This is a genomic window from Micromonospora polyrhachis (assembly GCF_014203835.1).
Classification (GTDB): Bacteria; Actinomycetota; Actinomycetes; order Mycobacteriales; family Micromonosporaceae; genus Micromonospora_H; species Micromonospora_H polyrhachis.
On sequence record NZ_JACHJW010000001.1, the window covers coordinates 6237433 to 6468118 of the forward strand.

Annotated in this window: 191 protein-coding genes and 7 pseudogenes (2 of these 198 running past the window's edge); 108 read left to right on the forward strand and 90 right to left on the reverse strand. The window is 69.2% G+C overall.

All coding sequences use genetic code 11. From position 1 onward, the window contains the following. The 3 genes from FHR38_RS27600 to FHR38_RS27610 all read left to right on the forward strand — a co-directional run. A protein-coding gene (locus tag FHR38_RS27600; protein WP_184537685.1) for an SANT/Myb-like DNA-binding domain-containing protein crosses the window boundary here: on the forward strand, window positions 1–226 show its 3' portion. 158 nt of this gene lie to the left of the window's left edge; only the last 226 of its 384 coding nucleotides appear in the window; the start codon falls outside the window, past its left edge; it ends in the stop codon at window positions 224–226. Beyond that, the gene (locus FHR38_RS27605) at window positions 223–867 is read left to right on the forward strand and encodes a transcriptional regulator (RefSeq protein WP_184537687.1); all 645 of its coding nucleotides are present in this window, start codon (window positions 223–225) and stop codon (window positions 865–867) included. The genes FHR38_RS27600 and FHR38_RS27605 overlap by 4 nt, the downstream gene beginning before the upstream one ends. A 565-nt stretch (window positions 868–1432) precedes the next feature. Then, window positions 1433–1696 (forward strand): hypothetical protein, encoded by a 264-nt coding sequence (locus tag FHR38_RS27610; protein WP_184537689.1) that lies wholly within the window; start codon window positions 1433–1435, stop codon window positions 1694–1696. Between the two features lie 7 nt (window positions 1697–1703). On the opposite strand, the gene FHR38_RS27615 is transcribed toward FHR38_RS27610, so the two are convergent. Then, window positions 1704–2687: an N-acetylglucosamine kinase gene (locus tag FHR38_RS27615; protein WP_184540302.1), complete on the reverse strand. Its 984-nt coding sequence runs from the start codon at window positions 2685–2687 to the stop codon at window positions 1704–1706. Window positions 2688–2891: 204 nt separating this feature from the next. On the opposite strand from FHR38_RS27615, the gene FHR38_RS27620 reads away from it, so the two are divergent. The 7 genes from FHR38_RS27620 (at window position 2892) to FHR38_RS33355 (ending at window position 10594) form a co-directional block, all read left to right on the forward strand. Then, window positions 2892–3860, forward strand: a complete 969-nt coding sequence (locus FHR38_RS27620) for a MurR/RpiR family transcriptional regulator (RefSeq protein WP_184537691.1) — start codon at window positions 2892–2894, stop codon at window positions 3858–3860. Between the two features lie 403 nt (window positions 3861–4263). Continuing rightward, window positions 4264–5697 (forward strand): N-acetylglucosamine/diacetylchitobiose ABC transporter substrate-binding protein, encoded by a 1434-nt coding sequence (gene ngcE / locus FHR38_RS27625; protein WP_184537693.1) that lies wholly within the window; start codon window positions 4264–4266, stop codon window positions 5695–5697. A gap of 17 nt (window positions 5698–5714) precedes the next feature. Next, the gene (locus FHR38_RS27630) at window positions 5715–6626 is read left to right on the forward strand and encodes a carbohydrate ABC transporter permease (RefSeq protein WP_184537694.1); all 912 of its coding nucleotides are present in this window, start codon (window positions 5715–5717) and stop codon (window positions 6624–6626) included. Window positions 6627–6638: 12 nt separating this feature from the next. Beyond that, window positions 6639–7616, forward strand: a complete 978-nt coding sequence (locus FHR38_RS27635; protein ID WP_184537695.1) for a carbohydrate ABC transporter permease — start codon at window positions 6639–6641, stop codon at window positions 7614–7616. 45 nt (window positions 7617–7661) lie between these two features. After that, window positions 7662–9380, forward strand: a complete 1719-nt coding sequence (locus tag FHR38_RS27640) for a bifunctional 3'-5' exonuclease/DNA polymerase (protein ID WP_184537696.1) — start codon at window positions 7662–7664, stop codon at window positions 9378–9380. Between the two features lie 135 nt (window positions 9381–9515). After that, window positions 9516–10109 carry a nucleotidyltransferase family protein gene (locus FHR38_RS27645; RefSeq protein ID WP_184537698.1) on the forward strand — a complete coding sequence of 198 codons (594 nt, stop codon included), beginning with the start codon at window positions 9516–9518 and terminating at the stop codon, window positions 10107–10109. A gap of 23 nt (window positions 10110–10132) precedes the next feature. Then, the gene (locus FHR38_RS33355) at window positions 10133–10594 is read left to right on the forward strand and encodes a ribosomal protein L7/L12 (RefSeq protein WP_184537701.1); all 462 of its coding nucleotides are present in this window, start codon (window positions 10133–10135) and stop codon (window positions 10592–10594) included. A gap of 10 nt (window positions 10595–10604) precedes the next feature. On the opposite strand, the gene FHR38_RS27655 is transcribed toward FHR38_RS33355, so the two are convergent. The 3 genes from FHR38_RS27655 to FHR38_RS27665 all read right to left on the reverse strand — a co-directional run bounded on the left by FHR38_RS27655 (window position 10605) and on the right by FHR38_RS27665 (window position 12122). Then, window positions 10605–11414, reverse strand: a complete 810-nt coding sequence (locus FHR38_RS27655) for a metal-dependent hydrolase (RefSeq protein ID WP_184537703.1) — start codon at window positions 11412–11414, stop codon at window positions 10605–10607. A gap of 153 nt (window positions 11415–11567) precedes the next feature. After that, complete coding sequence (locus FHR38_RS27660; protein WP_184537705.1) at window positions 11568–11852, reverse strand: Rossmann-fold NAD(P)-binding domain-containing protein; 285 nt, start codon at window positions 11850–11852, stop codon at window positions 11568–11570. A gap of 108 nt (window positions 11853–11960) precedes the next feature. Then, entirely contained in the window at window positions 11961–12122 is a 162-nt protein-coding gene (locus FHR38_RS27665; RefSeq protein WP_184540517.1) for a hypothetical protein, read from the reverse strand. A 303-nt stretch (window positions 12123–12425) separates the two neighbouring features. Between FHR38_RS27665 and wrbA the strand changes: the two genes are divergently transcribed. Continuing rightward, on the forward strand, window positions 12426–13043 hold the full coding sequence (gene wrbA, locus FHR38_RS27670; protein ID WP_184537707.1) for an NAD(P)H:quinone oxidoreductase: 618 nt from the start codon (window positions 12426–12428) through the stop codon (window positions 13041–13043). A 71-nt stretch (window positions 13044–13114) separates the two neighbouring features. On the opposite strand, the gene FHR38_RS27675 is transcribed toward wrbA, so the two are convergent. Beyond that, window positions 13115–15028, reverse strand: a complete 1914-nt coding sequence (locus tag FHR38_RS27675; protein WP_184537709.1) for an anthranilate synthase family protein — start codon at window positions 15026–15028, stop codon at window positions 13115–13117. A gap of 305 nt (window positions 15029–15333) precedes the next feature. On the opposite strand from FHR38_RS27675, the gene FHR38_RS27680 reads away from it, so the two are divergent. From FHR38_RS27680 to FHR38_RS27690, 3 genes are read left to right on the forward strand one after another with little or no spacing between them, the layout of a single operon-like run. Continuing rightward, window positions 15334–16746, forward strand: coding sequence for an FGGY family carbohydrate kinase (locus FHR38_RS27680; RefSeq protein ID WP_184537711.1), 1413 nt, complete (start codon window positions 15334–15336; stop codon window positions 16744–16746). Between the two features lie 59 nt (window positions 16747–16805). After that, window positions 16806–19385 (forward strand): sensor histidine kinase, encoded by a 2580-nt coding sequence (locus FHR38_RS27685; RefSeq protein ID WP_184537713.1) that lies wholly within the window; start codon window positions 16806–16808, stop codon window positions 19383–19385. After that, window positions 19382–19804, forward strand: a complete 423-nt coding sequence (locus FHR38_RS27690) for a roadblock/LC7 domain-containing protein (RefSeq protein ID WP_184537715.1) — start codon at window positions 19382–19384, stop codon at window positions 19802–19804. Before FHR38_RS27685 ends, FHR38_RS27690 begins: the two co-directional genes overlap by 4 nt. Window positions 19805–19836: 32 nt before the next feature. Here the strand turns inward: FHR38_RS27690 and FHR38_RS27695 are convergent, their stop codons facing one another. After that, window positions 19837–21240, reverse strand: a complete 1404-nt coding sequence (locus FHR38_RS27695; RefSeq protein ID WP_184537717.1) for a GH1 family beta-glucosidase — start codon at window positions 21238–21240, stop codon at window positions 19837–19839. A gap of 761 nt (window positions 21241–22001) precedes the next feature. Between FHR38_RS27695 and FHR38_RS27700 the strand changes: the two genes are divergently transcribed. Further along, entirely contained in the window at window positions 22002–24908 is a 2907-nt protein-coding gene (locus FHR38_RS27700; RefSeq protein ID WP_184537719.1) for a glycoside hydrolase family 48 protein, read from the forward strand. A gap of 53 nt (window positions 24909–24961) precedes the next feature. On the opposite strand, the gene FHR38_RS27705 is transcribed toward FHR38_RS27700, so the two are convergent. Further along, window positions 24962–25609: a DUF3159 domain-containing protein gene (locus FHR38_RS27705; protein ID WP_184537721.1), complete on the reverse strand. Its 648-nt coding sequence runs from the start codon at window positions 25607–25609 to the stop codon at window positions 24962–24964. Between the two features lie 149 nt (window positions 25610–25758). Here FHR38_RS27705 and FHR38_RS27710 point away from each other — a divergent pair, with 149 nt between their 5' ends. Next, the gene (locus FHR38_RS27710; RefSeq protein WP_184537723.1) at window positions 25759–26640 is read left to right on the forward strand and encodes a phosphatase PAP2 family protein; all 882 of its coding nucleotides are present in this window, start codon (window positions 25759–25761) and stop codon (window positions 26638–26640) included. A gap of 100 nt (window positions 26641–26740) precedes the next feature. Continuing rightward, window positions 26741–27715, forward strand: a complete 975-nt coding sequence (locus tag FHR38_RS27715; RefSeq protein WP_184540304.1) for an LLM class F420-dependent oxidoreductase — start codon at window positions 26741–26743, stop codon at window positions 27713–27715. 58 nt (window positions 27716–27773) lie between these two features. Here FHR38_RS27715 and FHR38_RS27720 read toward each other — a convergent pair whose 3' ends face one another. From FHR38_RS27720 to FHR38_RS27740, 5 genes are all read right to left on the reverse strand, one after another. Further along, window positions 27774–30092: a transglutaminase TgpA family protein gene (locus FHR38_RS27720; protein ID WP_184537725.1), complete on the reverse strand. Its 2319-nt coding sequence runs from the start codon at window positions 30090–30092 to the stop codon at window positions 27774–27776. Then, the gene (locus FHR38_RS27725) at window positions 30086–31249 is read right to left on the reverse strand and encodes a DUF58 domain-containing protein (RefSeq protein WP_184537727.1); all 1164 of its coding nucleotides are present in this window, start codon (window positions 31247–31249) and stop codon (window positions 30086–30088) included. Before FHR38_RS27725 ends, FHR38_RS27720 begins: the two co-directional genes overlap by 7 nt. 10 nt (window positions 31250–31259) lie before the next feature. After that, window positions 31260–32246, reverse strand: a complete 987-nt coding sequence (locus FHR38_RS27730; protein WP_184537729.1) for an AAA family ATPase — start codon at window positions 32244–32246, stop codon at window positions 31260–31262. A 33-nt stretch (window positions 32247–32279) separates the two neighbouring features. After that, on the reverse strand, window positions 32280–34910 hold the full coding sequence (locus FHR38_RS27735; protein ID WP_184540306.1) for a fibronectin type III domain-containing protein: 2631 nt from the start codon (window positions 34908–34910) through the stop codon (window positions 32280–32282). Window positions 34911–35151: 241 nt separating this feature from the next. Next, on the reverse strand, window positions 35152–36432 hold the full coding sequence (locus FHR38_RS27740) for a tetratricopeptide repeat protein (protein ID WP_221449215.1): 1281 nt from the start codon (window positions 36430–36432) through the stop codon (window positions 35152–35154). A gap of 156 nt (window positions 36433–36588) precedes the next feature. Between FHR38_RS27740 and FHR38_RS27745 the strand changes: the two genes are divergently transcribed. Continuing rightward, entirely contained in the window at window positions 36589–37125 is a 537-nt protein-coding gene (locus FHR38_RS27745; protein WP_184537731.1) for a TIGR03618 family F420-dependent PPOX class oxidoreductase, read from the forward strand. 56 nt (window positions 37126–37181) lie between these two features. On the opposite strand, the gene FHR38_RS27750 is transcribed toward FHR38_RS27745, so the two are convergent. Together FHR38_RS27750 and FHR38_RS27755 are read right to left on the reverse strand one after the other, a co-directional pair. Next, complete coding sequence (locus tag FHR38_RS27750; RefSeq protein ID WP_184537733.1) at window positions 37182–46865, reverse strand: type I polyketide synthase; 9684 nt, start codon at window positions 46863–46865, stop codon at window positions 37182–37184. Further along, window positions 46846–48255 carry an MFS transporter gene (locus FHR38_RS27755; protein WP_376771440.1) on the reverse strand — a complete coding sequence of 470 codons (1410 nt, stop codon included), beginning with the start codon at window positions 48253–48255 and terminating at the stop codon, window positions 46846–46848. The genes FHR38_RS27750 and FHR38_RS27755 overlap by 20 nt, the downstream gene beginning before the upstream one ends. 150 nt (window positions 48256–48405) lie before the next feature. On the opposite strand from FHR38_RS27755, the gene FHR38_RS27760 reads away from it, so the two are divergent. Continuing rightward, window positions 48406–49068 carry an HAD family hydrolase gene (locus tag FHR38_RS27760; protein ID WP_312882441.1) on the forward strand — a complete coding sequence of 221 codons (663 nt, stop codon included), beginning with the start codon at window positions 48406–48408 and terminating at the stop codon, window positions 49066–49068. Window positions 49069–49108: 40 nt separating this feature from the next. Here the strand turns inward: FHR38_RS27760 and FHR38_RS27765 are convergent, their stop codons facing one another. From FHR38_RS27765 to FHR38_RS27780, 4 genes are read right to left on the reverse strand one after another with little or no spacing between them, the layout of a single operon-like run. Further along, window positions 49109–49396 (reverse strand): acyl carrier protein, encoded by a 288-nt coding sequence (locus tag FHR38_RS27765; RefSeq protein WP_184537737.1) that lies wholly within the window; start codon window positions 49394–49396, stop codon window positions 49109–49111. Further along, window positions 49397–52642 carry a non-ribosomal peptide synthetase gene (locus FHR38_RS27770; protein WP_184537739.1) on the reverse strand — a complete coding sequence of 1082 codons (3246 nt, stop codon included), beginning with the start codon at window positions 52640–52642 and terminating at the stop codon, window positions 49397–49399. Between the two features lie 23 nt (window positions 52643–52665). Next, window positions 52666–54228: a class I adenylate-forming enzyme family protein gene (locus FHR38_RS27775; RefSeq protein ID WP_184537742.1), complete on the reverse strand. Its 1563-nt coding sequence runs from the start codon at window positions 54226–54228 to the stop codon at window positions 52666–52668. 1 nt (window position 54229) lies between these two features. Further along, on the reverse strand, window positions 54230–59926 hold the full coding sequence (locus FHR38_RS27780; RefSeq protein WP_312882442.1) for a non-ribosomal peptide synthetase/MFS transporter: 5697 nt from the start codon (window positions 59924–59926) through the stop codon (window positions 54230–54232). 177 nt (window positions 59927–60103) lie between these two features. Here FHR38_RS27780 and FHR38_RS27785 point away from each other — a divergent pair, with 177 nt between their 5' ends. Both FHR38_RS27785 and FHR38_RS27790 read left to right on the forward strand, forming a co-directional pair. Then, window positions 60104–61465 (forward strand): condensation domain-containing protein, encoded by a 1362-nt coding sequence (locus FHR38_RS27785; protein WP_281385142.1) that lies wholly within the window; start codon window positions 60104–60106, stop codon window positions 61463–61465. 64 nt (window positions 61466–61529) lie between these two features. Continuing rightward, on the forward strand, window positions 61530–62954 hold the full coding sequence (locus tag FHR38_RS27790) for a condensation domain-containing protein (RefSeq protein ID WP_184537746.1): 1425 nt from the start codon (window positions 61530–61532) through the stop codon (window positions 62952–62954). Between the two features lie 176 nt (window positions 62955–63130). Here the strand turns inward: FHR38_RS27790 and FHR38_RS27795 are convergent, their stop codons facing one another. The 9 genes from FHR38_RS27795 to FHR38_RS27835 all read right to left on the reverse strand — a co-directional run bounded on the left by FHR38_RS27795 (window position 63131) and on the right by FHR38_RS27835 (window position 73565). Then, entirely contained in the window at window positions 63131–63448 is a 318-nt protein-coding gene (locus FHR38_RS27795; protein ID WP_184537748.1) for a DUF6457 domain-containing protein, read from the reverse strand. Window positions 63449–63466: 18 nt separating this feature from the next. Continuing rightward, window positions 63467–64684: an MFS transporter gene (locus FHR38_RS27800; protein ID WP_184537750.1), complete on the reverse strand. Its 1218-nt coding sequence runs from the start codon at window positions 64682–64684 to the stop codon at window positions 63467–63469. A 181-nt stretch (window positions 64685–64865) separates the two neighbouring features. Then, on the reverse strand, window positions 64866–65114 hold the full coding sequence (locus FHR38_RS27805; RefSeq protein WP_246446767.1) for a MoaD/ThiS family protein: 249 nt from the start codon (window positions 65112–65114) through the stop codon (window positions 64866–64868). Further along, the gene (gene narI, locus FHR38_RS27810) at window positions 65111–65869 is read right to left on the reverse strand and encodes a respiratory nitrate reductase subunit gamma (RefSeq protein WP_221449216.1); all 759 of its coding nucleotides are present in this window, start codon (window positions 65867–65869) and stop codon (window positions 65111–65113) included. Before narI ends, FHR38_RS27805 begins: the two co-directional genes overlap by 4 nt. A gap of 127 nt (window positions 65870–65996) precedes the next feature. Next, window positions 65997–66620 carry a nitrate reductase molybdenum cofactor assembly chaperone gene (gene narJ / locus FHR38_RS27815; protein WP_184537756.1) on the reverse strand — a complete coding sequence of 208 codons (624 nt, stop codon included), beginning with the start codon at window positions 66618–66620 and terminating at the stop codon, window positions 65997–65999. After that, window positions 66617–68314, reverse strand: a complete 1698-nt coding sequence (narH, locus tag FHR38_RS27820; RefSeq protein WP_184537758.1) for a nitrate reductase subunit beta — start codon at window positions 68312–68314, stop codon at window positions 66617–66619. The genes narJ and narH overlap by 4 nt, the downstream gene beginning before the upstream one ends. Continuing rightward, a complete protein-coding gene (locus FHR38_RS27825) occupies window positions 68314–71976 on the reverse strand; it encodes a nitrate reductase subunit alpha (RefSeq protein ID WP_184537760.1) in 3663 nt (1220 codons plus the stop codon). The genes narH and FHR38_RS27825 overlap by 1 nt, the downstream gene beginning before the upstream one ends. Before the next feature lie 196 nt (window positions 71977–72172). Continuing rightward, entirely contained in the window at window positions 72173–72616 is a 444-nt protein-coding gene (locus FHR38_RS27830) for a hemerythrin domain-containing protein (RefSeq protein ID WP_184537762.1), read from the reverse strand. Window positions 72617–72749: 133 nt separating this feature from the next. After that, window positions 72750–73565, reverse strand: coding sequence for a DUF2249 domain-containing protein (locus FHR38_RS27835; protein ID WP_184537764.1), 816 nt, complete (start codon window positions 73563–73565; stop codon window positions 72750–72752). Between the two features lie 49 nt (window positions 73566–73614). On the opposite strand from FHR38_RS27835, the gene FHR38_RS27840 reads away from it, so the two are divergent. The 5 genes from FHR38_RS27840 to FHR38_RS27860 all read left to right on the forward strand — a co-directional run bounded on the left by FHR38_RS27840 (window position 73615) and on the right by FHR38_RS27860 (window position 78124). Then, complete coding sequence (locus FHR38_RS27840; protein ID WP_312882445.1) at window positions 73615–74376, forward strand: helix-turn-helix transcriptional regulator; 762 nt, start codon at window positions 73615–73617, stop codon at window positions 74374–74376. Then, window positions 74373–75686 carry a hypothetical protein gene (locus tag FHR38_RS27845; RefSeq protein ID WP_246446770.1) on the forward strand — a complete coding sequence of 438 codons (1314 nt, stop codon included), beginning with the start codon at window positions 74373–74375 and terminating at the stop codon, window positions 75684–75686. The genes FHR38_RS27840 and FHR38_RS27845 overlap by 4 nt, the downstream gene beginning before the upstream one ends. 3 nt (window positions 75687–75689) lie before the next feature. Further along, complete coding sequence (locus FHR38_RS27850) at window positions 75690–77075, forward strand: multicopper oxidase domain-containing protein (RefSeq protein WP_312882446.1); 1386 nt, start codon at window positions 75690–75692, stop codon at window positions 77073–77075. 7 nt (window positions 77076–77082) lie between these two features. Continuing rightward, entirely contained in the window at window positions 77083–77844 is a 762-nt protein-coding gene (locus tag FHR38_RS27855; protein WP_184537768.1) for a YwiC-like family protein, read from the forward strand. 121 nt (window positions 77845–77965) lie between these two features. Continuing rightward, entirely contained in the window at window positions 77966–78124 is a 159-nt protein-coding gene (locus tag FHR38_RS27860; RefSeq protein ID WP_184537770.1) for a hypothetical protein, read from the forward strand. A gap of 63 nt (window positions 78125–78187) precedes the next feature. On the opposite strand, the gene FHR38_RS27865 is transcribed toward FHR38_RS27860, so the two are convergent. From FHR38_RS27865 to FHR38_RS27885, 5 genes are all read right to left on the reverse strand, one after another. Further along, a complete protein-coding gene (locus FHR38_RS27865; RefSeq protein WP_184537772.1) occupies window positions 78188–78715 on the reverse strand; it encodes an SRPBCC family protein in 528 nt (175 codons plus the stop codon). 250 nt (window positions 78716–78965) lie between these two features. After that, window positions 78966–79625, reverse strand: coding sequence for a C39 family peptidase (locus FHR38_RS27870; protein ID WP_184537774.1), 660 nt, complete (start codon window positions 79623–79625; stop codon window positions 78966–78968). Between the two features lie 524 nt (window positions 79626–80149). Continuing rightward, window positions 80150–80746, reverse strand: coding sequence for a GNAT family N-acetyltransferase (locus FHR38_RS33655; protein ID WP_184537776.1), 597 nt, complete (start codon window positions 80744–80746; stop codon window positions 80150–80152). Window positions 80747–80856: 110 nt separating this feature from the next. Beyond that, on the reverse strand, window positions 80857–81462 hold the full coding sequence (locus FHR38_RS27880; protein ID WP_184537778.1) for a GNAT family N-acetyltransferase: 606 nt from the start codon (window positions 81460–81462) through the stop codon (window positions 80857–80859). A 17-nt stretch (window positions 81463–81479) separates the two neighbouring features. Beyond that, window positions 81480–82088 carry a GOLPH3/VPS74 family protein gene (locus FHR38_RS27885; protein WP_184537780.1) on the reverse strand — a complete coding sequence of 203 codons (609 nt, stop codon included), beginning with the start codon at window positions 82086–82088 and terminating at the stop codon, window positions 81480–81482. A 176-nt stretch (window positions 82089–82264) separates the two neighbouring features. Here FHR38_RS27885 and FHR38_RS27890 point away from each other — a divergent pair, with 176 nt between their 5' ends. Then, window positions 82265–83776, forward strand: coding sequence for a helix-turn-helix domain-containing protein (locus FHR38_RS27890; RefSeq protein ID WP_184537781.1), 1512 nt, complete (start codon window positions 82265–82267; stop codon window positions 83774–83776). Between the two features lie 32 nt (window positions 83777–83808). Further along, the gene (locus FHR38_RS27895) at window positions 83809–84669 is read left to right on the forward strand and encodes a PfkB family carbohydrate kinase (RefSeq protein WP_184537783.1); all 861 of its coding nucleotides are present in this window, start codon (window positions 83809–83811) and stop codon (window positions 84667–84669) included. 55 nt (window positions 84670–84724) lie between these two features. Here FHR38_RS27895 and FHR38_RS27900 read toward each other — a convergent pair whose 3' ends face one another. After that, window positions 84725–86023, reverse strand: coding sequence for an IS701 family transposase (locus FHR38_RS27900; RefSeq protein ID WP_446685681.1), 1299 nt, complete (start codon window positions 86021–86023; stop codon window positions 84725–84727). Between the two features lie 277 nt (window positions 86024–86300). On the opposite strand from FHR38_RS27900, the gene FHR38_RS27905 reads away from it, so the two are divergent. The 6 genes from FHR38_RS27905 to FHR38_RS27930 all read left to right on the forward strand — a co-directional run bounded on the left by FHR38_RS27905 (window position 86301) and on the right by FHR38_RS27930 (window position 90954). Beyond that, window positions 86301–87482: an IS701 family transposase gene (locus tag FHR38_RS27905; RefSeq protein ID WP_184535331.1), complete on the forward strand. Its 1182-nt coding sequence runs from the start codon at window positions 86301–86303 to the stop codon at window positions 87480–87482. A 243-nt stretch (window positions 87483–87725) separates the two neighbouring features. Continuing rightward, entirely contained in the window at window positions 87726–88787 is a 1062-nt protein-coding gene (locus FHR38_RS27910; protein ID WP_184537785.1) for a hypothetical protein, read from the forward strand. A 90-nt stretch (window positions 88788–88877) separates the two neighbouring features. Beyond that, complete coding sequence (locus FHR38_RS27915; RefSeq protein ID WP_184537787.1) at window positions 88878–89588, forward strand: VOC family protein; 711 nt, start codon at window positions 88878–88880, stop codon at window positions 89586–89588. Window positions 89589–89748: 160 nt separating this feature from the next. Further along, on the forward strand, window positions 89749–90180 hold the full coding sequence (locus FHR38_RS27920) for an SRPBCC domain-containing protein (RefSeq protein ID WP_184537789.1): 432 nt from the start codon (window positions 89749–89751) through the stop codon (window positions 90178–90180). Next, the gene (locus FHR38_RS27925) at window positions 90167–90517 is read left to right on the forward strand and encodes an ArsR/SmtB family transcription factor (RefSeq protein WP_184537791.1); all 351 of its coding nucleotides are present in this window, start codon (window positions 90167–90169) and stop codon (window positions 90515–90517) included. Before FHR38_RS27920 ends, FHR38_RS27925 begins: the two co-directional genes overlap by 14 nt. A gap of 32 nt (window positions 90518–90549) precedes the next feature. Further along, complete coding sequence (locus FHR38_RS27930; protein WP_281385143.1) at window positions 90550–90954, forward strand: VOC family protein; 405 nt, start codon at window positions 90550–90552, stop codon at window positions 90952–90954. On the opposite strand, the pseudogene FHR38_RS32605 reads toward FHR38_RS27930, so the two are convergent. Further along, window positions 90895–91154: pseudogene (locus tag FHR38_RS32605) on the reverse strand (nuclear transport factor 2 family protein); the annotation flags it as partial. The gene FHR38_RS27930 and the pseudogene FHR38_RS32605 overlap by 60 nt on opposite strands. A gap of 151 nt (window positions 91155–91305) precedes the next feature. Here FHR38_RS32605 and FHR38_RS27935 point away from each other — a divergent pair. After that, on the forward strand, window positions 91306–92544 hold the full coding sequence (locus FHR38_RS27935) for an Imm61 family immunity protein (protein WP_184537795.1): 1239 nt from the start codon (window positions 91306–91308) through the stop codon (window positions 92542–92544). Window positions 92545–92550: 6 nt separating this feature from the next. On the opposite strand, the gene FHR38_RS27940 is transcribed toward FHR38_RS27935, so the two are convergent. Both FHR38_RS27940 and FHR38_RS27945 read right to left on the reverse strand, forming a co-directional pair. Beyond that, window positions 92551–93552: a hypothetical protein gene (locus FHR38_RS27940; RefSeq protein WP_184537797.1), complete on the reverse strand. Its 1002-nt coding sequence runs from the start codon at window positions 93550–93552 to the stop codon at window positions 92551–92553. A gap of 66 nt (window positions 93553–93618) precedes the next feature. Beyond that, on the reverse strand, window positions 93619–94569 hold the full coding sequence (locus tag FHR38_RS27945) for a helix-turn-helix transcriptional regulator (RefSeq protein ID WP_184537799.1): 951 nt from the start codon (window positions 94567–94569) through the stop codon (window positions 93619–93621). A gap of 89 nt (window positions 94570–94658) precedes the next feature. On the opposite strand from FHR38_RS27945, the gene FHR38_RS27950 reads away from it, so the two are divergent. The 6 genes and pseudogenes from FHR38_RS27950 to helR all read left to right on the forward strand — a co-directional run bounded on the left by FHR38_RS27950 (window position 94659) and on the right by helR (window position 100702). Continuing rightward, on the forward strand, window positions 94659–95066 hold the full coding sequence (locus FHR38_RS27950; protein ID WP_184537801.1) for a VOC family protein: 408 nt from the start codon (window positions 94659–94661) through the stop codon (window positions 95064–95066). After that, entirely contained in the window at window positions 95063–95605 is a 543-nt protein-coding gene (locus tag FHR38_RS27955) for a YdeI/OmpD-associated family protein (RefSeq protein WP_184537803.1), read from the forward strand. Before FHR38_RS27950 ends, FHR38_RS27955 begins: the two co-directional genes overlap by 4 nt. Window positions 95606–95703: 98 nt before the next feature. Continuing rightward, a pseudogene (locus FHR38_RS27960) lies at window positions 95704–96471 on the forward strand (MBL fold metallo-hydrolase); the annotation flags it as partial. Between the two features lie 172 nt (window positions 96472–96643). Then, window positions 96644–97171, forward strand: a complete 528-nt coding sequence (locus tag FHR38_RS27965; protein ID WP_312882448.1) for an isochorismatase family protein — start codon at window positions 96644–96646, stop codon at window positions 97169–97171. Window positions 97172–97233: 62 nt separating this feature from the next. Beyond that, the gene (locus FHR38_RS27970) at window positions 97234–98052 is read left to right on the forward strand and encodes a siderophore-interacting protein (RefSeq protein ID WP_184537807.1); all 819 of its coding nucleotides are present in this window, start codon (window positions 97234–97236) and stop codon (window positions 98050–98052) included. Window positions 98053–98563: 511 nt separating this feature from the next. Beyond that, window positions 98564–100702 (forward strand): RNA polymerase recycling motor ATPase HelR, encoded by a 2139-nt coding sequence (gene helR / locus FHR38_RS27975; RefSeq protein ID WP_312882449.1) that lies wholly within the window; start codon window positions 98564–98566, stop codon window positions 100700–100702. Window positions 100703–100812: 110 nt separating this feature from the next. Here helR and FHR38_RS27980 read toward each other — a convergent pair whose 3' ends face one another. Together FHR38_RS27980 and FHR38_RS27985 are read right to left on the reverse strand one after the other, a co-directional pair. Beyond that, on the reverse strand, window positions 100813–101595 hold the full coding sequence (locus FHR38_RS27980; protein WP_184537811.1) for a class I SAM-dependent methyltransferase: 783 nt from the start codon (window positions 101593–101595) through the stop codon (window positions 100813–100815). Window positions 101596–101684: 89 nt separating this feature from the next. Further along, entirely contained in the window at window positions 101685–102275 is a 591-nt protein-coding gene (locus FHR38_RS27985; protein WP_184537814.1) for a peroxiredoxin-like family protein, read from the reverse strand. Window positions 102276–102344: 69 nt separating this feature from the next. Between FHR38_RS27985 and FHR38_RS27990 the strand changes: the two genes are divergently transcribed. Next, entirely contained in the window at window positions 102345–102968 is a 624-nt protein-coding gene (locus FHR38_RS27990; RefSeq protein WP_184537816.1) for a TetR/AcrR family transcriptional regulator, read from the forward strand. 43 nt (window positions 102969–103011) lie between these two features. Here FHR38_RS27990 and clpX read toward each other — a convergent pair whose 3' ends face one another. After that, window positions 103012–104304 carry an ATP-dependent Clp protease ATP-binding subunit ClpX gene (gene clpX / locus FHR38_RS27995; protein ID WP_184537817.1) on the reverse strand — a complete coding sequence of 431 codons (1293 nt, stop codon included), beginning with the start codon at window positions 104302–104304 and terminating at the stop codon, window positions 103012–103014. A 56-nt stretch (window positions 104305–104360) separates the two neighbouring features. After that, entirely contained in the window at window positions 104361–105578 is a 1218-nt protein-coding gene (locus FHR38_RS28000) for a cytochrome P450 family protein (RefSeq protein WP_184537819.1), read from the reverse strand. 102 nt (window positions 105579–105680) lie between these two features. Between FHR38_RS28000 and FHR38_RS28005 the strand changes: the two genes are divergently transcribed. Further along, on the forward strand, window positions 105681–106793 hold the full coding sequence (locus FHR38_RS28005) for a TetR/AcrR family transcriptional regulator (RefSeq protein WP_184537821.1): 1113 nt from the start codon (window positions 105681–105683) through the stop codon (window positions 106791–106793). Window positions 106794–106813: 20 nt separating this feature from the next. Here FHR38_RS28005 and FHR38_RS28010 read toward each other — a convergent pair whose 3' ends face one another. After that, window positions 106814–107905 (reverse strand): IS630 family transposase, encoded by a 1092-nt coding sequence (locus tag FHR38_RS28010; protein WP_184536062.1) that lies wholly within the window; start codon window positions 107903–107905, stop codon window positions 106814–106816. A gap of 83 nt (window positions 107906–107988) precedes the next feature. Next, on the reverse strand, window positions 107989–109125 hold the full coding sequence (locus tag FHR38_RS28015; protein ID WP_312882451.1) for an IS630 family transposase: 1137 nt from the start codon (window positions 109123–109125) through the stop codon (window positions 107989–107991). A 137-nt stretch (window positions 109126–109262) separates the two neighbouring features. Here FHR38_RS28015 and FHR38_RS28020 point away from each other — a divergent pair, with 137 nt between their 5' ends. Both FHR38_RS28020 and FHR38_RS28025 read left to right on the forward strand, forming a co-directional pair. Beyond that, complete coding sequence (locus tag FHR38_RS28020; protein WP_184536062.1) at window positions 109263–110354, forward strand: IS630 family transposase; 1092 nt, start codon at window positions 109263–109265, stop codon at window positions 110352–110354. A 45-nt stretch (window positions 110355–110399) separates the two neighbouring features. Further along, a pseudogene (locus FHR38_RS28025) lies at window positions 110400–111276 on the forward strand (IS5 family transposase). A 45-nt stretch (window positions 111277–111321) separates the two neighbouring features. On the opposite strand, the gene FHR38_RS28030 reads toward FHR38_RS28025, so the two are convergent. After that, a complete protein-coding gene (locus FHR38_RS28030; protein ID WP_221449219.1) occupies window positions 111322–112200 on the reverse strand; it encodes a GNAT family N-acetyltransferase in 879 nt (292 codons plus the stop codon). Between the two features lie 14 nt (window positions 112201–112214). Beyond that, window positions 112215–112805, reverse strand: a complete 591-nt coding sequence (locus FHR38_RS28035; RefSeq protein ID WP_184537825.1) for a TetR/AcrR family transcriptional regulator — start codon at window positions 112803–112805, stop codon at window positions 112215–112217. Window positions 112806–112911: 106 nt separating this feature from the next. Here FHR38_RS28035 and FHR38_RS28040 point away from each other — a divergent pair, with 106 nt between their 5' ends. The 3 genes from FHR38_RS28040 to FHR38_RS28050 all read left to right on the forward strand — a co-directional run bounded on the left by FHR38_RS28040 (window position 112912) and on the right by FHR38_RS28050 (window position 115877). After that, window positions 112912–113487: a MarR family winged helix-turn-helix transcriptional regulator gene (locus FHR38_RS28040; protein WP_184537827.1), complete on the forward strand. Its 576-nt coding sequence runs from the start codon at window positions 112912–112914 to the stop codon at window positions 113485–113487. Window positions 113488–113612: 125 nt separating this feature from the next. Further along, window positions 113613–115223 carry an MDR family MFS transporter gene (locus FHR38_RS28045; protein WP_184537830.1) on the forward strand — a complete coding sequence of 537 codons (1611 nt, stop codon included), beginning with the start codon at window positions 113613–113615 and terminating at the stop codon, window positions 115221–115223. A gap of 168 nt (window positions 115224–115391) precedes the next feature. Continuing rightward, a complete protein-coding gene (locus FHR38_RS28050; protein ID WP_184537832.1) occupies window positions 115392–115877 on the forward strand; it encodes a MarR family winged helix-turn-helix transcriptional regulator in 486 nt (161 codons plus the stop codon). Between the two features lie 46 nt (window positions 115878–115923). On the opposite strand, the gene FHR38_RS28055 is transcribed toward FHR38_RS28050, so the two are convergent. Beyond that, window positions 115924–116385 carry a VOC family protein gene (locus FHR38_RS28055; protein ID WP_184537835.1) on the reverse strand — a complete coding sequence of 154 codons (462 nt, stop codon included), beginning with the start codon at window positions 116383–116385 and terminating at the stop codon, window positions 115924–115926. Continuing rightward, window positions 116382–116969 carry a DinB family protein gene (locus FHR38_RS28060; protein ID WP_184537837.1) on the reverse strand — a complete coding sequence of 196 codons (588 nt, stop codon included), beginning with the start codon at window positions 116967–116969 and terminating at the stop codon, window positions 116382–116384. Before FHR38_RS28060 ends, FHR38_RS28055 begins: the two co-directional genes overlap by 4 nt. 68 nt (window positions 116970–117037) lie before the next feature. Between FHR38_RS28060 and FHR38_RS28065 the strand changes: the two genes are divergently transcribed. The 3 genes from FHR38_RS28065 (at window position 117038) to FHR38_RS28075 (ending at window position 121409) form a co-directional block, all read left to right on the forward strand. Further along, window positions 117038–118024: a helix-turn-helix transcriptional regulator gene (locus FHR38_RS28065; protein WP_184537839.1), complete on the forward strand. Its 987-nt coding sequence runs from the start codon at window positions 117038–117040 to the stop codon at window positions 118022–118024. Between the two features lie 104 nt (window positions 118025–118128). Continuing rightward, complete coding sequence (locus FHR38_RS28070; protein ID WP_312882453.1) at window positions 118129–119589, forward strand: MFS transporter; 1461 nt, start codon at window positions 118129–118131, stop codon at window positions 119587–119589. A 194-nt stretch (window positions 119590–119783) separates the two neighbouring features. Then, window positions 119784–121409 (forward strand): alkaline phosphatase D family protein, encoded by a 1626-nt coding sequence (locus FHR38_RS28075; RefSeq protein WP_184537841.1) that lies wholly within the window; start codon window positions 119784–119786, stop codon window positions 121407–121409. Window positions 121410–121437: 28 nt separating this feature from the next. Here FHR38_RS28075 and FHR38_RS33360 read toward each other — a convergent pair whose 3' ends face one another. After that, on the reverse strand, window positions 121438–122301 hold the full coding sequence (locus FHR38_RS33360; protein WP_184537843.1) for an RICIN domain-containing protein: 864 nt from the start codon (window positions 122299–122301) through the stop codon (window positions 121438–121440). 285 nt (window positions 122302–122586) lie between these two features. Here FHR38_RS33360 and FHR38_RS28085 point away from each other — a divergent pair, with 285 nt between their 5' ends. Next, window positions 122587–123759: a M23 family metallopeptidase gene (locus tag FHR38_RS28085; protein ID WP_246446772.1), complete on the forward strand. Its 1173-nt coding sequence runs from the start codon at window positions 122587–122589 to the stop codon at window positions 123757–123759. A gap of 61 nt (window positions 123760–123820) precedes the next feature. On the opposite strand, the gene FHR38_RS28090 is transcribed toward FHR38_RS28085, so the two are convergent. After that, window positions 123821–125128, reverse strand: a complete 1308-nt coding sequence (locus tag FHR38_RS28090) for a family 43 glycosylhydrolase (protein WP_184537845.1) — start codon at window positions 125126–125128, stop codon at window positions 123821–123823. A 120-nt stretch (window positions 125129–125248) separates the two neighbouring features. Then, entirely contained in the window at window positions 125249–126418 is a 1170-nt protein-coding gene (locus tag FHR38_RS28095) for a hypothetical protein (RefSeq protein WP_184537847.1), read from the reverse strand. 209 nt (window positions 126419–126627) lie between these two features. Here FHR38_RS28095 and FHR38_RS28100 point away from each other — a divergent pair, with 209 nt between their 5' ends. Beyond that, window positions 126628–128034 carry a coiled-coil domain-containing protein gene (locus FHR38_RS28100; RefSeq protein WP_184537849.1) on the forward strand — a complete coding sequence of 469 codons (1407 nt, stop codon included), beginning with the start codon at window positions 126628–126630 and terminating at the stop codon, window positions 128032–128034. Here the strand turns inward: FHR38_RS28100 and smpB are convergent. Next, window positions 128031–128516 carry an SsrA-binding protein SmpB gene (smpB, locus tag FHR38_RS28105; RefSeq protein WP_184537851.1) on the reverse strand — a complete coding sequence of 162 codons (486 nt, stop codon included), beginning with the start codon at window positions 128514–128516 and terminating at the stop codon, window positions 128031–128033. The two genes, FHR38_RS28100 and smpB, sit on opposite strands and share 4 nt — an antisense overlap. A gap of 119 nt (window positions 128517–128635) precedes the next feature. Here smpB and FHR38_RS28110 point away from each other — a divergent pair, with 119 nt between their 5' ends. Then, the gene (locus tag FHR38_RS28110; RefSeq protein ID WP_184537853.1) at window positions 128636–129379 is read left to right on the forward strand and encodes a fibronectin type III domain-containing protein; all 744 of its coding nucleotides are present in this window, start codon (window positions 128636–128638) and stop codon (window positions 129377–129379) included. A 67-nt stretch (window positions 129380–129446) separates the two neighbouring features. Continuing rightward, window positions 129447–130196, forward strand: a complete 750-nt coding sequence (locus FHR38_RS32615; RefSeq protein WP_184537855.1) for a LamG domain-containing protein — start codon at window positions 129447–129449, stop codon at window positions 130194–130196. Window positions 130197–130206: 10 nt separating this feature from the next. Here FHR38_RS32615 and FHR38_RS28120 read toward each other — a convergent pair whose 3' ends face one another. Continuing rightward, on the reverse strand, window positions 130207–132519 hold the full coding sequence (locus FHR38_RS28120) for an FdhF/YdeP family oxidoreductase (RefSeq protein ID WP_184537857.1): 2313 nt from the start codon (window positions 132517–132519) through the stop codon (window positions 130207–130209). Between the two features lie 162 nt (window positions 132520–132681). On the opposite strand from FHR38_RS28120, the gene FHR38_RS28125 reads away from it, so the two are divergent. Next, window positions 132682–133269 carry a hypothetical protein gene (locus FHR38_RS28125; protein ID WP_184537859.1) on the forward strand — a complete coding sequence of 196 codons (588 nt, stop codon included), beginning with the start codon at window positions 132682–132684 and terminating at the stop codon, window positions 133267–133269. A gap of 66 nt (window positions 133270–133335) precedes the next feature. Here the strand turns inward: FHR38_RS28125 and recD2 are convergent, their stop codons facing one another. After that, window positions 133336–135552, reverse strand: a complete 2217-nt coding sequence (gene recD2 / locus FHR38_RS28130; RefSeq protein ID WP_246447867.1) for an SF1B family DNA helicase RecD2 — start codon at window positions 135550–135552, stop codon at window positions 133336–133338. 316 nt (window positions 135553–135868) lie between these two features. Here recD2 and FHR38_RS28135 point away from each other — a divergent pair, with 316 nt between their 5' ends. After that, window positions 135869–137944: a multicopper oxidase family protein gene (locus FHR38_RS28135; RefSeq protein WP_221449220.1), complete on the forward strand. Its 2076-nt coding sequence runs from the start codon at window positions 135869–135871 to the stop codon at window positions 137942–137944. A gap of 99 nt (window positions 137945–138043) precedes the next feature. Here FHR38_RS28135 and FHR38_RS28140 read toward each other — a convergent pair whose 3' ends face one another. Then, complete coding sequence (locus FHR38_RS28140; protein WP_184537863.1) at window positions 138044–138835, reverse strand: AfsR/SARP family transcriptional regulator; 792 nt, start codon at window positions 138833–138835, stop codon at window positions 138044–138046. A gap of 518 nt (window positions 138836–139353) precedes the next feature. On the opposite strand from FHR38_RS28140, the gene FHR38_RS28145 reads away from it, so the two are divergent. The 9 genes and pseudogenes from FHR38_RS28145 (at window position 139354) to FHR38_RS28185 (ending at window position 147774) form a co-directional block, all read left to right on the forward strand. Continuing rightward, the gene (locus FHR38_RS28145; RefSeq protein WP_184537865.1) at window positions 139354–139698 is read left to right on the forward strand and encodes a TcmI family type II polyketide cyclase; all 345 of its coding nucleotides are present in this window, start codon (window positions 139354–139356) and stop codon (window positions 139696–139698) included. Next, window positions 139695–141491, forward strand: a pseudogene (locus tag FHR38_RS28150) (acetyl-CoA carboxylase carboxyltransferase subunit alpha); the annotation flags it as partial. The gene FHR38_RS28145 and the pseudogene FHR38_RS28150, both read left to right, overlap by 4 nt. Window positions 141492–141616: 125 nt before the next feature. Continuing rightward, on the forward strand, window positions 141617–142075 hold the full coding sequence (gene accB / locus FHR38_RS28155; RefSeq protein WP_184537870.1) for an acetyl-CoA carboxylase biotin carboxyl carrier protein: 459 nt from the start codon (window positions 141617–141619) through the stop codon (window positions 142073–142075). Between the two features lie 17 nt (window positions 142076–142092). Further along, complete coding sequence (gene accC / locus FHR38_RS28160) at window positions 142093–143487, forward strand: acetyl-CoA carboxylase biotin carboxylase subunit (RefSeq protein ID WP_184537872.1); 1395 nt, start codon at window positions 142093–142095, stop codon at window positions 143485–143487. An 11-nt stretch (window positions 143488–143498) separates the two neighbouring features. Continuing rightward, the gene (locus FHR38_RS28165) at window positions 143499–144296 is read left to right on the forward strand and encodes an SRPBCC family protein (protein WP_184537874.1); all 798 of its coding nucleotides are present in this window, start codon (window positions 143499–143501) and stop codon (window positions 144294–144296) included. Beyond that, window positions 144289–144666: pseudogene (locus FHR38_RS28170) on the forward strand (cupin domain-containing protein); the annotation flags it as partial. The gene FHR38_RS28165 and the pseudogene FHR38_RS28170, both read left to right, overlap by 8 nt. A gap of 185 nt (window positions 144667–144851) precedes the next feature. Further along, a complete protein-coding gene (locus FHR38_RS28175; RefSeq protein WP_184537878.1) occupies window positions 144852–146123 on the forward strand; it encodes a beta-ketoacyl-[acyl-carrier-protein] synthase family protein in 1272 nt (423 codons plus the stop codon). Continuing rightward, window positions 146120–147385: a beta-ketoacyl synthase N-terminal-like domain-containing protein gene (locus FHR38_RS28180; RefSeq protein WP_184537879.1), complete on the forward strand. Its 1266-nt coding sequence runs from the start codon at window positions 146120–146122 to the stop codon at window positions 147383–147385. The genes FHR38_RS28175 and FHR38_RS28180 overlap by 4 nt, the downstream gene beginning before the upstream one ends. 32 nt (window positions 147386–147417) lie before the next feature. Beyond that, window positions 147418–147774, forward strand: a complete 357-nt coding sequence (locus FHR38_RS28185; RefSeq protein WP_184537881.1) for an antibiotic biosynthesis monooxygenase family protein — start codon at window positions 147418–147420, stop codon at window positions 147772–147774. A gap of 18 nt (window positions 147775–147792) precedes the next feature. Here the strand turns inward: FHR38_RS28185 and FHR38_RS28190 are convergent, their stop codons facing one another. From FHR38_RS28190 to FHR38_RS32965, 9 genes are all read right to left on the reverse strand, one after another. Next, window positions 147793–148602: an SGNH/GDSL hydrolase family protein gene (locus tag FHR38_RS28190; RefSeq protein WP_184537883.1), complete on the reverse strand. Its 810-nt coding sequence runs from the start codon at window positions 148600–148602 to the stop codon at window positions 147793–147795. A 210-nt stretch (window positions 148603–148812) separates the two neighbouring features. Then, window positions 148813–149334 carry a hypothetical protein gene (locus FHR38_RS28195; RefSeq protein WP_184537885.1) on the reverse strand — a complete coding sequence of 174 codons (522 nt, stop codon included), beginning with the start codon at window positions 149332–149334 and terminating at the stop codon, window positions 148813–148815. 139 nt (window positions 149335–149473) lie between these two features. Continuing rightward, the gene (locus FHR38_RS28200) at window positions 149474–151300 is read right to left on the reverse strand and encodes an NACHT domain-containing protein (RefSeq protein ID WP_184537887.1); all 1827 of its coding nucleotides are present in this window, start codon (window positions 151298–151300) and stop codon (window positions 149474–149476) included. A 1-nt stretch (window position 151301) separates the two neighbouring features. Beyond that, window positions 151302–152822 (reverse strand): VWA domain-containing protein, encoded by a 1521-nt coding sequence (locus tag FHR38_RS28205; protein ID WP_184537889.1) that lies wholly within the window; start codon window positions 152820–152822, stop codon window positions 151302–151304. 43 nt (window positions 152823–152865) lie between these two features. Further along, window positions 152866–155184 (reverse strand): serine/threonine-protein kinase, encoded by a 2319-nt coding sequence (locus FHR38_RS28210; protein ID WP_184537891.1) that lies wholly within the window; start codon window positions 155182–155184, stop codon window positions 152866–152868. Next, entirely contained in the window at window positions 155181–156371 is a 1191-nt protein-coding gene (locus tag FHR38_RS28215; RefSeq protein WP_184537893.1) for a hypothetical protein, read from the reverse strand. Before FHR38_RS28215 ends, FHR38_RS28210 begins: the two co-directional genes overlap by 4 nt. Before the next feature lie 8 nt (window positions 156372–156379). Further along, window positions 156380–157420, reverse strand: a complete 1041-nt coding sequence (locus tag FHR38_RS28220; protein ID WP_184537895.1) for a transporter substrate-binding domain-containing protein — start codon at window positions 157418–157420, stop codon at window positions 156380–156382. Then, complete coding sequence (locus FHR38_RS28225; RefSeq protein ID WP_184537898.1) at window positions 157417–158709, reverse strand: GlnX family signal transduction membrane protein; 1293 nt, start codon at window positions 158707–158709, stop codon at window positions 157417–157419. The genes FHR38_RS28220 and FHR38_RS28225 overlap by 4 nt, the downstream gene beginning before the upstream one ends. Window positions 158710–158862: 153 nt before the next feature. Then, complete coding sequence (locus FHR38_RS32965; protein WP_281384938.1) at window positions 158863–158994, reverse strand: hypothetical protein; 132 nt, start codon at window positions 158992–158994, stop codon at window positions 158863–158865. 244 nt (window positions 158995–159238) lie between these two features. Here FHR38_RS32965 and FHR38_RS28230 point away from each other — a divergent pair, with 244 nt between their 5' ends. From FHR38_RS28230 to FHR38_RS28250, 5 genes are all read left to right on the forward strand, one after another. Next, entirely contained in the window at window positions 159239–159613 is a 375-nt protein-coding gene (locus FHR38_RS28230; RefSeq protein WP_184537900.1) for a VOC family protein, read from the forward strand. A gap of 156 nt (window positions 159614–159769) precedes the next feature. Continuing rightward, complete coding sequence (locus FHR38_RS28235) at window positions 159770–160597, forward strand: MOSC domain-containing protein (protein ID WP_221449221.1); 828 nt, start codon at window positions 159770–159772, stop codon at window positions 160595–160597. A gap of 131 nt (window positions 160598–160728) precedes the next feature. After that, complete coding sequence (locus FHR38_RS28240) at window positions 160729–161568, forward strand: aldo/keto reductase (RefSeq protein ID WP_184540341.1); 840 nt, start codon at window positions 160729–160731, stop codon at window positions 161566–161568. A 90-nt stretch (window positions 161569–161658) separates the two neighbouring features. Then, complete coding sequence (locus FHR38_RS28245; RefSeq protein ID WP_184537904.1) at window positions 161659–162066, forward strand: VOC family protein; 408 nt, start codon at window positions 161659–161661, stop codon at window positions 162064–162066. Window positions 162067–162365: 299 nt separating this feature from the next. Continuing rightward, on the forward strand, window positions 162366–163094 hold the full coding sequence (locus FHR38_RS28250) for a peptidase inhibitor family I36 protein (RefSeq protein ID WP_184537906.1): 729 nt from the start codon (window positions 162366–162368) through the stop codon (window positions 163092–163094). Between the two features lie 164 nt (window positions 163095–163258). Here the strand turns inward: FHR38_RS28250 and FHR38_RS28255 are convergent, their stop codons facing one another. Continuing rightward, window positions 163259–163783 (reverse strand): GNAT family N-acetyltransferase, encoded by a 525-nt coding sequence (locus FHR38_RS28255; protein WP_184537908.1) that lies wholly within the window; start codon window positions 163781–163783, stop codon window positions 163259–163261. 175 nt (window positions 163784–163958) lie between these two features. On the opposite strand from FHR38_RS28255, the gene FHR38_RS28260 reads away from it, so the two are divergent. Further along, window positions 163959–164693 carry a hypothetical protein gene (locus FHR38_RS28260; protein WP_312882456.1) on the forward strand — a complete coding sequence of 245 codons (735 nt, stop codon included), beginning with the start codon at window positions 163959–163961 and terminating at the stop codon, window positions 164691–164693. Window positions 164694–164706: 13 nt separating this feature from the next. Here the strand turns inward: FHR38_RS28260 and FHR38_RS28265 are convergent, their stop codons facing one another. The 5 genes from FHR38_RS28265 to FHR38_RS28285 form a co-directional block, all read right to left on the reverse strand. Beyond that, on the reverse strand, window positions 164707–165264 hold the full coding sequence (locus FHR38_RS28265; RefSeq protein WP_184537911.1) for a GNAT family N-acetyltransferase: 558 nt from the start codon (window positions 165262–165264) through the stop codon (window positions 164707–164709). A 20-nt stretch (window positions 165265–165284) separates the two neighbouring features. After that, window positions 165285–165932, reverse strand: a complete 648-nt coding sequence (locus tag FHR38_RS28270) for a cation efflux transmembrane domain-containing protein (protein WP_184537913.1) — start codon at window positions 165930–165932, stop codon at window positions 165285–165287. Further along, a complete protein-coding gene (locus tag FHR38_RS28275; RefSeq protein WP_184540345.1) occupies window positions 165932–166264 on the reverse strand; it encodes an ArsR/SmtB family transcription factor in 333 nt (110 codons plus the stop codon). Before FHR38_RS28275 ends, FHR38_RS28270 begins: the two co-directional genes overlap by 1 nt. Window positions 166265–166436: 172 nt before the next feature. Then, window positions 166437–167327 carry a putative protein N(5)-glutamine methyltransferase gene (locus FHR38_RS28280; RefSeq protein WP_184537915.1) on the reverse strand — a complete coding sequence of 297 codons (891 nt, stop codon included), beginning with the start codon at window positions 167325–167327 and terminating at the stop codon, window positions 166437–166439. Window positions 167328–167491: 164 nt separating this feature from the next. After that, complete coding sequence (locus FHR38_RS28285; protein WP_184537917.1) at window positions 167492–168637, reverse strand: glycoside hydrolase family 25 domain-containing protein; 1146 nt, start codon at window positions 168635–168637, stop codon at window positions 167492–167494. Between the two features lie 304 nt (window positions 168638–168941). Between FHR38_RS28285 and FHR38_RS28290 the strand changes: the two genes are divergently transcribed. From FHR38_RS28290 to FHR38_RS28305, 4 genes are all read left to right on the forward strand, one after another. Further along, the gene (locus tag FHR38_RS28290) at window positions 168942–169838 is read left to right on the forward strand and encodes an ABC transporter ATP-binding protein (RefSeq protein ID WP_184537919.1); all 897 of its coding nucleotides are present in this window, start codon (window positions 168942–168944) and stop codon (window positions 169836–169838) included. Beyond that, complete coding sequence (locus FHR38_RS28295; protein ID WP_221449223.1) at window positions 169835–171472, forward strand: ABC transporter permease; 1638 nt, start codon at window positions 169835–169837, stop codon at window positions 171470–171472. The genes FHR38_RS28290 and FHR38_RS28295 overlap by 4 nt, the downstream gene beginning before the upstream one ends. A gap of 436 nt (window positions 171473–171908) precedes the next feature. Beyond that, on the forward strand, window positions 171909–174266 hold the full coding sequence (locus tag FHR38_RS28300) for an APC family permease (RefSeq protein WP_184537921.1): 2358 nt from the start codon (window positions 171909–171911) through the stop codon (window positions 174264–174266). 261 nt (window positions 174267–174527) lie between these two features. Then, a complete protein-coding gene (locus tag FHR38_RS28305; protein ID WP_376771442.1) occupies window positions 174528–175805 on the forward strand; it encodes a L,D-transpeptidase in 1278 nt (425 codons plus the stop codon). Between the two features lie 44 nt (window positions 175806–175849). Here FHR38_RS28305 and FHR38_RS33660 read toward each other — a convergent pair. Then, window positions 175850–176551, reverse strand: a pseudogene (locus FHR38_RS33660) (zf-HC2 domain-containing protein); the annotation flags it as partial. A gap of 85 nt (window positions 176552–176636) precedes the next feature. On the opposite strand from FHR38_RS33660, the gene FHR38_RS28315 reads away from it, so the two are divergent. After that, a complete protein-coding gene (locus FHR38_RS28315) occupies window positions 176637–177266 on the forward strand; it encodes a sigma-70 family RNA polymerase sigma factor (protein WP_184537923.1) in 630 nt (209 codons plus the stop codon). Between the two features lie 11 nt (window positions 177267–177277). Beyond that, the gene (locus FHR38_RS32620) at window positions 177278–178624 is read left to right on the forward strand and encodes a sensor histidine kinase (protein WP_246446775.1); all 1347 of its coding nucleotides are present in this window, start codon (window positions 177278–177280) and stop codon (window positions 178622–178624) included. Here FHR38_RS32620 and FHR38_RS28325 read toward each other — a convergent pair. After that, the gene (locus FHR38_RS28325; protein WP_221449224.1) at window positions 178621–179841 is read right to left on the reverse strand and encodes an RNA-guided endonuclease InsQ/TnpB family protein; all 1221 of its coding nucleotides are present in this window, start codon (window positions 179839–179841) and stop codon (window positions 178621–178623) included. The two genes, FHR38_RS32620 and FHR38_RS28325, sit on opposite strands and share 4 nt — an antisense overlap. A gap of 38 nt (window positions 179842–179879) precedes the next feature. Here FHR38_RS28325 and tnpA point away from each other — a divergent pair, with 38 nt between their 5' ends. The 4 genes from tnpA to FHR38_RS28345 all read left to right on the forward strand — a co-directional run bounded on the left by tnpA (window position 179880) and on the right by FHR38_RS28345 (window position 184485). Then, window positions 179880–180275 carry an IS200/IS605 family transposase gene (gene tnpA / locus FHR38_RS28330; RefSeq protein ID WP_184537927.1) on the forward strand — a complete coding sequence of 132 codons (396 nt, stop codon included), beginning with the start codon at window positions 179880–179882 and terminating at the stop codon, window positions 180273–180275. Between the two features lie 108 nt (window positions 180276–180383). Continuing rightward, entirely contained in the window at window positions 180384–181049 is a 666-nt protein-coding gene (locus tag FHR38_RS28335; protein WP_184537929.1) for a response regulator, read from the forward strand. 157 nt (window positions 181050–181206) lie between these two features. Then, window positions 181207–181989, forward strand: coding sequence for an ABC transporter ATP-binding protein (locus FHR38_RS28340; protein ID WP_184537931.1), 783 nt, complete (start codon window positions 181207–181209; stop codon window positions 181987–181989). Window positions 181990–181992: 3 nt separating this feature from the next. Beyond that, window positions 181993–184485, forward strand: coding sequence for an ABC transporter permease (locus FHR38_RS28345; RefSeq protein ID WP_184537933.1), 2493 nt, complete (start codon window positions 181993–181995; stop codon window positions 184483–184485). A 75-nt stretch (window positions 184486–184560) separates the two neighbouring features. Here FHR38_RS28345 and FHR38_RS28350 read toward each other — a convergent pair whose 3' ends face one another. From FHR38_RS28350 to FHR38_RS28365, 4 genes are all read right to left on the reverse strand, one after another. Further along, a complete protein-coding gene (locus tag FHR38_RS28350; RefSeq protein ID WP_184537935.1) occupies window positions 184561–185556 on the reverse strand; it encodes an NAD-dependent epimerase/dehydratase family protein in 996 nt (331 codons plus the stop codon). Between the two features lie 142 nt (window positions 185557–185698). Then, window positions 185699–186961, reverse strand: coding sequence for a nucleotide sugar dehydrogenase (locus tag FHR38_RS28355; RefSeq protein ID WP_184537937.1), 1263 nt, complete (start codon window positions 186959–186961; stop codon window positions 185699–185701). A 212-nt stretch (window positions 186962–187173) separates the two neighbouring features. Beyond that, window positions 187174–188508 (reverse strand): serine/threonine-protein kinase, encoded by a 1335-nt coding sequence (locus FHR38_RS28360; protein ID WP_184537939.1) that lies wholly within the window; start codon window positions 188506–188508, stop codon window positions 187174–187176. A gap of 30 nt (window positions 188509–188538) precedes the next feature. Next, a complete protein-coding gene (locus FHR38_RS28365; RefSeq protein ID WP_184537941.1) occupies window positions 188539–189636 on the reverse strand; it encodes an ABC transporter ATP-binding protein in 1098 nt (365 codons plus the stop codon). A 209-nt stretch (window positions 189637–189845) separates the two neighbouring features. On the opposite strand from FHR38_RS28365, the gene FHR38_RS28370 reads away from it, so the two are divergent. Genes FHR38_RS28370 through FHR38_RS28385 form a run of 4 tightly spaced genes read left to right on the forward strand, consistent with a single transcriptional unit; the run spans window position 189846 to window position 192000 of the window. Next, window positions 189846–190499, forward strand: a complete 654-nt coding sequence (locus tag FHR38_RS28370; protein WP_184537943.1) for a hypothetical protein — start codon at window positions 189846–189848, stop codon at window positions 190497–190499. Continuing rightward, entirely contained in the window at window positions 190496–190909 is a 414-nt protein-coding gene (locus FHR38_RS28375; protein ID WP_184537946.1) for a phage holin family protein, read from the forward strand. Before FHR38_RS28370 ends, FHR38_RS28375 begins: the two co-directional genes overlap by 4 nt. A 26-nt stretch (window positions 190910–190935) precedes the next feature. Then, a complete protein-coding gene (locus FHR38_RS28380; RefSeq protein WP_184537948.1) occupies window positions 190936–191556 on the forward strand; it encodes a DUF3618 domain-containing protein in 621 nt (206 codons plus the stop codon). Window positions 191557–191604: 48 nt separating this feature from the next. Beyond that, window positions 191605–192000: a hypothetical protein gene (locus FHR38_RS28385; RefSeq protein ID WP_184537950.1), complete on the forward strand. Its 396-nt coding sequence runs from the start codon at window positions 191605–191607 to the stop codon at window positions 191998–192000. 22 nt (window positions 192001–192022) lie between these two features. On the opposite strand, the gene FHR38_RS28390 is transcribed toward FHR38_RS28385, so the two are convergent. The 4 genes from FHR38_RS28390 to FHR38_RS28405 all read right to left on the reverse strand — a co-directional run bounded on the left by FHR38_RS28390 (window position 192023) and on the right by FHR38_RS28405 (window position 196190). Beyond that, window positions 192023–192847 carry a carbohydrate ABC transporter permease gene (locus FHR38_RS28390; protein WP_184537952.1) on the reverse strand — a complete coding sequence of 275 codons (825 nt, stop codon included), beginning with the start codon at window positions 192845–192847 and terminating at the stop codon, window positions 192023–192025. Further along, window positions 192844–193770, reverse strand: a complete 927-nt coding sequence (locus FHR38_RS28395) for a carbohydrate ABC transporter permease (protein WP_312882462.1) — start codon at window positions 193768–193770, stop codon at window positions 192844–192846. Before FHR38_RS28395 ends, FHR38_RS28390 begins: the two co-directional genes overlap by 4 nt. Before the next feature lie 6 nt (window positions 193771–193776). Next, on the reverse strand, window positions 193777–195141 hold the full coding sequence (locus FHR38_RS28400) for an ABC transporter substrate-binding protein (protein ID WP_184537954.1): 1365 nt from the start codon (window positions 195139–195141) through the stop codon (window positions 193777–193779). A 167-nt stretch (window positions 195142–195308) separates the two neighbouring features. Continuing rightward, on the reverse strand, window positions 195309–196190 hold the full coding sequence (locus tag FHR38_RS28405; RefSeq protein WP_184537956.1) for a LysR substrate-binding domain-containing protein: 882 nt from the start codon (window positions 196188–196190) through the stop codon (window positions 195309–195311). Window positions 196191–196271: 81 nt separating this feature from the next. Here FHR38_RS28405 and FHR38_RS28410 point away from each other — a divergent pair, with 81 nt between their 5' ends. The 6 genes from FHR38_RS28410 to FHR38_RS28440 all read left to right on the forward strand — a co-directional run bounded on the left by FHR38_RS28410 (window position 196272) and on the right by FHR38_RS28440 (window position 203125). Beyond that, window positions 196272–197231 (forward strand): FAD-dependent oxidoreductase, encoded by a 960-nt coding sequence (locus FHR38_RS28410; protein ID WP_184537958.1) that lies wholly within the window; start codon window positions 196272–196274, stop codon window positions 197229–197231. Between the two features lie 197 nt (window positions 197232–197428). Continuing rightward, window positions 197429–198667, forward strand: a complete 1239-nt coding sequence (egtA, locus tag FHR38_RS28415; RefSeq protein WP_184537960.1) for an ergothioneine biosynthesis glutamate--cysteine ligase EgtA — start codon at window positions 197429–197431, stop codon at window positions 198665–198667. A 122-nt stretch (window positions 198668–198789) separates the two neighbouring features. Beyond that, on the forward strand, window positions 198790–200088 hold the full coding sequence (egtB, locus tag FHR38_RS28420; RefSeq protein ID WP_184540353.1) for an ergothioneine biosynthesis protein EgtB: 1299 nt from the start codon (window positions 198790–198792) through the stop codon (window positions 200086–200088). 28 nt (window positions 200089–200116) lie between these two features. Further along, window positions 200117–200866: an ergothioneine biosynthesis protein EgtC gene (gene egtC / locus FHR38_RS28425; protein WP_184540355.1), complete on the forward strand. Its 750-nt coding sequence runs from the start codon at window positions 200117–200119 to the stop codon at window positions 200864–200866. Window positions 200867–200929: 63 nt separating this feature from the next. Continuing rightward, on the forward strand, window positions 200930–201955 hold the full coding sequence (gene egtD, locus FHR38_RS28430) for an L-histidine N(alpha)-methyltransferase (RefSeq protein WP_184537963.1): 1026 nt from the start codon (window positions 200930–200932) through the stop codon (window positions 201953–201955). 525 nt (window positions 201956–202480) lie between these two features. Next, window positions 202481–203125, forward strand: a complete 645-nt coding sequence (locus FHR38_RS28440) for a hypothetical protein (protein WP_246446777.1) — start codon at window positions 202481–202483, stop codon at window positions 203123–203125. A gap of 132 nt (window positions 203126–203257) precedes the next feature. Here the strand turns inward: FHR38_RS28440 and FHR38_RS28445 are convergent, their stop codons facing one another. Together FHR38_RS28445 and FHR38_RS28450 are read right to left on the reverse strand one after the other, a co-directional pair. Continuing rightward, window positions 203258–204265, reverse strand: coding sequence for a CU044_5270 family protein (locus FHR38_RS28445; RefSeq protein WP_184537967.1), 1008 nt, complete (start codon window positions 204263–204265; stop codon window positions 203258–203260). After that, complete coding sequence (locus FHR38_RS28450; protein WP_221449225.1) at window positions 204262–204774, reverse strand: RNA polymerase sigma factor; 513 nt, start codon at window positions 204772–204774, stop codon at window positions 204262–204264. Before FHR38_RS28450 ends, FHR38_RS28445 begins: the two co-directional genes overlap by 4 nt. A gap of 664 nt (window positions 204775–205438) precedes the next feature. On the opposite strand from FHR38_RS28450, the gene FHR38_RS28455 reads away from it, so the two are divergent. Both FHR38_RS28455 and FHR38_RS28460 read left to right on the forward strand, forming a co-directional pair. Next, on the forward strand, window positions 205439–206101 hold the full coding sequence (locus tag FHR38_RS28455; protein WP_184537971.1) for a DedA family protein: 663 nt from the start codon (window positions 205439–205441) through the stop codon (window positions 206099–206101). Between the two features lie 267 nt (window positions 206102–206368). Next, on the forward strand, window positions 206369–206956 hold the full coding sequence (locus FHR38_RS28460) for a TMEM165/GDT1 family protein (RefSeq protein WP_184537973.1): 588 nt from the start codon (window positions 206369–206371) through the stop codon (window positions 206954–206956). A 172-nt stretch (window positions 206957–207128) separates the two neighbouring features. Here the strand turns inward: FHR38_RS28460 and FHR38_RS28465 are convergent, their stop codons facing one another. Then, entirely contained in the window at window positions 207129–207857 is a 729-nt protein-coding gene (locus tag FHR38_RS28465) for a helix-turn-helix domain-containing protein (protein WP_184537975.1), read from the reverse strand. Between the two features lie 156 nt (window positions 207858–208013). Between FHR38_RS28465 and FHR38_RS28470 the strand changes: the two genes are divergently transcribed. After that, window positions 208014–208640: a hypothetical protein gene (locus tag FHR38_RS28470; RefSeq protein WP_184537977.1), complete on the forward strand. Its 627-nt coding sequence runs from the start codon at window positions 208014–208016 to the stop codon at window positions 208638–208640. 156 nt (window positions 208641–208796) lie between these two features. Here FHR38_RS28470 and FHR38_RS28475 read toward each other — a convergent pair whose 3' ends face one another. Further along, window positions 208797–209777, reverse strand: a complete 981-nt coding sequence (locus FHR38_RS28475; protein WP_184537979.1) for an aldo/keto reductase — start codon at window positions 209775–209777, stop codon at window positions 208797–208799. Between the two features lie 70 nt (window positions 209778–209847). Between FHR38_RS28475 and FHR38_RS32975 the strand changes: the two genes are divergently transcribed. Beyond that, window positions 209848–210837 (forward strand): ArsR/SmtB family transcription factor, encoded by a 990-nt coding sequence (locus FHR38_RS32975; protein ID WP_281385148.1) that lies wholly within the window; start codon window positions 209848–209850, stop codon window positions 210835–210837. 10 nt (window positions 210838–210847) lie between these two features. Here the strand turns inward: FHR38_RS32975 and nhaA are convergent, their stop codons facing one another. Beyond that, the gene (nhaA, locus tag FHR38_RS28485; protein ID WP_376771443.1) at window positions 210848–212143 is read right to left on the reverse strand and encodes a Na+/H+ antiporter NhaA; all 1296 of its coding nucleotides are present in this window, start codon (window positions 212141–212143) and stop codon (window positions 210848–210850) included. A gap of 328 nt (window positions 212144–212471) precedes the next feature. Between nhaA and FHR38_RS28490 the strand changes: the two genes are divergently transcribed. From FHR38_RS28490 to FHR38_RS28515, 6 genes are all read left to right on the forward strand, one after another. Then, window positions 212472–213983 carry a tyrosine-protein kinase domain-containing protein gene (locus tag FHR38_RS28490; protein ID WP_184537983.1) on the forward strand — a complete coding sequence of 504 codons (1512 nt, stop codon included), beginning with the start codon at window positions 212472–212474 and terminating at the stop codon, window positions 213981–213983. Window positions 213984–214020: 37 nt separating this feature from the next. After that, on the forward strand, window positions 214021–215271 hold the full coding sequence (locus FHR38_RS28495) for a glycosyltransferase family 4 protein (protein ID WP_184537985.1): 1251 nt from the start codon (window positions 214021–214023) through the stop codon (window positions 215269–215271). Window positions 215272–215391: 120 nt separating this feature from the next. Next, the gene (locus FHR38_RS28500) at window positions 215392–217173 is read left to right on the forward strand and encodes a DUF4012 domain-containing protein (protein ID WP_184537987.1); all 1782 of its coding nucleotides are present in this window, start codon (window positions 215392–215394) and stop codon (window positions 217171–217173) included. A 12-nt stretch (window positions 217174–217185) separates the two neighbouring features. Then, window positions 217186–217818 (forward strand): hypothetical protein, encoded by a 633-nt coding sequence (locus tag FHR38_RS28505; RefSeq protein WP_184537989.1) that lies wholly within the window; start codon window positions 217186–217188, stop codon window positions 217816–217818. A 102-nt stretch (window positions 217819–217920) separates the two neighbouring features. Next, complete coding sequence (locus FHR38_RS28510; RefSeq protein WP_184537991.1) at window positions 217921–218895, forward strand: pirin family protein; 975 nt, start codon at window positions 217921–217923, stop codon at window positions 218893–218895. An 89-nt stretch (window positions 218896–218984) separates the two neighbouring features. Continuing rightward, complete coding sequence (locus FHR38_RS28515; RefSeq protein ID WP_184537993.1) at window positions 218985–219662, forward strand: hypothetical protein; 678 nt, start codon at window positions 218985–218987, stop codon at window positions 219660–219662. Window positions 219663–219941: 279 nt separating this feature from the next. On the opposite strand, the gene FHR38_RS28520 is transcribed toward FHR38_RS28515, so the two are convergent. Together FHR38_RS28520 and FHR38_RS28525 are read right to left on the reverse strand one after the other, a co-directional pair. Further along, window positions 219942–220538 carry a DUF1345 domain-containing protein gene (locus tag FHR38_RS28520; RefSeq protein ID WP_221449226.1) on the reverse strand — a complete coding sequence of 199 codons (597 nt, stop codon included), beginning with the start codon at window positions 220536–220538 and terminating at the stop codon, window positions 219942–219944. A gap of 91 nt (window positions 220539–220629) precedes the next feature. Further along, window positions 220630–220902, reverse strand: a complete 273-nt coding sequence (locus FHR38_RS28525; protein ID WP_184537995.1) for a DUF2795 domain-containing protein — start codon at window positions 220900–220902, stop codon at window positions 220630–220632. A 193-nt stretch (window positions 220903–221095) separates the two neighbouring features. On the opposite strand from FHR38_RS28525, the gene FHR38_RS28530 reads away from it, so the two are divergent. Continuing rightward, window positions 221096–221500: a DUF2267 domain-containing protein gene (locus FHR38_RS28530; protein ID WP_184537997.1), complete on the forward strand. Its 405-nt coding sequence runs from the start codon at window positions 221096–221098 to the stop codon at window positions 221498–221500. A 144-nt stretch (window positions 221501–221644) separates the two neighbouring features. On the opposite strand, the pseudogene FHR38_RS28535 reads toward FHR38_RS28530, so the two are convergent. Beyond that, window positions 221645–222112 (reverse strand): annotated as a pseudogene (locus FHR38_RS28535) (CoA transferase); the annotation flags it as partial. Between the two features lie 85 nt (window positions 222113–222197). Between FHR38_RS28535 and FHR38_RS28540 the strand changes: the two are divergent. After that, entirely contained in the window at window positions 222198–223445 is a 1248-nt protein-coding gene (locus FHR38_RS28540; protein WP_246446782.1) for a DUF418 domain-containing protein, read from the forward strand. A gap of 159 nt (window positions 223446–223604) precedes the next feature. On the opposite strand, the gene FHR38_RS28545 is transcribed toward FHR38_RS28540, so the two are convergent. Beyond that, a complete protein-coding gene (locus FHR38_RS28545; protein ID WP_184538001.1) occupies window positions 223605–223952 on the reverse strand; it encodes a histone-like nucleoid-structuring protein Lsr2 in 348 nt (115 codons plus the stop codon). An 804-nt stretch (window positions 223953–224756) separates the two neighbouring features. After that, a complete protein-coding gene (locus tag FHR38_RS28550) occupies window positions 224757–225209 on the reverse strand; it encodes a YbhB/YbcL family Raf kinase inhibitor-like protein (RefSeq protein WP_184538003.1) in 453 nt (150 codons plus the stop codon). A gap of 290 nt (window positions 225210–225499) precedes the next feature. Here FHR38_RS28550 and FHR38_RS28555 point away from each other — a divergent pair, with 290 nt between their 5' ends. Together FHR38_RS28555 and FHR38_RS28560 are read left to right on the forward strand one after the other, a co-directional pair. Then, on the forward strand, window positions 225500–226669 hold the full coding sequence (locus FHR38_RS28555; RefSeq protein WP_184538005.1) for a UDP-N-acetylglucosamine--N-acetylmuramyl-(pentapeptide) pyrophosphoryl-undecaprenol N-acetylglucosamine transferase: 1170 nt from the start codon (window positions 225500–225502) through the stop codon (window positions 226667–226669). 151 nt (window positions 226670–226820) lie between these two features. Beyond that, on the forward strand, window positions 226821–227036 hold the full coding sequence (locus FHR38_RS28560) for a hypothetical protein (RefSeq protein WP_184538007.1): 216 nt from the start codon (window positions 226821–226823) through the stop codon (window positions 227034–227036). 45 nt (window positions 227037–227081) lie between these two features. On the opposite strand, the gene FHR38_RS28565 is transcribed toward FHR38_RS28560, so the two are convergent. Together FHR38_RS28565 and FHR38_RS31710 are read right to left on the reverse strand one after the other, a co-directional pair. Then, entirely contained in the window at window positions 227082–227516 is a 435-nt protein-coding gene (locus tag FHR38_RS28565) for a hypothetical protein (RefSeq protein ID WP_184538009.1), read from the reverse strand. A 97-nt stretch (window positions 227517–227613) separates the two neighbouring features. Next, window positions 227614–228894: a SigE family RNA polymerase sigma factor gene (locus tag FHR38_RS31710; protein ID WP_312882463.1), complete on the reverse strand. Its 1281-nt coding sequence runs from the start codon at window positions 228892–228894 to the stop codon at window positions 227614–227616. A 177-nt stretch (window positions 228895–229071) separates the two neighbouring features. Here FHR38_RS31710 and FHR38_RS28575 point away from each other — a divergent pair, with 177 nt between their 5' ends. Together FHR38_RS28575 and glpK are read left to right on the forward strand one after the other, a co-directional pair. Then, complete coding sequence (locus FHR38_RS28575) at window positions 229072–229905, forward strand: MIP/aquaporin family protein (protein WP_184538012.1); 834 nt, start codon at window positions 229072–229074, stop codon at window positions 229903–229905. A gap of 31 nt (window positions 229906–229936) precedes the next feature. Further along, window positions 229937–230686, forward strand: partial view of a glycerol kinase GlpK gene (gene glpK, locus FHR38_RS28580; protein ID WP_184538014.1) — the start only. The gene runs 768 nt beyond the window's last position; only the first 750 of its 1518 coding nucleotides appear in the window; its start codon is at window positions 229937–229939; its stop codon lies beyond the right edge, outside the window.

Consider the following 230686-nt stretch of genomic DNA (forward strand, 5'->3'; position numbering starts at 1 on the left):
CGCGCTCTGGCGCTCCGCCGCTCTGGCCCCGGAGGACCTGCTGAGCGCGCTCACGCTCCTGCCCGCCGCACGCGCCGAGGTCGAAGGGCTCGAAGCAGGCCTGCTCTTCACCGCCCGCGGCGCGGGCCTTACCTGGGCGCAGATAGCCGAAGCGATGGGATTCAAATCCCCGCAGGCATGCCAGCAGCACTACGCCCGGCTGACGGCACGGCAAGGTGCCGAATGACGGCGCGCGAGTCCACAACCGGCCTCCTGGTCCTGCACGCCGTCCGCATCACCGGTTTCGCCGACAGCCACGCGATCGCCCGGCGTTTCGGCCTCGATGTCGCCGATACGGCCGAACTGCTGGGCGACGCCGAGGCGTACGGCTGGGTGAGCCACGCCGCCTTCGCCGACCTGAGCGGCTGGTCCCTGACCGAGCGGGGCAAGGCCGAGAACGAGCGCCAACTGGCCGCCGAACTCGCCGCCTCTGGCGGAGCGGATGAGGTCCATGCGGCACACCGGGACTTCCTACCGCTGAACGCGAGGCTGCTGCGAGCCTGCACCAACTGGCAGATGCGTCCCACCGGCCATGACCGGCTCGCGCCCAACGATCATTCCGATCCCGCCTGGGACACCAGCACCCTCAACGAGCTTTCCGCCATCAACCACGCCCTGGCGCCGCTGATCCGCCGGCTCGGCGGCATCCTCGTCCGTTTTCGTGGGTATGACACGCGCTTCACCGGGGCGCTGCTTCGCGCCCGCACGGGAGACGGCGGCTGGGTCGACGGCACCGACATCGACTCCTGTCACCGCGTTTGGTACGAACTCCACGAAGACCTCATCGCCACCCTCGGCCTCGACCGTCAGTCAGAGCCCACCCCGTGATGATCTCTTCGCCACGCTCCGCCCGTTCGATGATGCGCGAGGGGCCGATCCGGCCGATCTGACTGGATCCACAAACCGCCGGATGGGTCAGGATTCGAGTCCCTGGTGGTATCGCAGGAAAGAGGACTCCAATGCTTTGGTGATGACCGGTGATGCCAATACCGAGGTCGATGAGGTGGCCGTAGTGCAGGTGCCCGGCGAATGCGCTCACGGTGGCTACAGTTGGGGCATCGGCAGGTGACAGATGAGCGGCGGTGGTACCCGAAAGGACGCCCTGGGGCTCCGGCTGGACTGGGCAGCGGTGGGGGCACTCGGTGGGGTCGCTGCGGCCGTCATCGCCTTTCTCGCGTACGCGCTGCCACATGATTCCCCGCAGCCTCCAGCTTCCGAGCCGGGGGCGGCGTCACCTCCGGTGACGATCTCAACCATGCCTGACCAGCCCGTACCAGACACGACGACGCCTCGGGCGAGCACAACGCCGTCGCGGAGACCTGACCCGGGTTCCAGCCCGTCGTGGTTGCTGGAGCCACTACTTCCGGCTGGCTGCGAGGAGGCTCTCGCGGTCGTGGACCGGTACTACCGGACGGCGGGTTCGACCAGGCTCAGTCAGCAAGCCGCCGCGACGGAGGCGTACCAGGGGATGATGGGTGCGAGTCTGAATGCGGAGGGGGCCGTCCATACGGTGACGGTGGCGCTGGCGCAGAACTTCTCAGAAATGCGTTTCATATTGTCCGGCATGGTGTCGGGGGATTATGCGGCGGTGCAGGCCAGGACCGGCCGGGACGCCCAGACGCTTCGGAATGTCTGCGACGCCAACCGACAAAGGTAGGCGACTGTCAGTGGCCGAGCAGGCTCCGATGTAGTTCGTTTGCCTCTTTCACGTCGACGAATGGTTGGGCGGCCAGCCAGGCGGCGGCGGCTGCACCGTCGCCCGCGCGGGACAGGGGTGCGTCCGGCCAGCGTCCGGCCAGCGTCGCGGTGACGGACTCGGCCAACGGGGTGTTCCCGGTGAGTAGCCCGCCGCCGAGCACGATCGGAGTGGACGCGTCCGACGCGCGTACCCGGGCGACGCTGTCGGCGAGGTGCCCGGCCGCCTCGGCGACGATCGCGACCGCCGCCGGGTCGCCGTCGCGGTGGGCCCGGATGACCAGCGGGGCCAGGGCGGCGAGTTCCACCGCCGGTCGGCGGGTGACCACCTGGACCAGGGTGTCGACGGTGTCTCTGGGGTTGGCCGCGATCTCGGTCGACCCGAGCAGTTCGGCCAGCACGAGGGTGGAGAGCGGAGCTGGCTCGCGGTGGCAGTCGAGATCGGCCAGGGTCCGTTGTACGGCTGCGCGGCCCAGCCAGAAGCCGGAGCCGGCGTCGCCGAGTAGCCAGCCGTGTCCGTCGGCGGTCCGGTCGAGGGTCAGGTCGCGGACCTGGGCGGCGATGGCCCCGGTGCCGGCGATCAGCACCGTGCCGTCGGTGGCGGCGGTGCCCGAGGCGTACGCCACCAGTGCGTCGCCGTGCACGGTGTAGGGGCAGCGCAGTCCTACGTCGTGCCAGGCCTGGTCGAAGGCGGCGCGACCGGCCGGATCGGCGAGGAGTCGTCCGGCCCCGGCCAGGCCGATGACCCCGGCTCGGACCAGTTTCGGGTCGACCCGGGCCAGGGCGGCACCGAGCGCCGTCCGAAGTTCCTCGGCGGCCCGTTCGGCGCCGTGGCTGGTGGGGTTTCCGCCGCCGGCACGCCCGTCACCGAGCCGGTCGCCGGTCGCGGAGACCACGGCCGCTCTGGTTGACGTACCGCCTACATCGAGACCAACCACTATGGAATCGGATATTTGCGGCAAGGTGCTCTCCAATGGCCGGCGGCGGACGGTGTCCATGCTGGTGGTTGGGGGTCTGCGGGGCAAGGGTGCGGCCGGTGTCGGAGGTCGACGCAAGGTAACAGTTTGAAAACTTCGCCCACGGTATTGACAGCAGGGGGCCTTCAGTAAGAACTTTTACCACTAACGGTAAACAGTCCTTCCAGATTGGTGATCATCATGGTTGAGCGACCGGCGGAGACCAACGCGGGGGCCGCGATGGTCGACGCCGAGCCACTCGACCGACGGACCGTCATCGGAGAACGCTCCGTCACGGACAGCGTGCTGGCTCGGATCCGGTCCCGGCTGCCGGAATTCACCGGGGCCCTACAACGAGTCGCCGAACAGGTGCTCACCGCCCCCGAGGCCGCCGCGCGGGCCACCATCGTCGAGCTGGCCGAGCGCAGTGGCACCTCGCCGGCCACGGTCACCCGCTTCTGCCGAGCGATGGGGTTCGAGGGCTACGCCGGCCTACGCCTGGGCATCGCGGCCGAGACCGGGCGCAGCCGATCCGCCGGCTGGACCGTCGACATCGGACGGGAGATCCAGCCCAGTGACCCGCTCGACCGGGTGCTCGACCAGATCATGGCCGCCGACACCCGGGCCATGCACGACACCGCCGCCCTGCTGGACCTGGCCGAGGTCGAACGCGCCGCCGACGCCATCGCCGGTGCCGACCGGGTGAACATCTTCGGCGCCAGCGGCAGCGCGCTGGTCGGCGAGGAGATGCAGTTCAGCCTGCACCGCATCGGCGTACCCGTCTGGGCCTGGAACGACGTGCACGAGGGGTTGGCCAGTGCGGCACTGCTCCGCCCCGGCGACGTGGCGCTGGGCATCTCGCACAGCGGCCAGACCCGCGAGACGATCGAGACACTCGCCGAGGCGGCCAGCCACGGTGCCACCACCGTGGCGCTGACCAGCTTCCCCCGGTCCGCGTTGGCGGAGTTGGCCGACATCGTCCTGCTCACCGCCGCCCAGGCGACCACGTTCCGGCCGGACGCGCTCTCCGCTCGACACCCGCAGCTCGTCGTACTCGACCTGCTCTACATCGGGGTCGCCCAGCGTACCCACGATCGGGCCCATAGCGCGTTCCAGCGCACCGCACAGGCTGTCGACGGGCACAAGGCAGGAAAGGGGACGGCGGCATGACCGGCGTCGGGTGGGCCGCGTACCCGTGGTATCCGACGGTCACCGGACACGACCAGCGCCTGCTCGTGGGCAACCCGGTCGAGTGCCGGACCCACGTGGCGCTCCCGCGACGTCGGGTCTCGACGCCTCACCGACGTGCTGCTGTCGAGCAGCGCCTCGTGGGGCGATACACCGCCGCAAGCCAGCGGCAGGGTCGGTGCGACCTGCGCCGTCGTCGCTGCGCGGATCGCGCAGCCGGTGCGGCGTGGTCGTACGGCGGTTCCACCCCATCGGAGAGGTCGCTCCTATCGATCTCTTCACGACCGTTCCCGGAAGGAACGAGCACCACGATGCACGTGGGTTGCCCGATGCCAGTGGCACTCGGCGTACGGGTGATCCGACCCCCTACTGAGGAGAGACAAAGATGTCCGTAAACCCCGAGAGCGTGTCGGACCTGACCCGCCGCACCGTCCTGCGTCGGGCTGCGGCGGCCGGACTGCTCGCGACTCCGGCCGCCGGGCTGCTGACCGGCTGCGTCGGTGGCGGCAACGACGAGCCGACGGACCAGGCCGAGGGTGAGAAGACCAAGGACAACCCGCTGGGCGTCAAGGCGGACGCCGAGCTGGAGGTCGTCATCTTCAACGGTGGCCTGGGCACCAAGTACGCGACCGACGTGCACGTCCCGTCGTACAAGGCCAAGTTCCCGCAGGCGAACGTCAAGTTCTCGCAGGCCGAGGAGATCGCCACCGTCCTGCAGCCCCGGTTCACCAGCAACACCCCGCCGGACATGGTCAACAACGCCGGGTCGAAGCTGATGGACCAGGGCGCGCTGGTGCAGGCCGGTCAGGTGCAGGACCTGACCGAACTCTTCGAGGCCGACTCGCTGGACATCCCGGGCAAGAAGGTCAAGGACACGCTGATCCCGGGCACCATCGAGCAGGGCAGCTTCAACGGCAAGCCGTACGTGCTCAACTACGCCTTCACCGTCTACGGCCTCTGGTACGACAGCGCGCTGTTCGAGAAGAACGGCTGGACCGCGCCGAAGACCTGGGCCGAGTTCACCGCGCTCTGCGACAAGATCAAGGCAGCGGGCATCACGCCGTACTCGTATGCCGGGGCGAACGCCGCCTACTACCAGTACCTGGCGATCCTGACCAGCGCTGCCAAGATCGGCGGCCCGGACGTCCTCAAGAACATCGACAACCTGGAGCCCGGTGCCTGGACCAACGACGCCGTGAAGCAGGCTGCGGCGGCCTGGGCCGAGATCGGTGCCAAGTACGGCAACAAGGCACACCTCGGCCTCAAGCACACCGAGGTCCAGCTCCAGCAGAACCAGGGCAAGGTCGCCTTCTACCCCAGCGGTTCCTGGCTGGAGAACGAGCAGGCCAAGGACACCCCGCCGGCCTTCAAGTACGCGGTCATGCCGGTGCCCAGCGTCACCGCTGCGGACAAGCTGCCGCAGACGTCGATCTTCGCGTCGGCCGGTGAGATGTACTTCGTCTCATCGAAGGGCAAGAACCCGCGTGGCGGCATGGAGTACCTGCGGCACATGCTCTCCAAGGCCGGTGCCAAGGGCTTCACCGAGCAGACCAAGGTGCTCACCGTGGTGCAGGGCGCGGTCGACGGCGTGGCCGTCTCACCCGGTCTGACCAGCGGCAACGCCATGCTGACCGCCGCCGGTAGCGACTACTTCAGCTACCGCTGGCCGGACTGGTACAAGAAGCTCGACGACGAGGCGCGGGCCGCCACCAACGAGCTGATGTTCAACGGCGGCAGCGCGGACAGGTTCTGCGAGCGCATGCAGAAGGCCGCCGACGCGGTGAAGAACGACCCGTCCATCGAGAAGTTCAAGCGCTGAGCGGAGCGTAGGGGATCATGCGGTACGGCAGGTACCCGTTCATCGTCGGCTTTCTAGCCGCACCGGTCGCGATCTACGTGACCTTCGTCATCGCACCGTACGCCCAGGCGTTCTATCTGGCGATGACCAACTGGCGTGGGGTGAGCGCCAACCCGAAGTTCATCGGGCTGCAGAACTTCGAGCGACTGCTGCAGGACGACATCTTCTGGAAGGCGGTCCGCCACCACGGCCTCCTGCTGCTTGCCGTACCGCTGATCACCATCGCGATCGCCCTCTTCTTCGCGTTCATGCTCAACGTCGGAGGGGGCGGTCGGCGCGGGGAGATGACCGGGGTCTGGGGGTCGAGGTTCTACCGGGTGGTGTTCTTCTTCCCCCAGGTCCTGGCCGTGGTCATCGTCGGCGTCATCTTCAGCCGGGTCTACGCGCCCGACGACAGTGGTCTGCTCAACGGCGCGCTCACCGCGGTCGGCCTGGAACCGGTGCTCTTCATGGCGGACCCGGACATCGCGCTGTGGTCCATCGTCGCCGTACTGATCTGGCAGGCGGTCGGCTTCTACGTGGTGCTCTTCTCGGCCGGCATGTCGTCGGTGCCCAAGGAGATCTACGAGGCGGCGACCATCGACGGGGCCAACCGGACCAACATGTTCTTCCGGGTCACCCTGCCGCTGTTGTGGGACACCCTGCAGGTCGCCTGGGTCTATCTGGGGATCGCCGCCTTCGACGCCTTCGCCATCGTGCAGGTGCTCTCCGTCGACCAGGGTGGCCCGGACGGGGCCACCACGGTGCTCGGCATGGAGATCTACCGCAACGCCTTCAGCTACTCGCAGTTCGGCTACGCCTCGGCGATGGGCGTCGCGTTGTTCTTTCTGACGATCACGTTCGCGGCGCTCACCCTGCGTGTCAGCAAGCGTGAAACGATCGAGCTCTGAGCGGGGCCGGAGATGACGACGAATAGCAAACCGATCGCGCCGGCCGGGCCGGCGAAGTCCACGGCCCGACCGACCGGCGACGGTGGGCAGCCGACTGGTGACGGCAGGCGTGCGGGCAGGGACCGCCGGCACTCGGCCGCTACGCAGAAGTCGGAGGTACGGCTCCTCTCCGGCCTGGGGCACATCGCTCTCCTGGTGTGGGCCATTCTGGTGATCGCGCCGCTGCTGTGGACGTTCCTCGCCTCCTTCAAGAGCAACACCGAGATCTTCCTCGGCAGCCCGTTCGCCATACCCGACTCGTTCAGCTTCGCCAGCTACGGCCGGGCCTGGAGCGAGGCGAACGTCGGCCGGTACTTCCTCAACAGCGTCTTCGTGGTGACGCTGGGCACCGCCGGGACGATGCTCTTCGGTTCGATGGCCGCGTACGTGCTCTCGCGGTACCGGTTCTTCGGCAACCGGGCCATCTACTACCTGTTCGTGTCGGGACTGGCGTTCCCGGTGTTCCTGGCGCTCGTGCCACTCTTCCTGATCGTCAACAACCTGGGCCTGCTCAACACCTACACCGGCCTGATCCTGGTCTACATCGCGTACTCGCTGCCGTTCACCGTGTTCTTCCTGGCCGCGTTCTTCAAGACGTTGCCCAACTCGGTGGCCGAGGCCGCGATGATCGACGGGGCGTCGCATACCCGGCTCTTCTTCCGGATCATGATGCCGATGGCGAAGCCCGCGCTGGTCAGCATCACGATCTTCAACATCATCGGCCAGTGGAACCAGTACCTGCTTCCGGTGGCCCTGATGCAGGGGCAGGGTGCCGACCAGAAGTGGGTGTTGACCCAGGGCATCGCCAGCATCTCGACGGCGGCCGGCTACGAGGCGGACTGGGCGGCGCTCTTCGCGGCGCTGACCATGTCGATCCTGCCGATGATCGTCGTCTACGCGTTCTTCCAGCGACAGATCCAGAACGGCTTGACCGCCGGCGCGGTCAAGTAGCCGAAGACGCCGGTCCGACCGGGGCCGCCGCTGGCGGTGGCGGCAATGTCGCAGGGGCCGGGCAGAATCGCGTACGTGCTGGTGGCGGTGGTGCCCGACGAGGGCGGTGGGGGACAGGTGCGGCCGTTGTCCGTCGACGGCCGCCCCGCCGGCCCCACCGAGACCGTTTCCGACCTGGCCGCCGTCGTCGCCCGGTGGGAGAACACCGACCGGCCACGCTGGGTCTGGTCCGCCACCAGCGTGACCTATCCGGCCCTGTTGCGGGCCGGAGTCCGGGTCGACCGCTGCCACGACGTCGAGCTGACCGAGTCGTTGCTGCTCGGATACGCCGGCCGGTGGGGTGAACCCCGTGCTCTACCGGCCGCCTGGGCCCGGCTCACCGGCGCGCCTGTACCGGCCGACCCGCCACCCCGATCGGCTGCCCCACCCGGTGACGGTCAGGCCGCGCTCTTCGACACGCTGCCCGGCCCGCCGGCCGTCGGGCTGGACGCCCTGGTCCGCGTCTACGCCGACCAGCACGCCCGGATCGAGGCGACGGCCGAGGCAGGGCGGTTTCGGCTGCTGGTCGCGGCGGAGTCAGCCGGTGCACTGGTCGCAGTCGAGATGGCCGCCCACGGGCTGCCCTGGCGGGTCGACGTGCACGAGGAGATCCTGCTCGACCTGCTCGGCGAGCCGTCGCCGGTGGGTGGGCCACCCCGCCGGTTGGCTGAGCTCGCCGCCCGGATCGCCGAGGCCTTCGGCGTACGGCAGCTGCACGCCGATTCCCCCGCCGAGCTGCTGCGCGCCTTCGCCCGCGCCGGGGTGGAGCTACCCAACACCCGAAGTTGGGTGCTGCGGAAGGTGGACCATCCGGCGGTGCCGCTGCTGCTCGAATACAAGGAGCTCTACCGGATCTGGACGGCGCACGGCTGGACCTGGCGGGACACCTGGGTGCGCGACGGCCGGTTCCGCCCCGAGTACGTACCCGGTGGGGTGGTCTCCGGGCGGTGGGCGACCCGGGGCGGCGGTGCGTTGCAGATCCCCAAGGTGATCCGGCGCGCGGTGGTGGCCGATCCGGGCTGGCGGCTCGTGGTTGCCGATGCCGGGCAGTTGGAGCCCCGGGTGTTGGCGGCGGTCTCCGGCGACGATGGACTGGCGGCTGCGGCGGGCGCGGGTGACCTCTACGCGGCACTGGCCCGGCAGTCCTTCGGTGGTGACCGGGGCCAGGCGAAGCTGGCCCTGCTCGGTGCCATGTACGGCCAGACCGGTGGGGCGGCGATCCCCGCCCTCGCGGCGCTGCGGCGCAGCTATCCGACGGCGTTCGACTACGTGGAGGCCGCCGCCCGCACGGGTGAGGGGGGTGGGCTGGTGCGGTCCTGGCTGGGACGCACCTGTCCGCCGTCCTCGGTCAGTGTCGGCGAATCGGCGGGGGAGGGCGTGGACTTCGAGGTGACCAGCGGGGCCGACCCGTACGGTCCCCGGGCTCGGGCGGCGGCGCGTTCCCGGGGGCGGTTCACCCGCAACTTCGTCATCCAGGCCACCGCTGCCGAGTGGGCGTTGGCGCTGCTGGCCACGTTACGTGGGGCATTGGCCGACAGCTCGGCGGAGCTGGTCTTCTTCCAGCACGACGAGGTGATGGTGCACTGTCCCGAGGAGCAGGCCGAGCGGGTTGCGGCGCTGGTCGCCGAGGCCGGACAACGGGCTGGTCGGCTGCTCTTCGGCGGGACATCGGTGCGCTTTCCCCTCGACATCTCGGTGGTCGACTGCTACGCCGACGCGACATAGCGGACTAATTCCTTCAAATTCCGACACCCTGCGTGATGCGGATCGTTGGGTCCGGTGTGCGTACGACGGGTCCGGCGCGCTGCGCCTGGCCCACGGGCCAGGAGGGATGTGGCGTAACTGAGCCGGATCGCAGGAATGATCATCGCCGCCGGTGGCGGACGCCGCATCGGTGGCCCCGAGGCACTGTTGCGTCAGGGGGAGAAACCACTGGTGAGGCAGGTGCTGGAGACGGTACGCAAGGCCGGGTGCGACCCACTCGTGGTGGTTCTGGGGGCCGCCGCCGACCAGGTGCGGGCAACCGCAGACCTGACCGAGGCGACGGTTGTCGTCAACCGCTCCTGGGGGACCGGGATAGGGTCGTCGATGCGTAAGGGATTGGACGCCCTGCGTGCCCCCGACATCGAGGCCGTGGTGGTGGTGCCGGTGGACATGCCGGGGTTGACCGTGGCGGCGATCCGGCGGGTCACCGCGTTGCCGTACCCGGATGTGCTGGTCTGCGCGACCTACGACGGACTCCGGGGGTACCCGATGCTCTTCGGTCGGCGGCACTGGGCCGGCATCGCGACGTTGGCCAACGCCGACGTGGGTGCGCGACCCTACCTACTGGCCCACAAGAAGCAGATCGTGGACATCGCGTGCGACACGGTGGCCGACGGGTGCCGGGTGGACAGTCCCGAGCTGATGGCGCTGTGGGGGCTGACCGTGCCACCGCAGCGGGTCGGGGTGTAGATCGGGTCCGGTAGCGTGGCCCCGTGTCGGACTCGATTCCCCTCGTGGTGGCCTTCTTCTCCCCGTTCGCATTGCTCCTGTTGGTCTTGCTCGTCAGCCGGCGTCCGAAGCGGAGTGTCGACCTGGTGCCGCCAGCGGAGGTCGATCCACGCACGGTTGCCGAACAGGTGGCGGCGCTGCTTCGGGCCGGCAAGAAGATCCCTGCGGTCAAGCTGGTCCGCGACCGGACCGGCCTGTCCCTGCGGGACGCGAAGGAGGCCGTCGACGCCATCGAACGGGATGGAGCCCAGGCGATGCCCGGGCTCGGCAAGCTACCGTTCGTTCCGACGTCGCCCGGCTCGTCGCTGTCCGATGTGCCGCCGGCGGTGCTCGACCAGGTGCGGAAGCTGCACCACCGGGGGCGGAAGATCGAGGCGATCAAGGTGCTGCGCCAGCACACCCGTCTCGGTCTCAAGGAGGCCAAGGAGGCGGTCGAGCGGTTGTAGCTCGCCCTGCTCAGATCTCCACGTTGAACCGGCGCAGAATTGACGGGGCCAACAGGCCAGCGGCGGAGAGCACCGACAGCACGGTGAAGACGGTACGGAGGACGACCACCTCGACCTTGCCGCCGACCTTGACCGCGTACTTGTTCGGCACCCCGATCATGCGCCACATCCGCCGCCCGATGGGAATCGGCCAGAGGATCGGTACCCCGGCGCTGGTGATCATGTCGCCCAGGATGTGCACGATGCAGCCGACCCCGACCGCGAGGCCGAGCATCGGATAACCACGGTCGTCAGGCAGGTGCAGATACGTGAAGTACGCCGCCGCCAGGGACACCAGCGTGACGATCACCCAGCCGGCCCGCTTGGCCCACTCGTCGAACAGTCCGCGCAGCGCCAGTCCGATCATGAAGAACAGGATGCCGATGACCGCCCACTTGCCGTACGCGGTGCACAGCGCGGTGGTGCCCCAACCCACCAGCACGGTGAACGGGATGGTGTGGGTGAGCGTACGGTGTCCGTTGTTGCGGTGTGGATCCTTGCTCAGCTTCGTCGCGTGGTAGACGCCGAGCGAGATCTTCTCCATCACCTCGGCGATGAACAGCGACACCACGCCGAAGGTCCGGGCGACGGTCGCGCCGCCCTGGTTCTTGGTCACCTTGCCGGAGAGGTCCAGATCGGGAAAGAGCGCGCCACCGGCACAGACCGCGGTGCCGACGGCGATCGCGATCGGCGACTGCTCGTAGCCGGCGAACTGGTCCAGCGCCAGGGATCCGGTCAGCCATACGGCGGCACCGGACAGCGCATGGGATGGTCCCATCATCGTCGTTCATTCCTCCCCAAGATCTGCCCGCAGGCTACGCCACTTTGTCAGAGGGGAGGCGTCTGGGCAATTCACCGTGCATCCACAGTGGAAGGGGAGCGTCTTGTTGTCGGTCAAGCGCTTCCGCGGCCCTTCCCGCCGAGCAGCGGAAGGTCAAGCACCTTCGCGGAGCGGGATGCCGCGGACGATCGCAACGGCGATCTGGCAGAACTGTTCCATGTCCGGGGTGAAGTCCGGGGCTACCTCCGAGGGCAGCGCGAGTCTGGTCTCGACCAACAGCCGCCGGCAGACGTCCTCGATGGGCTGACCGGTGTAGTCGGCACGGACCAGGTCGGTGGCGGTCCGTAGGGCGCGGCGGAGCTGTTCCTCAGTGGGACGGCCAGCCTGCCGTGCGGGGTTCGCCCCGGCCGTCTGCGGCGAGACGCGTTGCTCGGACATGGTTCTCTCCCTTCCTGAGACCGGGATCTTCCGCACTCGGCGGGACTCCAGGTGCCGGGTCCGGGCCGGCCAGACCATCGCCGGTACGGCGGCGACTCGGACGGAATGCTAAGGCGTTTCGGCAGCCTCCTCCCAGAGGGAGAGCCGGCGCAGGGACTGGACCCGGGCGGCCTGGCGATGCCCGGGCGCGAGGATCGACAGCGCTTCGGTCTGGACCGGGGGCAGGCCGGCGACCTCGAACGACAGGGCGAGCGTGCGGGTGTCCGGCACGGCGGCACCTCCTCGTTGATGACGATCCTGCCGAATGGACCGCCGGGACGGGACGCGTTTCGCCGATCAGGCGTACGCCGGGCCCAGGAGCATGTCGACATCGGCGGCGACAGGCCAGAGGGCGTCGAGTTCCTCGGCCACGGTAACCGAACGAGGTACCCGCGGTACATGCCGTGTTGGCCGGGCGGGCGGGAGCGGAGGTTTACCACCGGAAGGTGCGGGTAGTCGCGAAGGCTTGTGCCACCCGGTGCGAAGGCTTGTGTCACCCGGTGGTGCCCGTACGACACGGAGGAGGGGATTTCGATGGACGGCCGTACCAAGGTAGCGGTGATCTACTACAGCGCGACCGGGATCACCTATCAGATGGCCCTGGCAGCGGTCGAGGGTGCCGAGCAGGCTGGTGCCGAGGTGCGGTTGCGCAAGGTGCGGGAACTCGCCCCTGAAGAGGCGATCCGGTCGAACTCCGGTTGGCACGCCCATCAGTTGGAGACCCAGGACGTGATGGAGGTGGAACTGGACGACCTCACCTGGGCCGATGTGGTGATCTTCGGGACCCCCACCCGGTACGGGGTGATGGCCGCCCAGCTCAAGCAGTTCATCGACACCAGCGGACCGCTGTGGAGTCAGGGCGTGCTGGTCAACAAGGTCTACGCCGGCTTCTGCTCGACCGCCACCACCCACGGTGGCCAGGAGGCGACCCTGCTCTCCATGTTCAACGTCTTCTACCACTGGGGCGGGATCGTGGTCACCCCCGGCTACGTCGAGCCCAGCCAGTTCATCGCCGGCAACCCGTACGGCGGTTCGCACACCAGCAACAACGGGGAGACGGCACCGGACGAGGTGGCCCGGACCGCGACGGCGCTGACCGCCCGCAGGGCGGTGCAGATCAGCACGGCCCTGCGGGCTGGCCTGGCCGGGTAGGCCCGAGTCAGCCCGTCGGCCTGGCCGGGTAGGCCCGAGTCAGCCCGTCGATCTGGCCGGGTAGGCCCGAGTCAGCCCGTCGATCTTGTCGAGGCCGTCGTGGCCGGCAGCAACCCAGTCAGTAGCTCTGTCAGCACCAGCATTCCGTCCTGGCTGAGCACCGACTCGGGGTGGAACTGCACGCCGGCGAAGGTCGTACCGCGTAGGGCGTGCACCGTGCCGTCGTCGGCGTCGCGGGCCACCCGGACCGGGCCGTGGCTCGTGGTGATCACGTCAGTGTCGGCCAGGGCGGTGTACGTGGCGTAGAACCCGACCCGGCGGCGCGCGCCGAAGAGGTCGACCTCCCGCTGCAACCCCTGGTAGGGCAGGTCACGGCGGTGCAGGCGCAACCCGAGCTGCCCGCAGAGCAACTGGTGCCCTAGGCAGATGGCCAGGGTGGGGTGACCGCCGTCGAGCAGCATGCCGAGCAACGTACGCAGGGTGGTCATCTTCGGGTCGTCCGGGCTGGTCGGGTCACCCGGCCCGGGGCCGACCACGGTCAGGTCGAACCCGGTCGGGTCACCGATGCGGTGCCACGGCCGCAGTTCGGTGGCCAGCCCCAGCGCCCGCAGCTGGTGGGTCAGCATGCCGGTGAAGGTGTCCTCGCCGTCGACGATCAGCACCCGTCGACCGGCGAGCGTGGGCACCACCGCCTCGCCTTCCGCACGCTGCTCCAACCAGAACCGGGCGAGCCGGTCGTTGCGGGCGGCCAGCGCGGCGCGTACCGCCGGATCGTCGGCCAGCCGAGTCGCCGGGGCGGTGCTGCGGGGCGGTCCGCCGGTCGTTCGTACCCCGAGTGCGGCCAGCACCCCGGCGGCCTTGGCGTGGGTCTCCGCCACCTCACCCGTGGCGGTGGAGTGCCGCACCAGGGTCGCGCCGACCGGCACCCGCAGCTCGCCGTCGGGGGAGATCTCCGCCGTCCGGATCAGGATCGGCGCGTCCAGGGTCTGCCGGCCGGCGGTGTCCCGACCGAGCAGGGCGAGCACCCCCGCGTAGTAGCCCCGGCCGGTCCGCTCGTGCCGGGCGATCACCCGACAGGCGTTCTCCATCGGGCTACCGGTGACGGTCGGGGCGAACATGGTCTCCCGCAGCACGTCCCGTACGTCCAGCGAGCCCCGTCCGGCCAGCAGGTACTCGGTGTGGCTGAGCTGGGACATCTCCTTCAGGTACGGCCCGATCACCTGCCCGCCCCGGTCGGCCACGGTCGCCATCATCTTGAGTTCCTCGTCGAGCACCATGTACAGCTCGTCGATCTCCTTCGGGTCGGCGAGGAACCGCAGCAACGCGTCGAGGTCGGCCGGCCCGTCCGGGTGCCGGAACGTGCCGCTGATCGGGTTCATCATCACCAGGCCGTCCTCGACGCTGACGTGCCGTTCCGGGGTGGCCCCGACCAGTGTCCGGGTGCCGGTGTGCACCAGGAACGTCCAGTAGGCGCCCCGCTCACCGGTCAGCAGTCGCCGCAACGCGGCCAGCGCCGAGGTCAGGACCGGCCCGACCAGTCGCGCCCGGTAGGTGCGGTGGATGACGAAGTTCGCCCCCGCTCCACGTCCGATCTCCTCCCGCAGCACCCGCTCCACGATCTCCCCGTACTCCTGGTCGGAGAGGTCGAAACCGCCGCCTTCGGTATGGACCGGCGCATCGGGCAGCGCGGCGAGCGCCTCGTCCAGGGGGGTCCGGTCGAGCGCGGCCACGGCCAGGTACTCCAGCGGGGTGCCGTCGTCGAGGTGGGCGAACCCCCGCTCGGCGAGCTGGCGGAACGGCACCAGGGCCAGCGTGGCCGGCCCATCCGGGCGCTCGGTCAGGGGAAGGTCGGCCAGCCGGTCGGCAACGTGCGCCGTACCCGTGTAGACCTCCAGGTGGGCCGCGCCCTCGCGGCGGATCAGGGCGAACGGACCGGGGTCGCCGCCGGCGGCCAGCGTGGCGAGCAGGTGCGGTAGCAGCTTCATGGTGTCGTTTCCTCAGGCCGGGGGCCGTCCGGCGGGGAGGCCGGAATGCGTGGGAAACGCCGACGGCCGCCTCGCTGGGGCGGCCGCGTGGGAGAAACTACGCGCGAGCGATGGCCGCCGGATAGGCGGGCCACCAGGAGTTCAGTCGCGCGAGCACCGGCCCACCATACGACGTACGCCGGACCGGCGGAACCCCGTCGGGCCGAGGCGTCCACCTGTTGGACGGCCCGTCCGGGCCGGTGTCGGCAAGTCCCCGGTGCCGACCTGGGCTTGGCGGGGGCGTTCGGCGGGTACGGTGTCCGGCGATGAACATTCTCGCCCTCGACCTGGGCACCTCCTCGGTACGGGGACTGGTGCTGGACTCCGACGCCGTGCCCCGGCCCGGTGCGCTGGCCCGTCGCCCGGTGACCGTGGTGACCACCAACGAGGGGGCGGCGACGCTGGACGGGCCGGGCTATCTGGCCGCGTTGATCGAATGCCTCGACGAACTGGCCAGCGCCGGACACCTGGACGGCGTCGAGTTGGTGGCCACCGCCGCACAGTGGCATTCGGTGGTGCCGTTGGATTCCGGCGGCGCACCGCTGGGACCGGTGCTGACCTGGCTCGACACCCGTGCCGAGCCGCTGTCCGTGGCAGCCGGTCCGGCCGACCCAGCCGCCTTCCACCAGCGCACCGGCACCTGGTGGCACCGCTTCTACTGGAGCGTACGGCTGCCCTGGCTGCGCGAACGTGCCGACGTCGGCCTGGCCCGTTTCGTCGGACTGGTCGAGTACGTCTTCGGCCGCCTGCTGGACGAGTCGCCCATGTCGGTATCGCAGGCCTCCGGCACCGGGCTGCTCGATCTGCGGGCCCTCGACTGGGACGCCGAGGCCTGCGAGCTGGCCGGCATCCGGCCCGGGGAGCTGCCGGACCTGGCCCCGGCGGGCTGGACCGGGCGGCTCCGACCGGACCTGGCCCGGCGTTGGCCGGCGCTGCGGTCCGCCCGGTGGGCACCTCCGCTGGGTGATGGTGCGGCCTCCAACGTCGGGTCCGGGTGCGTCGGTCCGGGCCGGGCCGCGGTCACGGTGGGGACCTCCGCGGCGGTACGACTGGTGCAGCCATCACCGGCCGGCGAACCGTTGCCGCCGTTGCCGGACGGGCTGTGGCGTTACCGGGTGGATCAGAACCACATCGTCACCGGCACCGCGTATTCGGCCGGGGGGAACCTGTTCGCCTGGGCCAAGCGGGAGCTACGCCTGCCCGAGGGACCCGCGTTGGACGCGGCGTTGGCCAGCCGCCCACCGGGCAGTGGCCCGCCGGTGGACGTCCGGCTCGGTGGTGACCGGCCACCAGGGCTGGCCCCGGCCGGTTCCGGGCAGTTCTCCGGGCTCAGTTTCGGCACCACGGCCGTAGACCTGCTCACCGGATTGATGAGTGCGCTGAGCCGGCAGGTCGCGGCGGACCTCACCGACATCGAGTCCACTGTGGGAGATCCGGTGGAGGTGGTCCTCGGCGGCGGTGCCCTCGCTGCGTCGTCGTGGTGGCGGCGGACCTTCGCGGCGGCCCTGGCGCCGCGCACGGTACGGCACGTCGCCAATCCGGAGATCGGCGCGACCGGTGCGGCCCTGGTGGCGATCGGTCGGATCGATGGAACGGCCGGCCCCGGGGGGATCAGCCAGACGGACGATCAAGGGGGGCGGGCAACGACAGAACGGTACCGGCCACAGTATCCTTCCTGAGTCGAACCGCAGGTCGGGCCATCGATGGCGACGCCGTTCCGGATGGACGTCTTGGAGGCATGTTGAGCGCTGGCCTGGATCCAGCTTCCGACGCGAAGTCGTCCCAGCGCCGTCGCCGTCTCGACGTCCGGGTGGTGCCACATCGGCGGCGTTCTCCGCTGCGACTACGTGACTGGCGGATGCGGACCAAGCTCGGTGCGGTGTTGATCCTCCCGTCGGTCGCGTTCCTGGTGCTCGCCGGGGTGCAGACCAACGTCCTCATCGGACGCACGAACGTGCTCGGTGACTTCGCCGAGCAGGTCGAGATGGGTCGGCCGATCACCGCGCTGGTGCACGAGCTGCAACAGGAGCGGGCGCGGACCGCCGGTGAACTGGCTGGCCTCCGGTTCGCCCTGCCCGGCCGGGTCGATTCCGGTGCGGCGGTGGCGGCCTTGGATCCGCTCTACCACCGTACCGATGAGGCGATCACTCGATTCCGGAACGCCGGCAGCCCGCTGCTCGGCTCCGACGTCTCGTGGCGGGTCGCCTACTCCCGGGCCGACGAGGCACTCAACCTGCTCGCCGACGTACGGGCCGCGGTGCCGGCCGTCATGCTCAGCACCGAGACCGTGCTGGGCAACTACAGTCGGGCGATCGAGGCGCTGCTGTCCCTGCTGGCCGAGCCCTCGCCCGGTTCCGATCAGCCGGAACTGACCGAGGCGGTGTTGCGGTACGTCCAGCTTGCCCGGGTCAAGGAGGTCGGTGCCCGGATCCGGGCCCAGCTCTACGGTGCCGGGCGGGCCCGGGCCTACGGCCCCGAGGACCAGATGATCCTCGCCGACCTGCGGGCGCAGCAGCTCGCCGCGCTCGCCGAGTTCCGGGTCGTGGCGACCACCGGACAGATCCAGCGGTACGACGAGATCGCCGTCGACCCGGGATTCCTCTCCGCCCTACGGATGGAGGGGAGCACTATTCCGTCGGACATCGACGATCCGGCTGTCCTCGAACCGGGGGCCTGGTGGGCGGCGAGCGAACAACGATCCGCCCTGCTGCGCCAGGTCGAGGTGGCGGTGCTCACCGACGCGGTGACGCTGGCGGACTCGCGTAGCGTCGCCCAGTTGCGCCGTACCCTGCTGGTCGCCGGTGGGGTGCTGGCGGTGCTGGCGGGCGCGCTGCTCATCTCGATCATCATCGGTCGGTCCGTCGCCCGGTCCCTGCGGATGCTGCGTACCCAGGCCCTGCGGGTTGCCCAGGTCGAGCTGCCCGAGGCGCTGGACCGGCTGCGCCAGGTGCACGCCGGGGTGTCGGAGATCGAGGTACCGCCCGCCGACGTGCGGGCGATGGACGAGATCGGTGAGGTCGCCGAGGCGTTCGTGGCGGTGCACCGCAGCGCGGTCACCGTCGCCGTGGAGCAGGCGGTCATGCGGCGCAACGTCAACGCCATGTTCGTCAACCTGGCCCGGCGGAGCCAGGTGCTGGTCGAGCGACAGTTGGAACTCCTCGACGACCTGGAACGGGAGGAGGACGACCCGGACCAGCTGGACAGTCTTTTCAAGATCGATCACCTGGCCGCCCGGATGCGGCGTAACGACGAAAGCCTGCTGGTGCTCGCCGGCTCCGAGCCCACCCGGCGCCGGGGCCGGCCGGTGCCGCTCTCCACGGTGATGCTCGCCGCGACGGCCGAGATCGAGCAGTACCAGCGGATCCGACCCGCGACGACCGGCCGCCTGCACATCGTCGGTCACGCCGTCCCCGACCTCGTGCACCTGCTGGCCGAGCTGTTGGAGAACGCCACCTCCTTCTCGCCACCGGACACCGTCGTCCGGATAGCCGGACACCCACACGGGCGGGACGAGGCGGTCATCGAGATCGTCGATGAGGGACTGGGCATGAGCCCGACCGCCATCGAGGCCGCGAACCAGACGCTCGCCTCTCCGCCCGCCGCCGACGTTTCCGCCTCCGAGCGGATGGGCCTGTTCGTCGTCAGTCACCTGGCCGCCCGTCAGAACATTCGAGTGCGCCTGGGTGCCGCCGGGCGGGGTGTCACCGCCGCCGTCTGGTTGCCGACCACCTTGCTTGCCCCCGCTGACCAGCGAGAGCCGGAGCATCAGCCACCCCGCCGGGTGCTCGCGGCACTGGCCGGACCCACCGGGGCTGTCCCGGTCGGTGTCAGTTCGGCCCGTCAGATGCCGCCCGGTGTCAGTTCGGCCCGTCAGATGCCAACCAGGATCGTGCCGGCCAGTGGTGTTCCGGCTGCCATACCGACCGGTCAGCCGGTCACACCGACCGGCCCGACGGTCAGCTCTGCCCGTGCGGCTGGCACGACCGTGGCCGGCGCTACCCCGGCCCCCGCCAGCGCCTGGTGGTCGCGGCAGGGGGCCCGGCCAGCCGCCCCGGCACCAGTGCCGAAGCCCGCCGCACCCCGCACCGGCGGCGTCAACGCCCGCGGACTGCCGGTCCGGGTGCCGATGGCCCAGCTGCCCGGTGCCAACCCGGCGGAGGCACCGCCCACCCCGGCTCGACGGCATGAGCCGGACCCCGAGGCGGTGGGTGGCATGCTCACCCGCTTCTATGGCGGGGTACGGCGGGCGGAAGCCGAGGAGACCACCGAGATAGTCCTGCCGCCCAGCGGCACGCGTACCGAGAGGGAGCAACAGTGACAACGCTCAGTCAAGAGGCTCGGGACCTGAGCTGGCTGGTCAACGCCTTCACCGAGCGGGTGCCCGGGGTGTCGCACGCGATCGTGGTCTCGTCCGACGGGCTGCTCGTGGCGATCTCCGACCATCTGCCGCGGGACCACGCCGACAAGCTCTCCGCGGTCACCTCAGGCCTGATGAGCATCACCGCCGGGGCGGCGCAGATGTTCGACAACGACGTGGTCAAGCAGACCGTGGTGGAGATGGGCCGGGGCTACTTCCTGGTCATGCAGATCCGGGACGGCTCGATCCTGGCCACCCTGGCCGGCAGCGAGGCCGACATCGGAGTGGTGGGTTACGAGATGGCTCGGCTGGCCAAGCAGACCGGAGAGATGCTGACCCCGGCGCTGCGGGCGGAACTCCAACAGGCGTTGCCCCGCTGACGACGGGGTCAGCCAGCCACTCCGGCTCGGGATCAGATGACGTTGGCCGCGATCACCTGGCGATACCAGTGCCCGCTGCGCTTGAGGATCCGCTCCTGCGTGGCGTAGTCCACGTAGATCAGACCCCAGCGCTGGTCGTACCCCTCGTTCCACTCGAAGTTGTCGAGCAGGGACCAGACGTGGAAGCTCTCCAGCGGTACGCCGTCGGTGATGGCTCGATGAGCGGCGGCGAGGTGGTCCCGGAGGAAGCTGATCCGCCCGGTGTCGTCGATGGTGCCGTCCGCGTCGGGTCGGTCGGGGGTGGGCAGGCCGTTCTCGGTGATGGTGAGCGGTACGTCGCCGTAGTCGCGTGTGACCCGGGTGAGGATGTCGTACATCCCGGCGGGGTAGATCTGCTGCCACTCCGCCTGCGACGTCGGCCACCGGCGTACGGAGCCGCCGTCGTTGGTGACGTAGATCGGCGTGTAGTACTGCACCGCGAGCAGGTCTACGGGGGCGGAGATGATTGCCAGGTCGCCATCCCGGATCCCGCGCACCATCCGGCTGTCCGGGCCGAGATCGGCCAGTACGTCGGCCGGGTACCGGCCCTTGAGGATGGAGTCGAGGTAGAGACGGTTCTCGTAGCCGTCGTACAGCCGGGTGGCGGCTTCGGCGGCGGCGCTGTCGTCGGCGGGGTAGCACGGATGGAGGTTGAGCGCCGGGCCGATCCGCCCCGGTTCACCACTGCCTCGGAAGGCCTGTACGGCGAGCCCGTGCGCCAGTTGGAGGTGGTGTGCCACGAGGTACGCGGCGGCGGGATCCTGCCGGCCAGGGGCATGGTGTCCCTGCAGGTAGCCGTTCTGTACCACCGTCTTGGGTTCGTTGATGGTCAGCCAGGTGGCGACCTCCGCGCCGAGCCCTCGAAACACCGCGTCGGCGTAGTCGGCGAACCGGTGGGCCACATCGCGGGATTCCCAGCCACCGACGTCCTGCAGGGACTGGGGGAGGTCCCAGTGGTAGAGCGTCGCCATCGGGGTGATGCCCCGCTCGTGCAGCCCGTCGACCAGGCGCCGGTAGAAGTCCAGGCCCCGCTGGTTGGGTGTACCCCTACCGTCGGCCTGGATCCGAGGCCAGGAGATGGAGAACCGGTACGTACGTAGTCCCAGCTCCTGCATCAGGTCCAGGTCGGACAGGTACCGGTGGTAGTGGTCGGCGGCGACGTCACCGTTGTCACCACCTCGGGTACGGCCCGGGGTGTGGCTGAACGTGTCCCAGATGGAGGTGCCGCGCCCGTCGTGCTTGGCCGCGCCCTCGATCTGGTACGCCGATGTGGCGGCTCCCCACCCGAAGCCGTCGGGGAAGTGAAGGCCGAGCACCGGTTCGGGCTCGGGGGGTAACTCGGAGGTGGGGGACGCGGCAGTGTGGTGCAGCAGGTGCCGCCGGTTGGCTGTGGACATTCGGTTTTCTCCTCGTGATTGGACGGTCATCCACGATAGCGCGGGAGCGCTCCCAGACGGGGTAGCGTCCGCCTCTGGCTGATTGCCGATTCCTGAGAGCGCAGACCGCCGAGGATCAACCTCAATGGCAGTAGAGTGGGGACGGGGAGGGCAACCCCGTCCCCACCGTGGATGACACACACGTGCGGGCGGACTGGCATCCATCCCGACGTGCCGCGGGAGCCGGGCCACGCGAGTGGCTCTGGTTCCACCTCCTTTCGATGGTGCTGAGTCGGCTGACGGCGGAATCCGGGCTGGACCGCCGGCAGCCGCGCGGCGAAGCGGTGTCGATCCACGAGGGGCAAAGTGGTGACACCGAGTCGACCTGTTCGACCACCTTCTATGGAAGCGCTCCCATCGGGTGGTTCCTGGACTGTAACCCTCGTCACGTGAATGTGAAAGGCCCGGAACGGGATCGAAACATTTCCCTGTCGCTGGCGGGCCTGCGGGCGTGGGCTGTTGTTTGCGGGAGCGCTCCCATGTAAGACTGTCGAAGCTGTGGCCGGGAGCCACACCGCGCGAGCAGCGGGTTGCCGAGGGCAGTCAACAGGCGACCCCGTTTCCCGCCGACCGGAGCGCGTCACCGTCCTCCGGCGGCCATGCGCCCGATCCGGGTCGGGTCCGACCACCCTCCGCCACGCCCACCGCGTGTCCGTACCGGGGCCGTGGGCGCCCGCCGGGACCGTACGGCCCGGCCCAGTCTCACAAGGAGACAGCGAGCTATGAGACTCAAGGCAAGACGCCGATTGGCGGCCGTTGCCACCGGCGTACTGGTGGCCGCCGGGCTCACCCTGCCCGGTGGGGCGGCACACGCCGCGCCCTCCTGCGACGTGGTCTACGCGACGAACGACTGGAACACCGGATTCACCGCCAACGTGACCGTCACGAACCTCGGTGATCCGGTCACCTCATGGACGTTGACCTTCGACTTTCCCGGAAATCAGCGGATCACCCAGGGCTGGTCGGCCAACTGGAGCCAGTCCGGTAACCGGGTGACCGCCACGAACATGTCGTACAACGGGAACCTGGGCACCGGAGCCTCGACCGCCATCGGCTTCAACGGTGCCTACAGCGGCACCAACGCAAAGCCGACCTCGTTCGCGGTCAACGGGGTGACCTGCGGCGGCATCGGTCAGCCGCAGCCGCCGACGGTCAGCCTCACCGTGCCCGCCGGACCGTTCGAGGCCCCCGCCGACGTACCGCTGACCGCCACCGCCAGCGACCCGGACGGCACCATTGCCAAGGTCGAGTTCTACCGCAACGGTCTGCTGGTCAACACCGACACCAGCGCACCGTACAGCTATCTGCTGGAGGACCTGCCAGCCGGCGCGTACACGGTGCAGGCCAAGGCGTACGACAACGCGAACCTCACCGCGACCGCCGAGAGGGCGTTCACCGTGACCCCCGCGTCCGGGCCGGTTCTGGTAGCCACCCCGTCCTCGGTCAGCGTGGCCGAGGGGAGCAGCTCCACGGTGAACCTGAAGCTCAGCGCCGCCCCGGCCGGCAACGTGCCGGTCACCCTGACCCGGACCGGGGACACCGACGTCACCGTCACCCCGACCTCGGCCGTGCTGACCCCGACCACCTGGAACACCGGCGTGAACCTCACCATCTCGGCGGCCGAGGACGCTGACACCGTGGGCGGTACCGCCACCATCACCGCCTCTGCCACCGGGTACGCCCCGCTGGCGATCATCGCCACGGAGATCGACAACGATGTCCCGGGCGGCGACAACATCTACACCGCCCGGTTCCTGGAGCAGTACGGGAAAATCAAGAACTCGGGCTACTTCAGCCCCGAGGGCGTGCCGTACCACTCCATCGAGACACTGATCGTCGAGGCACCCGACCACGGCCACGAGACCACCTCCGAGGCGTTCAGCTTCTGGATCTGGCTGGAGGCGCAGTACGGCCGGGTCACCCAGAACTGGGCACCGTTCAACAACGCCTGGACGGTGATGGAGAACTACATCATCCCGTCGCACGCCGACCAGCCGACCGCCGGTGTCAACGGCACCGCGCAGTACGCCGCCGAGTACAACCTGCCCAGCCAGTATCCGTCCCAGTTGCAGCCCTCGGTGTCGGTCGGTGCCGACCCACTGCGTAACGAGTTGCAGTCCACCTACGGCACCGGCGACATCTACGGCATGCACTGGCTGCTGGACGTGGACAACACGTACGGCTTCGGTCGGTGCGGCGACGGCACCACCCGCCCGGCGTACATCAACACCTTCCAGCGTGGCCCGCAGGAGTCGGTGTGGGAGACCGTGCCGCAGCCGTCCTGCGACACGTTCCGCCACGGCGGCCCCAACGGCTACCTGGACATCTCCGTCAAGGAGGCCAACGCCCCGGCGAAACAGTGGAAGTACACCAACGCGCCGGACGCCGACGCCCGCGCCGTGCAGGCCGCCTACTGGGCGCTGACCTGGGCGAAGGCCCAGGGCAAGCAGGCTGACGTGGCGGCCACCGTGGCCAAGGCCGCCAAGATGGGCGACTACCTGCGCTACGCGATGTTCGACAAGTACTTCAAGAAGATCGGCAACTGTGTCGGGCCGACCACCTGCCCGGCCGGCACCGGTAGGGACTCCGCGCACTACCTGATGTCGTGGTACTACGCCTGGGGCGGCGCGACCGACACGTCGGCCGGCTGGTCCTGGCGGATCGGCTCCAGCCACAACCACTTCGGCTACCAGAACCCGTTCGCCGCCTGGGCGCTGACCAACGTGGCCGAGCTGAGGCCGCAGTCGCCGACCGCGGTCGCCGACTGGACCAACAGCCTCAACCGGCAGTTGGAGTTCTACCAGTGGCTCCAGTCCGCCGAGGGGGCCATCTCCGGCGGTGCCACCAACAGCTGGGACGGGGCGTACGCCCAGCCGCCGGCCGGCAAGTCCACCTTCTACGGCATGTTCTACGACGACCACCCGGTCTACGAGGACCCGGGCAGCAACCAGTGGTTCGGCATGCAGGTCTGGTCGCTGCAACGAGTCGCGGAGCTGTACTACGTGACCGGCAACGCCAAGGCCAAGGCCATCCTCGACAAGTGGGTGCCGTGGGCCATCGCCAACACCACGATCGGCACCGGTGGTGCCTTCGAGATCCCGGCGGACATGCGGTGGACCGGTCAGCCGGCCGTCTGGAATCCGGTGAACCCGCAGCCGAACACCAACCTGCACGTCGAGGTCACCGCCAAGGGCCGGGACGTGGGCGTCGGTGCGGCGTACGCCCGGACCCTGATGTGGTACGCGGCCAAGTCGGGTAACGCGGCGGCGAAGACCACCGCCAAGGGGCTACTCGACGCGATGTACGCGCACGCCGAGGCCAAGGGCATCTCGACGGTGGAGACCCGGGCGGACTACCGCCGGTTCGACGACGTGTACGACGCCAGCACCGGGCAGGGCCTCTACCTGCCGCCGGGCTGGACCGGTCGGATGCCCAACGGGGACGCCATCACCGCGGGCAAGAGCTTCGTGGACATCCGGTCCTTCTACCGCACCGACCCGGACTGGCCGAAGGTCCAGGCGTACCTCAATGGTGGTCCGGTGCCGGAGTTCCGCTACCACCGGTTCTGGGCACAGACGGACATCGCCATGGCGTTCGCCGACTTCGCCCACCTGTTCCCGAACGGCTGAGGTGTGAGGAAGGGCCCCTTCCACGGCAAGCAGCGACGAGAAGGGGCCCTTCCTCACCTCAGGACGGGGTGGCGGAGGCCAGGGTGCTCGGGGGGTAGGGACCGGCGGATGACCCACCAGCTGCCGGCCAGGCAGGCCGCCACCAGTGGCCAGGTCAGGACGACGCGAGCGGTGGCGAGGGCCAGCACCTGGTCGGCCAGGTAGAGCGGGATGAACACGGCGAGCCGCAGGACGTACTGCATCACCCAGACCCAGCTGCCCCGGCCGTACGCCCGCAGTAGCGCCGGGTCACGCCGCCACCGGGTACGTTGACCGAGCATGATACCGACGACGACGCCCAGCAGCGGCCAACGCACCACGATGCTGACCGTCCAGGCCAGCGCACTGGCCGCGTTGGAGACGAGCTGGAGCAGGAAGAAGTCGCTCGCCCGACCGGTACGCAGGGCGATGAGGGCGGCCAGGCAGACGGCGAGCAGGCCGACCAGCACCGAGCGGGGTCGGTGCCGATGGCTCAGCCGCCACCCGGCCACCGCCACGCCCACCAGCAGCGCCGCGATCACCCCACCCCAGACCGACTCCCCACCGACCAACCAGCCGACACCGAATCCGATCGGCGGCAGCGTCGCGTCGATCGCCCCCCGACGCCCACCGAGCAGGCTGGCGAGGGATTCCGACTGGTCACGCTCGGGTGCCAAGGACATCCTCACCTCCGGTAGCTGGCCGGTGCCGAGCGCGGTACCGGTTGGTGGCATGACGCCCGGACCGGGTTGAGCACCCAATTTCTTAGGGGAGCCTAACCCGTCGAGGTCTGACCGAGCGGAGGGAGCCCTCCGGCACTACCGTAGATGGCATGCCCGGTCGGAGAAGCGGCACGACCATAGGCTGGCTGGTGTTGTTGCTCGCCGGCCAGGTCCTGGCGCTGGTTGCGCTCTGGCGGTTCGCCGTCCGTACCCGACGTGGACAGCTACTCGACACGATCGCCCTCACCGGTAACACGATCGGTCAGCAGCGGATCGACGGACTGGTCGACACCATCCTGAGCGCCATGTCGGTGGTCTCCCTGCTGGCGGCCACCGCCGTCATCGGGTTCATCGCCCTGATCCGGGGCCGGATCGCGCTGGCGGTCGTGACCACGCTGCTTATCGCCGGGGCCAATGTCACCACCCAGGTGCTCAAACACTTCCTCTACCGACCGGATCTCGGCGTCGATCCGGACCGGGCGGCCGTCGGAAACACGCTACCCAGCGGACACGCCACAGTGGCCGCATCGGTGGCGGTCGCGCTGGTCCTGGTGCTTCCGCCCCGGGTCCGGGGCTGGGGTGCGCTGGTGGCCGCCGGGTACGCAGCCCTCGCCGGGGTGGCGACCCTGTCGGCCGGTTGGCATCGACCCAGCGACGCGGTGGCGGCCCTGCTGGTGGTGGGCGGCTGGGCGGCCGTCGCCGGGCTCCTGCTCCTGTTCGTCCAGGGAGCGGACGCTCAGGTGGAACCGGGCGACAAGCACCGGATCGCCACGACCATACTGGTGCTCGCCGGCGTGTTCCTGGTGGCGGCTGCGGCGGTCGCCCTCACCCTCACCGGTGACGTGCTGTCCGTGCCACCCGAGCAGCTCAGCCGCCGGCGACTCCTCGTCGCGTACGCGGGCAGCGCGGCGGGCATCGCGGGCGTCGCGAGCCTGCTGATGGCTCTGGTGTTGACCACCGTGCACCGGGTCGTCCCCCGCCATACCGGCTGACCGGACGACGTGGCCCTCCGTCGATGCGGCTCGCCGAAGTCGGATCTTGCCGTCGGGCCGGGTAACCAGGCACCATCAGTCGGTGACGATACGTTGGGGGATGACGGTGCCGCTGGGCGGTGTCTCGCTCACCGACCACAATGCGGTCTACGCGGCGCTGGCCCAAGCCGACTTCACCGATCTGTGGTCCGCCGAGGTCAATGGCGCGGACGCGTTCACCCCGCTGGCGCTGGCCGCCGCCTGGCAGCCGAGGCTGCGGCTCGGTACGGCCATCGCCTCGGTCTACACCCGAGGGCCGGCCCTGCTGGCGATGAACGCGGCGGCGCTGGCCGAGGCCGCTCCCGGCCGCTTCGCCCTCGGCATCGGAGCGTCGTCGCCGGTGCTGGTCCAGGACTGGAACGCCACCCGGTTCGTCGAACCGTTCCGGCGTACCCGGGACACGCTACGGTTCCTGCGGGCGGCGCTGCGGGGTGACACGGTGGACGAGGTGTACGACACCTTCACCATCCGGCGGTTCCGGCTGGACCGGCCGCCGAGCGTACCGCCGCCGATCCTGCTCGCCGCGTTGCGTCCCCGGATGCTGCGCCTGGCCGGTGCCGAGGCGGACGGCACGATCCTCAACTGGCTGGCCGCCACCGACGTACCCCGGGTGCTGGCCGAGGTGGGCCAGCGGCGGCCCGGGTTCGAGGTGGTCGCCCGGCTGTTCGTCTGCCCGACCGAGGACGCGACACACGCTCGTGCGCTGGGCCGCCGGCTGATTGCCAGCTACCTCACCGTGCCCGCGTACGCGGAGTTCCACCGTTGGCTGGGCCGCGAACCGGTGCTCGGGCCGATGTGGCAGGCCTGGGCGGCAGGGGACCGGCGTGCTGCTGCCGCAGCGGTGCCGGACGAGTTGGTCGACGCGCTGGTGCTGCACGGGACACCGGAGGTGTGCCGGACCAAGGTACGCCAGTACGTGGCGGCCGGGGTGGACACGCCGGTGATCGCCCTGTTGCCGACCCCGGAACTGGCCGCTGGTGGATCCGCCGCGCTGGCGACGGTGATCGCCCAGTTGGGCCGGAGCACCGGGAACTGACCCGACCGTACCCAGGGCCGGGAGCGCGGCCGCCGACTGCCGACTGCCGACGGTACGGTCAACGCCGCCAGCGGAGCGGACCGGGGTGCACCGACCAGAGCAGCCGACGCCACCAGGACCGGCGGGCGCGTAGCCCGTCCACGTACGCGCTGGCCTGCCTGCCGGCCAGCCGGGCCTGCTCCTCGCTGGCCGTTCCCGGGGCGAACGCCACCAGGTTGACCAGTTCGGCGAGGTCGTCGATTGGCGGCACCGGCGGACGTACCCTCACCCGTACGGAGTCCGGCCCGGCTGCGGCCACCGTCCGGGCCTGCGCCGCCACCTCGGTCGCCGCCAGGTGGCCGGCGACCGGCTCGCCGGCCAGCCGCAGCGCGTCGGTCACCTCCCGCCAGGCGCCGGCGATGCGTTGCTCCGGCGGACCGATGTCGAGCCGGCGGCGACGCTGGGCCCGGCGCAACACCACGACCGCCACCACGAGCCCGCCGAGGATCAACACCAGACCACCCACGCCACCACCGGCCAGCAGCACACCGGAGAGCCCCCGGTCCCGCGGCGGGGCGGCTGCGGGTGCAGCGGCCGACTCCACCGGGGTGGCGCTGGGCAGGGCCTCGTCCGGTGACGGCGGTGGTTCCTCCGGTCGTGGCTTGAAGTCCTCCTCGACCGGCCGTGGCTCGGTGTCCGGTCGGGGCAGCGGGTCGAACGCCACCCAGCCGATCCCCTCGAAGAGCACCTCCGGCCAGGCGAAGGCGTCCGCTCCCCGGACCGGGCCGTCGCCGCTGGCCGAGCTGAATCCCACCACCACCCGGGTGGGCAGCCCCATCAGCCGGCCCAGCACCGCGTACGCCGCCGCGAACTGCTCCGAGGTGCCGCGCTGCCCGCCGCCGTTACGCGGTCCGAAGAGGAAGAAGCTCAGGTTCGGGTACGCGTGCCCGCTGGGCGCGTCGGCGACCATCCGGTAGTGCTCGGCGAGGAACTGCTCGATCGCCAGCGCCCGGGCGTACGGTGCACCGTTCTCCGTGGCCAGTTCGTCGGCCAGCCGGCGGAGCTGTTCCGGGGTGCCCTCCTCGACCCGCAGCACCCGGGCCACCGCATCCCCCGACGGGACGTTCGCGGTGGCCAGCAGGTTCGGGTCGGGGCGCTCCCGGAGCGAGTCAACGGTGTAGCGCAGTCCGGGCACCAACCCGTCCGGGCGGATCAGCGTGCCGCTGGCCGCGTCATAGGCGATCCGGGCCCCGGTGACCTGACGTGGCGTCGCGACCGCCGGCACCAGCCGTCCGCTCAGCTCACCGATGGTGATCTCCTGCCGTACCGGCTGCTGCGTGGCGCCGGCCGGCACCTCCACGGTCGGCAACACCCGGCCGGCGTTGCGGTAGGTGCCGCCGACCCGCCAGGTCACCCCGTCGTAGTCGCTGAGCACGGCGAGCCGGATCCGGATCGCGTTGCCCTGCGGTGGCTGACCCGGCGCGTCGGTGGCCGCCGGATCCGGTGCCTCAGGGGCTTGCTCGCCCCCGTCGACCGCCGTCGCGGTGGTGCGTACGGAGAAGAGTTCCTGGTCGGGGTTCAACGCCCAGCCGGAGATCCGGATCAGAGGATTCTCGTCGAGGCTGTCGACCTGCGGCGGCTGTACGTAACGTCGCGGGTCGACCGGCGTGTCGCCGACCCGGCCAGCCACCGTCGGGGCCACCACCGCGATCAGCCCGACCACCACGACCAGACCGGCGGCGGTGCCGAGCAGGGTCCGAGCCCGGATCACCGCCGGCACATCGCCACCGGTACCGACACCGCCGCCCCCACCGGACCCGCCGGCCGGTGAGCCATCCCGTCCGCCCACCGCGAGCCCGAGCGCGGCGAGGGCGGCGAAGCCCACGGTCGGCCAGATGGCGGGCTCGGCGTTGGGGCCCACGACGTAGAGCACGCCGATGTACAGCAGGGTGGGCGGGAGGTAACCGAGCAGCACCCGACCCGCGCGCATCGCCACCTCGGCGGCGGTCAACCCGGCCAGCCAGGCGGCCACCAGCGGAACGATCACGGTGTCCGGCACCGGCTCGGCCGGGATCATCGCGGTGAGCAGGCGGGGGATGCCGTTGCGGGCGGCGTCGAGCGCCACCGTGCCGAAGGCACCGGGCAGGTCGGCGCGGTGGGCGGTCCACCAGAGCGCGAACGCGACGTACCCCGCCATGGCGAGCACGGACAGCGGCCCGACCAGCCAGGACGGCAACCGCCGGGCGGCGGCGCTGACCAGCACCGAGCCCGCCGCCGCACCGAGCGTGAGTTGGGCCAGTAGCGGACCGGCGTAGACCCGGCCGAGGGCCAGCCCGGTCAGCCCGACCAGCCCGACCAGGGTCAGCGGAAGCAGGACGATCCGCAGAATTCTCACCATCGGCGTACGCCATCCCACTCGGCGGCGAACTCGGCACCGTCGGCCGCGTCGAGGACGACCAGGCCGGCGGCGTCCGGTGCCGGCCGCCCCTCCGCGCCGAACATCCCGACCACCACCGACGGGTACGCCCCGCGAAGTGCGCCGAGCTGCCCCAGATCGGCACGGGCACCGGGGCCGGTGAGGAAGACCAGGGTGTCGCCGAGCCGGTCCTGCCGCAGCCGGCGGGCCACCGTGCGCAGCGGCCCGTCCCCACTGCCGGCCGGCTCGGTGCGCAGCGTGACGGCTGCGAGCCGGTCCAGGAACGCCCCGCCGGTCGCCGGGTCGCTGTCGTCGGCGACCACCAGCAGCACCACCGGCAGGTCCTCGCGGTAGGCGGCGGCGACCACCGAGGCCGCTGCCTCGCAGGCGGACTCGAAGGTCTCGGCGACACCGTCGACCAACCGGGGGTGGGCGGCGGCCCGGTTGTCCAACAGCACCACGAGCCGGGGCAGGCTGGTGTCGAGGTGCTCGCGCACCATCAACTCACCGACCTTGGCGCTGGTGCGCCAGTGCACCCGGCGTAGTTCGTCGCCGACGACGTACTCCCGCAGCGAGTCGAAGGTGATCGAACCGTGTGGGACCCGGTCGACCCGGCCGTCCAGGCTGCGGGTCACCCCGGCCGGTACAGCGGCCAGCGGGTGGATGCGCGGGTGCACCAGGACCTCGGCGGTGCCGCCCTGCGAGCGGGCCACGGTCATCAGCCCCAGCGCGTCCCGGCCGGTGATCCGCAGCGGCCCGATCGTCACCACGCCGCGCCGGTGGGTGGGCACCGGGTAGCTGCCGGTCGTGTCGTGGCCGGGACGCAGCCGCAGCAGCGGCACCGGGACGGGCTGGTTGCCGCAGCGGTCCTCGGCGATCAGGCTCGCCGAACGTAACCGGCCACTGTTGCGCACGGTCAGCGTCATGGTGGCTGATTCACCCCGGCTCACCCGGTCCGGCTCGGCGACCCGCGTCACGTCGAGCCGGGGCCGCCAGGCGGCGTAGCCGACGGCGCAGCCGACCGCGATCGCCGCGGCGACGCCCAGCAGGGCCAGTTCCGCGTACCCGAACCAGAATCCGGTCACGAGGAGGAGGACGGCACAGGCGAGCAGGCCGGCACCACGTGCGGTGATCGTCATGGCTGGCGGATCAGGCTCCGGGGGTCGTGGCCGGCAGTGGCACGGGCACCGACGCCACCGCCTCGTGCAGCACCTGGATGGCGGTGACCCCGCGTACCTGGGCGTCGGGGGAGAGCAGGATGCGGTGCGCGAAGACCGGTTCGACCAGCGCCTTGAGGTCCTCCGGCTGCACCCAGCCGCGCCCGTCGATGAGGGCGTACGCGCACGCCGCCCGGGTCAGCGCGATCACCCCGCGCGGGCTCACCCCGATCCGTACGTGCGGGTGGCTCCGGGTCGCCGCCGCCAGCCGGACCGCGTACGCGTAGAGCGGATCGGCGATGTGCACCCGCTGGGCCAGCCGGGCCAACTCGCCGACGGTGGCGGTGTCGGTGACCGCCTCCAATGCCTCCGGGGACCGGAGCGTCGCCCCGCGCAGCACCTCGATCTCCACCGCCTCGTCCGGATAGCCGACGGAGAGTTTCATCAGGAAGCGGTCGAGCTGCGCCTCGGGCAGCCGGTAGGTGCCGTCCATCTCGACCGGGTTCTGCGTGGCCACCACCAGGAAGGGCTGGGGCACCGGGTGCCGCGTACCGTCGACGGTGACGGTGCGTTCCTCCATCACCTCCAGCAACGCCGACTGGGTCTTCGGTGAGGCCCGGTTGATCTCGTCGGCGATGACGATGTTGGCGAAGATCGGGCCGGGGTGGAACTCGAATTCCCGGCTCGCCTGGTTGAAGATGGTCACCCCGACCACGTCCGCGGGGAGTAGGTCAGGGGTGAACTGGATCCGCCGCCACTGCCCACGTACCGACGCGGCGATCGCCCGGGCCAGCGTCGTCTTGCCGACCCCGGGCACGTCCTCCAGGAGCAGGTGCCCCTGTGCGAAGAGCGCGGTCAACGCCAGCCGGACCACCTTCGGCTTGCCCAGCACCACCGAGCTGACGTTGGCGGCCAACCGGGCGGCCAGGGCGGCGAAGCCCTGCACCTGCTGCGGGAAGAGCGGCTCACGGCTGTTCACTGTGGATGGTGCTCCTTGCCGGTGTGGATCGGGTCAGCAGCCGGGCAACGCGTTGATGTTGTCGCCGCCGTCGAGGTTGAACCAGGCCCAGGGGATGTAGTTACCGCCCTTGTAGTCGACCCGTACCCACCAGGTGCTCGCCTTCTGCTTGTTGTAGATGTACGAGTCGATGTGCTCGCCGCGCACCTTGCAGAACGCCTTCAGCCGGGTGCCCGGCTTCGCCCAGCCGACCTGCTTGTCGTTGTCCTGCCGGGCCACCGAGAAGATCTCGTTGCCGTTGCGGCCGTCCCGGTCCCTGTCGCAGTAGGTCGCGGTCTCGCCGGACTCGCCGTTGTTGCAGGTCGCCGTCCCCCAGAGGTCGGTGGTGGTGCCGGTACCCTTCGCCGTGCCGGTGCCGGCGGCGTTGCGTACGGTCACCGTGAAGGTGTAGTCGGTGCCCGGGTTCAGGCCGGTGACCCGGATGCCGGAGCAGTTGCCGGGGACGGCGGCCTTGCCGGTGGGGGCGACCGTGCAGGTGGCCTGCCCGCCGCCGGCGTTGACGGTGAACCGGACGGTTGCCGAGGTGGCGTCGGTGGTGACCCCGGTGACGGTCACCTTCGGCTCGGCCACCGTGCTGGCCGACCTGGTGGCCGCCGGCCCGATGCCCGCCTCGTTGACCGCCTGCACCTTGACCACGACGTTCTGGCCGTTGCCCAGCCCGGTCACCTTCGCCCGGGTGTCGGTTACCTCGATCTTGTGGCTGCCCGCCTCGACCACGTATTTCGTGATCGACCGGCCGTTTTCCTTGGCCGGCGTCCACGCCACGGAGATCGCGCCCGCCTCGCCGGCCACGGTCGCCGCGGTCAGCCCGGTCGGGGCGGCTGGCCGGTTGAACGGAACCACGGTGTTGCTCACCGGGGACGCCTTGGAACCGGCGCCGTTCTGGCTCACCGCGACGACGGTGAAGGCGTACTGGGTGCCGTACTCCAGTTCACCGGCGGGGATGACCAACTCCGTCTTGGTCGACTCACCTGCTGGGGCGTTGGCTCCGGGCGAGACGGCGGTCACCGCGTACTTGGCGATCTTGTGGCCCAGGCCGTCGGCGGCCGGCCACTTGACCAACACGGTGCCGTCCGGCCGCTCCTGGGCGGTCACGCTGGCCGGCGCGGCGGGCACCTCCGAGGTCGGCACGACCGGGTTGCTGGTGCGTTCCGGTCCGGCACCCTTGGCGTTCACGGCGTGCACCGAGAAGCGGTACGTCTCGCCGTTGACCAGGCCGGTGACCTCCAGTGCGCGCTGGTTCGCGCCAACCTCGAAGGTCCGGTCGGCACCGCGTACCACGTACTTGATGATTTCCGCACCGTTGGCGGCGGCTGGCTTCCAGCTCACCCGGGCCTGGGCGTCCCCGGCAGCGGCGGTGACGCTGCGCGGTGCGCTCGGCTTGTCGACCACCGGCTTCTTCGGTGGCGTCGGCGGGATGGCCTTCGGCGGGTCGCCGCCGAGGATGTCGTTGGTGTACTTGTCGACCGTCCGTACGTGGTGCTTGTCGTCGACCACCCGCGCGTTCGCCGAGTTCGGCGCGTTGACGAAGAGGTGGTTCTCCCGGACCTCCAACTCCAGTGGTCCGTTCGCGCCCGGTACCTCGATCTTGTCGGTCGGCTGGCCGTTCTGGTCGAAGGAGTAGATGACCCCGTCGGCCGGGTCGGTGCAGTAGACCCGGCCCGCCCAGGTCACCGCCGCGTTCAGCTGGGTTCCCTCGCCGGGCACCTTGAACTGTCGCACCGTGCCGGCGGCGTCGACCAGGAAGACCTGCCGATTCTCGGCGACGGTAACCGCCACCGTCGGTCCGTTGGTCCGGGCCGGCAGGCTGCCCAGCCCGCCCAGGGTGAGGTTGACCGTCCGCTGTTCCTCACCACGTACGGTGGTCAGCGTGCTGGTGGTGCGGTCGAGCACGGCCACCCCGTCGTCCAAGGTGGAGATCGCCAGATCGTGGCTGGGGTCGGTGACCGCTACCGTGCGTACCTGCTTGGGGCTGAGACCGCCACCGCCGCCGCCACCGGTCGATCCGGGTAGCGGTCCGGCGGTGATCGCCGAGACGGTGCCCTGGCTGGGGATGCCGATCCACAGCTGGCCCGCGCCGTCGAAGGCGCCACCGGTGATGCCCGGCGGGTAGTTGATCGGCTCGCCGATCGGCGTCAGCGTCCGCGGGTCGAGTTGGCGGACGATGCCCTGTACGGCGTCGATGACGAAGGCGGAGTCCTTGTGCAGGGCGACGTTGACACCGAGTCCGGCGGTGGTCCGGGTGGTGGCGCTCACCTGCAATGTCGCCAGGTCGAGGGAGCTGACCAGGCCGGTGTTGAGGTCCCGTAGCACCAGCAGCCGATCGGTCTGGGCCACCTGCACGGGATGGGTGCGGCCGGTGGGCACCTGAACGCGGGTGTCGGCCCGACCGGTGAGCCCGTTGACCCGAGCGAGCTCGCCCTTGGCGGCGCTCCACAACCAGGAACTGGCGTCGTAGCTGGCCACCGCGTTGTCGGCCGCGCCGAGCCCCAACACGGTCAGGCCCATCGCGGCGACCAGGGCCCCGACCGTGCCGATCGTGACGACCCCGCCGCGTATCCGCCGGGACCGCCGACGAGGTGTCGTCGCTGGATCGACCGGGTCGTTGCCGATGCCGCCGCCCATGCTGCCGTTGCCTGTGGTGACCACAGCCGGCCGCCTCCCCATACGTCGCAAACGTCTCTGGTCAGTGCTGACGCCAGCGTTCCACGCCGAGCCGGGTGCCATCATATGGCCTGGCCATTACGTGCGGTAACCCGATCTGTCCGACTATGGACACTTCGACGCGGCGTGGCGGACACGTCGGTCCTTCACGTCATCGTTGCAGGTCAGGTGGCTGTGGCGGAACCGTGGTGGTGACGTTTCGTCACCCTGGCGAGCTGCCGCGAGAGGTGCAGACCTGTCCAGAGGTGGCGTAGCCGTCCGTCGAGTAGACCGCCAGCACGGTGAAGCAGTAGTCGAGTCGGGGATTCAACCCGTTGATGGTATGGCTGGTTACCCCAGCGTCGAGTGTGGCCATCGCGCCCAGGTTCCTACCGGCCTGACCGCCAGCCACGATGAACGGCACCGTGCCGTTGGTCGGGTCGGTCCAGGTGATCGTGATGCTCGACTGGTCGTCGCGTAGCCGTAGCTCGGTGGGGGGATCACCGGCAGCGCTCCGGGTGGCGGTGGGTGGCACCTGGTCGGCTGGGGGCGGTTGCGCGGACTTGTCCCGCACCACGACGACGATGACGAGTGCGGCCACGGCCACCACTGCGGCTGCGCTCGCGACGACGGCGATTGCCAGCGCGTTGCGTCCCCGCGATTCCGGCTTGTTAGGGGATGCGGGTGAGGGTGCCGACATCGGTCGGGCGGGGGTGACCGGCCCCGCCGGCCCGGTCAGGTACGGCTGTGGCCCCGGCGCCGCCGGGGGATAGGCGCTGGCCGGGTACGACGTGGGTGGGGGAGCCGCCATGCGGGGTGGTGCCGAGACCGGCACGCGGGGTGGTGCCGAGACCGGCACCGTGACGAGGGGCGTGGTCGGCGGCTCGATCGCCGGAGGTGGAGCCGGAGGCTGGGGCGGAGCGGGCCGGGGGGCCGGAGCCGGTGTGTGGGTGGCAGCGGGTGGCGTGACAGGCGTGGGCGGCGCGATGGGCGGCGTGACGGGTGGCGGAGTGGTGGCCTGTGCCGGGGCGGTCACCATCGTGACCGTGCCCTCGTCCCTGTCGGTCTGGGGGAGCCCGAGGTAGTCGCGGGCTGCCCGTACCGTCCAGTGGTCGTTGCCCAGCACCCCGGATCCGGTGGTGGCCACCCGGGTGAAGTTGCGTCGGGCCTCGTGTCGGTTGCCCAGTGCCTCGGCCACCGTGCCGAGTTCGAAGGAGATCGCGAGCAGCAACGGGTCGGCGTCCCCCCACCGGCGCTGCCCGTCGGCCAGTGCCTCTTCCAGGACGCGTCGGGCCGAGGCCGGATCGTCGGCTTCCTGGTGTAGCCGGGCCAACATGTGCGCGGTGCTGAGTACCTCTGGATGATCCTTGCCGTATGCGGCGCGGCCGGCCTCGAGCGCGGCCGTCAGCAGGTGGCGGGCGCCGGCGAGGTCGCCCGCGTCGCGACGCGCCTGGGCGTCGCGTTGTACGGCGGGAAGTGGGGGCGGCTGGGACACGTCCGTCATGCTGCCCGTCCCGAGGGGGGAAACGCCAGTCGACAGGCCTGGCCGACCCCCGTCTTCCCGCCGATGAGAAAACTCTGATTCTGAGCGAGATTATCTACAACAGAACTATCTGCTAAGGTTCGTTCGTCGAGATCGGTCGACTGGAGGGTCGAGAAGATGAACACGAGCAGGAACGACGGGATCGGTGTGGTCGAAGAGACCGCACAGTCGGCGACGGGGGCGCAGCGGCCGGGATCCGGCCCCGCACCTCGGCGACTCGGCACCGGGGAACTGTCCCGGTTGCTGAGCGAACAACAGTTCGGGGTGCTGGCGAGCGTGAAACGCGACGGGCACCCACACCTGTCCACCGTCCTCTACCGCTGGGCCCCGGAAGAACGCATACTGCGGATCTCCAGTACGGCCGACCGGCTCAAGGTGCGCCAGCTCAAGCGCGATCCGCACGTCGCGCTGCACGTCAACGGCCCGGATGTCTGGTCCTTCGCGGTCGCCGAGGGCGAAGCGGAGGTCTCGGCGGTCTCGGCCGTCCCCGGCGACGCGATCGGACGGGAACTGCTCGCTCTGACCCCCGGCTTCACCGATCCCGCCGACGAGGCGGCGTTCCTCGACCAGTTGGTGGCGGAGCAGCGGGTGGTGATCCGGATCCGGGTGTCCCGCCTGTACGGCACTGCCCTGGACATCCCGACCGGGGAGTGACCCACCCCGGGATCGCCGCAGCAGCGACGATCCCGGGTGGCCCGTCGATCCCCCGATCAGTACGCGTCGAGCCGCCGGTGCGGATCGGTCGCCACCGCGTCGAGTAGCCGGACGAACCGGTCGCACCAGTCGACGACCGTGCGCTCGTCGAACAGGTCGGTCGCGTACTCGACGGCACCGGACACCTCGCCCCCATCCGGCTTCAGCATCAGCGAGAAGTCCCGGCGGGCACAGGCCAGGGGCTGGTCGAGCACCCGCACGCCGAGGTCCGGCAGGGACAGTGCGGGCAGCACCGGGTTCCAGGCGAACAGTGCGGTCCCGACCGGCGGGGGCTGGCCGGGCCGCCACTGCGGATCGAGTTCCTGGTAGACCACGGTCACCGGGGCCGGCTGATGCCGTACCGCGTCGAGGACGCTGATGTCGGTGGCCGACATCAGCGCGGCGAAGGTCGATTCGCCGGTCGGGCGGAGCCGAAGCAGCATCGGGCTGGCGAAGAGGCCGACGACCGGTTCGTGCTCCCTACCGGCACGATGGGCGTACGGGCTGGCCAGCACGATATCGTCACCGCCGGTGAGCCGGGACAGCAGGAGCGCGTACGCACTGGCGAACACCGGGAACAGTGTGGCCCTCGTGTCCTGCGCCAACTCGGTCAGCCGACCCGTGATCGTGGCGGGAACGGTGAAGGTGAACTCGGCCCCCGCCGCGGACCGGGCCGGGCGCGGCCGGTCGGTGGGCAACTCCAGCCGGGTCGGCGCGTCGGCGAGTTGACCGCGCCAGTACTTTCGTACCTCCTCGGTCGGGGGCGTGCCACGTTGCTGGCGGGCGTAGCTGGCGTAGCTGGCCACCAGGGGAGCGAGGGTGGGTGACCGACCGGCCACGGTCGCCGAGTAGGCCTCCGTCAACTCGTCCAGCAGCCGCAGGACCGACCAGCCGTCGGCGGCCAGGTGATGGATCAGCACCAGCAGTGACCACCGGTTCACGTCGACCTCGGCCAGCGTCGCCCGTAGCAGCGGCTCCCCTTCGACGAATGGCACGCGTCCGGTGGCGATGGCCCAGGCTTCAACGTCGTCGGGGGCCACCGTCGACGCCGCCACGGTGACCGGCCGGTGGGCGAATACCTGCTGGAACAGCGCCCCGTTCCGCTCCACGATCCGGGTACGCAGTGCGGGGTGCCGGTGCACCAGGGTGTCGAGCGCGCCGGTCAGCGCCGGCACGGACAGCGGTCCGGTGAGATCCACCCGCAGCGCGATGTGTACGGCCGGCGGATCCGGCACCTGCCGCTGCCGCCACCACATCTGTTCCTGCTGGTAGGTGGCGGGAGCCTCGTCCTCCACCGCCCGGCCCCCGCTGTCCACCGCCGAGTCACCGGCGGTGAGTGCAGCCGGCGTGGGGTCACCGGCGGTGAGCGCAGCCGGCGTGGCGTCGCCGGCGGTGAGTGTGGCCGCAAGCTGTCGGATGCCGGTCGAGGTCAGTAGCCGGTGCACCGGCACGGTCGTACCGAACAGCTCGGAGAGCCGGTTGGCCAGCCGTACCGAAGCCAACGAATGCCCGCCGACTGCGAAGAACGCCTGATCCATCGGCAGTCGGGACACCCCGAGTGCCGCACACCACGCATCATGGACCAGCCGTTCCGCCTCGCTGAGCCCGGCACCGTCCTCAGGATCGGCATCGCCGTCGGTACCGACGGCCTCGCTGGAACGGCTGGCCCGGTCCGACGTATCGGCCGAGTCCAGTTCGGTGGCGAGGCGGGACAGGGGGAGCGCCGGATTGGCCGTGGCCCGACCCAGCACGCGGTGGAAATCGGTGAGAAAGCCCCGGACGGTCGCCTCGTCGAAGACCTCGGTACGGAACTCGACATGACAGCGGATCTGCTCATCGTGCGAGAGGTAGACCATCAGGTCGACCGGGGCCTTCGCCAGGCCCTGCGGCAGCGGGGTGGCGGTGATCCCGGGCAGGTCGTACGCGAAGGCACCGCCGCTCTCGTATTCGACGGCGACGTCGAACAGCGGGTGCCGACCCTGCTCCCGTAGCGGGTCCAGCTCCCGTACCAGGTCGTCGAAGGGCAGCCCGGTGTGTGGCAGACCGTCCACGACGGCCCGTTGGACCCGCGTGGCCAACTCGGCGAAGGTCGGGTCTCCGGTCAGGTCGAACCGCAGCGGCACGGTGTCGACGAAGAAGCCGACGAGATCGTTGGTCTGCTCGTCGCGGCTGGTCACACCGGTACCCAGGACGAAGTCCCGCTCGCCGCTGGCCCGACCGACCATGACAGCGAAGGCCGTCATCAGGGTGCTGAAGACGGTCACCCCGGTGGTCCGGCTGAACCGACCGATCTCGGCGGTGAGCGCGGTGGGGATGGTCTCGAACAGGCTGCGCCCGGCCGCCGATGGCGCTGCCGGCCGGGGCAGGGCAGAGGGAAGCACCAGGGCGGGTGCGGGCGGGGTCAACAGCTCCCGCCAGTACCGCAGGTCGGTCGCCCGTTGTGCCGGATCGGTCCGCCGGCCCCGGGCCAACTCGGGGTAGGTCACCGGCAGGGCCGGTAGCGCCGGTGCGCCGCCGGCCGACCGGGCGCGGTAGCAGGCGGAGAGGTCCCGGGTGAAGACCCCGTACGAGTGGCCATCGGTCGCGAGATGGTGGAACGACGTGACCAGGACGTGGTGCGTGGCGGAGAACCGCAGCAACCGGAACGCGAACGGCGGACCGCCGAACAGGTCGAACCGCCGCTGACTCTCCTCGTCCAGTGCCTGCCGCACAGCATCCGCCTCGGTCCAGCCGGTACGGCCCACGACCGGGCACTCCACCGCCACCTCCCGGTGGAGCACCTGCATCGGTTCGCCGGCCACCAGCCGGTAGGAGGTACGTAGCGGCGCGTGCCGGTCGACCACGTCACGCAGCGCCGTCCGCAAGGCGGCGACGTCCAGCGCGCCGTCCAGGCGGGTCGCGGCGGCCTCGTTGTACGCCGGGGTGCCCGGCTGCATCTGCTCGACCAACCAGAGCCGTCGTTGGGCCGGGGACAGGGGAGCCAACTCGGGGTGGGCCGGACCGACCTCGGTCGGCACCTGTCCGTCGTTGTTGTCGTCGCGGTGGTGGGGCGTCGACCAGTGGTGGGGCGTCGACCAGTGGTGGGGCGTCGACCGGTGGCGTGGCGTCGAGCGGCGGAGCGCGTCGATGAACGGTAACCCCGCGCGTACGGTATCCGGCGGTACCCCGAAGTCGACGAAGCAGGCGATCTCGTCCGCCCCGGCGTCGAGTACCGCTCGCACCACCTCCCGGCTGCTCTCCGGTGAGCCGATCAGGGCCCGCTGCTCGCAGTAGCGCTCGTACGCCTGGGCGAGGAGGAACCGCAGGTCGTCCTCGGGGGTGTTGGCCAGGTCGATGTTGATGCCGAGACTGTTGGTGACCTGGCCGAGCAAACTGAACGAGGACCGCAGGTACGCGCAGAACGGCTCGAACGCCTGCCGGCGTGCCTTTTCGGTGTCCGCACCGAGGAAGGTGTGCAGCAGCACCGCGACCCGACCACCCGCCGGGTCCCACCCGTGCTCGGCCCGGGTACGCCGATACAGCGCGATGTTTCTGGCGAGTTGGTCGACGTCCTGGGTCATCAGGTTGGTGACCACGCCAATGTTCCGCCGGGCCGCTTCCCGATAACTGTCGGGGTTGCCGACGATGGCGGTGAAGAAGGGGGGCATTTCCTGCACCGGTCGGGGGAAGAGTCGTACCTCGATCTGTTCTCCACTGCCGGACCGGGCCGGCACCGCCTCGCCCCGCCACAACTGCCGCACGGTTTCCAGGTGCTCGTACATCACCTGCTTGTGCCTGCCGAAGTTGTCGGGATAGAAGACGAAGTCGTTGGCATGCCAGCCCGGGGCGCAGCCCAGCCCCACTCGTCCACCGGACAGGTTGTCGACCATCGACCACTCCTCGGCCACCCGCACCGGGTGGTGCAGCGGCAGGACCACCGAGCCGGCGTTGAGCCGGATCCGCTCGGTACGGGTGGCGATGGCGGCGGCGAGCACCGACGGGTTGGGAAAGATCCCACCGAACGAGTGGAAGTGCCGTTCTGGGAACCACACCGCGTGGAAGTCGTGCGTATCGGCGTACTCGGCCGCGTCGAGGATCAACCGGTAGCGGTCCTGGTCGGCCGAGGCGGGGTAGTCGCCGAAGAAGTACAGGCTGAAGTCGGTGGTGCCGATCGCCGCTTTGCCGGCCACATCCGGCGACGCGGCCTTCTCCGGCACCGTGGCCTTCTCCGGCTTCTCCGGCTTCTCCGTCGACTCCGCCGACGCCCGCTGCGGCGACGGCGGTGCGACGGACTCCACCCGAACTGGCGGCGTGGCTCCGGCGAGTAGGTCGAGCTGTTGGCGCATCAGGTCGAGTTGCCGGTGAACGATCTCGGCGATCGCCGAGATTGTTCCGCCTGCCGTCGCACCGTCCGGTGCGGATGCCCGTTCCCGCGCCGGTACCGCCGGCTCGGCATCGGTCGTGGCAGCGATGGTTGCGGCCGGAGTGGCTGAGTCAGGGATGGTTGCGGCCGGAGCGGCTGAGGCTGAGGCTGAGGCGGTGGTAGTGGCGGCGATCGACTCGGCGAGCCGGCGCGGGGTGTTCAGGTCACCGAAGAGTTCGCGAACCGGCACCCGGACGCCGAACTCCCGGTCGACCTCGCGGGACATGGTGAGCAGCAGCAGCGAGTCGGCGCCGAGCCCCAGGAAGGTCTCGTCCGGCGTGATCTCCGACAGTTCGACACCGAGTCGGGTCGCGGTCATGGCCCGGACCTGTTCCAGAACCCCGTTCACGGCCGTGTCGTCTCCTGTCGTTCGGGTGGCGGTACCCGACAGTCCGGATATCCAGTGCGCACGTCGCTGGAAGGGGTACGTCGGCAGCGGCACCCGCCGCCCCCCACTGTCCCTGGTGGCAGCCGCCCAGTCGATCGGTGCGCCGGCGCAGTAGAGCGCCCCGACGGCCCGCCACAGTCCGGCCACGGGCGAGTGCTCGACGGGCTGCGACGGCAACCATCTGACGTCGGGCGTCGTTCTTCGGGCCAGGCCGGTCAGCGTCGCGTCCGGACCCGCTTCGACCACCAGATGCGTACCCAGGTTGGCGAGGCGGCGTAGTGCCGTGTCGAACTGGACCGGTTCCCGGGCCTGCCGGCACAGGTGGTCGGCGTCCGGCCGCCAGCCCGGCTCCCGGAGCACGCCGTCGAGGGTGCTGATGACGGGCAGCTGGATCGGCCGGATGGTGACCCCGTCGACCAGTTCACGGAGCTCGGTCAGCACCTTCTCCCCCACGGCACTGGTGTGGAATGCCCGGGTGACGGCCAGTTGTCGGCAGGGTACGCCCAGAAGTTTCGCCTGCCGCATCGCCGCCGTGACCGCCTCCGGTGGGCCGGCGACGACGTACCGGGTCGGGCCGTTGCACGCGGCCAGTTCCAGGTCGGAAACGACAGCCAGCAGCCGATCCAGGGCGGACCGGCCGGCGGCCACCGCGAGCATCGCGCCCGGCTCCATTCCGTCCCGCATGAGCCGACCCCGATGGCCGGCCAACCGGATCGCGTCGATGGCCGAGAGCGCTCCGGCGGCGGCGAGCGCGGCGAGTTCCCCCACGCTGTGGCCGAGCAGGTAGGACGGTTGTATCCCCCAGGTGTGCCACAGCCGGTACAGCCCGATGCCGAGGGCGACCAGGGCCGGCTGGCTCACCTCGGTCGGCGGACCGTCGGGTCCGGTGTGGGCGAGTTGTTCGTACAGGTCGCCGCCCACCGCCTGGTGGTAGCTGGCGGCGGTCTGCGCAAGCAGCTCACCCAGCACGTCGAACCGCTCGGCGAGCGCCAGCATCGGACGTAGGGTGCTGCCCTGGCCAGGGAACGCCATGGCCAGCGTTCCGACCCCCTGGGGCGGGATCTCGCCGGTCAGCACCACCTCGGTCAGCACCGCCCCGGTCGGGACCCGACCACCGGCCTGCCTTTCGTTCGCTACTGCGGCGCCCACTCGTTGCGCTCGCTCGCTCCGCACGCCCACGGGCCCGCTGCCCGCCACCCCGTCGAGGAAGGCGCCGAGGGCAGCCGCCAGTTCGGCGGGGGAGTCACCGAGAGCGACGAGACGGTGGCGCTGGTGGCGGCGACCACGGGTGGCGGTCACGACGAGGTCCGCCGGACGCGGCGGGTCCTGATTGGCCAGCCGGTCGCGGTACGCCCCGGCGAGCTGGCGCAGCGCAGCCGGGTCGGTGGCCGACAGTGGGAGCAGTCCGGGTGTCCCCGCCCTACCGGGCTGGTCAGTCGTCGGAGCCGGGGGTTCCTCGACGACCACGTGCGCGTTGGTGCCGCCGACCCCGAGGGCGCTGACGCCGGCTCGGCGGGGAGTGCCGTTCGACGGCCAAGCGGTCAGGGTGGTGGTGATCCGGAACGGGCCGCCGGTGAGGTCGATCGCCGGGTGCGGCCGGTCGAAGTTCGGCTGCGGCGGGATCTGGCCGGTACGAACCGCCAGCACCGCCTTGACCAGCCCGGCCAACCCGGCGCAGCTGTCCAGGTGGCCGATGTTCGCCTTCACCGAACCCAGATAGCGGGTGCCGGACGAATAGGCCTGAGCGAGCGCCTCGTGTTCGATCGGGTCACCGAGGGCGGTGCCGGTGCCGTGCGCCTCGACGTACCCGATGGACTCGGCTGGTACGGCGGCGGCGCGCAACGCCCGACGCACCACGTCCACCTGCCCCGCCACGCCGGGCGCGGTGAACCCGACCTTGCCGTCGCCGTCGTTGTTGACGGCGGTGCCGAGGACGACCGCGTGGATGGTGTCCCCGTCGGCCAGCGCCCGGTCGAGTCGCTTGAGGACGACGGCCACGACACCATTGCCCCCGACCGTGCCGTCGGCGTCCGCGTCGAAGGGCCGACATCGGCCCTGCCGGGACAGGACTGAGCCCTCGGCGTGACGGTAGCCGGTCACCTGCGGGACGTGTATCGCCGCCGCGCCTGCCAGCGCGATGTCGGCGTCGTCGTTGAGCAGGGCGAGCACGGCCAGGTGCACCGCGACCAGGGAGGTCGAGCAGGCAGTCTGGACATTCACCGCCGGCCCGGTCAATCCGAGCCGGTACGCCGCCCGGGTGGCGAGGAAGTCGGGCTGGTTGCCCAACGCCACGCCGATCGAGGTGGCCGGGTCCGCCGAATCGCTGGCCGTCGCCAGGTTGTTACGTAGGTAGGTGTGGTGGGAGTAGAGGTTCATCCCGCTGCCGGCGAAGAGTCCGATCCGGGCATCGCCACCACTGCCCGCGTAGCCGGCGTCCTCCAGTGCGTGGTGACAGGTTTCGAGGAACAACCGGTGTTGCGGGTCCAGCAGTTCGGCCTCTCGGGCGCTGATGCCGAAGTGGGCGGCGTCGAACCCGGCAATGTCGTCGAGGGCTCCGCTGACCGGTACGAAGTCGGCGTCTCGGATGGTCGCCTCAGGTACCCCGGCGGCGGCCAGTTCGTCGGGGGTGAAGCGGCGTAGGCTCGCCACTCCGTTGGTGAGGTTGGCCCAGTACTCCTCGATGGTGGCGGCACCGGGAAGCCGGGCCGCCATGCCGATGATCGCGATCCGTCGGTCGGACGCGAAGGGCGTCGGACCGTCCGTCGCCGGTCCGGGTGCGGGTCGGCTGATGTCCTGCTCCGTCGCCACCGTCCCGGTGAGGAAACCGGCGAGGGCATCGACGGTCGGGTGGGCGAACAGTGCCGGCTGCGGAACATCCCGGTCGAGTAGCTGTGCCAACCGGGCGCACAACCGCACGATCTGGACGGAGCCCAGCCCGAGTTCGTAGAAGGGACGGGTCGGATCCACCGGCCCAGCGACGATCTCGCTGACCGCGTCGAGCACCAGCTGACGTACGCCGGCCGGCGCTGGCGGCCTCATCGGCCCGCGCGTATTCGGCTTGGTTGCGAGGCCGTCCGGCTCTGTTGCTCGTTCCGTGTGCGGCCCGGCCGCCGCCGCTGGCTGGTACGCCCCGGCGAGGTAGCGCTGTCGCAGCACCGACCGTTGGATCTTGCCGCCGCTGGTCCGGGGAAACTCCGGTTCCGGTACGGCGACGACGTCGCCGACTGCGACGTGCAGCCGCTGCCCGACGAGCGCCGCGACATCCCGCTCGACCCGCCCTGGCTCGACCGGCTCGGCGGCATCCGGGACGTAGAAGATCACCAGCGTCTCCGTGCCCGTTTCCGCATCCGGTACGCCGCAGGCGGCGACCAGTCCGGGCACGATGCCGGCCGTTCCGGCCACGATCCGCTCGACCTCGTGGCTCGGGTAGTTGTGGCCGTTGAGGATGATCAGGTCCTTTTCCCGGCCGGTGATGGTGATCCGTCCGTCGACCATGAAGGCGAGGTCACCGGTGTCCAGCCAGCCCGGCTCGGGGAAGGCGGCCCGGGTGGCGTCCGAGTCGCCCAGGTAGCCGGGGGTGACCCGGGCCGAGCGGACCTGGAGCCGGCCGACCCGGGCTTCGGGCAGCACCTGGTTGGCCTCGTCGACGATGCGCAGCGTGGTGCCGGGTGCGGGCGGCCCGACCGACAGGAAGGTGGTGACCTCCTCCTCATGCTCCTCGGCCCACTGGAGGTCGCCGGTGAGGCTGCTGGTGCGTACCCGCTGCCAGCTGCCGGAGTCGCCGAGGGAGGCGAAGGTGATACCGGTGCAGGTCTCCGACATGCCCCAGGCGGGGCTCAGCACGGCGGCGGTCACTCCGGCCGGGGCGGTCACGTTGAGGAACGCTTGGAATGTCTCCCAGGTGCACTGTTCGCCTCCGCTGACCAGACGCCGGATCGTGCGTAGGTCCCAGCTGCGTCCGGCAGCCTGGTCGGTGGCCTGGTCGGTGGCCTGGTCGGTGGCCTGGTCGGCGGCCTGAGCGGCGGCCTGAGCGGCGGCCTGAGCGGCGGTGTCGGCGACCAGGCGGAAGGCGAAGTTCGGTGCCCAGCTGTGTGTGACGCCGTACTCCTGTAGCAGGTCGAGCCAGCGCAGCGGATCGGCGAGCACGAACGGGGTCGCCACCTGGATGCTGGTCGCGCCGAGGAACACCCCACCGAGGTGGTAGAGCATCAGCCCGGCGACATGGTCCAGCGGCAGCCAGTTGAGCAGTACGTCGAGGGGGCGGACGTCCAACATCGTCCGGGCACCGACGGCGTACTCGCTGACGCCCCGGTGGGTGATCTGGATGATCTTCGGCGTGCCGGTGCTGCCCGAGGAGAGTTGCAGCATCGCCACCGAGTCCGGGGTGATGTCCAACCGGGGTGGGTCCACGGGATGGGCGGCGGCCAGCTCTGCCACGGCGACGACGCGGTCGGCCAGGGGCAGTCCACGCAGACCGTCGAGGTCGTCGGCTCCGCCGATCACCATCGGCCGCCCCAACGCCTGCCAGGTGTGGCTGATGGCCCGCAGTGCCGGACCGTCCACGTCGTACGACGATGGCGCACCGGTGACGACAGGTACGACGCCGCCGAGCAGGCAGCCCCAGAACGCCGGAAAGAACTCCGCGTCGGAGAGTCGAAGCACGACGTACTGCCCGGCCCGGACGTCGCGCTGACGCAACCCGCCGAGCACCGCCCGGGCCCGGGTCAACAGCTCCGGGTAGCCGAGGCGACCGCGCTCGCCGGCGGGGCCGACCAGCTGCACGCCGGAGTCCGGGAACTGCTGGGCCGCTCGCAGTAGCGCCGCCGGCATGGTCAGGGGGTGCTCCGGATCGACCGGCAGGTCACCGCCATAGCTGATCGCGGGCGGTCGGTCAGGCGTCGCTGAACTCACGGGCCACCTCTGTGGTCGGTGGGCGGGACGCGGACCGGCGGCGGCCAGCCCGGACAGTGCGGATGTGGACGACGAGGAAGCCGATCGCCGCCGCCAGGGCCGCCATGTGCGCGACGGCGACGACGGGGAACGGGGCGAACACGTCGAGCAGCGCGGCGCAGCCGACCATGCCGAGCCCGAAGCCGGTGTTCTGCGCGGTGACGGCGAATCCGAGCACCTGGGCCCGTACGTCGTTCGGCACCCCCTGCAGCCGGGCGGTGTAGGTGATCTCGGCACAGCCGTCCGCCGCGCCAGCGGCCGCCGCCAGCACCACGAGCAGCCACACCGGGGGAGCGGTGAAGGAGAGCACGAAGAAGACCGACATCAGGCAGGTGGCGATGCCGAAGGTCAGCTCGGGGCGGGTCGGTTCCCGCTTGTGACCGCGCCAGCTCAGGAAGGCACCGGCGGCCAGGCTGCCGACCGCCCACGCGGTCAGGAAGGTCGCGGCGAACGAGGCCGGGTTCTCCGGCGAGATGAGGCTGGCGTAGATCGGCAGGCCCACGTTGTGCGACGCCGACCCGAACGCGTCCATACTGCGTACCGCCACCATTGCCAGGAGCAGCGCGGGAACGGCCCGGACTGCGCCGGCCGCCGGTAGCCACCGCCGGATCGTCCATCGACGTGGTTTATCCGCCGTCCCGGGCGGGGTCGGGGTCAGCGTTCCGGTAGCGTCCGGGGCCTCGGTCGGGGTTGGTGTCCCGCTATCGTCCCGAGGCCCGGTGGCGACCCCGGTCCGGGCGGCCCGGCCGAGCGGTACGCCGAGCAGCAGCAGCGCGCAGAGCAGGTACGACGCCGCGTCGATCAGGAACACGCGCTGGAAACCCCATTGGGCGACCAACACACCCGCAGAGGCGAAGCCGAGCAGCATCGCGACGGAACGGGCGGTGACGAGCTGACTGTTGGCCCCGGTACGCCGGTCGGCGCCGACGAGGTCGGGCACGCTCGCCCGCATCGCCACACCCCACTGGGTCTGGGTGACGCCGAGTACGACCGCCACGCCGTACAACAGGAGGTGTTGTGTCGAGGGCGGGGCCAGCGCCAGTACGGTGATCGCACCGGCGGACAGCAGATCACAGCCGATCATCAGAGCTCGGCGGGAATGGCGGGCGGCGAGGATCCCGGCGGCGAGTCCGGCGACGATCCCGGATCCCAGCCGCAACGCCATGAAGAGTCCGGTCTGCAAGCCGGACCCGGTGAGCTGGTACGCGAACAGACTCAGCGTGACCAGGTTGAGATAGGTTCCGTACGATGACACTGCGTAAGCAGCCGTGAGCAGGCCCTGCCCCCGTGCGGGGGAACCGGCGCGGGTCACGGCAGTAGCGTAGCCCGAGGTCGTGTCGATTGTGGACACAAGATCCGCCGGCGCTGCTCCGATATTCCAGCTGCGCGGATCGCTCGTTGCGGAGAGTGGTCACCTCGGGGCGGTGTGTGGTGTCATGTCCCGGCCGGGCAGGCGTGGGCGCCGGATGGTGAGTGACAGATCTTGGTGCATCCTTGACCGGTGTTCTCGTTCGACCACGCGGGCGTCGTGTTCTTCGATGTCGATGGCACCCTCGTCCCGGATACGAGTTCGTCGGCTTTCCTGGCTGGCTTCCTCGGCCATCGGGAGGAGTTGGTCAGGGCCGAGGACGCCTATGCCTGCGGTGTTCTGGACAATCGACAGGTCTCCGATCTGGATGCAACAGGCTGGGCGGGAGTGTCCGAGGACCAGGTTTCCGGTTGGCTCGCCGGGCTTCCCTTGGTCTCGGGCATCGCGGAGACCCTGGCCTGGTGCCGACGGAACGGGCTGGTGCCCGTGCTGGCAACCCTCGCCTGGTCGCCGGTCGGCGAATATCTGACCGACCGCTTCGGCTTCCACGCGTTCAGCGGACCTCGGCTGGAAAACGTCGACGGCCGGTTCACGGGCCGGGTTGCCCGGCACTTCGATGAGTACGACAAACGAGATTTCGCCCTCGCGCAGGCACACGAGCTGGGGCTGGCTCCCCGCCGGTGCGGGGCCGTCGGAGACAGCCGCTCCGACCTGCCGCTGTTCGCATCCGTCGGGGTGAGCGTGGCGTTCAACGCCTCAGCTGCGGCGCGGGCGGCGGCGACCGCCACGGTGGACGACGACGACCTGCGAAGCGTGCTTCCCGTCCTGAGTCGCCTGGTCACAGCCGCCCGGTGAGGGCCACGACCTGTACCGCCGCTGCGAACCGGTCGTGGCCCTAGACCGGTGTCCTGATGGTTTGGTCCTGGTCACCGGCGGGCCGGGCGGCGGTCAGCACCGCGACGATGTCGTCCAGGGTGCCCAATCGGCCGCCCGGGCCGTCGAACTCGACCTCGACGTCGTATTCCAGCTCGATCGCGTCGACCAGGCGGAGCAGGCCGAGCGAGTCGACGCCCAGGGCGACCATCGACCCGCCGGCGAGCAGGTCGGCAACCGGGACCTGACCACCTGTGGCGGTGCTGATCAGCTCGGCGACCCGCTGCCGTAGCTCCTCGGTGATATCCATTCAGCGTTCTCCTTGGGCATCTCGGATGAATTCGGCGATCTCGGCGATGGTCGGCGTGTCGAAGAAGACGTCCAACGGCACCTCCACCCCGAGCCGCTGCTGGATCCGGCTGCTGATCCGGGTGATGGTCAGCGAATGACCGCCGAGGTCGAACAGGTCCTCGTGCACCCCGATGTCGTCGATCCGGAGTACGTCCTGCCAGATCACCGTCAACTGTTCGACCACCGGATCCGCCGGGTCGACCGGACCGACTGCGTCTGCCGCACCGACTGCGTCTGCCGGACCGACTGCGTCTGCCGGACCGACTGCGTCTGCCGGGCCAGCGTCGTCGGCCGGGCGATCGGCGGAATCGGACGTGGCCGTGTCTCGCGTCGTTGGTACGGGCAGCGCTGCCCGGTCCAGTTTGCCGTTGGGGCTCACCGGCAGCCGGTCCAGGACGACCCAGTCGGCCGGCAACATGGCCGAGGGCAGGCTGCGGGCGAGATGTCGACGCAGGTCCGCCGGCTCCGGTGCGGTCGTATCGCGCGGCACCAGGTAGGCGACCAGCCGGGGCTCCTCGGCGTCCGCCGTGGCGGCCACGGCCAGCAGCACGGCAGCCTCGGCCACGGCCGGATGCTCCAGCAGCCGAGCCGTGACCTCGCCCAGCTCGATCCGGTGCCCCCGGATCTTCACCTGGTCGTCGCTACGACCCAGGAAGTCGATCCGGCCGTCCGGCAGCCACCGGCACCGGTCGCCCGTGCGGTAGCGCCGACCACCCGCCGACCCGAACGGGTCCGGCACGAAGCGTTCATCGGTCAGGTCGGGCCGCCCGAGGTAGCCGGCGGCCACGCCGAGTCCACCCAGATACAGCTCACCGGGCACCCCGATCGGCACCGGCCGCAGCTCGTCGTCCAGCAGGTACGCGCGGGTGTTGACGACCGGCCGGCCGATGCTCACCTCGGCCGGCTCGGCGGGGATCTCCGCGAAGGTGGCATAGATGGTGGCCTCCGTCGGGCCGTACCCGTTGATCAGGCGGGTGACCCGGGCGCGCAGGTCACGGGCCAGGGGGACCGGCAGCGCCTCACCGCCGGTGACCGCCACCAGAGGCACCGGAGTCACCTCCGGAGATGTCGGGTAGCCGGGGCGGTCCGCAGCGTCACCCAGGCCCGCCTCCAGCAGCACCCGCCACCCCGAGGGGGTCGCCTGCACGTGGGTCACCCCGCTGGCGCGGACCAGCCGGAGCACCCCAGCACCATCCAGCGCACTCACCGAGGAGGCGACCACCACCCGGCCACCGGTGGTCAACGGTAGGAACAACTCCACACCGGAGATGTCGAACGACAGTGAGGTGAGGTTCAGCCAGGCGTGCTCCGGTCGACTCTCCAGCAGGTCCCGCATTGCCAGCAGTGTGTTGGCCAACGACGCGTGCCGGACCGCGACACCCTTCGGCCGTCCGGTCGAGCCCGAGGTGTACAGCACGTAGGCGAGGTCGTCGGGGTTCGGCGGGGTGAGTGACTCCTCGACGGCCGATGTCAGCCCGCCGCTCAGCTCGATCTGGTCGATGGGGAGCACCGCAAGCGCCGGGTCCAGCCGGGTGGCCGTCTCGGCGGAGGTGACGACCAGGACGGGCTCGGCGTCGTCGAGGATGAGCGTCTGCCGGGCCGGCGGATAGCCCGGGTCGACCGGTACGTACGCTGCCCGGCACCGCAGCACGGCCAGCAGCGTCACCACCGCCGACCAGGACCGGTCCAGGGCGATCGCGACCCGCGAACCGGCGCCGACGCCCTGCTGGCGGAGCAGCCCGGCCAGCCGGGCGCTGGCGGCGTCGAGTGCGGCGTAGCTCAACCGTCGGTCACCGTCGACCACGGCCACCGCGTCCGGGCTCTGCCGGACCCAGGCGGCGAACAGGGTGGGCATCGTGGCCTCGGCGGGATACGTCCGGTCGGTTCCGCTCCAGACCCCTAGCCGGTCGAGTTCGTCTGCGGGGAGGATCGGCAGGTCAGCCACCGGCCGTTGCGGGTCGGCGACGACGGCGGCCAGCAGCGTACGGAAGTGTGCCCCGATCCGGGTCACCGCCTCGGTCGAGATGGCCGCCGGGCTGTGTTGGAGGCTCACGGTCAGCCCGGACGGGGCGTCCACCATCTGGATGTGCAACGCGTTACGGGCGGCACCACTGAACAGGGTCCACTCGACGCTGCTCGCCACCCCCGGGAAGTCCGGCTCCGGCCGGCGACGGCGGTAGCCGACCGAGACCGGGGTCAGTGCGGGTGCCGGCCGCAGCCCGGACACCGTATGGGCCAGCGGCACGGTACGGATCCGGTACAGCTCCCGCAGCCGCGCCCGTACCGCCTGGGCGTGGTCCCGGAACGTGCCGGTGGCCGCGGCCACCGTGACCGGCAGTTCGTTGACGAAGAGTCCGATGTGGTCGGCCTGCCCCGGGGTACGGGTGGACAGGCCGACGCCCACCGGAACGTCCCGGTTGCCGTACCGCGCGAGCAGGGCGTGCACCACGGCGAGCAGCAGCTCGAACCGGGTCACCCCGAGCGAGGCGGTGGCCCGGTCCAGCCCGGCGACGAGGTCGGCCGGTAGGTCGAGGTCGACCGCCGCCCCGGGCTCCGCACCGGTCGGTAGCCGAAGCAGGCCGGGCAGGACCACGCCGCCGGAGCCGGACCAGTGCCGCTGCCAGTACGCGCGGGCCGCCGGCAGTGCCGCCTCCACCCGGTCCCGCTCGGTTGCCGCGTGTGCGGCGTACCCGGCTGGTAGTGGCCCGAGGTCGACCGGCTCGCCAGCGCGTTCACCGCCGGGGCAAACGGCGGCGGTGTACGCGGTGGCCAGGTCCCGGGCCAGTACGTCCTTGGATATGCCGTCGAAGACCAGGTGGTGGGCGGTGACCAGCAGCAGGTGCCGCCCGTCGGTGCCGGTCAGCAGGGTGAACCGGGCCAGTGGTCCGGTACGCAGGTCGTGGGGACGGGCGAGTTCCTCGGCGATCCGCTCCTCGGTCAGCTCCCCGAAACCGACCGCCGGTCGGCGGTCGGCCGGGGCCAGCCTGGGTGTCCCGTCGGCGTCGACGACGATCCGGGTGCCCAGCACCTCGTGTCGGGTGATCACCGCCCGGCACGCCTCGACCAGGGCCGCCCGGTCCAGGTCGGCGGTGAACCGGACGCCGAGCGCCATCTGGTACGCCGTGCCGGCCACCCCGGCCTGCTCGGTGAACCAGACCGCGTGCTGCGCGTACGTCGCCTCGGCGATGCCCACGTGCCCTCCCATATCGGGGTTTCCCTCAGTTGTCATCAGTTGTCGAACTGGCTGGTCAGTTGTCGTTTGAGGACTTTGCCGCCCGGGTTGCGGGGTAGCTGGTCGAGCAGCAGTACCCGGGCCGGGAGTTGGTAGTCGGCGAGCCGGCCGGCGAGGAAGCCGCGCAGTGCCGGCAGGGCCAGCTCGGCTGGTGGGGTGTCCGGACGGGGCACCACCACGGCGGCCACCGCGGATCCCAGCACCGGGTGCGGTACGCCGACCACCGCCGCCTCGGCGACGTACGGGTGCTCGTGTAGCGCCGCCTCGACCTCCAGTGAGGAGATCTTGAAGGCACCGGACTTGATCACGTCCTCGTGCCGGTCGGAGAGGTAGAGGTAACCGGCGTCGTCTAGCCGGCCGATGTCGCCCATCCGGACCCAGCCGTTCCGGAAGGTGGCCCGGTTGGCTGCCTCGTCCTGGTAGTAGGCCCGGGAGTGCGGGGCCCGCAACCAGACGTCACCGATGCTCCCGACAGGTAGCGGGTTGCCGTCGGCGTCGGCGATCCGGAGTTGGCCGTCGACCGCTCGCCCCACCGCGTCCCGTCGGGCCGGGTCGAAGATCATGACCGTCTGCGCCGGTGCCGCCTCGGTCGAGGTGTAGTAGTTGACGATCGCCGCCTCGGGAAAGGTCGCCGCCAGCCGGGTGGCCACCGCCGGGGCCAGTGGCGCGGCCGTCGACCCGATCAGGTGTACGTCGGTCAGCTCCCGGTCGGACAGTGCCCCGGAGTCGAGCAGTTCGATGGCCATGGACGGCACCACGAAGACCGTACCCACCCCCGCCGACTCGATCAGTCGGGCGAACCGGACCGGGGTGAACCGGGGCAGGGTCAGCGCGGTCGGCTTGGCGGTGAGCGCGTTGAACAGCATGGTCTGCCCGGCGTTGGTGCCGATCGCGAAGGCGTGCAGGAACCGTTCCGAGTGGGCCAGCGCCAGCCTGCGCGGGTGGCTCGGCGCACCGATGGTCAGGTTGGCGTGGCTGGCGGCGACGCCCTTCGGCCGGCCCGTGGTGCCCGAGGTGTAGAGGATCTGGGCCAGGTCGCCGGGGCGTACCGGTGGGAGGTCCGCCGCCGCAGTGTCGCCATCGTCGACGCTGGCCGGTAGTTGAACGTCGTGCTTGTTGACGCCGGCCAGCAGGTCGGCCAGGGGCCGGACCGGTACGCCCACCGGGGCGGCCGGTGGCGGGGTGTCATTGCCGTGCAGGACGATCCGGGCGGCACAGTGCTCAAGGGCGTACCGGAGTTGCCCGGCGGCGAGCCGGTCGGAGAGCGGTACGGCGACCGCACCGGCCCGCAGCACCCCGCAGTACGCCACCGCGAACTCGGTCCAGTCCCGGGCACCGAACACCAGCCCGACCCGATCGCCGTGCCGTAGCCCGGCCTGACCGAGCGCGCTGGTGACACTGGTCGCCCCGGCCTCCCAGTCAGCGAAGGTGAGCCGGGCGACCCCGTGCACCTCGATCGCCACCCGGTCGGGGTGTACGGTGCGCCGCCAGGCCAGCAGTTCCGGCACGGTCCGGGCCGCCGGTACGGTGGTGCGGTGGCCGATGCTCGTCAGGGCCATCTCAACCCGCCTTCCGACCGGCCACCGACTCGACCATCGGCTGCCCGGTCACCTGTTCGACCAGCGGCGGTGGGGTCGGCTGGCCGACCGAGGCGGCCCGTGCCCGGCGGGTCTCGATTCCGACCAGGTCGTCCGGTGGCGCGTCCGGTACCTGGTCGTCGAAGGTGGCCAGGGTCCGGGTACGTAGCGACACCACGGCGGTGAGCGCTATGCAGAGCCCGAACACCACGTAGAGCAGGCCGATGCCCCGACCGGGGCCGACCCCGATCACCGCGCCGACGGTCGGGGCGAGCGCACCCCCGGGCAGCAGCAGCGGTTCCAGGGCCCGGGTGGCCAGCGGCGCGATGACGCCCCAGCCCAGCGGCATGGTCGACCAGGCGACCATCTGGTTGAGCGCGAACACCCGACCGTGGAACCGGGGCGGCACCTTGGTCTGGATGATCGTGTTGTAGACCCCGTTGACGATGCCGAGCGCGAGATACATGCCGAAGGCCCCGGCGCCGATCAGCAGCAGGTTCGGGCGCAGGCCGGTGACCACGCAGGCCACCGCGATACCCAGGGTGCCCAGGAGCACCGCGCGCATCCGGTACCGGCGTGGCCCGCCCCAGACGAGCATCGCCAGCCCGCCCACGGCCGCGCCTACGCCGCCGGTGAGCGCGATCTGCGCCACCTCGGACAGCTCGGCAAAGCCCAGCACGAGCGGGGAGAGCAGGTAGAGCACCGGGAACAGGAACAGGTTGAGTGCGGCGAAGAAGACGAGCATCGCCCGGAACTCGGGCCGCCGCCACGAGTAGCGCAGCCCACCGACGATCTCCTCGCCGATCCCCTCGCGGCGTTGCAGGGCGAGCGTGTGGGGGAACTTCACGACCAGCAGCACCCCGATCGCGAAGAGGTACGCGAACACGTCGATGACCATGATCCCGGTAAGGCCGACGGCCTCCAGCAACGCGACCGCGATCAGGGGCACCAGGAACTGGGTGAGGCCGGTGGCGGTCTGTGCCAGGCCGTTGGCGTGCCCGAGGAAGCGTTTCGGCACCAGTTGCGGCACGGCGGAGACGAAGGCGAGGCGTTGGAAGGCCAGCGCGACGGAGAGCCAGCCGACCAGCAGGTAGAAGTGCCAGATCTCGGCCCGGTCGGCGAGCAGTAGACCCGACATGACCGCCTTGGCGCCACCAGCGGCGAGGCTGGCCAGCAACATGATCCGCCGCCGGCTGGTCCGGTCGATCAGCGCACCGGCTACCGGGGCGACGACCAGGCCGGGCAGCAGACTGATGATGGCGAAGAGGGCGAACCGGGCCAGTGAGCCGGTCTCCATGTAGATCCACAGTGGTACCGCGAAGTTGGTGAGTGCCGTACCCGTGGTCGTGATGATCTGTCCGGCCGCGACCATGCCGAACCGGCGCATGCTGGGCTGCGGACCGGCACCGGCCGGCGCAGCCGTAGCTGCCGACGCGGGCTGGCCCGGCCGGTGGTCGGAGACCTCGGCCAACCGCCACGCCGGGTCCGGCCCGGCCGCACCGTCGACCTCCCCACCGTCGACCTTCCCACCATGCGACGACGGAGCGGCATCGGACCGAGCGGCGACCGACGGGTCGGCGACCGACCGAGCGGCGACCGACGGGTCGGCAGCCGACGGCTCGGTAAACGGGGCGTCGAGCCGATGGTGGACCGTGGTGACGATCTCGGCCAACTCCTCGGCCCGGTACTTGAGGAAGTAGTGGCTACCCTCGTCGATCACAGCCAGCGCGGTCCGATTGGTGAGGAAGTGCCACTCCCGGAACCGTTCCTCGTGGTAGTCCGTACTCCGGTCGCGGTCACCCGCCACGGAGATGATCGGCGCGCGTAGCGCGGCCACTCGCTGCTGCATCAGCCCGGTGAAGTAGTCCTCCGAGACGCGGGCGTCGTGCCGCATCGCCCGGATCAGGAAGGCGACCTCGTCCGGGTCGAGAGAACTGATCGACGTGCCCTGGGCCTGCAACCAGGTGCGGTAGATCCGGTCACTACGGATGCGCTCGGCCAGGCGCAACCGCAGCAGCGGACCGAAGACGCCACCGGCCGGCCGCCCGAACGGGAAGACCGCACCGAGGTAGACGGCCACCAGGTCCCGGCCAGCCGCCTCCAGCCGGCGGGCCACCTCGACCGCCAACGCGCCTCCCGGACCACAGTGGCCGTACAGGATCACCGGCCCGTCGACCCGGTCGAGGATCTCCGCGACCACCGTCGCGGCCACCTCCTCGATCGGTGCCGGATCGTCGGCCAGCCCGACATCGTGCCCGGGTACGGCCACCGAGAGCAGCCGATAGCCGGCCGGCAGCGCGTCGGCCAGCGGCTGGTAGACCACGGCGCTACCACCGCCGTACGGGACACAGACCAGGGTGGCGATCCGCTGGGCGGCCGGCATCGGTGCGGTCAACTCGTGCAGCAGACCGCTGCGGTCGACCTCGTCCGAGGTCAGCAACGTGGCCAGCTCGCGTACCGTCCGGTGCCGGAACAGGTCCATCACACTGACCGTCGGGCCGGCGCGGCCGTCGGTCGTACCCGGCAGCTCTCGACGTAGCCGGGCCACCACCTGGGTCGCCAGCAGCGAATGCCCGCCCAACTCGAAGAAGTCGTCGGTCGCCCCGACCGCTGCCAACCCGAGCACGGCCTGCCAGATCCCAGCGATCAGCGTCTCGATCGGCCCGACCGGTACGACCTGGTCACCGGTGGGCGGCTCGTCGCTCGGCTCGGGCAGCGTCCGGCGATCCACCTTGCCGTGCTCCTGCAACGGCAACCGGTCCAGCCAGCAGAACCTGCTGGGAACCATGTGGTCGGGCAGCCGTTCGCCGAGCAGCCGACGCAACTCGGCGGGCTCCGGGTCGGCCGCCTGGCCGACAGCCGCTGGCATCCGCTCCAGGTACGCCACGAGCCGCTCGCCGCGCAGCAGCACAGCAGCCTGTTGCACCCCCGGGCAGTCACGCAGGGCGGCCTCCACCTCGCCCAGCTCCACGCGATATCCGCGGATCTTGACCTGGTGATCCCGCCGGCCGAGGAACATCAGTTGCCCGTCCGCACGCCACCGGCCCAGGTCACCCGTACGGTAGAGGCGGTCGCCCGGTGCGCCGAACGGGTCGGGCACGAACCGCTCGGCGGTCAGCGCGGGACGGTGCAGGTAGCCCCGGGCCAGCCGGTCGCCACCGAGACAGATCTCGCCCGGTACCCCGATCGGCACCGGTCGAAGCTGCTCGTCGAGGAGGTAGACCCGGGCGTACGGCACGGGCCGTCCGGTCGGAATCAGGCCGGCGCCCCGCTCGTCCGCCGCCACCTGGTACGTGGTGACGCCGACCGTCGCCTCGGTGGGCCCGTAGTGGTTGAAGACCCGGGCCGAGCTGGCCGCCGCCAGTTCGGCGGCCCAGGGCAGGTCGGCGGCCTCACCACCGAGGATCAGCGCGCGGGCGGGCAGGAGCGCGCCGGGCTCGACGTCGGCGGCGAGCGCCCGCAGGTGCGACGGGGTGATCTTCAGGTAGTCGATCCGGTGCCGGTGTAGCTCCTCGGCGAGTTCGGCACCGGTGCACCGGCGCGGCACCAGATGCACCGTTCCGCCGGTGGCCAGTGCGAGATAGAAGATGGTGACGCTGAAGTCGAAGGAGAGCGACGACAGCAGCGCGTAGCGCCCGGCCGGGTGCACACCGAACCGGATGGCCACCCCGTCGAGGTAGCGGAGCACCTGCCGGTGCCCGACCGCCACTCCCTTCGGGGTGCCGGTGGAGCCGGAGGTGTAGATGACGTAGGCGAGGTTCCCGCCGGTGGCGTGCGGAGCTTCGACGGGTGTCTCCGGGCACCGGCCGACCTCGTCGACGACCCGGTCCAGGCAGATTGGCCCGATCGTCCCGGCCTCGGGAGTCAACCGGGCGCGCAGTGTGCTGTCGGTCAGCACCACCGTGGGTCGGGCGTCGGTGAGGATCGTGGCGAGTCGGGCCGGTGGCTGCTCGGCATCGAGCGGCAGGTACGCCCCACCGGCGCGGAGCACGCCGAGCAGCGTCACGGCGAGTTCCACGGTCTGGTCCAGGCAGATCCCGACCACCGCGTCCGGACCGACACCCCGACCGCGCAGGTAGTGGGCGAGTTGGTTGGCCCGCCGATCCAGTTCCCGATAGGTGACCGTGTCCGGACCGCTGACCACGGCCAGCGCCTCGGGGGTCGTCGCGGCGTACGAGGTGACCAGATCGGCCAGCGTGGTCGCCGTACCGGTCACCGGGGTGACCGCCTCCGGCGCGTCGGTGGGGGAGCCGAAGCCGAGCACCCGGGCCTGCTCGCCGCCGCTGAGAAGGTCCAGGTCGACCAGTGGCAGCTCCGGTGCCGCCAGCGCGGCCCGCAGCAGGGCCCGGTAGTGGTCGGCCAGTCGCCGCACCGTCTCGGCATCGAACAGGTCGGTGTTGTAGACGAACATCGCCCGCAGGTCGTCATCGGTCTCGCTGACGTAGAGCGACAGGTCGAAACGCGCGGCGGCGGTGTCGGTACCGAAGCCCTCGGTAACCAGGCCCGCCGGCCACCGGCTGCCGGACCGGGCGTAGTTCTGAAGGGTGAAGAGCACCTGGAACACCGGGGCGCGGCTGACGTCCCGCGTGACGTTCAGTTCCTTGACCAGCCGCTCGAACGGGACCTCCTGGTGGCTCAACGCCCGGACCACCGTGGCGCGGGTACGTCGGAGCAGGGCACCGAAGCTGGGCTCCGTACCGGGGCTGTCCGCCGTAGCGTCGGTCGGGGAGAGGTCGGCGCGCAGTGCGAGGGTGTTGACGAAGAGACCGATCAGGTTCTCCAGCTCGGGGACCACCCGTCCGGCGACCGGTGAGCCGATGGCGAAGTCGCGCTGGCCGGTGTAGCGGAACAGCAGCGCCTGGAGCCCGGTGAGCAGCGTCATGTAGAGAGTGGCCCGGTGGGTGCGGGCGAGTCGGCGTAGTCCAGCGGTGAGTCCGGCGTCCAACTGGAACCGGTGGGTGTGGCCCGCGTAGGACTGCACGGCGGGCCGGGGCCGGTCGGTTGGCAGCTCCAGCGGTGGCACACCGGCCAGCGCCGAGGTCCAGTAGCCGAGTTCGCGCTGGGCGGTCGGCCCGTCCATCCGGTCCCGCTGCCAGGCGGCGTAGTCGACGTACCGGACGGTCGGGGCGGGTGGCACCGGAAGGGCGTCGCGCAGCGCGCCGTAGAGCGTCGCCACCTCGCCCAGGAGCAGGTCAAGCGACCACCCGTCGCTGACGATGTGGTGCATGCCGACGTGCAGCACGTGGTCGGTCTCGGTCAGCCGGATCAGCAGTGCCCGCAGCAGCGGGGCGGTGCCCAGGTCGAACGGGGTCCGTACCGCCTCGGCCACCAGCGCGCGGGCGTCAGCCTCGTGCCCGACGGTGGCGACGGTGACCGGTACCCGTACCCGGTCGGCCACTTCGACCAGTGCTTCGCCCCGGTCGTTCTCGGTGAATCGCATTCGCAGGCTGTCGTGCCGCTGCGCGGCGGTGTCGATGGCGGTTTGTAGCAGGTCGGTGTCCAGTTGGCCGATCAGTCGGACCGTGGCGTGTACGAGGTATCCGGCCGTGCCGGGGGTCAGCTGCTCGGTGAACCAGATTCGTTCCTGGCCGAACGATAGCGACGGGGATTGCCCGGTTGGGGCAATGTTCCCTTGTGGCGGGATCGGTGCAGCCCGCAACGGAATGTCGACATTGGTCACGCGGCTGCCTTCTTGCTTTGGTGACGGGAGATAAGCAGTCTGCCGGCTTACGTCGAAGTAACGGAATCGCCTGAACGGTGCACTGCGGAGAGCCCGAACGATCGATTACCGGGGAAGCCTGCCGGCATACCGTCAGGAATGCGATTCACGGATGCCGTAGTGCCACGTGAGTGGGCCATGGAAACCCTGGCCTATGCCGAGTTCCGGGCTGACGGGACGGAGACCGCACCACTTACCTGGGCCCAACACGTGATGTGGCGGGCTGCCGCTCTCGATACCTCGAATCGGCACCATCTGTTCATGAATCTCCGGCGGACGGTACCCGTCTCCACCCGGGTACGGGCCGATCTGGCGAGCGTGACCCGGGCGATCGGCATGCTGGTCAGCCGGCACGGGTCGCTGCGTACCCGGGTCCGGTCCGTCGATGGTGTGACGCAGCAGGAGACGGCATCGGTCGGTCGGCTGCCGCTGCTGGTCACCGAGTCTGACGGGGATCCTGTCGAGGCCGCGCAGGTGCTGGCGGGACGGCTGGCCGATGTCGCGTTCGACCATGCGGCCGAGTGGCCGCTACGCGTCGGCCTGGTGCTGGCGGAGGGCCGGGTACGGCAGGTCGTGCTCGTTTTCAGTCATTCCACGGTGGACGCCCACGCGGCCGATGTGGTGCTGCGCGACCTGCGGCTGATCCTGCTGCGCGGGGCGATCGCGACTCCACCCGGGCCGCAGTCGGTGCAGGTAGCCCGGGATCAGCACGGGGTGGACCGCCATCGTTCGGACCGGTCGGTGGCGTACTGGGTCCGGCAGTTCGGCCGCCTGCCCGACGAGTCGATGGAGCCGACCCGCTCGGAACTCGACCCACGGTTGCACCGGGGGGTGTTGGTCTCCTCGGCGATCGACGCCGCTACGCGGCTGATCGCGGCCCGGCACCGGGTCAGTGTCTCCGCGGTGCTGCTCGCCGGTGTGACGGCGCTGGCGGCCGGCGAGAGCGGACGTGAGACCTGCGGTTTGTTCAATATGGCGCACAATCGTTTCCGGACCGAGTACGCAAATGCCGTGGCAAATCTGGGACAGATCGGATTTTGCGTGCTCGACGTGGTCGATCGGCCGAGCTTTGTCGACCTTTTGTCCCGAGTCTGGCGGGCTTCCCTGGACGGCTATCGGCACGCCTACTATGAGCCGGCGGCGATGCGGGGGAAATTTGAGGAGCTAGGGTACGAATACGCTACCGCGTTTCTTCCGCACTACTATTTCAACGACGTCCGGCTGCCGGGTGGAGGAGTCACCGAAACGGTGGCGATGACCCAGGGTGAGCTACGTGCCGCCATGGGACGTAGCACCTTCTCCTGGACCAGGGGATTGGATCGGGCATCCTGGCACCTGCTGACCCACGTCACCGACGAACCAGGCGCGGTCGGGATAACCCTCAGCATCGATACGCGATTCCGGTCACCGGAGTCGGTGGAGCCGTTCCTGCGCAACCTTGAGCAGTTGTTGGTCACGGCGGCCTTCCGCGACGTGCCCTGGCCGTGGAAGCCGAGGTAGTCGGCAGGGGCGACACCGGCCACCCTCGATCTTGCACGGTCAAGATCGGGACGTATCCTGAGCGATGCACACCTCCCGGCCGACCGTCCCCCGCCAACTTGGTCAGACGAAGTCGGCGTACGCGGACTTCCACGGTGAACAGGCGACGACCGCGCCGCTCACCTGGGGACAGCGGGCGATGTGGCGTTCCGTGGCGGAGTTCGAGGCACAGGAGAACTTCCTCAACCTCCGCCGCGTCCTCGCCGTCTCCTCGCGGGTCGAGGCGGACGTCCAGACGGTGAGCCGGGTGGTCGGTCAGCTGGTCAGCCGGCACGAGTCACTGCGTACCCGAATCGAAGCCGTCGACGGTGAGCTGCGCCAGCGGACCTTCGCCACCGGTCGACTGCCGCTGCTGGTCCATGCCGTATCCGGAGGTGACCCGGAGGGGTGCTCCGGCGGCGACCCGATGGGACGCTCCGCCGCGCAGGCCCTGGCGGACCGGTGGGGACAGCCACGATTCGAACACTCCGACGAGTGGCCGCTACGGGTCGCCCTGGTGACGGTCGATCACCGGGTACGGCAGATCGTGCTGGTCTTCAGTCACTCCACGGTGGACTTCCATGCCGTCGAGATCGTCCTGCGGGACCTGCGGCTGCTCCTACTGCGGGGGAAGCTGACCACCCGACCCGGCCTCCAGTCGGTCGACGTGGCCCGGCGCGAGCAGCAGGTCGAGCGCGGACGCTCGGACCGGGCGATCGCCTACTGGGTACGGCAGTTCCGGCAGCAACCACCGGGCATGCTCGTCACCGCCGGTCCGGGATCCACTCCTCGCTACCGGAAGGGCTCGCTGGTCTCCCCGGCCATCGACGCCGCCACCCGGCTGATCGCGGCCCGACACCGGGTCAGCACCGCCACCGTCCTCCTGGCGGCGGTAGCGGCGGTCTCCACCGCGACCAGCGGGGGACCAGGCTGCGGGCTCGTCACGATGGCGAACAACCGCTTCCAGCCGGCGTACGACGACGCCGTCAGCAAGCTCAACCAGCTCGGGTTCTGTGCCCTGGATCTGGCCGACCAGCCGAGCTTCACCGAGTTGTTGTCCCGGACCCGGCAGGCGTCGCTGGACGGCTATCGGCACGCCTACTACGACCCGGCCGCCATGCAGAGCGCCTTCGTCGAGTTGGGACTCGACTTCGGCACCGTGCTGGCACCGTACTGCTACGTCAACGACATCCGTCTGCCCCACGAGCCCCGGCCGGCTGCGACCGGCCCGGACGAGGCCGCGGTGCGGGCGATGCGGGCGGCGACGACCTTCACCTGGACGGAGGCGTTCGACCGGTTCGCCTGGCGCTGCCGGATCCAGGTGGTCGACGCGCCCGGCGCGGTCGAGTTGGTGATCACCACCGACACCCGCTACCTGTCGTCCGACCGGGCCCACCGCTTCCTGTGTGAGATCGAGGAGGCCCTGGTCGTGGCGGCCTTCGCAGAGGACGGTGCTCAGGCACCAGCGTGAAGCCGGCGTCGAACGCCATGCGGTCCATTGCGTCGACCGGCTCGAAGCGCCCATGTGGTCCGGGCTAGGAGATCATCGGCCGCGCCGAACCGGTCAAAAGTACGGCCACCGGGTGCGCCAACCCCACCTGGGACCGATGCCGGCCCCAAGCTCTGGCGGACCCACCGCCGCCCGAGTTAGGCGGCCGGTGGCGGCACCAGACGGCTGGTCGACGATCGTAGCGTCGTGACCGAGGCCGCCGTCGGCGCCGCCACCGACTGCTCTTCGGTGACCAGGCCCCCGATGATGGCCGCCGCCACCCGTGGGTCAGCACCCCGGCCCACCGCCACACCGATGAGGTAGGCCGCCAGCGGACCGGCCGGTCGGCATACCCCGTGCGCCACCTCGCGTACGAGGTCGAGAAGTGTGGCGATGTCGTGTTCCGACAGTTCCGGAGTGTCCAGGGCCGTGGCTGCGGCCACGAGCCACTCCCACAACGGGGCCTGGGTGTCCATGGTCGAACTCCTGTTCGGTCAGTCGGTCCGACGGGCGAGGCCGCTCATCTTGACGGCGGTGTAGACGGCGGCGGCCAGCGCCACGTCAGACAGGAGCATCAGGCCGATGGCGTACGAGCCCTGTGCGCCGTAGACCCAGCCCATGATCAGCGGCGGAACGAACCCGCCGAGACCACCGGCCGCGCCGACCAGTCCGGTGACGGTGCCCACCTTGTCGGCCGGGGCGACCTTGCCGACCAGGGCGAAGACCCCACCGCTGGCCGCGCCGAGCAACACCGCCATGCCGAGGAACGCGATCGTGGCGATCGGCATCAGCGGCGGCTGGAAGGCCTGGATGACGGCGAACAACGCGGTCCCGGCGAAGCACCAGACGAGCACCGGCACCGGGTGCAGCCGGTCGGAGAGCCAGCCGCCCACCGGGCGGGCGATCACCGCCAGGACCACGAACCCGGCGGTACGCATCGCCGCGTCGCCGGTCTCCAGCCCGTACGCGGTGCGCAGGTAGGCCGGCAGGTAGACGCTGAACGCGACGAAGCCGCCGAAGCCGACCGCGTAGAGGAAACACAACTGCCAGGTCGCCGCCAGTCGGCTGACGTCGAGCAACCGGGCAATCGCGGAGCCCTGGGGACGCTGCCGGTTGGGTGCGTCGCGCAGCAGCAGGAACGCGAGCACCGCGTAGCCGGCCAGCACCGCCGAGACCAGCAGGAAGGGAGTCTTGGCACCGTAGTTGTCAGCGAGCTTCACGGTGGTGAAGTTGGCGATGGCGGTGCCGCCCATACCGATGCCGAACACGCCGAGGGCGAACCCCCGCCGGGCCGGTGGATACCAGCCGGAGACGAGCGGTACGCCGACGGCGAAGGCCGTGCCGCCGATGCCGAGGAAGAAACCGGTGACGATCAGCGCCGCGTACGAGGAAACGTAGGACAGGGTCAACACCGGGATGATGGTGACGAGGCTGACCAGTGGGAACATCACGCGCGCGCCGTACCGGTCGGTGAGCGCGCCGACCGGGATACGACCCAGCGATCCGACGACCACCGGTACGGCGACGAGCAACGACTGTGCGGCGAAGCTGAGCCCGAGGCGTTCCTTGATGCCCGGTCCGAGCGGGCCGAGCAACGCCCAGGCCCAGAAGTTGAGCAGGAACCCGGCGGTGGCCACGGCAAGGTGGAGGGCTGCCCCCCGGGGCGCTCCATCGGCAGTGGCCGGTTTCCGCTGGTTCGTGGTGGTTGTCATGGGTCACCTCGTGGTGAGTGTCGCCCATTGCGACGAGATTGCCGGACCCGACCCCTAAAGAGGGGGAGTGCCGCTTCAGTTACCAGCCTCGGTGGGAGCAAGGCGATGAAACAGGGCCGTTGGTCCCGGGTGCCGACGTGGCATCAGACACCTGGGACCGGGCCATAAGGGGTTGGCTCGCTCAGCCACCGGCGAACGGTGGCAGGACGTCAACGGTGGCGGCTGCCGGCAGTGGTATCGAACGATCCCGCCACTGGACACCGTCCACCAGATAGCTACAGACTGCCAGTGCCGCCGCCAGGGCGGAGCCGTGTCGGCCGGCCAGATGGTCCAGCAGGTCGCCGAGGTTGGTGGCGGAGACGTCCTCCTCCGCCACCCCGGCGGCGGCGCGGGCACCCGCGAAGTAACGAACGCGTACTGTGCTCATCATCGCGGCCGAGCCCGTCGGGTCTGGGCGGTGGGCAGCTGTGGTGGGCCACCCCAGCCCGGGCGGGTGGGACGCAGACCGGGCCGGTCGCCCCGGCTGCGATAGACGATGTACGGGCGGGTGGCGTAGCCGATCGGCGCGCTGAACGCGTGCACCAGGCGGGTGAACGGCCAGAAGGCGAAGAGCGCGAACGCCGACACGACGTGGATCTGGAAGCCGGTCGGTACGCCGGCCATCACCTCCGGATCCGGGCTGAAGTAGAACAGCGACCGGAACCAGGGGGAGATGGTCTCCCGGTAGTCGTAGCCGTTGCCCGATACGTTGGCCCGTACGGTGCTGAGCAGGCCGAGCACGATGACCGCGGCCAGCACCACGTACATGGCCTTGTCGTTGCGAGTGGTAGCCGCGAAGACCGGCCCGGTCAGACGTCGGCGGGCGATCAGGATGATCATGCCGATCAGGGTGCAGAAGCCGGCCACCGTGCCGATGAAGACAGCCATCAGGTGATAGGCGTGCTCGGTGATGCCGACAGCCTCGGTCCACGACTTGGGGATCAGCAGCCCCCCGACGTGTCCGATGAGCACCATGAGAATGCCGAAGTGGAACAATGGGCTGCCCCAACGCAGGATCGCCGTCTCGTAGAGCTGTGAGGAGCGCGTGGTCCAGCCGAACTTGTCGTAACGGTAACGCCAGATTAGGCCACCGATCAGGATCGCGATGGCCAGATAGGGAAAGACCACCCAAAGCAACACATTCATTGCGCTCACCGATCCAGCTTCTTGTTCGCGGCTGCGGGGCTCTCTCGCTCCGCTCGTTCACTCCTCGCGCTCGCCGTGAACCTTCCGTTCGCGACTGCGGTACTCCGCTCCGCTGCGTTCCTCGCGCTCACCGACGCCCTCCGGATGTGGTGTCGACAAGTCCGAACGGTTCCAGGCCCACCTGTTCCATCGGGGGACCGGTGCGGGCCAGCTTTGCGGCCGCGGCCAGGTCCGCCGGTTGCGGGGGTGGCAGCATCTCGCGGATCGCCACCAGACAATGCTGGTAGATGGACTTCTCCGCTGCCAGCGAATCGGCGAGCAGGTCCAGGCCGATCCGGTTGTCCCGCAGCAGCCCCCAACCGGCACCGTCGACAGCCGCCAGGTCCAGCACCGCCGGCAGGTAGTCGGGCAACTCACCGTCGACCACGGCCAGCCCCGCCTGCTTGTACGCGCCGGAGAAGCCGACCAGCGCCTCACCGCGTTTCCGGGTGTCCCCACAGGTGTAGTAGGTCAGATGCAGGCAGCAGCGGCGACGGAAATCGAATAGTTGCACGTACTCGGCCCGCAACAGGGTCGGATCGGCATCGGCCCGGTACGCGGCCACCGCACGCAGTGGTGCGGCGACCGCCTCCGGCAGCTCGTCCAGGGCGTCGCGCAGGATGGGCAGCGCGGCCATCACCTGCTCGTCGGGATAGCGCAGCAGCAGGGACGCCGCCCGGGCCGCAACAATCCGCCAGAACGACGGGTTCACTGGTCGCCTCCGTCCTTGGCGTCCGAATTTCTCGACTGGGGTGGGAAGAGACCCGGAGGATGGCCCTTGCCGTCCCAGTTGAGCAGGTTGACGCGGATCTCCGGGTTTTCCGCCTCGGCCACCGTGTCGGCGGTCTGCCGGTTGATCTGCATGTGGAAGGTCTCCACCTGGATCGGGGCGGTCTGACCGGAGGACTCGCCGAATGGTCCCTGCCCGTACGGGCCACCGCCGCCCATGCCCGGTCCGCCCTCGTACTCCAGGCTGCACTCGGTGCCGATCTGTTCGAGGCGGTGCGCGTCCTCCGCGTGCGCGGCCGGGATGACGTAGCGCTGTTCGTACTTGGCGATGGCCAGCAGGCGGTACATGTCGTCCATCTGCTGGCCGGTCATGCCGACTGCCTCGGCGATCGACTCGTCGGGCGTCTCGCCCAGGTTGATACGCCGCTGGTAGGCGCGCATCGCGGCGAGCCGGTTGAGCACCGCCCGCACCGGGGCCGGGTCACCGGCCGTGAACAGGCCGGCGAGGTAGTCCACCGGGATCCGTAGCGCGTCCACCGCGCCGAAGAGGTTGCCGGCGTCCTCGCCGTCGTGGCCGGTCTCCCGCAGCACGTCCACCACGGGCGACAACGGCGGGATGTACCAGACCATCGGCATGGTCCGGTATTCCGGATGCAGCGGCAGAGCGACCTGGTACTTCGTGATCAGATCCCAGATCGGGGAACGCTGCGCCGCGTCGATCCAGTCGTCCGGGATGTCGGCAGCCCGGGCGGCGGCGACCACGTTCGGGTCGAACGGGTCGAGGAAGACCGAACGCTGGGCCGCGTACAGGTCGTGCTCGTCCTCGACGGCCGCCGCCGCGGCGACCGCGTCGGCGTCATAGAGCATCAGTCCGAGGTAACGCAGCCGCCCGACGCAGGTCTCCGAGCAGATGGTGGGCTGCCCGATCTCGATGCGCGGGAAGCAGAACGTGCACTTCTCGGCCTTGCCCGTGCGGTGGTTGAAGTACACCTTCTTGTACGGGCAGCCGGTGATGCACATCCGCCAGCCCCGGCACCGGTCCTGGTCGACCAGCACGATCCCGTCCTCGGCCCGCTTGTAGATCGCGCCCGAGGGGCAGGACGCGGCGCAGGATGGGTTCAGGCAGTGCTCGCAGATACGCGGCAGAAAGAACATGAACGCTTTTTCGTACTCCTGACGTACCTGGTCGGAGACCTTCGCCAGGATCGGGTCACCCGCGGCGATCTCGTTGCCGCCGGCCAACGAGTCGTCCCAGTTGGCACTCCAGGTGATCTTCGTGTCCTGGCCGGTGAGTAGCGACTTGGGCCGGGCCACCGGGATGTCGTCCCCGGCCGGTGCGTTGATCAGGTGCTCGTAGTCGTACGTCCAGGGCTCGTAGTAGTCCTGCATCGAGGGCATCTTCGGGTTGGCGAAGATGCTGAAGAGCTTCTTCACCCGGCCGCCGGCCTTGGGCTTGAGGCGGCCCGACCGGGTACGCACCCAGCCGCCCTCCCACCGCTCCTGGTTCTCGTACGTGCGGGGATAGCCCTGCCCGGGCCGGGTCTCCACGTTGTTGAACCAGACGTACTCGACACCGGACCGGTTGGTCCACGCCTGCTTGCAGGTGACCGAGCAGGTGTGGCAGCCGATGCACTTGTCGAGGTTCATCACCATCGCCATCTGTGCCATGACCCGCATCAGTACTGCACCTCCTGGGAGCGACGGCGGATTACGGTGACCTCGTCACGTTGGTTACCGGTGGGCCCGAGATAGTTGAAGGCGAAGGCGAGCTGCGCGTAGCCCCCGATCAGGTGGGTGGGCTTGACCAGCAGCCGGGTCAGCGAGTTGTGAATGCCACCCCGCCGGCCGTTGATCTCCGCCTTCGGTACGTCGATGACCCGTTCCTGGGCGTGGTACATGTACACCGTGCCCTCGGGCATCTTGTGCGAGACCACGGCCCGGCAGACCACCACGCCGTTGCGATTGACCGCCTCGATCCAGTCGTTGTCCCGTACGCCGATCTTGGCCGCGTCGGCCTCGCTCATCCACAGCGTCGGTCCGCCCCGGGACAACGTCAGCATGATCAGGTTGTCCTGGTACTCGGAGTGGATGGACCACTTCGAGTGCGGGGTCAGGTAGCGGACGGTGATTTCCAGTTCACCGTTGCGGCCTAGTCTTGGCTCGCCGAACAGTTTGTGCATGTCCAGCGGCGGCCGGAACACCGGCAATTCCTCGCCGGCCTCCTGCATCCAGTCGTGGTCGTGGAAGAAGTGCTGCCGCCCGGTCAGGGTGTGCCACGGCTTGAGCCGCTCGACGTTGATGGTGAAGGGCGAATACCGCCGTCCGCCGTGCTCGCTGCCCGACCACTCCGGACTGGTGATCACCGGCTCCGGTCGGGACTGCGTGTCGACGAAGGTGATCTTCTTGCCCTCGTGCTCGGCGGACAGGTCGGCCAGCTGCATGCCGGTGCGCCGCTCCACGTCTTTGAACCCGACGGTGGCGACCCGGCCGTTCGTGGTGCCCGACAGGGCGAGGATCGCCTCGCAGGCGTGCGTGTCCTTGGCCAGCGACGGTCGGCCGTCGGCCGCCCCGCCGCGCACCGCGCCGTTCTTGCGGCGCAGGTACTCCACCTCCGGCCGGACGTCGACCGACACCCCCTTGCCGGTGGTGCCGAGGGTGTCCAGCAGCGGACCGAGGGCGGCCATCTTGTCGGCCACCGCACCGTAGTCCCGCTCGACGATGACCAGCTTGGACATGGTCCTTCCCGGCACCGGCGTCTCACCGGTGACCGCCCAGTCGCGGACCACACCGTGCGGGGTCGCCATCGCGTCGGGCGTGTCGTGCATCAGCGGTGCCGCGACCAGGTCCTTGCGTACGCCGAGGTGGTCCACGGCCAGGTGGGAGAACGCCCGGGCGATGCCGTGGAACGCCTCGAAGTCGGTCCGGGTCTGCCACGGCGGGTTGATCGCCGGGGTGAACGCGTGCACGAACGGGTGCATGTCGGTGCTGCTCAGGTCGTGCTTCTCATACCAGGTGGCGGCCGGCAGCACGATGTCGGAGAAGAGCGTCGTGGAGGTCATCCGGAAGTCCAGCGACAACAGCAGGTCGAGCTTGCCCTCCGGTGCCTCATCCCGCCAGACCACATCTTTCGGACGCAACTCCGGCGGTGCCTCGTCGGCCCGCAGGTTCGAGTCGGTGCCCAGCAGGTGTCGCAGGAAGTACTCGTTGCCCTTGGCCGAGGAGCCGAGCAGGTTGGCCCGCCACACGGTCAGCACCCGGGGCCAGTTCTGCGGGGCATCCGGGTCGGTACAGGCGTAACCGACCTTCCCCGAACCGAGCTGTTCGGCGACCCAGCCGGCCGGGTCGTCCGGCGACGAGGCGATCGCCTCGTCGGCGAGGTCCAGCGGACTGCGGTCGAACGTCGGCATGCTCGGCATCCAGCCGAGTCGGGCCGACTGGGCCATCAGGTCGGCGGTGTGCCGGCCGTCGAAGGTGCCCTTGCCGGTGGGGGAGGAGACCACGTCGGCGGAGTACGTGTCGTAGCGCCACTGGTCGGTGTGGAGGTACCAGAACGCCGTACCGATCATCTGCCGGGGCGGGCGGACCCAGTCCAGCCCGGAGGCCAGTTGCGTCCAGCCGGTGACCGGGCGGCACTTCTCCTGCCCGACGTAGTGTGCCCAGCCGCCGCCGTTGACGCCCTGGCAGCCGGTGAGGGTGGTCAGGGCGAGGATCGCCCGGTAGGTGGCGTCGGAGTGGAACCAGTGGTTCGTACCCGCGCCGAGCAGGATCATCGACCGGCCGCCGGAGCGTTCCGCATTGTCGGCGAACTCCCGGGCGACCCTGGCCACCTGCGCGGCCGGTACGCCGGTGATCGGCTCCTGCCACGCCGGGGTGTACGGCACGTCCATGTCGTCGTAGTCGGCGGGCCACTGGCCGGGCAGACCCGGGCGGGCCACCCCGTACTGGGCCAGCATCAGGTCGAAGACGCTGGTGACCAGGTGCGTCCCGACCCGACGGGTCGGTACGCCCCGACGCAGCACCTGCGGCGGGTCGGTGTCGAATCGGGGTAGGGACACCTCGACGGTCTCGCCGCCGAGGCAGGTCAACGCTGGTTCGATGTCGCCGAGGTCGAGGTTCCACTGACCCGACTCCTCGCCCCAGCGATGCCCGAGGCTGCCGCGTGGTACGGCCGGCGCGTCGGTGGCCGAGTCCCACAGCACGGTCTTGAACGCCGCTTCCTTACCGGGTTCGCCCAGGTCCTCGGCGGTGAGGAACTTGCCGGGCCGGTAGCCGCCGTCCTCGGTCGGTTCGAGGGTGACCAGGAACGGCAGGTCGGTGAAGCGGCGGACGTAGTCCTCGAAGCGGGGGGTGGCCCGCTCGACGAAGAACTCCTTGAGGATGACGTGGCCCATCGCCATCGCCAAAGCCCCGTCGGTGCCCGGCTGCGCGGGCATCCACTCGTCGGCGAACTTGACGTTGTCGGCGAAGTCGGGGCTGACCACCACCACCTTCTGTCCCCGGTAGCGTGCCTCGGCCATCCAGTGGGCGTCGGGGGTACGGGTGACCGGGACGTTCGAGCCCCACATGACGAAGTAGGAGGCGTCCCACCAGTCACCGGACTCCGGCACGTCGGTCTGGTCACCGAACACCTGCGGCGAGGCCACCGGCAGGTCGGCGTACCAGTCGTAGAACGACAGCATCGAGCCGCCGATCAGGGACATGAACCGGGCACCGACGGCGTGCGACACCATCGACATCGCCGGGATCGGCGAGAAGCCGGCGATCCGGTCCGGGCCGTAGTTCTTGATGGTGTGCACGTGCGCGGCGGCGATCATCTCCTGGGCCTCGTCCCAGGAGATCCGTACCAGCCCGCCCTTGCCCCGGGCCTTCTGGTAGCGCCGGCGCCGCTCCGGGTCGTTCTGGATGTCGGCCCAGGCCGCCACCGGGTCGCCGAGTCGGCGCTTGGCCTCCCGGTACATCTCCACCAGAATCCCTCGGGCGTACGGATACCGCACGCGGGTCGGGGAGTAGGTGTACCAGGAGAAGGCGGCACCACGCGGGCAGCCACGCGGCTCGTACTCCGGCCGGTCGGGGCCGACACTGGGATAGTCGGTCTGCTGCTGCTCCCAGGTGATGATGCCGTCCTTGACGTACACCTTCCAGGAGCAGGAGCCGGTGCAGTTCACCCCGTGGGTCGAGCGCACCACCTTGTCATAGGAGGAGCGGTCCCGGTAGAACGCGTCCGCTTCGCGTCCACCGATCTGGTAGAGCGCCCGCCCGTCCGGCGAGACATCCGCCCGGCGGACCAGACCACCCACCGCCAGCAGTGCCCTCCCCGCCTTCTCGGTCGCTTGCGACATGTGCCTCATTCCCTCGATCGAGTGCTGTGGTGACCACGTTGGTGCCGGTTAGATCAATTCGCAACCGGTGAGTGGAAACCAACGCAACTCTGAGGGGAATTTCTTGACGGTACGACTGGGCCGAAGGTCCTGAGTTTTCGTGTACGGTGACACCGCTCACCCATGGGCGATGTCACGTCAACCGGAGGTGTGGGCGTCAGCCCGGCATCCCCGCCGCCGGCGTGATCCGGTCCCAGGCGGTGATCGGCAGGGCGATGACAGCGGCGGGAAAGAGCCCGTGCTCCTCGTTGTCGATGTGTCGCACCAGGCGGTCAAGCGCGGCGAGTACGCCGCCCCAGTCCGGAGCGGAGCGGTCGACTGAGCCTAGTACGCCATGGATGTCGTCATGTTCAGCACACAGTTTCTCGACCGCTTCGGTGAGACTTCCCTCGTCCCGTAGCTCGACGAACAGACCGTTTTCCTCGCCGGTGGTGTGCGGCATCAGCAGGTCGAGCAGGGTGTCGAGCGCCGAGAAGCACTCATCCTGGTGACCCTGCGTGATCGCGGTGCGTAGCCGACCGGTGGCGTTGGTGATGTCCTCGTGCTCGGTGGAGAGCTGCGCGATCACTGGGAAGTCCCGGCAGCCACAGTAGTTACACACGGGTCCATCTCCTTTGCCGGTACGTGAACGATTTCCATCGTCCTCCTCTTTTTCGGACCATGCAGGGCCGAAAGACCCAGGGACGCCGGGACGAGAGGGTAGGATTCGTCCCGGCGATCAGGGCTTGTTCCGGCTAGGCCGGGACCGAGACGCGCTCCAGGCGTACCTGCCACACGTCCGGACCGGTCTGCAGCCATTCGGTGGCCATCTGGTCGCCATAGCGCTGGCCGACCTCGGCCAGCAGCGGCCGGGGCGCGTGCGGGGCGATCAGCACCAACGCGCCGCCCGCCGGCAGGGCGTCCAGTGCGGCCAGCACCTGGGCGTGCCGCTGTCCGTGCGGCAGGTCCCGGACGTCCAGCCGGGGATCGATGCTCAGCACCGCAGGCGTGGCGTCGGCGGCGTTCGCGGCGTCACCGCCACACCCGCACGCGCCGCCGCATCCGCCACCGCCCCCGCCGCCGCCGTGTGCCGCCGAGCCGAGCAGGTCGTGCATGCCGTCCAGGACCTCGGCCAGGGACACGTCCTCGGCGTCGACCAGCAGCGGTACGACGAGATCGTTCTCCTTGACCAGGTGTACGGCCAACAGGGCGGCGAGGGCGCGCCCGGCAGCGGCGGCGGTCACCGGCTGGGTCGCGGCCTCCAGTTCGCGGACCAGGGCGGTGATGGCGACGTGCTCGGCGAGCATGCCCGCCACCAGCAGCTTGCCGAGATCATATTTCGCCGCCAGCGGATACATCGCGGCTTCTTCGGCCGCTGCGTGTGGCAGCAACTCGTCGTGCAACCAGCGGACCAGTTCGTCCCGGTGCCGAAGTGCCTGCGACTCGTCGCCGTGAGCAGCCGCGTCCAGCAATCGGCTGGTGTGGGAGTTGAGGGCGGCGGCGAGTTCGCTGTGATGTTGTACGACGGCCTGCGCGGCCCGGCGGTCAGCGGCGAGGTCCGGCTGTGACATGACGCTCTCCCGAGTTTTGAGGGTGTTTGACGTTGTAACGTTATCTACCGTGGAAACATCCAGAACAGGGCCGATCGGGGAGACGATCGACAGGTCACACCACCGGGCGTTGGCCGCAGCCAGCCGGGTGGAAATCCTGAAGATCGTGCGCAGTGCCGAGGGTGGCATGAACACCGCAGAGGTGGCCGAGCGTGCCGGGCTACATCTCTCCACCACCCGGGCCCACCTCGACCGCCTCGTCGAAGCAGGACTGCTGGTGAAGGCGCGAGCCAGCGGTGGCCAGCCCGGACGTCCCGCCTGGCGATACCGGGCCACGGCCGATGACATTCCGGCGCCGGCACCGTACCGGTCACTGGCCGCCGCGCTGCTTGATCAACTGGGCGGCACCGAAGGCGAGATACGGACCCTGGCCGGCAACGTCGGTCGGAACTGGGGCCGACACCTCGCCGCCGCGACGGACAGCAACGACGGGCCGGTCAAGACCGTCCTGAACGTCCTCGACGGGCTCGGCTTCAAGCCTCAGTTGGCCGCGCCAGAGGCGGCCGAATCGGGCGTGGCCGAGGTGCACCTGCACACCTGCCCCTTCCTGGAACTCGTGGGGCGTAACCCGGATGCGATGTGCGGCCTGCACGTCGGGGTGATCCGTGGTGCCCTGGAGCAGGCCGGTGCCCCCGCCAGCACCGCCGTACTGGAACCGTTCGGCGCACCCACCGCCTGCGTGGTCCGGTTGTCCCTGAACGAACCAGCCGATGAGCAAACTGGTTCAGCGGGCGGGCGAGCCGAGCCAGCGGACGAGCGGGGCCCGGCATGACCACCGCATGGCCGACGAACCCGTCTCATCGCGAGCCGGTCGAGGTTCCCGCCGAGCCGGTCGAGGTCCCCGCCGATCGGCAGTTGCCCGTCCTGAACACCCGGGGCACCGGTGCCACTGGTGCCACCGGCAGAGCGAACTGGCACCGCCGCACCTCCGCCATACCACTGGTGTACCTCGCGTCGCTCGTCGTCATCGCGTTCGTCCACCAGTTCATGCCATCGTGGTACTGGCTGGCCATCCACCTCCTGCTCCTCGGTGCGGTCACCAACGCGATCCTGATCTGGAGCGCCCACTTCACCGCCGCCGTACTGCGGGTCCCAGCCCCCACCAGCCGACGTGCCGAAGGTCTGCGGCTGGCCCTGCTCAACGTCGGAATCGTCGGCGTACTGACCGGCGGTGGCACCGACCGGCCGTGGGTGGGCGTGGCAGGTGCGGCCGTCGTCTTTGCCGCCATCACCGCCCACCTGACCTGGCTGACCCGCCGACTACGGGCGTCCCTGCCGGCCCGCTTCTCGATAACGGTCCGCTACTACCTCGCCGCCGCGACCGTGCTGCTGGTCGGCATCCCCGTCGGTGCCTGGATGCTGGTCGTCGACGACGACAGTCGACCCCGACTACTGCTGTTCCACGCCCACATCAACGTGCTCGGCTGGGTGACCCTGACAATTCTCGGCACGCTGCTCACCCTGTGGCCCACCGTGCTGCGTACCCGGATGGCCGACGATGCCGTACGGGCCGCCGGCACCGCCCTGCCGCTGGCCCTGACCGGCCTCGCGCTGCTCGGCACCGGACTGCTCGCCTGGTGGCGGCCGGTGGCCGTGGGCGGACTGGCGCTGGTCGCTATCGCCGCGGTGATCGTCCTACGGCCGGCGGTCACCGTCGCCAGGGGAAAGCCACCGGCCTCCTTCGCCGCGTGGTCGATCGCCATCGCCGGCGGATGGCTGCTCGTCGCCCTCGCCGTCGACCTCGGCACGCTGCTGACCGCACCCGGTCCGGCGGAGGTCGCCAGCAGCTTCGGCGACGTGCTCGTCCCCCTCCTGGTCGGCTTCGCCGCCCAGGTACTCGTCGGCGCATTGGCCTACCTGCTGCCCGTGGCCCTTGGCGGCGGCCCGGCCCGGGTCCGAGAACGGACCGCGATGCTGGATCGGCACTGGCCGCAACGCGTCGCCATGGGCAACGCCGCGCTGGCCGTCTTCGTCCTGCCGACGCCGCCGTACGTGCGGATCACCACGTCGATGCTGGTCGTGGTCGCCCTGCTGCAGTTCCTCATCCCGGCCGTCCGGGTCCTGCTCACCTCCCGGAGGTAACCGGTGTCCAACGCTCCCACCCCCGTGCCGGCTCCCACGCCACCCCGTCGTCCGCTCGGCGGCGTCGCCGTCGGTCTGGCCCTGGTCCTACTGGCCACACTCATCGGTGTGGTCGCCCAACGGACCGCCTCGGATGGTGGCACCCAGCTCGCCTCGGCGGCGGCCGGCGTCGCGGCCACCGGCGAGACCACGACCGTCGCCGTGACCGCCGAAGGCATGCGTTACCACCCCAACAAGATCACCGTTCCCCCCGGTAACCGACTGATCATCGAGTTCACCAACAAGGACGAGCGCCGTCACGACCTCGTACTGGCCACCGGGGTGAAGACGGACTCCGTCGGCGTCGGTCAGACCGTTCGTCTCGATGCCGGCGTCATCGGCACCACCGTCGAGGGCTGGTGCTCACTACCCGGGCATCGCCAGTCCGGCATGACCCTCACCATCACCACCACCGGCAACCCGACCAGCACCGACACGACCGGTCACGGCAACCACACCGCCACGCCGAGCACCGAAACCCCTCGCATCGACGCGATGGCCACGCCGGATGCCGGCTTCACGGCTCGGGACGCCACCGCACCGGCTACCCCCGCTGCCCGTGTGCACCGGCTGGAACTGCGCGTCCAGGAGGTCGTGAGCGAGGTCGCCCCCGGTGTACGGCAGAAACTGTGGACGTTCAACGGAACCAGCCCGGGGCCGATCTTGCGGGGCAAGATAGGTGACGTGTTCGAGATCACCCTGATCAACGACGGCAGCCTCGACCACGGCATCGACTTCCACGCCGGTGCGCTCGCTCCCGATGAGCCGATGCGGCCCATCGATCCCGGTCAGCGACTGGTCTACCGGTTCACCGCCACCAAGGCCGGCATCTGGATGTACCACTGTTCGACGATGCCGATGCTGCACCACATCGGCAACGGCATGTACGGCGCCGTGATCATCGACCCCCCCAACCTGCCGGCGGTCGACCACGAATACGTCCTCATCCAGTCGGAGTTGTATCTTGGTGCCGACGGTGAGTCGGGCGACCTGGCCAAGATGCAGGCTGAGCAGCCTGACGCCGTAGTCTTCAACGGCTATGTCGCCCAGTACGTCCACCGTCCCCTGACCGCCCGCACGGGCGACCGCGTACGGATCTGGGTGCTCAACGCCGGTCCCAACCGGATCAGCGCCTTCCACATCGTTGGCGCCCACTTCGATACCGTCTACCAGGAGGGGCAGTGGCAACTACGCCCCAGCGACCCGGGAGCCGCCCAGGTGCTCGACATCAGCCCGGCCTCCGGTGGATTCGTGGAAACCGTCTTCCCCGAGGCCGGCAACTATCCGTTCGTGAACCACGTCATGGTGGACGCCGAACGCGGTGCCAAGGGCATCTTCCAGGTCGAGTGAGCCGACCATGACAACCGGCTCCGTGGCCAGGGCACGCCCGGCGGCCCGCCGTCGCACCGTACGCCAGTTCGTGCCGCCCCAGCATGGTGCGTGGGCGATGCTGGTCGTACCCTGGCTGGTCGGCGTGCTCGCCGCCGGCTTCCGGTGGGCGCACCTTCCGCTGTTCGGTGCCTGGCTGAGCGGCTACCTGCTCTCCTACTACGCCCTTCAGGCGGTCAAGACCCGGCGGCCACGACGGTTCCGCGCCCAACTGCTCGCCTACGGCCCACCGACGATCCTGTTCGGTGGGCTGGTCGTCGCCCTGTACCCGACCCTGCTCTGGTATGCCCCCGCCTACGCCGTGCTGCTCGCCGTCAACGTCGGCTACGCGTGGCGACGTCGGGAACGTGCCGTTGTCAACGATCTGGCATCGGTGTTGCAGAGCTGCCTCATGGTCTTCGTCGCCGCGACCGTCGCCGGGGTGCCGGTGACGCGACTCGGCATGGCGTTCCTGGCCGTGCTGGCCTACTTCGCTGGCACCGTCCTCTACGTCAAGACGATGATCCGGGAACGCGGCAGCACGACGTATCGGGTCGTCTCGGTGCTCTTCCACCTGCTGGCCCTGGGGCTGTCGGTCTGGTGGGGATGGCCGCTCACCGTACTCTTCGGGCTTCTGCTGCTGCGGGCCTGGCTGCTGCCGCAGCGTCGAGCCACCCCGAAGCAGGTGGGCATCCTGGAGATCGTCAACTCCCTGCTGCTGATTGTCGCCCTCGCCCTCACCCTCGGCTGATCAGCACCGGGCAGTGCTGATCAGCCCGGATCGGTTTGGGTTCCACGACCCCGGGAAGCCAAGCGTCGAGCAGAGGGAGGGGCGACGACAGCCGTCCTCATCGCCAGGAGGGAAGACCGACATGGGCAACCGGGATCAGCTCCACGAGATGCGCCAGCGTGCCCACCAAGCGGGCATCGAGGGCAGCTCGAAGATGAGCGAGCAGCAGCTGAAAGAGGCGTTGAAGAAGGTCGGCAAGGGGATGGAGCCGGCGATGGCCAAGCAGCAGGCCAAGCGCTGACATCATCATCTGCGCTGTGCGGATGCGGGCCCGGCTGGACCGGACCCGCATCCCGCCGCGTCGCTATCGGTCGGTCTCCGCGAGTGCCTTGATGCCTGCCAACGTACGCTGCATGCTCTCCCGCAGCATGTCGAGACGACCGGTTACCTGCTTCTCTTCGTCGCCGAAGCGCTCGATGGCGAGGTTGAGGCCGGAGCGCCCCGGGCCGACGCGTACCGACTCCCGCAGCCGGACGCCGTCCGTCTCCGGTTCCAGGTCGAACCGCCAGGTCGCCGACGCGCTGGTGGGATCCTCGGTGGCCGGACCGAACCGGCCGTCGACGTCCATGACCGCCCAGGCGAAGACACGGTTCGGTTCCAGCTCGACGACCTGCGACAACATGCGCCATTCGCCGAACCACCGGTTCTGGTTGTAGCCGAGGAACCGGGCTCCGAGCGTCGCCTCGGCTGTCCCGTCAATCCACTCGACCCGGTGCAGCTCGTCGCTGAGTCGAGCCGGCAGCTCGATGTCGACCACCAGTTCCCACACTTGGGGTAGCGGTGCCCCGACGAGGATTTCGCATTGCGTACGGGGCCTGTCGACGTACCGCATGCGCCCACCTCCAGCTGCCGGGAACCCAGGTGCCACCGACCCTAGACGAGTAGTTCCCGATCTCGGGCGTCGATGTCTGGCATGGAGAGTTGCCCAAGATCGTCTTGGCCGTACTCTTCCGTCGGTTTGAGTGCATCCATTGTTGCTCTGGCTACAACAGACGTTCACAAACTCGACCCTGTGAGCCAAGACGACGAAGGGCCAGCCCGGTGTGGGGCTGGCCCTTCGTTGTGTTGTTTGTGTGTCTGGATCAGGCGGAGTAGCCGCGGGTGGCGATCCAGTCGGCGAGGTTGTCGGTGGTCATCCAGTAGCTGGCGGTGTTGGGGTTGGCGGAGTCTGCGATTTTCACCTTGTTGCCGTTGTCGGTGTAGCCGGTGACGGAGATGTAGTGGCCGCCTTGGAAGGAGTGGGTGCTGCCTTCGGTGTCGGTGGCGGTGCCGGCGATGTTGGCGACGACGGCGCGGCCGTTGTCGACTGCCTTGCGGATGTCGTCGGCGAGTTTGTTGGTCTGCTTGTCGTCGGCTGACCGGTCGGGGATGGCGATGGTTTTGTACTTGTCGCCGCCGACGACCTTGTTGAGGACGCGGGTGGTGTCTTCGGCGGAGTTGGTGCCGTCTTCGGTGGTGCCGAGTTGCTTGGCGGCTTCGTCTTGGTTGATGTGGTGGCCGGAGGCGCTCAACGCGTTTCGGGTGGCGGCGGGGCCGCAGTAGTAGAAGTTGGTTTGGGCTTCGTATTTGAGGTCGAGTTCCTTGGCCTTACCGCTGTCGCGCTTGTCGTGCTGCACCTTGGCGGCCGGCTTGCCGGTGTCGGCGTGGGCGGGGGTGGTGGTGAAGGGGGCGGCGGCGAGGCCGCCGGTGAAGGCGAGGCCGGCGATGCCGAGGGCGGTCTTGCGCAGGGTGGTGGTGTTCATGATGGTGGTTCCTTTCGTTCCGGGGGTGTGCGGCACGCGCGCCACGTGGGGGTGTGGGGTGCCGCGAACAAAGGGAATGGAGTAAGTAGGAAGGGGGAAACCCTGGTTCGCTGTGTGTCTTCCTTGGGTGTCCCGGGGGTGTAACGACTGTGGGCCGGAGGCTATTTCCGCCGGGGCCCGGGTGCCGGGGGGCGGACCTGTTGGTCGCCGGGGGCTGTCCGGGGAGGCCGGAGGTGGGGGGTGCTGCTCCGGGCGTCGGTGGGTTCAACGCCTGGGGGTGGGGGGTCATTCCGCGGATCCGGACACCGACCAGTGCCGATCATGAGGACGTCGGCGACGTCTGGCCGCTCGAACGACGATTTCGGACATCTCGTCCATTGCGCTTGGGTTGCACAACGCCGGCATGGTACGCCGAGGCCATCGAAAGCACTCAGAAGCGGTGCATCTTTTGCGGTGATCTGGTGGCAGCTTCTGCCCAGGGTCGCCCCTTGACTACACCGGCCAGGACATGCCGGACAACCAGATCATGCGGGCGCGGCGTAGCAGTGCACGGTCACGGTCTGGCTCGGACTCCATTGTTGATCCACGGTCCCGAGTAAATCCCACCCGAGGCGCCGATAGAGCACGGTGGCCGAAGTGTCCGAAGCGACGACGTCGAGGACCGGATGCAGGCCACTTTCTTGCGCATGCTGCACGGCCCTCGCCATCAGCAGCGCTCCGATCCCATGTCCACGGGCCGCAGGTGAGACGAACAAGCGGCTGATCACAGCGACGTCCGTCACGGGTACGCCGGCCTGGCGGGACCACAGGACCGGCGCGGCATCCCCAGCCCCGCTGCGGGACAGGCCAACGTGACCGACGACCTGGCCCCCCAGCTCCGCCACCCAGGATGCGAGTAGGAGAGGCGGCGTCAGCCACTCGTCGGGCTGACCCGGCCAGTTCACGGGATAGCCGTCACGCTCGTGGACCGCCCCGAGGATGCGGACACATTCATCGAGGTCAGCCTCGTTGCGTGGTCGGAGAACCGGCGTCGGAGTGCTACCCGTAGCAAGGTGCTCCTGTTGTTTCACCAAACCATGGAAGCACACGGTAGTCACGGCGGGGCCGCCGCCTGGGGACATGCAGGCGGCGGTCCCGCCGCGTCGGCACCGGTCGGCGTACGTTGCCGCGCAGCGCTGCCGGTGCCAGGGCTCGCCCCCCCGGGGTGGTCGGGGCGAGCCAGGGGTGGGAATCAGGTCTCGGAACTGCCCGGCCGCCACATGGGCTGGATGCTGTTGTAGCGGGACAGGTGCAGGGCAGGGCGGGGCTGGTAGCCGTGTCGGGTGAGCAGCTTTTGGTGGCCATCGGTGTACGCCTCGGTATAGGCCGGAGTGCCGTACTGGTCGAGCCGCCTGTGGTGGTGGTCGAGCAGCCGGGTGGCGATGCCGGTGCCGTGCAGGTCGGCGGTGACGGCCAGGAAAGCGAGGTGCTGATGTGCCTTCTCGGGGCGCTGACCGTCGAGCAGCGCGCCGAGGGTGGTGATCTGCTCGCCGTGTCCGCCACAGGCGGCGGCGAGGCGTGCCTCGTACGCGGTCGGGGGTGGAATGGGCCGGTAGCGGTGGAACCATACGGCCGCTCCGGCGAGACCGTCCTCGTCACAGATGACGTCGATCTCGCCGAAGAAGAGCGCGTGCTCCACCCAGATCCGGACAGCTTCGATGAGGATCGCGCAGCGTCCGAGTTCGTCGGGGACGAGCCAGGCCGTGATCGGTAGCGTGTGGCCTGACTCGGCCACCAGGGCGGCGATGACGCCCACCTCGGCATATCGAGCCCGGCGTACGACCGGCAGGTTGGTCATCAGTGCAGTGCCTTTCGTCAGAGGTGGACACGAGCGGCGTGCAGCAGTTGTGGCATCGGCGGCGGCAGGTGCTCCACGACGAAGCGGAGATATCCCCGGGCCACCGCCGGAGCACCGTCGAGGACGTACCGGTCCAGACCGGTTGTCAGCACCAGCCCGGCCAGGTGGCTGTCGTGTTGGTTCAGTGGGTCCCGCCAACGCAACTGGGTGGAGAGCAACGCCATCGGCCGGGCCGCCTGGTTCATGTCGGTCGGCAGGAAGAGCGTCACGACCCGCCCGATCAGTCGCCGTGAGACCTGGACGCGTAGCTGCCCGGCCCGCATCAGGCGGCCAGCGACATCGACGTACGCCGACTGCGCCACCCGATCCACCCAGACCAGCAGGGACCGGCTGCGTGGCTCCAGGACCAGGCGCTCCAGAACCATGTGTGCCACCGCGTCCTCGGGCGGCGTCCGGTCGATGATGCGTACGTCCCCGCTCGCGACGATCTGGATGCGACGCAGCGCCAACAGCTCACCCAGCAGCGCGGCAGCCAGCCCGACCGAGATGGTCCGGTGGCTCAGGCGCAGCCGCCCCGTCACGTCATCATGGGCGAGCCGGAAGAAGTCATCAGCGAGCATCGTCATCCGTGGTCTTCCGTGATTGGTGCGGCATTGGTGTAATAAGCCATTCGTCAGTGGCGATCTTGGTTGTACGCATTCGGAGGGTGGTGATGCGGTCCTCTTTCGATTGGTTGTGACAGGATCATCACAGTCGGTCGCTAGGTGTGTCGGCGAGAGGCGACCTGGACAGCGACAATCCAGTGACAACTGACCGGAAAGCGGTGATGGTGTCCGAGACGATTACGGCAGAGCAGGTAGCCGAGGCGCGTCGAGATCTTGGTAAGCAACTGGCGGCATGGCGGTTGGCTGCGGGCTTGACACAGGTCGGCCTGGGCCCGCGGATCGGATACTCCAGAAGCGCGGTTGCAAATGTTGAGGTCGGTCGTGAACATGCGCCGCTCGGGTTTTGGCAGTCGGTGGATCGCCAGTTGTCCGCAGGCGGGGTGTTGTTCGCCGCCTACCGACAGTTTGCTGAACTGGAGAGGCGACACAAGGTTCAGATGGCTCGAGAGCGGGACCAGATCCGCCTTGCCAAGGTCGTAGATCTGATGGGACCAATGGCAGCGGAGAACGTCGGGCCGACTTCTGAGACGGCGGCCGACAGCGCCCAGGGCCTGATGGTCAGCGAGCCGCAGTTGAGGCTTGTGGCTGAGGATCTGATACCCGCCAGCAGGGACCCAGACGGTCTGGATACGGTTACCCTTGCGATCATGTCCGGCGGGCAAACACAGCCGTTCCGCATACGGCGACGAGCGTTGCTAGAGTTGGCGGCGACCGTTGCTGCTGCTCCTATGGCCAGTGTGGAAGCCCCGCCTGCCTCATCGACCGTCGATCCGGCGCTTGTGGAGCACTTCGCCGCACTCCGGGCACTTCTTGTCCAAGCGGACGACAAGCTCGGCGGGACGAGCATCCTGCCGACTGTTCAACAGCAGACGGTCCTCATCGCTCAGTTCCGGCGACAGGCTCGCGGTTTTCTCCGCGAGCGCCTGTTGGGCGCGGAGGCGCGATGGAGCGAGTTTGGTAGCTGGCTCAGTGACGATCTAGGTGATGGTGTCACTGGGGCCCAATGGCTGGATCGAGCGGCGAGCATGGCGCAGGAAGCCAACGACGGCGCGTTCTACGCGTACGTTCTGGCGCGAAGAGCACAGCGGGTATCCGGCACAGGTGACGAGGACCGTGTGATCGGCCTCGCACGAGCGGCTGCTCGGACTCCCGATGCGCCAGTGCTTGTACGTGCCTTCGCTACCGTTCAGGAGGCTCAAGGATGCGCCGCCGCCGGTGACGTCCACGGCTTCCAGTCGGCGCTGGACCGAGCTCGACTTCTGATCCGCGACGATTCGGTTGCCGAGGGTGGTACCGATGCGCTCGGGGCATTCTGTACGTGGCCGTACCTCGATGCCCAGGAAGGCGAAGGGTGGCTTCGCCTCAATGAGCCGGGCAACGCTGTTACGTGCTTTACAGCAGCCGTTGAAGAGTGGCCAGAGAGCTACCGCCGTGAGCGCGGGATGTACCTCTCTCGAACCGCCCATGCCTACCTTGCTGCTATAGAACCCGATCAGGCCGCTGTGGCGGCCAGTGAGGCGTTGGCCCTGGCCATGGCTACTGGATCAGCGAGAATCCGGAACAACCTGGTTGCCTTGTGTGGCAAACTCGGCCCCTTCCGGGCGGAACCGTCAGTGCGGGGTCTGCTGGAACAGATGGGCATGCCGTAGTGAGTCGAGTAGGTCAACCAGAGGCGCTCGACGTGCTCTTCATCGGCCGCGCCAACGTGGACATCACCGTACGAGTTGCAGGTCGTGCGACCCCCGGGCGGACGATGTTTGCCTCTTCGCCTGCGATGATCTCCGCCGGAGGAAAGAGCCTGAACCAGGCGATTGCTGCTGCCGGTGCCAACGCACGCGTGGGGTTGCTCGGTAACGCTGGCGAGGACCAGTGGGGCAATCTCGTCGTACAAGCTCTTCAAGCTGCACAGGTGGACACCTCCTGCTTCTCCCTCGTGCCATCTGCGTCGACCAGCGCGGCGATTATCGAGATCGGGGCAGACGGAGAGAACCGCATCATTCTTGCGCTTTCACCGGAGACGGAGCTAACCCCCGAGCAGGTACGTACAAGGCTTGACTGCCTAAGCCCTCCGGTGGTCGTAACGCAACTCGACCTGCAACCAGAGAGTGTCGAAGCTGGTCTACGGTGCCAGCACACGGATATACGAATTGGCAATCTGGTGCCGGATCCAGGCATCGGGACGGGGGTGCTGGCCGGCCTTGATCTCTATGTCGTGAACGACGTCGAGGCGGCAGCCGTTCTTGGGTATTGCGCCGATGACCCGATGGATGCTGCTCGCGACCTGTGTAAGCTCGGTGTTCGGACCGCCATAGTTACCGTAGGAGCCCGTGGTGCTGCCTACTGCGGACCTGATGGTGCCGCACGTGTCCCAGCGGATCGGGTGCGGGTGGTGGACACCAGCGGCGCTGGAGATGCGTTTCTTGGCGTCCTTGCCGCGCATTTGGCGCGGAAGGTGCCTCTTCGCGATGCCATAGTGCGAGCTGTGGAGGCGGGAAGCACGGCTGTCCAGCACTTGGGGCCACGTCCGCCAGCGACAACATGAGCCGGGAACCCGATTCTCATGGGTTGCTGGTAAGGCTGCTATTAGTACTCCAACGTCACTTCGCCTGTCTGTGCTGGTAGTGGGATCGTCGGGCTCGGGCTTGCGATGTTCGCCGCCAGATCGACCAGCGCAGGGTGTGTGCTGGCGGTAGCGATACGGCGAGGACGAAAACGTTGAGGAGTCGGCGGATCTCGGGGACGGTCAACGCGATGAGCTCCGGATTGGCGTCGGACTGTTGCGCGGTGGCGGCGAGGATGGTCAGGACGGCCAAGGCGAGCATGGTCAGGGTGATGTGGCGGTGCCAGCCGGTCCAGCCGCGGACCTGGTAGTGGTCCAGGCCGACCTGCCCTTTGCCGGTCTGGAACAGTTCCTCGATGCTCCAACGGGAGCCGGCTACTCGTACAAGGGTGTGTAGCGGCACCGGGTGGGGCGTCCAGCACAGGTAGAAGGCCAGCTCACCGGTGGTGCGGTTGCGGCGGATGAGTAACCACCGATGCTCACCCTGGTTGGTGGCGGTGGTGATCCACGCCCACAGGTAGTCACGGGGACCTTTCGCCCCTGGCCCGCAACTGTGTAGCTGCCACTGGCTGGTGGGGATCCGTTCGGCGAGATCGTCGACGCGGACCAGGGTGCGGCCGTCGTTGACCGCCACGCGTCGGTCGCAGCCGACCGCCAGGACATAGCCGATTGCGCGGTGTTCCAGGTCAGCGCGTAGGCCGGGGTCGGCGCCGTAAACCTCGTCGCCGGTCACCCAGCCAGCCGGAACACCAGCGTCCAACGCGGCCGTGATCATCTGCCGGGCCAGGGTAGGTTTCGTAGCGAACCAGACCTCTCCCTCGGGGACACCAGCGGCGGCGAGACGGTCCGGCCGGTCACACCAGGTTGTCTCGGGTAGGTAGAGCCTGCGGTCGATCATCGCCCGCGTGGCAGGCGTCACGTAGGCCAGAAACACCCCGACCTGGCTGTTCTCCACCCGGCCGGCGGTGCCGGCGTACTGCCGCTGCACCCCGACCGAACACACGCCCTTCTTCAGGAACCCCGTCTCGTCGACGACCAGGACCGCATCGGGGTGTCCGAGATGCTCCACCAGCCAATCCCGCACGTCATCACGCACGGCGTCTGCGTCCCACACCGCCGTACGCAGCAGCCGCTGCATCGCCTGCGGATCAGCGTGACCAGCCCGTTCCGCCAACGACCAGCAGGTCTTACGTTCCACGTCCGACAGCAGCCCTTCCACGAACTGCCCGGCCGTCTGGCGTGGCTCCGCCCGCACGAACCGGCCCGCGACACGCGCCTTCGCCTCGTCCAGAATGACCCGCCACCCGGCAGGGTCTACGCTATGGCCCACGGCCACCGCACGATCTTCGATTGTCCTCACAAACCATCGATGATCTACGCGGTGGCCGTCCTCATACCCACGCCACGCCCAACGCCAAAGCCAAGTGACGTTGGAGTATTAGTACTCCAGCCGCAGTTGCCTCATCTGAGGTTTCAGCAGCTCATCGCCATGATCGATGTCGGAGTTGACTCGACCACGCAGCTGCGCATGTCGATGCTATCGGTCGGTGGTTCGCGTGGTCGCACTGTCTGTCTGTTGTGGCCAGTCGCAGTGCGGGCAAGCTCCCGTGCTTGTGTTGATCGATGAGATTGTGGGCTGGCGGGCGGGTCTGGATGATCTGCTGGCGCGGTTCGCGCACCGGTTTGGGCGGGCGGAGCCGCGCCGGCAGGCGCTGACCTACGTGGTCGGGTTGTTGTCACCCCTGGCCAGCAAGAACGGCTGGACCCTGGCCGAGGCCGCCGGCGACGCGACGCCGGATCGGATGCAGCGGCTGCTCAACCGGTCGGCGTGGGACCCGGATGCGGTCCGCGATGACCTGTTCGCCTACGTGTCCGAGCACCTCGGCGACGACGACGGGGTGCTGATCGTCGACGAGACCGGGTTCCTGAAGAAGGGCATCAAGTCGGCCGGGGTGCAGCGTCAGTACTCGGGCACAGCCGGGCGGACGGAGAATTGCCAGCTCGGGGTGTTCCTGGCCTATGCCAGCCCGGCCGGGCGCACGCTGATCGACCGGGAGTTGTATCTGCCCCGTGGCTGGTGCGACGACCCCGCCCGCCGCGAGGAAGCCGGCATCGCGGCCAGCGTCGGGTTCGCCACGAAGCCCGCGCTGGGGCTGCGAATGCTCGAACGCGCCATCACCGCCGGCTTGCCAGCGAGATGGGTCACCGCGGACGAGGCCTACGGACAGGACTCCAAGTTCCGGACCTGGCTGCAGCAGCGGCGCATCGGATACGTCCTGGCCGTGCCCCGCAACCAGCGGGTCCCGACCACGGTGGGCAGCTCCCGCCCGGACGTCCTCGCCGCCGCCGCGCCGGCCCCGGCGTGGAAGCGGCGCAGTTGCGGCGACGGCGCCAAGGGACCGCGGCTCTATGACTGGGCCGTGGCCTCCCTGCCCGACACCGACGACAGCTACGGCCACTGGCTGTTGATCCGACGCAGCATCACCGACCCCACGGACCTGGCCTACTACCTGTGCTTCGGCCCCGCAGGCACCCAAGACGAGCAGCTGATCCGCATTGCCGGAACCCGTTGGGCGATCGAGGAGTGCTTCCAGACCGCCAAGACTGAGGCCGGCCTCGATCACTATCAGGTGCGTCGGTACGGCGCCTGGTACCGGCACATAACCCTGGTTATGGTGGCCCACGCCTTCCTCGCCGTCACCGCCGCAGGCGCGGAAAAGGGGGCTCCGAATCCGAACGGGACGGCCTCATCCCTCTTACCCTGGGCGAGATCCGCCGTCTCCTGGCACACCTAACCACCAACACCCGACCCTTCGACCACACCCATCGATGGTCACGATGGCGACGCCGACACCAGTACCGCGCCAAAGTCAGCCACTACCAGCGAAGACTCCGATTCCAGCAAGTGCTGCTGGAGTATTAGGGGCCGGTCTCCGGCCCACCCCTATGTGCTGCGCCAGGAATGGTCGACGGCTCGTGGTCTAATCGACGCCGACGGGGGAGAGGGATTGATGCGTCGATTGTTTCTTTCGCTTGCGATGACCACGACGGTGCTGTTGGCCGGGTGCGGGCAGGGCGATTCGGGCGGTGGTCGGGCTACACCGACTCCGACCCAGCCCTCGGTCAGCGCCCCCGCCGAATTCATCGGCTACGGTCGTGGCAAATTGGAGCGGTTGGGGCTCACCCCCACCGCACCGGACGCCTCGAAGTCGTTGATCGTCGGCCTGGGATACAGCCTCTCCGTCGATGCCTTCGCCGTGAGCCCGACGCTCACCCCAGCCATGATGTTGACCGACGCTCGGGCCTCGTCGTCTCCGAACGGCAGTATTACGGCTGGTGGCCGGGCGGTGCAGGCCGCAGCGGGGCACGAGTTCGTGGTGGTCCAGCTCGGCAGCGGTTCGCTGCTTCCCGAGTATTCACTGCTCAAGGCACCGGACGACAAAGGATCTCAGGAAAAGCTGTCAGTGCAGATAGGAGGCCGGCGGCCGGTTGCCCTGGGCGGCCCACGGGTCAGCGAGCTGCTGGTGGTGAGCGCACCGGTCGGGGCGCCGGTCACGGTGACTGCCGCAGACGGGCGGCCACAGTCCCTGGACCTGCGCACCGGTCAGCGGATCAACGAGGTCGCCGGGCTCTATCCCACCTTGCCGAAGCGCTCTGCGACCGCCGGGCCGAGTTTCTCGTTCAGAACTCCGCCATTCGGTATCAATACGCGCATCGCGCAGGTGCAGCTCACCCCGGCCGAGTACAGCCTGGGGTGGGCCCCGGTTGGTCAAGCCTGGCTGGTCGTGCCGATCGCCATGACCGTGGCGAACTGTGGCCAGGGCTGCGATCCAGAGTCGGTGGTGCTTGACATGGCGAAGTCGGCTCAGCTCGATGATGGGACACGGCGATACACCGCCCGACAGCGGAACGGGAAGGTCGCGCTTCACGTCCTACAGTCCACCGTGAAGACGGGAACGGTCTGGGCCGTGTTCCAGGTGCCCGCCACCTTCCGTCGGGGTACGTTGCGGTTGGGCTTCAACGGGTCGATCCGCTTCACCACCGGCTCGACCAACCAGCTACAGGCGAAAGCCGAGGAAATTCCGCTGGCGCTGAGCTGAGCCCGGCAGCCGGGGCGAGGCGGGTCCTGAGGCGCAGGTACGGGCGTGCCATTCCGAGCATGATGGCGGTGACTCAGGAGGAAGTGTCCGATGATCGGCACGTTGCGCACGGTGGCGCTCGACGCACCCGACGCCCGGCGGCTCGCCGCGTTCTACACCGCCCTGGGCGGCTGGACCGAGCAGTACGCCGAAGACGACTGGATCACGCTGGAAACCGGGGACGGGTGGCGGGTAGCCGTCCAGCACAGCCCGGACCACTTACCGCCTCGGTGGCCCGATCCGGCGTACCCGCAGCAGGCGCATTTCGACCTGCGTGTGCCGGACCTCGACGCTGGCTCGGCGAAGGCGGTCGAGTTGGGTGCCGCGCTGCTGCGCAAGAACGAGAACTGGTACACGCTGGCCGACCCGGCGGGGCACCCGTTCGACCTGTGCCTGTTCCCTGCGAAGCAGGAGACCACGCTCATGGGCGTGATGCTCGACTGCCCGGACGCCAGGGAGCTGAGCATGTTCTACGCGGAACTTCTCGGCAAGCCCGTCACGTACGAGGGCGAGGGTGTGGCGATGATCGGCGAGGATGGGGCACAGCCGGTGATGTTCCAGCAGGTCACCGAGTACCACGCACCTCGGTGGCCCGACCCCGTGTATCCGCAGCAGCTCCATCTCGACGTCACGGTCGACGACGTCGACAGGGCGGAGGCGGCGGTGCTGAGGCTCGGTGCCACCTCCCTCTCCTCGGGTGGGGCGAACTGGCGGGTCTACGCGGACCCGGCCGGCAAACCGTTCTGCCTCTGCTGGGAGTAGGGCCTGCGCCGAAGTCGGTCAAGGCGATCGATGCGGCACCTCACGGAGCCGGCACTGATCCAAGCCCGGGTGGTGGATCTGAACGTCATCGCACGAAATTGTCGCTACATCGGGTTGCTGTACGGTTATAGCAACCTGATGGTTGCTATGGAGGTGCCGGATGCCGATCCCCGATCGAATCGAACGAACGCTCGACCTTGCCCACCCGATCGAAGTGGTGTGGGCGGCCCTGACCACCGCTGAGGGGCTCGGCGGCTGGCTCGGTGATAAGGCGGAGATCGACGACCTGCGACCGGGCGGCCAGATCAGAGTGTGTTGGGGCGGCACGTGGTCGGTCCTGCGGATCGAGACCGTCGAACCGCCGGGCCGGCTGTGCTTTACCTGGCCCCTCGAAGGGCTTCCGCCGGGCGACCCGCGCCGCACCCACGTCGAGATCGTGCTCCACCCCTTTGGCGACGGCACCCGGCTCGGCCTGACCGAGACGGGGTTCGCGCAACCGCCCGACGAGCTTGCTGACGCCTACCGCGGCAACGTCGAGGGCTGGCGGGAAGGGCTGGCCAAGCTGCTGCTTCACCTCGATGGCCGACACTGACCCCGAGGGGGCGGCGGTGGCCGTGTTCGCCGCGCTGACGGACCCCAGCAGGCGGGCCATCCTGGCCGAGCTTGCCGCCCGAGGCCCGGCGACCGCGACCGACCTCGCCGATCGCCTGCCCATCTCCCGCCAGGCGATCGCCAAGCACCTCGCCCTGCTGTCCGGCGCGGGTCTCCTACGGGCGGTGCCGGCGGAACGCCGCCGCGTCCGCTACCACCTCGAATCGGCCCCGGTGGCGACCGCTCAATCCTTCCTGGCCGCGCTTGCCCGCGACTGGGACCGCACCCTGCACGCTCTCAGTACCTACCTCGACCGCGATCAGGAGACCCAGCCATGAGACCCACGTTCGAGGGCGGCCGCAACATCGCCATGAAACTGCCCAAGGCCCACTTCGACCGCACCGTCACCTTCTATCGGGACGTGCTCGGCATGGAGGTAGCCGAGGAGTGCGGCGAGGGAATCGACGGCGCGGTAGCGCAGTGCGCGTCCGTCCAGTTCGGACCGGTAAAGCTGTGGTTCGACCGAGTGGACAACTACGCCCAGGCGCAGGTGTGGCTGGAGCTTTTCACCGACGACGTGGAGTTGGCCACCCGCCACCTCGCCGAGCACGGCGTGCATCCGCAGGACGAGTTCGAACCACTGCCCCCGGGCATGGCCGCCCACTGGATCAGCAATCCGGCCGGGATACCGCACATCGTGCGGCTCCCGGACGACATGAGCGATACTTTGCGCCCACCGTCCATCCCGCTTGTGCGGGCCGAGCATCAGGCGTAGCCGGTTCTCTGGCGTGGCGGCGAACTCGTCCGGCGGACACAACACAGCAGCGCCTAGGCGAACGCGACCTCGGCTCCGGCGCTGACCTCCAGGGACTCGATCTCGAACGAGGCCCCCTGCGCCTGCCACCGGAAGAACGGCGGTCACGTCTCACGCTATGCGTCGAGGCCGCGCACACCCTCGTACGGCGGGGGTACATCGAGGTGCCACACATGCGGGCATCGCCAGTTGCGTCATGGTTATTGCTTGCGGACCGGGGCTACGGTGATCCACCGGCGCTGCGCAGACGTGTTGCCGCCGGAACCAGACGGGGTGCTGATGCTCGCCGGGGTCGAACAGGAGAGCTGACCTATGACCGGACACCTCGCCGACGAGCGCCTGCGAACGTTCGGACAGCCGGCCCGGATCACGGTCTGGCCGCCCGGCGACTCGTTGTTGTGCATGGGCGACGCCGAGGTCCGGCTTCGCATCGTGGCGCGCGACGACGCGTTCGTGGTCGAGAAGCAGGACCGGGGTGGTGCATGGTGTTGGCTCCTGACCAGTGAATGGCTGGACGTGGCGCGTCGCTACCTGCTCTGGGAGATCGGCGGCTGGGTGGAGGCCGCTGCCGGCCGTCGGCCGGGCCGCACGAGGGCGGACGAGCCGTTGCGGGACGGGTTCACCCTGACCGACCTTGGGCCGTCCGGCTTCCTGCTGAGCTGGACCGAGTCGGCCGGCGAACGATCGGCTCGCCTTCTGCGTGGCCTCGGTCCGAGCAAGACCATTCGATTCGCCAGGTTCGCCGATGCCGCTGAGGAGACGATCGTACGACGGTTCGGTGCTGCCGGCGCATCGTCGGAGTTGATGCGGGCCCGTGCCCAGCAGCGGAGTTCCCGTGATCCGGCGAGCACCGGGAACGAGCGGGCGGCGGTGGCGGAACTCGGCCGGCTGCTTCGCGAGGAGTTGCCGCCGGATGCGGATCGGATCACGCTACGGGCCATCGTGCTGACCTCGGTCGGGGCCAGCACGATGACGGTGCGGCGGGCTGACGGGATGAGGGAACTCGTCCAGGGGAGGGAGGCCGTGGTCACCGACGCGGTGGCGACGTTGCGGAAGGCGGCGTACCTGACCGATCTGGGCACGTGGTTCGGCCTGGAGATGACGGTGACGTCGGCCGGCGACCTGACGACGCGGTTCAACCACGACGACGAGCCGGATTGGGGACCGGTATCGGTCGATCCGATCGCCTACGTGATGGACCAACGACGCTACCCCCGCAGCGAGACAGCACAGCCACAGTGGTTGCGTGACCACTTGGCCGAGGGGCGCGTACGACTGCACCAGCGCCTGGTCGACTGGGGCAGCGAGCTGTTCCACCGGATCGCGCCGGGCGTTGTCCTCGACCAACATCCGCTGCCCGAGGACGACGCGGTGGTGGTCGTCCACCCGGTACGAGGTGGCGGCTCGATCTATGTCGCGCCGGACGAGAGCGTGCTCTTCATGGCGTCTGCCGTGCCACCGCACCAGGCGCTGGAGATGTTCCGTTCCGGCCGGCGTACCCCGGTCGAGCGCTTCGGCGCGTCCCGCCCGGCAGCTGCGGGCGGCGGGTAGGGGCCGTCAGGGTCCGTAGTCACCGCCGTTCCGTGGGTCGTTGAAGCGATCCACGACCTCGCGAAGGCAGGTCCCGGACAGGACGGCGCGCAGCATCTCGTGTGGGTGCTCGGCGTGGCCGTCGTAGCGGTAGCGCTGCCGTACGAAGGCGCTGCCGGTCCAGTAACTGTCGGCCGCGTACCGCGTGCCGGACGCGGCGTCCGGGTCGACCTGTAGGTACTGCCACTGGGCGCACTTTCGGCGTACCACGTATTCGCCGACGTACCAGGCGGCCTGCACCCAGAAGGGCTCGTCCGCGACCCGGTTGTAGTCCTCGACCGTCTGGAAGTTCTCCCGCAGCAGAGCTTCCATTGTGTCCAGGGACTCCGGCTGGAAGTTCCAGTGCTCGATTCCGCCGCCCGCCTCGTCTGTCCAGGTGTAGTAGTAGATGCTGTAGCAGCGGTTTCCCCAGTTGCTGAGTTGTCTGGCGTACGTGACCGCTTCCAGATTCTCCAGTGCCACCCATGGAGTGGGTATCCGTTCCGGCTGCCAACCGGCGTTTACCTTATTCCGTTGCCGGGCCCGCACCACGCTGCGCAGGCTACGCGCTGTCTCGGTGAATACCATTCCCGATTTCTCGGTTACGGCCTGCTCGACGATGGTCAACGGGATGACCGGATCCGACCCCAACACCGGGTCCGGGCGTATGACGGGCAGCCCTGAGCTGCCTGCGCTCTCGTCCCAGTCCCAGCGTCCGCCCACTTCGTTCAGCAGGGTCTCGCCGAGATAGCCCGCGACGGACTTCGAAAGGATCGTGTCCAGGTCGCCGCCGTGCGGGCACTCGAAGTACCAGAGGAGTTCCTTCTCCAGGCGCTTCAGCGAAGGGGAACGGTAGGTGTGTGACCATCTCTCTTCGACGAAGGCGCCGTAGAGAAGATCCATGAGTTCGTGTAGGGACTCGACCCAGGCGTACAACTCGTAGGCGGGGGAGCCCGGCACTGCGTTCTTGCCCTCGGTGTAGACATTCATCGGGGCGGGACTCTATGCCCCGGGCCTGACCGGCAGCCCGCCCCACCACCAGTGGGTGAGATGAGATCAGCACCCGTTGGGATAGCGAGTGGTCAGCTCGGCTCCGATCCGCGCCAGCTCCCACTGGACGGATCGCGGTTCGACCACCTCGATCATCGCGCCCCAGCCGGCGAGGTGCCGGGCGATGTCCAACGGGGTCGGTGCGGCCAGGCGGACCCGGGCACGCCCGTTGTCGGGCTCGCCTTCGGTGCGACAGTGCCGGCCGAACTGGTTGCGCAGTACCGGTACGAACCTGGCCTCGACGAGTACGGTCGCCCAGGTGCGGGAGCGCTGCTGTTCCACCTCGTCGACAACCTGCTGCCAGGCGGTGCTGAGCGTGAAGCCGTCCGGGCGTTCGGCCGGCTGGTCGGTCGGCTCCGCCGTGCTGATCCGGTCGATCCGGAAGGTGCGCTGTCCTCGTTCCGTACCGGCGATCAGATACCAGATGTCGTCCTTGTCGACGAGGCCCCAGGGGTCGACCAGCCGCTCGGTTCGCTCTCCGGCGCGGTTGGTGTAGGTCAGGCGGACCTTCCGCCGGCGGACCACCGTGCTCTGGAGTAGTTCGACCAGTTCGGGCCGCCACTGGTCACGCCCACTCCATCGGGTGGGGTCGATCATAGTGGCGCTGGCGGCGGCCTCGGCGTCTTCTCGGAAGGTCTGCGGCAGGGCCCGTACGAGTTTTCGCAGCGCCGCCTTGGCTTCTTCCGAGACGGCTGCGGCCGGGCCGACGAGTAGGAACAACGCCTGTGCCTCGGCAGCCGACAGGCCGCTGAGGTCGGTGCGGGCACCGCCGACCAGCGACCAGCCGCCCCCACGTCCGGGCTGCGGATACACCGGGATGCCCGCTGCGGACAGCGCCTCCAGGTCCCGACGGGCGGTGGCCACCGAGACCTCCAGCTCCGTCGCCAACTCGGCGGCGGTCACCCGGCCCCGGGACTGCATGAGTAGGAGGACGGCGACGAGTCGGTCTGCGCGCATGTCCCCAGATTCCCAGGAAAACTGCTCAGATGGTGAGCACTTTGGGGCGCAGGATCGTCATCGTCACCGATCGAGGGAAGGAACTACCCATGCTGCGAGGACCGGCCACCGTCAACTTCTGGGTCGACGACCCGGAGGCAGCCAAGCAGTGGTACGCCGAACTCCTTGGCGTCGAGCCCTACTTCGAGCGCCCGGGCAACGGACAGCCGGCCGCCTACTACGAGTTCAGGGTCGGCGACTACCAGTCCGAACTCGGCCTCATCGACCGGCGGTACGCCCCACCGGGCGCGGCTGTCGCACCCGGTGGGGCGATCCTGCACTGGCATGTCGACGACGTCCAGGCCGCCCTGGACCGGCTGCTGTCCATGGGGGCGGTACCCTACCAGCCGCTCACCGAGTACGGCCCCGGATTCGTCACCGCATCCGTGATCGACCCCTTCGGCAACGTGCTGGGCATCATGTACAACCGGCACTACCTGGAGGTTCTGGGGCGATGATGCACTTCGAGGACGCCGCCGGGTGGGAGTCGTGGCTGGCCGACCACCACGAGACCCGGGCCGAGGCCTGGCTGAAGATCGCCAAGAAGGGTTCGGCCGCTGTCTCGGTCACGTCCGAGCAGGCGTTGGAGGTCTCGCTGTGTCATGGCTGGATCGACAGCCACCGCAGGTCGTACGACGAGCACTTCTTCCTCCAGCGGTATTCGCCCCGCCGCAAGGGCAGCCCCTGGTCGCAGGTCAACGTCGAACGGGTGGAGAAGCTGACCGCTGCTGGGCGGATGCGGCCCGCTGGCCTCGTCCAGGTCGCCGCGGCCCAGTCGGACGGCCGCTGGGCGGCGGCCTACACGGCCCAGCGCAACGCCACCGTGCCGCCCGACCTGGCCGAGGCGTTGGCGACCCACCCGCAGGCCGCCAACGCCTTCGACGCGCTCGACAAGACCGGCCGTTATCGGGTGATCCTGCCGCTGTTGAAGGCCCGGACTCCGGCCGGACGGGCGGCACGCCTGCACAAGGCGATCTCCGACCTATTGAGCCCATGACGGTCGGTCCTCGCGGGGACGGTGATTGGTTACTGCTGTCGTATGGGCGACTCCACTGTGCGGGCGGGCACGTCGGCGACCGTACCTAGGATGTCGGGATGATCAACCAGCCGCTTCGCCTTACGGTCCTCGGCTGCGCGACGCCGTATCCGAGCGTCGACAACCCGTGCTCCGGCTATCTGTTGTCCAGCGGCGACACCCACGTCTGGGTGGACGCCGGCACCGGCACGCTGGGCCAGCTGCAACGGCACGTCCGACTCGACGAGCTGGCCGCGATCTGGATCTCCCATCTGCATGCCGACCACAGTGCGGACCTGCTCACCGCGTACTACGGCGCGTTGTTCGCGGACATCCAGCTGGCCGCGCCGATCCCGCTCTACGGCCCGCCGGGCATCGCCGATCGGCTGGCGCACTTCCTCACCAACACGACGCTCCGTAGCCCGATCGAATCCGCCTTCGCCATCACTGAGTTGCATGACGGGCACCGGGTGGAGGTCGGCCCGCTCACCCTGACCAGCCAGGCAGTGTCGCACGGCATTCCGGCCTTCGCGCTGCGTGTCGCGGTTGCCGGCCGCTCATTGGTCTACTCCGGTGATACGGCACCGTGCGACAGCCTTACCCGGCTGGCCGACGGAGGTGACGTGCTGCTGTGTGAGGCCGAGAGCGCCCAGGTGCCCGCTGAGGGTGAGCAGGTGCACCACACGCCGGAGGACGCCGGTGACACGGCCAGCGCAGCTGGGGTTGGCCGTTTGATCGTCACGCATGTCGGCCGGTTCCTCAGCCCGCAAGAGGCGGTGGCGCGGGCCTCGACCCGGTTCGACGGGCCGGTCGATTACGCCGCCCCCGGTGCCACCTTCGAAATCGACCAGGCGTCACGTACGCGTCGTCGTGGCGGGTTTGAGACCACCGGAGCGTGTCAATTGATCGATTGCTCAGGGGTGAGTGCTTCGGCCGATGGCGAGCTACCGGCGGTCGGTCATGTGGTTGGGCGAGCGGTGCGGGCGCCGGCGATGCGGGCGGGAGATACAGTCGATCACTGTGGCGACCGTTCAACTTGATTCGCGCCGTACGGCGCTTGTCCTCATTGACCTGATGCCGAGGATCATCGCGCTACCGACCGAGCCGTACTCGGGAACGGAGGTCCTGACCCGATGTCTGACGCTGGCGACGGCGGTCCGTGCGGCTGGCGGCCTCGTGGTGTTCGTACGGGTCGAGCGACCCGGGGTCGAGGAGCAGCCACCGGGCAGTGAGCTGGCCCCCGAGTGTGCGCCCGAGTCGGGCGACGTGCAGATCGTCAAGCACACCCTGGGCGCGTTCCACCAGACCGGCTTGGACGACGTCCTGCGTTCGCGGGGCGTGCAGACCGTCGTGCTCGGCGGCCTGGTCACCAACTTCGGCGTCGAGTCGACCGGTCGGGTCGCCGATGAGCACGACTACTCCGTGGTGTTCGTGTCCGACGCGATGGCGGGCCTGCACGGGCATGCCCATGAGTTCGCGGTGGACTACGTCTTTCCGCGACTTGGCGCGGTATGTACCAGCGACGAGTTGCTGGGTGTGCTGGGCTGAAGCCGACTTGCCGGCTGACTAGGTTAGGCTCGCCTAATCCCGCCTTTCCGAGGAGTCGCCCGATGACTGTTCCCACGCGCGAGATCAAGCTGGTCCGGCACGACCTCACCCCACGGCTGCTGGAGGTCGCCCGGGTCACCCGGATCACCCCGCGCATGGCCCGGGTGACCCTGACCGGCGAGGCGCTCGACGGGTTTGCGTATGCCGCACCGGAAGACCACGTGAAGGTGTTCTTTCCGGCGCCGGGTGAGCAGTTGCCGGTCATGCCGATCCTCGGCCCGAACGGGATCGTCCCGACGCCGGCCGGGCAGCCGCTGCCAATCTTCCGGGACTACACCGTCCGTTACGTCCGACCGCAACAGCGGGAGCTGGACATCGACTTCGCCCTGCACGGGCACGGTCCGGGCGGTACCTGGGCCGCCCAGGTCAAGCCCGGCGACAAGGTCGGGGTGCTCGGCCCGCGCGGCTCCCACCTCAACCCGATGAACTTCGACTGGTACCTGCTGGCCGGTGACGAGACCGCGCTGCCGGCGATTGGTGCCTGGCTGGAGCAACTACCGACCGGGGTTGCGGCGTACGTCTTCATCGAGGTGGCCGACCAGGCGGAGGAGCAGCCACTGCCGACGGCGGCCGACGCGACTGTCGTGTGGCTGCACCGCGACGGCGCCGACGGTCGTAACCTGCTCGACGAGGCGATTCGCGACATCCAACTCCCCGGCGGCGACGGGTACGTCTGGGTGGCCGGTGAAGCCGGCAACCTGAAGTCGATCCGCCGGTACCTGCGCGGGCTCGGTCTGCCCCGGGACTGGGTGGACGTCGACGGCTACTGGAAGCGTGGTGTGGTCAACCTCGACCACCACGCGGCCGACGAAGACGAGTGATTAGCCCGCCGGCCGAGGCGGGTCGGTGGGTCCAGCCAGGCGGCGTCACGGCATAGCCGTACGCCGCCTTTGGTTTGCCCGGGAACGGGTCTGCTCGGGAACGGGTCTACTCGGGAACGGGTCTACTCGGGAACGGGTCTACCCGGAGCTGTCTGGAGGGAGAAGGACACGCACCTCTCCTACCCCAACGTATACCGCACCGGGGGGCTTGCGGCAAGACCCGGGTGGTGCCGCAGAATCGTCGGCCGAGGCCAGAACCTGCGGAAAAGGGGGAGTTGCGAGGTGCATGTGCTGTTGTCGACCTATGGGCCCCGCGAGGACGTCGAGCCGCTGGTGGCATTTACGGCGTGGTTACGGCAAACCCTGGCGATCTGAGCCGAAGCCGGCCACGCGGCCCGCGTTGCCGTAGGAGCGCCCTCACGATCCCCAGATTCGTCACGGTCCGCAATTGAACATTTCTCCCTGCGTATGCGGCAAGTGATTCCAGATCGGAGCTCATCCCGTGAATCCAGTGACCAACAGCGTTTTCGATCTTCCTGAACGGCTTCGTGGAAAGGCCGACCCGGCGCTGATCGCTCGGGACGAGCAGCACTTCGCGGCCATCGCGGAAAACCTTGAACAGGTGCGGGCCGACCTGTCCGACCGCCTTGCCGCCGCGCGCAAGGCACGCGGCGGTGTGGGCCAGCAGGCGATGGACCGGGACGACGAGATCCGCCGGCTGACCGCTCGGTTGCGCACCCTGCGCCGTTTCGATGCGGACCTGTGCCTGGGACGGATGGTCGACATGGACAACCCCGAGCCCGTGTACGTCGGACGACGCGGCCTCACGGACAGCTCGGGCCGTCGGCTGTTGCTCGACTGGCGTTCCCCGGCGGCGGCACCGTTCTTCGGCGCGACCCATGCCAACCCGATGGGGCTGGCGAGCCGCCGCCGATATCGCTGGACCCGTGGCCGGATCAGCGACTACTGGGACGAGGTGTTCACCCCGGATGGGCTCGACGGGCACGCCGCGCTCGACGACCAGTCCGCCTTCATCGCCAGCCTGGGCAGCAGTCGGTCGACCCGGATGCGGGATGTGCTCGCCACCATTCAGGCCGACCAGGACGCCATCATCAGAGCGGGGTCCCGGGGCGCTCTGGTCGTCGACGGTGGGCCGGGTACGGGAAAGACCGTGGTCGCGTTGCACCGCACCGCGTATCTGCTCTACGCCGATCCGCGCCTCGGTCACCGCCGGGGCGGTGTGTTGTTCGTCGGCCCGCACCAGCCCTACCTGTCCTACGTCGCCGACGTCCTGCCCAGCCTCGGTGAGGAGGATGTGCAGACCTGCACCCTGCGAGACCTCGTACCCGAGGGGGCCGCCGCGACCATCGAGACCGACCCGGATGTCGCCCGCCTGAAGGCGTCTGCGGACCTGGTGCAGGCGATCGAGACGGCGGTCAGGTTCTACGAGGAGCTGCCCACCAAGGGAATGACGGTTCCGGTCGACGATGTCGACATCCGGCTGAGCGTCGCCGACTGGGCCGAGGCGTTCGAGGCGCCAGATCCCGGCACCCCGCACAACGAGGCGCGTGCCGAGATCTGGGAGGAACTGCTCACGATCCTGACGAACAAACATGACGGCGACGAACCGGACGGCCTGGTTCGCCGGTCGCTACTGCGAAACACCGAGCTGCGTACAGCCTTCAACCGCGCGTGGCCGCTGCTGGCGGCGGCCGACCTCGTCGGAGACCTCTGGTCGGTCCCCGCCTACCTGCGTAAGTGTGCGTCCTGGCTCAGCCCGGACGAGGTCCGCAAACTACAGCGCACCGATGCCCGGGCCTGGACGGTCTCGGACCTGCCGTTGTTGGACGCGGCACGGCAGCGGATCGGCGACCCGGAGGCGTCCCGGCGGAAGCTTCGACACGATGCCGCCATCGTCGTCAAGCGCGAGCAGATGACCAGGGTCGTCGAGGACCTGCTGGAGGCCGAGTACGACAACGAAGGCGCGATGATCATGCTGCACGGACAGGACCTGCGGGATGCCCTGGTCGACGAGTCCGCTCTGCCGGGTGCTGACCCGGACCTGCTCGCCGGGCCGTTCGCGCACATCGTCGTGGACGAGGCGCAGGAACTGACCGACGCCGAGTGGCAGATGTTGTTGCTTCGTTGCCCGTCCCGGAGTTTCACCATTGTTGGAGACCGTGCCCAAGCCAGGCACGGGTTCACGGAGTCGTGGCGGGAACGGTTGGCGCGGATCGGGTTCGATCGGATCAACCTGGCCTCGCTGAGCATCAACTACCGGACGCCGGCCGAGGTCATGGCGGCGGCCGAGCCGGTCATCCGGGCCGTACTGCCGGACGCCAACGTGCCGACCTCCATCCGTAGCAGCGACCTTCCCGTCGTACACGGGTCTGTTTCGGAGCGGGACTCGATTCTCGACGCCTGGCTCGCCGCGCACGCCGACGGGATCGCCTGCGTCATCGGCGATCCCGGGTTCCGGGCGACGTCCCGGGTCCAGTCGCTGACCCCGGAGCTGTCGAAGGGGCTCGAGTTCGACCTGGTCGTCCTCGTTGACCCGGAGTCGTTTGGCGAGGGGATCGAAGGAGCGGTCGACCGCTATGTGGCGATGACCCGGGCGACCCAGCAACTCGTCATCCTCACCAGCTCCTGACGCCCACCGAGACAGTGGCACCGCTGCCCGGACGGCTTGCCCCAGCCGTCCGGGACAGCGGCCGGCCACGTGCTTGCGACCGGGTTCGACATCGACGGCGAGTAGACGAGTCAGGGGCGGGTCGCGTGGACCAGCCAGGCGGTGCTGCGTAACCGGACGCCGTCGTCGGTCAGGAATGGACGGGCGGCGGCGGTGAGCGCCACGCGCGCCGATTCGACGACGGCAGCGTCCGCCCGGTCGAAGTAGTCCCGGAAGGCGCCCCACTGGAGGGCGAACGCCGCCGCCGACTCGGCATCCCGTCCCAGGGGGATCGTCGTCTCGACGTCGGTCACACTGATGTCCCGGTAGCCGGCCCGGTTGAGCACGTCGTCGATGTGTCCGGGGTCCGCGAGGGAGAGCACACCGGTTGCCGCGGGCGGCTCGCCCATCGCCGCCGCGAGGACCGTGGGCAGGTCGTTTCGTTGTGGCGGCCCGACGGTCACGAAGGCCAGCCGGCCACCGGGTCGCAGCGCCCGACCGATGTTGCGGAACGCCGCGACCGGATCGGCGAAGAACATGACCCCGAACCGGCTGATCGCCACGTCGAACGCGTCGGTCGGGAACGGGTGGCGCTGGGCGTCGCCCGTCTCGAACGTCACGTTGGCGACACCCTCGGCTGCGGCGAACGCGCGTGCCTGGACCAGCATCGGCCCGACCACGTCGTTGCCGACGACCCGGCCGGATACGGCCCGGCGGGCGGCCAGCAACGTCGTGCGGCCGTAGCCGCAGCCGATGTCGAGTACGCGGTCGTGCTCGCCGATGGCGGCAGCGGTGAACAGGTGTTCGTCGAATCCGCCGCTGACCACCTCGTAGCGGTCGGCGTCCTCGGCCCGGTCGAGCAGGGGAAGTGTCATCTCTGCCTTTCTCGTCGTCTCGTGGCCGCCGGTCACGGGGTGGCAGCCGGGCGTGGTGTGGCAGCCGGGCGTGGTGTGGCTGCTGCCGGTCAGGTCGTGGCTGCCGGTCGCGGTGCGCGTGCGGCCAGCGTCAGGAGTTCGTCGACCGACCATTGGTCGTAGACGTGTTCGCCGTATCGGTGGGCGACGATGCGACCGTCGCTGGCGATGAGGAAGTCGGCGGGCAGGCCGAGCCGTCCGCCGGGCTGGGTGCCGGCCGGCAGGCGTTCCCGTCGGCGGGCGACCGCCCAGGTGCTACGCAGGATCGACCGCGCGATGGGCAGCCATGCCCGGGGGCTGAGCAGCGCCCGGGGCGCGGACTCCACGCCGAACTCCCGGTACAGCCGCTTGTCCGGGTCGGCGATGACGGCGAACGGCAGGTCGGGGGTGTGTTCACGTAGTTCGTCGGCGGGGGAGTGGAACACGACGACCTCGCGGATCCCGGCCGCCTCGATCTCGTCGTGTCGTCGTACCACGGACCGTAGGTGCAGGTTGCAGACCGGGCAGCCGGCGAAGCGGCGGAACTGGAGGTGGATCAGGCGGTCGGGGGCCGGTACGGGGATCGGCGGTCCGACGACGGGGGTGAGGTCACGGGCGGGGATGGTCGAGCCGGCGTCGAGCCTTCCTCGGGTTACGGGCATGTGCACCTCCTCGTAGGCGTACAAGGTACGCCTACGAGTGTAGGTGTATGTCGTACGCTGTCAACCGTCATGCCCAGACCACGCTCACTCAGCACCGATCAGCTCGGCGCCGCCGCCCTGGCCGTCATCGACCGCGACGGGCTCGCCGCGCTGACCATGCGCACCGTCGCGGCTGAACTCCGTATGAGCACGATGGCGCTCTACCGCTACGTCGCAGACCGGGAGGAGCTGACAGGGCTGGTCGTGGAGCAGGTGCTCGGAGCCGTCGACACCACCGCCCCCTCCGCCGAACTGCCCTGGACGGAACAGGTCCGGACCATGGTCGAGCGCATCCGTGTCGCGGTGGCGGCCCACCCGGCGGTCGTACCGCTCACGCCCCTGCACCGGCACCGGTCGATGAGCATCCTGCGGTGGACCGAGACGGTGCTCGGCATCCTGACCGAAGCCGGTATCGACGGGCCGCACCGGGTCGTCGCCCTGCGTGCCCTGCTCAGCTACGTCAATGGTGCGGTCCAGCTCGAACACCTCGGCCCGCTCTCCGGGGCGGGCACCGTTGCCATGTCAGAACTGCCCCGAGCAGACTTCCCGCTCTTGGCGGAGACAGCGCGGCACGCCCGACAGGTCGGACCCGAGGAGGAGTTCACCGCCGGACTCGACATCCTGCTACACGGCCTGACCAGGTCGATTCGCTGACTCAGCGTACGAACCAACGGCGGGTCGAGGTGGCGGAGACCGGTCAGGCGGACCTTTCGTGGTGCCTGCGGCTGGGCCCGGATTGGTGGCGCGGCACCAGGGTCGGGTTGACGTTGCCCAGCACGGTGTAGCGGTCGACCACGACTCGGGCCACGTCGTCCCGGCTGGGCACCTCGTACATCACGTTGAGCAGGATCTCCTCGAGGATGGCGCGGGTCGCTCGGGCACCGGTGCGGCGTAGTAGCGCCTGTTCGGCGATGGCGGCTACGGCATCTTCGGTGAACTCCAACTCCACCCCGTCGAGTTGGAGGAGCTTCTGATACTGCCGGATCAGTGCGTTGCGTGGCTCGGTGATGATCCGCATCAACGCCCTCCGGTCCAGGGGTGCGACGGTCGCCACCACCGGGAGTCGCCCGACGAACTCCGGGATCAGCCCGAAGGTCAGCAGGTCCTCGGGCGCGACCCCGACAAGCGCGTTCTGTGGCTCACGGGCGTGTCCGGAGCGGACCGTGGAGCCGAATCCGACAGTGCGCCGGTCCGTCCGTTGCGCGATGATCCGTTCCAGACCGTCGAACGCCCCGCCGACGATGAACAACACGTTCGTCGTGTCGAGTTGGATGAACTCCTGGTCGGGGTGCTTGCGTCCACCCTGTGGCGGGACGCTGGCGGTCGTACCCTCAAGGATCTTCAACAGTGCCTGTTGGACCCCCTCGCCGGAGACGTCCCGGGTGATCGACGGATTGTTGCCCTTGCGGGCGAGTTTGTCGATCTCGTCGATGTAGATGATGCCGGTTTCCGCCCGCCTGACGTCGTATTCGGCCGCCTGGATCAGCCTGAGCAGGATGTTCTCGACGTCTTCGCCAACATAGCCGGCCTCGGTGAGCGCGGTGGCATCAGCGATCGCGAACGGTACGTTGAGCAGGCGGGCCAGCGTCTGGGCCAGATGGGTCTTGCCGCAGCCGGTCGGGCCGATCAGAAGGACGTTCGACTTTCCCAGTTCGACCGGCTGCGTCGGCACGGCGCGCTGGCAGTCTCCGCCCGCACGGATGCGCTTGTAGTGGTTGTAGACCGCCACGGAAAGCGCCATCTTGGCCTGCTCCTGGCCGACGACGTACTGCTCGAGGAAGTCGTAGATCTCCCGTGGTTTCGGTAACTCCGGCAGCACATCCTCGGACGCGCCCGGCTCCTCCTCTTCGATGAGTTCGGTGCACATCTCGACACACTCGTCGCAGATGTAGACCCCGGCCGGGCCGGCGATGAGTCGCCTGACCTGCTGCTGACCCTTGCCGCAGAACGAGCACAGCAGCAGGTTGCCGCCGGCGCCGATTCGTACCATTTGGAAAGCTTCCCCTCGACGACGGGCGGATGTGACGGTGGTCGGGCGGGCAGCGGTCAGTAGGACACGGGCAGTGAGGTCAGCCGCCACGTGCCCGGGTCGAGATCACGTCGCACGTCGTCCGGGGCGGCGGCCAGCGTCAGGTTGGGGAAGCGACGCAGTAGTGCGGTGAGTGCGACCTCGGTCTGCACCCGGGCCAGCGCGGCCCCGAGGCAGAAGTGTGGGCCGTGGGCATAGCCGAGGTGTGCCGCCGGGCCGGCGGGGCGGGTGACGTCGAGCCGGTCCGGATTGGTGAAGACACGTGGATCGCGGTTGACGGCGGCGATAGCGGCGGTGACAGGCTCGCCCTTGCGGATCGGTACGCCGTGCAGGTCGATGTCCTCTTGGGCGTAGCGGGGAAAGGTCAACAGTTGCGGCCCGGACCAGCGGGTCAGTTCCTCCACCGCGGCGGGCATCAGGTGGGGGTCGGCGCGCAGGGCGGCGAGCTGGTCGGGATGGGTGAGCAGGGTGTCCACGGCGTTGGCGATGAGGTTGGCCGGGGTCTGCCCGCCGAGGACCAGCTGCCAGACGAAGGTGACCAGTTCGGTGTCGCTGAGCTTGTCGCCGTCTTCGGCCTGGGTGCGGATGAGATCGGAGATCACGTCGCGGGTGCCGGGTTCGGCCCGTCGCTGGGTGACCGCTGCCTTGGCATCGGCCACGATGCACGGTATCGCCTCGACCACTTGCCTGCCCTGCCCGGCTGTGACGGCGGCACCGTACTTGCGCCACTGCTGGCGATCGGCTTCGGGGATGCCGACCAGTTCGCTGATCACGTCGATTGGCAGCAGTTGGGCGAAGTGTCGCAGCAGGTCGACCTTGCCGTTCTCCGCATGGTCGGGAAGGTCGTCGAGGAGGTGTTCGACGATCGACTCGATCCGGGGGCGGAACTCGGCGGCGCGGCGGGCGGTGAACGCGGGGGAGACCAGGCGGCGCAGCCGAGTGTGTTCCGGACCTTCCATTTCCTGCATGGTCCGCATGTAGGGCCGGCAATGTTCGGGTATGTCGATCCGCTGGTAGGTGTTGGCAGTGAGGGCGAACCGCGGGTCGCTGAGCATCACGCGGGCGGCCTCGTGTCGGGTGATCGTCCACATCGGGCCGGATCTGGGTGCCACGATCCGGGCCACCGGCGATTGTTCCCGGGCCTTGCCGTAGGCAGTGAACGGGTCACGCAGGACCTCGGGGTCGGTCAGGTGGATCTCGGGAAGGTCGAGGGCGGGCTGTGAAGCGTCGGTCATGACTGCTCCAATTTCGGATGCTCTAACCAGATGGTCTCATCATATACATGGTGGCGGTATCTTGAACGGACGTAGACGGCGACGTGCGGAACGGGGAGGACCATGGGGCGGCTCACCAGGGCGGAGATGCAGGAGCGCAACCGTGCCAGGGTGTTGGTCGCCGCCCGGGACGAGTTCACCGAGCGTGGCTTTCGGGACGCCAAGATCGACAACATTGCCGAGCGGGCCGAACTGACCCGGGGAGCCGTCTACTCCAACTTTCCCGGCAAGCGGGCCCTCTACTTTTCGGTCCTGGTCGATGACGCCGAGCGGATGTCCGAGTTGTTAACTTCCGAGGCGTCGGAGCCGGGTGACACCCCCGGCGCGGCACTCGCCGCATTCGCCCGCGCCTGGCTGGCCCGGCTGCCGCTGGCCACCGACGCCCAGCCCGGCCCCGCCCGCCTCGGTGTGGACCTGATTCCAGAGGTCATCGCCGATGTGCGTACCCGCATCCCGTTCGCGGAGTTGACGAGGCTGAACGCCATTCTGCTCGGTCTCGCATTGGAGCGATTGCCCCCATGCTCCAAGGGCGCTTCGCGTCGGGTGGGGGTGGCCGAGACGGCGCTTACCACCCTGCACGGTGCCAGCCAGCTGGCTGCCGCCGCTCCCGGCTTCGTCGAGCCGTTCAACGTCATCAGCGCCTGTGCGCAGTTGGCCGATCTCGACCTCGGTGACCGGTGGCAGCCGGCACACCTGCCGCACATCTCCCCGGCGCGACCCGTCGATGAGTTGTGGTCGCCACCGTCCGCGACGGATGCGGTGCGGGGTGAACCCGTGTCGCTGGCCGGCGACGGCGTGGTCGCGATCCTCGGGCTGCACCGGCTGGGCGCCATCGAGGAGGCGGTGCGCGCCGCGCCGGCCGGCAGCGACGTCACCGCCGTGCTCGTCACCAGTGCCCCCGAGGAGTTGGCGCCGTTGGCCCGGCTGGTCGTCGCGGACTTTCGCACCTGCCTGCGGCAGGCGTTCCCGCCGTCGGCCTGGCCCCGGCTGCGGGTCGTCCACGACGAGTCGGGCAGGTTGGCCGCTGCGGCCGGGGTCGCCGCCGTCAGTGACGTCACCGAGACCGCCATACGCGTCGAGGCGGGGCGGATCGTCGCCCGCGCCGATGGCTTCGGCGCCTGCCATGCGGCGGCGTCGACCGACGGGCATGCGTCGGGTCAGCCGGCCCAGGTATAGCCGTAGCCGGTGGTGTCGAGCTAGTGTCCTGCGCCAGAAATTCGCCTACAAAATCGTGCGAGTGATTCGAGGATCTCTTCGGCGGTCTTGGTCCAGATGAAGGGGCGTGGATTGCTGTTCCAGTCGGTGATCCACGCCCGGATGTCCGCCTCAAGGGACCGGACGCTCTTGTGCGCGCCACGACGGATCTTTTGTTCGGTGAGGTAGCCGAACCAGCGTTCGACCTGGTTGAGCCAGGACGAGCCGGTCGGGGTGAAGTGCATGTGGAAGCGGGGGTGTCTGGCGAGCCAGGCCCGGATGGCCGGGGTCTTGTGGGTGCCGTAGTTGTCGCAGATCAGGTGGATGTCGAGGTCGGCGGGCACGGTCTTGTCGATCGCGGTCAGGAACTTCTGGAACTCGGTGGCGCGGTGCTGGCGGTGGAGTTGGCCGATCACGGTGCCGTCGGCGACGTTGAACGCGGCGAACAGGCTGGTGATGCCGTTACGGACGTAGTCGTGGGTGCGGCGTTCCGGCATGCCGGGCATCATCGGCAGTACCGGCTGGGAGCGGTCCAAGGCCTGGATCTGGGATTTCTCGTCGACGCACAGCACCACGGCCCGTTCCGGCGGGTTGTGGTACAGGCCGACCACGTCAACGACCTTCTCCATGAACTGCGGATCGGTGGACAGTTTGAACGTGTCCGCCCGGTGTGGCTTGAGGCCGAAGTCCCGCCAGATTCGCCCGATGGTGGACTTCGACAGCCCGGATCGCTCGGCCATTGACGTGCGGGACCAGTGCGTGGCGTTGCGTGGTACCTGCTCCAGAGTCGCGACCACCACCTGTTCCACCTGGTCCAGGCTGATCGACGGCGGGCGGCCCGGCCGTTGCTCGTCGATAAGGCCGTCGAGCCGCAGCTTCAGGAACCGCCGCCGCCACTTACCCACAGTGGACAGATGGACACCCAGCTCCGTCGCCACGTCGACGTTCGAGGCGCCCTCGGCACACGCCAGGATGATCCGTGACCGCATCGCCAGAACCTGCGACGACTTCGCCCGCCGTGACCAGCGCGTCAACGTCGCCCGCTCTTCGTCCGTCAGCGTCAACGGTGGGGTCGGACGCCCGGTTCTTGGCATCCTCGTAGCCTACACCCACTTATAAGGCGAATTTCTGGCGCAGGACACTAGTGCCGTGACCACGAACGTTCAGAGTGTCGGGGTCAGGCTGCGCGGGTGGCGGGTTGGCCCCATTTTCGTTGTCGTTCGCTGCGAATGCGGGCGCGTTCGCGGCGTTGGGCTGCCAGGACGTCGGGATGGCGGGCGTTGGCGTTGCGCCAGCGCAGGTAGGTCTGCAGCCGGCGTGTGAGGACGGTGTGGTTGGGGTGGTTCGAGCCGGCGATGACGAAGGTGCGTAGCGGCCCGAACTGGGCCTCGATCGGGTTGGCCCAGGAGGCGTAGGTCGGAGTGAAGCACAACTCGACCTTGTTCCGGGCTGCCCACCTGCGAATTTTGAGGCCTTTGTGTGCGGACAGGTTGTCCAGGATCACGTAGATCGGTGCCCCGTCCGGACGGGCGGCGCGGATCGACTTGAGTGCGGCGAGGGTGTTCACGGCACTCTTGCGGCATCGGACGACGCCCCAGAGTTGGTCGTCACCGATGCTGTAGCAGCCGTGGAACTGCCGGACGCCGTGCAGTTTGTGATAGTTCGCGGGCAGCCGGTGTGGGTGTCGGGCCGGTGCCCACCCGGCGCCGGCCTGCGGGCGGATCGTGAGGGGCCCGAACTCGTCGAACGCGAACACCCGTTGTGGGAAGTGGCTGCTCACGTACTCGATCCGGGCGAGTTTGGTGTCCCGGTCAGGGTCGGTGGATTCCTTCCACGTTTTTGTCCGCTGGAAGGTGATCTTCTGCTGGTGCAGGATCTGCCGCAGCCGCAGCCGCAGCCGCAGCCGCTCCCGCCCGATACGGATCGGGCGGGCAGTATGTGAGCCCAGGTAGTCGGCGAGCTTACGCACACTCCAGCGGGTGAACGGTTTCCCCAGTTTCTCGGGGCGGGTGTTGGCCGTCTCGACGATGAACGCTTGATCGTCAGGACTGATCTGGCGGGGACGGCCACCCGCCCACTGAGGGTCCAGGCTGGCCATCCCCATCTCGTTGAACCGGTGGATGACCTGCCGGATCGTGTCCTCGTCGGCTTGGACGAGGCGGGCGATCGCCGGCACCGTGTTCCCGCCGGCCGAGGCGAGCACGACCATCGCCCGCCGTAGTCGGATCGCTGAACCGGTTCCCCGGCGAGTAATTCTGAGCAGCTGCTGACCCTCCTGGTCACTGAGCCGCCGCACACGTACAGGATCTGCCACCGCCACAGCCTGACCGCCACGACGCCGCCCAGCCGACAGGCCGGACGGCGTGTCACCCAACACCGCGAACGTTCGTGGTCACGGCACTAGTGTCCTGCGCCAGAAATTCGCCTTATAAGTGGGTGTAGGCTACGAGGATGCCAAGAACCGGGCGTCCGACCCCACCGTTGACGCTGACGGACGAAGAGCGGGCGACGTTGACGCGCTGGTCACGGCGGGCGAAGTCGTCGCAGGTTCTGGCGATGCGGTCACGGATCATCCTGGCGTGTGCCGAGGGCGCCTCGAACGTCGACGTGGCGACGGAGCTGGGTGTCCATCTGTCCACTGTGGGTAAGTGGCGGCGGCGGTTCCTGAAGCTGCGGCTCGACGGCCTTATCGACGAGCAACGGCCGGGCCGTCCGCCGTCGATCAGCCTGGACCAGGTGGAACAGGTGGTGGTCGCGACTCTGGAGCAGGTACCACGCAACGCCACGCACTGGTCCCGCACGTCAATGGCCGAGCGATCCGGGCTGTCGAAGTCCACCATCGGGCGAATCTGGCGGGACTTCGGCCTCAAGCCACACCGGGCGGACACGTTCAAACTGTCCACCGATCCGCAGTTCATGGAGAAGGTCGTTGACGTGGTCGGCCTGTACCACAACCCGCCGGAACGGGCCGTGGTGCTGTGCGTCGACGAGAAATCCCAGATCCAGGCCTTGGACCGCTCCCAGCCGGTACTGCCGATGATGCCCGGCATGCCGGAACGCCGCACCCACGACTACGTCCGTAACGGCATCACCAGCCTGTTCGCCGCGTTCAACGTCGCCGACGGCACCGTGATCGGCCAACTCCACCGCCAGCACCGCGCCACCGAGTTCCAGAAGTTCCTGACCGCGATCGACAAGACCGTGCCCGCCGACCTCGACATCCACCTGATCTGCGACAACTACGGCACCCACAAGACCCCGGCCATCCGGGCCTGGCTCGCCAGACACCCCCGCTTCCACATGCACTTCACCCCGACCGGCTCGTCCTGGCTCAACCAGGTCGAACGCTGGTTCGGCTACCTCACCGAACAAAAGATCCGTCGTGGCGCGCACAAGAGCGTCCGGTCCCTTGAGGCGGACATCCGGGCGTGGATCACCGACTGGAACAGCAATCCACGTCCCTTCATCTGGACCAAGACCGCCGAAGAGATCCTCGAATCACTCGCACGATTTTGTAGGCGAATTTCTGGCGCAGGACACTAGGGCCTGTTTCGAAAACGGATCTTGAGCTGTGAATGATCACGGTTCATGGGGCGGGGAGATCTCACGGACGAGCAGTGGGCAGTGCTGGAACCGTTGTTGCCGAAGGGCGCGAGGGTGGGACGGCCCCCCCGTCTGGCCGCGCCGGCAGTTGATCGACGGCATATGGTTCCGTGTGCGGACCGGTGTGCCATAGCGGGACGTGCCCGTCGAGTACGGACCATGGAGCCGGGTCTACGACCTGTTCCGCCGGTGGCAGCGCAACGACACCTGGCAGCGGATCCTCACTCGGCTTCAGTCCCTGGCCGACGCGAGAGGCGCGATCGTCTGGGACTTGAGCGTCGACTCCACAGTCTGCCGCGCTCACCAGCATGCGGCCGGGGCACACAAGCGGGGTGACCTGCAGAAGGAACCGCCTGGCGGTGTGTTCACCGAGCCCAAAGATCACGGGCTGGGAAGGTCGCGCGGCGGATTCACCACCAAGTTGCACCTGGCGGTCGAGCAGGGCCAGAAGCCCATGTCGATCCTGATCACGGCAGGGCAGCGCGGCGATTCGCCGCAGTTCGAGCCTGTGCTGGAGAGAGTACGTGTGCCCCGCCTCGGGCCGGGCCGGCCTCGCGTCCGCCCCAACCGGGTCAGCGCGGACAAGGCGTACGCCTCCCGCAAGAACCGCGTCTACCTGCGCCGCCGCGGCATCCGCTGCACCATTCCGGACAAGGCCGACCAGGCGCGCAACCGCAAGAAGCGTGGCTCCCGCGGTGGCCGGCCGCCTGTGTTCAACGCCGAAGGCTACAAGGCTCGGCATGCCGTCGAGTGCGGCATCAACCGCCTCAAAAGGAACCGGGCCGTGGCCACGAGATACGACAAACTCGCGGGCCGCTACGAGGCCACTGTCCTCGTAGCGGCCATCAATGAATGGCTGTGACCAGCTCAATCAGAGATGACGAACGTCCGTGGACGTCTGGGCGGTTCAGGCGTTGATGGCATGTTCGACGAACTGGCCGCAGGCGCGGAACCCCAGACGGCGGTACACAGGCTCGCCGTCGGCCGACGCCTGCAGGACCGCGATGCGGTGATCTCGCTCGCGGGCCGTGCCAAGGGCCGCGAGCGTGATGGCTCCGCCGTAGCCGCGCCGGCGGTGGGTGGCCAAGGTGGAGATGTTGTAGATGCCGGCGACTCCCGCGTGGTGGAACACCTCGGCGGAGCACACCGGACGGTTCTCCACGTAGCCCACCAGGTACCGGGCCGGGCAGGTCTTGGCCAGCGCCTGGGAAGCGGCCCGGGCAAAGAAGTCGCGGACGGTTTCAGCGGGTGGGTTCCAGTTCGCGGCGAGGACCTTGGCGTAGTCGGTGAGCTGCTCGGGCATGGTCACCGTTCGGATGTCCAGACCCGGGACAGAGGGAATCGGCAGGGTGTCGTCCAGCTCGGCCCACATCGCCGTCTCACGTTCGGACACCGGCAGGCCGACTGCCGTCAGGCGGGGAGTGAGGTCTGTCGGTGTCGAGGCAGGTCCCACCCACCAGGAGAAACTGCGGCCGGTGCCCGCCAGCGTTCCGACGGTCTCGGAGATGCGGGCCGCGGCGTCGGCGACGGTGAAGCGGGCCGCAGCGACGATGTTGAACGTGTCGTCGTCCAGACCGCTGTCCGCGACCAGGAGGTCGCCAGTCTCCGCGACGGTCGCACCAGACATACTTCGGTGCATATGGCAGGCGTGTTCCGCCAGGTTCCGTTCCATCCTGTCCGTCAAGTCGGCTTCGTTGAGAAAGTAATCATCCATAGCGATTGATCCCAGCGCGACCGAGCGAAGACTGCATGTCATTTTAGGCGGTGCCACGCCGACGGCCAGCACTTTCGATACACGGCCTAGTCGAACTGTCCGGCGGCGGTCACCAGGACCTGCTGGATCACCTCGGTCAGCGTCCGGCCGGCTGGTTGGTCGATCCAGCTGCGAACGGCGACCCGGAGGGCGGCCAGGAACGACGCCGCGACGATGCGGGGGTACAGCGGATTCCCGGTTGTCGCCAGCCGGGTGGTGATTTCGGCGGCGAGATCCTGTTCGAACGCGGCGTAGGTGGTGATCTGTTGCGCCAGCAGCGCGGGCTGCTGGCGGATGAGTTGGTGTTGGCGGATCCACTGCGGGTCGTGCTCGTTGATCTGCCGGTACAGCTGCTGGGCCGCCTCGGTGAGGGCGGTCCAGGGCGTCTCCGACTGCGGCCGGTCCTGGACGAGGGACAGGAATCGCTGGATTCGCAGGTGGTCGCCGTAGAGTAGGGCTTCTTCCTTGCTGGCGAAGTAGTTGGAGAACGTACGTCGGGAGACCGCAGCGGCGTCGGCTATCGCCTCGACGGTGACCTGGTCCGGACCGACGGCCAGCGCCAGGCGTAGCGCCGCCTGGTGGATTGCCTGGCGGGTCGCGGACTTCTTCCGTTCACGCAGTCCGAGCCCTGTGCTCATTCGCACAGGTTACCCACGTCTCAAAACTTGCATGCTGAGAAAATTTGCCGGCTGGGCAAGATTCGTGGATAGTTGCTTGTGGCAACCAAGTCCGAGGGGGGGCGAGATGGCCTCGGCTGGGGCAAAAGATGCTGGTGAGGAGCTGCGTGAGCAGCTGCGTGACCTGTTCAAGGTGTTGCGGCCGTTGCGGCACCAGGTGGCGCAGGGGGAGCTGGCGGCGCTCTCGCCCGGCCTGGTGGGCGTGCTGAGTACCGTCGAGAAGGTCTCGGTGGCGCGAGCGGGGGCCGGTGGATGTCACAGTAAGGACCTCGCCGACCGATTCGCCGTGAACCCTTCGACGATCAGTCGGGCGGTCGGTGCGCTGGTGCGGCATGGCCTCGTGCGGCGCGAGGAGGATCCGACGGACAAGCGGGCCCATTTCCTTACCGTGACCGATGCTGGCCGGGCGATCCTCGCCACCGCCGACCGGTGGTACGACGAGATGTTCCGCGACACGCTCAGCAGGTGGAGTCCGGACGATGTGACCGCCTTCATCGCCATGCTGCGGCGCTTCACCAACGAGCTCGACGGCTATCTCGATCGTTGCCCAGCGCGGCGGTCGTGCGGCCCGGAGTCGGACGCGGACGCTCCTGAGCTGACCGGCCCTGAACTGACCGGCCCTGAGCTGGCGGCCCTGAACTGACCGGCCAACCCCGAACTGATCAATCCCGAACCCGACGGTCGGCATCGCCAGATACTGCGCGACACGAAGAACATGGAGTTTTATCGATGAGTTTAGCGGCAACCATGAAGCCTGACGAAACGGAGATGAGCCCCCGTCAGGTCAAGGAGGCCTTCGCCGGACTGCTGCTGGTCCTGTTCGTCTCGATGATCAGTGGAACTATCGTCTCCACTGCGCTGCCCAGGATCATCGGGGCGCTCAACGGTAGTCAGAGCCAGTACACCTGGGTGGTGACCGCGACCCTGCTCGCAGCCACCGTGACCACCCCGATCTGGGGCAAGCTCTCCGATCTGTTCAGCAAGAAGCTGCTGGTGCAGATCTCCATCGTCATCTTCGTCATCGGGTCACTGCTTGCCGGCATGTCACAGGACGCCGGGCAGTTGATCGCCGCGCGGGCCTTCCAGGGTATCGGCGTCGGCGGTCTGCAAGCCCTCGTCCAGGTCGCCATCGCGGCGATGATCTCGCCCCGGGAACGTGGCCGGTACAACGGCCTGCTCGGTGGGGTGATGGCGGTGGCCACGGTCGGCGGCCCGCTGCTGGGTGGCCTCATCGTGGACTCCTGGCTCGGCTGGCGCTGGTGCTTCTTCATCGGCGTACCGGTCTCGATCATCGCCCTCGTGGTGCTGCAGAAGACGCTGCACCTGGCCACCGTCCGCCGTGCCAACGTGAAGATCGACTTCCTTGGTGCCGCCCTGATCGCGGCTGGCGTCAGCATCCTGCTGATCTGGGTCTCGTTCGTCGGCTCCTCGTTCGCCTGGCTGTCGTGGCAGACCGCCGCCATGGTCGGTGCGGGGCTGGTCATCCTCGCCATCGCCGTCTGGGTGGAGTCCCGGGCTGCCGAGCCGGTCGTGCCGTTGCAGATCATCCGTCGCCGGACCACCGCGCTCGCCATCCTGGGCAGCCTCGCCGTGGGTATGGCCATGTTCGGTGGCGCGGTCTTCCTCGGCCAGTACTTCCAGATCGGCCGGGGCTACAGCCCGACCGAGGCCGGACTGCTGACCATTCCGATGATGGTTGGTGTGCTGTTCTCGTCCACCATCTCCGGGCAGCTCATCAGCCGTACCGGAAAGATCAAGCCGTACATCGTGGCCGGCACGATCATTCTGGTGGTCGGCTTCGCGGTGCTGTCCACCATCGACCACGCGACCTCGCTGGTCTACGTGAGCGCCGGCATGCTGCTGGTCGGGGTCGGCGTCGGTATGTCGATGCAGAACCTCGTCCTCGCCGTGCAGAACGACGTCCAGTTGCGCGACCTCGGGGCAGCCAGTTCCTCGGTCGCCTTCTTCCGGTCCCTCGGCGGGACCATCGGGGTGTCCGTTCTCGGTGCGGTGCTGGCTCGCCGGGTGAGCGACAACATCACCCGGGAGTTGGTCGCCGCCGGAGTGCCCGCCAACAGCGGAGGCGACAGCGGTGCCAGCAACCTCAACCTCGCCGAGCTGGCCGAGCCGATGCGGCACATCGTCCGAGCTGCCTATGGCGACGCCACCGGGCACATCTTCCTGATCTCGGCCGGCATCGCCGTACTCGGCATCGTGGCAGCGTTGCTGTTCAAGCCGATCATCCTGCGGAACACGGTCGACAAGGCCGACACCGTCGCTGCCCCGCAGACCGGCGAGGGTGCGACCGCCGTCGGCGACGACGCCGGAAGCGAGTTCGAGACCGCCGGCGCAAGTGGCCCACGAGGGCCACGCGGCTGAATCCTGCACGCCGAACCGGGGGGAGGACACGACGTGTCCTCCCCCCGGTTCTTTTCGGTCCTCGCTGAAGTACACGCCCGTGCACGGGGAGACCACCCGCGCGCGTCCGAGCTCGACAAGTCGAGCTAGAGATAATCCATAACCGAACGATGTCGGTATCCTGGGGGCATGACCGCGATGGCCCCCGACCGTACCGAACCGGACCTGTCGTTCCTGCTGGACCGCACCAGCCATGCCCTGCGCAGCCGGATGGCTGCGGCGCTCGCCGAGATCGGGCTCACCGCGCGCATGCACTGCGTACTGGTGCATGCCCTGGAGGAGGAGCGCACCCAGATCCAGCTCGCCGAGATCGGTGACATGGACAAGACCACGATGGTGGTGACCGTCGACGCGTTGGAGCAGGCTGGCCTCGCCGAACGCCGCCCCTCGGCCACCGATCGGCGGGCCCGGATCATCGCGGTCACCGAGGAGGGCGCGCGGATCGCGGCGCTCAGCCAGGAGATCGTGGACCGGGTGCACCGGGAGGCGCTGGAGGCGTTGCCCGACGACGAGCGGACGGTTTTTCTGCGGGCGATGAACCGCCTGGTCAACGGTCATCTGTCTGCTCCGGTGGAGAGCCCACAGGCGGTCCGGCGGGCCCGCCAGCAGGGCTGACGCCCGGGCCGACGCCCGGGCCGACGCCCGGGCCGACGTGCCGCGGTCAGTCCAGGCAGAACTCGTTGCCCTCGGGATCGGTCATCACGATGAAGCCGCCGCTCATCGGGGGAGCAGGCTCATGACGGCGTACCCGCGTCGCGCCCAGGGCGACCAGTCGGTCGCACTCGACTTCCAATGCCGCCATCCGCTCCTCGCCGTGCAGCTCGGGAGCGGCACGAACGTCGAGGTGGACACGGTTCTTGGCTGTCTTGCCCTCGGGCACCTGCTGGAAGAACACCCGGGGGCCGTGCCCATCCGGGTCCTCGATGGCCGATCTCGTGTTGCGTTGCTCCTCCGGTACGCCGAGCCGGGCCAGGAAGTCGTTCCATGCGGCCAGCGGGTCGGCGCCCTCGGGCAGGTCGACTCCGGGCGGCCCGGGATGGACGTAGCCCAGCACCTCCCGCCAGAAGGACGACAGTGCCCAGGGGTCGTGGGCGTCGCAGGTGACCTGGAAGTGGCGGCTCATCGGGATGCTCCGTTCGTAGCGGATTCCGTGTGCAGGTAGAGATCACGCAGCAGGCAGACCTCGGACAGGTGGTGGATCAGCTCGCGGTGGATGTGCAGCACCAGATCGGCCATGGATAGCTCGGGGAAGGGCTCCTTCTCGCCGACCGGGACCCGGAGCCCGGCCTCGCCGAGGCCGCGTACCCCGGCCAGCCAGATTCTGAGCTGGGTGTCGAGCTGGTCGAGCGCGGTGGCCGCGTCGCCCGCGTACTCCCAGGTCTCGTACGACGCCGCCGATGCGCCGAAGTGTGCCGCGTTGCGTGCGGCGAGCACGCCGACGATGACGTGACCGAGTCGCCAGGCGATCGTGGTGAAGGCCGCGGGGACCGGCTGGGGGTAGCCGTAGTCGATCGTGAACTTCCCGGCACCGACCTGTGCGGAAGCCGTCGAGTCACCGCGTGGCCGTACGCTCCAGGCGGCCGGCACGGGTGACCAGAAGTACTCGTCGTCGGTGAGGCCGTCGAGGCGGGCGCGGAGCTGATGGTTCCAGTGGAACTCCAACTGCTCGCGCAGTGTTCGGTTCCAGTCGAGTGCGTCTGCGTGCATGAAGACACCCTGACACCCCTGGCGGACAGGATCGGTCCGCTATCTCTGACAGGGTGAACGGTGTGGACATGACGGGCGCAGATACCCGGGGTACGACGGAGCGGGTGCTCACTCTGCTCGGGTTGTTACAGCAGCGCCGGGTCTGGACCGGCCCCGAGCTTGCCGACCGGCTCGGTGTCACGCCCCGCACCGTACGGCGTGATGTGGACCGGTTGCGCACGCTCGGCTATCCGGTGCAGGCCAGCCAGGGGGTTGGCGGCGGCTACCAGCTCGGTCCGGGACAGGACCTGCCGCCGCTGCTACTCGATGACGAGGAGGCGATCGCCACCGCGGTCGCGTTACTCGCCGGCGCGGGTGGCGCCAGCGCTGGCGAGGCCGCGCTGCGAGCGTTGACCAAGCTCGACCGGGTGCTGCCCACCCGGTTGCGGCACGAGGTGCGGATGCTCGCCGGCGCGGTGGACTCCTTCGGCGGTGGCCGTCCGCCGGTCGACCCCGAGGTGCTCATGACGCTGGCCAGGGCCTGCCGGGACGAGGTCGAGGCCGGCTTCGACTACCCGTCCGGGAGCGGGGTACGACGGCGGCGGGTCGAGCCCTACCGCCTGGTCGCCTCCGATCGGCGTTGGTACCTCCTCGCCTACGATCTCGATCGCGACGACTGGCGCAGCTTCCGCCTCGACCGGATGACGGAGGTGGCCGCGCGGACCTGGCGGTTCCACCGGCGTACGGCACCGGACGCGGCGACGTACGTGCAGGAGGGGGTCTCGGCTCGGGTCTACCCGTACCAGGCGCGTTTCCTGGTGCACGCGTCGGCCGACACGGTACGCGTACAGATTCCGGCGTCGGCAGCCGTCGTACGGCGGCGTGGGGCCGAGTGCTGTGAGGTGGTCAGTGGTGCCGCCAGCCTCGACTCCGTGCTCATGCACGTGCTTCTGCTGGGGCACGACTTCGAGGTGCTCGACCCGCCGGAGCTTCGAAGGCGCTGTGGCGAGCTGGCGCAGCGACTGCAGTCGGCCGGCTCGGTGATCTCACCGTTGCCAGACCTGGCGGGGGCCTGACCACGTCACTGTCGACCTCAAGGAGGTAGGGCAGAAAGAGATTGTCTGCAACAGAACTATCCGCTACGGTCTCTCCTGTGTCCCGGTACGACAGGAGAGCAAACGTGTCCACCCCACATACATCCCGGTCCCGCCAACTAGCGCTCGGTGTACTCGCTACGGGCATGCTGATGGTCATCCTGGACGGCAGCATCGTCACCGTGGCGATGCCGGCCATCGAGGACGACCTCGACCTCTCCGCCGCCGGTCTCAGTTGGATCGTCAACGCCTACCTGATCGCCTTCGGCAGTCTGTTGCTGCTGGCCGGGCGGCTCGGTGACCTGCTCGGCCGGAAACGCATGTTCCTGGCCGGCACCGCGATCTTCACCGTGGCCTCGTTGCTGGCCGGCGCGGCCACCACGTCCGGCATGCTGATCGCCGCCCGGTTCCTACAGGGCGTCGGCAGTGCGATGGCCTCCGCGGTCGGCCTCGGCATCCTGGTCACGCTCTTCACTGAAACCAGGGAACGGGGCCGGGCGATCGCTGTCTTCAGCTTCACCGGTGCTGCCGGTGCTTCGATCGGCCAAGTGCTCGGTGGGGTCCTCACCGATGCGTTCACCTGGCACTGGATCTTTCTCATCAACCTGCCGATCGGCCTCGTGGTGCTCGCGATCGCCGTACCCGTGTTGCCCGCCGACCGGGGCCTCGGTCTCGCCGCCGGGGCCGACATCGTCAGTGCACTCCTGGTGACGGCCGGTCTGGTGCTGGGCATCTACACGGTCAGCAAGATCGAGGAGCATGGCTGGAGTTCGGCGCACACGCTCGGCCTGGGCGCCCTCGCCGTGCTTCTGCTCGGCGCGTTCGTCCTCCGCCAGGCCACCGCGAAGAACCCGCTCATGCCGCTACGGATCTTCCGGTCCCGGAGCGTCTTCGGCGCCAACCTGGTCCAGATCCTGATGGTCGCCGCACTGTTCTCGTTCCAGATCCTGGTCGCCCTCTACCTCCAGAAGGTCCTCGAATACGGTGCCACCGAGACCGGGCTGGCGATGCTTCCGGCGGCGATCGTCATCGGCGCGGTCTCCCTGGGGATATCAGCCCGGCTCAATGCCCGCTTCGGTGAGCGTCGGGTCCTGCTGACCGGCCTCATCCTGCTGATCGGGGTCCTTGGTCTGCTCGCCCGGGTGCCGGTACGGGCGAACTACCTCACCGACCTGCTGCCGGTGATGCTGCTCGCCGCCGGTTTCGGGCTCGCCCTGCCGGCGCTGACGACACTCGGCATGTCCGGGGCCGGACGCGACGACGCCGGGCTGGTCTCCGGGCTGTTCAACACCACCCAGCAGGTTGGCATGGCACTGGGCGTCGCGGTGTTGTCCACCCTGGCCGCATTCCGTACCAACAGCCTGCTCGCCGAGGGTGCGAGTCAGGCCGTGGCGTTGACCGGTGGGTACCACCTGGCCTTCGCCGTGGGGGCCGGGCTGCTCGTCGTCGCCTTTCTCCTCACCCTTGTGGTGCTACGCCAGCCGAAGCCGCCGGTTCGGGCCGGGGCCGATGACGACACCCCGGCCGCCACGCAACTCGTCGGCTGACCGGCTCACCTCTGGTGGTGCTGCGCGCCGCCGGTCGGGTCCGCTGCGCAGTGGCCCTGGTCGCGGCGGCGCACACGCCCGGCACCACCCGAAGAAACCTCGGAGCGACCGCGCTGGCGTGGAGTGAGAACTTTTCGCAAACAGTGCCAGCGGGGGTAGCGGCGGTTCGTCCTCGACCACTACATATATAGACCATGACGAACGTCCTTGATCGCCGGACCCTGCTCCAGATCGCCGGCGCGACGGCCGGCGCGACTGTCCTCTCCGGTGCGACAATCGCGGCCGGAACCGCCCAAGCGGCCGACACCGCCTTCCGACACGGGGTGGCCTCCGGCGATCCGCTGCCCGACGGCATCCTGCTCTGGACCCGGGTCACCCCCTCCGCCGACGCGCTGCCCGGATCCGGCATCGGCCCGGACGTCCAGGTTCGCTGGCAGGTGGCCCGGGATCCGGACTTCGCAACGGTGGTCACCGGCGGCGTGCTGACCACGGGAACGGCACGGGACCATACCGTGAAGGTGGAGGTGACCGGCCTCGCTGCGGCGACCACCTACTGGTACCGCTTCGGCTACGACGGTGCCTGGTCGCCGCCCGGGCGGACGATGACGGCCCCGGCAGCCGATGCCGCCATCGACCGGCTGCGGATGGGGGTGGTCTCCTGCGCCAACTGGGAGGCCGGCCACTTCTCCGCCTATCGACATCTGGCCGAGCGGGGAGACCTCAACCTGGTGGTCCACCTCGGCGACTACCTCTACGAGTACGGCACCGGCGAGTTCGCCGCCGCCGGGCGGGTGGTACGCCCGGTGCAGCCCACGCACGAGGTGCTCACCCTGGCCGACTACCGGATCCGGCACGCCCTCTACAAGACTGACCCGGACCTGCGTGCGCTGCACGCGTCGGTGCCCTGGGTGATCACCTGGGACGACCACGAGGTCGCCAACGACCAGTGGTCCGGCGGCGCGGGTAACCACACCGAGGGAGAAGAAGGCGCGTACGTCGATCGGCTGGCCGCCGCACGGCAGGCGTACTTCGAGTGGATGCCGGTACGCGTCGGTACGGAGGGAGCGATCTATCGTCGACTGCGCTTCGGTCAGCTACTCGAACTGTCCATGCTGGATCTGCGGACGTACCGGTCGCAACAGTCCTCCGGCACCGGGGTGGACGACCCGGACCGGAGCATCACCGGCGAGGCGCAGATGACCTGGCTCAAGAACGGCCTGACCGGATCCACCGCGCGCTGGAAACTGGTCGGCAATCCGGTGATGATCGCCCGGCTGGACGTGGGGTCGCTGCCGGCCTGGCTGCTCGGGCCGTTGGGCAAGCTGCTCGGCATCCCGGAGAACGGTGGAGTCATCAACGCCGACCAGTGGGACGGCTACAACGCCGACCGCAACGAGTTGATCGACCACCTGCGGACCGCCGGGACCCGGAACGTCGTCTTCCTGACCGGTGACATCCACACCTCCTGGGCGAACGAGTTGACCACCCGGTCGACCGGTACGACCAACCCGGCCGCTGCGGAGTTCGTCGTACCGTCGGTGACCAGCGACAACATCAACGACTTCCTCCGCCTGCCGGCGGGCAATGGGCTGAGCACGCTGGCCGCCAGCCTGATCCGGACCACCAACGGGCACGTGCGGTGGACCGAGTTGGACGGTCACGGCTACGGCGTGGTCGAGGTGACCCCGCAGCACTGCCGGATGGACTGGTACCACCTGGCGGACCGGACCAGCCCGACCAGCGGTAGTCGCTGGGTCGCGGGCTGGTCGGCCGGTGCCGGCTCGTCGAAACTGCGTCAGGAGACCAGCGCGATGGCCTGAGTCTGCCCCGGACGGTCAGCCGAGCCCGTTACTTGAGGTGCCAGGACTGGTTCGGCTGGCCCAGGCAGGGCCAGAGCACGATCGGTGTTCCGTTGGCGGTTCGTTGTTTGAAGGCGTCCAGGCACTTCTTGGCGTAGCGACTGACCAGGTCGTCGGTGTCGTTGAGGTGGAACTGCTGCCACGGCTTGCCGTTGCATTCGAACATCTGCACCTGGGTGAGGTCGTCGGTGGCCGAGTAGGGCAGGTCCATGCAGAGTCCGCCGGCGCGGATGGTGCCGTCCCGCCGCAGCTCCCACCGTTGGTACGCCGAGGCGTTACAGGTCTGTAGCGTCAGCGGCACACCGCTCCCACCGCCGGTCAGGCATTTTCCGGAGGCCTCGTTGACCAGCGAGCCGGTCCTGGCGGGTGGCGGGGCGGCCTTCGGTGACTTTGAGTTGGCCGGGTTGGACGCGGTGTGCGTCGTTGTGGGGGTGGTGCTCGCACTGGCCCTGGCCGACGGGGGCGGGGTGGCTGTCGATGTGGGTGCCGTCAGCGCGCCCATCGGTGCCGCCGCCTGGTCACCGGCCATCATCTCGGTCGGCGACTGGCCGTTGTTGTCGTCGTCGGCGGACCTCAGCAGCGGAACAGCTACCACCAGCATTCCGACCGCCAGCACCCCTGCCAGCGTGAGCACTATCGGCAGTCGTGACCTGCGGGCCGGTCGGGGCGGTTCCGGTGGTCCTGGCTCGGCCTCGTTCTCGGTTGCCACATTCGGCGGGGATCCGGCCGGTGCGTTCGGGACCACTGCCGGCCCGCCGTGGGTGATCGTCGGATCCGACTCTGCCCACGGATCCACTGCGGGAAACTGGGTCGAGTACGGTTCGAGGGGGCTCGACGAGTCATCGTCAGGCACGGGGCCACTCCTGAAGTGTGGTCGCGAACAGTCGACCGGCCGCGGCCGGCTGCGGTCGATTCCGTCATTCTGCCTGTCCGTGATCCTTCGATCTATCTGGCCTCGGACGTGACGGGGTGCGGGGCCGTGGCGGGCGGTCGCGATCACCACCGCTGGTGTGTGAGTGAACCGGGCCCTGGGCGAAGGAAATCGCCAACGTTCCTCCGCTGACTGTCGACTTCTTTCGCTGGCTGCTCTACTGTGACAGCGATCAGAGCGATATTTATCGATGTTCGGAGGTGTGTCATGATCCGACTGCGACGTTGGCTGGCCGGCGCCGTTGCCGCAATGCTGGGCGGCAGCGTGCTCGCCTGGCCAGCAGCCGGCCAGGCGGCACCCGCCATCGAAGGGATGAGCGTTACCGAGGCGGTCACGGCGGAACTGTTGGGAAAGCAGGCAGTCACGGCGGCCCACGCGAACCACTCCGCGGACGTACGGGTGGCCGTCACCCGTACGAAGGGCCGCTGGGCCTTCGGTACCGCCGTGGTGGTCACCGGCCACGAGGCGGACGCCCATCCGGTCGGTGCGATCTTCCTCGCTCACGACGAGGGCGGCACCTGGCGGACCGCCTTTGACGGTGAGCCGGCTTTCAGTGAGTTGGCCGCCGAGTCGCCGCTGGTGACCGAGGAGGAGCGGAACGTCTTCACCGCCGGCCCAGGAGTCAAATACGCCAACGGCGACTACCGTACCGGTATGGCCCTGCCGTTCGCCGTCGGGCAGACCTGGACGCTGACCGGCGGCCCGCACGGTTGGGGTGGCGGTGCGCCGCTGAGCTCCATCGACCTGGCCGGCGGCGACCAGGTGGTCCGCGCCGCCCGCGCCGGTACGGCGTACACCATGTGCCAGGGCTGGGTCCGGGTCATCCACGACCGCGGCTACTCGACCGACTACTACCACCTGTGGAGCAACATCTCGGCCAACGGAACGGCCGTGGCCCAGGGTGCCTACCTCGGTTACACCGGCACCGACGTCACCTGCGGTGGATCCGCCACCGGTCGGCACGTCCACTTCGGTCTGCGGCAGAACAGCGCCTACGTGCCGATCGCCGGCCACGACCTCGGTAAATGGGTGATCAACAGTGGGGCCGCCGCCTACCAGGGCGGTGCCCGGCACGGCTCGACCTACATCGGCGTCGGCGGGGCCATCTACAACCATGGTCCCCTCGGCTTCACGCAGGCAGTCGTCGACGCCAACGGCGGCGGCACGCTGACCAGGCGCTCCGGGCCGGGCACCGGCTACGGTGCCGTTGGATCAGTTGGCGACGGCGCCACCGTCACCATCTCTTGCTCTGGAAACGGCACGTCGCACACCGGTCGGTACGGCACCACCGCCCTGTGGAACCGGCTCAGCGACGGCAGCTGGGTCTCCGACGCCTACCTCTGGACCGGGGTCAACGGCACCGTCAACGGCTACTGCTGACCAGCTGTGCGTGGGGCAGGCGGCGCGATCTCGGCCACCTGCCCCCTACCGCGTGATCCGGTCAGGCAACCTCGATGTAGTCGAGTTCGGCCCAGCGGGAGCGGTGCTGTAGTCGGATGGTGTTCCAGCCGGCGTTCATCGTCACGTCAACCGGCACCTGCCGGTAGCTGTCCCAGCCGGTGTTGGGATAGTTCACCACCAGCTGCGTACCGCCGTTGACAGTCATGGTGTGCTGGGCGTCGCCGTAACCGGCGGCGTAGGCGACATGGACCGTGTACGAACCGGCCCGGGGTACGTACACCGACAGGTCGACCCAGCTGTCGGCGTAGTCGATGTAGGCGGCCACCGCTGCCTGCGAGGCGTTGACGGCGTTGGTGCGTACCCGCGCGTTGTGCAGCGTGCCCCGCTCGGCCTCGGTGCGGACCCGACTACCGCGCACCACCGGGTAGTCATTGGCCCACCCGAGGTCGGCCCGGTACATACCCCGGCTGCCCGTGGCCAGCCAGCCATGCAGGAAGACGTTGCCACCAACGGCGTCGATGTCCGCGCCACCCGGCCCGTTCACCGCACCGTCCACCGTGCCGGTGGTGATCAATGGCCGGTAGGCCTTGACGTAGCGCCCGGTCAGCGTCGGCGAAACGGCGTAGCTGGTGTGGTATCCGGAATTGCCGTACGAGCCACCGGAGTAGAACAGCACGTACTGCGAGGCGCGGCGGACCAGCACCGGGGCCTCGATTACACCGGCCTCCTCAGAACGGTCGTTGCGCAGCAACTCGATCCGGCCGCCCTGGAAGGTCAGCCCGTCGGCGGCGACAGGTTGTAGCCAGATCGAGGTGGGCTGCCCGATCGCATTGCCGTCGTCCTTGTAGAGCAGGTAGTGGCGGCCATCGGCGTCGACGAAACTCGCCGGGTCGATGTCGCCACCCTCACCAGCGTTGCAGACCAGCGGAGCGGTGCCGACCGGTTGAAACGGACCGAGTGGAGCGGTGGCCAGCGCCGCACCGATGCATTGCCGGCCAGCAGCCTGGCTGCGCGCGGTGTAGTAGAGCAGGTACCGACCGTCGGCACGCTGGGACACGTCAGGTGCCCAGGTCAGTCCGCCGCTGGCCCAGGCGCCGAGCTGCGGTAACGCGTCGCCGCGTACGGTCCACGGGCCGCTTGCCTCGGGAGCGGTGGCCACCGGTACGTTCGGTCCGCTGTTGGTGGAGTAGGCGTAGTAGGTGCCGCCGAAGCGGGACACGTCCGGGTCGGGGAAGTCGCGGTTGATCAGCAACGCCGGTCGTACGGTCGCAGCCAGCGCCGGGGCGGGCAGCCAGAGCGCGCCCAGGACGGTGGCGAGGGCCGAGACAACGGCCAACGCACGTTTCATCGGAGCTCCTCTCTCCGTAGCGGTTTGTGGTCGCGAAGACGCTGCCATGCTAGGGGTGACGAGAGGTTCTCTCAAAGAAGCATGTCGATTGATTTGTGTGGCCTCGTCGGACCGTCGCCGCTACTGCTTCGGGCGGGGGAACAGTCGAAGGCCCGGATTCTGTCCGGAGAGATCCCTGAGGGCGGGTTCGGTGACCGCTGTGTCAGTGAGGTTGAGGTGGCGCAGGTCGAACCGTCGGGCAAGGGCCAGGGCGAGTTCATCGGTGATCGGTGTCCCGCTCAGGGTCAGGGATTGAAGATCGACGACGCCTGCCAGCAGCGCCAGGACGTCACCGTCGTCGGCTCCCGGCATGCTGAGGGTCAACCCGTCCAGCCGGGCCGGCAGACGAGTAGCGCCCGCGACACGCGAGCCGCTCAGCCACACCGTACGGACACCCTCGGGGAACTCGCCGTCCAGCCACAGTACGTCCGCCGCGCGCAGCGTCAGGTCGGTTACGGCCGGGGCGGTGTGTGCCAGATACGCGAATCCCCACGGGTGCGGTGGGAGGTTGTTGATCGTCAGTGACGTCAACGAGCCGCAGGCATCGTCGGTGCCCACGGAGAAGGCCGAAGCCGTCGTCAGGTGCAGCCGTAATACCCGCAGCCGGGAAAATCGGTGGAAGGCCGAGAAGGCGTTCTCGCCCAGGGCACAGGCCGTGTGCTCGAGGAGTTCCAGCCCGGGAAGAGCAGGCAGTGCGGACAGTCCCTGTGCGTCGAACTCATCGGTGTGCAGCTCAAGTGACCAGACCTTGTCGGCCACGTCGGCGAGCCGATCCACGTCGGACCGGCCCCAACACTCGCTGCGATGATGGATGCTGAACCGGCTGCCGTCATGTCCGGCCGGGAGCGTCGGACCCAGTACGTGAAACGGTGGTGCCCCTTCCTGGACGTGGTACAGCCGGGACTCGTCGTCGGTGAACCGTCCGCAGCACACCACCTCGACGAGAGTTACGGTCGACGTGCGGTCGATGACCGACAGGTTCACCCATTCCGGCACTCGTCCATCGCGCCACAACTCGTCGACCACCGCCGACTCGTCACACCACAGCAGCGTTCGGTCACGGTCCGGGTTGCTGTCGTGGGGAAACCTGACCTCGCCCGGCTGCGGCGAGACGTGCGCGTCGTTCGACTGATTGAGCCGTACCCGGAAGGCCAACGCCGCTGGCAACGCCTCTGTCACCAGTGTGCCCGCGAAGCGCCGCGCCGCCTCCGCCGAGCTGACCAACCGTGCGGCGAACGTCGTCCGATCCACTTGATCACAATATCCCGGGACTGACGCCCCCCAGGAGATGCGGTGCGGCGGTCCGGGCCGGGAAGCTCCGTGGCAGCCGGGCGGACATCGCCCGATGTGCTGGGGCGCGGCGCTGGGGCCCACCGGGTAGCGGTAGCGTTGCGCCACATCATGGCCCGCGGACCGGTTGCAGCACCGGTCCGCGTTCGCGATCGTACGGAGGATGACGTATGTCCAACGGCGAAGAGCCGTTCGCGGTACGCGAAGGCAGGTCCTCGCGGCCGAGCTTCGAGCTTGCGTTGCGTGGCTATGACAAGCGGCAGGTCGACCGGCATCTCGAACAGTTGGACAGCCAGATCGCGATGCTCGCGAACGATCGGGAGCGCGCAGCCGGCCACATCCGCGAGCTGACCGCTCAACTGGGCCAGCTCAAGACCGAACTGACCGAACTCAGCCAACGGCCGGCCCGGGTGGACCGGGCCTCGTTTCGTGACCTCGGTCCGACGGTCGACCAGATCCTGGCCCTCTCCGAGCAGCAGGCGGGGCTGATCGTCGCCACCGCGACCCAGCGCGCGGGCGACCTTGAGACTGAGGCCGAACGGGTACTCATCGAGGCGCAGGAACGGGCCAACCAGACTCGGCGGGACCTTGAGGAGGAGCTGTCGAACCGGCGGGCGGAGCAGGACAGGGTCAACGAGAAGGTCCGTACCGAGGCGATGGCCGAACTAGCCGAGATTCGTGCGTCGGCGGAGAAGCTACGTGCCGAGGGTGAGGCCGCGCACGAGCGCGCCCAGCAGGAGGCGAAGCGGGTCAACGAGCAGAGCGTGCAGCAGGTCGAGCAGGCCCGGTCCGCAGCCGAGGCACTGACGAAGGCGGCGCGTACCCAGATCCAGCAGGAGATCGATGCCGCGCGCAGCAAGAGCCACCAGGAACTGACCCAATGGCAGGCCACCGTCGAGCGTGAACTCAACGAGCGCCGCAGTGCCGTGGAACAGGAGTTGACCGAGCAGCGGACGGCGGTGGAGCGGGACCTGGCCAGCCAGCGGGCAGCCGTGGAACAAGAGGTCAACGCCCTCGTCAACCAGGCCCAGCAGTACGCGACCGACGTGCGCCAACACGCGGACGAGCAAGCCGCCGTCCACCAGGAACAACTCACCGTCGTACAGCAGGAGATCACGGAACGGCGCGACCTGTTGACCCAGGTGCGGACCGAACTGGAGACCACCAGCCAGCAGCTCGACCAGCTACGCCAGGAGGGGAACGCGGCCGAGCGGGAACTGACCGAGTTGCTCAACCGCCTTGACGAGGTTCGTCAGGAACTCGCCAGCCAGGCCAACCGGCTGGACGAGACGCGTCGTGCCGCGGACACCGCCGAGCGGCACGCCAAGGAGGTCCGGGCGCGGGTGCAGCGGGAGGCGAAGCGAGTGGCCGACCTGGCCGCTGCCGCAGTGATGGCCGCCGCCGCCGGCGGGGGGAGCGCGACCGCGGAGTACCCGATGGTGGCCGCCCGGCCCAGCACCGCGCCCCGGATCGTCACCGTCGAGGAGCCGGCCGAACAGCCCGCTGAGCAGCCCAGTGGCCAGCTCAACGGCCAGCTCAACGGCCAGCCGGCGGAGCAGGTTGTCGCCAACGGTTAGGCAGGTCGTCGGCTCCCCTTGAGCCGGCGACCCATCTCCCGGGCGATCTCCCGGTTGGCGTCCCGTTCGGCGAGCGCCTGGCGCTTGTCGAAGCTGCGCTTGCCGCGAGCGAGGCCGATCTCGACCTTTGCCCAGCCGTCGGCGAAGTACAGCGACAGTGGCACCAGCGTCAGCCCAGGCTCCCGTAGCTTGGTCAGGATCCGGTCGATCTCGACCCGGTGCAGGAGCAGCTTCCGGATCCGTCGGGGCGCATGGTTGGTCCAGGTGCCGTAGGCGTACTCGGCGATGTGTAGGCCGTACAGCAGTAGTTCGCCGTCGCGCTCCTGGGCGAACGCGTCCACCAGCGAAGCCCTGCCGGCGCGCAGCGACTTGACCTCGGTGCCGCGTAGCACCAGGCCAGCCTCGTAGGTGCGCAGGATGGCATAGTCGTGATGCGCACGCTTGTTCGAGGCGATGAGCTGTCGACCGGTGTTGCTGGGCACGTTGCCAAACATAGTCGGCACGAAGCCGCTGAACGATCCGGGCACGCTAACGAGCCGTTTGGCGGATATGTGCTCGGGGTGGGCTGAGGAAAGCCGGTTCTCGTGTCAGAATCTCCGCCATGACCAACGTCGCGTGTGTCGCATGTGGACACGACGATCAGGGCGACAGCTCATACTGCGTGAATCCCACGTGCGGCGCGCTGCTCTCCCCGGTCGACCGGACCACGTCCGCTCCGAGGCAGGAGGTCCGGCAAGACACGCGAGAAGTCCGGCGGGACGACGGCGGCATCGATACCGACTTGACCGGCACCGGCGCCGCTGACCCGGCCGCTGCCGATCGTGCCGGCCGGCGGCCCGCCGACCCCGCTCCGGCGGTTGTCGCCGGTCCGTCGGTCGAGAAGCGGTCCGGCCAGCGGCAGTTCGTGATCGCCGCCGCGCTGGTGACCCTCGTGGCGCTGACGGTGACCGCCTTCGCACTGCTGCGCGATGACGATCCAGTCGCCGAAGTTCCTCGGCCGACCCGTGGGTCGATGAGCCCCGAGATGGTGGCGCAGGTGATGGATGCCCGGCCCACCGAGGTGGAGGTCCAGGACGAGCAGAAGGCGGCGGTAGTGCGGTGGACCGCCGCCAACCAGAGCAATGGACAGCATCTGGTGCAGGTCCTCGCCGCCGGTACGGGAATGCGGTCCCGGGTCGACGCGGTGCCCATCGGGAATGGTGAGTTCCGCGTCGACGGGCTCGACCCGAACGCCGGTTACTGCTTCCGGGTCGGCACGGTGGTCTTCTGGGACACCCCTGCGGCGGTTACCTGGTCGGAGGCTCGCTGCATCCGCGGGGCTACGTGGCGCAGCCCGCTCGGATAGCAAAACCGATGATCGATCTGCTCCATCTGCTCCGCCGACAACGTCAGTATCGAGCCCTGGGAGAGTCGTGCAGTCGCGAACGGTGACGGTATTTGCCGGACTCGGCGCAGGTGTGGCCGTACTTGTCGCCGCGGTGGCGGTGTTGTGGCCGCCGCCAGAACGCGGGCAGACTGACCCGTCCCTGCCCGAACTACCCGACGCGGTGCAGGTCGCGGTGGACGAGGGGGGAATCGCCACCGCGGACTGTCCCAACGGCATGGACTGGCATACCGATGGGGTTCGCGGTGAGGTGGTCGACCTCAACGGCAGTAACGAGTACTGCGCGACGGCCGGGCCAATGGTGGACACGACCGCCAGTTACTCGGTGTCCGCCTGGGTGAAGCTCGCTGTCCCTCCCGGCAAGCTGGCCATGGCGGCCGTTGGCCAGGACGGCACCAACGCGAGCGGCTTCTATCTGCAGTACAGCTGGTATCACGGCAAGTGGGCGTTCAACTGGATGGAGGCGGATGTCATCGACCCGGCCGACAACGTCACGGCCACCTCGGACGAGCCGGTGACCACGGAGTGGACCCATCTGGTGGGCACCTACGACGCGAAGACGAAACGGATCCAGGTCTACGTCAACGGTGTACCGGGCACCACCCGGACCATCGGCAAGCCGTGGCGGGCGACCGGTCCGCTCACCATCGGCCGGGCGAAGTGGAACGGCCAGCCGAGCAACTACCTGCGGGGCAATGTCGACGACGTCCGGCTCTGGACCCGGGCGCTGCGCCCCGACGAAGTCGTCGGGCTCTTCACCGCCCCGCCGGCCGCGTGACCGGCACCCCTCACCGTTCGGCCGGCTCAAGTCGTACCACGATGGACTTCGAGGTCGGGGTGTTGCTGGTTTCGGCGGTTGAATCCAACGGCACGAGCACGTTCGCCTCAGGGAAGTACGCCGCGGCGCAGCCCCGCGCCGTCGGGTAGGCCACGATCCGGAACCGCTGCGCGCGGCGTTCCTGGACGCCGCCGGCACCGTCGGGCCACTCGCTGACGATGTCGGTGTACGCGCCGTCCGCGAGCTGCCGCTCGGCCAGGTCCGCCGGATTGACGAAGACCACCCGGCGGCCGCCGGAGATGCCCCGGTACCGGTCGTCCAGGCCGTACACGGTGGTGTTGTACTGGTCGTGCGAGCGCAGGGTCTGCAGGATCAGCCGGCCGGGCGGCACCCGGAGCACGTCGAGCCGGTTGGCGGTGAACATGGCCCGACCGGCGGCGGTGCCGAAGGTGCGGCTGTCCCGGGGGCCGTGCGGCAGCTGGAAGCCGCCCGGCTGGCGTACCCGGGTGTTGAAGTCGGCGAAGCCAGGGACGACCTGGGCAATCCGGTCCCGGATCAGGTCGTAGTCACCGACGAACGCCCGCCACGGGATCGCCACCCTGCCGCCGAGGACCCGTTCGGCCAGTTCACAGACGATCGCCACCTCGGAGCGGAGCGCCGGGTGCGCCGGGGTGAGCCGGCCCCGGGAAGCATGCACCATACTCATCGAGTCCTCCACCGTGACGAACTGCGCGCCACCGACCTGGACGTCCCGCTCGGTACGCCCCAGCGTCGGCAGGATCAGCGCGGTCTCGCCGACGGCCGCGTGTGACCCGTTGAGTTTCGTGGAAACCTGCACGGTCAACGCGCAGCGGGCCAGCGCGGCCCGGGTCACGTCGGTGTCCGGGGTGGCCCGGACGAAGTTGCCGCCCACGGCGAAGAAGACCGAAGCCCGACCGTCGCGCATCGCCCGGATCGCCTCGACCACGTCGTAACCCGGCTCGCGAGGTGGGGCGAACCGGAATTCGCGTTCGAGCGCGTCGAGGAAGACGGCCGGTGGCTTCTCGTTGATGCCCATCGTCCGGTCACCCTGGACGTTGCTGTGTCCGCGTACCGGGCAGACGCCGGCACCGGGGCGGCCGATGTTGCCGCGTAGCAACAGGAAGTTGACGATCTCGCGGATCGTCGCCACGGAGTTGCGGTGCTGGGTGAGCCCCATCGCCCAGCAGACCACGATCCGCCGGGAGCCCAGCACGAGCTGGTGTACCCGGTCGATCTCCTCCCGGGTCAGTCCGGTCGCCTCGGCGACATCGGCCCAGGAGAGCTCGGCCAGGTGCGCCGCGTACGCCTCGAAGCCGTGGCAGTGCTCGGCGATGAACTCGTGGTCCAGCACGGTGCCCGGGGCGACCCGTTCGGCGTCCAGCAGCAGCCGGCCGAGCGCCTGGAAGAACGCCAGGTCACCGTTGACCCGGATCTGGCAGAACTCGTCAGCCAGGCGGCTGCCCCGACCGAGCAGCCCCGCTGCCGTCTGCGGGTTGTCGAACCGGCCTAGTCCGGCCTCGGGCAGCGGGTTCACCGCGACGATGCGCGCGCCGGCACGCTTGGCCCGGTCCAACGCCATCAGCATCCGCGGGTGGTTGGTGCCGGGGTTCTGCCCGACCACCAGGATCAGGTCGGCGGCGTGGATGTCGTCCAGGGAGACGCTGCCCTTGCCGATGCCGATCGTCTCCGTCAGCGCCGCCCCGCTGGACTCGTGGCACATGTTGCTGCAGTCCGGCAGGTTGTTCGTCCCGAAGGCGCGTACGAAGAGCTGGTAGAGGAAGGCGGCCTCGTTGCTGGTCCGGCCGGAGGTGTAGAAGATGGCCTGGTCCGGGGAGGTGAGAGCGGTCAGCGTGCGGGCCACCAGGTCGTACGCCTCGTCCCAGTCGATCGGGTGGTAGTGGTCGGAGCCTGGTCGTTTGACCATCGGTTCGGTGAGTCGGCCCTGCTGCCCGAGCCAGTAGTCGCTGCGATCGGCCAGGTCGGAGATCGGATGTCGGGCGAAGAACTCCCGGTCGATCCGACGTACGGTCGCCTCGTCGGCCACCGCCTTCGCCCCGTTCTCGCAGAACTCGGCGACGTGCCGGTGTGCGGCGTCCGGCTCCGGCCAGGCGCAGCCGGGGCAGTCGAAGCCGTCTGCCTGGTTGACCCGTAGCAGGGTGAGCGCGGTCCGACCGGCCCCCATCTGCGCGACACCGTGCCGGACAGCGGAGAGTACGGCGGGCAGCCCGGCCGCGTGGTCCAGCGGGGGACCGACCGTCGGGTCGTCGTCCTGCGGATCCTCGACCGGTGGCTTGCGCGTCATGTGGACAGTCTCACGCAACGGCCAGCCGCGACGCCATGGGTCAGACCGTCCGGTATCGCCGCTACCCAGGAACACACGACGATGATCCCGGCGCAGAACGACCAGTGGATCACTGAGCTGATGGCCCAAGAGCGCTTTTGTCGTGCTCTACCGTCGGTTTGGGTGCATCCAGTGTCGCTCCAGCAACAACAGTTGTTCACAAACCCGAGCATCGCTGCCGGGTTTCGACCCAGCCGTGCTGATGCGGGCACTGCCGGCGTACTCGAGCGCGCACAACTCGCCGATACGGCATATCGGGCCGGGGACGACCTGCTCGCCGGTGCGGCCGCAGATGTCGCCGGCAGGGTCGGTGGCGATGCCAACCACTACTGGACTGCCTTTGGGCCGACCAACGTACGGCTCCATGAGGCCGCCACACTGGTGGTGTTGGGTGAGCCGGACCGGGCGCTGAAGGCCAGTGTGGAGATCCCGACCGACGAACTGCTGACGCTGCCTGCCGAGCGGCGGGCGAACCACCTGCTCACCTTGCGCTGGCCCACCTGCTCACCTTGCGCTGGCCCACCTGCTCGCCTTGCGTTGGCGCACGTGCAGGTGGGGGAACTGGCCGAGGCGGGGGAGCGGCTGGTGGAGGGGGACCGGTTGTCCCCGGGGGGCGGGACCGGCCGGTATCCCGTGAGGCGATGGGGGATGTGCTGCGCGGTCTGCGGGGTGACCCGCCGGACCCGATCGCGGTGTTGGCTGAGCGCATGAAGGTCGGTGCCTGATGCGAGTGGCTTCCCCGATCATCTGGATGAGCGACCACGGGGCTGTTCAGGGTCAGGTTTTGGTCAACCGATGGGTGAGGGCGGTGTGCCGGCGACCGGTGCCGGCGGTACGGACGGCGATGGCGATCGCCTTGCGGGAACCGACCAGGACGACGAGTTTCTTCGCCCGGGTGACGGCGGTGTAGAGCAGGTTGCGTTGCAGCAACGTGTAGGAACTCATCGTCAGCGGAACGACCACGGCGGGATATTCGCTGCCCTGGGACCGGTGCACCGTGATGGCGTACGCGTGCTGTAGCTCGTCCAACTCGTCGAATTCGTACGTGATGTCCTCGTCCTCGTCGGTGCGGACGGCGAGCTGCCGGTCGTCGGTGGAGAGTGCGGTGACCACGCCGACGGTGCCGTTGAAGACTCCGGCGACGCCCTTGTCGTAGTTGTTGCGGATCTGGATGACCTTGTCGCCGACCCGGAAGACCCGGGCACCGTGCCGGCGTTCCGGCATGCCTTCCCGATGCGGGGCGAGTGCCTGTTGCAGGGTGAGGTTGAGGTTGCCGGCACCGGCCGGTCCCCGGTGCATCGGCGTGAGCACCTGGATGTCGCGGGGATGCAGCTTGAACTTGCGGGGCACCCGGCGGGCGACGATGTCCACGACCAGTTCGCTGGTGGCTTCTGGATCGTCGACGGGGAAGAGGAAGAAGTCGGGATAGCCGTCGATCGCGGGCGCCTGACCGGCGTTGATCCGGTGGGCGTTGACCACCACGCCGGACTCCTGGGCCTGGCGGAAGATCTTCGTCAGCCGGACCCGGGGGATGGTCTCGGCGGCGAGTACGTCGCGTAGTACCTCGCCCGCGCCGACCGACGGCAACTGGTCCACGTCGCCTACCAGCAGTAGGTGTGCGCCGGGGGCGATTGCCTTGATCAGCTTGTTGGCCAGGATCAGGTCGAGCATGGACGCCTCGTCGACCACGATCAGGTCGGCGTCGATCGGGTTGTCCCGGTCGTGGCTGGGGTCGCCGCCGGGCCGTAGCTTCAGGAGGCGGTGCACGGTGGCCGCCGGATGACCGGTCAGTTCGGTCATCCGCTTGGCAGCCCGGCCGGTGGGGGCAGCCAGCACGATCTTCGCCTGCTTCGCCGCCGCCAACGTGATGATCGACTTGACGGTGAAGGACTTGCCGCAGCCCGGTCCGCCGGTGAGCACCGCGACCTTCGCGGTGAGCGCCAGCCGTACAGCCTGTTCCTGCTCGTCGGCGAGGTCCGCGCCGGTCCGGGTACGCAACCAGGCCAGCGCCTTGGCCCAGTCCACGTCGACGAAGGCGGGCATCCGGTCGTGGCTGGAGCGCAGCAGCCGGAGCAGGCTGCCGGCGAGTGCGCTCTCGGCCCGGTGGAACGGGACGAGGTAGACCGCCGGGATGACGCCTCCCTCGACACTGGCGTTGGGCACCTCCTCGCGGATCACCCCCTCCTCGGCGACGAGATCGGCCAGACAGGTCTGGACCAGTTCCTTCGATACCTTGAGGATCTCGGCGGCGTCGGCGACGAGGTTCGGTTCGGGCAGGTAGCAGTGTCCGTTGTCGGCCGCCTCGGAGAGGGTGTACTGGATGCCGGCCTGCACCCGTTGTGGACTGTCGTGCGGGATGCCGACGGCCTGGGCGATGGTGTCGGCGGTCTTGAAACCGATGCCCCACACGTCGGAGGCGAGCCGGTACGGCTGGTTACGGACGATCGAGATGGAGCCGTCGCCGTACTTCTTGTAGATCCGCACGGCCAGGGAGGTGGAGACCCCGACCCCCTGGAGGAAGACCATCACCTCCTTGATCGCCTTTTGTTCCTCCCAGGCCACGGCGATCAGCTTCGTGCGTTTCGGACCGAGTCCGGGGACCTCGACCAGACGATCGGCCTCTTCCTCGATCACCCGCAGGGTCTCCGCGCCGAAGTGCTCCACGATCCGGGCGGCCATCTTCGGCCCGATGCCCTTGATCAGTCCCGAGCCGAGGTAGCGCTCGATGCCCTGGATGGTCGCCGGCAGCACCGTCGTGTACGAGTACACCTCGAACTGCCGGCCGTACTTCGGGTGCGAACCCCAGCGGCCGACCAGTCGTACGCTCTCGCCGGGCTGGACGCCGAGCAGCGAGCCGACGACGGTGAGCAGGTCCGGGCCGGTGCGCTCGGTGGCCACCCGGGCGATGGTGTAACCGGTCTCCTCGTTGGCGTAGGTGATCCGTTCCAGCACCGCCTCCAGGACGACACCGGGTGGCCGAGCCGCAGGCGCCAGCGAAGATCCGGTAGCGGTCACCCCCACATCATGCAGTAGTCGGATCATCCGGTCCGGCAGGGGATCGCCGCCCTGTTGGCCGCCTTCAGGGCAGCCGTTGCGGGCCCCCTGGGGTCCGCCGTTACCCGGGTTGCTGCTGTTCGTCCCGTCAAGGTCCGGATTCAGGCTATCGGGGCAATTAGCTGCATAACCCGACCACCTGCGAGTTTTACTCGGTTAGGGTCAACGCGAAAATCATCCCAACTCGGGTTATAAGGAGCGGCCAGGGCTGCTCGCACACCAGTCGCGTCGCGTCGGCGGCAGAAGGTGGGACGAGATGATCGCGCGCAGGCAATTGCTCATGGCAGGCGCTGCCGGTGGTGCCGCCCTGCTGCTGCCGCCCGGTAGCCGCCGGGCTTCGGCGGCGGGTCGGCGGACGGCCCCCACGCTGGACCCCACCACCATTCCCAAGTACGTCACCAACCTGGTGGTCCCCGGGGTGATGCCCCGGCTCGAAACGTCCTCGCGCAATCCGGTCGACGAGTACCGCATCGGTGTCCGACAGTTCCGGCAGCAGGTGTTGCCGCCCGGCTATCCGACCACCGCCGTCTGGGGGTACGGATCGTCGGCACACCCGCGCAGTTTCGGCTTCCCGGCCTGCACCATCGAAGCCCGAGTGGACCGTCCGGTCCGGGTCACCTGGGTGAACGAGCTGGTTGACGCGAACGGGCGGTTTCTGCCGCACCTGCTGCCGGTCGATCCCACCCTGCACTGGGCCAACCCGGGTGGTGGCGTCGTCGGGCGGGACCGGCACGTACGGTTCACCTCCACTCCCGAGGGATACACCGGTCCCGTGCCGGTGGTCTCCCACGTACACGGGGCGCGGGTCCTGGAGGATGGAGACGGATACCCGGAGGCGTGGTACCTGCCGGTGGCGAGGAACATTCCCCGTGGGTATGCCACCGTCGGGTCGTACTACGACGAGTTCCACACCCGGTTCGCAGATCGGCACAAGGTGAGGTGGCGGCCGGGGTCGGCGACCTTCCAGTACGAGAACGAACAGCACGCGACGGCGCTGTGGTACCACGACCACGCCCTCGGTCTGACCCGGCTGAACGTCTACGCCGGACCGGTCGGGCTCTACCTGATCCGGGGTGGCCCGTCCGACCTGCCCGCCGGAGTCCTGCCGGCACCCGCGTCGGACCCGGTCAGTAGACGCCACGAGATCCCGATGATCATTCAGGATCGCACCTTCCATCGCAGCGGTGCCCTGTACTACCCCGACCACCCCGATATCCCCGGGTTTGCCGGGCCCTACATCCCGGACAGTGACATACCTCCGATCTGGACCGAGACGTTCCTGGGTAACACCATGCTGGTCAACGGCCGCACCTGGCCGAAGCTCGACGTGGAGCCCCGGCGATACCGGCTACGCATCCTCAACGCCTGCAACGCCCGGTTCCTCCAGTTGCGGATCACGGCGAACCCGACCGCCCGCCGGGTCACCACCGCGCTGCCCTTGTGGCAGATGGGTGGTGACGGTGGTTTCCTGCCCGAACCGGTCGAGCACGAGGCGCTCCCGGTCGGCAACGGCGAGCGGGTGGATGTCGTCGTCGACTTCACCGGCGTGCCGGAGGGTACCGAGTTGTACCTGGTCAACGAGGGGCCGGACGGGCATTATCGGGGCGGTGAGCCGGGGCGGGACTTTGAGCCGGCAGACCAGAACACCACCGGCCAGGTGATGAAGTTCGTGGTCGGCGCACGGATCGAGGCCGACACCACCGTCCCACCGGACCGTCTCCAACTGCCGACCTTCACACCACTCGGTCCGGCCAAGACGACCCGGCGACTGTCGATCAACGTGGTCCGTTCCGAGGTGCGGGGAGCCGGACCGGTGGGACACCTGCTCGGTCAGGTGGACTCCGATGGTCGGCGGGTGTTGCGCCGCTGGGGCGAGCAGGTCACCGAGACGCCCACCGTGGGCGTGACCGAGATCTGGGAGTTCCGCAACTTCACGCCGTACGCCCATCCGATCCACATCCACCACATCCAGTTCCAGGTCATCGGTCGGGGACCGGACGGTCGGCAGCCCCCGGAGAGCTGGGAGACCGGTTACAAGGACGTGGTGATGACCTTCCCCGGCGACCGTACCCGGGTGAAGGTGCGGTTCGACCAGGTCGGCCGGTTCGTCTGGCACTGTCACCTGCTGGAACACGAGGACAACGAGATGATGCTGCCGTTCATCGTCGGCAACCCGGTTCAGCCGCTGGGCGCCCCCGGCACCGGCGACGGTGGTGCGATCGTCGACACCCGACCACCGCTCGGTGTGGTGGGCGCGGGACTGCTGGCGGCCTCGGCCCTGGGTGGGATCGTCCTGACCCGACGTCAGCGAGCCGACGAGCCATCGGTATGACCAGGCGAGGGCGTACGGTAAGCGTGACCAGGCGAGGGCGCGTGGTCAGCCTGACCAGGCGAGAGCATGCGGTAAGCGTGACCAGACGGGACCGTGTGGTCAGCGCGGGCGTGGCGGCCGTCGGCCGAGCGGGGCGAGAATGTGGTCGAGCAGGGCGCACATCGCGGTCGACGGTTCGAGCTGCAGGTCGCGCAGGATCAGGTCGCGGTAGACGTAGAAGGCGTGCAGCGCCTCGTACGCGTTGCCCTCGGCCAGGTGCACCTCGACGATCAACCGATGCGGTGTCTCCCGCAACGGTTCGGTCCGCATCGCCTCGATCGCGGCCTGTAACGCCTCGCCGTGCTGACCCGCCCGTAGGTAGGCCCGAGCCACCTCCTCCAGGGTGTGTAGTCGCAACTGGCGCAGGCGCTCCCGTTCCAGTAGCACCCAGTCGTCGTACCAGCCGGGCAGCAGGTCGTGCCGGCCGGCGCTGAGCACCGCGCCCGCCCGGCGAGGGTCCCCACCGTCGCGCACCCAGGCGGCGGTACGCACCAGGTCGTCAACGTCCACCTCGACGTTCGGGTCGAGGCGGACCGTGTCGCCGGTGACCAGCATCGGGCAGTACGCGTGCCGCCGCAGCCGCCACAGGGCGGTACGTAGGCAGGACAACGCCCGGTCCTCGGAGGCGTCCGGCCAGAGCAGCCCGGCCAGATGGGTCCGGGTCGCGTCCGGCCGCAGCCCGATCAGCGCGATGGCCCGTTGTAGGCCCCGCGGTACGGACGTCGGTTTCCCCCCGGTCAGCAGCCGAAAGCCGTCGAGGAGGAAGAGTTGGGTGGGCCGGGATCGGGAGGTGACGCCGCCGGTCGGTCGGCGTGGGGCGGGAGCCGGCGTGCTGCTGCCCTCAGAGGTCACGGCTGAACCCCCTGCACCGGAACCTTGTCCCGAACTCTGTCCCGGCAGTACGCCCGGGAGGCTGTCCTCACGGGGACGCCCGCTATCGCGAGAGCTGACGAAGAGTAGCAAGTTTAGTTACGCTAAGTCAATCTATGTCTCTGTCGGGGAACGCCGCTTGACTGCCTGACAGTGGATCGAGGATCCGATGGACGTGCTGGTCAGGGTCGAGTTGACGTGATGTCGAGCGTGCTCCAGGGGCGCGGAGGCGGCGCACTGAACGGAAAACCTTCTTACTCTGCGTATCCATTTTGGTGAGGTCTTCACCCGCTGTGGGCCGGGCTCGGCACCGCCGCGTCACCGCCGCGTCACCACCGTGCCGACGCCGGTGGCTGGTCCGTGACAGACCGATGACGGTGCCCCGCGCATCGTGGCCACTGCCCGTCCGAGTGGGTCGATGGTGGAACCGGCCTGGGGACTGCCCAGGTGCCGCGCGTCGACCGGAGCCGGTCTGCGTACCGGCCGTTGGGAGGTCACGGATGCATCGCTCACTGATCGTCGCCAAGGTCGCTCCCGGCATGGAACAGCAGGTGGCGCAGATCTTCGCTGAATCGGATGAGACGGAGCTGCCCGGCATCGTCGGCGTACGACATCGGTCCCTGTACCGGCTCGACGACCTGTACGTCCACCTCGTGGAGACCGCACAGCCGAGCGGCCCCGCCCTGGCGGCGGCGCGGGCCCACCCCGAGTTCGTCCGGATCAGCGAGCGACTGTTGCCCTACATTTCGCCGTACCTGGCGACCTGGCGCTCGCCCCAGGACGCGGTGGCCCAGTGCTTCTACCACTGGGACGCGCCGGTCGTGACCACCGGGAGCGGACGATGACCGCCACCCCGGTCGAGCATTCCCAACCCTGGCTGCGTTGCGCCGGCTGCGCGACGCTGCTCTACCGCAAACGGCTCCGGCGCAACCTCGACGTGTGTCCCGAGTGTGGGGACCATCGACGGTTGGACGCGGGAGAACGGATCCGACAACTGGTCGACCCCGACACCTTCCAACCGTTGCCGAACGAGGCGGCGCAGGTCGACCCGGTCGGCTTCGTCGACTCGGTGCCGTATCCGCAGCGACTGGCCGCAGCCCGAGTCGACACCGGGCTGACCGAGGCGGTGCTCTGCGGAGAGGCCGACATCGACGGATACCCCGTGGTTCTCGCGGTGATGGACTTCCGGTTCCTCGGCGGCAGCCTGGGCTCGGCCGTTGGCGAGCTGATCATCTGCGCCGCTGAACGGGCACTGGCGCTCCGTCGGCCCCTGCTGCTGGTCACCGCCTCCGGTGGTGCCCGGATGCAGGAGGGAGCCCTGGCCCTGATGCAGATGGCGGCCGTCAGTCAGGCCATCGCCGGGCTGCGCGAGGCGGGCGTGCTCACCGTCAGCGTCATCACCGACCCGACCTTCGGTGGGGTGGCCGCTTCGTTCGCCACCAACACCGATGTGGTGGTGGCCGAGACAGGGGCCCGGATGGGCTTCGCCGGCCCCCGGGTGATTCGTCAGACCCTCCGCCAGCCGCTGCCCGAGGGATTCCAGACCGCCGAGTTCCTGCTGCGGCACGGGCAGGTGGACATGGTGGTCGAGCGGCGCGCCCTACGGAGTCGACTCGTGCCGCTGCTCGCCGCCGGGTACGCCGCCGGGTACGTCGCCCGTCGTACCGGAAGCGTCGAGCGGCATAACGTCACTGGAGGCGTCGAGCGGCATAACGTCACCGGAGGCGTCGAACGGCATAACGTCACCGGAGGCGTCGACCGGCGCAGCGTCACCGATGGTGGCGACCGGCTGAGGGCGGAGTCCATCCTGGTCACCGACCCCGGGCGGATCTCCGAGCGAGACGCGTGGCAGGGCGTCCAGGCGGCCCGGAACACCGGTCGTCCGACCACCCTCGACTATCTGGCCACCACCTTCGACAGCTTCATCGAACTGCACGGTGACCGGCTCGGGGCCGACTGCCCGGCGATCGTCGCCGGCCTGGCCCGGCTCGGAGACCTGCACCTGGCCGTGGTCGGCCACCAGAAGGGACACCACACCAGGGAATTGCTGGCCCGCAACTTCGGGATGCCCACCCCGGCCGGTTACCGCAAGGCGCAACGGGTCATGCGACTGGCCGTCCGGCTCGGGCTGCCCGTGGTGACACTGATCGACACGCCGGGGGCGTACCCCGGGATCGAGGCGGAGGAGCACGGCCAGGCCGCCGCGATCGCCGACAGCATCCTGAGCATGACCGGTTTGGCGACCCCGGTCGTCGCGGTGGTCACCGGAGAGGGCGGCAGCGGCGGTGCTCTTGCGTTGGCCGTCGCCGACCGGGTGCTGATGTTGCAGAACGCCGTCTACTCGGTGATCAGCCCGGAGGGTTGCGCCGCCATCCTGTGGAACGATCCGACCGCCACGCCCCGGGCGGCCCGCGCGTTGCGGGTCACCGCCCCCGAGTTGCTGCGGCTCGGCATCACCGACGCGGTGGTCCCGGAGCCGTCCGGCGGGGCGCATTGCGACCCGCTCGGCGCCGCCGAGCTGCTGCGCCAGGCGCTCGAAGAGGCCCTGGCGCCGCTGTTGGCAGTGCCCGCCGTGACGCTGGTCCAGCAGCGTCGGCAGCGCTTCCGGCGATACGGTGCCTCGGCCCGTCCCGTCCGGCCCAATCCACCCACTGTGGCGGTGCCCAATCCATCCACTGTGCCGGTGCCCGCCCCGTCGCCGGTGCCGCCGCCGTTCGCTCCGCAGTCGGCGGGGCCGCCGGTGCCGACCGGGGTGGGGTCCCGATGAGCAGCGAGCCAGCCGGTGGGGAGCTCCTGGTCCAGTTACGCCAGCAGGCCCGCCAACTCGTGGCCGAGGTGGCTGGACCGTTGCGTCGACTCAGCATGCGCAGTGGTGACGCGGTGGTGGAGATCGAGTGGCATGCGGCCGGGGCCATGCCAGTCCCGGCGGCGGCCGGGTCGGCTCCGCTGGCCGTACCGGAGGCCCAAGCCCACACCGAGGGGCGGGCCATGGTCGTCTCTCCGATCGTCGGCACCTTCTATCGCGCCCCGGAGCCCGGTGCGGCACCCTTCGTCGAGGTCGGCGACGTGGTCGAGGCCGGTCAGGTGATCGGAATCGTCGAGGCGATGAAGCTGATGAACCACATCACCGCGGAGCAGGCCGGCAAGGTCGCCGAGGTGCTGGTCCGCGACGGCGAACCGGTCGAGTTCGAACAGGCGCTGGTCGCCCTGGTTCCCGCCTGAGTCCGAGGACGGCCTCGATGTTTGAGAAGGTACTGATCGCCAACCGGGGCGAGATCGCGCTCCGAGTCGCCCGGGCCTGCCGCGAGCTGGGCATCCGTACCGTGGCGGTGCACTCCACCGCGGACAGCGACTCGGCCGTGGTCCGCTTCGCCGACGAGGCGGTGCGGATCGGTCCGCCGGCGAGCCGGCGGAGCTACCAGAATGCCGCGGCCATCATCGAGGCGGCGCGGTTGACCGGGGCACAGGCCGTCCACCCCGGGTACGGTTTCCTCTCCGAGGACGCCGACTTCGCCGAGATCTGTGCCGACAACGGCCTGGTCTTCATCGGCCCCCGCCCCGAGGTGATGACGGCACTCGGGGACAAGGCCGCCGCCCGGCGGATCATGCGTGCCGCCGGTCTGCCGCTGCTGCCGGGAAGCATCGAGACCCTGGCGACGGTCGGCGAGGCCCGGGCGGTCGCCGACGAGATCGGCTACCCGGTGATCATCAAGGCGGCAGCCGGGGGTGGCGGCCGGGGCATGGCCGTGGTCCGGTCCAGGTCGGACTTCGCAGGGGCGTACGCCCGGACCCGCGCGGTCGGTCGGGCGGTCTTCGGCGACGACCGGGTGTACGTCGAGCGCTACCTCGCCCAGGCCCGGCACGTGGAGGTGCAGGTCCTCTGCGACGGGCACGGCAACGGCGTACACCTGGGGACCCGGGACTGTTCGGTGCAACGTCGCCACCAGAAGCTGGTGGAGGAGGGCCCCGCGCCGGGGCTGTCGGCAGCCACCCTGGACGCGATGGCCGACGCGGCGGTACGCGGCGCGGTGGAGGTCGGCTACAGCGGTGCCGGGACCTTCGAGTTCCTGGTGGACGAGGCCGAGAACTTCCACTTCATGGAGATGAACTGCCGCATCCAGGTGGAACACCCGGTGACCGAGATGATCAGCGGAGTCGACCTGGTGCACGAGCAGTTGCACATCGCCAGCGGCGTACCGCTGCGCATTCGCCAGGACGAGGTACGGCTGCGCGGGGTCGCCGTGGAGTGCCGGGTCAATGCCGAGGACCCGACGCGGGACTTCGTACCGACGCCCGGCCGGCTGGAGCGGTTCCATCCGCCCGGTGGTCCGTTCACCCGGGTCGACACCCACGGCTATCCGGGCTACGTGATCGGTCCACACTACGACTCGCTGCTGGCCAAGGTCGTCGTGTGGGCGCCGGAGCGAGAACTGGCACTCGACCGGATGGAGCGCGCCCTCGGCGAGTTCGACATCGCCGGACCGGGGGTGTGCACCAGCATCCCCTTTATCCGGCGGGTCCTCGACGACGCGCGGTTCCGCAAGGGGCAGTACTCGACCGGACTGGTCGATCGGCTGCTGCGTGAACCCGGAACCTCAGCCGACGTTCCGGCGAACGACCCACCCGCACGCTAGAGGAGGACCGGATGACCATCAACCAGGAGGACCGGCTCACGACGGCCGACGAGATCACGACGATCCTCGTCCGAAACTGTGGTCTGAACGCCGAGGCGGCGGCGGCCTCGCCGGCCGCGTCGCTGGAGGAGTTGGGCATGGACTCCCTGGCCCTGCTCGAACTCCAGGCCGTGGTCGCGGACCGCTACCGGGTGCAGATTCCGGAGGACTCCCGGGAACTGAGCATCGCCGCGCTTGCCGACGTGGTCGACCGGGGAACCGGCCGGACCGCGACCGACCCGGAGCCGGCGGGCCTGGTCGGGGGAGTCCAGGGCGACCCGCCAGGACATACGGAGAACAGCGTCGAGATCGCCGCGCCGCGGACCCTGGTGTGGGAGTTGACCAATGACGTCACCCGCTGGACCTCGCTGTTCACCGAGTACCAGTCGGTGGATCTGCTGGAGCAACGCGGTTACACGGTGCTGTTCCGGCTGACCATGTTCCCGGACGAGAACGGCATCTCGTGGAGCTGGGTCAGTCAGCGCACCATGGACCCGACCACCCACGAGGTGCACGCGCACCGGGTGGAGACCGGGCCGTTCGAATACATGCGTATCCACTGGCGCTACGAGGAACTTCCGGGTGGCGGCACCCGGATGATCTGGATCCAGGACTTCGCGATGCGTCCCACCGCCCCGGTCGACAACGCGCAGATGACCGAGCGCATCAACACCAACAGCCGTATCCAGCTGGACATCATCCGGGACAAGATCGAGAAGATCGCCCGGGACAGTGTCGTCGACACCCCTGCGGGAGCCCACCATGACTGAGCGGAACCGGATTCGAGTGGCGGCCAGGGAGATCGCACCGGACCGGCGACGAGGGGGTGAGCTGCGGGTCCTGCTCGGCCCACGCACCGTTGGCAGCACCTCCGGATTCCTGGGCGTGGCAACCCTCGCCCCGGGCGAACGCATCGCCGAGCACTACCACCCGTACAGCGAGGAGTTCCTCTACGTGGTACGCGGGGCCATCACCGTCGACCTGGATGGTGAGCCGGTGCCGCTGGCCCAGGGGGAGGCGCTGTTCGTCGCCGTCAACACCCGGCACCGGCTCCGTAACACCGGTCCCGAGCCGGCCGAGGTGGTCTTCCAGCTCGGTCCGCTCGCTCCCCGGCCCGAGTTGGGCCACGTCGACACCGAGGGGCCTGCGAGCGCGAGGAGTGAGCCGGTTTTGCGAGCCTCGCAGTCGCGAAGCGATGAGGGATCTGCGAGCGCGAGGAGTGAGCCGGTTTTGCGAGCCTCGCAGTCGCGAAGCGATGACAGCTCCACTGGTCCGCCGAACGGGTCGGTGGTCGCACCGGGCACGAGCCGACCGGAGTTCGCATCATGACCTCCCGGCGTACGGTGGTGACCGGGATCGGCGTGGTGGCCCCCGGCGGGGTGACCCGCAAGCAGTTCTGGACCACCATCACCGAGGGGCAGACCGCCACCCGCCGGATCACCTTCTTCGACCCGTCCCCGTTTCGCTCCCAGGTCGCCGCCGAGTGCGACTTCGATCCGGTGGCGGCCGGGCTCACCCCCCGCGAGCGGCGGCGGGCCGACCGGTACGTCCAGTTCGCGCTCGCCGGCTCGACCGAGGCGTTGGCCGACAGTGGACTGGAGCTGACCGAGGCCACCCGCGAGCACACCGGGGTGGTCCTCGGTACGGCGGTGGGCGGCACCATGGCCCTGGAACAGGAGTACGTGGTGGCCAGCGACTCGGGGGCCGAGTGGCTGGTCGACGCGGACTGCACCGGCCCGTACCTCTACCAGGCGTTGGTGCCGAGCAGTCTGGCAGCGGACGTGGCCTGCCGGCACGGGCTGCACGGCCCGGCCCAGGTCGTCTCCACCGGCTGCACCTCTGGCATCGACGCAATCGGCTACGCGCACCAGTTGATCCAGGACGGTGAGGCGGACGTGATCGTTACGGGTGCCTCGGATTCGCCCATCTCGCCGGTGACCGTCGCCTCGTTCGACGCGATCAAGGCCACCACCCCGGACAACGACGATCCCGCCCACGCGTCCCGGCCGTTCGACGCCGACCGACACGGCTTCGTTCTCGCCGAGGGGGCGGCGGTGCTGGTGCTGGAGGAGTTGACCCACGCCCGACGGCGGGGGGCCCGGGTCTACTGCGAACTCGTCGGCTACGCCAACCGGGCCAACGGGTACCACATGACCGGGCTGCGCCCGGACGGAGCGGAGATGGCGCTGGCGATCGAGGATGCCATGCGGCAGGGGCGGATCAACCCGGCCGACGTGTCGTACATCAGCGCGCACGGCTCGGCCACCCGGCAGAACGACCGGCACGAGACCGCCGCGTTCAAGCGGGCGTTGGGGCAGGCCGCCTATGGAATCCCGATCAGCTCGATCAAGTCGATGATCGGGCACTCGCTGGGGGCGATCGGTGCCATCGAGATGGCCGCCTGCGCGTTGGCCATCGAGTACGGGGTGGTGCCGCCGACGGCGAACTGGGCGACCCGGGATCCCGAGTGCGATCTCGACTACACGCCGAACGTGGCGCGGGACGTACCGGTGGACGTGGCGCTCTCGGTGGGCAGCGGCTTCGGTGGCTTCCAGTCCGCGATGATCTTCAAGCGGCTGACCGAGGTGGATCGATGACCGTTCGGGCGGTGGTCACCGGAATCGGGGTGGTGGCCCCCAGCGGCATCGGCACGGACGCCCACTGGAAGTGCGTGCTGGCCGGGGAGAACCGGATCGGGCGGATCAGTCTGTTCGACCCGGACCGCTACGACACCACGTTGGCCGGCGAGGTATCCGAATTCGACGCCAACCGGTACGCGGACAACCGGCGCGCGGTGCAGACCGACCGCTGGACCCACCTGGGGTTCGCCGCCACCAGCCTCGCCCTGGCCGACGCCGGGCTGCCCGAGACCGCCGAGGACCCGTACGGCTATGCGGTGGCGTTGGCCAGTTCGTCCGGCGGGAACCTGTTCGGGCAGCGGGAACTCCAGCGGCTGTGGAGCCGACCGTCGCGCACCGTCGGGGCGTACCAGTCGATCGCCTGGTTCTACGCGGCCAGCGTCGGTCAGATCTCCATCCACCACCAGTTCAAGGGACCGTGCGGGGTGTTGGTGGCCGAGGCGGCCGGAGGACTGGACAGCCTGGCGCACGCCGTGCGCACCATCCGGCGGGGTACGCCGGTGGCGCTCGCCGGGGGCACCGAGTGCGCGTTGAGCCCGTACGCCCTGGCCTGCCAGGCACGTAGCGGGATGCTGAGCGTGGCCGCCGACCCGGACCGGGCGTACCGGCCGTTCGACGTGGCGGCGGCCGGGTACGTGCCAGGGGAGGGTGGTGCAGTCTTCGTGGTCGAGGATCTCGACCACGCCCTGGCGCGGGGCGCACCCACCATCTACGGCGAGGTGGTCGGTTGGGGTGCCACCCACGACGCCCGGCACAGCGGTCGGGACGGTGGTGACAGCACGCAGTACGCCCGCGCGATGTGCCTCGCCTTGGACCGGGCCGGGACGCAGGCGGGAGAGGTGGACGTGGTGTACCCGGACGCGCTGGGCGTGCCGCGCTACGACCGTTCGGAGGCGGCGGCCCTCCGGCTGGCGTTCGGTGGCCAGCCGCCCCCGGTCACCACCCAGAAGCCGCTGATCGGCCGGGCGCACCAGGGCGGTTCGGCGCTGGACGTGGCGAACGCGTTGCTGTCGCTGCGGCACGGCGTACTGCCGCCCACCGCCGGGCTGGACGAACCGGCTGCCGGTTGCGAGTTGGACTTCGTCCGGCGTCCGCGGCCGGAGTCGGCCAACGTCGCCATGGTCAACGCGCGTGGCTTCGACGGCTTCAACAGTTCGCTGGTCTTGCGTCAGGTGGCGGCCCAGGACCGGGACAGGGCACGAGGGGAGCGGATCGGATGAGGGGAGCGGATCGCACGAGGGGAGCGGATCGGATGACCGAACGAGACAAGGCGCGGGTGCTGTTCCTGATCCGAGTGCCGCTGGCGCGTACCGACGAGTTCCTGCGGGCGTACCAGCAGATCCGCTATCTGGTCGCCGAGGGGGTGCCCGGCCATCTGGTGGATCAGGTGTGCCGCTCGGCCGCCGACCCGGAGCAGTGGTTGATTACCAGCGAGTGGCTGACGTTGGAGCATTTCGAGGCATGGGAGCGCAGCCCGGAGCATCGGGAACTCGTCCGGCCGTTACGCGACTGCCTGACCGAGGCCCGGTCGTTGCGGTTCGCCGTTCAGGCCGAGACCAGTCGGCGAGCCAGCTCCGACGGGGTCGAGTTGGCGCATGCCGTCGAGTAACCGCTCTGCCGGGTTCCGTCACGCGGCGGCAGGGGCCGTCGAGCCCCGCAGCGCGGCGTCGACCAGGTTCGCGTATCCGGACTGGCCGGCCCGGTTCGGGTGATACGACTCGTTGATCGGCCAGGATGTCCCGTTGAGCCATTCGACGTCGTCACAAACGGCGTGCCCGGTGAACGGGCCGCGTGCGTCGACGAAACCGAACCCGTGTGCGGCGGCCCGCGCCTGGATCGTCGTGGCGAGCAGGTCGGCGGCGGCATTGAGTTCGGCCTGTTCGCCGGGGGAGATGCGGGCGATCACGTTGCACTCCTCGCCGTTGAACAACCGGGGGTAACCGACGACGACCACCCTGGCGGCGGGAGCGAGGGCTCGGATGCGGGTGTAGAGCTGGTCGAGCCGACCGGGAAGCACCGTACGGATCTGGTTCTCCGCGTTGTCGATCTGACCCCAGCAGGTGTACGGCCACGGCTTGGCGCATTCGGTGATCACGGATCCCCAGCCGATGTCGTTGCCACCGACAGAGACGGTGACCTGGTTGGTCGCGGCGGTCAGACTACCGAGTTGTTGATTGAGGACGTTGGCGACCTTCGCGCCGGAACAGGCGGCGAAGGTGAGCGTGGCACCGTTCCGGTTGGCGACGAGCACCGGGTAGGCGTGCCGGGAGCGCAGGCAGTCTCCGCTGTCCGGGTAGTACTCCCGGGTGCCGGTGCCTGAGGAGTAGGAGTCGCCGAGGGCGGTGTAGGTGATCGGGTCGGCCTGCGCGGGCGGGGCGATGCCGAGTACGACCGCGAGGGCGGCGACCAGGGGAATGGTGAGGCGGCGGAGGGACATGAGGGCCTCCTGACATCGCAGTGGGTAGATGTCAGGTTGGCAGGAATATTTCTCTATCGATAGATGTCGAGGTGAAGAATCTTCAGTCGTTCACCAGGGCGACGTCCCCGGCCGGGATGCCGGCAGCTCGACCGCGAACGCCGGCAGCTCGACCAGTGGACGTCGGCCGCGCGCGTGTCACGGCCGACGTCCACTTGGTTACCCGCCGGGTCAGTTCGGCAGCGGGAACCCGTACCGCGTCGCGTGCTCCGGATCGGTCGGATCGATCTGCCGGAGTCCCTCGTCGGCGAGCCGCTTGTTGATCTCCTCGAGCTGTTCGCGGACGAGGGACGCCTCCTCCTCGGTGACCTTGCCCCGGTGCGGCTTGCCGGCGTGCTCCACCGTGGCGTAGTCGACCTTCTCGGCGGCCTTCCGGCTGCCCTTGGGCGGCCGGATCCGCTCGGCGGTGCGCAGCAGCTGCGCCATCGGCACGTCGGTGGCCAGGGCGTCGAACTCGCTGGCGGTCAACGTCACTCGGCGCGGCTCACCACCGCCGTGCCGGTCGTAGATCTCCACGACCGCGACGTCCAGCGCCGCGTCGTCGATGCTCTCGATCTCGATAGGCTGGGCTTCCAGCTGCACGGGGCCGGCGACGAGGTCCGGATGCTCCAGGACGACCACCCGGACGATCTCGTCGTCCGGCTGGAGGACCTTACCGCTGAAGTCGGAGACGTGAACGGTCTTTCTTCCCATGCTTGGAACTTCTCCTGTCGAGTGGTGCTGGCAGGGCCAGGTGACGAAGTTACCCGACAGGTGTGCGAATACCGGGGTAGGGCCACGACCCCCGGCGGGTGGGCGTGTCGCCGTTCGACGGTGGGACGCAGCCCACTGGTCACCCCGCCGGGTTACCTGCCGTCCCCGGATTCTGCGGTAGCACCGCCGCCGGACCCTGCCGCAACGCCGGTACCGCGATGAACGTGCTGGCCGCTCCCCGCACCCGGCGTGGCCAGCGGGAATCGGTGGCGATGCGGTAGACGGCCTGGCGGAAGGACGGAGTGGTGGCGAGCGTACCGAGCACCGAAAGGCATCCGGCGGCGGCCGGTCCGGACCCCTCGTACCAGGTGCGCAGCAGTGCGGCGAGAATCTCGTCACGAACCTCCGGGTCGACCGACGTGCCGGTGGCGAGCAGGTGGCCGGCGGCCAGCACCTGGTCGCCGGTGCCCCGCGCCAACCTGTTGAGGACCGGCCCGATCTCCAGGCTGGCGCGGGCGAGCACGAAACCACCCAGGCTCCTGGTGGTGGGGTCGGCCATCAGCGTCAGCCATCGTTCCTCCTGCCAGGACCGGGCCAGCGGGCCGGCTGCCAGGTATTCCGCGACCTCTCGGGCGATCGGCTCGACATCGACCCCCCGGGGCGTGAACAAGCCGGTGCCGACCAGCAGAGCGGCGATTCGGCTCGGCCAATCCGGTAGCAGGTTGGCCGGGGAGGCAGGGGCGTGCCGGTCGACCCACGACACCGCCTCGGCTACCGCCCGGCCGGTCCGCAACCACCCGTCGGCCGCCGCCTCGAACACCTCCCCGACGTGCTCGGCCAGCCACTCGGCGACGGTCGTACCCGGCCCGGCACGGTGACGCAGCGCGTCGACCAGCGTGTCGACCGCTGGGTCACCCTCGGCGAGCAGATGGGTGACGAGCCGGTCCAGCAACTCGGCCCGATCCGGCGGGGACGGTCGAAACTCGTCCCGGCCCGCTGCTGGTCCGCAGCGGCGTTCCCAGGCGAGGGCGGCGAGGGTGACCAGCACCGGGTGGTACGCGAGCTTGTCCAGCTTCGCCCGGGTCAGGTCGTCGAAGAACCGTTCCCCGGCCTGTCTCGCTCGGGCTGGATCAGGTATCCGGGCGGCGAACCAGCGTTGGGCGAAGTTCGCCAGGTCGCCCTCGTCGAACGGCAGTAGTCGATGCTCCGCGAAGCGGTCACGGAGCGCGGTACTCTCCTCCTCGGCCAGTGGCCGGGTGGTGAGCAACAGGCGGTAGGGATGATCTGTCCGGCCTGCCCACTCCCGGAGCTGGCCGAGGACGCGGGACCGGACGTTGGCGTCGACGATCTGGTCGAGCCCGTCGACCAGCACCAGCCAGCGCCCGTGTGGGGCCGGCGGCCGGGTGACCACCCACTGGGGCAGCTCGGACCGGTACCTTTCGGCGATCGCCTCGGGCAGCGATCGGTCGATCAGGGCGGTCGCCGGGATGGCCAGCCCGATCTCGGCCTGCTCCCGACCACGGGCGCGGGTACGACCAGCCCAGCTTCGGGCCCGTTCCGCCATGGCGTGTCCGACGAAAGCGGTCTTGCCGCTGCCGGCCGTACCGATCAGCAGCACATGCCGGTCGGTACGCAGCAGCTGGTCCGCCGGGATCGCCAGCGCCGGGCTGGCGGGGGTGCCCTCGGCGGAACCACCTGCCGGACCGCCCCCGGGAGCAGGCTCGGCGGTGGCGACGCGTTGCGGCACGTAGACCACCGCCAGCGGGGAGACGTTGCCGTCCAGGAAGCGGTGGGCGTGCGTGAGGACCCCGCTGAGCTGGGCGGAGACTAGGTCTCTTATGGATGTGGTCGCATCGGAACGGCTCTCCCGGTGGCGTCGCCACGCGGCGATGCCACCGAACAGGGCGAGGAGCAGCGCGAGCGAGGTACCGACGATCGACGCGATGCTGTCGGCCTCACTCAGCATGTCATCGCCCACCGGTGCCCGTGACGTAGTCGTAGCCGCATCGCTCGCAGAAGCGGCCCCGGCGTCTGGTCTGGCAGCGGGGGCAGGACTCGTCGGCAGGCGCGTGGTCCTGCTCGTCCGGCGCCACCCTCCCACCCCCGGCGTCCACCGGTCCTGCGGTGCCCCAGGCCCGGGTGTGGTGACCGGTCACGGTGGGTACCTGCCAGTGTCCGGCGTCCACGTCGGGGCGGAGTCGGACCAGCCCGGCGGCGGCGTCCTTGATCTCCACCACCCGCGCGAAGACGGCGAGCTTGTCGTGGGCACCCGCCTGGTACGCCAACGCCACCGCCCGGCCCATCAGCGTCTCCGCCTCCGCCAGCCGACGTCGGTCGAACGCCTCCCAGGCCGCCCGGATCGCCCCCGCCAGTTCGTGCTGCCTCGTGTAGTGCGCGACGGTGGGGTTGATCTCGGTGTAGCGGGCGATGTCCTCGGTCCACTCCACCGCCACGGCCGACTGCCCCACCTCGGCCGCCCCGCCGTCGGCGTCCGGCCGGGGCAGCAGCAGGCTCAGCCAGCCCACCCGCCGGGTCTCCCCGGCGGCCATCGGCTGCACTGTCAGGCCAATGTGATAGTCACGGTGTCCGTCGCCCCAGGCCCCGATCGGATAGTCGATGGTCTGCTCGTCCACCCGTTGGCCGAGGTCGGTGAGGTCGGCGATGGTGGGATGCACCTGCTTGACGAAGCGCACCGTGGCCAGCGCCGAGGTGCGCACCCGGAGCCGCACGTCGCCCACCCGCTGGCTCATCGCCGCCGAGATGATGTCGGTGAACTCGGCGGCGAGCCGGTCGAGATCTTCCACCGGCACCACCGGGTTCGCGCCGAGCGCGTCGGCGATGCGCAGCAGTTCCGTGCCCCGCCAGGTGTCCACCCCGGGCCGGTCGGAGATGGCCCGGCAGTCGGTGGTGAACCGACCGGCGCTGGCCGCCAGCGCCGCCTCCAACTCGGCCAGCGGTTCGCTCTCGTTCTTTCCGTCGGTCAGCAGGATGGCGTGTCGGATCGCCCCGGCCTGCCCGGTGAAGATCCGGTCAGCGAGGCGGAGCCAGGTGCTCATCGCGGTTCCGCCGCCGGCGCTGATCCGCCGTAGCGCTTCCTTGGCGGCGGCGCGCCGCCGATCGGTGGCGGGCACGAGGCCGGGCTCGCCCGGATAGATCATCTCGGCCCGGTGGGTGCCGGCGACCACCGCGAAGAGGACCCCGTCCCGGAGCGCGTCGATCGCCGCTGCCGCGGCCCTACGAGCCTGGAACAGTTTGGTCGCCGGGGCACCCATCGACCCGGAACAGTCCAGCAGGATCACCTCGGCCAACCGGGGCGCGCCCGCCGGAACGGAAGCCTCGGCACCATCGGCGGCCCGCGTGCTGCGTACGGTGGCGACGATGTCCACCAGGCTGCCCTCGGTCGGTAGGTACATCTCGTAGTGCGGGGTTATGTCGAAGCTCGGGCGGGTCTCCACCGGCCTGCCTCCCGGGTCGTCGGGTACGGTCACCGCGTTCTCGTCGTGGGGTGTCGAAGGTCCGTCGACTTCGTTCTCACGTCCAGGTCCAGGGACGCACCGCGTTGGCCCGATCGACCAGCGCGACCCGGTCCCGGCGGCGCATGCTCTGTCTGGCCAGTGAGCGGTACGCCCGCTCCAACCGCAGCCGCAGCGCCGACTCGTCGAGGGCGACCCCGAACACCCGGCCGGCGGAGCCGCGTTGCCGGGGGAGCCGCCAGGTCAACGCGGCCTCCAGCACCTCCGCCGTCAACGCGTCCCGGGTGGACCCGGTCACCGGCAGGCCCTCGACCGTCGCCGCAGCGTCGACAAGTTCGGCCTCCGACGTGCCGGCCGTCGGTTCGGCGCTGAGCAGGACACGTACCTTGGCGATCTGCGCCGGCACCCGGTGACTGGCGGTCTCCGGCACCTGGTCCAGGGCGGCGGTGGCACCCCGGCGGTCGCCCTGACTCAGCCGGGTCCGCGCCAGGCCGAAGACCGCGCTGATCGAGGAGCGGTCGGTGGCCCAGACCGCCCCGTAGTGGCGGGCCGCCGTCGCCGTATCCCCGGCGAGTTCGGTGGCGGCGGCGAGGCCGAGCCGGGCGGCCAACTCGCCGGGGACCAGCCCGTACACGGTGTCGAACTCGGCCCGGGCGGTGGCGATCTCGTCGCTGGCGAGGGCGACCAGGCCCCGGTGCCAGTTCAACCGCCAGTCCCGGTCGTCGCCGTGACCCCGGGCCGTCGCCTCGGCGAGCGTCTCCGCTGCGGCTTCGGGATGCCCGGCCTCCAGATGTGCCCGTACCAGCCGCAACAGCACGTCCCGGGTACGCTCCGGGGCTCGGCCCAGTAGCGCGATCAGCTCGGCCGGCCGGACGGCACCGATCGAACCGAGGAACCCGGCGCCCGGGTCGGCCAGGTCCACCAGCGGCGCGGGCAGGGTGGTGGCGATCGTCGCTGCTGGTACCGGTTCGGTGAGGTCCTCGTGCGCGCCGAACGGCCGGGGAGTCAGGCCGAACAGGGGCGACGCCTCCGGCGGCGGCTCGGTACCCCGCTCGGCCAGCACCTGTCGCAGGACGCCGCGTACCTGGGCCCGCATCGTGGCGGCGCTGTCGAAGCGCCGGTCCGGGTCCGGGTCGGTGGCCCGGACCAGCAACCGGCGGTACGACTCGTGTTCGACCAGCAGCTGCGGTGGGGTCTCCAGGAACTGGCCGTCGGGAAAGCGGCTGACGAACTGGCCGGTGTTCGCGGCGAGGCTGAGCGCGGCGAGAGTACGACCCACCGTGTACAGGTCGGAACGCACCGAAGCGGCCCGCGCGCCCTGGGCGCGGATCTCCGGGGCCTCGAATCCTCGGGTGCCCAGCATCGGACTGTCCAGATCACCGGCGCGTCGGGCGGCCCCCAGGTCCAGCAGTTTGAGCCGGTGGCCGACGTGCATGACGTTGTCCGGTTTGAGGTCGCAGTAGAGCCAGCCCTGTTCGTGCAGGTGCTCGAAGGCGTCGAGGATGGCCATTCCGTAGCCGAGCACCTGGTCCAGCGGCAGTGGGCCGGAGACCCCCCACCCGGTGGGCCGGGGTCGCATCTCGTCCAACGAGCGGCCGCCAACGAACTCCATCACGATGTACGGCGTGCCGTCGGCCGCGTCCGGGCGGACGAAGTCGTAGATCTTGACGATGTTGGGATGGTCCAGGGCGATCAGCGCCTTGCGTTCCCCGACGAACGCTTCGGCCGAGGCAGCGTCCTCGGCGGCCCGCTGGCGCTTGAGCACCCGCCAACTGCCGTCCATGTCCTCGTCCCGGGCGGCGAAGATCCAGCCCATGCCGCCGTAACCGATGCAGCCCTGGATCACGTAACGCTGCTTGATGACGTCACCCTCGTGCAGCGGCGGGACGAACGAGAACGGGGTGCCGCAGCGAGGACAGAAGCCCTCGGCGAGCCCCGCGTCGGTCCCCTCGGTACGCCCCACCGGCCGCCGGCAGGTCGACTTGCCACAGAGCCGGGCCGGCTCCGGTACGGCATGATCGGCGCGGATCGCGGTCATCGGGTCACGCGGCGGGACCACCGGCATCCGTACCAGTCCGAACCAGAGCCGGGTGGCGACCTGAACTCCCGACCCGATTCCGCCGCCCGCTCCGGCCAGCGTTCCCGGCCCAGCGGGCCTCGACGACGTCGCTCCGGTACCCGGGCCACCGCTGCCGGTGCCGCCACTGGAGCCGGTGTCCCCGGTATCCGGTCCACTGCCGCCCGGAGCGGGGTCGCTGCCGCCCGGGTCCGGGCCGCCGCTGTCCCCGGTGAGCCCACGGCACTGGTGTCCCCACTTGAGACAGAAGCCGTCCTGGTCGACGGTGCCCGGGCAGTCCCGGGCGAGACAGGTCGTCACGGCTGCGCCTCCTCGTTCACCGCACCCTGGTAGCGCCAGACCGCCTGGTCGGCTGCGGTCGCGTCCAGTGGATCGGCGCGGAGCAGCCGCCGGGCCTCGTCATAGAGGTCGGTCAGGATCAGGTCCTCGGACCGGCCGAGGCTGATCGCCTTGTGTCGGAACGCCTCCAGCCGGCCCCGAAGTTCGACCCGGAACTCGGCCAGCCGCCGCCGGTGTGCCGCCGCCGTGTCCCGGGTGCGCTCCGCGAGCACCGTCGCGCTGGCCACCTCGACCCCGAGCTGCGTGGCGGCCTCCGGCTCGCCGGCCGCGTCCCACCACTGTTCCTGACGGCAGCGCTGTTCGAGGCGTCGTAGCCGAGCCCGGAGCGTACCGGCCCGAGGCTCGAGTGCGCCGTCGACCGCCTCCCCGGGCACGGCGGCCAGGCCCCGCCAGGCCAGCCGCGCCTCGGTTTCGTGGGCATCGAGGCGGCCGATCAGCATGCGGAGTTCGTCGACGGCGTCAGGCAGTTGGTGGCGCAGCTGTTCGGCCCGGCCGATCCGGCTCGCCACCTCGGTGATCCGGTTGTCGAGTCGGTCCCGCTGGCTCTGCCACGCCGCACCCTCGGCAGCGCCCAACGGATCACGGTCGGCACCCGCCCGCAACAGGTCCAGTTCCGCCCGTAGCTCAGTCAGTACGGCGGTCGGCGTGCACACGGCTCCCGCCGGGCCGTCGAGACTGGCGAGGCGTTCGGCAAGGGGGGTGAGGCGGTCGACCGCCGCTTCCCGGGCCGCCTCGACCACCGTGGCGACCGCCAGCACCGCCGAGTGGTTCTCACCCGCCGCAGCGATCACCTCCGGCAACGGTCGCCGGACCACCTCTGCGGGAGCCCCGGTCGCCGAGATGAGCACCACCTCACACGGACCGCGCAACAACTGGGCCAACTCGACGTGGTCCGCCGGCTGGCGCTGGCGTACCAGGGTGGCCCGTTCGAGTAGTTGTGTCGCGGCGGCGAGCTGGGCGGCCAGCTCGTTGATCCGCCACTGGACGTCCTGCCAGACCCGCGCCGTCTCCCCGGTGGCCTCATGCCGGTCGACGTGTCGGTAACCGTCATCGTCGGGGACGACCAGCGCCTCGGCCAACCGGGCGCATTCGGCCCGCAGCCGGTCCAACTCGGTACCGGGGTCCGCACGCTCCAGAGGATCGCTCATCGGCTGGCTCACAGACCCGGCGGCCAGACCGGGTTGGGACCGTACCGGGCTGGTGGCGGTCCGTTGTCCGGATGCTCGGGCAGCCAGGTACGGTGCATCTCCGCCCACCGCCCGTTGTCCCGCAGTTTCTGCAGTACGTGGTTGACGAACTTGACGAAGGCGATGTCCTCCTGCCGGAAGGCGATGGCGTGTGGCTCGTCGCTGAACCAGGTGCATGCCGATTTCGGTCCCACGTGCCAGTCGCAGGAGGTGTCGCCGTTCGGCCGGGTCAGTGGTGGTGTGGTGACCAGCCGGGTGGACGGATCGAGGTCCTGCAGTCCGAGCAGTACGTTGTGGTCGGTGGAGATCGCCTCTACCTGTCTCTGCTGGAGCATGACCAGGCAGTCGGTCCAGTTCGGCACCGACACCGGCACCGGCTTCTCCGGCCGGTCGGTCAGGTGCCCGATCGAGGTGGTGCCGGTGGCCGCGCACACCGGCTTTCCACCCAGGTCACCGATCCCGTGGTAGGGCGAGTCGCCCCGGACCAGCACGGTCTGCCCCGAGTCCAGGTAGTCGGTGGAGAAGGCGACCTCGGTGGCGCGTTCACACGTGGCGGTCATCGAGTCGGCGACGATGTCCACCGTGCCGTCCCGGAGTCGCTCCTGCCGTTCGGCGGAGGTGACGACGACGAAGCGGATGGTGTCCCGGGGGTCGCGGTCGGGGAAGAGCTCCTTGGCGATCTCTCGGAGTAGGTCGATGTCGAAGCCCTTGAACTCACCGGTCGCCGGGTCGCGGTGGGTCATCCGGGTCATCGTCTGGTCCACTCCGGCCCGGATGTAGCCCTGCTCGACGAATTTCCGTGGTCGGGCCGGATCGGCGGCCAGGCTTCGCCGCGCGTCGCACTCGGGCACCTCCCGGGACACCCGGGGTGAGGCAGGCTGTTGTGCCCCGACCGGGCGGGGGGAGGCCACCGGCGGTGGCTGGTAGACGTTGCCGCAGCCGGCGGTGCCGAGCAGGGTCGCGACGAGCAGCCCGGTGGCGATCCGGCGGCGGGCCGGGATGGTCCTCACTGGTACTCCCTCACTCGCGTCCAGACGCCCACGGCCACACCCACCGTCGCGATCAGGCACAGCACCAGTACGACCGAGCCCATCGAATCGGGCGAGGACGGTGTGTGGGCCAGCTCTCGGTAGATGACGTCGCCGCGTTCGTCGATCTTGCGGGTCAGCTCGGCGTCGTACGCCTCGAAGGCCGTGGCCACACTGCCCTGCGGTAGGGCGGCGGTGACCGCGAGCGCATGCTCCCCGACGAGTTCCCGCTCGTGGATGTCGTTGGTCTGGGCGGTGCACCAGGCGTTGATCAACCGGGTCATCGAGGCGAGGTCAGGTTCGTCGGTGCCGGCACAGCCGGCGCTCTCCCGGAACCGTTCTTGCATTTCCGCCATGCTGAACTGGTTGCTGTTGCCACCGAGCCGGAGATTGTCGTCGGCGCGGGCCTGGAGCGCACCCCGCTGGATCCGGATCAACTCCCAGTGCTCGTCGAGCTGCTCGCCCGCCACCGACAGCCGCTCGTCGGCCTGCGGCCAGTGCCGCCACGATACGGCCAACCAACCCACCGTGCCGATCATCGCGGCGGTGGCCAGGGCGAGTCCTGGGCTGATCCGACGTCTGGTGCGGTTACGCAACCAGCGCTGGCTCCACCAGAGCGCACCGAGGGTCGCCAGGGTGATCCCGATCGACCCGGCCAGCGCCAGTTGACCGCCCCGGCGGGCCTCGCGCAGCCGAGCCGTCTCCTCGCCCCAGAGCCGCTCCGCCGCCCGTAGCAGGATGTCGCGCAGATAGCCGGAGGCCTGCCGAAGGTAGGCGGCACCGAGCAGGGCGCGTTTCGGCTCGGTACGCGGTTCGCTGGCCAGGCCCTGTGCCTTCTCGATGAGGTCGACGTAGACCGGTAGCTGGTTGGCGATCCGGGCCAGGCTCGCCGATCGGTCGGGGTCCGCGCCGACGTAGCCGGCGGATTCGCCGAGCAGTCGGCGTACCTCGGACAACGCCCGCTGGTAACGCCCGTCCAGTTCACCTCGTTGGCCGGAGTCGGGCGGGGCGAGGAACCGACCGGTCGCGGCCGCGTCGGCTTCGGCCAGCGACCGGTAGAGGGCCTGGGCGTTGGCGCTCATCCGGGCGGCGCTGGTCACCATCTCCCGACCGGCGTTGACCGAGGCGCTCGTCGCCAACCCACCGATGATTGCGGTGACCGCGAAGAGCAGCACCAGGACCAGCCCGATCAGCAGCATGCGGCTGGGTGTGGGGGCCAGCACGAGACGCAGTCGCCCGAGTCGACGGCGCGGGGGCTGGTGAATATTCACGCACGCAATGCTACTGAGCGGAAGCGACCAGTCAGGGGCCCGCGACACGCCTCCGACCGGCTATTTCGAAGTGCGTTTCGGTGCTGTTGCGAAAATTGGGGTGGTGCGGTCCGGGGAGCCGCCCGGTAACCGCCGCGCGGCGATCCTGGCTAATCAACGAGCCGGGCGACCGCCGACCCGTGCGGCTTTCTTCTTTTCTGCCCGCCGGCGCTGCCGGGGAGTCAACTGCTTGCGGCCGGACTGCTTCAGGTAGTTGTCGTTCCGGCGTTCGTCGCTGGTGGGCATGGCGGCGCCTTTCGTCTGGGCCCGGGCGGCATCGTGCGGGCCATGAACGGAGTGGTGTCGGACAGAATGAACGGTGCGATCTACCCGAATTAGAGTGAGCTACACATTCCGCTGCCGCCGATGGTCAGCGGACCGGCCGCGGCGGTGGTCCAGCCGGACCCGGCCCTGCCTGCTGCGCATCGAGGGTGGTGCCGAGGAGCGACGGGGTGCAGGCCAAGTCGATCACCATCGTTAGGATCACCAGATGATCATTCGTCACGTGACCATCGACTGTGCCGAGCCGTACGAGCTTGCGCGGTTCTGGAGCAAGGTGACCGGGTGGCCGGTGTCCGATCAGGATGAGCCGGGCGACTCGGAGGTCCTTGTCGAAGCCCCGTCGCCCGTGCCGGGCCTGCTGTTCATCCGGGTGCCTGAGGGCAAGACGGTGAAGAACCGAATCCACTTCGACTGGGTGCCGACCGAGCGGAGCCGCGACGAAGAGGTGGAGCGGGTCGTCGGTCTCGGGGCAATGGTGTACGAGGACCATCGCGCACCGGACGGGCGCGGCTGGGTGACGTTGCTCGACCCCGAGGGAAACGAGTTCTGCATCGAGCGGAGCGAGGCGGAGCGCGCCGGCTGATCGGTACCGAGTCGGCTGTTCGAGCGGGTCAGCGGGGGTGACGACGATGACGAGAGCCCCGTACTCGCGCGTCGCAGCGATGCGGAAGCTCTCGTCTGCCCGGCAGCGTCACCTGAGCGAGAATCTCCGAGCCCCGAACCCGATCCGTCCGGCAGGATGACCGACGTGCAATCGATTGTGACGATCTACCGTTATCCGGTGAAGAGTGCGCAGGGTGAAGACCTTGAGGTGGCAGACGTCGAACCCGGAGGGCTACGCGGTGACCGTACCTGGGCATGTCTGGATGACCTCGACGGGACGGTAGGCAGCGCCAAACACCCCCGGCGGTGGGGGCGACTTCTCGACGTCGGTACGAATCTGCGGGACGACGCGGACGAGCCTGAACTGATGGTGCGAGTCGCGGGGAGGGATGTGCGCGCCGGCACCGCCGAGGCGGACACCGTGCTGAGCAGCTACCTGGGCCGTCCGGTGCGGCTGAGCCGGGAACTGCCGTCCGAGGCCAAACTCCATCGGCAACTGCCCGATGAGGCCGGCATGGTGCCGGAATGGATGCACGATGCCCGTCCCGGGCAGGAAACCGTGACTGCGACGGGGAATGCGCAGCTCGACGGCCGGTTCGTTGACTTTGGTGCCATCCACATCGTGACCACCGGCGCGCTGTCCCTGCTTGGCCAGCAACTGGGACGTACAGCGGTGGCTGCCGGGCGGTTCCGTCCCAATCTGGTCATCGACGCAGCACACGACCCAGAACCCGGTCAGGAACTACACATGGGTGATGTCGTACTCCGGGTGATGGTGCCGACGCCGCGATGCGTGGTACCGGCACTTGGCCACGGACAGCTACCCGCCGACCGCCTGCTCCTCGGCGTTCTGGCCAGGCATCATCGCGTCTCCGTACCCGGACTCGGTCGCGCTGCCTGCTTCGGGATCTATGCCGAGGTCGTGCGGCCAGGTCGGCTTCGACTCGGCGAACCGGTTCGCTGACACGTTGTCGTCCGCACCCGGACTCAACTTCCGGGGCACCCTGGACTGAAGACGGCCACCGTCGCCAGCCCGGCGGCCAGGACAGGTCACGCTGTTAGCGTTGCCCCGTGAGCGAGGGGGCGCGGCCACACATGACGACGAATACGTTCCGTATCGGTGGAGATCTGGAGGTACGACGGCTCGGGTTCGGGGCCATGCACCTGCCGACCGATCCGGGCCCGGCACGTGAGAACTCCCTCGCCGTCACCCGGCGGGCAGTTGAGCTGGGGATTACGTTGATCGACACCGCCCACCTGTACGGCGGAGGAGCCAACGAGGAACTACTCGCCGAAGCCCTGTATCCGTACCCGGAGGGGTTGCTCGTCACCACCAAGGTCGGGGTCGCCCGGTCGGGGCCGGATGGTGAGTGGCGGCTCGACGGGCGGCCGGAGGTCCTGCGCGCCCAGGTCGAGCAGGCCCTGCGTCGACTACACGTCGAGCGGATCGAACTGCTCCAACTGCACCGGATCGATCCGGAGACCCCGCTTGCCGACCAGCTCGGTACGCTGCGCGACCTGCAGACCGAAGGCAAGATCGGCCGGGTCGGACTGTCCGAGGTCACCGTCGCCGAACTCGACCAGGCACGGGAAATCGTCGACGTGGCGAGCGTGCAGAACCGCTACAACGTGTTCGACCGCGAGCACGAGCCGGTGCTCGCGGCCTGCGAGGCGGCGGGGATCGCCTTCCTGCCGTGGCGGCCCGTCGCGGCGGGCACGTCGGGGACCAGGGCCGAGATCGCGGCTGTGGCGACCGAGCTTGGTGCCACGGCCACCCAGGTTGCGCTCGCCTGGCTACTGTGGCGCTCGCCGGTGGTGCTCCCGATCCCAGGCACCGCCCGGATCGAGCATCTGGAGGAGAACGTCGCTGCGGCCGACCTCCACCTGACCCCGACCCACCGCGAACGCCTCGATCGGTTGGCAGAGCTGGCATAGCTGCCACCCTGTCCGTTCCATACCGGTCTCGTCGGTGCTGCCAGATACCTTGGGTGCCCCGTAAGAGAGCGGACAGCGAATGGAGTGCGAATGTCCTCACCTGCCGGCACACTCGTCATCAGCCTGCCGATCGCCGATCGGCGGCAGGCGATGGTCTTCTATCGGGACGCCTTCGGCTTCGAACCGATCGGCAGGTTGGCCGAGGACGGTGTGCCCGAGCCGTTGCAGTACCGGCTCAACGACCGGACGCTGCTGATGCTCATTCCCACCGGAGGATTCGGTTGGGTCCTCGGCGACCGTGAGGTCGCGCCAGCCGGCGTCAGCGAGTGCATCCTGAGTACGACCGTAGCCACCGACCGTGAGGTCACCGAGGTGATCGAACGCGTCAGGCGTTGCGGTGGCGTTGTGGTCACCGAACCCTCGCCCCAGCCGTGGGGTTACTCTGGCGTCTGTGCCGACCTGGACGGTCACGTCTGGCAGGTCATCGCCGAATCGTAGACGTCTTCCTGACAGCGGGTCGACGTCTTCCTGACGGCGGGCAGGGCCGGCCGTATCGGTCCGTCGGGTTGCGTGGTGCGGATAAATCGCGTGTTGCCACAGATCGACCCATCGCCCTGGCGTGAGTGGTCCGAGCGGGATTCGCCTTGTGGCACATCGGTGACGCCGACGACTTTCCTCGCGAAGATGTGAGACCAATTCGGAGTGTGATTCATTCATTTCCCTCCGTTGATACGAGTCGGTGGCATGTGGAAAGTTCGATGCACCACAAGCTGTTTCCAACTCGTAAAGGAGTTGCGATGGGTGCCCCTCAACTTATTCATGGGCAGGGAACGGATGCCTGTCCGTCCGGTAGTTTCTGCCTCTATCGTGACGTGGATTTCAACAATGGTAGCGAGAGTGGGAACGACAAGATCCTCGTCATTCCCGAGGGTGCGTACATCAACAATTTCTCCGACTACGGATTCGACCACAGTGACGATGGTGTCAGCGGTGTCTTCAACAACACGGAGAAGGACAACACCCTGTTCACCCAGCCGAGCCAGGGCGGGCACACCCTTCCGGTGGCGAAGCGACAGGCAATCGCGGACCTGACGAAGATGCCCCTGTCCGAGAGTCCCACCGGCACGTGGAACGACCAGGCGCAGTCGGCGCTGGCCGCCCCGTACATCGGTAACCTGGGTATCGACCAGCAATTCCTCTCGCACTGGCAGGACTGGGAGAGCCAGAAGTGGATCTACTCCTTCCGGCTCACCCTGCACGCGGCCCAGACCCCGGTGCGTAAATGGTCTGTCGGGTTCGGCGACCTGCCTGTGGGGACCGTTCTCTACAAGCAGTTCAGCAGCGTTTTCTGGGGCAAGATAATCGAGGATGGAAGCAACGGTACCGTGCTGCTCGAATCGCCTGACGGTGAGACTCACATCGTCGAACCGGGCAAGGTCCTGGAAATAGACATCCAGATTCTCTACCCCGGGGAGAACACGGCATACCAGCAGCTCAACAGCTTGAACGCCCAGCAGCTCGGCTGACTCTTCTCCCTCCGGACCGAAGCGGAGAAGAGCGGAAACGACGGTCGGCAGGGTTCCCGGTAGGACGGGCTATCACGACCCGGCTCCGGGAGCCTTGCCGCCTCGTACCCCTGATCGCCCGGGGCCTGTCTGCCGACGCGGGCCACCTACGATCTTCGCCCCCATCATCCGGGATGGTCGGTCACCAGTTGGTACATGACGTGGTCCTGCCACTCGCCGGCGATGTGGAGGTACTTCGGGGCGAGGCCGAAGCGGGTGAAACCGGTGCGCTCCAGTACCCGCTGGGATGCGACGTTGTGGGGGAGAGCGCCAGCTTCGATCCGATGCAGGCCCAGTTCCTCGAAGGCCACCCGGACGATGTCACGGACTGCCGCCGTGGCCACCCCCCGGCCGTTGACGGCGGCACTCACCCAGTAGCCCAGGTGGCACGACTGGAACGCACCTCGCACGATACTGCTGAGGGTGATACGGCCCACGACCTGCTCGGCGTCGAGAATGACCCAGGGCAGGCTCACTCCCTGCTCATGCTGATCCAGCGCGGTACGCACGACTTCCCGTTGTCCCTCGACAGTGCAGTAGTCGTCGGCCCGAACCGGCTCCCACGGAGCGAGGAAATCGCGGTTGACCTGGAGCAGTTCGGCGAGGATCGGAGCGTCTTCGAGTTGGACGAGACGGGTGCTGACACTCATCCGTTCATGATCGCATTCGATCGCCCCAGCGCACGGCCGGCCACAGTCCAAATACGTTGCCCGGTGGTGGCGGCATCGGCCACGGTTTCGAGTATGGCCAGCCCCCTCGATGCCGATGCCCACGACGACTTCCCGCAGAACCGGATCAACGAGCGAGTAGGGCGGTAGGACGCTCGTGGCGATCACTGTCGAACCGTTGCACGCCCGGCCCCGGCCGCGGGAACAGATGACCCGGCTGCTGACCGACGGCTGGCCGGAGTTCATCTTCCATGACCAGGCGACAGGGCGGTATCTCGGCCAGGTCCGGGAACTCTTCGGTGACCTCGAACTCGTTCTGCTCGATGACGGCGAGGTGGTCGCGGCGGGCTGGGCGGTGCCGTTGCGGTGGAACGGCCAGGTCGAGGACCTGCCCGCCGGTTACACCGACTGCCTGGTTCGTGCGCTTGCCGCGTACGACGCTGGTGACTTTCCCGACACCCTGGCGGTCCTTGCTGCCCAGGTCCGGTTCGAGCGCAGAGGGGACGGCCTGGCCGGCATGCTTCTGACCGCCTTTCGACAGTTGGCCGAAGAGGCCGGATGGGAGTACGTCATCTGCCCGGTTCGCCCCACGCACAAGGCTCGCTATCCGCTTACGCCGATCGGGCGGTACGTCGAGTGGACCCGGCCCGACGGCGCACCGCTGGATCCGTGGATCCGCACCCACTGGCGGCTCGGTGCCCGGGTGCTGGCGACGGCTCCCCGGTCGCAGGTGATCACCGGAACCGTCGCCGAATGGCAGACCTGGACCGGCCTTGCATTTCCTGACTCCGGCGACTACGTCATCCCCGATGGTCTGAGTACGCTGCACATCGACCGGGAGGCGGATCAGGGCGTCTACGTCGAACCAAACGTGTGGCTTCAGCACCGTTGAGGCGACTGCCAAGTCAGCGGGGCTTGTCCGACCAGTTCTTGACGAAGATCCAATCGAGTCCATCTTCGCCCGGGGTGTCTAGGTGTTCGGCACGGTCCAAACCCGCTCGCACCGCGACTCGCGCCGAGGCGATGTTGTCGGACCGGACCCGAGCGATGATCGGTGCGTCGGGAAGCTGCGTCGTGGCCCAGTCGACGACCATCGTCGCCGCCTCGGTGGCCACGCCGTCGCCCCAGGCCGGTGGGTCCAGGCGGTAGAAGAGGTTGAGTACGTCGTGGTTGTCGAGCCGCATCCGGTTGAGGCCGCAGAAGCCCAGAATCGGCTCGGGCTGCTGGTCGTCACCTGCGCGGACGACCCAGTAGCCGAAGCCGTAGCGTTGCCAGTGATCGTTCCATCGGCGGTAGAGGTCCTCCGCATCGCCAAGGGCGACCAGCATGTCGGAGGGGTTGTAGGCGCAGGCCGTCGGGTCGCGGTGTATGCGGTGGATGGCGGTGATGTCGGTCGGCGTCGGCCGGCGCAGTGAGAAGCGTGCCGTAACCAGTTGCTCGCTTTCGAAGCGATGCTCGCCCATCGGGCCCTCTCTCGTCGCGGTTACCTGTCGGATGGTGCGACGCAGCAGGCGTCACCGCGCCACGCTTCCCGACCCTCCTTGACCGCCACGCCGGCGATCACCAGGGCGGCGATCGGGTCGGCCCATGACCAACCGAACATGCTGTTGAGCGCCAACCCGACCAGGAGCACGGCCGAGAGGTACGTGCACAGCAGGGTCTGCTTCGAGTCGGCCACGGCCGAGCATGAGCCCAGCTCTTGTCCCGCCCCACGTTGGGCATGGGACAGGACCGGCATGATCACCAGGGACAGCGCGGCGATCATCAACCCCACTGTGGAGTGGGCCGCATCGGTCCCGCCGAGTAGGGCGCGCACCGATTCCGCCGTGACGTAGGCGGCCAGCACGAAGAAGGACACCGCGATGATCCGTAGGGCGACCTTCTCCCGGGCCCGGGGATCGCGACCGGCGAACTGCCAGGCGACTGCGGCGGCCGAAGACACCTCGATCACCGAGTCCAACCCGAATCCGATGAGTGCGGTGGAGGAGGCGATCGTCCCGGCGGTGATCGCCACCACCGCTTCGATGACGTTGTAGGTGATGGTGGCGGCCACCAACAGTCGTATCCGGCGGGTCAGTGCCGCGCGCCGCGCCAGCGACGGACCGGGGGAGACGGTCAGCGGACCGCTCATCAGCAGCAGTCCGCACGCTCTGCGTCCGGACACGCGGCCGGATCTACTGCCAGGACCAGACCGAGTAGGTCGCTCAACGCGTGGCCGATCCGGGCGTCGGCGAGTTCGTAACGGGTGCGGCGGCCCTCGGCTGCGGCGACGACCAGGCCGCAGCCCCTTAGGCAGGCCAGGTGGTTCGACAGGTTCTGGCGGGTCGTGCCCAGCAGGTCGGCCAGCTCGGCCGGATAGCCCGGACCGTCCCGGAGGGCCAGCAACAGCCGGGCCCGGGTCGGGTCGGACAGGGCATGCCCAAATCGAGCCAGCGTCGGTCCGTGCGTCGTCACCCGGCTGATAGTACAGCAGTTGATGAACTATAGGTCTGCTCATTCCGTCGGGCGAGACAGTCCGACCGCCGATTCCGGTACCGAACGGAGTGCCCCTCCAGCACCGAGGCGAGCTGTCGGTCGCTGAGCAGCGCGCGTCGGTGGGAGTGCCTGCCGTACCGACTGAGACGAGTGGTGCGACTCATTGGGAACTCCCGGCGGGGGACCAGCCCCGGACAGACGAGCGTGATCCCGCGGTCACCCGACGGACGAGCTGCGGCTTGGTTCCAATGACGACGGTGGCGTCATGCTCAGCTGAACTGACCACCTGCGTGCTCAGACCGACGCCGGTGAAGATCTTTGCGGTTTGCGCTGCCTGACGAGTGCTGGTCTCGACCAGCAGATGTCCGTCGGGGGCCAGCCACAGTGGTGCGGCCGCAGCCACCCGGCGCTGCACCGCGTGCCCATCCGTGCCACCGTCCAGGGCTATCCGGGGCTCGTGGATGCGGGCCTCCGGCGGAAGGAGTTCGATCGCCTCCGTCGGTACGTATGGCGCATTGGCGACCAGAATATCCACCCGACCCCGCAACTCGGCGGGCAGCGGTGCGTAGAGGTCTCCCTCGTACACCCGACCTGCCGCGCCGATGTTACGACGGGCGCAATGTGCCGAGGCGGGGTCGATGTCGACGGCGTGCAGGTCGATCCCCAGGACGGCGGTCAGTGCGACGCCCACCGCACCCGAACCACAGCACAGGTCGACGACGACAGGTCGCCGTTGGGCGTCGTGCGGGCCGGTGGTAGTCGCGATTTGGTGGGCGAGCCCGCTGGCCTGCTCGGCAAGGAACTCGGTCCGGCGACGGGGCACGAAGACGCCCGGCTCCACGGCGACACGTAGGCCGCAGAACTCGGCCCAGCCGAGGACATGTTCGAGGGGCAGCCCGGCGACTCGTCGGTCGACCAGAATGGCGAGGTCGGCTGGGGTGCGGGCCGAGGAGATGAGCAACTGCGCCTCGTCCTCGGCGAAGACACAACCGGCAGCCCGGAGCCGGGCGACGATGACGGTACGGGACAGCGGTGCGGGGAGAACCGACATGGCAACCTTTCGGAACGCGGAAGGGCGCTCCCTCGGTCACCTAGTTCGGTTCGACCGCCTGGCCGTGAGGTGAGAGCACCCGGCCTGTCACAGCGGTAATGGGTCTCACCTCCTCTGATCTTTCCATTGCCGGACGCGGCAACCCTACACGATCCATCGATCGGTCAACCGGCCTGGTTGAACAGCAGGACGCTCATCCGGGTGAGGTCACCGTAGACCAGCTTCCGGGTGGTGTCGCCGTCCACCGGTCGTACCGCCACCTGGATCAGCACGTCGGTGCTGGCGGGCAGTTCGACGTTCACGTTCGGCGTGGTGACCACGAAGACGTCGCCGGTGCTGCTCGGGTCGAATGAGACGACCTCCTGCGCCAACAGCGGCGTCTCGGGGCTGGGATGACCGGGGCTGAGGTACTCGGCGCGTACCCGGACCAGGTCGCCGGCCAACAGGCCCCGGAGGTCGATGGTGGCCTGCTGGCTGATCGTGCCCGCCCCCGGAATGGTCCAGCCGTAGTATCCGGTGCTCCATCTGATGGCGTGGAACGTGTCGGTGGTGTCCAACGACAAGTCGTGGTACGGCGTACCGAAGAAACTTGCCAGCACGGTGTCGTCTCCTTTCGGTGGGGCAGCGCCGATCATTCGCGCGAAGTCTTCCGTGGTGCCGCGGAACGCGTCCGCGTCGCAGGTGTGTTGATGGCCGATGATGGCCGAGTCGGTGTACTGCCAGACCTGTGGCATCTGAACCGGACGGCCATACCGGACCCAGCCAGGTCCGGAATTTCCTCCGGCACGCGCGTAGGCTGCCTTGAAGTTCTCCGCCACCCGGTAGGGATAATCCGCGTTCCACCGGGGATAGTCGCCGAGATCGCCGGAGCGGTACTGGCCCCGGGAGGCGTACATGACGGCTTTCTTGTTCGTCCGCGCCTCCAATTCCCGGGCGACGTCGACCCCGACGCTCGGCGGTACGTCGTCGGTGGGCCACCGTTCGAGGTCGATCTGCCAGAAGAACCCGGAGAACCCACGCCACCAGGGAGTGTGCTGGTCGGCGTAGTCGATGGCGGTGATGGCCTGGGCAGTGGTGGAGACCCCGGAGTGCACCACCGCGTACATGCCGAGAAAGGGGATGCCGGCATCCTTGGCGGCGGTCAGCATCATGCCGTAGTACTGACTGTGGAATGTGCCACCGCGTGACTGTTCCGTCCCCTTGTAGGTCATGAAGTCGATGCCGAGAGCCTTGGCGGCGCGTACTCGGTCGACGGTGAGTCCACGGTCGACGTCGTAGTCGCTGGCGTCCCAGCCGTAGAGGGTCGACACCGATGACACCTCCGATCCTGCTTCCGAGGCTCGCTCGAATTTTTCGAGCAAGGAGCGAAAGAGATTCATGGCTGCGCCGTCCGGAAAACGGATAGTCGAAATAATCCCAGATCGGTTTCCGATGGTGGCCGGCTAGCATTTCGGCGGATCTTTGCCGCGTCTTTCGGTGCCGCTGCGGGCGATGCTACCCCGGTCTGAAGCAATGTGCTGAGTGCCCTTCCACCGCAGCGCCGACAGGCGTACGGTCAGATCTGGAGCGCCGGGAAGTCTGGTCGGCACGGATGGTTAGCTGTCGACCCGGGAGATGCTCGTGACCAGACTTGCGATCCGCGCTGAAGGCTTGACCAAACGCTACGGCCGGCTACTGGCACTCGACGCCCTCGACCTGACCGTATCGGCGGGGGAGGTGTTCGGCTTCCTCGGCCCGAACGGTGCCGGCAAGTCCACCACGATCCGGCTGCTCCTTGGCCTGGCCCGACCCACCGCCGGTCGGGCCCAGATCTTCGAGCACCCGGCGGCGGACGTGGTCGCGGCGCATTCGCTGATGGCCTACGTACCCGCCGACGTGGCGCTGTGGCCCGGGCTCACCGGCGCCGAGATCCTGGAGTTGCTGGGTCGAACCGGGCCGGGCGTGGACCGCGCGTACCGTAGCGAACTGGTCCAGCGGTTCGCGCTCGACCTGAGCAGGCCGGCTCGCACCTACTCGACCGGCAACCGGCAGAAGGTGGCGTTGGTTGCCGCGTTTGCCACCCGTGCCCCGCTTTTGGTGCTCGACGAGCCGACCAGCGGGCTCGACCCGTTGATGGAACAGGAGTTCCGGCGTGCGGTCCGGCTGGCCCGTGAGCGGGGCCAGACCGTCTTTCTCAGCTCCCACCAACTCGCCGAGGTGGAGGCCATCTGTGACCGGGTGGCGATCCTACGGTCGGGTCGACTCGTCGAGGTGGCCGCCGTACCGGAGCTGCGTCGCCTGCACCGTACCGAGGTCGAGGTCTCGTTCACCGGCACCGCACCGGACCTGGCCGACGTGCCGGGTGTCGAGGCGATCCACACCACGCGTCCGGACCGGCTGCGGTTCTCCCTGACCGGACCACCAGCAGCCGCGTTACAGGCGCTGGCCGCCGCGAACGTGACCGCCCTCTCCGTTCGGGAATCGACGCTGGAGGAGATCTTCCTCGACTACTACGGCGAGGCGTCGCGGTGAGCGCCCTCGACACCCGGATCGCGCCGGCCGTGCCCGAGCGGACGTCGACCGGCGCCGGGCGGGCGCTGACCCGGCTGGCCGTACGACAGATACGCCGGGGTGCCCTGGTGGTCGCTGGTCTGGCGGCCGGCATGTCCGCGCTGGTGGTCGCCACCTACGAGAGCACCGTCGGCGACGCGTTGGACGCCGCCGCACTGGCGGCCCTGGCCGAGAACCCCGCGATCCGGACGCTCTTCGGCCCACCCATCGCTCTGGACGACCCGGGTGGGTTCACGGTCTGGCGTACCGGAACGGTACTGGCCGTCCTGACCGCTGTCTGGGCATTGATGACAGCCATCCGCGTCACTCGGGGCGAGGAGGAGGCGGGGCGATGGGACCTGCTGCTGGCGGGTCGGTTGTCGACGTCGATGGTGGTGGTACGGCATTTGCTGGTGCTCGTCGTCACCCTGCTCGCCGTCGGGCTCGCCACCAGCGCCGCGCTGCTCGCCACCGGCACCGCCCCGGACGGCGCGGTCCTGCACGGGACGGGGATCGCGCTGATAGGGGTCTTCTTCACCGCCCTCGGTGGTCTGTTGGCACAGTTGTCCGCCACCCGCGCCCTGGCCATCGGCGTGACGGCCGCCGTGCTGGGCGGCAGCCTGCTGGTCCGGATGGTCGGCGACGGGGTGGCGTCGTTGGGTTGGCTGCGCTGGTTGTCGCCGTTCGGGCTGATCGCGCTGGTGCGGCCGTACTCAGCTGACCGGGTCGTACCGTTGGTGGTCCTGGCGCTGTCCGCCATCGCGTTGCTGGTGGCCGTACCGGTGGTCGCCCGCCGCCGGGATGTCCGCGCCGGATGGCTACCGGACCGCTCCCGCCGCGCATCCCGGCTGTGGCTCCTCGGTTCGATCGACGCCTTCGCGGTACGTCGACTGCTGCGCCCGTTCCTCGGCTGGGCGGCCGGCGTCAGCGCCTACTACCTGCTGATCGGTCTCCTCGCCGTGTCCATGGTCGACTTTCTCCGCGGCAATCCCCGGTTCGCGCAGCTCGCGGCCGATGCCGGCTTCGCCGGGATCGGCTCGGTCGACGGGTACGCCGCCGCCATGTTCGGTCTGCTCGCCGTACCCGTCGGGGTCTTCGTCGCGAGCCGCATCGCGGCGACCGCCGCCGACGAGTCCGCGCGGCGACTCACCCCGCTCCACGCGCAGCCGGTCACCCGCCTGCGGTGGCTGACGGTCGAGACCGTCGCGGCGATGGTCGCTGCGCTGGCCCTCACCACCGTCGCCGGGCTCGCCACCTGGTCCGGTGCCGTCGGGGTCGACGCGCCCCTCGGTCTCGGGGCGGCCCTCGCGGGTGCCTGGAACGTGATGCCGATCGTGCTGCTCTGTCTGGGGGCGGCGGTGTGCGCGCTGGGCTGGCTGCCCCGTGCGGTACTGCTGGTCGGGTCGTTGCCGGCCGCCGGCGGGTTCCTGTGGCAGGTGCTCGCCGAGAGCACGAACGCCCCCGGGTGGCTTGCCGGGCTGTCGCCGTTCACGCACCTCGCCTCGGTACCCGAAACGTCGGTCGACTGGCGGGCCACAACGGGAATGCTGGTGGTCGCCGTCGGGCTCACGTGTCTCGGCGCGGTGGGATACCACCGGCGTGATCTGAGCGGATAAGCCAGCGACCCTGCCCCAACTGCCCCTGAACCACCCATGCGGCGGGGGACGACGGTCGCCCCTCGTCCCCCGCTGGCATTCCTCGCCGAGTGCCCGGCGGCCGAGACTCAGCTGGTGCTCGTGGATGGATGAAGGACCACCTCCGCGCTGCTGGTCTGCGGCGGACCGGCCGGTGCTGTCGGTGACCTTCACTGTCGGTTCATACCGGCCGTTGGCCTGGTAGGTGAAGGGGGTTCTCGGCGAAGTAGCCGTCACGGTACTCCAGGACGTAGAGCGTCCCGTCCGGCCCGAACTCCCGGTCCATCGGCTATCTGGCGCGTGGGGCGACCTCGCCAAGTACCCTAATCTGGGCATAGTGGACGTAGATCACGTCGGCGATGGTGCGGCCGAGGGCCGCACGCTCAGGCCAGTGCCCGGCTGAGAGGGGCAGGGTTGAATGGGTGAGCAGGCGGAGCAGCGAGGGGGCGGTACGTCCGAGCAGCCGGTCACCCAGCTCAACCCGTCCGCTGAACTGCCGCAGCTGAGCACGGCCGAGTTGGACCTGCTGCGGCAGACCGGCCAGCGGTGGACGGAGGCCCTACGGGGACGGCGGAGCATCCTGACCACCCTTCCCGTCGATCCCGGGCTCGGACGTTACCGGAGCCCGCCATCACCAACCCGCTTCGGCCGGTTCGTGCCCGTAGAACTCTTCCAGCCAGCCGAGCCGAACGAACTCGTCGCCACCCCGCCCGCCGTGACCCCGGAGTCAGTGCCCGGGCGGGTACTCACCAGACTTCGTCGAGCGGTGCTGGGGCCGCCGTTGACCAGTGCAGCCGTCGTACACGAGCGCATGCGCAAGTTGGTAGCGCTGCCGGTGCTCTCCTCGGATCTGCTCTCGTCGGTGGCGTACGGGCCGGAGGCGATGCTCACCGTCCTCGCTCTCGCCGGCAGTGCGTCCCTCGGGCTGTCGTTGCCGGTGGCGGCGGCGCTGGTCGTGCTGATGATCGTGGTGGGAGTCTCCTACCGGCAGATCATCCCCGCCTATCCGCACGGTGCCGGCTCGTACGTCGTCGCCAGCGACAACCTCGGGTCGCGGCTCGGCCTGACCGCAGCCGCGGGGTTGATGATCGACTACGTCCTCACCGTGGCGGTGTCGGTGGCGTCCGGGATTCACGCCATCACCTCCGCGCTGCCCCACTTCAGCCCATGGGCCGTGCCGATGGGCCTGGTGGCGATCGTGGTCCTGCTCGCCGGCAACCTCCGGGGCCTGCGAACGGCCGGCAACATCTTCGCCGCCCCCACCTATCTCTTCGTCGTCGCCATCGTCGTGTTGGTGGTCGTCGGGCTGGCCCAGGCGGCCGGTCGGGGCTTCGCTCCGGTTTCCCCTCCGGCGGTGCCCGCCACCCAGGAAATCGGGGTGCTGCTGATCCTGTTGGCGTTCTCGTCGGGAGCGACGTCGATGACCGGCATCGAGGCGATCTCCAACGCGGTGCCCGCCTTCCGGCCGCCGGAGGGTCGTAACGGTCGCACCACCCTGACCTGGATGATCAGTCTGCTCGTGGTCATGTTCGTCGGGCTGATTCTGTTGATCCACCTCGACGGCGTGGTGCCCCGGTCCGACCAGACAGTCCTCTCCCAGCTCGTACGTCAGACGTTTCCCACCGGTCCCTGGTACGCCCTCATCCAGGGAGCGACCGCACTGATCCTGCTGCTTGCCGCGAACACGGCGTTCAACGGCTTTCCCCGCCTGCTGTTCTTCGTCGCCCGTGACGGCTACGCCCCGCGTCGCTTCCTGCACCTGGGAGACCGACTCGCGTTCAGCAACGGCATGATCGCACTCGCCGTCGCGGCAGCGATCCTTCTCGTCGCGTTCCAGGGACACACCGAATCGCTGATCCCGCTCTTCGCGGTCGGCGTCTTCCTGGCGATCACCCTGTCGCAGACCGGGATGGTGGTGCACTGGCGACGTCGCCGGGGACCACACTGGCGTAAGCGGCTGTGGCTCAACGCTCTCGGTGCGGCGTTGTCAGGAGTGGTGCTACTTACCGCCGCGACCACCAAGTTCACCGAGGGCGCCTGGGTCGTGGTGGTGGCCGTTCCGGTGCTCATCGGGCTCGGCTGGCGGGTGCGACGCCACTACGACACCGTGAACGCACAACTAGCCCCGCATCCGGGGCGGATCGACGCCACCCATCCGGTTCACCCACCGCCGACCGGGATCCTCGAACGGCCGGCCCCGCCCGGTGCCGAATCCGGTCCCCGCCCCGAATCCGGCTCCCGCCCCGGTGCCGAATCCGGCCCCCGTCCCGGGGATGGGGCCGAAACGGGAGAAGAAGCGGAGACGGAGGAGACGCCGCAGGAGATCTGGCATTTCGTCGTGGTACCGGTCGAACGGCTCAACCTGGCGGCGCTCCGCGCCCTGGCCTATGCCGTATCTATCGGACAACCGGTGCTGGCCGTACACATCAGCCCGGACGAGGACGAGGCAGACCGGTTTCGTCGACAGTGGGACACCTGGGGTGATCATCTGCGACTTGAGGTCATCGTCTCGCCGTACCGGGCGATCGTCGCGCCACTGGCCCGCTATCTCGAAGCGCTGCACGCGTCACGCCCGGAACTCACGTTGACCGTGGTCCTGCCGGAGATCGTGGTGCGCCAGTGGTGGCACCGGTTGTTGCACAGCAACGTGCCTCGGCGGTTGCGGCAGGCACTGCGGCAACGTCCGGGAATCGTGGTCACCACCGTGCCGATCCACGTACCACAGCCCGAAGTGACAGGAATGTCGGGAGTGCAGGAGCCGGACCCGTCTCGGTAACCCGATAGGGAACACGCGGTCCGGAGACGGTTAAACCGAATTATCCGCGCCTAACCAGTGGTATCTGGTCGTCGCTCCCGCACACCTCGCGAAGCTGATTCTCGCCTGTCCTCTCTCAGCTCATCTGGCACATCAGTTCCCCTGGTTACGCGGGGCCCTCCCCATCCGCCACTGCGGACGGTCTTCGTTCGTGAATGGCGGCAGCCTCACCCTGATGCGGTCCACAATGCGACCAGGATGAGACGGAACGGAGGTGGGTCCATGAAGTCGGGGCGTCTAGGTGCGCTGATGATGCTCGTGGCTACTGCGCCACTGGTCCTGGCCGGTTGTACCAGCGAGCCCAGGAAGAAAAAGGAGGCCGCCCGACCGGCGCCACCGACGGTGGCGATCACGCCAGCCGCGAATGCCAACAACATCCCGGTAAGCGCGGAGATCGGAGCAAAGGTCACCGATGGGAAGATCACCGCAGTCTCGTTGGTTGACGCCAAAGGGACGAAGGTAGCGGGGGCCATGCGCCCCGACGGCTCCACCTGGGTGCCGAGCGCGCCGCTGAAGCACAGCCAGGTCTACAACGCCGAGGTCACCGCGACCAATCCGGGTGGAACGATCACACAGAAGTCCAGGTTCACCACAATGGCCAAACCAGCCCAACGGGTAACGACCCATCTCTACCTGGACAACGACCGGACGTACGGGGTGGCGATGCCGGTCACGGTCGCGTTCGAACCGGCGGTGCCCAAGGAGGCACGGGCGGACGTCCAACGGCGATTGTTCGTCAACACCGAGCCGACCCAGCCGGGAGCCTGGAGCTGGGTCGAAGACGGCTCGCAGATCTACTACCGGGCACCCGACTTCTGGCAACCCGGCACCCGGATCAGCGTCCGGTCTGCCCTTGACGGGCTGCCTATGGGCAAGGAGGGCCACGGCGACGCCGATCGGACCGCGACGGCGAAGATCGGTAACAACGTCAAATTGGAGATCGACAGTTCCACCAAGCAGATGTCCGTCTTCCAGGACGACAAACTGACCCGGAAGATCCCGGTCAGCCTCGGCAAACCGAGCACGCCCACGTCGAGCGGCAACATGGTGATCATGGAAAAGCATGAGGCCACGACGTTCGACACCAGAGGTGAGCCGAACGGGGGCTACGTCGTCGACGTCGAGGACGCCCAGCGGCTGACCTGGGGCGGTGAGTTCATCCACGCCGCACCGTGGTCGGTTGGTGACCAGGGGAACACCAACGTCTCCCACGGCTGCACCAACGTGTCCAACGAGAACGCCGACTGGCTGATGAGAACCACTCAGGTCGGTGACCTGGTGACCGTCAAGGGCACCGAGGTACAGCTCCAACCGGGTAACGGCTGGACCGCCTGGAACGTCGGCTGGGACGAGTACGTCAAGGGCAGCGCCCTGCCCGTACCGGCTGATCTCAAGCCGGAGTCGAAGCCGGCGCCCGCGCCGAGTGGATCAGCGGCAACCAACGGCCCGGCGGTGCCGAGTGGCCCGGCGGCACCGACGCCGTCGAACCGGGGCGGCTGACCGGGCGGCCGGAGCAGCTGGGGCGGCTGAGCAAGCCTCCGGAGTATCCGGAGCCCCAGCGGCGGCGTCGCCTCCTCCACGGGCTGTTCGTCGTCGAAACGTACTCGCCAGCCGGGTCGGTCGCCAGCCGGCCCGGCTGGCGACTCTCCCGGATCCAGGTTGCGGTGAGCCAGGAGCAGCACGATCAGGTAACCCGCCACGAGGAACCCGTGGCTGAGCAGCCGGCCCGGGTCCACCCGACCGGCGGCCAGGTCGTTGACCGACAGCAACCCGAGCACCGCCACGAACGCGGTCAACATCGGTACGATCCCGCCGGGTCGACCGCGCCGCAGCGCGACCCAGGCGAACCCGGCACCGATGGCGACGTTCCACGCTGCGGACTCGTGCCACAGGTGGTTCGGGTCGGTGTGCAGCCCGGGGTGTGGGTGACCGGTGGTGAAGCCGGTCAACTGCACGAGACCGAGGACGAACTGCGCCAAGCCGAGGACGCCCAGGGCGGATCGTAACGACAGCAGCAGACGGCCTCGGGCCGGTCCGGGAGCTGCGGCCAGCACCTCGTCACTGACCCCACGACCAACTTCGACCAGTCCGGTACGGGCCAGCCGGGTCACCAGCGCCGCGTCGTCCCACCAGCGTCGGCAGGCCGGGCAACCGGTGAGGTGTCCATCGATCGCGAGCCGGTCGGCCTCGTCGTCCTCGCCGTCCAAGCGTGCCGACAGCGACTCTCTGCACTGCTCACAACCCACCGCTCCATCCTCGGCGGCCACACCACGTCGGTCGTCACCGGGGTGCCTCGGCGAGTACGACGGTGTGGGCGGTTAGCCTTCCCGAATGCAGCCGACCGGGGTCGACGACGCGGACATCACCGGGTGGGCCCTGGCCGCCAGAGCCGGTGACCGGGCTGCGGCGGCGGCCTTCATCCGGACCACCCAGCATCAGGTCCACCGCTTCCTCGGGCACCTGGTCGACCGTCACGTCGTCGAGGAGTTGACCCAGGAGACGTACCTGCGGGCGATGCGTGCGTTGCCCCGGTTCACCGGCCGGTCATCGGCTCGTACCTGGCTGCTGGCGATCACCCGGCGAGTCGCGAACGACCATTCCCGGCCGATCCGGACGTCGGATCGCAGACGCGGCTTCCGGTCTGAGATCCTTCCGTACCGTACCGGGATCTTGACACCCGCCGAGTCGATCACCGCACCCGCCGGGCGGGGGCACGATGGTGAGGCCGACGACACAGTGCTGCTGCGCGGCCTGCTCGACACACTGGTCCGGGAACGGCGGGAGGCCTTCGTCGCCACCCAGGTGCTGGGCCTGAGCTACGCGGAGGCCGCCGAGGTGTGCGGCTGCCCGGTCAGCGCTGTCCGGTCGCGGGTGGCCGGGGCACGGGCGGACCTGGTAACCGCGCTGACAGCCCAGGGCGACCGGACGACAGCCCAGGGCGACCGGACGACAGCCTCGTAAGCTCGGGAAACATGGCACGCACCATCTTCGGCCGTCCGCTGCGGCATGTCGCGTTCGACGTCGGCGTCTCGGGTTTGGTCGCCCTGCTCGCGCTTGCCGGCATCGGGGTCCAGCCCGGCGGTTGGTGGGCCACCTTGATCGGCGTCGGCATGGCGGTGGCGCTGCTGTTCCGGCGGCGCCACCCCTCGGCGACGGCGGCGGTGGTGGCGGCGCTCGCGCTGCTCCAGGTGGCCTTCGACTGGCACCCCCTGGTGTACGACCTGGCCGTGCTGATCGCCATGTACAGCGTGGTCAAGTACGCGCCACGCCTGTGGCACGGTGTCGTCGCCGGGGCGGCCGTCGGGGTCGGGATCCTGCTCACCGTCGGGAACACCGAGGGCGTGTGGTGGGTCAGTGTGGTGTTCCTGGTGATGATGTGTGGTTCGGTGTGGCTCGCCGCGCTCAATGTCCGTACCCGCCGGCTCTACGTGCTCAGCCTGGAGGAGCGGGCCATCACCCTGGAACAGGAACGGGATGCGCGGGCCCGGGCGGCGGTGGCTGAGGAGCGCACCCGGATCGCCCGCGAGCTGCACGACATCGTCGCGCACAGCATGGCGGTGATGATCGTCCAGGCCGACGGGGCACGGTACATGATCGACCAGGATGTGGGGATGGCGCGGAACGCCGTCAAGACCGTCGCGGACACCGGGCGCGAGGCACTGACGGAGATGCGGCGACTGGTGGGGGTGCTCCGCGACCCGGCGCCGATGCCGGCCGAAGGCACCGCCGGTGCCGACGGGAGTGACGCCGGTACCGACGGGAGGGTGGCTGGCCGGGCAGCGGGGGGAGTCGCCCGATTCGGGGCGGTGGTGGGGCAGGGCGGGACGGCTGTCCGGCCCGGATCCGGCGACGACGCGACAGGCATCTCGGGCCTCGGGCCGGACCCGGGCCGGCGGCGGCTGGCCATCGGTGAGCTGGAAACCCTGCTCGATCGCTCACGCCGAGCCGGGTTGGTTGTCCGGTACGCCGTGCGGGGGACCCCGACGCCACTGCCCGCCGGGGTGGAGCTGACCCTCTACCGGGTGGTGCAGGAGGCGTTGACCAACGTGCTCAAGCATGCGGGTGCCGGGGCCGACACCGAGGTCGTACTCGACTACACCGGGCCTGACGGGCTGACCGTACGGATCATCGACGACGGGCGGGGCCGGGGCAGTGTCAGCCCGTCGCTCTCCGGTGGGCATGGTCTCATCGGTATGCGCGAGCGGGTGGCGGTGTACGGCGGCAGCCTGCAGGTCGGCGCACGACTGGCCGGCGGCTGGCAGGTCGAGGCGCGGCTGCCGTTACCGTCGCTGCGAGCGGCAACCGAGGGGACAGCTTAACGATCCCCGTGGATTAATCCGGGGGGTTTTCCCTCCCGGGCAGGCCCGGGATTCCCAGCTCGGACCGCACCTGATCCACCGCCCCGGAAGGAGGCAATCAGATGTCTCACGTCGTCGGCACTGGCACGGTGGCGTTCAGCCGTGGCGAGGATCGTCCTCGCGGCGTTGAGGTCACGGTCTGCGGTGTAGCCGCAGGCCGCGCACTCGAAAGTCCGCACACCCAGCCCGAGGCGGAGGTTGGCTCTCTCGCCGCACCCGGAGCAGGTCATCGTGGTGTAGGCGGGCGGCACCAGCACCACCTTTCGGCCCGCCCGCGTGCCACGCTCGATCAGTTCCTTCTTGCACACGCCGATCGCGGCGTCGGCCGCCTTACGGGCCATCGTGGTCCGGGCGAGGAACTTCGGTTTGAAGTCCTCGACGGCGATCAGCGCATGGTGGTCGGTGATGCTCTTGGCCCACACGCGGGCATCGTGGGTGTTCTGTCGGGCCGCCTTCTTGGCGATTCGGGCCGCTTGCCGTTTCGCCTGTTGGTAGCCCTTCGACTGCGGCTGACCCTTCGGGCGACGTCGGCGGACCATTTTGCGTTGGGCCTTGGCCAGTTCGGCCGCGCAGCGGCGGCGATGTCCGAGGTGCGGCAGGTCGAACGCCGGATCGGTGGTGGTGGCGGTGGTCTTCACGCCCCAGTCAACGCCGATGCCCGCAAGGCCCGCCTCGGGGGCCTCGGTTGTTCCGCGACGGACCACGAAGGAGGCGTACCAGTGGCCGACGTTGTCGCGGTAGACCCGCACGCTGGTCGGCTCGGACGGCAGTTCGCGGGACCAGACAACCGGGACGGTCACCTTGTTCGGCAGCCGCAGACGGCCGTCTTTGACCGAGAAACCCCGGGTGGTGTACTCCAGGCTCGGCAGGGCGTCCTTCTTGCGCTTCTTCTTCGGCCGGCCCCTGCCCTTGATCTTGAACGAGTGATCGAGAGCGGCGGCATAGGTGCGCAGCGTCTGCTGTTGAGCGACCTGCGATCCGGACCGCAGCCAGGCGTTACGGGCCCGGGTCTCGGTCAGCAGCTTCGACAGCTTGCCGAACGTCGGCTTGCGGCCGGTCTTCTGCTGGTGAACGGCCTCGTTCCACAGCCACCGGCAGCGCCCCCACTCGGCCAGCAGTGCGGCTTCCGCCGCACGGCCGGGCCGCAGACGGTAGGTGTAGCGCACCGTCTCGCTCACGCCGATCAGCATACAGCTCAAAGCTACATACTGTCCCTGTGGGCGAGACCAGGTCGAACAACAACGTCGTGTACCGCTGCACCTACCACGTCGTCTGGTGCCCGAAGTACCGGCGAAAAGTCATCACCGGAGACGTCGACATCCGACTCAAGCAGATCATCCGCGAGGTCTGCACCGAGCGTGACGCCCCGATCGTCGAACTGGAAACCATGCCCGACCATGTACACCTTCTGGTCACCGTCGATCCGCAGTACGGCATCCATCGTCTGGTCAAGCAAATCAAGGGCCGTTCCTCGCGGCTCATCCGGCAAGAGTTCCCGGAGGTCAGATCCCGGATCCCGACCCTGTGGACCAACTCGTACTTCGTCGCCACAGTCGGAGGCGCGACCCTGGAGATCGCGAAGAGGTATGTCGAGAGCCAGCGCAACGTCTGACCAGACACCCATCCGCCCTGGCGGCGGATGGGCTACCCCTGACCTGCTTCGCAGGGGTTCCGTTTCCTCCCCACGGCCAAAGCCCGGGGCTTCCACAGAAGGATATCGATGACAATTCGTGTGGTGATCGTCGATGACCAGGCGCTGGTCCGGGCCGGCTTCCGGATGGTCCTCGGCTCCCAGCCCGACATGGCGGTGGTGGGGGAGGCGATCGACGGCGCGGACGCGTTGCGGGTGCTGGCCCGGACCCCGACCGACGTCGTGGTGATGGACATCCGGATGCCGACGATGGATGGCGTGGAGGCGACCCGCCGTCTGGCTGACCTGCCGGCGGCACAGCGTCCCCGGGTGCTGGTGTTGACCACCTTCGACACCGAGGCCGACGCCTTCGCGGCGTTGCAGGCCGGGGCGAGCGGTTTCCTGCTCAAGAACGTCCCACCGGAGGAGCTGTTGGCCGCGATCCGGGTGGTGGCCAGTGGAGACTCGGTGGTGGCCCCGTTCATCACCCGCCGACTGCTCGACCGGTTCGCCGGGCAACTCGGGCCGGGGCCGGTGGCCGATCCCCGGCTGGACCAGCTCACCGACCGGGAGCGGGAGATCCTGTTGCTGGTGGCGGAAGGGCTGTCCAACGCCGAGATCGCCGGCCGGTTGTTCGTGGCGGAGGCGACCGTCAAGACCCACGTCGGCAAGATCCTTGCCAAGCTGCAGCTACGGGACCGGGTGCAGGCGGTGGTGCTGGCCTACGAGAGCGGTCTGGTCACCCCGGGCGGCTGAATCGGGCGGGGCGGTCTACGACCTACGGCGTAGGGCTTCCCACCTAGGGACACGACCTTGGAGGTAGTCAGGTCGAGCGTCCAGATGGAGATCGTCTGGGGCCGGTCGCGCATAGCGTCGAACACGTCCAACAACCGCTGCTGAGCAGGGAGTAAACGTGTCCGTCGCCGCACCACCCACCGTATCCAAGAGCGTCGCGGTGACGGCCCGGGGCCTGACCAAGAGGTACGGCTCCGGTGCCGCCGCCGTCACCGCCCTCGACGCCGTCGACGTCGACTTCGCCGCCGGTAGGTTCACGGCGATCATGGGTCCGTCCGGCTCCGGCAAGTCCACGCTGATGCACTGTCTCGCCGGACTGGATCGGGCCGACGCCGGTGCGGTCCACCTCGGCGACATCGACATCACCCGGCTGGACGACAAGCGGCTGACCCTGCTGCGGCGTGACCATGTCGGCTTCGTGTTCCAGAAGTTCAACCTGCTGCCGGCGCTGTCGGCGGCGGAGAACATCCGCCTGCCGTTGGCGATCGCCGGACGCAAGCCGGACGCCGCCTGGTTCGAGCAGGTCGTCGCGGCGGTCCGGCTCGCCGACCGGCTGACGCATCGACCCAGCGAGCTCTCCGGCGGGCAGCAGCAGCGGGTGGCGATCGCCCGGGCGCTGGTGACCCGGCCCTGGGTGGTCTTCGCCGACGAACCCACCGGCAACCTCGACTCACGCTCCGGTGCCGAGGTGCTTCGGCTGTTGCGCGAGGCCGTGGACACCCTCGGCCAGACCGTGATCATGGTGACCCACGACCCGGTCGCGGCCAGCCACGCCGACCGGGTGGTCTTCCTGGCCGATGGGCGGTTCGTGCACGACCTGGCCCAGCCGACCGCGGAGAAGGTCCTCGACGTGCTGGCCCGGCTCGACGTCTCGGCCGCCGCCCCGGCTCAGGGACGGTGAGGGATGTTCCGCCTCACCCTGCGGTCCCTGCGGGCGGACGCGCTCCGGCTGGCGCTCTCCTCGCTGGCCATCGTGCTCGGCGTGGCGTTCATCGCCGGCACCCTGATGATCACCGACAGCATGAAGAAGTCGGCCTACACCAAGGCGGGCGTGTTCGACCGTAATACCGACGCCGCCGTCTATCTGGTCGACGCCGAACCGGACGCGACAGGATTCGACCAGGTCGCGGTCGACCGGGTACGGGGCGTCGACGGGGTACGGGCCGCCGAGGGGGAGCTAACCGGGCTCGGTGGCGTGCTCGGTGCCGACGGCAAGCCCGTACTTGGCTACTCGCTGGTGGCCAGCGTGCCGGTCGATCCGGCGTTGCAGTCGTACGACGTCCCCCAGGGCCGGCTGCCGCAACGCTCCGGCGAGGCGGTGCTCGACACCGGGACGGTCGAGGAGGAGAAGTTCACCGTCGGATCGATGGTACGTATCGGTGGCGCCGGCGGCCAGGCGAGCGACTACACCCTGGTGGGTGTGGTCGATGTCGAGGGCACCAGCCGGGACTTCGGCGGGGCGTTCATCGGCCTGACCGGGCCCGACGCGATGAGGGTGACCGACAACAAGGGTTACGGCCGGATCATGGTCGCCGGTGCGGACGGGGTGTCCGACGAGGAGTTGGCCCGCCGCATCGGCTCGGTCGCCGGGGCCAAGACGACCGTAAAGACCCACCAGCAGATCATCGACGAAGGGGTGCAGGACGCCGTTCAGGACGCCAGCCAGTTCAGCATGGTGTTGCTGATGTTCGCCGTGATCTCGGTGCTGGTGGCCGCGTTCGTCATCGCCAACACCTTCACCATCGTGCTGGCCCAGCGGACCCGGCGGATCGCGTTGCTGCGGGTGGTGGGAGCGACCCGGGGGCAGGCCTTCCGCTCGGTGTTGCTGGAGTCGGGCGTGATCGGGTTCGTTGCCTCCCTCGTCGGTGTGCTGTTGGGTGCGGGTATCGCCGTTGGTCTGGGCACGCTGGTGCTGCCGGACGGACGCTCTGACGGGGTAGCGCTCTCCGTCTCGACGGTGGTGGTGTCGACCCTCCTGGGCATGGCGATCACCGTCGGTGCGGCGATCGTCCCGGCCTGGCGGGGCACTCGGGTGTCTCCGGTCGCCGCGCTCTCCGACGCCGCGGTACAGACCACCCGGAGCGCTGGCTGGCTCCGGCTGTTGATCGGTGCGATCGTCTTCGCCGCCGGCGTGGTGGCGTTGCTGCTGGCTGGGGCCACCGGCAGTGCGCTGGTGGTCGCCGCCGGCGGCGTGCTCACCTTCGCCGGCATCGTGCTCTTCGGACCGATGCTGGTCCCGGCCCTGGTCCGGGTCCTCGGTTGGCCGTTCCGGCTGCTGTTGCGCAGCACCGCCGACCTCGCGGTCGCCAACGCCGTACGCAACCCACGCCGGATCGCCGCCACCGCCACCGCATTGGTGATCGGGATCGGTCTGGTGTCGGCTTTCATGGTCGGCGCGCAGAGCACCAAGGAGGGCATCGAGCGTAGCGTCGACAACCAGATCGGTGCCGACTATCTGGTGACCGCGATCGGTGTGGACCTGCCGGCGAGCCTGGTGGCGGACCTGAGGGGCCGTCCCGAGGTGGGCCCGCTGAACGTGCCCCGCACCGTCGAGTCGGACGGGATACGGGTCATCTCCGGGCACCGGGATCTGGTGGGGCGCGGTCTCGACCGGGTGGTCGCCGGGGACGTGGGCCGGCTCGGCTCCGGCACCGTGTTGGTCTACGGGGAGTTGGCCCGGACGCGTGGCTTGGCCGTCGACTCGTCGGTGCGGATCGCCGGCCGGTCGTTCCGGGTGGTGGCCGTGGTGGAGCCCAAGGGGGGCCCGATGATGTCGGGTAGCGACCTGCCGGCCGGCCAGACGATCGTGCTGTCCGATGACGAGTTCACCGCGATGTTCCCGGATCGCCCCGGCTACGTGGCACAACTGGACGCGGCGGACGGGGTGTCCGATCAGCGGGCCCGGGATGCCATCGCGACGGTCCTCGCCGACTATCCGACGGTGACCCTGATGGATCAGGCCGGCTATAAGAAGTCGCTCACCGGAACGGTGGACATGCTGCTGATGTTCGTTACCGCCATGCTGGGGCTGGCGGTGGTGATCGCCCTGGTCGGGGTGGCGAACACGCTGACCCTGTCGGTGGTCGAGCGCACCCGGGAGAACGGTGTGCTTCGGGCGGTTGGGCTGACCCGGGGTCGGATGCGGGGCATGTTGGCCATCGAGGCGGTGCTGATGGCCCTGGTCGGGGCGCTGCTCGGGGTCGGGTTGGGCACAGGGGTCAGTGCGGGTGCGGTGAGCTTCCTCAACGAGCTCGGCGGCGACTTCACGGTGGTGCTGCCCTGGGGACAGCTCGGGTTGATCCTCGCGGTTGCCGCGGTCGCCGCGCTGGCCGCCTCGGTGCTACCGGCCCGGCGGGCGGTCCGTCGGCCCGTGGTGGAGGCGCTCGGCGTGGAGTGACCTGACCGAGGGTGGGGTCGTCGGCTGTACGGGGCCGGCGACCCCACGTCGGTGCGGCGTGGGCAGGCTATCCACTCACACCCGTGACATCGCCGCACGTGCCTCGGCCTGCGCCTCGACGATGACGTCCTGGAGGATGTCGTCCAAGGTCCGCCCCGGCCGCCAGCCGGTGAGTGCGCACAGTTTGCCGATGTCGGGCACCCGGCGCTCCATGTCCTCGAAGCCGGCCGAGTAGGCCGTGTCGTACGGCACGAGCCGTAGCTGCGAACCGCTAGCCGAGTGTTTGATGATCCGCTCGGCGAGGTCGAGGATGCTGACCTCTTCGGGGTTGCCGACATTGAACGTCTCACCGATGGCGGCCTCGGTGTCGAGCAGGGTGGCCAGCGCGGCGACCGCGTCGAGGACGTGGGTGAAGCAGCGGATCTGCGACCCGTCGCCGTAGATGGTCAGCGGTTCGTCGCGGATCGCCTGCCGGACCAGCCGGGGGATCACCATGCCGTTGTGCGGGCTCTGCCGGGGGCCGACGACGTTGAAGAACCGGACCACCACGGTGGGCAGGCCCCGTTCCCGGTGGTACGCGTTGGCGAGCGTCTCGTCCACCGCCTTGGCCGTGCTGTACGCCCACCGAGCCACCGCGGGGCTGCCGATCACCCGGTCGGCGGTCTCGGCCAGTGGGCCGTGGGAGTTCTTGCCGTAGATCTCCGAGGTGCTGGCGATCATGATTTTGCGCTGATACCGGTGGGCTGCGGCGATGACGGTCTGTGAGCCGCGGATGTTCGTGTTGAAGGTCTTGAGTGGCTGCTCCATGATCAGCTTTACGCCGACGGCGGCTGCCAGGTGGACGACGGTGTCACAGCGGTGCACCAGTTCGTCGACGATGACCTCGTCCAGAACCGAGCCCTGGACGAACTCGAAGTTGGGGTGCCCCGCCACCCGACTGAGGTTGCTGAGCCGGCCGGCGGGCAAGTTGTCCAGTACGACCACTCGGTCGCCCCGGGCCACTAGGGCGTCGACCAGGTGCGAGCCGATGAAGCCCGCGCCGCCGGTGACCAGAATCGTGCCGCCTCGCATGTAATCGCTCCCTGTTTGCTGTTATCGCCGTTCTGGGTGAGTTAGATGGGCACAAGCACTATAAGCCGTTTTCTGGCCATAAAGAGACGAATAGGATTTTGTTCTTGAGGTTTTGTCCACGAGGGCATGCGATCCGGTCGGGTCACAACCGCTCGACGTTGGGCCCGGTGCACCGGTTGCGGGTGTCGAAGACGTAGCTGGCCGAGTCGGTGACCAGGTCGTAGTCCAGCGTGTCGTGGTCGGTCACCACCACCACGGCGTCGGCGGTGCGGACCTCCTTCTCGGTCAGGTTGACCAGGGTCACGCCCGGTGGGATGTGCCCCAGCTCGGCGTACGGTTCGACCGCGCGAATCCGGGCCCCGAGCTTGGCCAACTCGGCGGCCACGTCGACGGCCGGGGAGTCCCGCATGTCGCCGGTGTTCTTCTTGTACGCGAGACCCAGCAGGAGCAACTGGGCGTCCTTCATCGACCGGCCCCGTTGGTTCAACCCGGCCATGATCCGGTTTGCCACGTGTTGCGGCATCGAGTGGTTGATGTCGCTGGCCAACTCCACGAATCGGAACTGCCGGTTCAAGGTGCGCTTGACCTGCCAGGACAGGTAGCACGGGTCGATCGGCAGGCAGTGTCCGCCCACACCGGGGCCGGGGCGGAAGGCCATGAAGCCGAAGGGTTTGGTGGCGGCGGCGTCGATGGCCTGCCAGACGTTGACGTCCAGTTGGTGGGCGAGCACGGTCAGCTCGTTGACGAGTGCGATGTTGACCTGGCGGTACGTGTTCTCGATCAGCTTGGTGAGTTCCGCGACCCGGGTGGAGTCGACCGTGACCGTCCGGTCGACGATCCGGCGATAGAAGGCGTCGACCTTCGCCAGGGCCATGGCGTCGATTCCGGAGACCACCTTCGGGGTGTTCTCCAGCCGCCAGATCGAATTTCCCGGATCGATGCGCTCGGGACTGTAGCCGACGTGGAAGTCCTCCGGACTGCGCAGGCCACTGCCCTGCATCAGCAGCGGGCAGAGCAGTTCCTCGGTGGTGCCGGGGTAGGTGGTCGACTCCAGGATGACGGTGCAGCCGGGGCGGATGTGGGGGGCGAGGGCGATGCCGGCCTGCTCGACGTAGCTGAGGTCCGGTGCGCCGTCCCGCAGCGGGGTGGGCACGCTGATCACACAGACGTCGAAGTCCCTCGCGTCCCCGTAGTCGGTGGTCGGTAGGTATCGCCCGGTCGCCAGGGCGGCGGCGAGCCGGGTGGATGAGATGTCCTCGATGAACGACTCACCTGCGCTGAGTCGCTTGATCCGGCTGGTGTCGAGATCGATTCCCACGACGTCGAACCCCGCCTCGACTCCGCGGACAGCCAGGGGAAGACCCACGTATCCCTGACCGATCACCACCAGTTTCTCAGCCTGCATGTCGGCTCCTAAGGCTCCTAACGGCATAGGGCACACCTTAGGTGTCGATATGGAGGTCTAAGGGTGAAACACCACTAAAACTGGACATGGGCGATGAGTTTCTGTCAGCAGTGTTGCTGAGGGATGACTAACCGCCCACTCGGCCACCGGCCGGCGACCGAGTGGTTGGGGTAGCCCGTTCGGTTGGCTTCCGAGTGGTTGGGGTAGCCCGTTCAGTTGGCTTCGGTCGTGGTCTCCGGGCCGGGCGAGGGCGGCGTGCGGCTCGGCGTGGCGGACGTCGTACCCGCCGGGGGTGGGGTGGGTTCGTTGCTGGCCGGCGTGCTGGGATCGGTACTCGGCTCGGCAGACGAGGACGGCTGGGCGGTGGGGGAGCTGCTCGAGCCGGGTGACGGGTCGTGGTTGCGGCCGGTGGAACCGGTGGTGGTGACCCCTGGTGAGGTGGCCTGGGTGGACGGAGTGGAGACGGCCGGCACGGACGGGGAGATCTGGTCGGTGGGGTCCTGTCCGGTATCGCGGCTCAGTCCGAGCGCGGCGGCCAGACCGGCCAGCCCCAGCACCACCGCGCCCGCGACGCTGAGCAGCGTTGCCCGACGGGAGCGGGTACGCGTCGGCGGGGCGGCGACCACCGGCAACTCGGTCAGCGTGTCCGGTCCCGACTTCGCGCCCGTACCGGCGACGATCGGGGAAAACCCCCCGGCGCCGGTGGCGGTCGTCGGCTCCTCGCCGGCAAGGGCTCGGGCGGCGGCGGCGAAGGCGGCCGCGGTGGGATACCGCTCGGCGGGATCCTTCGCCAACGCCCGCATGATCAACTCGGCGACCGGGGCGGGCACCTCGGCAGGCAGCGGCGGGGGCATCTCGTCCAGGTGTCGTACCGCGACCTCGAGCGGAGTGTCTCCGGTGAACGGAGGCGCGCCGGCGAGGCAGCAGTACGCCACCGCCCCCAGCGCGTAGATGTCGGTGGCGGCGGAGACCGGCCGACCGGAGGCCTGCTCGGGAGCCATGTACAGGGCGGTGCCCGGGATGCCGTTCGTGCTCGTGATGCTGGTCACAGAGGTGGACCGGGCCACCCCGAAGTCGACCAGGACCACCGTCCCGTCCGGCTGGACCAGCAGGTTGCTCGGCTTCACGTCACGATGGACGATCCCCTTCTCGTGCGCGGCGTGCAGTGCGTCCGCGGACTGGGCCAGCACGGAGAGGGTCTGCGGCACGTCGAGTTGGCCGGCCGCCTCGATCCGGCGGTTGAGCGGTTCGCCGTGGACGTACTCCATGACCAGGTAGTCGGCGCTGCCGCCCGGCGCGTTCGGGTCCTCGCCGACGTCGTACACCCGGACGATTCCCGGGTGGTGCAGAGCGGCCATCATCTTCGCCTCGGCGCGGAACCGGGCGATGAAGGTCGGGTCGGTCAGCAGGCTCGGGAGCAGGATCTTTACCGCGACCTCACGGTCCAGCAACAGATCGGTCGCGCGCCACACGTCGCCCATCCCGCCGGTGGCGAGACGTTCGTCAAGACGGTAGCGGTCGCTGAGTACGACTCCCGAGCACAACACGGCGGTAACCGTACCCAGTCCGCTGACTCGTCATGCGGCCGGTTCGATGGTCGGGATCGCGACCGAGGTGGCGGGGTCGTAGAGGCGGATCCGGTCGGGGTCGAGGGACAGGAACACCACCTGCCCGACGCTGGCGGTCGTCGTGGTGGGTGTCTGCACCTTCACCGATCGTCCGGCCACGTCGACGGTGAGCAGGATCGCTGCTCCGGTCGGCTCGACCACCTCCACCCGTGCGGGCAGCCGATCGGGTGCGTCCACATTGTGGACCTCCAGGTTCTCCGCTCGGATACCGACGGTGACCGAAGCGCCGTTGTACGCGCCCAGGTGGGGTAGGGGGACCATCCGGTCGGCGAGGTGCAGTCTGGCCCGTCCGGCGCTTCGCTCAAGCCGGGCGGGCAGGAAGTTCATCGGAGGTGCGCCGAGGAACCCGCCGACGAACTCGTCGGCGGGCGCGTCGTAGACCTGTAGCGGCGGACCGAGTTGCACGATCCGGCCCTGGCGCATGACCGCGACCCGGTCGCCGAGGGACAGCGCCTCGGCCTGGTCGTGGGTGACGTAGACGATGGTGGTGCCGAGCTTGCCGACGAGCCGCTTCAGTTCGGTGCGGAACTGCATCCGCAGCAGAGCATCCAAGTTGGACAGAGGCTCGTCCATCAGCAGCACCCCGGCGTCGACGACGATGGCCCGGGCGACGGCCACGCGCTGGCGCTGCCCACCGGAGAGCTGCGCGGGATGGCGGTCGAGGACGTCGGTGAGGTCCAGTAGTTCGGCGGCCTCGGCGACCCGGCGGTCGATCTCCGGTTTCGGCATCAGGCGCATGGCGAGCCCGAACCCGATGTTCTGTCGTACCCGCAGATGCGGAAAGATCGCGTAGGACTGGAACACCATGGACAGGTTGCGTTGCCGGGCGGGCAGGTCGGTGACGTCCCGCCCGCCGATGTGTACGGTGCCGGCGTCCGGCGATTCCAGCCCGGCGATCAGACGCAGCAGAGTGGTCTTGCCACAGCCACTCGGGCCGACCAGTACGAGGAACTCCCCGTCGGCCACCCGCAGGCTGATGTCGTCGGTGGCCCGGACCTTCGTACCCGGATAGGTCTTTACCAGGTCGTGCAGCACGATTTCGGCCAACTTGGTCTCCCCTGGGCGTCGGCGGTCGGGGTATCCCACATGTTGCCCTGATCGACATCGACGTGCCAGAGCGCGCAGGCGAAGGAACCTCGGCGGAGGTGTATTCGAAATCCGCCGGGGTACGCGCTGGCGGCATTCACCCATCCGGTATCGGCGGGGTGGTGCCGAAGGATGCCGGGTCCGGGTGACGCCGAAGGGGGAAAGACCAGATGGCAGCAGGCAAGCAGGCCGGATCACCGCAGAGTGCGGCGGCTGGTAAGGCCCAACAGGCCCGTAACCAGGCGACGCAGGTCGGGCACGAAGCGACGCACGCGGGGAGTGAGGTGGCGCACCACGCCGCCGGCCAGACCCGCGAGGTCGCGGGCGAGGCCAACCGACAGGCCCGCGACCTGATGGGCGAAGCCTCCGCGCAACTGCGCCAACAGGCACAGACCCAGCAGAACCGCGTCGTCGAAGGGCTGCGTGGGCTCGGCCACGAGTTGGCGGAGATGGCGAGTCGTAGCGACCAGTCGGGAATGGCCACCGAGATGGTCCGACGGGCCTCGCACTCCGCCAACCAGGCGGCGGGTTGGCTGGCGGATCGCGAGCCCGGCACGGTGGTGGACGAGGTACGCCACTACGCCCGGCAGCATCCTGGCACCTTCCTGGCTGTCGCGGCGGTGGCCGGGGCGCTGGTCGGGCGACTGACCCGGAACATGTCCGGGGCGGGCGACGGCACCTCCGGTCCGAGTCGTGCCGCTGGTCGGACCGCTCCCGCTGGTCCGGGCGCTGGCGTCGAGGGCGGGGCCCATCCGGCCACGCCGTATCCGACCACGCCGGGTACGCCACATTCGACCACGCCGGGTACGGAGGTGCCGAGGTGAGCGATCCGGCCCGCCCGGTCGTCGAGCCGGGACAAGACAGGTCCCAACTGTCCCTCGGTGAACTACTCGGTGAGGTGACCCGGGACGTCTCCACCCTGGTACGGCAGGAGGTGGAGTTGGCCAAGGCGGAGTTGCGCCAGGATGCCCGGACGGCAGGCAAGGCCGGCGGGATGTTCGGCGGTGTCGCCCTGGCCGGTTTCATGGTGCTGCTGTTCGTGTCGTACGCGATCTGGTGGGCGCTGGCCGAGGCGATACCCGAGGGCTGGGCGGCACTGATCGTGGCGGTGATCTGGGCGGTCGTCGCGGCGGTCCTCTTCGCCATGGCCCGCAAACGGATGAAGGAGGTCCGGGGCCTACAACGGACGAAGGAAACCGTCCGGGAGATGCCGACCGCCCTCCGGGGCCGGTGAGTCGAGCCGAGCAAAGGAGAGTTGCCATGTCAGCCAATCCCGATCGGATCCGCCGAGACATCGAGCAGACCCGTGATGAGCTGAGCAGCGACGTCGACGCCTTGACCGACCGGGTCAACCCTCGACGGATGGCCAACGAGCGGATGGGTCAGGCGCGCGGGGCTCTGGGCCGGGCCCGAGAAAGGATCATGGGTACGGCCAGCCACGCTCGCCAGGCCGGGGGAGACAGGGCGTCGGAGGCGTCGCACCGGGCCGCGGAGACGGCCTCGTCGATGCGGGACCGGGCGAAGTCGATGCCGCACATGTCCATGGAACGGACCGAGGGAAGCCCGTTGGCCGCCGGCCTGATCGCCTTCGGGGTGGGGCTGCTCGCCGCCGCCCTGGTGCCGCCGAGCCGCTCCGAGCAGCAACTCGCCGGGCAGGCCAAGCGAACGGCGATGGAACACTCCGACGAGTTCAAGCAGCAGGCCAGCGGTGCGGCCCAGCAGATGCGGGACAACCTGCGGGAGCCGGCACAGCACGCGGCTGAGGCGGTGAAGTCGAAGGCGGCTGGCGGAGCGTCCGCAGTACGGGATGAGAGCCGGGGCGCTGCCCAGAACCTTCAGGGGCAGGCCCGTCATGCCGGCGAGGACATCAGACGGCAGTAGGTCGTGCTCGACCGAGCCGACCGGCGTACTGGATCCGAAAGGAAGATCATGACGACTCCCGACCGTCCGGCTGGCGGCAGCATGGCTGCGCCCAGCCGGGGTCCGCACGGACCCACCACCCACGCCAAGACCAGCGCCGCCGCCACCTTCTCTCTGGTGTTCGGCGTGTCAGCCCTGATCAGTGGCCTTACCGTCATCCTCTCCACGCTGGGGCTCATCCTCGGCATCATCGGGATCATCCTGGCCGTGATCGGGCTGAAGATGGCCCGGCGGCCCGGGGTGACCGGCCGGGGGGTCGCGATCGGCGGGCTGGTGCTCAGCATCCTGGCGGTGCTGATCGGGGTGGCCTTCCTGGCCGGTGTCAGCACCTTCCTCAACGATCGGGACGCCGTCGACCGGTTGCAACAGGAGGTCAACGACCTGCGTGACGAACTGCCGAAGTAAGCCGGTCGGGGGCCGACCCGGGTCAGCGGACGGTGCTGCCCCACATGTTCAACAGGTAGCGCCGCATCAGGGCGATGAAGACCAGTGCCGGTACGACCAACGCGAATCCGCCCGCGAACCGATAGGCGAGCGGAGAGTCGGAGAGCGTGGTGAGCACCTGGGCCGGCAGGCTACGTCGGTTGAGGGTGAGCACGGCAGCGCCGAACACCTCGTTCCATGAGGTGACGAAGGTGAAGATGGCGGCGGCGGCGATGCCCGGCAGAGCCTGGGGCAGCACGACCCGGGCGAAGGCGCGGGGCGCGGTGGCACCGAAGACCATCGCCGCCTCCTCGTGTTCGACCGGCACCGAGACGAAGACGGCCGACGTGATGAGTACGGTGGTCGGCAGGGCGAGCGCGGTGTGCACGAGCGCGACCGCGTACGTCGTGTCGTACAGGCCGGTGCTGAGGAAGACCCGGGCCAGCGGTACGGCGAGCACCACGATCGGCAGGGCCCGGACCAGTAGCAGGAACAGCTGGTAGGGATCGCGTCCCCGGAACGCGAACCGGGCGAGGGCGTAGCCGGCCGGAACACCGAGCAGTAGGGACAGCACCAGGCTGAGCAGGCCGATCTCGACCGAGTTGCGGAACGCGGGCAGCACCCCGGTGGAGCCGAGGAAGGCTGTCATCGTGTCGACCGACACCCCGGTCGGCAGTAGGGCCAGTGGGAACCGGTCCAGCGACTCCCGACTGGAGAGAGCGGCGAGCGCGATCAGGTAGAGCGGTAGACCCATGAAGAGCGTCACGGTGACACAGGCCAGTTGCACCAGCGCCGTACGCCGGGTCGTCCGCCACCGTCGTCGGGTCATCGCGAGCGCCCATGACTCGGGTCGCGTAGCACCCGCAGGTAGACCGTGGCGGTGCCGATGGAGAGCGCCAGCAACACCAGGGCGATCGCGGCGGCGACGTGCTCGTTCTGGAGCGTGACGTGCCACTGGTAGGTCTCGCCGACCAGCAGTGGGAAGTTGCGGCCGGTCAGTGCCTGGGCGACGGCGAAGGTCTGCAACCCGAGGATGGTCCGCAGGATCAGCGCCACCTGGAGGCTGGGCCGTAACTGGGGGAGCAGGACGTGACGCAGCCGCTGCCAGTAGGTCGCGCCGAAGACCGCTGCCGCCTCGTCGTAGTCGCGGGGGATGTTCTGTAGACCGGCGACGAGAATGACCAGTACCAGCGAGGTCGCCCGCCACAGTTCGGCGAGCAGCACCGCGACGAACATAGTGGTCGGATTCTGATAGGAGAGCCAGGCATGGCCCTCGTCGAGGCCGAGGTGGACCAGGGCCGAGTTGAGGTAGCCGCGGTCGGTGAAGATGGACAGCCAGACCAGTCCGGCGGCCAGGTCGCTGATCGCCAGCGGTACGCACCAGACGTAGAAGTAGAGCCCGGACAGCCGGGGGCGGTCGCGCAGCAGCAACGCCATGGCCAACGCGAAGGCGAACTGGAGCGGGATGAGTACGACGATCAGCAGCGCCGTGTTCCGGGCCGCCGGCCAGAAGTACGGATCGGCGAGCATCCGGCGGAGGTGGTCGAGGGTGAACCCGTCGTCGGCACGCAACGCCTGAAGTACGCCGACGGCCAGCGGCCAGAGGAACAGGACGGCGAGGAACACCACGGACGGCGCCACGAGCAGCAGCGGTACCGGTAGCCGGCCCGTGCGACGTACCCGATGTTCACGGCGGGTCGGGGCCGGCGCGGCTGTGGGGGGCGGCGCGGCTGTCGGCGTTGGCGTCGGCACGCTGGTCTATCCCACCCGACAGGTCTGTCCGGCCGCGACCGGGTCGGGCCGCCAGCAGGGCACCTGCAACTCGGCGAGGATGGCATCGAGCTGCCGGGCCTGCGTGTCGAGGACCGGTCGTACCGGCCGGCCGTCCAGGCAGATCTCCTTGAAGCAGTTCTTGAAGATCTGGGACACCTCGCCGTCACGGTTGCCCAGTCCGACCGGCGGCAGGGCGAGGATGGCACCGGCCGCACCCTGCTGGCGGCGTACCGCCTCGGCCGCCATCGCGACGGCGGGCGGTAGGTCGGCCGCGCTCGGGGTGTCGACGACCGGGAAGAAGGCGTTCTGCCGCAACACGTCGAGCTGTGTTTCACGGGCGGTGAGGCCGGTGATGACCTCGCGGGCCCGGTCGGCCTCCGGCGCACCTCGTGGAATCGCCAGCCCGGCGACGACGAGCAGATAGCCCAGTCCCTTCGGGCCGCGGGGCGCGGGAGCCATCACCCAGTCGTCCGGCTTGGCGGTGGGTGCGTTGACCAGCCGGGCGACATGGTCCCAGGCGATGAGCACCTCGCCGCGTTGTAACGGCTCCTGCATCTGGTCGAAGTTGGTCGACGCGGGGGCGGTCTGGGCCCACAGTTCCTTGAGGTACTGCCAGGCCTGTACCGCCGCCGCGCTGTGGAATGTGCTGATCTGCCCGCCGGTGAAGCTCGGCAGCAGATAGCCCTGGAAGAACCGGTGGTAGAGGCCCTTCGGCCCGCAGGGCAGGCCGAGTACCGGCTTGCCACCGTTGCCCCGTCGGGCCGCGCCGGCCCAGTCGAGCAGTTGGTCGTAAGTCAGGGTCTGCACGTCCGCCCCGCTGGGCAACCACTTCAGTGCACTTCTGTGGACCGCGAGCACGTACGACGCCTGCATCCAGGGCAGGTAGCTGGTGCTCGTGCCGGTCAGCCGGCCCAGCGCCGCGATCTCGGCGGGGAACCCGCGATCGGCCAGTTTCCCGGCGAGGTCGTCGAGGTTCTCGAAGCGGTCCGCGTGTGGGGCGAGGTCGCCGTGCAGGCCACCGACGAGGTCGACCTGCACCCGTCCGGCGGCCACCTGGGAGGTGATCGTCGAGGCGAAGACGCCCGGCTCGACCGGGTTGTACGCCACCGACGCGGCGGTGATCCGTTCGGCGAGGATCCGCTCGAATCGCTGCCGCTCCTCGACCGGCGTGAACTGGGTGGAGAGGAAGTCGACCGTACCCGCGCCACCGTCGCCGCCGCTGGTCGAGGCCCCGCCACAGGCGGTCAGCAGGGGCGCGGCACCGGCACCGAGGCCGAGGGCGAGCAGCGCGCGGCGACGCAGGCGTACGGGGTCAGCGGATCGCGGTGTCGTCGGCGGCCGAGTTGCCATCACGTGCCTCCGGTTCTCTCGGCGGGCACGAGCAACGATGGGGACGTATCCCATTCGGTCGTGGCCCGCCTGGTCGGTGCGGAGTGACACAAGTGGATATATTCGTGGGGCTCCATGTCAAGGGCTGACCGGTATGCAAGCGGTTGCTCGGATTGCCTGCGCCAGGGTCAGGCCGGTGCGCTGTCCAGTGCGGCGAGCAGACGTCGTACGGCCGGCGTGACGGTCCGTACGTGGTAGGCGAGGGCGATGTCCACGGTGGGGACCGGTGCGGTGAAGTGCCGTAGGCGCACCCCGGGCACCCGCAGGGCGCGTGCCCGGCCGGCCGGTACGGCGGCCAGCACGGCACCGGTGGAGACGGCCCGGAGCAGTTGTTCGTCGTCCGGCTCGTGGCGTACCAGGTGGAAGCCGCCGTGCGGCCAGATCTGCTGGACGATGCGGTCGTACATGCCGGGGCCGTTTTCCCGGGGCCACATCACCGCTGGCTCACCCATGACCAACTCGCGGGGGATGCGTCGGCGTCGGGCCAGGGGATGGTCGGCGGGGACCGCCAACAGCAGTTCCTCGGTGTCGACCAGCCGGCACCGCAACTGTGCCTCGTCTACCGGCGGGCGGACGAACGCGGCGTCGTAGCGGCCGGCGAGCAGCCCGGCGACGTTCGGTGCCGTCCATCCGGTCTCCGGCACCACCTCGACGTCCGGGTTGTCGGCCCGGAACCGGGCCACCAGGGCGTCGACCCGTCCGCCCCGGGCCGACCGGGTGTAGGCGAGCCGGATTCGTCCGCCCTGGCCGCTCACTGCCGCCGCGATGCGTTCCCGCGCCAGGGCTGTCTGGGCCAGCAGCGCGGTCGCCTCGGCGGCGACCACGACGCCGACCGGGGTCAGCGCGCAGGCACCTCGGCCACGTTCGATCAGTCGGGCGCCCAGTTCGCGTTCGAGCGTGCGGATCTGCTGGCTGAGCGCGGGTTGGGCGATGTGGAGGCGCGCGGCGGCCCGGGTGAAGTGCAACTCCTCGGCCAGTACGGCGAAGTAGCGCAGCCGGCGCAGCTCCATCGACCAATCATAAGAGCCGCCTATGGTTTGGTAAGGGACTTGTCTTGGACGATTCCAGTGTCGGGCCGGTTGGCTCGGAACATGGTTGACGTAGTGGTTGTCGGAGCCGGCGTGGTGGGTCTGACCTGCGCGATCCGGCTCCAGCGCAGTGGCGCCCGGGTGGCGGTGGTGACCGCCGACGAGCCGGCCCAGACGGTGTCCCGGGTGGCTGCCGCGGTCTGGTATCCCACCCGTACCGCGGAGGATCCCCGGGTGCTGGAGTGGGGGCGTCGTACCGCCGAGGAGTTGACCGAGCAGGCGAGGTGTGGGGTGCCCGGCGTGGTGCTGCGTCCGACCCGGATGCTGCGGCGTACCCCGGACGAGGGCACGCCGTGGTGGGCGGACGCGCTGCCGGACTTCCGTACGGTGGCGGTCGACGAGGTGCCTGCCGGTTACCTGGGCGAGTGGCGGTTCACCGCCCCGACCGCGGAAATGGGACCCTATCTCGACTGGTTGATGGAGCGAGTGCTGGCGGGCGGTGGGGTGGTGTCGCGGCGCCGGATCGACCGGCTGGCGGACGTCGCCGGGCTCGCTCCGGTCGTCGTCAACGCCACCGGGTTGGCCGCCGGGGTTCTGGCCGGGGACGACCGGGTTCACCCCGTACGCGGACAGGTCGTCCTGGTCGGTAACCCCGGATTGCACGTCTCGGTACGCGACGAGGAGAACCCGGCTGGCATGACCTATGTGCATCCGCGCAGCCGGGATGTCGTACTCGGCGGTACCTTCGAGCCGGGCGACGGGAACACGGCTGTGGACGAGGCCACCGGTCGGGCCATCCTGAGGCGGTGTGCCGCCCTGGTGCCGGAGCTGGCCGAGGCCCGGGTGATCGGACATCGGGTCGGCCTGCGGCCGGGCCGGCGCGGCGGGGCGCGGGTCGAGGTCGACCCGGTCGGATTGCCGGGCGGCGGACGGCTGGTGCACAGCTATGGCCATGGTGGAGCTGGTGTCACGCTCTCGTGGGGATGCGCCGACGAGGTGGTCGCCCTGTGCGGCCTGGGGTAGTGCCTGAGCCGGCTGGGTGACATGAAGATTCGTCGCGGCTAGCGATCGTTTGAATACTCTCTGACGTAGGACGTGTGGTCGAGCCGCCTCCGGTCGGGTATAAATTGGAGATCGCCGATGTCTTTGATCGCTGCGGTGACTGTTCCGTCGCGATCGGGGTATGGCAGGGACCAACCGGACCGGAGGGAGCCTGACCAGTGACGACGCGACCGGAACTCGACAGCGCCACGGTGCTGCGGGAGGTTGGTGAAGCCGAGGGATACCTCGCGAAGATCTGCTTCAAGACCGGACCACCCCGCCTGGTCGGCGTGGAACTGGAATGGACCGTCCACGACGCGGTCGACCCGGCCCAGCCGGTCGATCCGGACCGACTACGCACCGCCCTCGGGCCGCACGCCCCCACCACCCTCGACCCCGGCAGCACCAGCAGGCCGCTGCCACAGCGAGGCACGGTCACCGTCGAGCCCGGCGGCCAGGTGGAGATCTCCACCATCCCCCACCGCCGGCTCGACGCACTACACGAGACCACCAGCGCGGACATCGACTACCTGACCGGCCTGCTCGCTGCGGCTGGCCTCGTCCTCGGCCGCACCGGCATCGACCCGTACCGGCCGCCCCGTCCCGCAATCGACACCCCTCGCTATCGGGCCATGCGCTGTGCCTTCGACCGGCGAGGCCCCTCCGGCCGGGCGATGATGTACAGCACCGCCGGCCTCCAGATCTGCTTCGACGCCGGCATGCCAGCGCAGGTCGCCGCGCGCTGGCAGGCACTGCACGCGTACGGGCCACCGCTGGTCGCCGCCTTCGCCACCGCCGGACGATACGCCGGCCGGGACACCGGATGGGCCTCGGCGCGAATGGCCGCATGGCAGCGGATCGACCCCGACCGGACCCGGGCGGCGTGGACCCGAACCACCGACCAGCCCGACCCGGCCCGGGCCTGGTCGGCCTATGCGCTGGCCGCACCGCTGCTCTGCGTGCGGCGGCCCGGCGACGCCAACTGGGCCGCTCCGCCAGGAGTCACCTTCCAGGACTGGATCAACGGGGCGTTACCGCAGCCGCCCACCACCGACGATCTGGACTACCACCTCAGCACCCTGTTTCCACCGGTGCGGCCCCGTGGCTATCTGGAGGTCCGTTATCTGGACAGCCAGCCGGCAGGAGAGTGGATCGCCCCGGTGGCGGTGCTCGCCGCCCTGCTCACCGACGACTCGGCGGCCGAACTGGCCCGGGAAGCCTGCGAGCCGGTCGTCGACCAGTGGGAGCGGGCCGCCCGGTACGGCCTGGCCGACCCGGACCTGTCCCTGGCCGCTGCCACCGTGCTCGACGTGGCGTGCCGTGCCCTGGACCGTACCGACCTACCGCCCACCACCCGTCAGCGAATCAGCGAGATCGTGCAGCGGCGGCTCACCGTCGCGGAGAGGGGAGCGCCGTGACCTCGACCCCACCGGCGACCGGACCGGAGAACGCGTCCAGTGCGGCACCGGCCGCCCCGGAGAACACGCTCGGTGCGGCACCGGCCGCCCCGGACGATGCGCGTACCGCCCCACCAGCCGATCTGCGCGACCGGATCGTGGCGGAGTTGGACCGCACCCGTCGTCGCAGCGCCCTGCTCACCGAGGTGGTCGACGACGCCGACCTGATGCGCCAACACTCGCCGATCATGTCACCGCTGGTGTGGGACCTCGCCCACGTCGGCAACCAGGAGGAGCTGTGGCTGGTCCGCGACGTGGGGCGTCGGGAACCTGTCCGACGGGACATCGACGACCTCTACGACGCGTTCAAGCAGCCCCGTCGGGACCGGCCGTCGCTACCCCTGCTCCGGCCGGACGAGGCCCGCGCCTATCTGGGTACGGTCCGGACCAAGGTCCTCGACCTCCTGGACACCGTACGTTTCGACGAACGTCGACTGGTTGCCGACGGGTTCGCGTTCGGCATGATCGTCCAGCACGAGCAGCAGCACGACGAGACCATGCTCGCCACCCACCAACTGCGGGTCGGACCGCCGGTGCTCGCCGCGCCGCCCCCGCCGCCGTCGGCGGGGCCGGTCACCGGGGAGGTGCTGGTGCCGGCCGGGCCGTTCACCATGGGCACCTCGACCGACCCGTGGGCGCTGGACAACGAGCGCCCCGCACACCGGGTCGACCTGCCGGCGTACTTCATCGACGCCGCGCCGGTGACCAACGCGGACTATCTGGCCTTCATGGCGGCTGGTGGCTATACCGAGCCGCGTTGGTGGAGCGAGCCGGGCTGGCACTACCGGTGTGCGGCCAATCTGGCCGCGCCGATGCACTGGCGGCGGGACGGCGCCGACTGGGGCTATCTGCGGTTCGGCCGGTTCTCACCGTTGGTCCTCGACGAGCCGGTGGTGCACGTCGGCTACTACGAGGCGGAGGCGTACGCGGCGTGGGCCGGTAAACGACTGCCCACCGAGGCCGAGTGGGAGAAGGCAGCCCGCTGGGATCCGGCCAGCGGGCGGTCCCGCCGCTATCCGTGGGGCGACGAGGACCCCACCCCGGAGCATGCCAACCTCGGCCAACGGCATCTCGCCCCGGCACCGGTAGGGGCGTACCCGGCCGGCGCCTCGCCACTCGGTGTGCACCAACTCGTCGGCGACGTGTGGGAGTGGACCTCCACCGGGTTCCACGGCTATCCGGGGTTCGCGGCGTTCCCGTACCGGGAGTACTCGGAGGTGTTCTTCGGCGAGTCGTACCGGGTGTTGCGCGGCGGCTCGTTCGGCACCGACCGAGCGGCCTGCCGGGGCACCTTCCGCAACTGGGACCTGCCGATCCGTCGGCAGATCTTCAGCGGGTTCCGCTGTGCCCGGGATCCACGGCCCGGCGAGCACGACCGGTGATGCCGGAACGCCGCTCGGCGGTCGCCTGATGTGCCGACATCTGGTCTATCTCGGGCCACCGCTACCCCTGGCCGCGCTGCTGTTCGACCCGCCGCACTCACTGGCCCACCAGTCTTGGGCGCCTCGGGACATGCGCGGCGGCGGGACGGTCAACGCCGACGGTTTCGGTATCGGCTGGTACGGCCCCGGCCCGGAGCCGCTGCGCTACCGCCGGGGCCAGCCGATCTGGACGGACTCGACACTGCCGGCCCTGGCGGTGGCGACCTCGTCCAGGACCGTCCTGGCCGCGGTCCGGTCGGCCACCGTCGGCATGCCGGTGATGGAGACCGCCGCCGCACCCTTCGCCGCCGGACCGTGGCTGTTCAGCCTCAACGGGGTGGTACGCGGCTGGCCGGACTCGATGGTGCCGATCGTTTCCGGGTTGCCGATCCGGGACCTGTTGACCCTCGACGCGCCGACCGACGCGGCGGTGCTCTGGGCGCTCGTCCGACACCGGCTCCGCGCCGGTGCGTCCCTGGTTGAGGCGGTCGGCACCACGGTCCGGCAGGTCGCCACCGTCGCCCCCGACTCCCGGCTGAACCTGCTGCTCACCGACGGGCGTACGGCGGTGGCCAGCACAGTCGGTCACGCCCTGTCGGTCCGCGTCGGCGATGGCTCGGTGCTGCTCTCCTCCGAGCCGCTCGACGACGACCCCGGGTGGCGATCGGTCCCGGACCGGCGACTCGTGGTCGCCACCACCGACGACCTGACCAGCTTTCCGATCGACCGGCAGTCGTGAACCGGACGGGTAACGGTCAATCCAAGGGTCGCGCCGACGCGACCCGGCCGAGAAGGAGACAACGTGAGCACCGAGCCGTTGGAGATCTACCTGACCGAGCAGGACCTCGCCCGAGCGCTCCGCGAGGATGTCCGGATCGGTCTGACCGCCGAGCCGAAGTGGCTGCCGCCGAAGTGGTTCTACGACGCCCGGGGTAGCGAACTGTTCGAGGAGATCACCCGCCTGCCCGAGTACTACCCGACTCGCGCCGAGCGGGCCATCCTGGCTGCGTGCGCCGACGACATCGCCCGGCTGAGCGACGCGAAGACCCTGATCGAGCTGGGGTCCGGCTCCTCGGAGAAGACCCGACTGCTGCTCGACGCGTTCGCCCGACCGGGCGGTCTGGGCACCTTCGTACCGTTGGATGTTTCGGTCAGCGCGTTACGTCAGTCGACGGCGAAGATCGCGGCCGACTATCCCGGTCTGCGGGTGCGGGGCATCGTCGCAGACTTCACCCGGCAGCTTGATCGGATGCCCGCTGGTGGTCGCCGCATGGTGGCCTTCCTCGGTGGCACCATCGGCAACCTGACCCCCGACGAGCGGGCGGAATTCCTCCGGTCGATGCGCGCGGCGCTGGAACCGGGCGACTGGTTGTTGATCGGTACCGACCTGGTGAAGGACCCGGCGGTGCTGGTGCCCGCCTACGACGACGCCGCCGGGGTGACCGCCGAGTTCAACCGCAACGTCCTGCGGGTGGTCAATCGGAAGCTGCGAGCGGACTTCGAGCCGGACGGATTCGACCACGTCGCGGTCTGGGACGCCGAACGCGAGTGGATCGAGATGCGACTGCGGGCCCGTCATGCCCAGCGGGTACGGGTCGTCGCCCTCGACCTGATCGTGGACTTCGCCGAGGGGGAGGAGCTGCGAACCGAGATCTCGGCCAAGTTCCACCGGTCCGGGGTCGAGACCGAGTTGGCCGCCGCCGGGTTCGAAGTTCGCGCCGCTTGGACCGACGACGAGGAGCGCTTCCTGGTCACCCTCGGCCGGGCGGTCCCGACGGGGCGCCTGCGGCGCGCGTGGTCACGGCCTCGCCGACTCGACCACCCGTGACGAGGCGTATGCCCACCAGCAGGAGGGAGCCCGCGAGATCCTGCGTGGGCTGGACGTCGAGCAGCTCGCGCGCTGCTACGTCGCAGCGCCGTCAACGACTTGCGGGCCACGACCGCAGGGAACTGCTGGTCCGGATCGCGCCCCGTTGCCGAAAGGACCTCAACGAGGACCGGCCGCCGTCGCTGAGCAGGTTGCCGAATGACGCCAACCAGGGTTGGTGCCAGGCTCGCGGGCCCCAGGTCAAGCGAGGCTGATAGTGGTGGTCAGGTCGATCGGTCGGGCCGTGACGATGATCCGGAGCCAACTTGATCGCTAGGTTTTTTGATGATCATCGATTGGCTGGAGGGTGGATACTAGGAAACGCGGTGAATTAATGGAACTCGCTGAACCCGATCGACGTCAAAGCTGACACGGCCTCGACCTACGCCGACGTTGACGTGTCCGACTACGCCGACCCTAGTGACAGTCGGCGGGCTGATTCGACTGCAGCGCGGGCGCGGACGACATCAAACTGAGCAGAACTATATGGACGGGTACAACGAATCGCAGAAGCACGCTGAATATGAACAACAACCTGCAGTCGTGGGACATCAGCTCGTATCACAACGTACGGGGGTGCCTAGCATGAAGCGCCGCCTTGTTCGACCGCTGGCCGCAGGCGCTGCCGCTGTCACGGTGGCCTTTGGTGGGTGGTTGGCCTACGACTCGCTGCGTTCGGGTGAAACGTACTCGGTGCACTCGTCCTACACGTTCGATGTGAAGGACGAGGCGAAGGTGGCTGGTTTCGCCGACTACGTTGTCGTCGCGACGGTGGACCGTATCGTCGAAGTGCAGGAGCGCGACGGTACGCCCTACACCGTCTTCGATGTGACCGTGGACAAGACCCTCAAGGGAGAGCCGGTCAAGATGCTGCGCCTGGTACAACTGGGTGGAATTCTCGGCAAGGACACCTGGCAGGTGGAGGGCGAGTCCCTGCTGCGGCCCGGCACGACCTACGTGCTGGCGGCGAAGACGGAACAGGGGCGCGGAACGCACCAACTGGTGGGCGGGGCGGACTTCCCGGTCGTTGACCGGGCTGCGGCACGTGCTGGAGAGTCGGGGCCGGTGGCCGAGTGGCAGGACAGCGTCGCCCGCCAGCGATGGCCCGAGGAACTTTCGCAGAGCTCCTGACCGCCGCACTTTGACCGCGCACCCTTAGCCTGTCGCCCGGGACCAGGGCGACCATTCCCCCCACTGATCACGCCGGGGTGCCCTCGTTACAAGGGCACCCCGTGTCGGTGTTCGTCAGAGTCGCTGGCGCACTCAGGTCGTGTCGGCTCGCCGGTCCTGATCGAGGTAGAGCACGTAGGCGTGTACCGCCGGTACCCGCACCGGTAGGCGCTCAGGGCGGCGCAGGAACATCGACTCGTAGGCAAGCAACAGGCCGGTGCGTTGGTCGAAAACCAGAATGTCCCGGGTTCCGCCGTTGTCGGAGTCCACGCTGACCGCCAGGCCGTGGCGGCTGAGCCGGTCGGTGACCGCGCCGCGCAGGAGCACCCCGTCGGTGCGGGCGAGGAACCGCAACACCGCTACCCGCACGTTTTGGTCGACCTCGGTGGTGCGGTACAGATCAGCCACGGCGCGTACCGCCGACTTCGCCCCGTTGACGCGCGGTTGATGGGCGTACAGGGCCTGTTCGAGGGCATTGGCGTCGGTCGGGACCGGGTCGGCGACGACGGCCGCCAGCTCACCCGGTCCGTAGGTATTGACATCGGGGACGCTGCCGGCCGCAGCGGCAAGAAGACCCTCGGCGTCCGGCCGCTGCTCCAGATCGGAGCGGTCGAGGTTTACGGTGGCCACCTTGCCGGATCCGTCCGCAGCCCGCCAGGTCGAGATCACCTGCGGCACCATCGCGACATCGGTACTCCCCTTGCTGAAGGACATGTCCAACGACCACTGACCAACCCTTACGAAGCTGAACCGGCCCACCGACTGCGCCGGAGCCGGAGCCGCCTCAAGGGCCGCCGCCAGCCTGAGCAGGGCGTCCCGGGCCATGGGCGCATCCCCGCTGTATTGCACCTGCAACGGTTCCGGCGTCGCCGCATACGCCGGTGTCGATGAGTCAGCCACCTGCACGACGACCACACCAGCCACGAGCGCTGCGGCACTGGTCGCCATCGCGCCGAACAGAGCACGCCTCTTCCATCGCCGCCCCCGGTCCGGCGCAGGCCCCCCAGCCACCGCCGCCCACTCCACGCGCGGAACCGGCGGCCATTCCTGCACGGCGCGCGCTGGATCCAGCCCCCTCAACACATTCTCTGCCCTGCTCATCGCGTGCCTCCACGTACCGGTGCTCTGGATCTCCTTGTCGACTCCGCCGCAGCAGGAGCATCGAGCAGACGGGCCAAGCGCTGCCGCGCCCGGAACAGGCGCACTGCCGCCGCCGCGCGACCGCAATCGAGCGCCTGAGCCACCCCCGCCAGGTCCAGGTTTTCCCACGTCACCAGACGTAGGACCTCCCGATCAGACTCCGACAACCGGCGAAACGCGCCGCGCAGATCCTGCGCCAGTTCCACCACATCGAACGATCCGTCAAGCCCACAGGCATCGAGGGTGTCGGCCAGCGGCACCGTCACCGGTCGAGCCCTCCCGGCACGCCAGTGATCAGCCAACACTCGTCGGGCAACCCCATACAGCCAGGACACTGGAACCGTCGACATGTCTCCGCGACGCCGCCACGCCACGATGAACGTCTCCTGGGTCAACTCCCGCGCATGCTCGACATCACCGACGCGGCGGTAGCAGTAGCGCAGCACAAGGTGATAGCTCGACTCGAACATCCGCTCGAACGCGGCATGCTCATCCCGATCAGCGCTCACTCAACCCCCACCCGCGTCCATCTCACTACTACTCATGGCACCGAACGGCCACGAGTTACACCCTGAGACCAGAAATCTGACCCTGAACGTCCGGGCAGATGTCGACCACGCCACCCACAGTCGTTGGGCCGTGGTAAGACGCGTTTGGCGACTCAGCCGGTCCGTACCGTGCATGCCGGTTTCTCGGGGCCGGGGTGCCGGCCGGAAACGCCCTGATCGGAATCGCCAGCGCGCTCGGGCTCGGGCCTGAGTGGGGTTCGCAGTTGGCAATTCCGGATTCGGTGACCAATGCGGAGCTGTCAACAGTGCAATTCCTTTTCATGGCGATGGGTCGGGTTCCGCGTCAGCCCGCCTGCTCGGGGCCGCTGCTTGTCCCACATCGATGGCGCGTTCGAATGCCACGGGGACGACTGCTCGGGCGGGACGATGGTCTTCCACCATGAGGACATCATCGACCCGTGTTCACGGCAGCCGCAGATCCAGACAGGGCGCTGCGCATCGCATTCGGAGAACGTGGCCGGGCGTGAGCCGGTAGGCCCACCGGCACCCGGTGGTGGGATTCACCCACCGCCACCGATGATCTCTGCTGGACTGGGCAGATGTGGTCGAGTCGACCGCCGGCCGAATGAGTCGGCTCACGGCCTGGCTGCTGGGTCTGCCCGGCATCCTGGTCTACGCGTCGGTCGGGGCGCTGGTGTTCGCCGAGGATGCGCTCTTTCTCGGCTTCGTCATCCCCGGGGAGACCGCTGCCGTGCTGGGTGGGGTGGCGGTGAGCCGGGGACACGCCACGCTGCCCACGATGATCGTCGTGGTGGTCGCCTCGGCGGTCCTGGGCGACACGGTCGGGTACGCCGTCGGCCGGCACCTCGGACCCCGGCTGATGGACAGCCGGTTGCTCTGCCGGCACCGGGAGCGGGTGGAGCGGGCACGGCGTCTGCTGGCCCGGCGGGGCGGCGTGGCTGTTCTGCTGGGGCGGTTCGTCGCGTTCCTGCGCGCGTTGGTGCCGGCACTGGCCGGCGCGGCCCGGATGCCGTACGGCACCTTCCTGTTCTTCAACGCCCTGGGCGCGCTGATCTGGGGGACGGGTACGGTGCTGCTCGGTCACCTGGCCGGTCGTTCCTACGACCTCCTGGAACGGACGTTTGGGCGGTTCGCCGCCCTCACCGTGGTCGGGCTCGTCGTGATCGGCCTGGTCGGGTGGCGGATCCGTCGGCACCGGTCCGACCACCGGATACGTCAGCACCGGTCCGACCAGCGAAGCGACCGGCCCGGCAGGAACGGGCGGTAGCCCTCGCCATCGTGTTTGTCACGGGTCGGGAAACCGCGCTCAGACCAGTGACCTGGTGCACCCGGCGGACCGGCCGGCACCGGTATCGGCTAGTCTCGGTGCCGCGAAGGGGAGTAGCTCCCAATGTCGTGGTCGACATACTGGTGCGTTTTTCGCATCCGGCCACGCGGCCTCATCCAGGTGGGGCGGGCGAGACCTTCGACTCAGGCTGTAAAGGCCGGGTCGAGGTCGCCCATGCCCTGACCCGGCTCGACCGGGAAGGGTTTCATGGACGGATTCTTTGTCGCTCTGGCGGTGAGCTTCGGCGTCATCTTCGTGGCCGAGTTAGGCGACAAGTCGCAGTTGATGGCGTTGACCTTCGCCACCCGGTTCAAACCGGTGCCGGTGTTGATCGGCATCACCGTCGCCACGGCGGTGGTGCACCTGGCGTCGGTGGCGATCGGTGTCGGACTGGGCGCGGTGCTGCCCACCGGCTGGATCTCGCTGGTCGCCGGGCTGGCCTTTCTCGCCTTCGGTGCGTGGACGTTGCGCGGCGACGTGCTGACCGACGAGGAGAAACGCAAGGCCGATCGGACGGACCGGTCGGCCATCGTTCTCGTGTCGGTCGCGTTCTTCCTTGCCGAGCTGGGGGACAAGACGATGTTGGCCACCATCACCCTGGCCACCCAGTACGGATGGTTCGGCACCTGGCTGGGCTCGACGATCGGCATGGTGGTGGCCGACGCCCTGGCCATCCTGGTCGGTCGGATGCTGGGCAAGCGGCTGCCCGAGAAGACGATCAAGTATGGCGCGGCGATCCTCTTCGCGATCTGCGGCGTCTGGCTCATCGTGGAAGCCCTGCCCCAACTGGGGTGATCGGTCCAGAGGCGGTGTGCTGGGCAGCCCGGCGGCTGCCCAGCACCAGGACGGGTGCGGTCCGCCACGTGAGGTCATGTCGACCGGCGGCATTAGCTGGCGTTGCCAGCGCAGTGTCCGGACTTCTTCCTGCCATGTTCGGAAAACAGCGGCTCGGCTGCCGTAGACAGCCTCAGCTCAGTGAGAGTGCAAGGGTCTCACCGGCTCCCATCAGCCGGCCGTTGATGAGTACCTGGACTCGGGCGCGGACCGGGTCGGGGCCGACCAGCAGGATCATCGACCACATGTAGTCGTGGATGTATTCCTGCTTTTCGACGGTGCGGGTGAGGCCGTCGCCACGTTCGATCTCCATGTGGATCTCGACCTGGCTGGTCGTTGCCAGGTGGTCCAGGCCTGATGTGCCCTCGAACCGGGACCAGGCTGCTCGACCCCATGGCGAGTAGCGCAGCTGCACCTGGCCGACGAGTTGAGTCTCGGAGATGGCCACCTTCTGCGCGTCCAGCGTCACCGCGTCGAAGCCGCATCCGGCCCGTTCCGGATCGGCGCCGTCCACCACCGCCTGGGGGGACCCGGCTGGCCGGGCGATTACCGGCCGTTCGAGGATGCCCGCCGCGCTGACGTCGAGCCGGCGGTTGGCCTGTTGCCAGCGCTTGCGCCACTCCTGTTCGTCTCCGCCGCATGCAGCGACGAAGGCGAGTGTCACCGGCAGTGATGGCAACACGCGGCCGGCCACCGCCGTCGACAGGGCGGTTCGAGAGTAGTGCGCGCGTTTGGCGAGTTCGCGGAAGCTGGGTGTGCCGGCGGACTCCCGAAGGCGGAGCAGCTCGACTGCGAAGGTCCCTGCGGCGGTCTCCAGCCGATAGCCGAGCCGCTCGTCCGCCGTCATCGTCACCTCGTTCACCAGCCCAGTCGGGCATCCATCTTCTCCAATGACTGCATTGGTGGCAACAGGTGTCCGGGGCGTGGTTTCCACTGTTGCCGGCAAACGGCTCTGCCGAGACTCGTAGGTGCGCGCAACTCACCGCCGGGCCCGGGTCGACAGCCTCAAGGAGGAATCGTGATCAGGAAACACGCCAGGCTTCTGGCCGTTCTGGCCACAGCACTGCTGGGTGCACTGGCCACCCCGGCGCCGGCGAGCGCTGCCCCGCAGGAGCCCGCCAAGCACTGCGTAACGAACCTCAGCACCGGTGCCACCCGCTGCTTTTCGACCTTCTCGGCCGCCATTGCCGATGTGACGCAGGGGGAGATCACCAACGCGGACGCCCTGCCTGCGCTGACGCCCGGCGTCGGGCTGCGTGACCGGCTCAACCAGCTCGGTGCCCAGGCGGCACAGCGGAACAAGGCCGCCCTCGCGGCGGGCTCAGCCACCATGGCCGAGATCACCGTGGCCGTCAACTTCGAGCACACCGGATATGACACCCGGGGCTTTACCTACATCTGGACCGGCTACCGCCCCTGTGACGACGGACCGGTAGATCATTGGGAGTACTGGTTGGAGAATCTGACCTACAACTGGAACAACGCCAACGACAAGATCAGCTCGTTCTACGGTGCCAACAACTGCTGGCAGCAGAGCTACGAGCACTCCAGTTGGACCGGCAGAGTCCTGTCGCTGCGCCCGGAGGCAGCCGACCTCAACCAGGTGAACTTCAACGACATCATCTCCTCGCTCAGGCTCACCTGAGCGAAGCGCTCCGGGCCGCCCGTGACTACCCCATCCAACGGGTCAGCCACGGGCGGCCTGCGGGCATGCACCTGACAGGCCAGATGCGGCTATTGGCGGCGGGGCCCGTCGAACCGGTGCGCCCGGGTCCGCTGTCCGGACCTGGGCGCACCCCGCTCACCAGGCCCAGGCTTCGGGGCCCGGGCCGCCATTGCCGATTGGTGGGAACAGTTCGTCCAGGCGGGCCAGGGTCTCGGCGGACAGATCGAGGTCCAGCGCCGCCACGGCCAGGTCCAACTGGTCGGCCGTCCGCGGGCCGACGATCGGACCGGTCACTCCCGGCCGGGACAGCAGCCAGGCGAGGGCCACCGCGGTCGGTTCCGCCGACAGCTCGGCGCACAGTTCCTCGTACGCGGTCAGGGCCGCGCGGTGCGGTTCGACCCGGTCGGCGGCGTGCAGGACACTGCGGCCGGGGACCCCCTCGCGTTGCTTGCGGATGGCACCGGAGAGCGCGCCGAAGTGCAGTGGTGAGTACGGCAGGATCCCGATCCCGAGTTCGATCGCCGCCGGCACTACCTCCAGTTCGACGTGACGGGTGAGCAGGTTGTACTTGCACTGCTCGGAGACCAGACCGAGGAAGTTGCGTCGATCGGCCGCGGCCTGCGCGCGGGCCAGGTGCCAGCCGGCGAAGTTGGACGAGCCGACGTACCTGACCTTGCCCTGGGAGACCAGCACCTCCATCGCCTGCCAGATCTCCTCCCACGGCGTGTTCCGCTGCACGTGGTGCATCTGGTAGAGGTCGATCCAGTCGGTCCGTAGTCGGCGCAGCGAGGCCTCGCAGGCGGCGATGATGTGCCGGGCGGAGAGTCCGCCGTCGTTGGGCCAGTCGGTCATCGGAGCGTAGAGCTTGGTCGCCAGGACCATCCTGTCCCGCCGGCCGGTCTTCTCGAACCAGCTGCCGATGAACTGTTCGCTCATCCCGTCGCCGCGTTCGCTGCCGTACATGTTGGCGGTGTCCACGAAGTTGATGCCCTCGTCGAACGCCCGGTCGAGGATGGCATGGCTGGCCGCCTCGTCGATCTGCCAGGCGAAGTTCATGGTGCCGAGGCAGAGCCGACTCACGGTCAGGCCGGTTCGGCCGAGGTAGGTGTATTCCATGGGGGTGACGGTAGGAACGGGTCTCGGCTGGTCGGTAGCCGTTCGACCGTGCTCGAATGTTCGGGTGAGCATGATTGAGTTTGCGCCAGCCGACCTGGTCGGGCTCAGGCTCGCGCACTCGCCGCTGGTCGAGGTGGTGACGAGCGGCTTCGCCCTGAACCGCCCACGGGAAACATGGTTGTACGGTTCCTGGGCGGCCCGGGTGCGACCCCTGCTTGCCGGGGCCGGCCTACGTACCTTCCTCGCGGTGATCTCCGGCCCGACCTGCTACGTGCCGGACTTCCTCACCCCGGTGCCGGCCACCGCCCGGCCGAGCCTGGCCGAGGAACTGCGGGTGGTGGCCGCGACCCCGCTGGACCGGGTCGCGGCCGAGGTGGCCGCGGCCTGGGCTGGTCATCCCGCGCCGCCGGAGATCCGCCGCTTCGACACTGATCCGGCGGGTGGCCTCGCCGAGTTGGTCCGGCAGGTCCAGCGGTACTTCGAGTTGGCGGTGGCCCCGGTCTGGCCCCGGTTGCGAGCGGCGGCCGAGGGCGAGATCGCGTACCGGGCGCGGCTGGCGGCCGAGGACGGTCCGCAGGCGCTCCTCGCCGGTTTGCATCCGAGACTGGACTGGGACGGCTCGGCACTCCGGTTGGCGAACGGCAAGCCGGGGCAATGGAGCCTGGACGGTCAGTCCCTGACCCTGCTGCCAGCGGGGTTCGCCGGTCCGCGGGTCTACCCCCTGACCGCGGGGCCGGCGGGTCGTGCGCTCTGGTATCCACCCCGCGGATACGGCCAGCTCTGGGCACAGGCGGCACCAGCCGAGCCGTCGGCCCCGCTGGCGGCGCTGCTCGGCTCGACCCGGGCGGGGGTGCTCACCCTGCTGGCCGTGCCCGCCAGCACCGGCGAGGTCGCCACCACCCTGGGACTCTCCCCGGCAACCGCGTCGCACCATCTGACCACGCTGCGGAACGCGGGCCTGGTGGTCGGTGAGCGCGTCGGCCACCGGTTGCGATACCGGCGTACCGCCCTCGGGGAGCAGCTCAGCGCGATCGACGGGGTGCGGATCGACGGACGGTAGCCGATCTGCCCTACCGCTCGGCCTCCGGGGCCGGGTACTGCTGGTAGACGTCCGGCACCCCGTCACCGTCGTCGTCCCGCGTCTCCTGCTCGTGTAGCCGCCGGTAGACGGCGTTTCGCCGGAGCAGGACGACCGAGGCGAGCAGTGCCGAGGTCAGTGAGCCGACCAGCACGGCGGCCTTGACGTGCTCGTCGCGTTCACTGCCCGGCCCGAACGCCAACTCACCGATCAGCAACGAGACGGTGAAGCCGATGCCGGCCAGCAGGGCGACGCCCAGCAGGTCGGACCAGGTGATTCCCTCGTCGAGTTCGGCGTGGGTGAACCTGGCCAGCAGGTAGGTGGAGCCGAAGATGCCGATGCACTTGCCGAAGACCAGCCCCGCCGCGATGCCGATCACCACCGGGTCGGTGACCAGTGTCGATAGTTCACCGCCTCGGAAGGAGACGCCGGCGGCGAGGAACGCGAACACCGGTACGGCCAGCCCGGCGGAGATCGGCCGCCACCGGTGCTCGAATCGTTCCGCCAGGCCGTGACCGTGCCGGTCGCGCCGCAGCACCGGTACGGCGAAGCCGAGCAGGACCCCGGCGACGGTGGCGTGTACGCCGGAGGCGTGCATCAGCCCCCAGGCCGATATGCCCAGCGGGATCAGTGCCCACCACCAGGTCCGGCCGCGTTGCACCAGCAGCGTGAAGATCGCGATCGGGACCAGCGCCCCGAGCAGTGGGAGCAGGCTGAGGTGGTCGGTGTAGAACAGCGCGATGATCATGATCGCGAAGAGGTCGTCCACGACGGCCAGGGTGAGCAGGAAGGCGCGCAGCCCGCTGGGCAGGTGGGAGCTGAGCACGGCGAGTACGGCCAGCGCGAACGCGATGTCGGTGGCGGTGGGAATGGCCCAGCCCCGTGGGGCCCCGCCGTCAGCGGCCAGGTTGACCCCGAGGTAGATCACGGCGGGCAGGGCCATGCCGCCGATGGCGGCGACGACGGGTAGCGCCGCCCGCCGCGGATTGCGAAGGTCCCCGGCGACGAACTCACGTTTGAGTTCCAGGCCGACCACGAAGAAGAAGATCGCCAGTAGGCCGTCGGCGGCCCACTGGGCCAGGTTCAGGTCCAGGTGCAGCGAGCTGCCGCCCGGCCAGGGAACGAACTGGCTCAGGGTCAGGTAGGAGGCCGACCAGGGGGAGTTGGCCCAGACGAGGGCGACGACCGCGCCCAGCAGGAGTAGCCCGCCACCGACCGTCTCGGTGCGGAGGATGTCCGCCACCACCTTCGCCTCCGGCCAGCCGGAGCGCTGGAAGAGGCGGGTCATGCGCGGCTTGTCAGGTGCCGGCGGCCGGTTCATCGTCACGGGTGCCCTTCGGGGTCGTTGGTCCTACGGATCCCTCACCGCCGACCAGACTTCCCGGCACACCGTTGATCATTTAACCACAGCGTCGGCCCGGCGGCACCGCGTCCGGGTATCGCCTGGTTCTGGGGCTTGTTAGGCAGATTGCGACTACCCACGGCTCCTCATCATTTACATTCAGTTGGGCGCTTCATGCGTCGAATGGGAATTTTTCGGATTCTTCGCTTTTCCTAGCACCTGAACCCCTCATGTCGATTAGCCAGTCAATGCCTGAGACGGGAGGTCTGACCCGATGGACCTGCATGACCACTTGCGCGTGGTGCGCCAACGATGGTGGGTCGTACTCGCGACGGTCATGGTCGCTCTCGGTGTCGCCGGGTTCCTCACCGTGCGGGCCGAACCGAAGTACACCGCCTCGGTGACGTTCTTCGTCACGACACCGAGTCGGGGGTTGGGTGACGCGTACCAGGGCGGTCTCTTCCTCCAGCAGCGAGTGAAGTCGTATGTCGACCTGCTCACCAGCGACCGACTCGCGCAGGACGTCGCAGCGGCCAATCCGATCGGGCTCGCCGCCGGTGAGGTGCAGTCCCGGGTCTCCGCAAACGTCCAGATGGATACCGTGCTGCTCACCGCCACGATCACCGACACCGACAAGGGTCGGGCGCTGCGTCTGGCCGAGGCGGTGGCGGCGAGCTTCATCCCGCTGGTGGAGAGGATCGAGACGCCGCCCGGCGACGACAATCCGCCCGTGAAGCTCGAAGTGGTGAGTGGTCCCCGGGTGAATCCCGATCCGGTCTCCCCCCAACCGACGCGGACCTTCTTGCTTGCCGGGTTGATCGGTCTGGTGCTGGGCGTCGGCCTGTCGGTGCTGCGTGGCCGCGCGGACACCACCATCCATGACGGCGAGACGCTGCACCGGGTCACCACCAGCCCCCTGCTCGGGCAGGTGCCGTTCGACCAGAGCGCCAGGCTGAGCCCGCTGATCGTGAAGAGTGCCGCCACCTCGGCCCGCGCCGAAGCGCTGCGCAAGCTGCGGACCAACCTCCGCTTCGTCGATGTGCAGGAGCCCGCCGGGGTGATCGCGGTGACGAGTGCCGTGCAGGGCGAGGGCAAGTCCACCACAGCCTGCAACCTGGCTATCGTGCTCGCCGAAGCGGGCTGGCGAGTGCTGCTGATCGACGCCGACCTGCGCCGGCCTCGGGTGGCCAACTACCTCGGCATGCCCACCGGAATCGGACTGACCGACGTGCTGATCGGCGAGGCGGAGATCAATGACGCCGTACGTCCGTGGGGGGACCGGTCACTGCTGGTGTTGCCCGCTGGTTCCATCCCCCCGAACCCCAGTGAGCTACTTGGCTCCAAGGGGATGGCGGATCTGCTGCTCTCGCTGCGGGAGTCCGCGGACATCATCATCATCGACACCGCGCCACTGCTGGCGGTCACCGACGGGGTGGTGGTCGCGGTACAGGCCGATGGTGCCCTGCTCGTCACCCGGGCCGGCAAGACGTCGCGGACCCAGGTCGCGGCGGCGACACAGGCGCTCTCCTCGGTGGCCGCCCGGCTGCTCGGCTGCGTACTCAACATGGCGAAGGTGCCACCGTCGGAGGCATATCAGTACGAGGCGTACCGGGTGACCGGTCCGACGGCCCGCTCGGTCCAGGGCGGCAACCGGCCGAGCCGGTCGACCAGCCACGCCGTGCAGGGGACTGGTCTCGAGGCGGAGCCACCCCGAGGGCAGATCGACGTACTGGCCACCCGGGTGGTCGACCAGCCGACCCAGGAACTCACCCGGATTCCGCGATGATCCCGGCCACCGCCACCGGGCGACTGGTGGTGGCCAGGTGAAGATCGGCATCCTGTCCTACTTCTTTCCACCGGAGCCGGCGTTCATCCCGGGCAGTCTCGCCGAGGAACTCGTCGCCCGAGGACACGAGGTTCGAGTCCTGACCGGATTCCCGGACTATCCGGGCGGTCAGCTCTATCCCGGCTGGCGGCAACGCTGGAAGCACCAGACCAGCAGCGAGCGACTCACCGTACGACGGGTGCCGCGTTACCCCGGTCACGACGCGTCGGCGACCCGCATGATGGCCAGCTACCTGTCGTTCGCCGGCAGTGTGGCCCTGGTCGCCCCGCGTTACCTGGCCGGGGTCGACGTGCTCTACGTCTACCAGCCTCCGGCCACGACGTTCGCCGCCGCCGGACTGCTCCGGCTGTTACGTCAGATCCCCACCGTCCTGCACGTACAGGAGTTGTGGCCGGAGACCGCGAGCCGGTCGACGGTGGCTGGCGCGGGCACCGCCGACCGGCTGCTCCACGGCGGCCTTGCGAGTACGGTGCGCCGGATCTACCAGGCGGCCAGCGGTATCGCGGTGATCGCCCCGTCGATGCGGGAGTTGGTGGTGTCCCGGGGAGCGGACGAGGCCAAGGTCCGGGTGATCCTCAACTGGACCGACGAGCGGGTCTTCCGGCCCACGACGGCCAGCGCGGCGGCCCGGCAGGCGATCGGGCACCGGGGTCGATGCACGGTGATGCATGCCGGCGACATGGGCCCGTTCCAGCGGGTCGAGACGGCGGTACGGGCGGCGGCCCAGGTCAACGGGCAGCTCGACCTGGTGCTGGTCGGCTCGGGCAGCGAGGAGCAGCAGGCGCGTCGGCTCGCCGCGGAACTCGGCGCCGGCAATGTGCGGTTCGTCGGTCCGCGTCCGCCCGAGCAGATGGCGGAGCTGTACAACGCCGCCGAATACCAGCTCGTCCTGTTACGGGATCTGCCGACGCTGCGTGGCACCGTGCCGGCGAAGTTGCAGGCCGCGCTCTCCTGCGGATCGCCCGTGGTCGTGTCAGCCGGCGGGGACACCGCCGACCTGGTGGAGCGGACCCGGGTCGGCCTCTCCTGCCCACCGGAGGACTGGCAGGCGTTGGCCGACCGGTTCGCGCTGGCGGCGGTGATCCCGGCGGAGGCGCGGGCCGAGATGTCGCACCGGGCCAGGGAGAGTTACCTGCAGCGCATGTCGATGCGGGCGGGTGTGGACGAGGTCGAGCAGATGCTCGGCGAGGCCGTGGCGCGCCGACGGGGCTGGAAGCCAGCCAGATGACAGCGTCGAGGCGACATGGCTCGTTAATCCGATAAGGGTGCTTTCGTCCGTGCTATAGAAATACAGGACAGTCCAGAGGGTATTGGGGTATTCGTCGATTCTGGAAGTGATGGTGCCGGGGTGACTGATGGGACCGGGCAGAGTCGCTCGAAGACCCGACGTCGGATCCAGCCCCGGCTACGCCGGGCTCTGCTCGGCACCCTCGTGGTGATCCTCTCGCTGTCGGCCGGTGCCAGTTGGGTCGGCCACCAGGGCTGGCAGGCCCGACACCACCTCACCACCGCCGCCGATCTCGCTCGTGAACTCGGCCGGCAGCTTCTCGACGGAGACGTCACGCAGGCCCGCCACACCCTGGCCGCGTTGCAACGGCAGGCCCGTGAGGCGCGGGCCGCCACCACGGACCCCGGCTGGTGGTTGAGCACCCATCTGCCGTACGCGGGGGACAACCTGGCAGCGGTCCACGGCATCGCGGTGGCCGTCGACGACCTCAGCCGACGGGTCTTTCCCTCGATCCTGCGGCTGGACCTCGCCGCCGTGCTGCCGCGATCGGGTGGCTTCGACGTGGCCGCGCTGCGCTCCGCCGAGCCCACCCTCACCGCCGCGGACACCGCGATGCGGGAGATCCGGCAGCGCTTCGACGCCGTACCCAGCACCGCCCTCTGGTCCTCGGTGGCGACCGCGGTACGGCAGCTACGTGGCGAACTGGACCGACTCGCCGTACTGACCGCCACGGCGCGTCGTGCCGCTGTGCTGCTGCCACCCCTGCTCGGTGCCGATGGGGCACGCACCTACCTGCTCGCCTCGCAGAACCCGGCCGAACTGCGCGCCACCGGCGGCATGCTCGGCGCGTACGCGGTGATTCGGGCTGACCGGGGGCGAGTGGAACTGGTCACCCAGGGTGCCGCCAGCGAGTTGAGGTACTTCGACCGACCGGTGCTGCCGCTCGACCCGGACATGCAGACCCTCTACACGGATCTGCTCGGGGTCTTTCCCGCTGACGTCAATCTGACCCCGCACTTCCCGACCGCAGCCGTCCTCTACCGCGAGATGTACCGTCGCCGGACCGGCGTCACCGTAGACGGGGTGCTGGCCACCGATCCCGTGGTGCTCTCCTACCTGCTCCAGGCCATCGGCCCGGTACGGGTCCCGGGGCACGCGACCCTGGTGGCGGACACGGCGGTGCGCACCCTGCTGTCGGACACGTACCAGAAACTGGGTTTCAAAGCGCAGGACGACTACTTCGCCGCCTCGGCGATGGCCGTCTTCGACGCGATGATCAAACGCCCCGTCGATCCACGGGCCCTACTGGCGGCACTGGATCGGGCGATCACCGAACGGCGGATCCTGTTCTGGAGTGCCCGGCCGGATGAGCAGCGGCACCTCCTCGACACCCGGTTGGCCGGGGTGCTGCCCGAGCAGGAGAAGGTGCCCACGGTCGGGGTGTTCCTCAACGACGGCAGCGGCGCCAAACTGGGCTACTACCTGGCCCGCGACGCCCGGTTGACGGTCGGGAACTGCCGGCCGGACGGCCGACGCGAACTCCACCTGCGACTCACGCTCTCCTCGACCGTGCCCCGGTCCGGCCTCAGCAAGTCAGTGCTGGGCCTGGGCATGGCCGGCGATCCGTACACCGTCCGGACCCTGGTCTACGTCTTCAGCCCCGCCGGTGGCCTGCTGCACGATGCCCGCCTGGATGGCGTGCAGGCGCTGCTCGGCAGTGGTCGGGAGCGGGGCCGCCAGGTCGGTGTGGTGAGCGTGGATCTCCGGCCCGGCCAGACCCGGGTCCTGGAGGTAGGCCTGTTCAGCGCAGTTACCCGCACCGGTGCCGCCGAACTCTGGCTGACCCCGGGAGCGACGCCATGGACCACCCACATCAGCTCCGCGCCATCGTGTAGCCAGTAGAAAGGACCCAGCATGCGGCTATCCCGCATCATCACCGCGCTCGTGGCCGGCCTGGTCGTGGCCGGTACGCCCACTGTGGCGGGGGCGGCCCAGCCGTACCCGCCACAGCCGTCGTATCCACCGCAGCCACCGAGCCTGACCGTCAATCCGGCCACGATCAACCTGGGCCGCACCACGACCATCGTCGGCCTCCACTTCGGCCGGAACGAGGTCGTGGACATCGTGGTCTCCCGATCGCCGCTCTACGGAGCCGGTGTGCTGGACGGGCGGTCGACCCAGCGGGACGACGGCGGGACCGTGGCGATGGTCCCGGTCGCGTACGAGCCGCTCCGGCAGCCGACCGATCCCGATACACCACCCCAGGACGACCCGTTGGAGGCCACTACCGACAGCCAGGGTCGATTCAAGCTCAAGTTCAAGCCGCACGAAACCGGCAACTACACCCTCGTCGCGACCGGCCGCTACTCCAATCGCAGCGCGACGGCGCATCTGACCGTGCTGAAGCCCCAACCGCAGCTTCCGGTCACCGGTACCGACGTCGGGACATCGGTAGGGATCGGTGTCGGTCTGGTGGCGGTCGGCGCGTTCCTGCTGATGCTGACGTTCGCCTGGCGCCGGCGTAGCCGGGTGGTCGCCCGACAGTGACCCCACCGCCCGCACGATCGGGCACGACACAGAGAGCCGGGCGGCTGTCGGGGGCGGGATGCGACCCGACAGCCGCCCGGCGTCGCGAAGTAGAGTCGGGCGATGAACGGTGGACAGCCGACACCAGGGCAGACTCGACCCGCCGGTGCACCCGCACCCGAGGCCACGAGTGTCCTGCTGGCCGGCCACGACGTGCCGCTGGGGCGGTACACCACCGTGCGGCGGCTACTGCCGCAACGACAGCGCCGGATGGTCGGTGCCTGGTGTTTTGTCGATCACTTCGGCCCCGACGACGTCACCGGTCGACCGGGGATGCAGGTGCCGCCGCACCCGCACACCGGACTGCAGACCGTCACCTGGCTGCTGGACGGGGAGATCCTGCATCGGGACAGTCTCGGCAGTTACCAGCCCATCCGGCCGGGACAGCTCAACGTGATGACCTCCGGACACGGAATAACCCACTCCGAGCAGTCCCCGCCGGAGCACCCACCGCTGATGCACGGCCTGCAACTGTGGGTGGCGTTACCGGACGCGACCCGGAATGGGCCGCCCAGCTTCGCCCACCACGCGGGCCTTCCGGTGTTCACCGCGACCGATCTGACGGCGACCGTCCTGGTCGGCGAGTTCGACGGGGTGCGGTCGCCGGCAGTGGGGCACACTCCGCTGCTCGCGGTGCAGTTCGACCTGCCGGCCGGCGGGACCGCCCGGCTGCCCGTGGACCGCGGATTCGAGCACGGCCTGCTGGTGGTGTCGGGTTCGGTCGAGGTCGATCGGGTGCCGGTCAGGCCCGGGTCGTTGCTCTATCTGGCCCCGGGCCGTCGGGAGATCTCGATCCAAGGCACCGCGTCGGCGACCCGCCTGGTGCTGCTCGGGGGCGAGCCGTTCGACGAGTCGCTGGTGATGTGGTGGAACTTCGTCGGGCGTTCCCATGAGGAGATCGTCGAGGCGCGTGCGGACTGGATGTCGGGCCGCCGGTTCGGCCCCGTCGTCGGGGACGACGATCCGCCGCTGCCCGCACCGGCGATGCCTGCCGTCCGGCTCAAGGCGCGGGACAGGCACGGGCACATCCTCGGCTGACGGCGTTCGCCGGAGGTCCAGGGCCCGCCGCCGGGGGATGAGCCCGATCGGACGGGCGTGACCGGGCCCGTTGTGGGTAGTCGCCCGGCATGACAGGCACGGTCACGACCAACCTCGCGGAGCGAAAGCGACTGGCCCGACGTCTGGTCGGCAGCGGCCGGGGGTTCGCCGAGGCGTACGGCTTCCGGGTGACCAACAATCCGGCGAGTCTCTTCCAGGTGCTCTACCTGTCCATCCTGTTGCGCCGGACCAGCGACTTCCGCCGGGCGGTCACGACCGCGTTGGCGCTGCGGGACCAGGGCTGGGACAGCCCGGCTCGACTGGCCCGGTCGCTGCCGGGGACCCGGGCCCAGGTGTTACGGGCGAGTGGCTTCCCTCGGAACGCCGACGAGCTGGCAGACGTACTCGGTGATCTCGCCGCCGGCGTGGTCGAGCGATACCGGGGCGATCTGCGCCGGATACGGGCGGCGGCCGGGTACGACCGGGAGCGGGAGCGGCGGTTACTCAGGGAACTCGCCGGGGTGGACGAGCAGGTTGTTGATCTCTTCTTCCGAGATGTCCAGGCGGTGTGGCGGGAGGCGGCGCCGGTGGTCGACCGGCACGCGTTGGCCGCTGCCCGGCGGCTCGACCTGGCCCGTTCCGCCGCCGATCTCGTGGCGGTGGCTGGCTCCGCTGAGTCGGAGAAGCTGGCCTGGTTGGTAGGGGCGCTGGCCCGGGTCGACTTGGAGGACAGCTACGACGATTTCCGTTCACTGACCCGGGCCTGATCGCGGCAGCGCGGGTGGGATAACCCACAATTCCCGCACAATCCACCGTACGGCTGATGCTGGATCATATGATTGGTCCGGCGCTGCTGCCTGCCCGGTTCGGGCGGGCACCGTCGCCCGGTGGGTGCGTGACCGGTTCGGACGCGCCGAGGCCACCGGGGTTACGTCGGACGTGGTGACCTGGGCCGGGTCAGGCCCGGACCCAGGCACCTCGTCCGGTGTCTGTCTGCTGCTCTGATCGGGACCAGGCTGCTCTGATCGGTGGGCTTGGGCTGCGCCCTACCGGACCAGGCCGGCGATCAGGTTGATGGTGGCCGCGATGATCACGGCACCGAACAGGTACGACAACAGTGCGTGGCGCATCGCCGTGGTGCGCATCTCGTTGCTGGTGAGGTTGGTGTCGGAGACCTGGAACGTCATGCCCACGGTGAAGGCCACGTAGGCGAAGTCGGAGTAGCGGGGCGGGACGTGGGCGTTGAAGTTGATGCCGCCATCGGAACCGGTGTAGTAGAGCCGGGCGTAGCGGGCGGTGAAGACCGTGTGCACGATCGTCCAGGAGAGCAGGACACTCACCACCCCCAGACCGACCTGGAACTGCTGGGGGGAGCCGTGCAGGGACTGGGCGCCGGCGAGGGCGAACCCGACCGCGAGCAGGCTGGCGACGCAGGCGACCAGCAGCAGCGTGTCCCGTAGGGCGAGGATTGGCTCCTCGCGTACCGCGAGTCGGGCGGTGCTGCGCGAATCCAGGGGCCAGATCGCCGTCCACGCCCAGACCAGATAGACCAGCGCGGCGACGTCCCACCCGACGAGCGGCGCGAGCCTCGCCGAGTGGAGCCCGCCGAACAACCCACCAGCCAGCATCCCGGCGAGTGCCATCGCAGCCAACTGGACCGACGGTGGGGTCGGATCGCGACGTGGCTTCTTCCTTCTCGTCCCTGGTCGCACCACAAGCCGTCAGATGCTCCGGTCAGGTCCCGCGCAGGTGTCGGGCGACCTGCTGTTGTTTGCGGTTCCGGGCGCGGGCCGCCAGATCCGCCGGCGTGACCTCCGGCGCGGGGTCGGTCCGCGCCGAGCGTACGACCTCGTTGGTGTTGTGGTAGTCGACAGGTGGCATCGCCCGCAACGCCTTCAGGACGTCCGGCGGGGCGCCAGCCCGCTCAGCCTCGCGGATGATGTCCTGCTTGTCGGCGGGGAAGTCCATCGACGTGAGGTACCGCAGCACCTCGGCGTTGGTCGCCATGATCGTGCTCCTCGGCGGTCGTAGTCGCTCTGTCCGGCCGCTTACCCGGCCCACATCCGGTCACGCGTGGTCGGCTGGACGCAATGCCGCTGTTTGTCACCGCCGACCCGGGGTACGCCGCGGGTTCGACCGGACGGGTGGTGATACGTGGATCCGCCGGACGGGCGGTGATACGCGACGGAGTGGGGGCGGCATGAACTACGACACCTTCATCGACCTGGTGGCGCGGCGTGCCCAGGTCTCCTCACCACAGGCGGTCGATCTGACCCGGGCCACGCTGGAGACGTTGGAGGACCGGTTGTCCGGTGCGGAGGTGGTGGATCTCGCCGCCCAACTGCCCAAACCGTTGCAGGCGACGCTACGTAAACGCGGCGGAACCGCGGCGCGGTTCGGTGTGGACGCGTTCGTCCGGCGGGTCGGTAGAGGTGCCGGTATCGACGAGGTGCTGGCGCGCACCGGAGCGGGGGCCGTCTTCACCACCCTGCGAGAGGCGGTCACCGGTGGCGAGTTCGACGAGGTGATGGCCAAGCTGCCGGACGACTACCAGGAGTTGGTCTCGCCGTCGTTGCTGCCCGGCAGCATCTCCCGCCCCGCCTGAGTCGTCGCACCGAATCCCGTCAGGTCAGGCCACCGCGCCCTCGCCGCACCGGCGGCTGACCATCGACCACCTGCCGAGCGGCCAGGTGCGGATGGCGCGGTGCCTCCCCAGGCGGCCAGGTGCGGATGGCGCGGTGCCTCCCCAGGCGGCCAGGTGCGGATGGCGCGGTGCCTCCGCCCAGTCGAGCACCGGAGCCACGCACGCGTGGTGTGTTTTCCAGCACCTGGGACCATCGTCGCGGGTCCGGCTACGGAACAGCCGGGCCCGGTGCTCCCGGGCAGCCGGCCATTGCGCCGGATCGGCACGGTCCCGGCCCTCGCCCTCCGGTGGCTGGCTCGAACCCGGTCCGGCGAACCAACTCCGCGTAGAGCCGGGGTTCGAGCGCCCCGACTGCGATGTGTCGACCGTCCGCGCACTCGTACGTGTCGTAGAACGGTGCCCCGCCGTCGAGCAGGTTGACCCCGCGCGGGTCTTGCCACCTGCCCAATTGACGTAACGCATGCACCTGGGTGGACAGTGCCGTCACCCCGTCGACGATGGCCGCTGCCCGGTACCGCCGGCCCGGCTGTCGTACAGCGCGTAGACCACGCCGAGCCCGATGACCTCCGGTCCATCGGAAGATGTACGCCGGTTTCCCCATGCGGTAGGACGGTGGGCGCGGGTGCCGCTGCGACGCTGAAGCAGTCGGGTGGAGCGGATGGGGGAGACGATGGGAACGGCTGCGGTGGCGATTGCGGTGGACCAACGGGCGGGCGGCCAACGTACCGGTCGGCTGGCCCTGCTCGACGTGTTACGCGGAGTGGCCATCCTCGGCACTCTCGGCACCAATATCTGGATCTTCACTGATCCTGCCGGGGAAGAGCGGTCGCTCGATGACGCGACCAGTGTCTCGGCCACTGTGGGGCTCTCCGAAGACCTGCCTGGCGCGTTGGTCGAGGGTGCCTTCCGGTTCCTGGCCAACGGCAAGTTCCTCGCTCTGTTGACCATTCTCTTCGGCGTGGGTCTGGCCATCCAGTACCGCTCCGCCCAGGCTCGTGGCCGATCCTGGCTGCGAAGCTACCTGTGGCGGCCGGTGTTTCTCTTCGTCGAGGGCAGCCTGCACTTCCTGCTGGTCTTCGCCTACGACGTGCTGATGGGGTACGCGGTCACCGCGATCCTGGTCGCCGTGTTGCTGACCCGGTCCGTCCAGGTGCAGAAGATCTCGATGTACGTTGTCGGCTCGCTCCATGTCGTCCTGATGACGTTGCTCACGGTCGCCATCGCGGCGGCGCCTGCGCCGGAGTCCCCGTCCGATCCGGCTCCGGTCGGCGACCCCACGTTGTTCGCCTCGGGAAGTTACCTCGACCAGGTGGCCTTCCGGATCGACAACATGCTGGAGCTCCGCCTTGAGCCGATCATCACCTTCGCGCTGCTGCTCTTCCTCTTTCTACTCGGGGTGCACCTGTTCCGCGCCGGTGCCTTCGGTGCCGACGAGCGGGGGCAGGCTCTGCGGCGTCGGCTGCTCTGGCTCGGCCTGGGTGTCGGCCTGCCGGTCAACCTGGCCAGCACTCTGGTCGGACCCGAGTTGTTCCTGCTGGACCGGTACGTCCTCGCGCCGATGGTGGCGCTCGGCTACCTGGGGCTGGTCGGCTGGATCGTCGACCGGGCCCGGGCGACCGGTCCGGTCATCACCGGGCTGGCTTCGCTCGGTCGTACCGCGCTCTCCGGTTACGTGTTGCAGAACCTGCTCTGCGTCGTGGTCTGCTACGGCTGGGGGCTCGGGTTGGCCAGCACCCTGGACGGGGCCCGACCGTGGTGGGTGCTGGCGCTCTGGGTGGTGATCGGGGTCGTGCTGGTCGGTCTGGCTCAGCTGTGGCTGCGCCGGTTCGGTCAGGGGCCGCTGGAAGGGGCGCAGAAGTGGGCGCTGGGCCGGCTTCCCGGTGCTCAGGACCGCTCGATGCGGTAGCGGCCGTGATCCGCAGTGGACGGACTACCCGGGCTGACGTAGTGGTATGGAATCCTCGTGCCGTAGTGGCCGTAGACACAGACGACCCCCGCCAGACCGGGAACGGTCAGCGGGGGTAGCTCAGCTACACGGCCGATGCGGGGAGGGAAGGCGTGCGGATCAGCGCTCGTTGTAGGCCTTTACGACCGAGGCGGGGATACGGCCACGTTCGGAAACGTCGTAGCCGTTCTTGATGGCCCATTCCCGGATGGCCTTGTTCTGGTCGCGGTTGGTCCGGGTCGGCGCTGCGGCACCGGATCGACGACCAGCGCGTCGGGTCTCGATCCCGCCCCGGCCAATGCGGGTGCCAGCGGCGAGGTACGGGTCCAACGCCTTGCGGAGTTTGCCCGCATTCTTTTCCGACAGATCAATGGTGTAGCTCACGCCGTCGAGGCCGAACTCCACGGTGCGGTCGGCTTCGCCGCCGTCGAGGTCATCTGTCAGAACAGTGATTACTTTCTTTGCCATAGCCGGTCACTCCTTGTGAACATCAGTATCGTGGGTCGAGTTTGACGCATCAGGGTGGAATTCTGCAAGCCGTTCGGCCAGTCACCCCGGTTCGGCTCGTCGCCGTGGCACGTTCTTTTACCAGAACCCGTCCGAGTCGTTACCCGACACGCCTTTGGGTCGTGCGGCTATGGTCGCTAACCGGGCTTGTCGGGCTCTTCATGCTCACCCCGGATCGGTGACGCCTGGTGGATTCACCGGAAGCCGCTGGACGGAATATAAGCCGTCGCAGACGTAACGTGATGCGACGTGGCCGGGGCGGGAAGCTGTTTGTCGAATGGTTTGACTGATCCGCAGCCGGCTATGAGAACCTCTCGGGCCTCCGGCTTCCCTCGGGCGGTACGGGATGCGACCCGGGGCGAACAGGTGAGATCGTCCGCGAGCGGTGCGCCGAGTTGTCGTCGGTGACCCGGCCGGCGGCGCGGCCGGGCCCGTCTTGATCGTCGAGATGTCGACCAGGTTGACGTCGGGCCGGTCGACCGAAGGAGGCGGCGACGACGCCGGGGGGCAGGCGGCCGGCGGTGCAGGCGGGCCGGGCGGCGGTGCAGGCGGGCCGGGGGCGGTGCAGAGCCTGCCCGATCGACGCAGCGGGATCCGGCCCCACACCGCTCCTTCTCTGATCGTCTTCGTCGATCGAGCGGTGGGGCCGGGACGATCGAGTGGTGGGGGCCGGGACCCGGACGGCCGGGTGGGTGTGTGCCAACGCCGATGAGAAGGCTTGGAAATATTGTCGGCCGCCGGGGTTTGCCCTGTTCGTGACCGGGCTCAGCGGGCGAAGGTCCCCACCATATTGCCGCTGTTCAGGTCGTGACCTGCGATTGCGTCGTGGATGTCGGAGACCTGCGGTGCGGCTGGTAGGGCCAGCGGTTGGTCCACCGCGTAGAGGCGGAAGAAATATCGATGTGGGTCGTCATTGACGGGTGGGTGCGGGCCGCCCCAGCCGGTGCCACCGAAGCCGTTGATCCATTCCTGCCCGCCGGGCGGTAGTTGGCCCTCGGCCATTCCGGTGGAACGCGGGTCGATACCGGTGACCAGCCAGTGCAGAAACGGGACCCGGCCGGCGTCACGGTCCTCCACGAGAAGGACGAGCTCGTTTGCCGACTCGGGCACGTTGCCCCATTCCAGGGGCGGGGAGATGTTTCCCCCGTCCTGGGAGAACCGCTGCGGCATCAGATCGTGGTCATTGAACGCGGAACTGCGAATCGGTATACCAGCCATGGTGACTCCTTCCCCCACGTCACGTTGGTGCGGTCGGGCGGCACGGCGTACCAGCGCGTACCCGCCAGCGGTGGGGGCGAAACGCGCCAGTGCTCCGAGTAAGGGCCGATTCCGCGCCTTCGTGGCGGCGACGACGAGGCTGAGCGGCCGGTGGATCGGGGCAGCCAGGGCGGCCTACGGCAAACCGGTCACCGGTGACGTGTCATGGCGAAACCGACGACGCATCCGGCCGCCACTAGACTCGGCCGGCCAGGGTGCAAAGTTTCCGTGAGCGACCTGACAGGGAAGACATGACTATCTATAGCGCAGAGGGTCTCCACCGAATCCGGGTCATCGTGACCGGCGGAGGGACCGGCGGTCACACGTACCCGGCGCTGACCACCATCCGTACGCTCCGGGCCCGGCTCGCCGAGGCCGGTACGGAGCCTGAGCTGCTCTGGGTCGGCGTCTCCCACGGGCTGGAGGCCAAGATCGCTCGGCAGGAGAACGTGCCGTTCAAGGCGATCACCACGGGCAAGTTGCGCCGCTCACCGAACCTGCGAGAGTTGGGCCGCAACCTCGCGGACATGTTCCGCATTCCGCTCGGGGTCGTGCAGGCCATCATGACCGTGATTCGTACCAAGCCAGCCGTGGTCTTCTCCACCGGCGGCTACGTCTGCGTCCCGATCGGAGTCGCGGCCTGGCTGACCCGTCGCCCCCTGGTCATGCACGAACAGATCCTCACCCTCGGCCTGGCCAACCGGATCCTGGCCCGGCTGGCTACGCGGATCCTGCTCAGCCACGAGTCGTCGGTGGAGCATCTGCCGGCCCGGGCGAAGCGCCGTGCGGTGGTCACCGGTAACCCCGTCCGTCCCGAGGTGCTGGCCGGTAACCGGGCGGCGGCACTGGCGGCGTACGGACTCGACCCGGACCTGCCGTTGGTCTTCGTCACCGGCGGCGCCCAGGGTGCCCTCCAGGTCAACAAGCTGGTGGCCGCCATCCTGCCGGACATCCTGCCCGGCTGCCAGGTGCTGCACCAGTGCGGGGACTACTCGTTCGCGCAGATGCGGGAGGTCGCCGCCGGCCTTCCCGACTACCTCCGCAACCGCTATCGCGTCGTCGACTACGTGCACGGCGAGTTGCCCGACGTACTCGCCGCCGCCGACATCGTCGTCGCCCGTAGCGGTGCCGGTACGGTGGCGGAACTGACCGCCCTGGGCAAGGCGTGCATCTTCATCCCGCTGATCCCGACCGGCGGCGACGAGCAGCGGCGTACCGCCCGGCACCTCGCCGACGCCGGGGCAGCCCGGATGCTGGCCGGACCGGACGCCACTGCCGACCGGCTACGCGACGAGGTGATCGCGCTGTTGAAGGATCCCCGGCAGCGGCAGTGGCTGGCCGACAACGCCCGGCAGCACGGTCGGCCGGATGCGGCCACCGCCGTGGCCCGACAGCTCATCGACGCCGCCCGTCGGGACTGACGGCGCGAGACCGGCCGGAGTCGGGCGCGCGGGTTTCCTGCCCGACCCACTCCGGTCCGGTCCGCCGTGGCATGATCTTCCGTGGCGTTGGTGCAGGGCATCTCCCTGGTGCCAACCCTCCTTCTGGCGTCCCCGAGTGCAGGAGAACCCGATGTCGGACCCCGGCGTTCCAGACAACACAGAAGACCTTCCCGTAGGCGAGTCCGACGACGTCGAAGCAGCCGCCGAGTTCCAGAACCGGGCTGCCCGACGGGCCCGGGGCAAGGGTGGTGCCCAGGCGCAGACCACCGGCAAGGGCAAGCAGCTCAGTGGTGGCCGGGGAGCGGTCCAGGGGCCACGCCAGTGGGGCAACCGCCGCAGCGGCTGACCCACTGGCCGTCGGGCGGTACCAGCCGCCCCGACGGGTAGCGGATCAGGCAGGTTGTCCCGGACCCCGATAGCTTTCTCTTCGGGCAGATCGTCGGCGGTAGTGTTGCCAGCTTCCCAGCAGCAGCATCACCACCAGCGCCAGCAGGACGAACTGTCCGAGGGGCCAGGCCACCGCGAGCAGTCGCCGCAGCATGCCTTCCGGCGACGATGCCGACGGTGCGCCGAAGCCGTCCAACAACTGGGCCGGCACGTCGACGAAGAGCACGTTTCCCGGCAGGTCGACCAACCGGTGTTGGCGGCCGTCCGACCGGAGCTCCAGTAGCTCGACCCCGCCCACGGTCCACCAGTCGGTCTCGACCCAGTACTGGTCGTCCGGGCGCTTCGTAATCCCCTTCTCCGGCTGGTAGACGGCGACCACCGCGTCGCCGTCGTCCTGCCAGCCGAGCAGCCGGGCGGCCAAGCCCCGGGCAGGGGGCAACGTCGGCCCGACAGCCGGGGCACCCGTCTGTACGTTCAGGTACCCGATCCGCCACGACCGCCGTCGGAGGTCCGAACCGTCGCACGTCGTTCCATCCTCACAGGTGTCCGCTGTGTAGATGGCGATTCCGGTCCCGTCCGGAAGCCAGGCCCCCGGTCCGGCCAGCCGGTCCGCGGGCGAGAGGGGGGCGAGTTTGCGGACTGTTGCCTGGTTCAGGTCGACGATGTGGATGGCGTCCTGGGTCGACACCGCAACCTGTGCGCCGTCCGGGGAGAACGCTACGAAGTTCCCGGGCCGGTAAGTGCCGCGGATCTTGGGCAACTCCCGCACTGTCCCGGTGGCCAGGTCGAGCAATCGGAGCTGTAGTTGCCGCACCTCGAGGTCGGGCATGAGGGAGGGCGCCGGGAGGATCAGCAACGATCTGCCGTCCGGGGACCAGGCGATCGGCGTGTCGCCGTCGTACTCGGTCACCTTCCCCGGTGGTCAGGTTGAAGACCGCGGTCCGGCCGCTGCCGTCCGTCGCCCCTTCCAACCCCGGACCGCTCGCCAAATGTCGTCCGTCTGGGGATAGCAGCAGGCCGCCGGCCATTCCGGCGGTGGTCTCACTCACCGTACGGACCAGTCGGTAGCCGCCGTCGCGACCGATGACGAGACTGCGTCCCTCCCAACCCCAGATGTCACTGCCGCGCATCTCCTCGTCACCGCTGACCAGGATGGCGGCCGGACCGGGTGGATTCTCGACGATGGTGTCCTCACCGGTCAGTGGCGGAAAGACGGTGGACGGCACCACAGGCTCGGCGGGTCGGGCCGGGCGAAGATCGTCCTGGGTGGTCCGATCCAGCGCGAGCGGCGTGCCGGTCAGCGCACCGACCACCGCCGTCACGGCCACGACCGCGAGCACAGTGGTGATTCGCCGACGGCGCCGCGCCCGGGGCCAGGTGTCCGGGGATATCCGCGCCGGTCTGGCCTGATCGGCGATGTGGTGCAACACCTCCGTGAAGTCCTCGAAGTAACGCAGGATCAGGGCCGCCCGCTGTCGTGGACCAAGCTTGGCCAGGGCCTGCTGTACCGAGAGCGTCACGGTGACCTGGTCGGCATCGTCGGGCACCGGTCGGTCGGTGCCGGAGAGCGGAGCTTCGGGTCGCCGGCTGGCTCGTCGCCACCACGACACGTGTTGGTGGTAGAGCACCCGGCGGACGTACGGGTCGGGGTCGCCTGCCTCCACAATCCGTCTCCACCGGCTCGCCACCCGGAGGAATGTCTGCTGCACCAGGTCCTCGGCGAGATGGTGATCGTTGGTCAGCAGATAGGCGATCCGGGACAGGGCCGCAGTGCGCGCCCGCACGTACGCCTCGAACGACTGCCGGTCGGCATCCACATGCCACCTCCTCCGCCAGCTAACACGCCCCGAGCTGTTCGTCCGGAGGGGACCGAGGGCGGCTGGCGCGGCGACAAGTCGTTGACTGTCGATGTCTTCTTCTCTACCGTTGCCCCGAAACGTAACTCGCATGGCATTAGGGGTTTACCTGGCGTAGTACGAGCACCAGGAGGAAACATGACGCAACGCATGAAACTCCCGGGCCTCCTCGGCGAACTGGCCGCCGAGTTCGCTGGCACCATGATCCTCATCCTCTTCGGGGTCGGAGTGGTCGCCCAGGTGGCCGCCGCCGGCATCGGTGACCACGACAGCATCGCCTGGGCGTGGGGGCTGGGAGTCACGCTCGGGGTCTACGTCGCCGCTCGGATCAGCGGGGCACACCTCAATCCGGCGGTCACCCTGGCGCTCGCCGTCTTCAAGGGATTCTCGTGGCGCAAGGTGCTGCCGTACAGTCTCGCCCAGACCCTCGGTGCCTTCATCGCCGCGCTGCTGGTCCGGTGGAACTACAGCGAGGTGCTGGCCCGGGTGGACCCGGGACACACCATCAAGACCCAGGGCGTCTTCTCCACCCTGCCCGGCAACGGCGAGCTGCCGGTCGGCCAGTGGGGCGGCCTGCGTGACCAGGTCATCGGCACCGCCATCCTGCTCTTCGTTATCCTGGCCCTCACCGACCTGCGTAACTCGCCCCCGGCGGCCAACCTCACCCCGGTGGTCATCGGCCTGCTCGTGGTGGGGATCGGCATGGCCTGGGGCACCAACGCCGGCTACGCGATCAACCCCGCCCGGGACTTCGGCCCCCGACTGGCGTCCTTCCTCACCGGGTACGAAACGGCCTTCCTCGACCAGTATGGTGATCTCTATTTCTGGGTGCCCATCGTCGGTCCGCTGGTCGGTGGCCTGATCGGCGCCGCGCTCTACCAGTTGCTCGTCGGCAGGTTCCTGCCTACCGACGGGCCACTCGAACCGGGCCGCCTACCTACCCCGGCCGAGACCGAACCGGTCAAGGCCTGACGTCGTTCCCAGTCGAGAAGAGGAGATCCCGATGGCCGACTTCGTTGGTGCGGTGGACCAGGGCACCACGAGCACCCGCTTCATGATCTTCGACCACGGCGGTGCGGAGGTCGGCCGCCACCAACTCGAACACGAGCAGATCCTGCCCCGGGCTGGCTGGGTCGAGCACAACCCGGTGGAGATCTGGGAACGGACCTCGTCGGTCATCCGTACCGCGATGAACCGGCACGGCCTGGACGCCAGCGACCTGACCGCCCTGGGGATCACCAACCAGCGGGAAACCACGGTGGTCTGGGACCGTCGCACCGGGCGGCCCTACTACAACGCCATTGTCTGGCAGGACACCCGGACCGATCAGATCGCCGCCATGTTGGACCGGGACGGGCGCGGCGACGTGATCCGGCGCAAGGCCGGGCTACCGCCCGCGACGTACTTCTCCGGCGGCAAGATCCAGTGGATCCTGGATAACGTCGACGGGGCACGGGCGGCGGCCGAACGCGGGGACGCCATCTTCGGTAACACCGACAGTTGGCTGATGTGGAACCTCACCGGCGGAGTCGACGGCGGCGCGCACGTCACCGACGTCACCAACGCCAGCCGCACCATGCTGATGGACCTGGAAACCCTCGACTGGGACGACGAACTGCTCTCCTTCTTCGGTATTCCCCGGACGATGCTGCCGCAGATCCGCCCGTCGTCCGACGCCACCGGCTACGGCGAGACCCTGTCCGCCGGCCCGCTCGGTGGGTCGGTGCCGCTCACCGCCATCCTCGGCGACCAG

What these genes read in the sequence shown, in the direction of transcription:
- FHR38_RS28100 (WP_184537849.1), top strand. Translation starts at nt 126,628, where the DNA reads ATGTCCAACGGCGAAGAGCCGTTCGCGGTACGCGAAGGCAGGTCCTCG.
- FHR38_RS28010 (WP_184536062.1), bottom strand. Translation starts at nt 107,905, where the DNA reads ATGCCAAGAACCGGGCGTCCGACCCCACCGTTGACGCTGACGGACGAA.
- FHR38_RS27795 (WP_184537748.1), bottom strand. Translation starts at nt 63,448, where the DNA reads ATGGACACCCAGGCCCCGTTGTGGGAGTGGCTCGTGGCCGCAGCCACG.
- FHR38_RS28090 (WP_184537845.1), bottom strand. Translation starts at nt 125,128, where the DNA reads ATGAAACGTGCGTTGGCCGTTGTCTCGGCCCTCGCCACCGTCCTGGGC.
- FHR38_RS28405 (WP_184537956.1), bottom strand. Translation starts at nt 196,190, where the DNA reads ATGGAGCTGCGCCGGCTGCGCTACTTCGCCGTACTGGCCGAGGAGTTG.
- FHR38_RS28545 (WP_184538001.1), bottom strand. Translation starts at nt 223,952, where the DNA reads ATGGCAAAGAAAGTAATCACTGTTCTGACAGATGACCTCGACGGCGGC.
- FHR38_RS28120 (WP_184537857.1), bottom strand. Translation starts at nt 132,519, where the DNA reads ATGACGCGCAAGCCACCGGTCGAGGATCCGCAGGACGACGACCCGACG.
- FHR38_RS27885 (WP_184537780.1), bottom strand. Translation starts at nt 82,088, where the DNA reads ATGACGATGCTCGCTGATGACTTCTTCCGGCTCGCCCATGATGACGTG.
- FHR38_RS28390 (WP_184537952.1), bottom strand. Translation starts at nt 192,847, where the DNA reads ATGACCCGACGACGGTGGCGGACGACCCGGCGTACGGCGCTGGTGCAA.
- FHR38_RS27835 (WP_184537764.1), bottom strand. Translation starts at nt 73,565, where the DNA reads ATGTCACAGCCGGACCTCGCCGCTGACCGCCGGGCCGCGCAGGCCGTC.
- FHR38_RS28110 (WP_184537853.1), top strand. Translation starts at nt 128,636, where the DNA reads ATGACCAACGTCGCGTGTGTCGCATGTGGACACGACGATCAGGGCGAC.
- FHR38_RS27640 (WP_184537696.1), top strand. Translation starts at nt 7,662, where the DNA reads ATGTCGCAGGGGCCGGGCAGAATCGCGTACGTGCTGGTGGCGGTGGTG.
- FHR38_RS27605 (WP_184537687.1), top strand. Translation starts at nt 223, where the DNA reads ATGACGGCGCGCGAGTCCACAACCGGCCTCCTGGTCCTGCACGCCGTC.
- FHR38_RS27860 (WP_184537770.1), top strand. Translation starts at nt 77,966, where the DNA reads ATGGGCAACCGGGATCAGCTCCACGAGATGCGCCAGCGTGCCCACCAA.
- FHR38_RS28250 (WP_184537906.1), top strand. Translation starts at nt 162,366, where the DNA reads ATGGGTGCCCCTCAACTTATTCATGGGCAGGGAACGGATGCCTGTCCG.
- FHR38_RS28490 (WP_184537983.1), top strand. Translation starts at nt 212,472, where the DNA reads ATGGACCTGCATGACCACTTGCGCGTGGTGCGCCAACGATGGTGGGTC.
- FHR38_RS28000 (WP_184537819.1), bottom strand. Translation starts at nt 105,578, where the DNA reads ATGACCGACGCTTCACAGCCCGCCCTCGACCTTCCCGAGATCCACCTG.
- FHR38_RS28135 (WP_221449220.1), top strand. Translation starts at nt 135,869, where the DNA reads ATGATCGCGCGCAGGCAATTGCTCATGGCAGGCGCTGCCGGTGGTGCC.
- FHR38_RS28370 (WP_184537943.1), top strand. Translation starts at nt 189,846, where the DNA reads ATGGCAGCAGGCAAGCAGGCCGGATCACCGCAGAGTGCGGCGGCTGGT.
- FHR38_RS32975 (WP_281385148.1), top strand. Translation starts at nt 209,848, where the DNA reads ATGATTGAGTTTGCGCCAGCCGACCTGGTCGGGCTCAGGCTCGCGCAC.
- FHR38_RS28560 (WP_184538007.1), top strand. Translation starts at nt 226,821, where the DNA reads ATGTCGGACCCCGGCGTTCCAGACAACACAGAAGACCTTCCCGTAGGC.
- FHR38_RS28555 (WP_184538005.1), top strand. Translation starts at nt 225,500, where the DNA reads ATGACTATCTATAGCGCAGAGGGTCTCCACCGAATCCGGGTCATCGTG.
- FHR38_RS27715 (WP_184540304.1), top strand. Translation starts at nt 26,741, where the DNA reads ATGACGGTGCCGCTGGGCGGTGTCTCGCTCACCGACCACAATGCGGTC.
- FHR38_RS28050 (WP_184537832.1), top strand. Translation starts at nt 115,392, where the DNA reads ATGACCGCGATGGCCCCCGACCGTACCGAACCGGACCTGTCGTTCCTG.
- FHR38_RS28345 (WP_184537933.1), top strand. Translation starts at nt 181,993, where the DNA reads ATGTTCCGCCTCACCCTGCGGTCCCTGCGGGCGGACGCGCTCCGGCTG.
- FHR38_RS28300 (WP_184537921.1), top strand. Translation starts at nt 171,909, where the DNA reads ATGGGTGAGCAGGCGGAGCAGCGAGGGGGCGGTACGTCCGAGCAGCCG.
- FHR38_RS28265 (WP_184537911.1), bottom strand. Translation starts at nt 165,264, where the DNA reads ATGGGCGAGCATCGCTTCGAAAGCGAGCAACTGGTTACGGCACGCTTC.
- FHR38_RS28575 (WP_184538012.1), top strand. Translation starts at nt 229,072, where the DNA reads ATGACGCAACGCATGAAACTCCCGGGCCTCCTCGGCGAACTGGCCGCC.
- FHR38_RS27955 (WP_184537803.1), top strand. Translation starts at nt 95,063, where the DNA reads ATGATGCACTTCGAGGACGCCGCCGGGTGGGAGTCGTGGCTGGCCGAC.
- FHR38_RS27915 (WP_184537787.1), top strand. Translation starts at nt 88,878, where the DNA reads ATGATCGGCACGTTGCGCACGGTGGCGCTCGACGCACCCGACGCCCGG.
- FHR38_RS27705 (WP_184537721.1), bottom strand. Translation starts at nt 25,609, where the DNA reads ATGTCCTTGGCACCCGAGCGTGACCAGTCGGAATCCCTCGCCAGCCTG.
- FHR38_RS27845 (WP_246446770.1), top strand. Translation starts at nt 74,373, where the DNA reads ATGACCACCGCATGGCCGACGAACCCGTCTCATCGCGAGCCGGTCGAG.
- FHR38_RS28145 (WP_184537865.1), top strand. Translation starts at nt 139,354, where the DNA reads ATGCATCGCTCACTGATCGTCGCCAAGGTCGCTCCCGGCATGGAACAG.
- FHR38_RS28200 (WP_184537887.1), bottom strand. Translation starts at nt 151,300, where the DNA reads ATGCTGAGTGAGGCCGACAGCATCGCGTCGATCGTCGGTACCTCGCTC.
- FHR38_RS28445 (WP_184537967.1), bottom strand. Translation starts at nt 204,265, where the DNA reads ATGAGCAGGGCAGAGAATGTGTTGAGGGGGCTGGATCCAGCGCGCGCC.
- FHR38_RS27790 (WP_184537746.1), top strand. Translation starts at nt 61,530, where the DNA reads ATGCACACCTCCCGGCCGACCGTCCCCCGCCAACTTGGTCAGACGAAG.
- egtC (WP_184540355.1), top strand. Translation starts at nt 200,117, where the DNA reads ATGTGCCGACATCTGGTCTATCTCGGGCCACCGCTACCCCTGGCCGCG.
- FHR38_RS28230 (WP_184537900.1), top strand. Translation starts at nt 159,239, where the DNA reads ATGATCATTCGTCACGTGACCATCGACTGTGCCGAGCCGTACGAGCTT.
- FHR38_RS28475 (WP_184537979.1), bottom strand. Translation starts at nt 209,777, where the DNA reads ATGGAATACACCTACCTCGGCCGAACCGGCCTGACCGTGAGTCGGCTC.
- FHR38_RS28510 (WP_184537991.1), top strand. Translation starts at nt 217,921, where the DNA reads ATGAACGGTGGACAGCCGACACCAGGGCAGACTCGACCCGCCGGTGCA.
- FHR38_RS28065 (WP_184537839.1), top strand. Translation starts at nt 117,038, where the DNA reads ATGACGGGCGCAGATACCCGGGGTACGACGGAGCGGGTGCTCACTCTG.
- FHR38_RS28060 (WP_184537837.1), bottom strand. Translation starts at nt 116,969, where the DNA reads ATGCACGCAGACGCACTCGACTGGAACCGAACACTGCGCGAGCAGTTG.
- clpX (WP_184537817.1), bottom strand. Translation starts at nt 104,304, where the DNA reads ATGGTACGAATCGGCGCCGGCGGCAACCTGCTGCTGTGCTCGTTCTGC.
- FHR38_RS28460 (WP_184537973.1), top strand. Translation starts at nt 206,369, where the DNA reads ATGGACGGATTCTTTGTCGCTCTGGCGGTGAGCTTCGGCGTCATCTTC.
- FHR38_RS27920 (WP_184537789.1), top strand. Translation starts at nt 89,749, where the DNA reads ATGCCGATCCCCGATCGAATCGAACGAACGCTCGACCTTGCCCACCCG.
- FHR38_RS28245 (WP_184537904.1), top strand. Translation starts at nt 161,659, where the DNA reads ATGTCCTCACCTGCCGGCACACTCGTCATCAGCCTGCCGATCGCCGAT.
- accC (WP_184537872.1), top strand. Translation starts at nt 142,093, where the DNA reads ATGTTTGAGAAGGTACTGATCGCCAACCGGGGCGAGATCGCGCTCCGA.
- FHR38_RS28195 (WP_184537885.1), bottom strand. Translation starts at nt 149,334, where the DNA reads ATGGGAAGAAAGACCGTTCACGTCTCCGACTTCAGCGGTAAGGTCCTC.
- FHR38_RS27940 (WP_184537797.1), bottom strand. Translation starts at nt 93,552, where the DNA reads ATGAATGTCTACACCGAGGGCAAGAACGCAGTGCCGGGCTCCCCCGCC.
- FHR38_RS28455 (WP_184537971.1), top strand. Translation starts at nt 205,439, where the DNA reads ATGAGTCGGCTCACGGCCTGGCTGCTGGGTCTGCCCGGCATCCTGGTC.
- FHR38_RS28410 (WP_184537958.1), top strand. Translation starts at nt 196,272, where the DNA reads ATGGTTGACGTAGTGGTTGTCGGAGCCGGCGTGGTGGGTCTGACCTGC.
- FHR38_RS28270 (WP_184537913.1), bottom strand. Translation starts at nt 165,932, where the DNA reads ATGAGCGGTCCGCTGACCGTCTCCCCCGGTCCGTCGCTGGCGCGGCGC.
- FHR38_RS28450 (WP_221449225.1), bottom strand. Translation starts at nt 204,774, where the DNA reads ATGTTCGAGTCGAGCTATCACCTTGTGCTGCGCTACTGCTACCGCCGC.
- FHR38_RS28045 (WP_184537830.1), top strand. Translation starts at nt 113,613, where the DNA reads ATGAGCCCCCGTCAGGTCAAGGAGGCCTTCGCCGGACTGCTGCTGGTC.
- FHR38_RS27770 (WP_184537739.1), bottom strand. Translation starts at nt 52,642, where the DNA reads ATGGGAGGGCACGTGGGCATCGCCGAGGCGACGTACGCGCAGCACGCG.
- FHR38_RS28380 (WP_184537948.1), top strand. Translation starts at nt 190,936, where the DNA reads ATGTCAGCCAATCCCGATCGGATCCGCCGAGACATCGAGCAGACCCGT.
- FHR38_RS27865 (WP_184537772.1), bottom strand. Translation starts at nt 78,715, where the DNA reads ATGCGGTACGTCGACAGGCCCCGTACGCAATGCGAAATCCTCGTCGGG.
- FHR38_RS28255 (WP_184537908.1), bottom strand. Translation starts at nt 163,783, where the DNA reads ATGAGTGTCAGCACCCGTCTCGTCCAACTCGAAGACGCTCCGATCCTC.
- FHR38_RS28315 (WP_184537923.1), top strand. Translation starts at nt 176,637, where the DNA reads ATGCAGCCGACCGGGGTCGACGACGCGGACATCACCGGGTGGGCCCTG.
- FHR38_RS27645 (WP_184537698.1), top strand. Translation starts at nt 9,516, where the DNA reads ATGATCATCGCCGCCGGTGGCGGACGCCGCATCGGTGGCCCCGAGGCA.
- FHR38_RS28335 (WP_184537929.1), top strand. Translation starts at nt 180,384, where the DNA reads ATGACAATTCGTGTGGTGATCGTCGATGACCAGGCGCTGGTCCGGGCC.
- FHR38_RS27800 (WP_184537750.1), bottom strand. Translation starts at nt 64,684, where the DNA reads ATGACAACCACCACGAACCAGCGGAAACCGGCCACTGCCGATGGAGCG.
- FHR38_RS27880 (WP_184537778.1), bottom strand. Translation starts at nt 81,462, where the DNA reads ATGACCAACCTGCCGGTCGTACGCCGGGCTCGATATGCCGAGGTGGGC.
- FHR38_RS28400 (WP_184537954.1), bottom strand. Translation starts at nt 195,141, where the DNA reads ATGGCAACTCGGCCGCCGACGACACCGCGATCCGCTGACCCCGTACGC.
- FHR38_RS27630 (WP_184537694.1), top strand. Translation starts at nt 5,715, where the DNA reads ATGCGGTACGGCAGGTACCCGTTCATCGTCGGCTTTCTAGCCGCACCG.
- FHR38_RS28190 (WP_184537883.1), bottom strand. Translation starts at nt 148,602, where the DNA reads ATGTCCCTCCGCCGCCTCACCATTCCCCTGGTCGCCGCCCTCGCGGTC.
- FHR38_RS27745 (WP_184537731.1), top strand. Translation starts at nt 36,589, where the DNA reads ATGAACACGAGCAGGAACGACGGGATCGGTGTGGTCGAAGAGACCGCA.
- FHR38_RS27725 (WP_184537727.1), bottom strand. Translation starts at nt 31,249, where the DNA reads ATGACGATCACCGCACGTGGTGCCGGCCTGCTCGCCTGTGCCGTCCTC.
- FHR38_RS32965 (WP_281384938.1), bottom strand. Translation starts at nt 158,994, where the DNA reads ATGCCCACCAGCGACGAACGCCGGAACGACAACTACCTGAAGCAGTCC.
- FHR38_RS27680 (WP_184537711.1), top strand. Translation starts at nt 15,334, where the DNA reads ATGAACATTCTCGCCCTCGACCTGGGCACCTCCTCGGTACGGGGACTG.
- FHR38_RS28355 (WP_184537937.1), bottom strand. Translation starts at nt 186,961, where the DNA reads ATGCAGGCTGAGAAACTGGTGGTGATCGGTCAGGGATACGTGGGTCTT.
- FHR38_RS27735 (WP_184540306.1), bottom strand. Translation starts at nt 34,910, where the DNA reads ATGGGCGGCGGCATCGGCAACGACCCGGTCGATCCAGCGACGACACCT.
- FHR38_RS27700 (WP_184537719.1), top strand. Translation starts at nt 22,002, where the DNA reads ATGAGACTCAAGGCAAGACGCCGATTGGCGGCCGTTGCCACCGGCGTA.
- FHR38_RS28350 (WP_184537935.1), bottom strand. Translation starts at nt 185,556, where the DNA reads ATGCGAGGCGGCACGATTCTGGTCACCGGCGGCGCGGGCTTCATCGGC.
- FHR38_RS28385 (WP_184537950.1), top strand. Translation starts at nt 191,605, where the DNA reads ATGACGACTCCCGACCGTCCGGCTGGCGGCAGCATGGCTGCGCCCAGC.
- FHR38_RS28240 (WP_184540341.1), top strand. Translation starts at nt 160,729, where the DNA reads ATGACGACGAATACGTTCCGTATCGGTGGAGATCTGGAGGTACGACGG.
- FHR38_RS28525 (WP_184537995.1), bottom strand. Translation starts at nt 220,902, where the DNA reads ATGGCGACCAACGCCGAGGTGCTGCGGTACCTCACGTCGATGGACTTC.
- FHR38_RS28215 (WP_184537893.1), bottom strand. Translation starts at nt 156,371, where the DNA reads ATGAGCGATCCTCTGGAGCGTGCGGACCCCGGTACCGAGTTGGACCGG.
- FHR38_RS28235 (WP_221449221.1), top strand. Translation starts at nt 159,770, where the DNA reads ATGACCGACGTGCAATCGATTGTGACGATCTACCGTTATCCGGTGAAG.
- FHR38_RS28280 (WP_184537915.1), bottom strand. Translation starts at nt 167,327, where the DNA reads ATGTCGGTTCTCCCCGCACCGCTGTCCCGTACCGTCATCGTCGCCCGG.
- FHR38_RS27675 (WP_184537709.1), bottom strand. Translation starts at nt 15,028, where the DNA reads ATGAAGCTGCTACCGCACCTGCTCGCCACGCTGGCCGCCGGCGGCGAC.
- FHR38_RS27985 (WP_184537814.1), bottom strand. Translation starts at nt 102,275, where the DNA reads ATGCCCGTAACCCGAGGAAGGCTCGACGCCGGCTCGACCATCCCCGCC.
- FHR38_RS28515 (WP_184537993.1), top strand. Translation starts at nt 218,985, where the DNA reads ATGACAGGCACGGTCACGACCAACCTCGCGGAGCGAAAGCGACTGGCC.
- FHR38_RS27855 (WP_184537768.1), top strand. Translation starts at nt 77,083, where the DNA reads ATGACAACCGGCTCCGTGGCCAGGGCACGCCCGGCGGCCCGCCGTCGC.
- FHR38_RS27930 (WP_281385143.1), top strand. Translation starts at nt 90,550, where the DNA reads ATGAAACTGCCCAAGGCCCACTTCGACCGCACCGTCACCTTCTATCGG.
- FHR38_RS27980 (WP_184537811.1), bottom strand. Translation starts at nt 101,595, where the DNA reads ATGACACTTCCCCTGCTCGACCGGGCCGAGGACGCCGACCGCTACGAG.
- FHR38_RS27945 (WP_184537799.1), bottom strand. Translation starts at nt 94,569, where the DNA reads ATGCGCGCAGACCGACTCGTCGCCGTCCTCCTACTCATGCAGTCCCGG.
- nhaA (WP_376771443.1), bottom strand. Translation starts at nt 212,143, where the DNA reads ATGACCCGCCTCTTCCAGCGCTCCGGCTGGCCGGAGGCGAAGGTGGTG.
- accB (WP_184537870.1), top strand. Translation starts at nt 141,617, where the DNA reads ATGAGCAGCGAGCCAGCCGGTGGGGAGCTCCTGGTCCAGTTACGCCAG.
- FHR38_RS27655 (WP_184537703.1), bottom strand. Translation starts at nt 11,414, where the DNA reads ATGATGGGACCATCCCATGCGCTGTCCGGTGCCGCCGTATGGCTGACC.
- FHR38_RS32620 (WP_246446775.1), top strand. Translation starts at nt 177,278, where the DNA reads ATGGCACGCACCATCTTCGGCCGTCCGCTGCGGCATGTCGCGTTCGAC.
- FHR38_RS28530 (WP_184537997.1), top strand. Translation starts at nt 221,096, where the DNA reads ATGAACTACGACACCTTCATCGACCTGGTGGCGCGGCGTGCCCAGGTC.
- FHR38_RS28305 (WP_376771442.1), top strand. Translation starts at nt 174,528, where the DNA reads ATGAAGTCGGGGCGTCTAGGTGCGCTGATGATGCTCGTGGCTACTGCG.
- FHR38_RS27925 (WP_184537791.1), top strand. Translation starts at nt 90,167, where the DNA reads ATGGCCGACACTGACCCCGAGGGGGCGGCGGTGGCCGTGTTCGCCGCG.
- FHR38_RS27720 (WP_184537725.1), bottom strand. Translation starts at nt 30,092, where the DNA reads ATGGTGAGAATTCTGCGGATCGTCCTGCTTCCGCTGACCCTGGTCGGG.
- FHR38_RS27660 (WP_184537705.1), bottom strand. Translation starts at nt 11,852, where the DNA reads ATGTCCGAGCAACGCGTCTCGCCGCAGACGGCCGGGGCGAACCCCGCA.
- FHR38_RS27990 (WP_184537816.1), top strand. Translation starts at nt 102,345, where the DNA reads ATGCCCAGACCACGCTCACTCAGCACCGATCAGCTCGGCGCCGCCGCC.
- FHR38_RS27685 (WP_184537713.1), top strand. Translation starts at nt 16,806, where the DNA reads ATGTTGAGCGCTGGCCTGGATCCAGCTTCCGACGCGAAGTCGTCCCAG.
- FHR38_RS27970 (WP_184537807.1), top strand. Translation starts at nt 97,234, where the DNA reads ATGACTGTTCCCACGCGCGAGATCAAGCTGGTCCGGCACGACCTCACC.
- FHR38_RS27910 (WP_184537785.1), top strand. Translation starts at nt 87,726, where the DNA reads ATGACCACGACGGTGCTGTTGGCCGGGTGCGGGCAGGGCGATTCGGGC.
- FHR38_RS28290 (WP_184537919.1), top strand. Translation starts at nt 168,942, where the DNA reads ATGCTCGTGACCAGACTTGCGATCCGCGCTGAAGGCTTGACCAAACGC.
- FHR38_RS28505 (WP_184537989.1), top strand. Translation starts at nt 217,186, where the DNA reads ATGCGGCTATCCCGCATCATCACCGCGCTCGTGGCCGGCCTGGTCGTG.
- FHR38_RS28185 (WP_184537881.1), top strand. Translation starts at nt 147,418, where the DNA reads ATGACCGAACGAGACAAGGCGCGGGTGCTGTTCCTGATCCGAGTGCCG.
- FHR38_RS28175 (WP_184537878.1), top strand. Translation starts at nt 144,852, where the DNA reads ATGACCTCCCGGCGTACGGTGGTGACCGGGATCGGCGTGGTGGCCCCC.
- FHR38_RS28550 (WP_184538003.1), bottom strand. Translation starts at nt 225,209, where the DNA reads ATGGCTGGTATACCGATTCGCAGTTCCGCGTTCAATGACCACGATCTG.
- FHR38_RS28075 (WP_184537841.1), top strand. Translation starts at nt 119,784, where the DNA reads ATGACGAACGTCCTTGATCGCCGGACCCTGCTCCAGATCGCCGGCGCG.
- FHR38_RS28180 (WP_184537879.1), top strand. Translation starts at nt 146,120, where the DNA reads ATGACCGTTCGGGCGGTGGTCACCGGAATCGGGGTGGTGGCCCCCAGC.
- FHR38_RS27765 (WP_184537737.1), bottom strand. Translation starts at nt 49,396, where the DNA reads ATGGATATCACCGAGGAGCTACGGCAGCGGGTCGCCGAGCTGATCAGC.
- FHR38_RS28540 (WP_246446782.1), top strand. Translation starts at nt 222,198, where the DNA reads ATGGGGGAGACGATGGGAACGGCTGCGGTGGCGATTGCGGTGGACCAA.
- narI (WP_221449216.1), bottom strand. Translation starts at nt 65,869, where the DNA reads ATGAATGTGTTGCTTTGGGTGGTCTTTCCCTATCTGGCCATCGCGATC.
- FHR38_RS27935 (WP_184537795.1), top strand. Translation starts at nt 91,306, where the DNA reads ATGACCGGACACCTCGCCGACGAGCGCCTGCGAACGTTCGGACAGCCG.
- FHR38_RS28005 (WP_184537821.1), top strand. Translation starts at nt 105,681, where the DNA reads ATGGGGCGGCTCACCAGGGCGGAGATGCAGGAGCGCAACCGTGCCAGG.
- FHR38_RS27635 (WP_184537695.1), top strand. Translation starts at nt 6,639, where the DNA reads ATGACGACGAATAGCAAACCGATCGCGCCGGCCGGGCCGGCGAAGTCC.
- FHR38_RS27950 (WP_184537801.1), top strand. Translation starts at nt 94,659, where the DNA reads ATGCTGCGAGGACCGGCCACCGTCAACTTCTGGGTCGACGACCCGGAG.
- FHR38_RS27710 (WP_184537723.1), top strand. Translation starts at nt 25,759, where the DNA reads ATGCCCGGTCGGAGAAGCGGCACGACCATAGGCTGGCTGGTGTTGTTG.
- FHR38_RS27870 (WP_184537774.1), bottom strand. Translation starts at nt 79,625, where the DNA reads ATGAACACCACCACCCTGCGCAAGACCGCCCTCGGCATCGCCGGCCTC.
- FHR38_RS27740 (WP_221449215.1), bottom strand. Translation starts at nt 36,432, where the DNA reads ATGACGGACGTGTCCCAGCCGCCCCCACTTCCCGCCGTACAACGCGAC.
- FHR38_RS28040 (WP_184537827.1), top strand. Translation starts at nt 112,912, where the DNA reads ATGGCCTCGGCTGGGGCAAAAGATGCTGGTGAGGAGCTGCGTGAGCAG.
- FHR38_RS33655 (WP_184537776.1), bottom strand. Translation starts at nt 80,746, where the DNA reads ATGTCCCCAGGCGGCGGCCCCGCCGTGACTACCGTGTGCTTCCATGGT.
- FHR38_RS28035 (WP_184537825.1), bottom strand. Translation starts at nt 112,805, where the DNA reads ATGAGCACAGGGCTCGGACTGCGTGAACGGAAGAAGTCCGCGACCCGC.
- FHR38_RS27775 (WP_184537742.1), bottom strand. Translation starts at nt 54,228, where the DNA reads ATGGCCCTGACGAGCATCGGCCACCGCACCACCGTACCGGCGGCCCGG.
- FHR38_RS27695 (WP_184537717.1), bottom strand. Translation starts at nt 21,240, where the DNA reads ATGTCCACAGCCAACCGGCGGCACCTGCTGCACCACACTGCCGCGTCC.
- FHR38_RS28165 (WP_184537874.1), top strand. Translation starts at nt 143,499, where the DNA reads ATGACCATCAACCAGGAGGACCGGCTCACGACGGCCGACGAGATCACG.
- wrbA (WP_184537707.1), top strand. Translation starts at nt 12,426, where the DNA reads ATGGACGGCCGTACCAAGGTAGCGGTGATCTACTACAGCGCGACCGGG.
- FHR38_RS28055 (WP_184537835.1), bottom strand. Translation starts at nt 116,385, where the DNA reads ATGAGCCGCCACTTCCAGGTCACCTGCGACGCCCACGACCCCTGGGCA.
- FHR38_RS28520 (WP_221449226.1), bottom strand. Translation starts at nt 220,538, where the DNA reads ATGGCACTCGCCGGGATGCTGGCTGGTGGGTTGTTCGGCGGGCTCCAC.
- FHR38_RS28440 (WP_246446777.1), top strand. Translation starts at nt 202,481, where the DNA reads ATGGACGGGTACAACGAATCGCAGAAGCACGCTGAATATGAACAACAA.
- FHR38_RS27785 (WP_281385142.1), top strand. Translation starts at nt 60,104, where the DNA reads ATGGAAACCCTGGCCTATGCCGAGTTCCGGGCTGACGGGACGGAGACC.
- FHR38_RS28020 (WP_184536062.1), top strand. Translation starts at nt 109,263, where the DNA reads ATGCCAAGAACCGGGCGTCCGACCCCACCGTTGACGCTGACGGACGAA.
- FHR38_RS27620 (WP_184537691.1), top strand. Translation starts at nt 2,892, where the DNA reads ATGGTTGAGCGACCGGCGGAGACCAACGCGGGGGCCGCGATGGTCGAC.
- narH (WP_184537758.1), bottom strand. Translation starts at nt 68,314, where the DNA reads ATGCGGGTCATGGCACAGATGGCGATGGTGATGAACCTCGACAAGTGC.
- FHR38_RS27825 (WP_184537760.1), bottom strand. Translation starts at nt 71,976, where the DNA reads ATGTCGCAAGCGACCGAGAAGGCGGGGAGGGCACTGCTGGCGGTGGGT.
- FHR38_RS27805 (WP_246446767.1), bottom strand. Translation starts at nt 65,114, where the DNA reads ATGATGAGCACAGTACGCGTTCGTTACTTCGCGGGTGCCCGCGCCGCC.
- ngcE (WP_184537693.1), top strand. Translation starts at nt 4,264, where the DNA reads ATGTCCGTAAACCCCGAGAGCGTGTCGGACCTGACCCGCCGCACCGTC.
- FHR38_RS28085 (WP_246446772.1), top strand. Translation starts at nt 122,587, where the DNA reads ATGATCCGACTGCGACGTTGGCTGGCCGGCGCCGTTGCCGCAATGCTG.